Source organism: Mucilaginibacter paludis DSM 18603, from assembly GCF_000166195.2.
Lineage (GTDB): Bacteria > Bacteroidota > Bacteroidia > Sphingobacteriales > Sphingobacteriaceae > Mucilaginibacter > Mucilaginibacter paludis.
In genome coordinates this window covers 2685095-2915780 of the sequence record NZ_CM001403.1, presented here as the reverse complement: position 1 = coordinate 2915780, position 230686 = coordinate 2685095, and the positions used below count along the sequence as shown (strand labels likewise).

196 protein-coding genes, 5 pseudogenes and 1 CRISPR repeat array (1 of these 202 only partly in view) are annotated in these 230686 nt (G+C 42.1%); of the genes and pseudogenes, 118 read left to right on the top strand and 83 right to left on the bottom strand.

The window, feature by feature from the left end; genetic code table 11:
* Positions 1 to 172: 172 nt before the first annotated feature.
* From MUCPA_RS37700 to MUCPA_RS12165, 6 genes are all read left to right on the top strand, one after another.
* The gene (locus tag MUCPA_RS37700) at positions 173 to 337 is read left to right on the top strand and encodes a hypothetical protein (protein ID WP_157543887.1); all 165 of its coding nucleotides are present in this window, start codon (positions 173 to 175) and stop codon (positions 335 to 337) included.
* Between the two features lie 69 nt (positions 338 to 406).
* Positions 407 to 658, top strand: coding sequence for a hypothetical protein (locus MUCPA_RS12180; protein WP_008506685.1), 252 nt, complete (start codon positions 407 to 409; stop codon positions 656 to 658).
* A 97-nt stretch (positions 659 to 755) separates the two neighbouring features.
* Positions 756 to 1907 (top strand): plasmid transfer protein, encoded by a 1152-nt coding sequence (locus MUCPA_RS12175; RefSeq protein WP_008506684.1) that lies wholly within the window; start codon positions 756 to 758, stop codon positions 1905 to 1907.
* A gap of 274 nt (positions 1908 to 2181) precedes the next feature.
* Entirely contained in the window at positions 2182 to 2343 is a 162-nt protein-coding gene (locus MUCPA_RS38230) for a hypothetical protein (protein WP_008506682.1), read from the top strand.
* Positions 2340 to 3896: a recombinase family protein gene (locus MUCPA_RS12170; RefSeq protein WP_008506681.1), complete on the top strand. Its 1557-nt coding sequence runs from the start codon at positions 2340 to 2342 to the stop codon at positions 3894 to 3896. The genes MUCPA_RS38230 and MUCPA_RS12170 overlap by 4 nt, the downstream gene beginning before the upstream one ends.
* Positions 3897 to 4163: 267 nt before the next feature.
* The gene (locus MUCPA_RS12165; protein WP_008506680.1) at positions 4164 to 5450 is read left to right on the top strand and encodes a tyrosine-type recombinase/integrase; all 1287 of its coding nucleotides are present in this window, start codon (positions 4164 to 4166) and stop codon (positions 5448 to 5450) included.
* A gap of 14 nt (positions 5451 to 5464) precedes the next feature.
* Here MUCPA_RS12165 and MUCPA_RS12160 read toward each other — a convergent pair whose 3' ends face one another.
* Positions 5465 to 5770 (bottom strand): HU family DNA-binding protein, encoded by a 306-nt coding sequence (locus tag MUCPA_RS12160; RefSeq protein WP_008506679.1) that lies wholly within the window; start codon positions 5768 to 5770, stop codon positions 5465 to 5467.
* A gap of 750 nt (positions 5771 to 6520) precedes the next feature.
* Here MUCPA_RS12160 and MUCPA_RS12155 point away from each other — a divergent pair.
* From MUCPA_RS12155 to MUCPA_RS12140, 5 genes are all read left to right on the top strand, one after another.
* Positions 6521 to 7519, top strand: a complete 999-nt coding sequence (locus MUCPA_RS12155; RefSeq protein ID WP_008506678.1) for a hypothetical protein — start codon at positions 6521 to 6523, stop codon at positions 7517 to 7519.
* Positions 7489 to 7611: an AraC family transcriptional regulator gene (locus tag MUCPA_RS39525; protein WP_083839330.1), complete on the top strand. Its 123-nt coding sequence runs from the start codon at positions 7489 to 7491 to the stop codon at positions 7609 to 7611. The genes MUCPA_RS12155 and MUCPA_RS39525 overlap by 31 nt, the downstream gene beginning before the upstream one ends.
* A gap of 216 nt (positions 7612 to 7827) precedes the next feature.
* Positions 7828 to 7968, top strand: coding sequence for a hypothetical protein (locus tag MUCPA_RS12150; RefSeq protein ID WP_008506677.1), 141 nt, complete (start codon positions 7828 to 7830; stop codon positions 7966 to 7968).
* 380 nt (positions 7969 to 8348) lie between these two features.
* On the top strand, positions 8349 to 8615 hold the full coding sequence (locus MUCPA_RS12145; protein WP_008506676.1) for a hypothetical protein: 267 nt from the start codon (positions 8349 to 8351) through the stop codon (positions 8613 to 8615).
* A 112-nt stretch (positions 8616 to 8727) separates the two neighbouring features.
* A complete protein-coding gene (locus MUCPA_RS12140) occupies positions 8728 to 9066 on the top strand; it encodes a hypothetical protein (RefSeq protein ID WP_008506674.1) in 339 nt (112 codons plus the stop codon).
* A gap of 71 nt (positions 9067 to 9137) precedes the next feature.
* Here the strand turns inward: MUCPA_RS12140 and MUCPA_RS12135 are convergent, their stop codons facing one another.
* From MUCPA_RS12135 to MUCPA_RS12120, 4 genes are all read right to left on the bottom strand, one after another.
* Positions 9138 to 10517 (bottom strand): RagB/SusD family nutrient uptake outer membrane protein, encoded by a 1380-nt coding sequence (locus MUCPA_RS12135; protein ID WP_008506673.1) that lies wholly within the window; start codon positions 10515 to 10517, stop codon positions 9138 to 9140.
* A 9-nt stretch (positions 10518 to 10526) separates the two neighbouring features.
* Entirely contained in the window at positions 10527 to 13745 is a 3219-nt protein-coding gene (locus MUCPA_RS12130; protein WP_008506672.1) for a SusC/RagA family TonB-linked outer membrane protein, read from the bottom strand.
* 18 nt (positions 13746 to 13763) lie between these two features.
* Positions 13764 to 15026, bottom strand: coding sequence for a TlpA family protein disulfide reductase (locus tag MUCPA_RS12125; RefSeq protein WP_008506671.1), 1263 nt, complete (start codon positions 15024 to 15026; stop codon positions 13764 to 13766).
* Positions 15027 to 15257: 231 nt separating this feature from the next.
* Positions 15258 to 15704: a hypothetical protein gene (locus MUCPA_RS12120; protein WP_157543885.1), complete on the bottom strand. Its 447-nt coding sequence runs from the start codon at positions 15702 to 15704 to the stop codon at positions 15258 to 15260.
* 231 nt (positions 15705 to 15935) lie between these two features.
* Between MUCPA_RS12120 and MUCPA_RS36710 the strand changes: the two genes are divergently transcribed.
* Genes MUCPA_RS36710 through MUCPA_RS12105 form a run of 3 tightly spaced genes read left to right on the top strand, consistent with a single transcriptional unit; the run spans position 15936 to position 17862 of the window.
* The gene (locus tag MUCPA_RS36710; RefSeq protein ID WP_008506669.1) at positions 15936 to 16250 is read left to right on the top strand and encodes a helix-turn-helix domain-containing protein; all 315 of its coding nucleotides are present in this window, start codon (positions 15936 to 15938) and stop codon (positions 16248 to 16250) included.
* Between the two features lie 29 nt (positions 16251 to 16279).
* Positions 16280 to 17344: an AAA family ATPase gene (locus tag MUCPA_RS12110; protein WP_008506668.1), complete on the top strand. Its 1065-nt coding sequence runs from the start codon at positions 16280 to 16282 to the stop codon at positions 17342 to 17344.
* The gene (locus MUCPA_RS12105) at positions 17341 to 17862 is read left to right on the top strand and encodes a hypothetical protein (protein ID WP_008506667.1); all 522 of its coding nucleotides are present in this window, start codon (positions 17341 to 17343) and stop codon (positions 17860 to 17862) included. Before MUCPA_RS12110 ends, MUCPA_RS12105 begins: the two co-directional genes overlap by 4 nt.
* A gap of 554 nt (positions 17863 to 18416) precedes the next feature.
* Here MUCPA_RS12105 and MUCPA_RS12100 read toward each other — a convergent pair.
* Positions 18417 to 19313 (bottom strand): flavin reductase family protein, encoded by an 897-nt coding sequence (locus tag MUCPA_RS12100; RefSeq protein WP_008506666.1) that lies wholly within the window; start codon positions 19311 to 19313, stop codon positions 18417 to 18419.
* A 625-nt stretch (positions 19314 to 19938) separates the two neighbouring features.
* Here MUCPA_RS12100 and MUCPA_RS12090 point away from each other — a divergent pair.
* The 6 genes and pseudogenes from MUCPA_RS12090 (at position 19939) to MUCPA_RS38845 (ending at position 25848) form a co-directional block, all read left to right on the top strand.
* Complete coding sequence (locus tag MUCPA_RS12090) at positions 19939 to 20886, top strand: aminoglycoside 6-adenylyltransferase (protein ID WP_008506665.1); 948 nt, start codon at positions 19939 to 19941, stop codon at positions 20884 to 20886.
* Between the two features lie 43 nt (positions 20887 to 20929).
* Positions 20930 to 21703 (top strand): DapH/DapD/GlmU-related protein, encoded by a 774-nt coding sequence (locus tag MUCPA_RS36045; protein ID WP_008506664.1) that lies wholly within the window; start codon positions 20930 to 20932, stop codon positions 21701 to 21703.
* Positions 21704 to 21721: 18 nt separating this feature from the next.
* On the top strand, positions 21722 to 22951 hold the full coding sequence (locus MUCPA_RS12080) for a cytochrome P450 (protein ID WP_008506663.1): 1230 nt from the start codon (positions 21722 to 21724) through the stop codon (positions 22949 to 22951).
* Positions 22917 to 23921: a hypothetical protein gene (locus MUCPA_RS12075; protein ID WP_008506662.1), complete on the top strand. Its 1005-nt coding sequence runs from the start codon at positions 22917 to 22919 to the stop codon at positions 23919 to 23921. Before MUCPA_RS12080 ends, MUCPA_RS12075 begins: the two co-directional genes overlap by 35 nt.
* 172 nt (positions 23922 to 24093) lie before the next feature.
* A pseudogene (locus MUCPA_RS38850) lies at positions 24094 to 25137 on the top strand (carbamoyltransferase N-terminal domain-containing protein); the annotation flags it as partial.
* An 18-nt stretch (positions 25138 to 25155) separates the two neighbouring features.
* Positions 25156 to 25848 carry a carbamoyltransferase C-terminal domain-containing protein gene (locus MUCPA_RS38845; protein ID WP_316928940.1) on the top strand — a complete coding sequence of 231 codons (693 nt, stop codon included), beginning with the start codon at positions 25156 to 25158 and terminating at the stop codon, positions 25846 to 25848.
* Positions 25849 to 26134: 286 nt separating this feature from the next.
* On the opposite strand, the gene MUCPA_RS12060 is transcribed toward MUCPA_RS38845, so the two are convergent.
* From MUCPA_RS12060 to MUCPA_RS12050, 3 genes are read right to left on the bottom strand one after another with little or no spacing between them, the layout of a single operon-like run.
* Positions 26135 to 26584 carry a hypothetical protein gene (locus MUCPA_RS12060; protein WP_008506658.1) on the bottom strand — a complete coding sequence of 150 codons (450 nt, stop codon included), beginning with the start codon at positions 26582 to 26584 and terminating at the stop codon, positions 26135 to 26137.
* A 51-nt stretch (positions 26585 to 26635) separates the two neighbouring features.
* The gene (locus MUCPA_RS12055; protein ID WP_008506656.1) at positions 26636 to 27526 is read right to left on the bottom strand and encodes a relaxase/mobilization nuclease domain-containing protein; all 891 of its coding nucleotides are present in this window, start codon (positions 27524 to 27526) and stop codon (positions 26636 to 26638) included.
* Positions 27523 to 27936 carry a plasmid mobilization protein gene (locus tag MUCPA_RS12050; RefSeq protein ID WP_008506654.1) on the bottom strand — a complete coding sequence of 138 codons (414 nt, stop codon included), beginning with the start codon at positions 27934 to 27936 and terminating at the stop codon, positions 27523 to 27525. Before MUCPA_RS12050 ends, MUCPA_RS12055 begins: the two co-directional genes overlap by 4 nt.
* A 226-nt stretch (positions 27937 to 28162) precedes the next feature.
* Here MUCPA_RS12050 and MUCPA_RS12040 point away from each other — a divergent pair, with 226 nt between their 5' ends.
* A complete protein-coding gene (locus MUCPA_RS12040) occupies positions 28163 to 28621 on the top strand; it encodes a hypothetical protein (protein WP_157543884.1) in 459 nt (152 codons plus the stop codon).
* On the opposite strand, the gene MUCPA_RS12035 is transcribed toward MUCPA_RS12040, so the two are convergent.
* Together MUCPA_RS12035 and MUCPA_RS12030 are read right to left on the bottom strand one after the other, a co-directional pair.
* Entirely contained in the window at positions 28608 to 28958 is a 351-nt protein-coding gene (locus MUCPA_RS12035) for a helix-turn-helix domain-containing protein (protein WP_008506651.1), read from the bottom strand. The genes MUCPA_RS12040 and MUCPA_RS12035 overlap by 14 nt on opposite strands.
* A 99-nt stretch (positions 28959 to 29057) precedes the next feature.
* Positions 29058 to 30164 (bottom strand): hypothetical protein, encoded by a 1107-nt coding sequence (locus MUCPA_RS12030; protein WP_008506650.1) that lies wholly within the window; start codon positions 30162 to 30164, stop codon positions 29058 to 29060.
* Between the two features lie 396 nt (positions 30165 to 30560).
* Here MUCPA_RS12030 and cas9 point away from each other — a divergent pair, with 396 nt between their 5' ends.
* From cas9 to MUCPA_RS12005, 4 genes are all read left to right on the top strand, one after another.
* Positions 30561 to 34982: a type II CRISPR RNA-guided endonuclease Cas9 gene (cas9, locus tag MUCPA_RS12025; RefSeq protein ID WP_008506649.1), complete on the top strand. Its 4422-nt coding sequence runs from the start codon at positions 30561 to 30563 to the stop codon at positions 34980 to 34982.
* A gap of 92 nt (positions 34983 to 35074) precedes the next feature.
* On the top strand, positions 35075 to 36088 hold the full coding sequence (gene cas1, locus MUCPA_RS12020; RefSeq protein ID WP_008506648.1) for a type II CRISPR-associated endonuclease Cas1: 1014 nt from the start codon (positions 35075 to 35077) through the stop codon (positions 36086 to 36088).
* A gap of 14 nt (positions 36089 to 36102) precedes the next feature.
* Entirely contained in the window at positions 36103 to 36432 is a 330-nt protein-coding gene (gene cas2, locus MUCPA_RS12015; RefSeq protein ID WP_008506647.1) for a CRISPR-associated endonuclease Cas2, read from the top strand.
* Between the two features lie 90 nt (positions 36433 to 36522).
* Positions 36523 to 39220: direct repeats of the CRISPR family, unit length 46 nt; unit sequence ATTGTTCCAAATATCAGTTGTTTAAAGATTGAAAGCAAATCACAAC.
* 448 nt (positions 39221 to 39668) lie between these two features.
* Positions 39669 to 40910 carry a tyrosine-type recombinase/integrase gene (locus MUCPA_RS12005; RefSeq protein ID WP_008506646.1) on the top strand — a complete coding sequence of 414 codons (1242 nt, stop codon included), beginning with the start codon at positions 39669 to 39671 and terminating at the stop codon, positions 40908 to 40910.
* Between the two features lie 484 nt (positions 40911 to 41394).
* Here MUCPA_RS12005 and MUCPA_RS11995 read toward each other — a convergent pair whose 3' ends face one another.
* Positions 41395 to 42576 (bottom strand): hypothetical protein, encoded by a 1182-nt coding sequence (locus MUCPA_RS11995; RefSeq protein ID WP_157543883.1) that lies wholly within the window; start codon positions 42574 to 42576, stop codon positions 41395 to 41397.
* 159 nt (positions 42577 to 42735) lie between these two features.
* On the opposite strand from MUCPA_RS11995, the gene MUCPA_RS11990 reads away from it, so the two are divergent.
* The 4 genes from MUCPA_RS11990 to MUCPA_RS11975 all read left to right on the top strand — a co-directional run bounded on the left by MUCPA_RS11990 (position 42736) and on the right by MUCPA_RS11975 (position 49738).
* Entirely contained in the window at positions 42736 to 43257 is a 522-nt protein-coding gene (locus MUCPA_RS11990) for a helix-turn-helix domain-containing protein (protein ID WP_008503751.1), read from the top strand.
* Positions 43179 to 44078 carry an IS3 family transposase gene (locus tag MUCPA_RS11985; protein ID WP_157544057.1) on the top strand — a complete coding sequence of 300 codons (900 nt, stop codon included), beginning with the start codon at positions 43179 to 43181 and terminating at the stop codon, positions 44076 to 44078. The genes MUCPA_RS11990 and MUCPA_RS11985 overlap by 79 nt, the downstream gene beginning before the upstream one ends.
* Before the next feature lie 185 nt (positions 44079 to 44263).
* Positions 44264 to 47860, top strand: a complete 3597-nt coding sequence (locus MUCPA_RS36040) for a family 43 glycosylhydrolase (protein WP_008506644.1) — start codon at positions 44264 to 44266, stop codon at positions 47858 to 47860.
* Between the two features lie 657 nt (positions 47861 to 48517).
* Entirely contained in the window at positions 48518 to 49738 is a 1221-nt protein-coding gene (locus tag MUCPA_RS11975) for an IS4 family transposase (RefSeq protein WP_008506643.1), read from the top strand.
* Positions 49739 to 49792: 54 nt separating this feature from the next.
* Here MUCPA_RS11975 and MUCPA_RS38660 read toward each other — a convergent pair whose 3' ends face one another.
* Positions 49793 to 50251, bottom strand: coding sequence for a transposase (locus MUCPA_RS38660; RefSeq protein WP_050982088.1), 459 nt, complete (start codon positions 50249 to 50251; stop codon positions 49793 to 49795).
* A 195-nt stretch (positions 50252 to 50446) separates the two neighbouring features.
* A pseudogene (locus MUCPA_RS38655) lies at positions 50447 to 50685 on the bottom strand (transposase).
* A 640-nt stretch (positions 50686 to 51325) separates the two neighbouring features.
* Here MUCPA_RS38655 and MUCPA_RS11965 point away from each other — a divergent pair.
* The 7 genes from MUCPA_RS11965 (at position 51326) to MUCPA_RS38225 (ending at position 62168) form a co-directional block, all read left to right on the top strand.
* A complete protein-coding gene (locus tag MUCPA_RS11965; RefSeq protein ID WP_008506641.1) occupies positions 51326 to 54514 on the top strand; it encodes a SusC/RagA family TonB-linked outer membrane protein in 3189 nt (1062 codons plus the stop codon).
* 50 nt (positions 54515 to 54564) lie between these two features.
* Positions 54565 to 56064, top strand: a complete 1500-nt coding sequence (locus tag MUCPA_RS11960) for a RagB/SusD family nutrient uptake outer membrane protein (protein WP_008506640.1) — start codon at positions 54565 to 54567, stop codon at positions 56062 to 56064.
* Between the two features lie 23 nt (positions 56065 to 56087).
* Positions 56088 to 56774 (top strand): hypothetical protein, encoded by a 687-nt coding sequence (locus MUCPA_RS36025; RefSeq protein WP_008506639.1) that lies wholly within the window; start codon positions 56088 to 56090, stop codon positions 56772 to 56774.
* A 23-nt stretch (positions 56775 to 56797) separates the two neighbouring features.
* A complete protein-coding gene (locus MUCPA_RS11950) occupies positions 56798 to 57772 on the top strand; it encodes a hypothetical protein (protein ID WP_008506638.1) in 975 nt (324 codons plus the stop codon).
* 437 nt (positions 57773 to 58209) lie between these two features.
* Positions 58210 to 60387 carry a T9SS type A sorting domain-containing protein gene (locus MUCPA_RS11945; RefSeq protein WP_008506637.1) on the top strand — a complete coding sequence of 726 codons (2178 nt, stop codon included), beginning with the start codon at positions 58210 to 58212 and terminating at the stop codon, positions 60385 to 60387.
* 49 nt (positions 60388 to 60436) lie between these two features.
* On the top strand, positions 60437 to 61600 hold the full coding sequence (porV, locus tag MUCPA_RS11940; protein WP_008506636.1) for a type IX secretion system outer membrane channel protein PorV: 1164 nt from the start codon (positions 60437 to 60439) through the stop codon (positions 61598 to 61600).
* 304 nt (positions 61601 to 61904) lie between these two features.
* Positions 61905 to 62168 carry a hypothetical protein gene (locus MUCPA_RS38225; protein WP_040625866.1) on the top strand — a complete coding sequence of 88 codons (264 nt, stop codon included), beginning with the start codon at positions 61905 to 61907 and terminating at the stop codon, positions 62166 to 62168.
* A 4-nt stretch (positions 62169 to 62172) separates the two neighbouring features.
* Here the strand turns inward: MUCPA_RS38225 and MUCPA_RS11930 are convergent, their stop codons facing one another.
* Both MUCPA_RS11930 and MUCPA_RS11920 read right to left on the bottom strand, forming a co-directional pair.
* Positions 62173 to 62715: a hypothetical protein gene (locus MUCPA_RS11930; protein ID WP_157543882.1), complete on the bottom strand. Its 543-nt coding sequence runs from the start codon at positions 62713 to 62715 to the stop codon at positions 62173 to 62175.
* A 358-nt stretch (positions 62716 to 63073) separates the two neighbouring features.
* On the bottom strand, positions 63074 to 63973 hold the full coding sequence (locus MUCPA_RS11920) for an AraC family transcriptional regulator (RefSeq protein WP_040625863.1): 900 nt from the start codon (positions 63971 to 63973) through the stop codon (positions 63074 to 63076).
* Between the two features lie 222 nt (positions 63974 to 64195).
* Here MUCPA_RS11920 and MUCPA_RS11915 point away from each other — a divergent pair, with 222 nt between their 5' ends.
* The 7 genes from MUCPA_RS11915 to MUCPA_RS11885 all read left to right on the top strand — a co-directional run bounded on the left by MUCPA_RS11915 (position 64196) and on the right by MUCPA_RS11885 (position 79944).
* A complete protein-coding gene (locus MUCPA_RS11915; protein WP_008506633.1) occupies positions 64196 to 65647 on the top strand; it encodes a glycoside hydrolase in 1452 nt (483 codons plus the stop codon).
* Between the two features lie 148 nt (positions 65648 to 65795).
* Positions 65796 to 67142: a sugar porter family MFS transporter gene (locus tag MUCPA_RS11910; RefSeq protein WP_008506632.1), complete on the top strand. Its 1347-nt coding sequence runs from the start codon at positions 65796 to 65798 to the stop codon at positions 67140 to 67142.
* 8 nt (positions 67143 to 67150) lie between these two features.
* Positions 67151 to 70504 (top strand): tetratricopeptide repeat protein, encoded by a 3354-nt coding sequence (locus MUCPA_RS11905; RefSeq protein WP_040625862.1) that lies wholly within the window; start codon positions 67151 to 67153, stop codon positions 70502 to 70504.
* Positions 70505 to 70795: 291 nt separating this feature from the next.
* Positions 70796 to 73912, top strand: a complete 3117-nt coding sequence (locus MUCPA_RS11900) for a SusC/RagA family TonB-linked outer membrane protein (RefSeq protein WP_008506630.1) — start codon at positions 70796 to 70798, stop codon at positions 73910 to 73912.
* 18 nt (positions 73913 to 73930) lie between these two features.
* Complete coding sequence (locus MUCPA_RS11895) at positions 73931 to 75496, top strand: RagB/SusD family nutrient uptake outer membrane protein (RefSeq protein WP_008506628.1); 1566 nt, start codon at positions 73931 to 73933, stop codon at positions 75494 to 75496.
* Between the two features lie 45 nt (positions 75497 to 75541).
* Entirely contained in the window at positions 75542 to 77188 is a 1647-nt protein-coding gene (locus MUCPA_RS11890; RefSeq protein ID WP_040625860.1) for a glycoside hydrolase, read from the top strand.
* Positions 77189 to 77208: 20 nt separating this feature from the next.
* Positions 77209 to 79944 (top strand): glycoside hydrolase family 2, encoded by a 2736-nt coding sequence (locus MUCPA_RS11885; protein ID WP_008506625.1) that lies wholly within the window; start codon positions 77209 to 77211, stop codon positions 79942 to 79944.
* Between the two features lie 372 nt (positions 79945 to 80316).
* Here the strand turns inward: MUCPA_RS11885 and MUCPA_RS11880 are convergent.
* A pseudogene (locus MUCPA_RS11880) lies at positions 80317 to 80585 on the bottom strand (winged helix-turn-helix transcriptional regulator).
* Between the two features lie 187 nt (positions 80586 to 80772).
* On the opposite strand from MUCPA_RS11880, the gene MUCPA_RS36970 reads away from it, so the two are divergent.
* Positions 80773 to 80916: an SDR family NAD(P)-dependent oxidoreductase gene (locus tag MUCPA_RS36970; protein WP_233276865.1), complete on the top strand. Its 144-nt coding sequence runs from the start codon at positions 80773 to 80775 to the stop codon at positions 80914 to 80916.
* Here the strand turns inward: MUCPA_RS36970 and MUCPA_RS11875 are convergent.
* Positions 80887 to 81453: a hypothetical protein gene (locus MUCPA_RS11875; protein ID WP_040625859.1), complete on the bottom strand. Its 567-nt coding sequence runs from the start codon at positions 81451 to 81453 to the stop codon at positions 80887 to 80889. The genes MUCPA_RS36970 and MUCPA_RS11875 overlap by 30 nt on opposite strands.
* Before the next feature lie 195 nt (positions 81454 to 81648).
* Here MUCPA_RS11875 and MUCPA_RS11870 point away from each other — a divergent pair, with 195 nt between their 5' ends.
* The 6 genes from MUCPA_RS11870 to MUCPA_RS11850 all read left to right on the top strand — a co-directional run bounded on the left by MUCPA_RS11870 (position 81649) and on the right by MUCPA_RS11850 (position 84342).
* Positions 81649 to 81909: a hypothetical protein gene (locus MUCPA_RS11870; protein WP_008506619.1), complete on the top strand. Its 261-nt coding sequence runs from the start codon at positions 81649 to 81651 to the stop codon at positions 81907 to 81909.
* A 98-nt stretch (positions 81910 to 82007) separates the two neighbouring features.
* Positions 82008 to 82688, top strand: coding sequence for a sensor histidine kinase (locus MUCPA_RS11865; RefSeq protein ID WP_050982086.1), 681 nt, complete (start codon positions 82008 to 82010; stop codon positions 82686 to 82688).
* Entirely contained in the window at positions 82685 to 83137 is a 453-nt protein-coding gene (locus tag MUCPA_RS38840; protein WP_233276864.1) for a LytR/AlgR family response regulator transcription factor, read from the top strand. Before MUCPA_RS11865 ends, MUCPA_RS38840 begins: the two co-directional genes overlap by 4 nt.
* 29 nt (positions 83138 to 83166) lie before the next feature.
* Positions 83167 to 83352, top strand: coding sequence for a LytR/AlgR family response regulator transcription factor (locus MUCPA_RS38835; protein ID WP_233276863.1), 186 nt, complete (start codon positions 83167 to 83169; stop codon positions 83350 to 83352).
* 314 nt (positions 83353 to 83666) lie between these two features.
* Positions 83667 to 83906 (top strand): hypothetical protein, encoded by a 240-nt coding sequence (locus tag MUCPA_RS11855; protein WP_008506618.1) that lies wholly within the window; start codon positions 83667 to 83669, stop codon positions 83904 to 83906.
* Between the two features lie 16 nt (positions 83907 to 83922).
* A complete protein-coding gene (locus MUCPA_RS11850) occupies positions 83923 to 84342 on the top strand; it encodes a hypothetical protein (RefSeq protein ID WP_008506617.1) in 420 nt (139 codons plus the stop codon).
* Positions 84343 to 84642: 300 nt separating this feature from the next.
* Here MUCPA_RS11850 and MUCPA_RS11845 read toward each other — a convergent pair whose 3' ends face one another.
* Positions 84643 to 84984 (bottom strand): Hsp20/alpha crystallin family protein, encoded by a 342-nt coding sequence (locus MUCPA_RS11845; protein WP_008506616.1) that lies wholly within the window; start codon positions 84982 to 84984, stop codon positions 84643 to 84645.
* 294 nt (positions 84985 to 85278) lie between these two features.
* Here MUCPA_RS11845 and MUCPA_RS36020 point away from each other — a divergent pair, with 294 nt between their 5' ends.
* Complete coding sequence (locus MUCPA_RS36020) at positions 85279 to 87249, top strand: sensor histidine kinase (protein ID WP_008506615.1); 1971 nt, start codon at positions 85279 to 85281, stop codon at positions 87247 to 87249.
* Here the strand turns inward: MUCPA_RS36020 and MUCPA_RS11835 are convergent.
* The 3 genes and pseudogenes from MUCPA_RS11835 to MUCPA_RS36015 form a co-directional block, all read right to left on the bottom strand.
* A complete protein-coding gene (locus MUCPA_RS11835) occupies positions 87229 to 87600 on the bottom strand; it encodes a metallophosphoesterase family protein (protein WP_157543881.1) in 372 nt (123 codons plus the stop codon). The two genes, MUCPA_RS36020 and MUCPA_RS11835, sit on opposite strands and share 21 nt — an antisense overlap.
* A gap of 294 nt (positions 87601 to 87894) precedes the next feature.
* Positions 87895 to 88146, bottom strand: coding sequence for a fibronectin type III-like domain-contianing protein (locus MUCPA_RS39225; protein WP_262493004.1), 252 nt, complete (start codon positions 88144 to 88146; stop codon positions 87895 to 87897).
* Positions 88147 to 88257: 111 nt separating this feature from the next.
* Positions 88258 to 90333, bottom strand: a pseudogene (locus MUCPA_RS36015) (glycoside hydrolase family 3 protein); the annotation flags it as partial.
* A gap of 503 nt (positions 90334 to 90836) precedes the next feature.
* Between MUCPA_RS36015 and MUCPA_RS11820 the strand changes: the two are divergent.
* The 7 genes from MUCPA_RS11820 (at position 90837) to MUCPA_RS11790 (ending at position 96214) form a co-directional block, all read left to right on the top strand.
* Complete coding sequence (locus MUCPA_RS11820) at positions 90837 to 91556, top strand: helix-turn-helix domain-containing protein (protein ID WP_008506611.1); 720 nt, start codon at positions 90837 to 90839, stop codon at positions 91554 to 91556.
* Positions 91557 to 91566: 10 nt separating this feature from the next.
* Entirely contained in the window at positions 91567 to 91767 is a 201-nt protein-coding gene (locus MUCPA_RS11815) for a hypothetical protein (protein ID WP_147425552.1), read from the top strand.
* Between the two features lie 471 nt (positions 91768 to 92238).
* Positions 92239 to 93342, top strand: a complete 1104-nt coding sequence (locus tag MUCPA_RS11810) for a hypothetical protein (protein ID WP_008506609.1) — start codon at positions 92239 to 92241, stop codon at positions 93340 to 93342.
* A 99-nt stretch (positions 93343 to 93441) separates the two neighbouring features.
* Entirely contained in the window at positions 93442 to 93792 is a 351-nt protein-coding gene (locus MUCPA_RS11805; RefSeq protein WP_008506607.1) for a helix-turn-helix domain-containing protein, read from the top strand.
* Positions 93793 to 94189: 397 nt separating this feature from the next.
* Complete coding sequence (locus MUCPA_RS11800) at positions 94190 to 94588, top strand: plasmid mobilization protein (protein ID WP_008506606.1); 399 nt, start codon at positions 94190 to 94192, stop codon at positions 94586 to 94588.
* The gene (locus tag MUCPA_RS11795; protein WP_008506604.1) at positions 94569 to 95540 is read left to right on the top strand and encodes a DUF945 family protein; all 972 of its coding nucleotides are present in this window, start codon (positions 94569 to 94571) and stop codon (positions 95538 to 95540) included. Before MUCPA_RS11800 ends, MUCPA_RS11795 begins: the two co-directional genes overlap by 20 nt.
* Before the next feature lie 38 nt (positions 95541 to 95578).
* A complete protein-coding gene (locus MUCPA_RS11790) occupies positions 95579 to 96214 on the top strand; it encodes a hypothetical protein (RefSeq protein ID WP_008506602.1) in 636 nt (211 codons plus the stop codon).
* 233 nt (positions 96215 to 96447) lie between these two features.
* Here MUCPA_RS11790 and MUCPA_RS38645 read toward each other — a convergent pair whose 3' ends face one another.
* Together MUCPA_RS38645 and MUCPA_RS38640 are read right to left on the bottom strand one after the other, a co-directional pair.
* Entirely contained in the window at positions 96448 to 96936 is a 489-nt protein-coding gene (locus MUCPA_RS38645; RefSeq protein WP_083839327.1) for a GDSL-type esterase/lipase family protein, read from the bottom strand.
* 48 nt (positions 96937 to 96984) lie between these two features.
* Positions 96985 to 97233: a hypothetical protein gene (locus tag MUCPA_RS38640; protein ID WP_050982082.1), complete on the bottom strand. Its 249-nt coding sequence runs from the start codon at positions 97231 to 97233 to the stop codon at positions 96985 to 96987.
* A gap of 453 nt (positions 97234 to 97686) precedes the next feature.
* On the opposite strand from MUCPA_RS38640, the gene MUCPA_RS11780 reads away from it, so the two are divergent.
* From MUCPA_RS11780 to MUCPA_RS11750, 7 genes are all read left to right on the top strand, one after another.
* A complete protein-coding gene (locus MUCPA_RS11780) occupies positions 97687 to 101133 on the top strand; it encodes an ABC transporter permease (protein ID WP_008506601.1) in 3447 nt (1148 codons plus the stop codon).
* Between the two features lie 25 nt (positions 101134 to 101158).
* Complete coding sequence (locus MUCPA_RS37695) at positions 101159 to 102052, top strand: hypothetical protein (RefSeq protein ID WP_008506600.1); 894 nt, start codon at positions 101159 to 101161, stop codon at positions 102050 to 102052.
* On the top strand, positions 102003 to 105599 hold the full coding sequence (locus MUCPA_RS11770; RefSeq protein WP_008506599.1) for an ABC transporter permease: 3597 nt from the start codon (positions 102003 to 102005) through the stop codon (positions 105597 to 105599). Before MUCPA_RS37695 ends, MUCPA_RS11770 begins: the two co-directional genes overlap by 50 nt.
* Before the next feature lie 96 nt (positions 105600 to 105695).
* Positions 105696 to 107147 carry a S41 family peptidase gene (locus MUCPA_RS11765; RefSeq protein ID WP_157543880.1) on the top strand — a complete coding sequence of 484 codons (1452 nt, stop codon included), beginning with the start codon at positions 105696 to 105698 and terminating at the stop codon, positions 107145 to 107147.
* Positions 107148 to 107207: 60 nt separating this feature from the next.
* Positions 107208 to 108017, top strand: coding sequence for a hypothetical protein (locus MUCPA_RS11760; protein ID WP_008506595.1), 810 nt, complete (start codon positions 107208 to 107210; stop codon positions 108015 to 108017).
* Positions 108018 to 108036: 19 nt separating this feature from the next.
* Complete coding sequence (locus MUCPA_RS11755; RefSeq protein ID WP_008506593.1) at positions 108037 to 108684, top strand: YceI family protein; 648 nt, start codon at positions 108037 to 108039, stop codon at positions 108682 to 108684.
* A 177-nt stretch (positions 108685 to 108861) separates the two neighbouring features.
* Entirely contained in the window at positions 108862 to 109620 is a 759-nt protein-coding gene (locus MUCPA_RS11750) for a metallophosphoesterase (protein ID WP_008506592.1), read from the top strand.
* A 62-nt stretch (positions 109621 to 109682) separates the two neighbouring features.
* Here the strand turns inward: MUCPA_RS11750 and MUCPA_RS11745 are convergent, their stop codons facing one another.
* Both MUCPA_RS11745 and MUCPA_RS11740 read right to left on the bottom strand, forming a co-directional pair.
* On the bottom strand, positions 109683 to 111251 hold the full coding sequence (locus tag MUCPA_RS11745; RefSeq protein WP_008506591.1) for an RNA-binding domain-containing protein: 1569 nt from the start codon (positions 111249 to 111251) through the stop codon (positions 109683 to 109685).
* Between the two features lie 605 nt (positions 111252 to 111856).
* Positions 111857 to 113128, bottom strand: coding sequence for a tyrosine-type recombinase/integrase (locus MUCPA_RS11740; RefSeq protein ID WP_008506589.1), 1272 nt, complete (start codon positions 113126 to 113128; stop codon positions 111857 to 111859).
* 494 nt (positions 113129 to 113622) lie between these two features.
* On the opposite strand from MUCPA_RS11740, the gene MUCPA_RS11730 reads away from it, so the two are divergent.
* A complete protein-coding gene (locus tag MUCPA_RS11730; RefSeq protein ID WP_008506586.1) occupies positions 113623 to 114942 on the top strand; it encodes a site-specific integrase in 1320 nt (439 codons plus the stop codon).
* Between the two features lie 105 nt (positions 114943 to 115047).
* Positions 115048 to 115278, top strand: coding sequence for a hypothetical protein (locus tag MUCPA_RS11725; RefSeq protein ID WP_008506585.1), 231 nt, complete (start codon positions 115048 to 115050; stop codon positions 115276 to 115278).
* A 704-nt stretch (positions 115279 to 115982) separates the two neighbouring features.
* Here the strand turns inward: MUCPA_RS11725 and MUCPA_RS11720 are convergent.
* Together MUCPA_RS11720 and MUCPA_RS11715 are read right to left on the bottom strand one after the other, a co-directional pair.
* Complete coding sequence (locus MUCPA_RS11720; protein ID WP_008506583.1) at positions 115983 to 116807, bottom strand: hypothetical protein; 825 nt, start codon at positions 116805 to 116807, stop codon at positions 115983 to 115985.
* A complete protein-coding gene (locus MUCPA_RS11715; protein ID WP_008506582.1) occupies positions 116801 to 118348 on the bottom strand; it encodes a hypothetical protein in 1548 nt (515 codons plus the stop codon). The genes MUCPA_RS11720 and MUCPA_RS11715 overlap by 7 nt, the downstream gene beginning before the upstream one ends.
* Before the next feature lie 284 nt (positions 118349 to 118632).
* On the opposite strand from MUCPA_RS11715, the gene MUCPA_RS11710 reads away from it, so the two are divergent.
* Entirely contained in the window at positions 118633 to 119625 is a 993-nt protein-coding gene (locus MUCPA_RS11710) for an IS110 family transposase (RefSeq protein WP_008505051.1), read from the top strand.
* A gap of 15 nt (positions 119626 to 119640) precedes the next feature.
* Here MUCPA_RS11710 and MUCPA_RS11705 read toward each other — a convergent pair whose 3' ends face one another.
* The 44 genes from MUCPA_RS11705 to MUCPA_RS11485 form a co-directional block, all read right to left on the bottom strand.
* Entirely contained in the window at positions 119641 to 121908 is a 2268-nt protein-coding gene (locus MUCPA_RS11705; protein ID WP_008506581.1) for an nSTAND3 domain-containing NTPase, read from the bottom strand.
* Between the two features lie 52 nt (positions 121909 to 121960).
* On the bottom strand, positions 121961 to 122392 hold the full coding sequence (locus tag MUCPA_RS11700; RefSeq protein ID WP_169316167.1) for a hypothetical protein: 432 nt from the start codon (positions 122390 to 122392) through the stop codon (positions 121961 to 121963).
* A gap of 29 nt (positions 122393 to 122421) precedes the next feature.
* Positions 122422 to 123636, bottom strand: coding sequence for a hypothetical protein (locus MUCPA_RS11695; protein ID WP_157543879.1), 1215 nt, complete (start codon positions 123634 to 123636; stop codon positions 122422 to 122424).
* Entirely contained in the window at positions 123633 to 125792 is a 2160-nt protein-coding gene (locus MUCPA_RS11690) for a hypothetical protein (RefSeq protein WP_008506578.1), read from the bottom strand. Before MUCPA_RS11690 ends, MUCPA_RS11695 begins: the two co-directional genes overlap by 4 nt.
* 289 nt (positions 125793 to 126081) lie before the next feature.
* On the bottom strand, positions 126082 to 127698 hold the full coding sequence (locus tag MUCPA_RS11685) for a hypothetical protein (RefSeq protein WP_008506577.1): 1617 nt from the start codon (positions 127696 to 127698) through the stop codon (positions 126082 to 126084).
* Positions 127699 to 127944: 246 nt separating this feature from the next.
* The gene (locus MUCPA_RS11680) at positions 127945 to 129054 is read right to left on the bottom strand and encodes a hypothetical protein (protein ID WP_157543878.1); all 1110 of its coding nucleotides are present in this window, start codon (positions 129052 to 129054) and stop codon (positions 127945 to 127947) included.
* A complete protein-coding gene (locus tag MUCPA_RS11675) occupies positions 129055 to 129429 on the bottom strand; it encodes a type II toxin-antitoxin system VapC family toxin (protein WP_008506575.1) in 375 nt (124 codons plus the stop codon). It abuts the gene before it with no gap.
* Positions 129423 to 129638, bottom strand: coding sequence for a hypothetical protein (locus MUCPA_RS11670; RefSeq protein WP_008506574.1), 216 nt, complete (start codon positions 129636 to 129638; stop codon positions 129423 to 129425). The genes MUCPA_RS11675 and MUCPA_RS11670 overlap by 7 nt, the downstream gene beginning before the upstream one ends.
* Positions 129639 to 129688: 50 nt before the next feature.
* Positions 129689 to 130435 (bottom strand): hypothetical protein, encoded by a 747-nt coding sequence (locus MUCPA_RS11665; RefSeq protein ID WP_008506573.1) that lies wholly within the window; start codon positions 130433 to 130435, stop codon positions 129689 to 129691.
* Between the two features lie 703 nt (positions 130436 to 131138).
* Entirely contained in the window at positions 131139 to 131591 is a 453-nt protein-coding gene (locus tag MUCPA_RS11650; RefSeq protein WP_008506571.1) for a PH domain-containing protein, read from the bottom strand.
* Positions 131592 to 131597: 6 nt separating this feature from the next.
* Positions 131598 to 132158: a hypothetical protein gene (locus MUCPA_RS11645; RefSeq protein WP_157543877.1), complete on the bottom strand. Its 561-nt coding sequence runs from the start codon at positions 132156 to 132158 to the stop codon at positions 131598 to 131600.
* Between the two features lie 65 nt (positions 132159 to 132223).
* Complete coding sequence (locus MUCPA_RS11640) at positions 132224 to 133003, bottom strand: DUF4099 domain-containing protein (protein WP_008506569.1); 780 nt, start codon at positions 133001 to 133003, stop codon at positions 132224 to 132226.
* On the bottom strand, positions 132984 to 133505 hold the full coding sequence (locus tag MUCPA_RS11635; RefSeq protein WP_008506568.1) for a M23 family metallopeptidase: 522 nt from the start codon (positions 133503 to 133505) through the stop codon (positions 132984 to 132986). Before MUCPA_RS11635 ends, MUCPA_RS11640 begins: the two co-directional genes overlap by 20 nt.
* Entirely contained in the window at positions 133502 to 133969 is a 468-nt protein-coding gene (locus MUCPA_RS11630) for a hypothetical protein (protein ID WP_008506567.1), read from the bottom strand. Before MUCPA_RS11630 ends, MUCPA_RS11635 begins: the two co-directional genes overlap by 4 nt.
* On the bottom strand, positions 133935 to 134375 hold the full coding sequence (locus tag MUCPA_RS11625; protein ID WP_008506566.1) for a hypothetical protein: 441 nt from the start codon (positions 134373 to 134375) through the stop codon (positions 133935 to 133937). Before MUCPA_RS11625 ends, MUCPA_RS11630 begins: the two co-directional genes overlap by 35 nt.
* A 19-nt stretch (positions 134376 to 134394) precedes the next feature.
* Positions 134395 to 136425: a type IV secretion system DNA-binding domain-containing protein gene (locus MUCPA_RS11620; protein ID WP_008506565.1), complete on the bottom strand. Its 2031-nt coding sequence runs from the start codon at positions 136423 to 136425 to the stop codon at positions 134395 to 134397.
* 63 nt (positions 136426 to 136488) lie between these two features.
* Positions 136489 to 136833: a hypothetical protein gene (locus MUCPA_RS36965; RefSeq protein WP_233276861.1), complete on the bottom strand. Its 345-nt coding sequence runs from the start codon at positions 136831 to 136833 to the stop codon at positions 136489 to 136491.
* Positions 136834 to 137037: 204 nt separating this feature from the next.
* A complete protein-coding gene (locus tag MUCPA_RS11610; RefSeq protein ID WP_008506563.1) occupies positions 137038 to 142566 on the bottom strand; it encodes a helicase-related protein in 5529 nt (1842 codons plus the stop codon).
* The gene (locus MUCPA_RS11605) at positions 142556 to 142942 is read right to left on the bottom strand and encodes a hypothetical protein (protein ID WP_008506562.1); all 387 of its coding nucleotides are present in this window, start codon (positions 142940 to 142942) and stop codon (positions 142556 to 142558) included. Before MUCPA_RS11605 ends, MUCPA_RS11610 begins: the two co-directional genes overlap by 11 nt.
* A gap of 11 nt (positions 142943 to 142953) precedes the next feature.
* Complete coding sequence (gene traN, locus MUCPA_RS11600; RefSeq protein WP_008506561.1) at positions 142954 to 143805, bottom strand: conjugative transposon protein TraN; 852 nt, start codon at positions 143803 to 143805, stop codon at positions 142954 to 142956.
* 9 nt (positions 143806 to 143814) lie between these two features.
* Positions 143815 to 145005: a conjugative transposon protein TraM gene (traM, locus tag MUCPA_RS36005; protein WP_008506560.1), complete on the bottom strand. Its 1191-nt coding sequence runs from the start codon at positions 145003 to 145005 to the stop codon at positions 143815 to 143817.
* A complete protein-coding gene (locus MUCPA_RS11590) occupies positions 145002 to 145427 on the bottom strand; it encodes a hypothetical protein (RefSeq protein WP_008506559.1) in 426 nt (141 codons plus the stop codon). The genes traM and MUCPA_RS11590 overlap by 4 nt, the downstream gene beginning before the upstream one ends.
* Positions 145405 to 146019: a conjugative transposon protein TraK gene (gene traK, locus MUCPA_RS11585; RefSeq protein WP_008506558.1), complete on the bottom strand. Its 615-nt coding sequence runs from the start codon at positions 146017 to 146019 to the stop codon at positions 145405 to 145407. Before traK ends, MUCPA_RS11590 begins: the two co-directional genes overlap by 23 nt.
* 66 nt (positions 146020 to 146085) lie before the next feature.
* Positions 146086 to 147255 carry a plasmid transfer protein gene (locus MUCPA_RS11580; protein WP_233276860.1) on the bottom strand — a complete coding sequence of 390 codons (1170 nt, stop codon included), beginning with the start codon at positions 147253 to 147255 and terminating at the stop codon, positions 146086 to 146088.
* Positions 147256 to 147270: 15 nt separating this feature from the next.
* Positions 147271 to 148050: a hypothetical protein gene (locus tag MUCPA_RS11575; protein ID WP_008506556.1), complete on the bottom strand. Its 780-nt coding sequence runs from the start codon at positions 148048 to 148050 to the stop codon at positions 147271 to 147273.
* Positions 148051 to 148120: 70 nt separating this feature from the next.
* A complete protein-coding gene (locus tag MUCPA_RS11570; protein ID WP_008506555.1) occupies positions 148121 to 148792 on the bottom strand; it encodes a hypothetical protein in 672 nt (223 codons plus the stop codon).
* Positions 148789 to 149460: a hypothetical protein gene (locus MUCPA_RS11565; protein ID WP_008506554.1), complete on the bottom strand. Its 672-nt coding sequence runs from the start codon at positions 149458 to 149460 to the stop codon at positions 148789 to 148791. Before MUCPA_RS11565 ends, MUCPA_RS11570 begins: the two co-directional genes overlap by 4 nt.
* A complete protein-coding gene (locus tag MUCPA_RS11560; RefSeq protein ID WP_008506553.1) occupies positions 149457 to 150125 on the bottom strand; it encodes a hypothetical protein in 669 nt (222 codons plus the stop codon). Before MUCPA_RS11560 ends, MUCPA_RS11565 begins: the two co-directional genes overlap by 4 nt.
* Before the next feature lie 13 nt (positions 150126 to 150138).
* Positions 150139 to 152583: a TraG family conjugative transposon ATPase gene (locus MUCPA_RS11555; protein ID WP_008506552.1), complete on the bottom strand. Its 2445-nt coding sequence runs from the start codon at positions 152581 to 152583 to the stop codon at positions 150139 to 150141.
* Positions 152561 to 152869, bottom strand: coding sequence for a hypothetical protein (locus tag MUCPA_RS36960; protein WP_008506551.1), 309 nt, complete (start codon positions 152867 to 152869; stop codon positions 152561 to 152563). The genes MUCPA_RS11555 and MUCPA_RS36960 overlap by 23 nt, the downstream gene beginning before the upstream one ends.
* On the bottom strand, positions 152869 to 153222 hold the full coding sequence (locus MUCPA_RS11545) for a DUF4134 domain-containing protein (protein ID WP_233276859.1): 354 nt from the start codon (positions 153220 to 153222) through the stop codon (positions 152869 to 152871). Before MUCPA_RS11545 ends, MUCPA_RS36960 begins: the two co-directional genes overlap by 1 nt.
* A gap of 55 nt (positions 153223 to 153277) precedes the next feature.
* Positions 153278 to 153571: a DUF4134 family protein gene (locus tag MUCPA_RS11540; protein WP_008506549.1), complete on the bottom strand. Its 294-nt coding sequence runs from the start codon at positions 153569 to 153571 to the stop codon at positions 153278 to 153280.
* On the bottom strand, positions 153568 to 153930 hold the full coding sequence (locus MUCPA_RS11535; protein ID WP_008506548.1) for a hypothetical protein: 363 nt from the start codon (positions 153928 to 153930) through the stop codon (positions 153568 to 153570). Before MUCPA_RS11535 ends, MUCPA_RS11540 begins: the two co-directional genes overlap by 4 nt.
* The gene (locus MUCPA_RS11530) at positions 153927 to 154283 is read right to left on the bottom strand and encodes a hypothetical protein (RefSeq protein ID WP_008506547.1); all 357 of its coding nucleotides are present in this window, start codon (positions 154281 to 154283) and stop codon (positions 153927 to 153929) included. Before MUCPA_RS11530 ends, MUCPA_RS11535 begins: the two co-directional genes overlap by 4 nt.
* The gene (locus MUCPA_RS11525) at positions 154280 to 154909 is read right to left on the bottom strand and encodes a ParA family protein (protein ID WP_008506546.1); all 630 of its coding nucleotides are present in this window, start codon (positions 154907 to 154909) and stop codon (positions 154280 to 154282) included. The genes MUCPA_RS11530 and MUCPA_RS11525 overlap by 4 nt, the downstream gene beginning before the upstream one ends.
* Positions 154910 to 154935: 26 nt before the next feature.
* On the bottom strand, positions 154936 to 156264 hold the full coding sequence (locus MUCPA_RS11520; protein ID WP_008506545.1) for a relaxase/mobilization nuclease domain-containing protein: 1329 nt from the start codon (positions 156262 to 156264) through the stop codon (positions 154936 to 154938).
* Positions 156265 to 156654: 390 nt separating this feature from the next.
* Entirely contained in the window at positions 156655 to 157062 is a 408-nt protein-coding gene (locus tag MUCPA_RS11515) for a hypothetical protein (protein WP_008506544.1), read from the bottom strand.
* 33 nt (positions 157063 to 157095) lie between these two features.
* Positions 157096 to 157515, bottom strand: coding sequence for a plasmid mobilization protein (locus MUCPA_RS11510; protein ID WP_008506543.1), 420 nt, complete (start codon positions 157513 to 157515; stop codon positions 157096 to 157098).
* Between the two features lie 258 nt (positions 157516 to 157773).
* Positions 157774 to 158310: a hypothetical protein gene (locus MUCPA_RS38635; protein ID WP_217220474.1), complete on the bottom strand. Its 537-nt coding sequence runs from the start codon at positions 158308 to 158310 to the stop codon at positions 157774 to 157776.
* A gap of 274 nt (positions 158311 to 158584) precedes the next feature.
* Positions 158585 to 158824 carry a DNA cytosine methyltransferase gene (locus MUCPA_RS38630; RefSeq protein ID WP_008506541.1) on the bottom strand — a complete coding sequence of 80 codons (240 nt, stop codon included), beginning with the start codon at positions 158822 to 158824 and terminating at the stop codon, positions 158585 to 158587.
* 51 nt (positions 158825 to 158875) lie between these two features.
* A complete protein-coding gene (locus MUCPA_RS11500; RefSeq protein WP_008506540.1) occupies positions 158876 to 159832 on the bottom strand; it encodes a toprim domain-containing protein in 957 nt (318 codons plus the stop codon).
* 51 nt (positions 159833 to 159883) lie between these two features.
* Complete coding sequence (locus MUCPA_RS11495; protein ID WP_008506539.1) at positions 159884 to 160159, bottom strand: hypothetical protein; 276 nt, start codon at positions 160157 to 160159, stop codon at positions 159884 to 159886.
* Positions 160149 to 160664, bottom strand: a complete 516-nt coding sequence (locus MUCPA_RS11490) for a hypothetical protein (RefSeq protein ID WP_008506538.1) — start codon at positions 160662 to 160664, stop codon at positions 160149 to 160151. The genes MUCPA_RS11495 and MUCPA_RS11490 overlap by 11 nt, the downstream gene beginning before the upstream one ends.
* Before the next feature lie 256 nt (positions 160665 to 160920).
* A complete protein-coding gene (locus MUCPA_RS11485; protein WP_147425562.1) occupies positions 160921 to 161202 on the bottom strand; it encodes a hypothetical protein in 282 nt (93 codons plus the stop codon).
* A 527-nt stretch (positions 161203 to 161729) separates the two neighbouring features.
* On the opposite strand from MUCPA_RS11485, the gene MUCPA_RS11480 reads away from it, so the two are divergent.
* A complete protein-coding gene (locus MUCPA_RS11480; protein ID WP_008506536.1) occupies positions 161730 to 161960 on the top strand; it encodes a hypothetical protein in 231 nt (76 codons plus the stop codon).
* Here MUCPA_RS11480 and MUCPA_RS11475 read toward each other — a convergent pair.
* Together MUCPA_RS11475 and MUCPA_RS11470 are read right to left on the bottom strand one after the other, a co-directional pair.
* Positions 161949 to 163151 carry a hypothetical protein gene (locus tag MUCPA_RS11475; protein ID WP_008506535.1) on the bottom strand — a complete coding sequence of 401 codons (1203 nt, stop codon included), beginning with the start codon at positions 163149 to 163151 and terminating at the stop codon, positions 161949 to 161951. The genes MUCPA_RS11480 and MUCPA_RS11475 overlap by 12 nt on opposite strands.
* Positions 163152 to 163306: 155 nt before the next feature.
* Positions 163307 to 163957 carry a Crp/Fnr family transcriptional regulator gene (locus MUCPA_RS11470; RefSeq protein WP_008506533.1) on the bottom strand — a complete coding sequence of 217 codons (651 nt, stop codon included), beginning with the start codon at positions 163955 to 163957 and terminating at the stop codon, positions 163307 to 163309.
* Positions 163958 to 164487: 530 nt separating this feature from the next.
* Here MUCPA_RS11470 and MUCPA_RS11465 point away from each other — a divergent pair.
* The 16 genes from MUCPA_RS11465 to MUCPA_RS11390 all read left to right on the top strand — a co-directional run bounded on the left by MUCPA_RS11465 (position 164488) and on the right by MUCPA_RS11390 (position 178494).
* Positions 164488 to 165939: an IS1182 family transposase gene (locus tag MUCPA_RS11465; RefSeq protein ID WP_008506532.1), complete on the top strand. Its 1452-nt coding sequence runs from the start codon at positions 164488 to 164490 to the stop codon at positions 165937 to 165939.
* Between the two features lie 290 nt (positions 165940 to 166229).
* On the top strand, positions 166230 to 166517 hold the full coding sequence (locus MUCPA_RS11460; protein ID WP_008506531.1) for a hypothetical protein: 288 nt from the start codon (positions 166230 to 166232) through the stop codon (positions 166515 to 166517).
* Positions 166504 to 166761, top strand: a complete 258-nt coding sequence (locus MUCPA_RS11455) for a hypothetical protein (RefSeq protein WP_008506530.1) — start codon at positions 166504 to 166506, stop codon at positions 166759 to 166761. Before MUCPA_RS11460 ends, MUCPA_RS11455 begins: the two co-directional genes overlap by 14 nt.
* 324 nt (positions 166762 to 167085) lie before the next feature.
* The gene (locus MUCPA_RS11450) at positions 167086 to 167379 is read left to right on the top strand and encodes a helix-turn-helix domain-containing protein (RefSeq protein ID WP_233276858.1); all 294 of its coding nucleotides are present in this window, start codon (positions 167086 to 167088) and stop codon (positions 167377 to 167379) included.
* Between the two features lie 213 nt (positions 167380 to 167592).
* On the top strand, positions 167593 to 167961 hold the full coding sequence (locus tag MUCPA_RS11445; RefSeq protein WP_040625848.1) for a hypothetical protein: 369 nt from the start codon (positions 167593 to 167595) through the stop codon (positions 167959 to 167961).
* A gap of 191 nt (positions 167962 to 168152) precedes the next feature.
* On the top strand, positions 168153 to 168932 hold the full coding sequence (locus MUCPA_RS11440; protein ID WP_040627368.1) for an MbnP family protein: 780 nt from the start codon (positions 168153 to 168155) through the stop codon (positions 168930 to 168932).
* A 5-nt stretch (positions 168933 to 168937) separates the two neighbouring features.
* The gene (locus tag MUCPA_RS11435; protein ID WP_008506526.1) at positions 168938 to 170035 is read left to right on the top strand and encodes a cytochrome-c peroxidase; all 1098 of its coding nucleotides are present in this window, start codon (positions 168938 to 168940) and stop codon (positions 170033 to 170035) included.
* Positions 170032 to 170880, top strand: coding sequence for an MbnP family protein (locus MUCPA_RS11430; protein ID WP_008506524.1), 849 nt, complete (start codon positions 170032 to 170034; stop codon positions 170878 to 170880). The genes MUCPA_RS11435 and MUCPA_RS11430 overlap by 4 nt, the downstream gene beginning before the upstream one ends.
* Before the next feature lie 5 nt (positions 170881 to 170885).
* Positions 170886 to 171935 (top strand): cytochrome-c peroxidase, encoded by a 1050-nt coding sequence (locus MUCPA_RS11425; RefSeq protein ID WP_008506522.1) that lies wholly within the window; start codon positions 170886 to 170888, stop codon positions 171933 to 171935.
* Positions 171936 to 171940: 5 nt separating this feature from the next.
* The gene (locus MUCPA_RS11420; RefSeq protein WP_008506520.1) at positions 171941 to 172861 is read left to right on the top strand and encodes a transporter family protein; all 921 of its coding nucleotides are present in this window, start codon (positions 171941 to 171943) and stop codon (positions 172859 to 172861) included.
* Positions 172862 to 172898: 37 nt separating this feature from the next.
* Entirely contained in the window at positions 172899 to 173387 is a 489-nt protein-coding gene (locus MUCPA_RS11415; protein ID WP_008506519.1) for a hypothetical protein, read from the top strand.
* A 4-nt stretch (positions 173388 to 173391) separates the two neighbouring features.
* Positions 173392 to 174039 (top strand): SCO family protein, encoded by a 648-nt coding sequence (locus MUCPA_RS11410; protein ID WP_008506517.1) that lies wholly within the window; start codon positions 173392 to 173394, stop codon positions 174037 to 174039.
* A gap of 275 nt (positions 174040 to 174314) precedes the next feature.
* Positions 174315 to 174653: a winged helix-turn-helix domain-containing protein gene (locus MUCPA_RS11405; RefSeq protein ID WP_040627364.1), complete on the top strand. Its 339-nt coding sequence runs from the start codon at positions 174315 to 174317 to the stop codon at positions 174651 to 174653.
* A gap of 213 nt (positions 174654 to 174866) precedes the next feature.
* Positions 174867 to 176831: a TonB-dependent receptor plug domain-containing protein gene (locus MUCPA_RS11400; RefSeq protein WP_233276857.1), complete on the top strand. Its 1965-nt coding sequence runs from the start codon at positions 174867 to 174869 to the stop codon at positions 176829 to 176831.
* A 13-nt stretch (positions 176832 to 176844) separates the two neighbouring features.
* Entirely contained in the window at positions 176845 to 177990 is a 1146-nt protein-coding gene (locus MUCPA_RS11395; protein ID WP_008506511.1) for a cytochrome-c peroxidase, read from the top strand.
* Positions 177991 to 177996: 6 nt separating this feature from the next.
* Positions 177997 to 178494: a molybdopterin-dependent oxidoreductase gene (locus tag MUCPA_RS11390; RefSeq protein WP_008506510.1), complete on the top strand. Its 498-nt coding sequence runs from the start codon at positions 177997 to 177999 to the stop codon at positions 178492 to 178494.
* A 116-nt stretch (positions 178495 to 178610) separates the two neighbouring features.
* Here the strand turns inward: MUCPA_RS11390 and MUCPA_RS37690 are convergent.
* A protein-coding gene (locus MUCPA_RS37690) for an IS630 family transposase (RefSeq protein ID WP_233276784.1) occupies positions 178611 to 179743 on the bottom strand; the annotation gives its coding sequence in 2 pieces (ribosomal slippage) (positions 178611 to 179314 and positions 179314 to 179743; 1134 coding nt in all).
* Between the two features lie 78 nt (positions 179744 to 179821).
* On the opposite strand from MUCPA_RS37690, the gene MUCPA_RS39220 reads away from it, so the two are divergent.
* The gene (locus MUCPA_RS39220) at positions 179822 to 179980 is read left to right on the top strand and encodes a DUF7009 family protein (RefSeq protein ID WP_394330557.1); all 159 of its coding nucleotides are present in this window, start codon (positions 179822 to 179824) and stop codon (positions 179978 to 179980) included.
* Positions 179981 to 180043: 63 nt separating this feature from the next.
* Here the strand turns inward: MUCPA_RS39220 and MUCPA_RS39520 are convergent, their stop codons facing one another.
* Entirely contained in the window at positions 180044 to 180226 is a 183-nt protein-coding gene (locus MUCPA_RS39520) for a DUF1543 domain-containing protein (protein WP_169316166.1), read from the bottom strand.
* A gap of 245 nt (positions 180227 to 180471) precedes the next feature.
* Here MUCPA_RS39520 and MUCPA_RS11375 point away from each other — a divergent pair, with 245 nt between their 5' ends.
* From MUCPA_RS11375 to MUCPA_RS11285, 20 genes are all read left to right on the top strand, one after another.
* A complete protein-coding gene (locus MUCPA_RS11375; RefSeq protein WP_008506507.1) occupies positions 180472 to 181437 on the top strand; it encodes a hypothetical protein in 966 nt (321 codons plus the stop codon).
* A 323-nt stretch (positions 181438 to 181760) separates the two neighbouring features.
* A complete protein-coding gene (locus MUCPA_RS11370) occupies positions 181761 to 182351 on the top strand; it encodes a YqcI/YcgG family protein (RefSeq protein WP_008506505.1) in 591 nt (196 codons plus the stop codon).
* Positions 182348 to 182956 carry an HD domain-containing protein gene (locus tag MUCPA_RS11365; RefSeq protein ID WP_008506504.1) on the top strand — a complete coding sequence of 203 codons (609 nt, stop codon included), beginning with the start codon at positions 182348 to 182350 and terminating at the stop codon, positions 182954 to 182956. Before MUCPA_RS11370 ends, MUCPA_RS11365 begins: the two co-directional genes overlap by 4 nt.
* 29 nt (positions 182957 to 182985) lie before the next feature.
* Positions 182986 to 185394: an outer membrane beta-barrel family protein gene (locus MUCPA_RS11360; RefSeq protein ID WP_008506502.1), complete on the top strand. Its 2409-nt coding sequence runs from the start codon at positions 182986 to 182988 to the stop codon at positions 185392 to 185394.
* 52 nt (positions 185395 to 185446) lie between these two features.
* Entirely contained in the window at positions 185447 to 186916 is a 1470-nt protein-coding gene (locus tag MUCPA_RS11355) for a glycosyltransferase family 2 protein (protein ID WP_008506500.1), read from the top strand.
* Positions 186891 to 188078, top strand: a complete 1188-nt coding sequence (locus MUCPA_RS11350) for an MFS transporter (protein WP_008506499.1) — start codon at positions 186891 to 186893, stop codon at positions 188076 to 188078. Before MUCPA_RS11355 ends, MUCPA_RS11350 begins: the two co-directional genes overlap by 26 nt.
* Positions 188079 to 188425: 347 nt before the next feature.
* Positions 188426 to 188737: an SCO family protein gene (locus MUCPA_RS11345; RefSeq protein ID WP_316928924.1), complete on the top strand. Its 312-nt coding sequence runs from the start codon at positions 188426 to 188428 to the stop codon at positions 188735 to 188737.
* A complete protein-coding gene (locus tag MUCPA_RS11340) occupies positions 188727 to 189431 on the top strand; it encodes an SCO family protein (RefSeq protein ID WP_233276856.1) in 705 nt (234 codons plus the stop codon). The genes MUCPA_RS11345 and MUCPA_RS11340 overlap by 11 nt, the downstream gene beginning before the upstream one ends.
* A gap of 157 nt (positions 189432 to 189588) precedes the next feature.
* Complete coding sequence (locus MUCPA_RS36950; RefSeq protein WP_157543874.1) at positions 189589 to 189975, top strand: hypothetical protein; 387 nt, start codon at positions 189589 to 189591, stop codon at positions 189973 to 189975.
* Positions 189976 to 190124: 149 nt separating this feature from the next.
* The gene (locus MUCPA_RS11335; RefSeq protein ID WP_008506496.1) at positions 190125 to 192605 is read left to right on the top strand and encodes a TonB-dependent receptor; all 2481 of its coding nucleotides are present in this window, start codon (positions 190125 to 190127) and stop codon (positions 192603 to 192605) included.
* 245 nt (positions 192606 to 192850) lie between these two features.
* Positions 192851 to 193237, top strand: coding sequence for a hypothetical protein (locus tag MUCPA_RS36945; protein WP_008506495.1), 387 nt, complete (start codon positions 192851 to 192853; stop codon positions 193235 to 193237).
* A 131-nt stretch (positions 193238 to 193368) separates the two neighbouring features.
* A complete protein-coding gene (locus MUCPA_RS11325) occupies positions 193369 to 195717 on the top strand; it encodes a TonB-dependent receptor (RefSeq protein ID WP_008506494.1) in 2349 nt (782 codons plus the stop codon).
* 7 nt (positions 195718 to 195724) lie between these two features.
* Positions 195725 to 196693 carry a DJ-1/PfpI family protein gene (locus MUCPA_RS11320; RefSeq protein ID WP_233276855.1) on the top strand — a complete coding sequence of 323 codons (969 nt, stop codon included), beginning with the start codon at positions 195725 to 195727 and terminating at the stop codon, positions 196691 to 196693.
* Between the two features lie 53 nt (positions 196694 to 196746).
* Complete coding sequence (locus MUCPA_RS11315; RefSeq protein WP_008506492.1) at positions 196747 to 197160, top strand: hypothetical protein; 414 nt, start codon at positions 196747 to 196749, stop codon at positions 197158 to 197160.
* 33 nt (positions 197161 to 197193) lie between these two features.
* Positions 197194 to 197691 carry a DUF3347 domain-containing protein gene (locus MUCPA_RS11310; RefSeq protein WP_008506491.1) on the top strand — a complete coding sequence of 166 codons (498 nt, stop codon included), beginning with the start codon at positions 197194 to 197196 and terminating at the stop codon, positions 197689 to 197691.
* Positions 197692 to 197732: 41 nt separating this feature from the next.
* Positions 197733 to 199916, top strand: a complete 2184-nt coding sequence (locus MUCPA_RS11305; RefSeq protein WP_083839325.1) for a TonB-dependent siderophore receptor — start codon at positions 197733 to 197735, stop codon at positions 199914 to 199916.
* Positions 199917 to 199925: 9 nt separating this feature from the next.
* Entirely contained in the window at positions 199926 to 201017 is a 1092-nt protein-coding gene (locus MUCPA_RS11300; RefSeq protein ID WP_008506489.1) for a PepSY-associated TM helix domain-containing protein, read from the top strand.
* A 22-nt stretch (positions 201018 to 201039) separates the two neighbouring features.
* Entirely contained in the window at positions 201040 to 201615 is a 576-nt protein-coding gene (locus MUCPA_RS11295; protein WP_008506487.1) for a carboxypeptidase-like regulatory domain-containing protein, read from the top strand.
* A 124-nt stretch (positions 201616 to 201739) separates the two neighbouring features.
* Positions 201740 to 202102, top strand: coding sequence for a response regulator (locus MUCPA_RS11290; RefSeq protein ID WP_008506486.1), 363 nt, complete (start codon positions 201740 to 201742; stop codon positions 202100 to 202102).
* Positions 202103 to 202118: 16 nt separating this feature from the next.
* The gene (locus tag MUCPA_RS11285) at positions 202119 to 202646 is read left to right on the top strand and encodes a DUF892 family protein (RefSeq protein ID WP_040625844.1); all 528 of its coding nucleotides are present in this window, start codon (positions 202119 to 202121) and stop codon (positions 202644 to 202646) included.
* A 13-nt stretch (positions 202647 to 202659) separates the two neighbouring features.
* On the opposite strand, the gene MUCPA_RS11280 is transcribed toward MUCPA_RS11285, so the two are convergent.
* Together MUCPA_RS11280 and MUCPA_RS36700 are read right to left on the bottom strand one after the other, a co-directional pair.
* Positions 202660 to 203118, bottom strand: a complete 459-nt coding sequence (locus MUCPA_RS11280) for a hypothetical protein (protein WP_008506483.1) — start codon at positions 203116 to 203118, stop codon at positions 202660 to 202662.
* A gap of 187 nt (positions 203119 to 203305) precedes the next feature.
* Positions 203306 to 203677, bottom strand: a complete 372-nt coding sequence (locus MUCPA_RS36700) for a helix-turn-helix transcriptional regulator (protein WP_008505328.1) — start codon at positions 203675 to 203677, stop codon at positions 203306 to 203308.
* 470 nt (positions 203678 to 204147) lie between these two features.
* Here MUCPA_RS36700 and MUCPA_RS11270 point away from each other — a divergent pair, with 470 nt between their 5' ends.
* Both MUCPA_RS11270 and MUCPA_RS11265 read left to right on the top strand, forming a co-directional pair.
* The gene (locus tag MUCPA_RS11270) at positions 204148 to 204750 is read left to right on the top strand and encodes an RNA polymerase sigma factor (protein WP_008505329.1); all 603 of its coding nucleotides are present in this window, start codon (positions 204148 to 204150) and stop codon (positions 204748 to 204750) included.
* Between the two features lie 14 nt (positions 204751 to 204764).
* Positions 204765 to 205319 (top strand): hypothetical protein, encoded by a 555-nt coding sequence (locus MUCPA_RS11265; RefSeq protein WP_008506481.1) that lies wholly within the window; start codon positions 204765 to 204767, stop codon positions 205317 to 205319.
* Positions 205320 to 205342: 23 nt separating this feature from the next.
* Here MUCPA_RS11265 and MUCPA_RS11260 read toward each other — a convergent pair whose 3' ends face one another.
* The gene (locus MUCPA_RS11260; RefSeq protein WP_008506479.1) at positions 205343 to 206143 is read right to left on the bottom strand and encodes a hypothetical protein; all 801 of its coding nucleotides are present in this window, start codon (positions 206141 to 206143) and stop codon (positions 205343 to 205345) included.
* Positions 206144 to 206432: 289 nt separating this feature from the next.
* Between MUCPA_RS11260 and MUCPA_RS11255 the strand changes: the two genes are divergently transcribed.
* From MUCPA_RS11255 to MUCPA_RS11240, 4 genes are all read left to right on the top strand, one after another.
* On the top strand, positions 206433 to 207491 hold the full coding sequence (locus tag MUCPA_RS11255) for a FecR family protein (RefSeq protein ID WP_157543873.1): 1059 nt from the start codon (positions 206433 to 206435) through the stop codon (positions 207489 to 207491).
* A gap of 198 nt (positions 207492 to 207689) precedes the next feature.
* Positions 207690 to 211223 (top strand): SusC/RagA family TonB-linked outer membrane protein, encoded by a 3534-nt coding sequence (locus tag MUCPA_RS11250; RefSeq protein ID WP_008506474.1) that lies wholly within the window; start codon positions 207690 to 207692, stop codon positions 211221 to 211223.
* A gap of 11 nt (positions 211224 to 211234) precedes the next feature.
* Entirely contained in the window at positions 211235 to 212608 is a 1374-nt protein-coding gene (locus tag MUCPA_RS11245) for a RagB/SusD family nutrient uptake outer membrane protein (protein ID WP_008506471.1), read from the top strand.
* Between the two features lie 174 nt (positions 212609 to 212782).
* The gene (locus MUCPA_RS11240) at positions 212783 to 214042 is read left to right on the top strand and encodes a TlpA family protein disulfide reductase (protein WP_157543872.1); all 1260 of its coding nucleotides are present in this window, start codon (positions 212783 to 212785) and stop codon (positions 214040 to 214042) included.
* Between the two features lie 106 nt (positions 214043 to 214148).
* On the opposite strand, the gene MUCPA_RS11235 is transcribed toward MUCPA_RS11240, so the two are convergent.
* The 4 genes from MUCPA_RS11235 to MUCPA_RS11220 all read right to left on the bottom strand — a co-directional run bounded on the left by MUCPA_RS11235 (position 214149) and on the right by MUCPA_RS11220 (position 219143).
* Positions 214149 to 214442, bottom strand: coding sequence for a hypothetical protein (locus MUCPA_RS11235; RefSeq protein ID WP_008506468.1), 294 nt, complete (start codon positions 214440 to 214442; stop codon positions 214149 to 214151).
* A 78-nt stretch (positions 214443 to 214520) separates the two neighbouring features.
* Entirely contained in the window at positions 214521 to 214985 is a 465-nt protein-coding gene (locus tag MUCPA_RS11230; protein WP_008506466.1) for a MauE/DoxX family redox-associated membrane protein, read from the bottom strand.
* Between the two features lie 12 nt (positions 214986 to 214997).
* Positions 214998 to 217598, bottom strand: a complete 2601-nt coding sequence (locus MUCPA_RS11225; RefSeq protein WP_008506465.1) for a lanthionine synthetase LanC family protein — start codon at positions 217596 to 217598, stop codon at positions 214998 to 215000.
* Between the two features lie 543 nt (positions 217599 to 218141).
* Complete coding sequence (locus MUCPA_RS11220) at positions 218142 to 219143, bottom strand: helix-turn-helix transcriptional regulator (protein WP_008506464.1); 1002 nt, start codon at positions 219141 to 219143, stop codon at positions 218142 to 218144.
* A gap of 1357 nt (positions 219144 to 220500) precedes the next feature.
* Here MUCPA_RS11220 and MUCPA_RS11215 point away from each other — a divergent pair.
* The 6 genes and pseudogenes from MUCPA_RS11215 to MUCPA_RS11190 all read left to right on the top strand — a co-directional run.
* Positions 220501 to 221061 (top strand): sigma-70 family RNA polymerase sigma factor, encoded by a 561-nt coding sequence (locus tag MUCPA_RS11215; RefSeq protein WP_008506463.1) that lies wholly within the window; start codon positions 220501 to 220503, stop codon positions 221059 to 221061.
* Between the two features lie 211 nt (positions 221062 to 221272).
* Positions 221273 to 222994, top strand: coding sequence for an IPT/TIG domain-containing protein (locus MUCPA_RS11210; RefSeq protein ID WP_008506462.1), 1722 nt, complete (start codon positions 221273 to 221275; stop codon positions 222992 to 222994).
* Positions 222995 to 223015: 21 nt separating this feature from the next.
* A pseudogene (locus MUCPA_RS39515) lies at positions 223016 to 223252 on the top strand (hypothetical protein); the annotation flags it as partial.
* 1408 nt (positions 223253 to 224660) lie between these two features.
* Positions 224661 to 227921: a TonB-dependent receptor domain-containing protein gene (locus MUCPA_RS11200; protein WP_008506460.1), complete on the top strand. Its 3261-nt coding sequence runs from the start codon at positions 224661 to 224663 to the stop codon at positions 227919 to 227921.
* A gap of 3 nt (positions 227922 to 227924) precedes the next feature.
* A complete protein-coding gene (locus MUCPA_RS11195; protein WP_008506459.1) occupies positions 227925 to 229658 on the top strand; it encodes a DUF4397 domain-containing protein in 1734 nt (577 codons plus the stop codon).
* On the top strand, positions 229658 to 230686 hold the 5' portion of the coding sequence (locus MUCPA_RS11190; RefSeq protein ID WP_008506458.1) for a DUF4397 domain-containing protein. 684 nt of this gene lie beyond the right edge of the window; 1029 of the gene's 1713 nt are visible here — the first part of the coding sequence; the start codon lies at positions 229658 to 229660; the stop codon falls past the right edge of the window. The genes MUCPA_RS11195 and MUCPA_RS11190 overlap by 1 nt, the downstream gene beginning before the upstream one ends.

Genomic DNA, 230686 nt, shown 5'->3' with positions numbered 1-230686 from the left:
GAAGCATGCAGGGTGCAGCTGAGTGAGGCCGTCAAGGACAGGTCACTGGCAATGGCACATTAAAGTATTGAAGGTATGAAAATTCATTCTGGCAATTTATTTAACGACTCCTGATATAATCACATTAGCCCTTGCAGCAATTAACTGATTTTAAGGAATTCATTTAAAGTTTATGAAAACGCTCCTTTTCTTTTTATTTACAGTATTTGCTTCGACCATGTTCATGTGGTCGGCAATATTCACAGGCAAAGACATTGTTACGCATGCTTTTATCGCACTTGGCTTATGGGCATTGTTTGTTATCTATGCCACAAGAAGGCGGCATGTTAAATACTAAGAATGTCTTCCGATCATGATATCCTGTAATAGGTAATTACAGGATCGACGTATTTTAAATTCTATTACAATGCAAAAGCGATTCCTAAAAGTCGCCATTTTCACCTGGTTTTGGGTAACCAACATCATCTCTGCGGGAGCAATCGAAGCCGCCATCCGCCTCCCCACTTATCGTTTTCAATATCTCCTGTTAGCGGGTATACTGTGGACGGTTTATTTGCTCTTTTGGTACAGGCGAATCAAGCGCGAGCGAAAAAGAGGCGAACATGAGCCGGTATGGCGTTATTACTGGCGAACCCGTTTATCAAAAGGAGCATTGTGATCTCCTGATCGGAACATCTTCCGAATAAAAGGGCTGTTACCGCCCTGACGCTTGCCAGCCTTTCGGCGGGTAAGCTTTGAATTACAAATAATATTTAATGAAAAAATTCACGCTAACGTTATTAATTATAATTATTTGCGGATTAACGGCTTTTGCACAGGATAGCACCGGCAGTAACAAAGCCTTTGACATGTTTCAGGGTGCTGAAGTGTACGAAGACGGAATGATGCAAATGCTCACCGGGCTTAGGGATCAGATCTGGGGCCAGGGTGTCGATTTTGTAAATGATGCCAAAGCCCTTTCTGCCATTTTCATGATTATTTTTTTCGCGATCAGATCTTATGAAATGATGGTCGGCGATAAGCAAATGGAAATTATGCCTTTACTCCGCCCTTTCGGTCTGTCGATGATCATTTTATGGTGGAACGTTTTTGTAAGAATGGTTGCGTTTCCATGCGAGCTGGTCGAAAATCAGGCGAAGGACAAATGGCAGACCGCGCAGGTAGAGGCCGACAACCTCCGGGTCAAACGGGCCGAGTTGATGAAAGAAATGGCTGATAGTCTTTATAATTTTCAAGCGCAGACCAGTGTCGCGGAAAAGGAATCAGATACCTGGTATGGTCAGGCCTGGGATCAGGTCACAAGTACGGTTAAACAAGGGATATCTACCGTTGTAGGACCAATATTGGAATTGAAGCAAAGGCTTCAAATCAGCCTTCAATTACTCCTTACACAGCTTTTAGAGTTAATAGCGGTATGGATATTAAGGATCGCCACCTATTTCGTATTCTTTATACAGGTTTTCTATTCCAGCTTACTTGTGCTACTCGGCCCCTTTGCGATAGCGGTCAGTATCCTTCCGGCATTCAGAGATAGTTTTACGACTTGGGTTGCCCGTTTTATTTCTGTAAATCTCTATGGCGCGATAGCCTACCTGATCATGTGGTTGTCAGCGTACATACAGCAATATGCAATGACCGTGGAGATCAGCCGGTATCAGGGTATTTTGCATGGAAGCGGTACCGCCAATAAAATGGCGGAGTTTGCCATTTTTGCATCTAATGGTATACTATCTTTCGGAACAGTGATCGTCACTTTTTTAATTGGCGCGATTGCCATGTTTACCGTGCCCAGTATATCAACATGGGTTGTATCTACTTCCGGTATAAGTTCAGCGGCATCTACTTTTGGCAGGCAGGCATCTGTGGCCTCCAAAGTGGTTACTAAGACTGTTACCGGAGTGTTTTAAGCGAACTAAGGAAGCCGCTTGATTGAACATGGGCGGCTTCCTTTTTTTAGCGGGTTGAAATATCCGCACTATTAGCCGGTTATTCCGGCCACCATTGAAATCTGGATTTTCTAATTTCAAGGTGCTTACATGAATAATGATACGGCCGGGTCCGTAAGGTTTCTGTAATGCGCCGTTTATTGTTCCCGACTGTATCATCTGTCGGCGCACATGCCTGGAATTGTTACAGGCGTTAAGTGACTACCGATGACAGGGATTAATAAATCACATTACGATGAAGAGCGATTCTTCAAACAAAAGAACAGTAACTACCAGTCAGGCCATTAAAATGTTGGAAAAAAATGGTGTAAAAGTTACTGAAAAAAAAGCCCAGGAAATTTTGGATTTAATGTATTTTTTAGCTAAATTGATTGTAAATCAGAACTTTAACAAATGAAAGTAGCAGATATTTATATAAGGGTGAGTACAGATGAACAGGCCGATAAAGGTTATTCTCAAAGAAGCCAGGAAGAGGTACTGCGCCGCTATTGTGAGATTAACAACATCAGTATAAGGAAAACCATATTTGAAGATCATTCTGCCAAAACGTTTGTCAGGCCCCAGTGGCAGGGCTTGTTGCTCAACCTGAGGAAGCAGCGCGGAAAAATCGATCTTATCTTATTTACGAAGTGGGACAGGTTTAGCCGAAACGCACCAGATGCTTATCAAATGATCAACACACTTAAAATATTAGGTGTGGAGCCGCAGGCTATAGAACAGCCTTTGGATATGGAAGTTCCTGAAAACAAAATGATGCTGGCTATTTATCTTACTGCACCGGAGATAGAAAACGACAGAAGGGCATTAAATACATTTTATGGTCTAAGGCGTGCCAGGAAGGAAGGCCGTTGGGTATCTCACGCCCCTGTGGGTTATATCAACAGGCACGATGCTACAGGGAAGAAATATATTGCTATCGATCCGCCACAGGCTAAAATCATGGAATGGGCATTTAACGAGATTGCAAAGGGTATTTATTCCACGCAGCAAGTATATGAAAAAGCTGCGGAGATGGGTTTAAAGTGTAAGCGGAACAACTTTTACGTGGCGGTGCGCAATCCTGTTTATTGCGGAAAGATACTAATCGTTAAATATAAGGACGAAGCGGCACACACCGTTAAGGGATTGCATGATGGCATTATTTCTGAATCTTTATTTTACGACGTTCAGGACGTTTTAAGCGGGAAAAAGAGGGAGGAGAAAACAAAGGTTCATTCGCCGGATATGTTGCCTTTAAGGGGCTTTATTAAATGCTCAAGGTGCAACCGCATTTTGTGCGGGAGCGCATCCAAAGGTCGCAATGGATATTACTACTACTATCATTGTTCTTCAGCTTGTGGGTGCAGGTATAAGGCCGAAGAGGTAAATAAAGTATTCGATCAGGTAATAGAGGAATTCACTATCCAGGAGGAATATGCAGATCTGTTTACTGAAGTTATCAGGGATACGTACAAAAACCAAAATACGACAACTTTGGTATCCCGTTCTGAATTGCTAAAGGAAATCAATGAGCTGAATAACCGCACCAGTAAAGCAAGGGAACTTCTTTTAAACGGAGACATTGACGGTGCCGATTATAAGACCATTAAATCAGAAAATGAATACAAGGTAAATGTATTAGAAGCGAAGTTATCGGAAGCAGCAGCGGCTAATTCCAAGACTGCGAACATTGAACCGCTACTTAGACCGGCTATTAGCAAATTAACGAGATTAAATACAATCTATTCAAAATCAGATAGTTCCAATAAACGAGAATTAATTGGTTCGATGTACCCCCAAAAATTCACTTTCGAGGAATTGCAACATCGAACCGCTTTGACGAGTGAATTGTACTCTTGTATCTACTTGATTAACAGTGAAATAAAAGGCAAAAAAGAAGGGCAAGCGACCGATTTCTCGTGCTTGCCCATTCTGGCTCCTGAGGCTGGGCTCGAACCAGCGACCCTCTGATTAACAGTCAATTGTAAGCGATTATCGATACTTTAATTTTCTTTGTTATACATTGATTATCAGATATTTATAAAAATAACAGCAAATGTTATTTTGTGTTTTTTTGTGATTTGTTGCCTGTTTTTCTGCAAATTTTCTGCAAATAATTTGATGATTATACTTATATTTGTATTAAGCAATTAGTTAATCATCAGTTACTTATGTAGTAATTGAATTTTTAATCAAATGTTTAATTCTGCAAATTTATTCATTTTAATCGTATTTATTATGAAAGCTGAAGTTTCTCTTTACCTCGACACGAGGCGGGCACTGAAAAATGGCACATTTCCATTAAAATTACATGTTTACTTTACCGCCAAAATGGAGCGGTGGTATGGCACCGACTACAAACTGAGCAAAGAAGCTTTTGAACAGTCTTACCTTGCTGCCAAACCAAGAGGAGAAAACAAAGACCTCAAAATTGAATTGGATGCAGTCATACAAAAAGCCGCTGACCTGGCTAAAGATTTAGGCGACAGCTTCACTTTTGAAAAGTTTGAGCGTAAGATGTTCCGTACTAAAGCAAGTGCCAATAATGTAATTGAGCATTTTGCAAACTATGTAAAGGTGCTGGACAAAAACGAGCAGATCGGAACAGCGTCGAGTTATGATTGCAGCATTAAATCCATTACAGCTTATTTAAGTGAGGGTAAAAAAAATCCCGTTATGCATATTCCTTTTACCGCCCTTTCAGCAGATGTTTTAAATAAATATGAGCAATGGATGGTTTCCAAAAACAATTCCAAAACTACCGTTGGTATTTATATGCGGAATTTAAGGGCGATCTTTAATAAGGCGATTGCGGCGGGGGATATTTCCGCCGAACTTTATCCCTTTAAAACCTATAAAATCCCGACAGGCAAAAATGTAAAAAAAGCTTTAGAAACTCCCGATCTTAATGCCCTATATACTGCCGATGTTTCTACGGATGCCTTTATGGAAAAGGCCAGGGACTATTGGTTTTTCAGTTACCAATGCAACGGTATGAATTTCAGGGATATTGCTGAATTAAAGTTTAAAGATATTCACGATACATACTTTTCATTTTTAAGACATAAGACCAAAAACACCACAAAGGAAGACCCAACGCCCATTGTCGTCCCTCTGACCAGCCATATCAAAGCATTTATTAAAAAGTACGCTAACGAAAAAGGGAAGCCCAACGACTATGTATTTCCCATATTCCAAACAGGCATGTCAGCCAAAGAACGGCACAAGGTCAACCAAAATTTTATCCGCTTTGTTAATCAGCACATGCAAAAGCTGGTCGATCAGTTAGGCTTATCATTTAAGTTAGGTACAATGGTAGCCCGTCATTCGTTCACTACACAGGCCACCCGTACTATGGGGCTGGAATTTGCACAGGAAGCTTTAGGGCATACCACCATGAACACCACACAAAATTACTGGAAAGGTTTTGAAAAGGATGCTAAGAAAAGCATGGCGGAAAAGCTTATGGAATTTACAACAATTAAAACAACAGTAGATCAAGAGGCCGTTCAGGAAGCCTCTTGATCGTAAACAATCCATTACGATTCTATTAACACTCCGCTTCTTACGGCGGCTTTAACTTTGTTCTTAAATTCATCACCAGGCCTAAAGGCAGGAATATAACTCTCGGGTATTTGTACAGCGGTGTTCTTCGTGATGTTCCTGCCTATCTTAGCCGCTCTTTTCTTCACCAGGAAAGTACCAAAGCCCCGAACAAATACGTCCTCGCCATTGGTAAGGCTGGATTGAACCACCTCAAAAAAGGCATCTATAATGGTTTCGGTTGCTTCTTTTCCTTTTCCTGTTTTTGCGGTTATACCTGCAATTACATCTGCTTTCGTCATCTTTCTATACCACTTTTGATCGGCTGTAAATTACCGCCATAAGGCGCAAAGATAAGCCGGATCGATCTAAACACCAAACCAGACGCGCAGGGCAGACTGTAAAAGCGGACATGCCGCCCGTGCATTAATTACGCACACCAGCCCATTTTCACCACTTAGCCACCAAAAGCGCGTAGCCGGGTCAACTGTCAAGGCCGGGCGGGGCCGCTGAAAGCGAACAACTCCCGCCCGCTCGTATAGCCTTGACGGTTGATCCCGGCGTGGGCTATCTTTGCGATTGTGGTGTAATTGGGTTTCTTTTCTTTTTTCACCAGCGATGGGAAAGAGCAAGTTGCTTATGAGCGTAGCGAATTTGCGTCTTGCTGTGCGAGGTGAGGCGGGCGGTGGCAGGCAGCCCGCTCTATCGCGGGTGGCAGGCAGCCGCTTGCCGCAACCGGGTGGCCTGCCAGCCCTGCATATTCATTTATGTAAATGAAATTCGATTAACATCGTTTTCCTATTGGCCTCTTTGAACCCTAAATATTAGCCTATAACATTTTTTTTGAAAAAACACCTTTATACGTAGAAAATGTGCCTTTTCGCGCACAAATATGCGCAAAAACATAAAAATCTGATATTTTGAAGCATTTGAACCATATAGGTATTTGGAATGACTCTAAGTAGTTTTTAACTTTAACGCCTGTTTAATTTAACTATTGATAAATAATAGTAATAAAAATATCAATTTTTTTAACTGAACACCTATGCCTTATGCACCAACCTCTACTTCAAATTGCACTTGTATTAACGGTTACCGCTTCCCTGTCAGCTGTAACGGGCGATAAAGCTGTTGATAGAATTAATGAACTACCCTCTATGGAAAAGAAAATAAATGTAAAGTATCATTCCACAGTGCTGTTCACGGATAGTAAAATGCTGGGCAAACTGCCGGAAGACGCTATTTACAAGATCAGTTTTGCGGTGGAAGCGGAATTAACGCGACTGAAAGCGGGAAGGGTTATCCGCCAATCTACCAGGGATTATCTTACCTATATTGAATTTTACGAATTTAAGCTTGATTCTGAATTAGAGTTTAGTTTTGAAGTAAGTGAAACTGTTGCGTTTCTGTTTTTCGTGATGGGCAATGGTATCCAGTTCTATTTGCCGGATGGTAGCCCGGTGACCATAGTTGAAGGCTCTAAAGGCTATGCCACGTTTAACAGGCCGGGAAAATACATCGGCAAGCTACCCAAAGGAATTACACTTGCTGTTTACATCAACCCACGGGTAGCCTGGCTCTGGCGGCAAACAGGGCAATACGCCGGATTGCAAGATTTCCTTGAATGGATGGAAAGCGGCACAGATCAATTTGGCCACATGCCGCAGGTAGGGATTGAAAATACGCCACTAAGCAAAATTTTGGAAGCTTTAGCCGCATTGGATGAAGCTAAAGTTGAAGATATGGAGATCGCCAGGATGAGTATTACTAAAGGATTGCTGAAACAATACCATGATATGGTAGCACAAAAACTTACTTCGCCAGTATACCGGATAAAGTACTTTATCAAAAAGAACTATACCAATCACCGTTTAACAAATATCCAAAAGCTAATTGATCGTTATCCAGTATCGTTAAAAACACTCGAACGAGATTACTTTAACGAATTTAACATCAAACCGGCAAATGATGTCAAACGTTTACGGATGAAAAGTCACACAGCCTATTACTGGAAAGCGGCATGTCGATCCGCGATGTGGCCTTGTTTGTAGGTTACAGTAGTACTTCAAGCTTCAGCAAAGCGTTTAAAAAACATTTCGACTATAAGCCAAGCCAGATAAGAGATAGAAAAAAAGATAATTAGGCCGATTAATCACGGCTTATTAAAACAATTCGAAGAACGCGTAAAGCGTTAAAAAAAGAAGGCAATTTTGCCCGATTTGTCCAAAAAGGACAAAAAAAGTTCCAAAAAGCTCGATTTTGCCTCGATTTTGTCGGAATTGGACAACGTGTTTTAATGACGCGGTAATTAAATTTGGTTATACAGATCATTCTATTAACTAAATATAAAAACAACGCTATGGAAACCTTATTAAAACCTACGGCTGGTCAGTTGATCGAGAATGCCGCGCAAACTGTAAACCAAACTCTTAAAGGCGTCAAAGAAAGAATGGTAAAATCAGCCAAGATTGCTTTTACCATTCTATTGAAACGATTATAATCAGCTGTGCTTTATTGACTATCACATTGGCTGTGTATGCTCTGCTGTTCTCGCCGCCAATGCCGCCTTGTAAGGATATATCTTGATACCCCTAATAACAACTCCCTATTTCAATATAGGGAATAAAGACATTAAAGAAACGCATGGGGAATACCGTATCATAACGCGCCCTTTCCGGGCGTTCAAGTGCATAGAGCTAAAGTGATCGTCCCCTTAATTTGATACGGTCACCAGTGCAGAAACCGGCGGTATTGGCAAGTGATTTACCGGAACGGCACAAGGAACGCAGGCACAGCGATAAGTGCAAATAAACAAACCCGGGCTGGCCATATCAAGGCTTTTGGTCAGGTTAAGCCAGTGAAAGAAAAAATGTAGAACAGATGAAAAAGTTTGATGCAGCAAAATTCAAGGACATGGCAGAGGAAATAGCCTCAAAGACCATGCTGGGCGCTATGGCAATGCTATGCATCCTTTTCATCAGGGGGTACATGGCTGCATTGATGTATTTAAACACCATCATGGTAATGCCACTTTTTACCTGTGCTTACGCTCGAAAGAGAATTGTTAACAGAATAACTCACCAGCGTAAGTTTGCTTTATTCACGAAAAACCCGAATAGCCGTGCCGGGCTATTCGGGATCAGGTAACTACTGCATCGGGGATGCGAATAGTTACGGTGAGGTCTGCCAAAAGACAAAACGCAATGTAAATATATTAAAAATATGGTTCGTATTTATCCTAAAATGCATAATACCGCCTATGGCAACTCTACAGAAAAAATGGCTACGTGCCGTTTCATTTATAGCATTATTTTTTGCAATTGTAGGTTTTGGCTACGTAGTTAAAGCCGAAGTAAGCAAAATAGCTCATATCAAAACCGCAAAGGTTACACCGGTAAAAAAACACAAGCAAGTAGATTATTACTGGTACCAAAAGAACGCTTCTGGAAATTACGTATTTGATCATACAGGTTCCGAACCAACATCTGGTTGCCCCTCAGTGGGCGACGAATATTGCGCAAAAGGATTTACATCATCCCAAAGCGGCACGATAACAGATGCAACTACCGCCCAGGCTAACCGATATTATTCCGAATAATCCTGATTTCGATTAGCAAATAAAAAGGCGTGGGTCAATCCCATGCCTTTTTGTTATCAAAACAAATTATATTACCGGTCGTTTTGAGGCATGCCGGGATTAAATCCAATGACTTGAAGCGGAATAGGTAGTGTCCATCTTGGATCACCGGATGGTAAACTATATATCGTTCCGTTAACAATTCGGGTAAGAGAAATATTTCTTCCCTCCAAATTCAACCTCCGCAGGTCAGGCCATCGCAATCCCCGAAATATTAACTCTTTTCTTCGCTCTTGTAAAATCAGATTTAAAGCTGTTCCCGCATCAGCAGCGGTATAAGGCATAAACTTATTTTTCGCCCATCGCTTGATCAAAAGCGTATTAAGGTCGTTCATTGCCTCCAGCGTTTTTCCGGCGCGGGCGTAGCTTTCAGCCCTTATTAAAAATATTTCATCAGTAGCAAGACCCGCAAAAAGGTAATTAAGCAGATAACTTCCTTTGAAACGATATCCACCAGTGGCGGTACGAAAAAAGATCGTTTTTCTAATATCGTTAGCATCGTAAGACTGATATAAGGCATTATCAACTTTTGCTCTTGTCGCATACAGGGGGCCATTATAAACTTCAGTCATCTTGCAGGAAAAAATCATTTCATCGTTTGCAATATTGAACGGGTATGTTGCACTGGCATTGATAGATTGGTAATCTAATAAGTAACTATGTAATTGCAGGCATGAATCGGCGTAAAGCAATGCTTTGTCGTATTCCTGCATCGTTTGGTACACCCTGGCAAGCAATCCGTAAGCGGCTTGTCTGGATGGACGGGTTTTAGCTGTATTGTCTGTTGGCAGCAAATCTTTTGACTTCAAAAGGTCTGTAATAACCCGATCATAAGTATCTTTTAATGTGGCACGGGATATCTTTTCACTGATGTCGGTACTTAATCGTAACGGGATGCCTAACTGTGATGCCGCATTAGTTTTCTGGTAAGGCGGGGCGAAGACTTGAGCCAGTTGATAAAATGCGTGTGCCCTGAAAAACAAGGCACTTCCTAACACCCTGTTATAACTGGCTTTGTTTTGTTCTGTTACCGGAATACTATTAATCCCCTCTAAAACGAAATTGCAGTTAAAAACCGACTTATAGGGCATGTCCCAATCATTGACCGCACTTCCGTCATAGATATTTTTGGCCCACACATAAACGTTCTTCTGTTGTGGTTGAAATATGGTATTATAATCAGCATCAAGCACAAAGTAATTATCAGCACTCATTTCTCCCATTCCTGGTACAGGGCCATATTCGGTTGTTGTTCCGTTCATTTCCAGATCATTATCCATAATGGCTTGAAAATCGGCAAGCGATTGGGGAATGACTAATGATTTATCGGGTTTTGCATCCAGGAAATCCTTTTTGTTGCATGATAATAGTACTGTTGCAATAAATATGATCGGGTAAATTATCTTTTTCATAACGATTAATTAAAAAGTCAGGTTAGCGCCAAATGTGAATCTTTTGGCTGGTGTGGGAACATTATTGTAGTAAGGGTCAATGCCCGCAGTATTGGCTTTCCATAACACGCCCATGTTTGAGGCGTAGATATACAATCTTACTGCATTGAATGGGGTTCTGTTCAGCATATTTTTGTTCATGCTATAGGACAGACTTATATCTTCTAACCTGATATTATCGGATTTTTGAACCAGCACCTCTGAATTATTATAAAAACTATCTCTATTGGGATCAGCAACATAAATAATAGCCGGGACATGCGTGTTTACTTCGTCTCCTGGCTGCTGCCAGCGTTTCGCATAATCACCACTGCCTCCCCAACCATTTAAAAGACTTGTATTATTAAGCGAGTTCACTTTGAAATAGCCACCGAACTTATAACTGATATTGAGGGATAATGAGAAGCTTCCATAAGTAAAAGTATTCATGAACGCGCCGTAGTGCGTGGGTTGAACGGGGCCGTTGTAAACCATGCTATCCAAAGCAGTATTATTATAAATCGAACTGTAGTCGGTACTTATTTTACCATTGTAGTATCCTTGCGGGCTTCCATTATCATGGTTTAATCCATTCCACTTGTAACTATATATCGTGTATAAAGGTTTACCGATGATTGGCGTAACAGCATTAGGTGACAAATAAATATTTCCAACGGTACTTATCGGCATCAGGTAAGCAGAAACCCAGTTTCTGGTATAGCTGTAGATCAAAGAACTTGTCCAGTTAAACCTTCTGCCTTTAATGTTTATGCTGTTTAATTGAACATCCACGCCATGTCCTTTCATGTTGGCAACGTTGGCGTACACTGATGAAAATCCAAGTGTCGGGTCTAACGGTGTTTGTGCCAGCAGATCAACCGCCTGTTTGCTGTAATATTCGATGCTACCGGTGATCCGGTTGTTTTTGGTGCCAAAATCAACAGCGGAATTGAGCATTTTTACCCTCTCCCACCTTAGATTTTCGTTAGGTGGGTTATTTATCGTTGCTATAGGAAAGGAAGTGGTGTAACCGCTCGAATAGTATGTAGCTGTACTATAAGCGGATGCTGCCCTCGATATATTGCCGTTTTCGCCATAGGTAAGCCGGACTTTGAGTTCGGGTAGAAGTTCAGACTTATAAAACTTCTCTTGGCTGATATTCCATGCTCCCCCGACTGACCATAACGGCGTTCCTTTTTGGTTGGTTTTTACGCCAAACAAATTAGCTTCATCCTTCCGGATACTGCCCGTTAAAGTATATCTGCCGAGATAATTATAAGAAGCATTGGCGAAATAAGACAGGAAATTATCTTTAAGCTCACTAATAGACTGGCCGCCGTTGTTTATTCTTGCTGTACTTGTATTATAGTAAATAGGAAAGTAAGTGGAATAATCAATATTTGCATTTACCGTACTGTAGTTATCGATATAGCCATAATTCGGGGCGAAACGTGCTGATGTTGTTTTACGGTATCTTATTTCGTACCCTGCAAGTGCGGAAAAACTACTTAAATCTTTAAAGGATTTTTCATAATTTAATTGGATTCTTCCCTGTTGTGAATTGATCTCGGATTGTTGGTTCTGTAGTATTCCGCCTATGGGCACAGGGCGAACGACCGCTCCGCTCACCGGATCTATTTGCGAGAAACGGTTGACCTCATTTCTGGCATAGTAAGAGTCTTGTTTATACAGATCGGTAATAGAACTTAATTGGTTTTCAAACTGGTATTTGATCTGCGCATTCAAACCCTTTATAATCTGATATTGGCCGCCAAAATTTGCCAGCAAGTCCCTTGTTTTTAACGTGTGCTGCTCCTGGCTAATATCATCAATTGGCTTATAAGTCCAGTCCAGTAACTTCCCGGCACCTGCGGTATCTATATAACCTTTCCGCAGACTTGTATAATAAGCCAAGGCATTACCTTTTGCATCAGCGAGTGACGTATAGGGTGTATAAGTATTATAGTAGGAGCCCGCTGCTTTCGGATTCACTCCGCCGTTATTCCCATTTGAATTATTGGTTTGAAAATAAGTTATGCCGGCATCAAAACTTAGTTTATCATTTACACGGTAAGTATTCGAGGATCTTAATGAAATACGATTGTAATCTTCTCCAACAAGATTAGACAGGTTACGGTCATACCCCGCTGACATATAATAATTGACTTTGGCTTGTGAGCCGCTGATATTCAAATTATGCTGCTGGTTAACTGAATTTCGGTAGAAATATTTCAACAGGTCTTTGCGCACATCCTGCGTTTTTAGCTGATTTAATTGCGCATTTAGATCAGTTGGATTGGCTATCAACAATTCAGCTGCATAAGGGATTGCTGTTGTATTGCCTGCTAATGTTCCGGTTGTAGCACTGTTAAACAACCCTTTATTATAAAGTGTCTTGCTAAGATCGACCAGATCTGCCGATGATATACTGCTTACGTTATATAAGTCCGGTTTACCCTGAATAGTAATGTTACTATTTACTTCAACTTTTGGCCGATCCGTCTTGCCCTTTTTCGTGGTTATGACTATTACACCGTTACCAGCCCTTGCACCCCAAATAGATGCTGCGGCCGCATCCTTTAAAATAGATACGTTTTCAATATCATTAGGATTTATGTTGTTAATGTCACCGTCATAAGGGAAATTATCGATTACAATGAGTGGTTTCGCATCACCTGTAATCGTGCTGCGCCCCCTGATCAGGAAAGCATCTGTTTGTGCGGCATCGCCATGATTGAACAGCAAGCCGGGCGTAATATTTTCAAGACGGGTCAGTACATCAGTTGATGTGCTTCTGTTAAACAATCTGTTATCTATAAAGTCAAAGGAGCCGGTAGCTCGTTCTTTGGGTAATTTTTGATAGCCCGTATTAACAATCTGAACTTCTTCCAATTGTTTAATATTAGGCAAGAGTTTAACAGTAATGAATCCTAAGTTTGGTTGAACAAGACTTTTAGTCGGCGTATATCCTATAGCAGTTATTAGAAGTGTATCACCATAATTTGCTTTTATAGAGAAATGTCCTTTTTCATCTGAAATTGTTGCTATAGTGCTATTTAAGACTTTGATAGTAGCACCGATAACCGGCCAGTTGTTTTGATTTTCGACCACCTCGCCCTGAATTAATTGAACTTGTCCGTACGCCGCATTTGCAACGAAAACCGCTAACGAAAAGCAGCAGAAAAAAAGAAATTTGTAAAAATGTGCCATAATGTATACCGATGGATTTTATTGTTGCCTGAACGTGTTCTTTGAAATAACCAACATTGTTAGTTCCCTTGCCTCTTTTTTAATGGTCAGGTTGTGCCGTTTTAACCACGTACTTAGCGATTCAATATCGTTTTGCATTGCTTTGATTTCGTTGAGATTGGTGTTATTAAAGACGATATTTTGCGCAACTTCAGCTATGAATATTGGTTGTAACGGTGACCACTTCGAAGTGTAGTTTAATACATCTATTATTTGCGAAAATGGCAAGCCATTATTATCAGATGAGAGGTCGCTTGCTTTAAGCAAATTGGGATTAGTAGAGGTATTTGCTTGACGGATTACATAACAGTCAACAATGTGCTTGTCAAAACGAGAAAGCAACTTAAAATAATCGTCAAGGTCATTTGTGATCTTTTCTCTAAAATCCTCTTCTGTTTTATTTGACGACATAAACAGCTGGTAACAATACAACAAACGCTTGTCGTAATTTCTATTCACAACATCATCTGCTTTAACCATGTCTAATTGTATTCGATTGTAATTAATCTGATTGGCTTCTTTATAAATTGAGAGTAATGTCCGATTAAGGAAGTAGCAAATCCTCATACTATCATTTGTTGTTACCCCTGTTCCGCCTAAACCGTCTACATAGCCCGTCAGGATACTATTGGTATTTAACGAGGACTTAGTTTCTTGCAAGTATTTGGTTATAGGTTCAGTGGGATTGAATGCAATATCCCTCTTGTAGTGTAAAGCAATATCAGTATTGTCTATAGCTCCTTGGATATGATTGGCAGTAGCTTCTTCGCCGGAAGTAATGGATATAACTTTACCGTCTCTAATCCATACCTGGTGAGGCACGACTATATGGGGGAAATATGCTTTTAAAATACTGTCATTTACCACTGATGGAAGTTTCCAGCCTCGTTTGAGAATAAATGGTTTAACTTTCGTGCTACTCTCGTAGGTAACGGGTAGTATCAATACATCTTGATTGAATAAATCTTGCAGGGTATCTAACCTATACAATGATTTAATACATGGGACACAGTGAGTTGCCCAAAAATCAAGGATGATTAATTTTTTATTGTGGTAATCATTTAGAGTGATGGTTTTCTTACCTGTGAGTTCATTGATGATATTTAGGGGTGCTTTCCAGATATTTTCTGAAATAGTATCGCCAATGGAAAGAGGCTTTATAATATTGTCTCGACGCTGTGAATTAGCGTTAAAATTTAGGCAAAGCGCAGCCAGTACTATGATGAGTAGCGTTTTTTGCATAGTGGTTTGAGGGGTTAAAAACCCGGCACCGGTATGCTCAAATTGCTTTTTACAACCGGTACACGGGTGGTGAGATAATCAGAAATGAGCAAATGATGCTCTTAAAAAAGGGGACCGGATTATATCGGGGCTTTGGGCTTCAGGGGAAAGAGCATTTGCTGCGGGCTGATACCGGACGGTATGGTTTTACCAATGCAAACAAACATTAACGGATGCCATAGGATTGTAAGATCATACACCATTGCCAGCCTCCTTTCGTTGAGCCAGCCGGTAATTGTATATTGCCAAGATTAAACCAGGCAGTTCACAGGCTAATTTGTTGAGTTGTTCAGGTGTAAGGTCGCTGATATGCCTCCCGTTGCCGATCAAGCCAAATACAAACCACTTATGCAGCTCATCGTTAATGGCAGTATTATGAACGTGCTCGAATATGTCTTCTATGGCTTGTTCTTTGGCAGCGAGGCCGATTGATTTGAGGTTATGGATTTGGACATTGACAGTATATACGGTTTGGTTAAAATCAATCCCATCAGACTCCTGTACAATTAAGTGGATTTTACATTTTGATTTAGCAAGATTAGCTAAGCACTTTTTGAAAGGCAACAAAACCGTGTGCGCAAAACCTCTCTTTACCTCTCTAAGAAAGGCACGGGTTCTATTAAAGAATGTGGTTTGCATTTGCATTTGCATTTTACACTTGGTGAATGCCAACTTATTTATATCAACGCGTCATTTATTTGACTGATTGGATCACATTAATAAATACTTCACGCCTATAGCAAATATAAATAATTGATCTTATAAATCAATTATTTGATTTTATAAATCATTTAATTGATCTAATAAGAAATATAACTATCTGATTTTCAAGGATTTAATTTTAATTATATTTGATGGAATAAATAGTGGATGAGCGGAAACAAAAATAAGATTTACAGAATTGGGGCTGTTCTTGCAGATAAAGGAATAGATAACAAGGTCTTAGCCGAATTAATGGGTGTAAAACCAGAAACCGTTTCGAGATGGTGCAATAATGAAATTCAGCCCAAACCTGAGAATTTGTACAAGATAGCTCAGCTAACCAAAACTAATCTACAAGAACTGCACATTTCCACCACTGATTGGCCTTCAGGGCCGTCAGCAGCAGAACTTGCCCAAACGGAATATGATGCGAAGCAAAAGTCTGAACGCTTAAAAAACTTGAAAAATAAGAATAAAGAGTAGTTCAACTATTAAAAAGATTAAGAAACAAAATGATCAAAACCATCACCATAAAGAACTTTTTCGGGTTTAAAAACTTTGAGGCGAAAAGGTTGACCAATGTGAATGTTATCATCGGTGCTAATGATAGCGGTAAGACTGCCATATTAAAGTTATTTTATGGTATCTCTAAGTCACTGGAAGACTTCACGCAAAAAAACGCGCATAATCCCTCGCCTTATAAACGGTTACTTTCAGATAAGCTAATTAATACTTTTCAACCACGTAAAAATGGATTGGGTGAATTAGTGACAAAAGGTTCAGGCGAAAAATTGAGTGTTAATATCACTTATGAAGGTAGAAGTAAACAACAAATACAGTTTTCATTTGGCGACACCACGACTAATAGTATTGTAGATTGTACCGAAAATAATCATATCGAAAGTTTTGCCGATCAATACAACGCACTTTTTATCCCGGCAAAGGAAGTACTAACCGCTTTCGATGCAATAGCGCTGACGAGGGAACAATATAATATGATCGGGTTTGATGATACCTATTACGACCTTATTCTTGATCTTCGTGTTCCAACACAGCAGGGTAATGTTAATTCCGAACTAAGAAGTGTAAACAGTGACCTTGAAGCCTTATTTGAAGGGGTTATCACGCAAGGGCCAAAAGACAATCCTTTTATATTTAAAAAGGGAAAAACTGAATTTAGTATGCCCTTGACAGCTGAAGGTATCAAAAAAATCGGCATCCTTACTACCCTGATTAAAAACAGAAAACTGAGAAAAAACACAGTGCTCTTTATGGATGAGCCTGAAACAGCTTTGCACCCTAAAGCTGTACGTAATTTAGCCGAAATGATCGTATTAATGAGTAAGGCGGGCGTACAGGTTTTTATTACCACACATAATTATTTCCTCATTAAACAATTAGCTATTATTGCCAAAAGGGACAATACCGACATCAATTGTTTTTCTTTAAATAAAGTTCAGGGTCAGCCTATCGGTTACACATTAGGCAACATGAAAGATGGTTTACCTGAAAATCAGATCATTGATGAGGCCTTAGCAATGTTTAACGAAGAAATTATAAATTCTTTAGGTATATGATGCCGCATTCAGAAAATGGTGTTCAAGTGCATTTTCCAGATAATAATTATTTCTTTTTTGGAAATTGTGCCGCATATAAAGCAATTAGCGGCCATTCCGTTAAGGAGATGGATATATGCTGGCTGGACACCTCGTTAAATACACTTTGGTGCGTCGAACTAAAAGCATTTGATGACCCTAATAATCCTAAATTTTTTCAACGGGATTTAACAGACGGTAATATTGTTCAATATTGGATAGACGAACTGTATAAAAAGACGCTTCACACGTTATGTATGCTTGAAACTGACAGGTCTAACACGAATGCGTGCGTAGTTCAGGGCATCACCGATCAAACGATTTTTAAATTGGTACACCTGATTAACGTCATGCCAGGTCAGGAAACGCTTTTACAATTTATTCAGGATGAACTAAGAATCATGTTGAAACCAATCTTAGCCATTTATAATGTTCACTCATTAACCGTTATTCCTTATTCTCTGGCCAAAAATAAAGCTATCCTTCCTTGGATTGTATAATAACATTATTGTGCCTAAATGAGATCAATTGATGTTTGGCCAAATTGAAGTTATCTTATGATGATAATATAGAAACATGCTACCCAAACGCAAATCTTTAACTTTAAGGAAATTCCGGCTTTAATACTTACAATCCCTTATATCAGCTTTCCGGGCATTAACAAATATGCGCTATCAGAAATTTGAAATGCGATTTGCGCGTCATGGAAGATATTGTTAAAACAGCCTATTCGGGTTTGTGATGTCGGTAGTTTTTTTATTTTAGGGGATGGTTCTATACTTTTATATTGTTAAATGTGGTTTCATCAGAGATTTGCTTGTCTAGTGTAACCAACATGGTTGCGACATTCTCCAGTGTGCTAAAGAGTGACTTAATGAGAGCGATGCAACCAGCAATAGCTATAAACTTCGGGGCGAAAAAGTTTGAAGAATAAAGTCGTTATTCATGAAATTTTCTATTGCGGGTATGTTTATTTAGAAGCGCTCGCATTGATTGTATTTTCTCTTAAAGTAATATGTATTTGCGCAATTGATTCTGAACACAGCCGTACAACCTACATCAACAACACTTTCCAGGCATCGATTACGCGGCCGTCTTCTAATAAAAGCTTGGCTTTCAAATGCAGGGATGTGGTGCGATCTTGGCTGTCAAGGCTTCCATTAAGCATTTCCTTAATTTCATCGCTTTTTCTAAAAACTTCTATCTCCTCAACAGTTGGTAGCGTTTTAATAAGTCCCAATAACCCCAAATTATTCCCGGTTAATACCTTAGAATTTTTAATCGCTTCAGGAAAAGCATCTACGCCGATTCCTAAACCAGTGTTATCTATCGGTTTGGCAATTTTAAATAAATTATCGCGGGTCACTCTACAGTACCAATCACCCCCCAAACGAGCCACTAAATCTATTTTATAAGGGTCGATTTTTCCATTTGCGTCTAAAATATCTTCATTTACATGAACTCTTTTCAATTCTGCAATGACTAAATTTCCTGCTCCTCCGTTTTTCCCTAACGCTATTACATCATTAACTACACACTCCAATTGAACAGTCGATTCAGCAACTCTGGGCGGCTTTACCGTTTCTGATGCCAATTCAGTAAAGCCTGCTTTTGAAAACTCATTCACTCCCCTCGGATAGTCTTTACTGGTTAGATATGTCTGCTGGACCATATCATAATTCACGATATTAATCACACATTCAGGTACATCCAAGACGTTTTCAAGTGTGTGCTTAGTGTTGTTATCACGCCCCTTGTTTGATGGCGAAAAAACGCATATTGGTGGATCGACACTAAATACATTAAAAAAACTAAACGGACTTAAGTTAACATCTCCGTTTTTATTAACAGTGGACGCAAAACATATCGGACGGGGTGCAATGGCATGGTGCAAAAAAACTTGCATTTCGGTTGGAGTTATTGATGACGCATCAAAAGTTTTTAACCTCATAAAATTGGGGATTAACGTGAGTTTGGCAGGAGAAAAAGTATATATAAGAATAAAGGCATACGATCTTATTCGCAAAATGATAGACAATCAGGATTAAAACTTCAATCATTTTGGACTGTAAAATAAAATTAGAGATTTTTTTGTATACCAGGTAACTTTTGAAAAAAACTAGCTTAAAAGTTTGAAAATCGATTGTCAAGAACCATTGTTCAAAGAAAAGCAGACTGACGACTTTAAGTGAATTTGTGAAGAATAATTAGGCTTGATGAAAATTACTTATTTTTTTATTAATAATTTATAATAATATTCCGAATTGTTGTAAATTGCAAAAAATCTAACCTAAATGTCACACAAATTCCAACTCACAAAAAAAGTATTAGGATACTTTAAATGGCAAGCTCGAGCTTACTACCTCAATCTAAAATCACTTATGGTAAGTAAATTCGTACTGGTAATGCAAGACTTAATACCTACCAAATGAAGCTTAAAGTGAGCTTATTATCATTGAATAGTAATCCCTAACACTTAATAATCAAGAGATTAACATCTTTTACATCCTTGATTTCGCAAGAATTGCCTTAGCTGCTTCTCTCTTCTATTAACATGTATAAAAATAAAAAAAAAAGTGAAAGAAGATATTATTAAAAATATAAAAGTATGGGCTGATGGTGAAGTAGATGTTAAGTCTATATTAATAATAGGTTCATCAGTTAGAGAACTGCACAAAAGTGACAAATATTCAGATTTAGATCTTATAATTTTTACAACCGATCCTTTTAAATACGAGAAATCGTGGACATGGATAAACGAAATCTACAAACCAGCTTCATATCACAACGGATTTGAAATCTCAAAGGGAACTTTTGTAAAGAGGATTTTCTTTGAAAATGAAGTTGCTGTTGATATTACATTTTTAAGTTCAAAATTAATGTCAGCGATATACGTATATGCAATATTAAAAGAAAAAGCAAATTACGTTTTAACAATATTGAGAAAAAAAAAGATAAAAGAGATAGAGAACCAAATTCTAAATTTCACATACTACCTACATAGAGGTTATCATTTTATTGTTGACAAGAACAGTTCAGAGCAAAAAGTTAATAAGATTATAAATCAGTGTGGGTACAAAACAGAATACTCATATGAATTAAAAGATTTCGAGATAGTCTTAAATCGCTTTTGGCAAAATGCTTACAGAATGGCATATAAAATAAGCAGAAATGAATTGTTTTCGGCAAAATTGGAGATTGAGCCTGAAATGAAACTAGACTTACTTAATATCATTTCAATATATGCCAAACACGTGAATGGTGATAATTATGAAACCTGGCATAAAGGTAAATTCATTGAAAAATGGGCAGACCCTGTAATTGTTGAAAAACTGAAATCAATTTACGGTGAATATAATGTTATGAGTTCATGGAGATCATTAAAATCGACTACTGACTTATTTATCTATATCTCAGATCTGCTCTACAGCAGTAATAAATTTAATACCATAAATAAACCACAATCTGTTTTTAGTAAATGGATTATGGAAATCGAACAAACCAATACAGCTATAACCAATTAAAAAGAAAGTGGACAAATCTTACATATTTAACTTTTTAAACAGCATGTTTTATAAGTTAATTCTTCGCAGCCTGATTATTTTTTTATCTCTTTTGCCACTGAGCTATGTTATATTTTCGAATTCAACCCACAAAATAATACTTTTTCCATTACTGCTTATTTCGACTCCATTTTCGATAATCATTCTTACTGGAATTTTATTAAAAATACATCCAACGATCAAAAACGAAGCAATCGAACCGGGTACAAAGAAGTTCTTTTATTGGTTAAACAAAAACTTCATTCATGAATTTGTTTGCAGTTCTTCATTCCTGAATAATTTGACAAATAGAATTGATTTTTTAAGGATATTTTATTACAAATTATGCGGTATCAAAAACCCCTTACTTGTTATTATTGCTCCTGATGTAAAGTTTTTAGACCCTTATTTGTTGGTCTTAGGTAAGAAAATTTTTATTGGCTACGGCACTATTATAAGTGGACACATAATTCAAGGGCGAAAACTTCTTGTTGATTACGTTAAAATTGGTGATAACGTAAGAATTGGAGCCTCTTGCTTTATCTCTTGCGGAGTAGAAATACAAGAAAGCACGATGATTGGTTTTGGAGTTAAAATTGGAAGCAATTGTAAAATTGGGAAAAATGTTATTATCTCTTCGGAAACAACTATTGATGACAATGTCATAATTGAAGACAATGTAATAATAGGTAAGTTCTGTATTGTTGGTAAAAACTCAATTATAAAAAATAAAAGTGTCGTATCCTTTAACCAAATTATAAAACCAAGATCAATCATTGATTTTAGGAAAAATAAATAAACCAAACCTTACCGCGCAATGAAGAACTTCGATTTATCATCACCTGATTTCAATACTATAAGGTATGAGATATATAAAGAGCTAAGAGCAGAAGAACCAGTATATTGGTATAGTAACATGAATTCCTGGCTAATAACCAGATACGATGATATTATGAAGCTATTAAAGTCTGATTTAGTTACAACTAATCACCTCGTCAATGATAAGTTAATCAATATACAAGATCCAGATCCGCTTATCATAGATATAACTAATGTCTTAAAAAGTTGGATGATATACAATGAAGCCCCTGCGCACACAAAGTTCAGAAAATTCATGAACCATGTTTTTGTACACGAAAATATACAAAAAGTTAGGCCACTCATTAAGGACCTTGTCAGGAAAAGAATGGCAGAGTGCGATTTAATGAATGGATTTGATTTTGTTAATTCTGTTGCAAACCCAATTTCTGCAGAGATTTTAAGAATATTATTAGGATTAGAGGAAATTGAACTCGATAAATTTTTTGCATGGTCAGATTCAATAGCCACATTTATGCAAGATTTTGTCGTTTCACCAACGCCTAACATACAAATTGCTCAAGGCGCCGCAAATAGTCTGCTCGAAATGAAATTAGCCTTTCTTGAGGCGATTGAGCGTCGAAAATTATCACCAAAATTGGATTTACTAAGTGGATTAGTTGAAGGGCTTAATAATCCAACAAGTGGCATCACAGAAGACGAAGTGGTGTATCAATTAATCCATTTAATTTTTGGAGGCCATAAGGTGCCTCAGTATCTACTAGGCAATAGCCTTCATTGTATCTTAACCAATCCAGATGCCTATAATTTACTTATAAATAACAAGGAAGAATATATTCCACTCCTCATTGAAGAAGTAATGAGATTCGAAGCACCTATTCAATTCATTACGCGCCACGCAAAGGAAGACATCTTTATTCATGGAAAAAAGATTAAAAAAGGAGATTCTGTCTACTTAATGTTGGGCTCAGCGAATAGAGATGAAACGGTTTTCAAAAATCCAGAGATATTCAATCTTGAAAAAAGAAACAGACGACATATATCATTTGGCGGAGGAATTCATGCATGTCTTGCGGCAGGACTAGTAACGGAGGAGATAAAAGAAATATTCTCGCAATTTTTTAATGGGGTCAAGGAAATTAGACCGCTTTATGATTTAAATAATCCTGTTTGGAGCAAGAATTCAACATTTCATGGAATCGAACAACAATATATATCAATTAACTAACTCCCCATCCATCAAAAATATGTTTGAACAATCAGCAATATTTGGTGATTTTCCAATCCGGGAAATATATTTAGGTGCGCTTGTTCAGCGTCTATGTGAAATTCCACAATTACTTCCAATAAATTCTTTTGAGAATACCAGGAATAGATATCAACATGTTAAAAATATGGTTAATATTCTGGATGTATTGTCAAAGTCGGAGTACAATAAGAAAATTTATGATGAATATTTTTGGAAAGATGTTGCGATGGGAATAATTATGCATGACATTGGACATTCGCCATATGGACATGCTGGTGAGAGGGCCATAGAAAAATACTTGATCAATGAAAGAAAGTTTTCAAATTCTATTCAATCAGAAAGGCTTTTATTTCATAAATATGCTAGTGTTGGACAAATAACAAATAAAGGAAACATATTCGATACACTACCAATTAAGCCATTTATCAGATTTAAAGACTTCCGTCTAGATTGTAATGTATCCGTTCTGGTAGATTTTATTGATGATTTGGAGAATGTAATTGGTGATTTACAAGACTTATGGATCGCCTTTGGTGATGATCGTGCGCAGAAGTTGTTTAATTACCATTTTCATTTTAGCCATATAGCAGACGATATTACTAAAACAGGTATAGAATATCTTATATACAAATGTGTTAAACTTAATGTGAATAATTTATGTGATGATATATTATTAGATTCTAATAAAATTCACTCCGAGTTAAAATATTTAAAAACACAAATTCGATTATTTTCTGAAAAGTATGAATGTATTGCACACTACGATACAGTCGGAGAGGATATCGTATCTAAAATTTTAACCTACACAGAAAACACGTTAAAGTCAGAATATGTGTTTAATGATGAAAACATCAAGGACGTTACGTCTGATATCGTTGCATCAATGTCATTATTAAATATTAAGAATCATCTGAAATTATCTTTTGAGAGTCATTTGAGTATGATTTAGATGTTTCGCTTTGTTAAACCCGAGAGAAGTTTGCCATTTTTTCTACACGACAAAATATAACAATAGCCATTATATGAGAAGTAAGGCTATTTAGACTGCGATTAGTTCAAGCTTATAACACGATTATAAGTTAGGTTGTAAAATTTTAAGGACAAAACATTATTTAAAAAGGATGATCATTTGCGGAATTAAATTAACACATGACGGAGCGGTGGCTCTTATTGATAATGGAAAATTGATTTTTTCTTATGAAATGGAAAAAATTGAGAATAAGCCAAGACACTCTGACTTTGAGATTACCTTATAAAAGTTAGAAGACATTTTGTTATCTCACGGTTATAGTTTCAAAGATATTGACAGGTTGGTTATTGACGGTTGGGATTTTTATACCATAAATGCCCATTTACCTTTCGATCAGCACGAACAGCTGTCTTTTGAAATAAAAATAAATAAAGAGAAGTCGCTTACGATTAATAAGCTAGCTGCTTACGGACATCTTGTAAAAGAAACAGAAAATATCTTAAAGCAGGAAACTTTTGAAGTTTCCGAGCTCGGTTTAGCTTATAAAAGCTATAAACATGTTTCTAGTCACGTTTTTGCCGCTTATTGTACTAGCCCATTTGCAAAAAGTGGAGAAGATTCATATATCTTAGTATGGGACGGCGGGATGCCTCCGCAATTATTTTATTACAGATATGAGGAAAATAAGGTAGAGAATTTGGGTTGGCTTTTTCCCTTTATGGGATATATGTATATAACTTTTTCGCACGAATTTGAGCCATTTAATAAACTAAATGATCATCTATCAGTGGCTGGCAAAGTCATGGCCTATGTTGCATTAGGAAAACTTGACGCAATGATTATGGGTAAATTTAGAGAAATTTATAAGGAATTGATTGAGGGTGTGGACTCGTTTACTATGAGTATCGATCAGGTAATGAAAATCACCAATGAGTTTACCAGGCGATCTAAAGAATTTTGCGATTCCGAAAAGCTCTTACATGCAAATATGCTGGCTACATTTCAGGTCTTTTTGCAAGAATTATTGATTGAAAACCTGACACGAAAGGTAAAAGAGAAACCTACCCTGGTGAAAAATCTATGTTTTTCAGGCGGTAGTTCGCTGAATATTAAATGGAACAGTGGCATAAGGAACAGGGGGATTTTTAACTCGATGTGGGTTCCCCCTTTTCCAAATGACGCAGGGAGTGCTATTGGAACGGCATGCTGTGAAATGATTGTTAGTGATAATATAAGGTCCTTGGAATGGAGTGTTTATAGTGGCCCTCCTGTTATGGATATTAACCACACAGAATCAGAATATCTATTCAACGACTGTACACTGGAAGAATTAGCTAAGATATTATTTGAATACAATGAACCGGTAGCCTTTATTAATGGATCAGCAGAAATGGGGCCGCGATCTCTCGGAAATAGGAGTCTTCTTTCTCCCGCTGTTAGCCCTGATATGAAGAAATTGCTGAATGAGATGAAAGGGCGTGAAGATTATCGTCCAGTAGCCCCGATATGTCTGGAGGAATATGCAATGGAAGTATTTAATCCTGGTGTGCCAGATCCTTACATGTTATATGAGCATATGGTAAGAATAGATTGGAAAGACAAAGTTCCAGCAATTTGTCACTTGGATGGAACAGCGAGGCTTCAAACCGTAAATAGCAATCAGAATCCCACAATCTATGAATTGCTCACCCATTACAAAAAATTAAGTGGAATTCCATTGTTATGTAATACAAGCGCAAATTTTAACGGTAAGGGATTCTTTCCGGATATAAACAGTGTAATGAAATGGGGTAAGGCCAATTACATTTGGAATGACGGCCGTATTTATTTTAAGAAAAATTCCCCGTATTCGAAAAATGTATCAAAAATGAATGGTGGTTATGTAAAAAATACTGTGAGTCAATGATTTAATTAGTCGTTCCTCAAAAAGGGAGTTAAAATTTGGTCGGATTCTGATGATCTACAATAAGGATTTTTTCTACACTTTCCGCATTCAACAAATGATCAAATGTGCCCAATTGGGGCCAAGATAGTTATCCCTGAACCCATAAACAACCTGTAAGTAGGTTCTGCTGAGAAAGCTGTCCATCAATTTACGACTGCCAAAATTAGAAAAGAAATCATTTATTAATATGCCAAACAGCGGGATAATCCGCCGTTTGGCATATTGAGCTATCGGACCTATTACCATTTCACTTCATGTGCTTGTCCGTCAACAGATAAACAAAGATCATAAATACCAATGTCAGTATACACCAAATTACCCTGGTCAATACCGCCTTGACATATTCTACACTCCTGATCTGTTCAGGAAATAACGTTAGCCGAAGCTGCCGGGTAATCGGGATTGGCCTCTTTTCAATAGTTTGGTTAATATTGGTCAGCCTTCTATCCAACGTAGCATTGACTTCCGACAAATCAGGCTTGGGGGCTTGTATAATAATGCTTTTAAATTTCGCTTCAAAATTGCTCAATAAAGCCTGGGTCAGTTTTTCTTTCTCTAACAATAATTTGTCTTTCTGCTCTACTTGGCTTTGGTGCTTTTTAATAAAATCGTTAATGTCCTTCAATTCCTGTACATGATCACTCAGTACGTCTTTTAATGTTGTTTCATCCATTGGGGTTTCTTCGTTTGGTTTCATGATGTCATTTTTAATTAGTTCATAATTCTGTTCAGTTCAATTAAGCATAGCTTAACGGCCTATGCCTTGGCTATACCGATGTACCTGCTCTTGTTCCTTTTCCCGCTCTTGCTGTTTCTTTAAATCCTCCTGCTGCTGTCTTAATAATTGCGCCAGCGTGTTTTGTTCCTGCTGCCGCTGTAAAAGCTGTTCCTGTTTCAGCTTCTTTTCAATATCCATCAGGGCATAGCCCAACTGGCTGCCTTTAAAGCGGACGTGTTGCGCATCGGTAAAAGCGATACCCCGGCCCAACTCTACTTCGTAGCCCCGCTGCTCTATGTACTTTTTGACCTGCTGCACATTGGTACTTTGCTTGATGGCTGTTTGCAGGTGCTTTTTCAAGGTTTCTTTACGGTTATCAACCCGCTGGCTTTGCGCGACCCTTTGCTCTGGTTTTAAGAACTTATTCGGGCTTAACACCCGTTCTAATTTGTATTCCATTTCTACCTTCCGGGCGAACTCGGCCATATGCTTGTAGCTGTTGCTGTCACTGGCGGTCTTGCCGTCAAAGCCAATCCGGTTGGCGACCACATGCATGTGCTCGTGGTTTGTGTCCTTGTGCGCTACAACCACATACTGGTGATCTTTAAAATCGAACTTTTCGGCCAGTTTTTCCACCATGTCGATCTTATCCTGCAAGCCCAACTTCCCGGCATCGCGGTGGGCGAAGCTTAAGGAAAAGTGAAATACCGGCTTGGATTGATCTGGGTTTAACTTGGCAACTTCGATCATCTCCCGCACCAGCTCCAGGCGGGTGCCGAAGCATTGATTATAAGCGATCACTTCCACCTGCTTCTTTTCCAGTTCCTGCATTTGCAGCTCTTTACTTTCCTGCCGCCTGCCCTCAAAAAGATAATGCAGTACGCCCCGAAAACTTTTACCTGTGCCAACTTTCCCGATCATGATACATAGGCGTTAATGTTCTTAACTAAGCTCCGCAGGCTTCGTACATCCTGGTCGAGCAAAGCTCTTTCAATTGCATTCAGGTCGTCGCCCCGGTTGCGCTTCCTTGCGATCTGATTGAGGTTTGCAGCGATGTGATTGAGCGTACCCCGCATTTCCAAAACCGGCTTCGGCAGGGTCTTGACCTTAACCTCGATTCGCGTATTCAATCCCAGGTTCCGCAGGAAAACCGACGGGTTCATGCCGACGCGCTTCGCGTTGGCTTCAATGATCTTTTTCTCGATGAGTGTGCACATCACGCTCACGGCAGCCCGCCGCTTATGCGGCACACTCGGCCTGCCACCTTTATTCACCCGGCCCACCTGGGCTGGGTGTTTTGTAGTTATTGTCTTTTTAACAGCACCTTCCATAAGCTTTAATTCGTTAAAAAATCTTCAAAAAAATCCCCCCGAATGCGATAGCATGAGCGGGGGCCAGCAAGTTTCGGCATGGCCGAAACATAGCTGGCTCCGCTGACAGGCCAAGGGCCTGTTCCGCTACCCGGCTGTATCGCTGTGGCGATACTCCGGGGCTGTTGATGCAGCACCTTTGGGTGCTGCCCCGCCAAAAGCGGCTTGCCGCTTTCGCGGTTCTACGGTGATCGCAAGCGATCACCGTACTGTTCAAAACGGTGGCACCAAAGGTGCCGCCCGTTTGCTCCGGCGGCTTGCCGCCGGTACTGTTTTGCACCCGCTTGCGGGTGCCGGGCTTTTGATGCGGCACCCCCTGGTGCGGCATCGGTGTGCATTGGAGTTATTAAATAGCTGGTTACACAATCACCCGGTACATGCTAACCGGTTATTTTATATTTACATATCCAGCTATTTTATATCACGCTATATTTTCACATCCACCTGCGGGTGTCCCATCGGTGGTGCCTCCATCGGTATTGCATTTTATACACCACACTATCAGGGTGCACGTACAGGGCTACCGTCAAAAAGCCACTGGCTTTTTGACGGGCTTATAACAGGCTTTAAGGACATCCATTCAATAGCATGGCAATTGATGGGCTTCCGGGATTTAATGCGCTCCATCGGCCTTAAAATGCTTTAGCTTTTTTATTGTTGGTTGCCAGATGCTGTACTGCATCTTCCCTGATCTCATCTGCTGTTTTCTTCCGGCCTGACTTGATCCATTCGGTGAGTTCCGAACGGTAGAAATACAGACGCTTCCCGCGCTTATTCACCGGAATTTCTTTACGACATACTTTACTGTAAACGGTCGGGACGGCCAGGTCTAAAAATTCGGCGGCCTTAGTGATGGGCATCAATTCTTCTTGCTCAGGTGATTGTTCCTGCTGACTAATTAAAAGCTGCTCGATGTTGTCGAGTTTGATCTGTATTTGTGTTACCGCCTCGGGTAACTGGTCAAAGGTGAGCGTGTCTTTCATTGCGCATTAATTTTGTTTAATGCTGCAATGGTAGGGGCTTGTTTTGCTGGGTTACAAGGGGCTAAGCAGTAACCCCGCGCTTACCCCCTCATTTTTTTGCTATTTTTTGCTGCGGGGAGTGGGAAGGATGAAAAATTTATCTTCCTTGTGTTCAATTTTTAGAATGGGGGATTTGCAAGGACGGGTTTTTTCTGAGATCAGGCTATGTAAATAACCCTCCGGTAATTCCCTGGGTTCAGATTGTGGGGATAGGTAGGTAAACTTTGGAGCTATCCATTTTTCTAGGTCAATTTTCCGGCAGCCTACGATCAGGTTGGCATCATAGAGTTGCTTAAAGGCATCGGATAGTTGGGTTGCTGAACCACGAAACAGCAAAGGACTGGCGGGAGCCTCGTCATTTAATAATAGTTTTTCCAGCGCGGGATGTTCTTCGGGAATAAAATACACTTTAAATAGGTCAAACAGTTGTTCCGCTGCACCAGGTTTAAAGGTTGGATAGTAGCCAACTACTTTTGCCGCTATTGCCTGTTCTTCGTTTATTTCCGCTTGATCGAAGACTTCTGCACCGTTTCCAATTTCTGATTCCTCATTTTCTATTTCCGATTTGGTAATGGTATCCGGCTGAACAGGTTCTTCATTCTTTGCCACTTCGTGTTTTTCCCTTTTTGCATTCAGCCATTCTTTAAATTCAGCTTCAGACCTCTTCGGCTTCAATGCGGTTTCCGTGGCATAGATCAGCTCCATCAGGAATTTTTCCCGCAACTTGACAGATTCGCCCAGGTCTTCTGCGAACTTGCCGCTAATTTCTATCTCTGCGCTGGCAGGTTGCAAGCCATTGACAACAAATAAATATTCCAGCCTGACGGAAAAAACAAAGGAGCGGCTATAAGCTTTTGTCATCTCGGAATAGTGATCATGGTAACTTCGCCAAAAATCCTTAAAGCGTTCGCGAACTTTGGCCAATTCGGCCAGTTGGAGCTGGATACGCTCTTTATCTAAAGTCATCAGGTCTATAAAGGCCATATCTTTCAATACCCTTAGTTCACTACGGTAAGAAAAACTATCATAGTATTGGGTCTGGTGGCTCAGGTCGTAGACCTTAACATGCTTTTTTTCATTCGTACCCCATTCCATGTGAATATCGTCCTCAATCACACGCAGGTCGAATGTCTGGATGCGGGTTAGAAACTCTTTAAGATGCTGCATAGCCAGGCAGATTTTAATAAGTAAATTTAAGGAATTATAGCCTAAAGGCAAAGAGACCCATGTTGTTCTATAGAGTGAAAATTCCATTCAGGTATCCGTTCGCTATGAGAAATACCTGAAACTATACAATAAACTAAGTGACGGTAGACAAATTGAGTGATAGTAATCGGGTTTTCAATCAATATCTTCCTTGAGTTTGTTTAGTAATTAAAATATCAAAAAAAAGCCCCGCATTGTAAGGCGAGGCGGCTTAAATGTTTTCACAACGGAATAATCCTTATTGTGATTTGCTTTCAATTTCAAATGTAATAGTTTTCGGCCTATTTAAAATACGGGAAACCGTATTTGTTTGATGTTTTTTCTTTTTAGATTTATGGAACGAGAAGAATTACAACTATGAAGAATATTTTAGGTCTGGATCTTGGTACAAATTCAATTGGTTGGGCCTTAATTGAAAAGGATACAGATCAAAAAAACGGCAACATACTTGGTACGGGTAGCCGCATCATTCCGATGAGCCAGGACATCAAAGATGAATTTGGCAAGGGCAATTCTATTTCTCAAACAGCAGACCGAACAAAATTCAGAAGTGTACGAAGACTTCGTGAGCGGCATTTGTTACGTAGGGAACGCCTGCATCGGGTTTTAAATGTGCTGGGCTTTTTACCAAAGCATTACGCCGATCAAATTGACTTCAAGAAACGTCTAGGGAAACTTGTTAATGAAACTGAACCTAAACTGGTTTATGACAACAAAAACTTCATCTTCAAAAAATCGTTTGAAGCGATGTTATCCGATTTTAATCAACACCAGCCACTGCTGTTAGCAGATGGCAAGAAAGTTCCTTTTGATTGGACAATTTATTACTTGCGAAAAAAAGCCTTAACCGAAAAAATTGAAAAGGAAGAACTCGCCTGGTTGATCTTAAATTTCAATCAAAAACGGGGATATTATCAATTACGTGGTGAAGAGGAAGAGGAAAATCCCAATAAAATGGTCGCTTTTCATTCGCTTAAAATTGTTGAGGTGATTGCCGACGAAAGTCAAAAGGGCAAGGCAGAAACCTGGTATTCGTTAATATTGGAAAATGGATGGATCTATCGAAGATCCAGCAAAACGCCTTTATACGATTGGAAGGGTAAACAGCGTGATTTTATCGTTACTACAGATCTAAATGATGACGGAAGTATTAAAACCGACAAGGAAGGGCTGGAAAAAAGAAGTTTCAGAGCACCGGTAGAAGATGACTGGACTTTAGTAAAAAAGAAAACAGAACAGGAAATTAACCGCTCCCATAAAACGGTCGGTACTTATATCTACGAAAACTTACTGCAAGATCCGAAGCAAAAAATTAAAGGAAAATTAGTCCGCACCATTGAGCGTGAGTTTTATAAAGATGAATTAAAGATGATTCTTAAAAACCAGCAAAAGTTCCATCCCGAATTGAATGATGAGCATTTATATATTAATTGTGTAAGAGAATTGTATCGCAATAATCAGGCACATCAAACGATCTTAAGCAAAAAGGACTTTGTACATTTATTTATAGACGACATTATTTTTTATCAGCGACCGTTGCGAAGCCAGAAATCTTCCATCAGCAATTGTACGTTGGAATTTAGAAAGTACAAAAATGAAAATGGTACTGACCAAACGGATTATTTGAAAGCTATTCCAAAATCACATCCTTTGTTCCAGGAGTTTCGCCTTTGGCAATGGATCTACAACCTGGGCATATACCAAAAAGAAGATGATACAAATGTTACGGATGAGTTGATAAAGAATATTGACGGATATCAGGATCTGTTTGACTTTTTAAACAACAAAAAAGAGATCAGGCAAGATATCCTAATCAAGTTTTTGGTTGAACAAACGGGTTTAAAAGGAAAGCCCCTATCCTCAGTAGTTGCCAAATATCGCTGGAATTTCGTGGAAGATAAAATTTATCCTTGTAATGAAACAGGCACTCAGATTCGTACAAGATTAGCGAAAGTAGAAAACACGCCTGAAGATTTCTTGACTGCTGAAACGGAAATCAAATTATGGCACATTATATATTCTGTTAATGATAAAGCTGATTATGAAAAAGCGCTGAAGACCTTCGCCGAAAAGCACAATTTAGACACACATTCGTTCGTCGAAAACTTCAAAAAATTCCCGCCATTCAAAAGTGAATATGGATCATTCTCTGAAAAAGCGATAAAAAAATTATTGCCGTTAATCCGTTTGGGGAAATATTGGAGTTGGGAGAACATTGATAAGAAAACACAGGAAAGAATAGAAAAAATCCTGACTGGAGAATTTGATGAAGCCATCAAGAGCAGGGTTCGTGACAAGGCTATTCACCTTACAGAAGAAGATCACTTTCAAGGCTTGCAACTTTGGCTGGCCAGTTATGTGGTTTACGGCCGCCATTCTGAAGCTGATAATTTAGATAAGTGGCATACCGTAGCAGACTTAGAAGATTATCTTGCAGAGTTCAGGCAACATTCATTAAGAAACCCGATTGTAGAACAGGTGATAACCGAAACTCTTCGGGTAGTAAAAGATATTTGGCTGCAATATGGGCAGGGCGCAAAAGACTTTTTTAGTGAAATCCACATCGAATTAGCCAGGGAAATGAAAAACACCGGGGATGAAAGGAAACGGCTAACCTCTTTAGTTACAGACAATGAAAATACCAACTTACGAATTAAAGTACTATTGTCTGAATTGCTGAATGATGGAAATGTCGAAAATGTAAGGCCGTACTCTCCGATGCAACAAGAAGCACTGAAGATTTTTGAAGATGGCGTATTGAATTCTGACATCGAAATTGAGGATGATATTTTAAAAATCAGCAAAATGGCTCAACCTACAAATACCGAGCTAAAACGCTATAAATTATGGCTGGAACAAAAATACCGCTCTCCCTACACCGGGCAGATCATCCCTTTAAACCGATTGTTCACTGCTGATTATGAAATAGAGCATATCATACCACAGAGCAGGTTTTTTGACGATAGTTTTAGTAATAAAATAATTTGCGAATCCGCAGTGAACCAGCTCAAAGACAAGCAGCTCGGTTTGGAGTTCATTAAAAACCATAGCGGAACTATTGTGAAACTGGGCATGGGAAAAACCGCAAAAATCCTCGACGTAGAAAGCTACAACGAATTTGTAAAGGGGAATTACACTAAAAACATCAGTAAAAGAAACAAGCTGATGCTGGAAGAAATCCCGGATAAAATGATAGAAAGGCAACTGAATGATACCCGATATATCAGTAAGTTTATTATCTCCGCATTATCTAATATTGTCCGTAGCGAAAGCAATGATGATGGTTTCAACTCTAAAAACGTATTACCGGGCAATGGCAAAATCACTTCAAGGCTGAAACAAGATTGGGGAATGAATGATATTTGGAATGAATTAATACTACCACGTTTCGAACGGATGAACAAGATAACGGATTCTGCTGTATTTACTGCCTGGAACGAAAATAATCAGAAGTTTTTACCAATTGTTCCGTTGGAGTTTTCAAAAGGATTTCAAAAGAAAAGAATAGACCATAGGCATCACGCTTTGGATGCCCTGGTTATCGCCGCTTCAACAAGAGAACATATTAACTTACTGAATAATGAACATGCTAAATCAGATAAACGCTTTGACTTGAACCGAAAACTCAGAAAATTTGAAAAGGTTGCCTATAACGATCCGAAAACCGGGAAAAGAATAGAAAAAGAAGTGCCTACTATTTTTCTGAAACCCTGGGAAACCTTTACCGTAGATGCCAAAAACAGCCTGGAAAGCATTATAGTCAGCTTTAAACAAAATCTCCGGGTAATTAACAGAGCAACCAATTATTCTGAAAGCTATAATGATGAAAATGGCGCGTTGCGATTAGGGAAAGATGGTAACCCCCTAAAAGAGAAGATAAAACAAAGCAAGGGCGATAGCTGGGCAATCAGAAAACCCATGCATAAAGATTTTGTCTACGGAAAGGTTCATTTGCAAAATGTTAAACTACCTAAAGATAAATTCATTACAGCCATAAGAAAAAGTTTAGATGTCACCTTTGATCTAAAAAGAATAGAGACAATTACCGATACCGGTATTCAAAAGATATTGAAAAATTACTTGCATAGTAAAGAAAACAAGGTTGAATTAGCCTTTTCACCGGAGGGTATTGAAGATATGAATCAACATATTGAAAGGTACAACGACGGCAAGAAACACCAACCTATCCATAAAGTTCGTGTTTTTGAGATCGGTAGCCGATTCTCTTTAGGAGAGTCAGGTAACAAGAAAACCAAATTTGTGGAAGCTGCAAAAGGAACCAATCTTTTCTTTGCTGTATACCAGGATGATAATAAAGGCAAACGAAATTATGAAACCATTCCACTAAACATTGTGATTGAAAGACAGAAACTGGGTTTGCATTCCGTCCCAACAGAGGATGCCAAAGGCGGAAAACTATTATTCCATCTTTCTCCAAATGATATGGTATATGTTCCAACTTCAGAAGAGCTGGAAGATAATTTGGCATCGGTTAACATCAAACGTTTAAATACAGCGCAGAGAAAGAGAATCTATAAGGTTGAAAAGGCCAGCGGCGTTGAGTGTTATTTTATTCGGCAGGACATCGCTTACTTAATTAAAAATTACGATGCTAAAACTAAAATTGGTGAGTTGGAAAGTCAGAATAAATTGCAAACAACGATGACAGATGATAGATTAAAAATTACAGATGTGTGCGTCAAATTAAATATAGACAGGCTCGGTAGTATCGCTGAAACATTCCTGGGAAATCAGTATGGAGCTAGTAAAAAAACTTAATAAGCAACAAATTTATCCCGGTTAGGCCAATGGATTGACCTATTCGATAGTTATAATTAAAACCTGATCTTATCACAATTAAATGGGGCAACATGATAAAACGAACGCTTCACTTCAGTAATCCGGCTTACCTGAGCTTAAAGGAAAGCCAGTTGGTAATTGATCTTCCTCACCTTAAAATTTTAGGGGAAAAGGAAAGTAAAAAGTCGGTACCTATTGAAGATATAGGAATTGTTGTACTGGATCACCAGCAGATCACCATCACCCATGGCTGCATTGCAGCATTATTATACAACAATTCCGCGATCATCACCTGCGATCATACACATCACCCCACCGGCATGATGCTACCAATTGACGGACATGATACGCAAAGCGAGCGCTTCAGGTACCAAATCGATGCTTCACAGCCACTTAAGAAGCAGCTTTGGCAACAAACTATCCAAGCCAAAATATTAAACCAAGCGGCGGTTTTGGCAGATCGTGGTATTCCCCACGATAATATGCTTCACTGGGCTAAGTCTGTACGTTCAGGCGATCCGGATAACTACGAAGGACGTGCCGCCGCTTATTACTGGAAGAATGTATTCCCTAAAAAAGTGGAATTCTTTCGTGGCCGTGAGGGTGACCCGCCAAACAATTTACTGAATTATGGTTATGCCATATTACGGGCTATTGTAGCGCGCGGGCTGGTATGTTCCGGCCTGATACCTACATTAGGTATACATCACAGGAATAAATATAACGCCTATTGCTTGGCTGATGACATTATGGAGCCTTACCGCCCCTATGTTGATTTGATCGTTCTAAAGATCATCGATAATGGCGAGAATTTTTTAGAGTTAGGCAATTCTATAAAATCTCAGTTATTAGGCATTGCCACCGTTGACGTACAATTTGAAAGGAATAGGAGTCCGTTAATGGTTGGTGTGCAAAGCACTACTGCTTCTTTAGCCAGGTGTTACGAAGGAAAAAACAGGAAAATAAACTACCCTATCATGAAGAATTTTAATCCTAAAAGGGCCATAATCCCTAAGCCGGACGAAAATTTCAATGATGAGGATACAGAAAATACTATTGAATACAATATTGGCGATGAAGAATAGCTAACCGTTGATGAATGCGTTTAAATGAATACCGGATTTTGTGGATATTAGTATTTTTTGACCTGCCGACAGAAACAAAAAAAGACCGGCAAATCTACAGTAGGTTTCGTAAGGATATTATGAAGGATGGATTTGGTATGTTCCAATTCTCCATCTACCTGCGGCATTGCAGCAGTCGTGAAAACGCTGATGTACACATCAAACGTGTGAAGAAAATACTCCCACCTAAAGGTCACGTCGGTATCATGACCATTACCGATAAGCAGTTCGGAATGATGGAATTGTTCTATGGTAAGGAAGAGAAGGAGCTTCCAGACACCCCACAGCAATTGGAATTGTTTTAGAATTTTAAATCCGGAAGCCTGAGCAACCGGATTTTTTAATTCTAAATTTAAACATAAACAACTGATATTTAACGTTTTGAACCATGGTATATTGTTCCAAATATCAGTTGTTTAAAGATTGAAAGCAAATCACAACAGCAGTACATGGCGAAACAGCGTCTCAGCGATTGTTCCAAATATCAGTTGTTTAAAGATTGAAAGCAAATCACAACGGTCGGTAGCATCTTGTAGTTTTTGTTCAAATTGTTCCAAATATCAGTTGTTTAAAGATTGAAAGCAAATCACAACTGCTGTGCGCAGCAAGGAAACTCTGGACTGATTGTTCCAAATATCAGTTGTTTAAAGATTGAAAGCAAATCACAACGGTTCTCGTCGTTAAGGCACCGGGAGTTATATTGTTCCAAATATCAGTTGTTTAAAGATTGAAAGCAAATCACAACGGCTCAACTGGCAGCACTGTAATCATACTGATTGTTCCAAATATCAGTTGTTTAAAGATTGAAAGCAAATCACAACATTGCGAGCTTCTATCCCATATCACCGTATATTGTTCCAAATATCAGTTGTTTAAAGATTGAAAGCAAATCACAACAAGGGTTGACTGCCCCGGTTGATAGTAAGAATTGTTCCAAATATCAGTTGTTTAAAGATTGAAAGCAAATCACAACCCCATGCACCTAACGAAGCGCCTAACATGGATTGTTCCAAATATCAGTTGTTTAAAGATTGAAAGCAAATCACAACTAATATCCCTAAGCTGAACTTCGCCACTTTATTGTTCCAAATATCAGTTGTTTAAAGATTGAAAGCAAATCACAACCCCCGGTATACCACGAAGCGAAAGATTGAATTGTTCCAAATATCAGTTGTTTAAAGATTGAAAGCAAATCACAACAAGGCAGCGCCCATATCCACCGCGGCTGACATTGTTCCAAATATCAGTTGTTTAAAGATTGAAAGCAAATCACAACGGAGTGCCAGTAGTTGGTATAACTAAAATCATTGTTCCAAATATCAGTTGTTTAAAGATTGAAAGCAAATCACAACGTCGTGGCCGTATGCAGTAACCCTACATGATTGTTCCAAATATCAGTTGTTTAAAGATTGAAAGCAAATCACAACAACACATGGCATGGGCAATAATCATTCGGCATTGTTCCAAATATCAGTTGTTTAAAGATTGAAAGCAAATCACAACTGCTGCAAGCCTTTCGCGCTCTATACGGTATTGTTCCAAATATCAGTTGTTTAAAGATTGAAAGCAAATCACAACTAAAGAGGTTGCCGCTCTGTCATTTTGCTTATTGTTCCAAATATCAGTTGTTTAAAGATTGAAAGCAAATCACAACCTACCTTAACAAAGGCGGGTTCTGTATCGATTGTTCCAAATATCAGTTGTTTAAAGATTGAAAGCAAATCACAACCCCTAACGCAAGTTTCCAGATTGAAATCCCATTGTTCCAAATATCAGTTGTTTAAAGATTGAAAGCAAATCACAACTGATCCTGGCAAGTACGTCCATAACCGTCTATTGTTCCAAATATCAGTTGTTTAAAGATTGAAAGCAAATCACAACAATGGCCTTATATTGTAATGCTCAAACAAATTGTTCCAAATATCAGTTGTTTAAAGATTGAAAGCAAATCACAACCAGGCGGTATATTTTCACGAAACGCAATATATTGTTCCAAATATCAGTTGTTTAAAGATTGAAAGCAAATCACAACGCTCATCTTTTTTGCGCCCGGCGTCAGTACATTGTTCCAAATATCAGTTGTTTAAAGATTGAAAGCAAATCACAACAGCTTCTAATTCGGCGGCAACTCTTTGCTATTGTTCCAAATATCAGTTGTTTAAAGATTGAAAGCAAATCACAACAGGGCCGACAGTGATCCCAGGATTTCATCCATTGTTCCAAATATCAGTTGTTTAAAGATTGAAAGCAAATCACAACGGGATGATGGCAAGGATAGCAATCCATTTAATTGTTCCAAATATCAGTTGTTTAAAGATTGAAAGCAAATCACAACAGTTAATCTGTTGGTTAAAAATAAATTCGATTGTTCCAAATATCAGTTGTTTAAAGATTGAAAGCAAATCACAACTATCAGGGGGTGAAAAAAAGCAGTGTAGTTATTGTTCCAAATATCAGTTGTTTAAAGATTGAAAGCAAATCACAACTATTCGTCTTGATGTTCAGCGAAAATTACAATTGTTCCAAATATCAGTTGTTTAAAGATTGAAAGCAAATCACAACAATACTTAATCACGAAGTCGTAGCAGTCGCATTGTTCCAAATATCAGTTGTTTAAAGATTGAAAGCAAATCACAACATCGGTATGCTGATGTATAAATTGTTCCTTATTGTTCCAAATATCAGTTGTTTAAAGATTGAAAGCAAATCACAACCATGGGTATCTGAGATTAAGACTTTTACAATTGTTCCAAATATCAGTTGTTTAAAGATTGAAAGCAAATCACAACTGATGTTGAAGAATACCAACGTGAATGGGAATTGTTCCAAATATCAGTTGTTTAAAGATTGAAAGCAAATCACAACCAATTTTGTTAAGGTCAATCATAAATCAATATTGTTCCAAATATCAGTTGTTTAAAGATTGAAAGCAAATCACAACTGGATACCCGCAGTTTCATGATCACATTTTATTGTTCCAAATATCAGTTGTTTAAAGATTGAAAGCAAATCACAACAGCAACACTTGCCGGGGCCGGTTTGTCGCCGTTGTTCCAAATATCAGTTGTTCAAAGATTGAAAGCAAAACTCTAAATTCTGGCATGGAAAGGTGCATATTTGGCGTCTGTAGCACTCCAAATGTGTGTAATCAGACTTAATGACAAATTACCGCAAAACAAGAGTGATGGATATTTTGCGAAGTTATTCTGCAAATTTTCTGCAAATAAAAAACCCCACTCGCCAGAGTGGGGTTAAATCATTGATTTTCAGGCTCCTGAGGCTGGGCTCGAACCAGCGACCCTCTGATTAACAGTCGTAGGGTCATCCTTATCGTTGTTTTGTAATTTTTATATATACTTGATTATAAGATATATATGAAATATTGATTTATCAATTTTAATCGATTTTTTGTTGTTTTTTGTTCATTTGTGTGAGAAATGTGTGAGACAATAATTTGCATTTTATGCGTTTATTACTTAAATTAGCATATAATTAAAAAAGTGTGTGAGACAAAATTAGCATTTACTCTAAAATAATCAATATGGCTGTTAAAGTAAATTTATACCTGGACGAACGGAAGATTGAAACAGGTGAAAAAGCCCCGGTTAAATTAAGGTTGTATATATCCCGAACGGACATAAGGCATTACCATACAAACCGATATTTAACAGGAGAGCAATTCAATGAGTCTTATTTGGCTGCCAAGCCAAAGAAAGCTTTTAAGGAGCTTAAAATCGCATTGGATGCCATTGTAGTTAAGGCCAATAATATCATCACGAAAATGGATGGCGTATTTGTATTGGCCAAATTTGAACGGGAGATGTTCGGCGCTCCTGCCAGCGCTACCGATGTAGTACCACATTATCATTCCTATATCAATGAACTGAACCGCAACGAACGCAGCGGTACGGCTTCTAACTACCATTTGAGTTTAAAGTCCCTACTGGCCTTTGCAGGAAAAGATAAGAAAGCAGCAACGAATTTGCCCTTTACCAATATTACGATTGATTTTTTAAACCGCTATGAAAAATGGATGTTGGCTGAAGAAAAATCAAAAACAACAGTAGGCATTTACCTCCGCCCGCTTCGTGCAATCTTTAATAAGGCGATTGAAGAAGGAAATATCGCAGCTGATATTTACCCTTTCAAAAAATACAAGATACCGACCGGACAAAATATCAAAAAGGCTTTGGATAAGTCAGAATTAAAAACCCTGTACACCGCCAAGCTGGAACCGGGCAGTTTTAAGGAAAAGGCCAGAGATTTTTGGTTTTTTAGCTACCAATGTAACGGGATGAATTTTAGAGATATTACTGAATTAAAATATAAGGACATTAATAAAAAATCCTTTTCGTTTTTACGCCATAAAACGCTGCATACTACAAAAGATAAACCTAAACCCATTATTGTACCCCTAACGGAAACAATCAAGGCCATGATTGAACGTTATGGCACTAAACCTGCCTTGCCGGATAATTATGTGTTCCCGATCCTTGATAAATCGATGGACGAGAAAGAAAAAATGCGGGTTAACCAAAATTTTATTCGTTTTGTTAACCAACACATACAGAAGCTGGCAAAAGACCTGGGATTAGATACGGACATCTCTACCTATTATGCCCGCCACACTTTTACAACAACTGCTATCCGCAACGGTGCTAAAATGGAGTTGATACAGGAAAGCTTAGGCCATCATAGCCTGTCCACTACACAAAATTATTGGGCTGGTTTCGAAGATGATGTTAAACAAGAGATCGCAGACAAATTGATGGATTTCGCATAATGGCTTTAAGCCTTAGCCTTATAACTAAATAAATATTTACTATAGCCTTGTTGTGCTTAAGAACAGGGCTATAATTTCCAGTTTTCAATGTGACCCGTCCGTTAATTCGTCGCCAAATATAAAACTGACGCAAGCCGCAAACATCGGTGGGGACTTTACCCCAAAAGCATAACCACTGGATATGGCTCTATAAGCGGACATTCCCGCCCTGCAAGTCAGGCACACGGCATTCCATTCTTACCAGTTGAGCAACCAACAGCGCGTAGCCGGGTAAAATGTCAAGGCCGGGCAAGCCACTGAAAAACAAAACACAATTGCCCGCTTGTGTAGCCTTGACGTTTTATCCCGGCGTGGGCTACCTTTGCTGTACTGGTGAATGAATGGCTAACCAACTTGCTTATCTTGCAAACGGCAATTGCGGTTTGCCTTGTAGCGAGGCTGGCGGCAGAAGTATGGAGCCGCTTGCCGCAGCTACTTTCTTTTCTCACAAGCTTAATCGTGTTTTTAAAAGATTATAATCATAGGCCGTCCTATTCCCTGTTTTATTTGCAAAAAACACTGGATAGCATTTAGTAAGAACCTTTAAAAAATCCTCGTTAAATTCTGCGAAATCCTCCTTTAAAACTGTAATTATATTTTTGTTATCCAGCATCCAGTTAAGCAAACTATCATCCTGAATATTGTTCATCATATAACAATTGCCTGTCTGCTCATCATGAATGAAAAAATGCGGTTTATGTTCTACTGCAATCACTTGGCTACCAATAATCACCTCTACTGAAAGATTAAAACGGTCTTTGTGAAAAGTTAACATGAATGACAGCGAGGGCTGTTCCAAACTGTATCTACAACCTTGCATGAAAAATTTAGTTGGCTTTTCTCTTAAATACCTAAGCCAGTATAAAAGATATATGTGGTTGTAAGGGAAATCGACAAGCAATGGTAAAGCTTTCTGCCATAGGGTAAATATGGTTGCTTTCGCCTCGTTCCAAACCCGCCAGTCCCGATATTCATTTTTATAAGTAAGAGGGCGTATAATATCATACATGGTTTTGCTTATCTCATTTAATTGTTGTTGGGATGGGTGATCTCCGCTTGGGTTTGGTTCTTTATCAGGAAGACAAAAATTTGAAAAGGCAACTAATTTTAAACCGCTCCTGTCGGTCTTGCCATGAAATGGAATAAGTAATGGGCAGTGGCGATCACGGTAAATGTCAGGTGCAAAACATAAAGCATAAGCATACACGAAACTCTCTCCTGCTTTTGTTGAAAGTGTTTTATCGATTTGCTCTTGTAATTTAGGGAAGCTTGATTTGCCGAACCCGATTAGGCTGCGATAAAAACTACCATAAGCTGGTTTAGCTTCTACGTTAATATGTTGGCTCGATACATGTATGTCAAGGAATTTTCGGCTGGTTTCATCGTTATAGAAATTCGGCCAATACAATTTCTGACAATCAAAGGTCTGGCTTAGCCAGGTTAGATTAAACAGGCCAATAAAAGCGTGAAAACAAAGTTTTTCGTCCGGCATCCCACACGTACAGCCAATATGCAATTCCTCTTTTTCAACATGGAGATACAAATAGTATATTGAATCATCGTTTAATTTCAGTTTTACCGTAGCTATACCGCTCTCAAAACTTAGAAACTCATCTTGATTACCCATGTAAACTTTGCGCCCTTTAGGTGGCTCATAATGCTTATACAACTCATCGCGGGTCAAAAGCTGACCGGGCTGTGTTAAAGGTATCGGATAAAAGAACAGGTCGGTCGGAATTGAAGTGAACCCCAAAAGTTAGACAAAAACTTTTGGGGTTTATTATTTATGTCAAAGCACACATTTGAAGAGAAACTTGATGTAGTTTCTCAAGTAAGAAAGGGAAAGCCGATTCTACGGATATCCCGCGAACGCCATATCCGTGAAGGCATGATATTGGAATGGGTTCGGAAATATGATCTTTATGGCGAAAGTGGGCTGCTCAAACAACCTAACGTCAAGCCCACGCCTGATTTCAAAGAAGAAGTTGTAAGGCTTGTCATAGAAAAAAAAGTACCTTTAAATCAGGTTGTTCTGGAATATAGATTAAGCAAGACTGCTTTAGAGCGCTGGGTAAGATCAGTACGGGTTGAGGGATATGCAGTACTATACCAGCAAAAGAATCCTGGACGACCACCTAAATGCATGGGAAGATCAAAGAAGCTTGAACCTGAAACAGAAGTAGAGAAGCTCCAGGCGGAAAATAGCCGTTTGCGGGCGGAGAACGCACTATTAAAAAAAGTCACGGCCTTAGTCAAGGAAAAAGAAGCCCGCGAACGCATGAGTGGGCAAAAGCCATCGAAGAACTAAGGCCCGAACATGATGTTTCAATTCTATTGGATTGCAAACAGATGGCTCGTTCTGTATTTTATTATCATCGCAAGCGCCTAAATGATGATAAATACAAGCATGAAAAAGAAGAGATCGCAAGTATATACCACTTGCATAAAGGCAGATATGGTTATCGGCGGGTCACCGCCGAAATGAAGAACCGGGGTTATAGCATAAATCACAAGACTGTCCAAAAATTGATGGGAACATTAGGCCTAAAATGCAATATCAGGAAAGTAAGTTATCGCTCATACAAAGGTGAGGTTGGTAAAATTGCCCCTAATGTACTTGAAAGGGATTTTGAGGCAAATCTGCCTAATCAGAAATGGGCTACGGATGTCACTCAGATGAACATTAAAGGGGAGAAGATCTATTTATCTCCTATAATTGACATGTTCAACGGGGAAGTCATTTCTTATAGTATTTCAAAATCTCCAAATATGCAGATGATAGATGAAATGTTATATGAGGCTTTTGATAAAGTGAAAGATATAAGGGGACTTATTTTTCACTCTGACCAAGGGTGGCAATATCAACATTATGGATATAGAAAGGCTTTGGAAAAACATGGAATTATTCAAAGCATGTCCAGAAAGGGAAACTGCTTGGATAATGCCTTGGCCGAAAGCTTCTTTGGGATCTTAAAGACAGAATTACTGTACAAACAGAGCTTTGAAACTGCGGAAGAATTTATAACTTCGTTAAAAGAATACATTCATTACTATAACAATGAAAGAATAAAAAACAGGTTAAATGGAAAGAGCCCGGTGGAATACCGAGCTCTCGTACAAAAAACTTAATTTTGTAAACTGTCCAACTTTTTGGGGTCACACCAATTGTTTGAGCGGCCTCTTATTTTACAAAACTGCTCAACCTATATCATTTTAACCTAACGGTTTTCACGTATTGGGGAAACGTTGTTTTGGCACCTGGAAATAGCTTGCATTTCCTTGCATAGGAACTGGATCTTTAAATATCAAATATTATGTTTCGTTTTTTTTTAAAGTTAATAATCACGCTTGGTTTCAGTGTTACTTCGCTCACAGCTTTTTGCCAGAAAAACACTGCGACCTTACCAGGTAATGGGAATCCCCTTATACCTGGATACTTTGCAGATCCTACAGTAAGAAAATTCGGTGATACATTTTACATCTACGCAACAACAGATGGCAATGGCGGCGGGCATGGTCCTTCACAGGTGTGGATATCCAAAGACTTTGTTAACTGGAAAATGAAGGACATGAATTGGCCTACATCCAATTATTATTGGGCCCCCGATGTTATCAACGGAAACGACCATAAATACTATATGTACTATTGCCAGCCGGTTGATATTTATGGTGCATCTGCAACATCACCAACCGGCCCATGGACACCTTTGCTTCCCGATGGAAAATCAATGATCCCCAACTACTTTATCCCCGGTGTTATTACACTGGACGGGCAAACGTTTAAGGACGACGATGGAAAGATTTATATGTTTTGGGGTACCTGGGGCACCTATCCTGATCACGGTTGTGGTGTTGGGCTCCTGAACCCGGATATGCACACTTTTTCAAAAAAAGCTAAAATTCCAAATACCATTGCCAAAGATTTTTTTGAAGCGCCCTTCATGTTTAAAAGAAAGGGCATTTACTACCTAACCTATTCGTCTGGGTTTTGCGAGAATGAAACCTACCGTGTTCAATATGCCATAAGCAAAACAGGGCCGATGGGACCCTTTGTTTTCGGTAAAAACAACCCTGTTTTAAGTACCAATAGCGACAGTACGGTACATGGCCCCGGCCATGAGTCAGTAATCCAGATTGGCAACGATTTTTATATGGTATATCACCGGCATAATAACCCGCACTCCAACGGGGGATACCACAGGCAGGTTTGCGCAGATAAGATTACTTTTGATGCCGAAGGAAATATTGAAAAGCTTATTCCTACCCATACAGGTGTTGGCTTGCTGGGTAAAAGTACCGTAAGGGCCATAAATCTGGCTTATAAAAAAACTGCTACAGCATCGTCTTTTTACAATGATGATTACCGGCCTTCATTTGCCACGGATGATAATAACGGCACTCTTTGGAGGCCTGCTCATAACGATGGCACGGCAGCGTGGCTGAAAATTGATTTGGGGGAGGTTAAAACAATAAAACAGGTGCTTACACAATTTGAGTATGCTACCTGGTATTATCAATATAAAATAGAAATATCTGCCGATGGCCTTAAATGGGATTTGTTTGCCGATAAAACACATAATCAGCAGCATGGATCGCCGATGATTGACAATGGAGATGTTAAAGCCAGGTATGTAAGGTTAATGATAACGGGAACTGAGTACCCCGGCCTGTTCAAATCTATTTGGAACGTAAAAATTTATAGCGATAGGGCAATACAGGACGAAGCTGGGCAACTAACAGTAACCGGACAGGTGGATTCTACCCGGCAAAAAGGACTTTTAGTGAGCTTTGATGCAGATAGTTTACAAAAGGGCCAATCCGTTCCTGAATTTAGTAATAAGGGAGTATTGGGCGGAACATTTGTTGCCGGGGGGAAGGCTCCTTATGTAGATATAATCAAAGGGAAAAAGGCCTTGGTATTTAATGGCAGCCAAAACTTCGAATCTACTATACAAGTTCCACGCATTTTATGCGGCAATAATAGTTATACGGTTGCATATACTATTTATAGTTCTGAACTGTTAAACGAAAACCCGGTTTTAAGTTGGACAGCAGGCGAATCTGAACACCGAGGCGCTATTTTTGGATATGGTAAAAACAGAGATTTTGGCGTAGCCCAGCACTTTGGCGTTTCTGATTTGCCATTTGGAGCAATGCCATCATCAGCGGCCTGGCATCAAATTGTAATTACATATGACGGCGTGTTTGAAAAGGTATTTGTTGATGGCGTTTTAAATAATAAAGAGAATAAAATGTTATTTATGCAGCCTGCAAATAAGATTTTTTTTGGCTCCAAAACCAATAAAACGTTATTTCTGAATGCGGCAGTATCCTCTTTAAAGGTTTATGATATTTCGCTTCCCGATTCTCTCGTTAGCAAGTCTTTTAATATCAAAAGTCATGATGATATCCCTGTATCGCTTGATGCCGATAAACTAAGCTATGGCAAACTTACCGAATGGGAAAATAATGGAAGCCTTGGCGGAAAATTCGCAGCCCTTGGCGATGTCAAGCCTATAGTTAAAGATATTTGCGGGAAGATTGCCGTGGCGTTTTTCGGATCCGATAATTTAGATTTTTACAAAGTAAATAAAGATACAACTAATAATCATAGCTTAATAGCAAGTGTTTTTTTGCCTGATCCTGTAAAATATAACAGCAACCAACGTGACAAAAATAATTTAGAAAGTTGGGCGGTTGATCACGAAAATAGTGCAGGTAAGTGGCATTTGCTGGTCAGAACAAAAAAAGGTGGCAAGGTTACCGATTTTATGGACGGTGCTAAAGTAATAGCGAATATTCAATTCGATAACATTTTTAAAACCTTGTTTTCTAAAACCAGCGGAGGCAATGGCTTTAAAGGTGCTGTCAGTACTCTTATTTGCCTTGCTCAATCGCTAACGCCGGGCGAAGTTGCGCAGATAACAGCTATCTGGTTTAAAAACTTTCACCCGGTTACTTTGAAAACGCCCGATTTTGTTATACCTCCACATGCGGTATCGCCTACGCTGATTGAGATGACTGCCGCCGCTCATACTGCTGAAAAAGAAGATTTGCAATATTATTTCCAGGACGAAAAAACGAGCGCAAAGGCCGGGGCATGGAGCAGCGATTCGCATTATACAGATTTTAAAGCGGTTCCCGATCATATTTACTCTTATCGCTTCAAGGTTAGGGACAATTTTGGTAATGTTTCCAGGTTTTCTGCTGCCCGCACGGTGAGTACTTCGCAGGCACAGTTTGAGGTAACGAACTTTGATTTTTCAAGGCAAGCTGATACGTCAAATATCGCTTCCGGCAATAGCAACTGGAGCGGCGTGGTGGGCGCGCAGCAGGCAGGGGCAAATGACAACATCTATGTTGCTGATCAGTTGCTTACACTGAAGTCGAAAGGATCAAACTGGGACGGTAACCTGCCTTATGGGCCATTTATTTATAAAACGATAGCCGGTGATTTTATAGCCGAAACCGAGGTTGCAGACCTGAGCGGATATAAGGAACGAACTGTAAAAGGCAACAACGATGTAGGGTTAATGGCGCGCAAAGCGATTACATTGGCAAGCGAAAACACGCCGGAGGCCCTGTTACAAAACAGCTTATTCCCCGCCTGGAATTGTGGTAACCTTTTTACCAATTTTCAATCGGGGCAACGGATGCAAACCAATACTCAGGGCGGCTGGAACTTTGGCAGGTATTTACAGATCCAAAGGTCTGGGAACATATTCTCTATCAGGTTTAGTGCCGATGGTAAAATTTGGAATGATATTCCAGGAAGCCCCATAAAGCGAGACGACCTCAACGGCTTTCCCTTACAGGTTGGGCTATTTCAAAGTACCTATGGCCCTCAGGAAGGTTTTGGAACTTTTAGAAGTTTTAAAATTACACAGGAAAAAAAAGCGAGTGCTAAATAATCTTATCCTGATTTATTTTTGATGATTAATCAGGAAAATTCTTGCGAATGCTTTTTTAATAAATACAAAAAGTCGAATACAGATTTGTTAACATCAGCAAGTCTGCTGCAACTTAATGCTAATGTTTTGAATTTATTATTAAACATGGCATATACTATCTTTTGGAATGTGATCTGATTCTGTTGCCATGACTGTAAATAAACTGTTGGGTTTTTTAGTCAATTGATTTCAATGGCGCGTTTGTCTTGAAATGAACTTAGGTATTACAGTTTACTCTATTACGAAGCTAATCCGATTAATCGAATCTGTCTTCGGCATAGTTAATTAAGGTGCGTTCGTAAAGATGTGCCAATTATCATACCCCGTTTCGCTTCTCTTAAACCGAGACCGTTGCAAAACGAACTATGCGTTTTGTATAATATATACTTGATAACGAATTTAGATTTTTGTTTTTCTTTTTACGCGATTTTAGATGGCCTTTTAAGTTTGTGTTTCATTTAAGCGCGGGATTAAGGCACGAATGGTCGGAAGATTAAATCTTCCGACTTTTTTGTTTTTAAGGTATTGGACTCATTGATATAAGTTTCTGATTTTCAATTATTTATCTTGTTTTTATCATTTTGATTTGCTATATTAATAGCTGATAATCAATACGATATGGCCATTTTTAAAGATCATAACATTAACGTAAAACAGCTTTTAGGCTTCATTCCCGAGGCCTTGATAGCAAATTTGTCGCTTACGACCAAGATCGATCATTACGCGAAGGTTCTGCACGGCAATAAGCTGTTTTATTTATTGCTCTACGGCATTTTGGACAATGACAGGCTTAGCCAGCGAACCCTTGAGGATACTTTCAATGACTCGGTGTTTAAGATCCTTTTTAACCTGGATGAAGATGAAACGATCCGTAGAAGTTCGATTTCGGAAAGGCTATCCAAAGTTGATCCGGACTATTTCAAGCAGATATATGAATGTATCTATGAGCAGTTTGCGGGATATTATACTGTAACAGAGAGGAATAAATACGGCCTGATCCGGGTAGATAGTTCAATGGTAAGTGAGACCACCAGCAAACTTATGGAGGGGATCGATAATAAAAGCGGGAAGAAGGCTGTCAAATATAGTATTGCTTTTGATGGGATCTTACCCAGCCATTCAAATGTATTCACAAAGCCAAGTTATGCCAGTGAAGATATTGCGTTACCTGAGGCGGTAATGGAACATGTGAAAAAAGAAACCGGACATTATAACATCTATGTATTGGACAGGGGCCTGCAATCAACCAGGACGATGAAAGCCTTTACCCAAAGGCAGGTCACATTCATCTGCCGGGCAAAGGAAAACAGAAAGTTTGTTGAATTAGGATCATTGATGACTGCAGGGCAGGATATGGATCTGGGCGAATCCAAACTGCTCAGGGATTGTAAAGTTCAGTTATATGCCGGTACTACGATCAATAACAAGCGTGGCAAACAACATATCAAACATGAGCTCGTGAACAGTTCTTTTCGCCTTGTTGTCGTGCAAGGTAAAGCAGAAGAAGGTAAAGAGTACTGGCTTTTGACCAATGATTTCAAACTCACCGCAAAAGAAATTGCACAAGCCTACCGGAGACGATGGGATATAGAAGTATTCTTTCGCTTCTTAAAACAGGAACTAAACGTAAGCCACCTCGTTTCAATGAACAAAAATGGGATGCAGGTAATATTGTATATGACACTTATCGCTGCCATGATGGTACTCATATACAAAAAATCCAATAACGTTGGCTACAAAACTGCTAAAAGGCGCTTTGCCATGGAAGTAAGAGACCTTGCTATTGCCATGATCACTGTCCAATGCGGCGGAGACCCCAGACTGTTTTTTAAAACATAAAAAATGGCCGGAATTTCTTCCGACCATTCGTGGGATTAAGGCCGCTTTTTTCAATTATTTGATCGCTATATTAGCATTGGACGCAACTATACCTGGTGAGCGGTATAAGTTATAAGCTATTGACTCCATCAGGTGTTGGGTATGTGTTTTGTCTTTTCCCAAGTACCGTGTTATCCCGGTTTTGACCCACCGGATCATTCCTCCGAATGTCCGCTCCACTTTAAACGGCGTTTGACTAACAATTTTATTAAACTTTTGCTGGTGACAGGTAAGCGATTTATTTTTCACCGTTTTATACATAATACCATCTTTTAGCCCGTTGGATTTGAGAAACTCACGATTGCCCGCGATGCTGTATCCTTTATCCGCCCGTACTCTGAAACCTTTATCAATCCCTGACTTTTTTACTACATCTTCTAAATGATGAGTAATGTCGCTTTCATTGGCAGGAGTGGTAATAACTGCCCGGACAAGGCCCTGGTCAACAGTTAGCGATATGCTTTTTATATTCATACCGCAGTTTACCCGCCTTTTTTATCCATGCGCCCTGTATATCTACATGGCTTTGGATTTTTACAGCAAGTACCGGCTGTTTCGGATCCGGCTGCTATTCAGCTGCCGCTCGATCAGCAGCTTCTTTTCTGTCTTCAACGACTTCATATTCTTTTTTGCCTCTTGGTTTGCGCGGGCTATCGGTGATGCTGGCATCTAAAATAACTTCTTTTTTAGTAACACGCCTTTATCTTCTAATTGACCATTGATGTTACTCATCAACTTTTCATAAGCATCTGTTCGGGTTAGCTCCGTCCTGAACCTGCTCAATACCGAATGGTCCGGAACATCATCCTCCAGGGTCAGGCCCACGAATTTCATGAACTCAAAGAGTCATTAACTTTTTCCTCCACCTCGTAGTCACTCAAACCATACCAGGTTTGCAAAAGAGACATCTTAAATAGCAGCAGACCACTGTAGGGTGGTCGACCGGCAACACTGAAACCCTTGCTGTACTACTTCCTATTTCGGTATCTACTGCCGTCCAATCTAATAATAAGCTCATCTGATCGAAAAACTCACTCTTTAACTTCCGTTTGGATACCGATATGGCCGAAAAACTTAGTTGTTGCGATTTTTTTTGCATTTCTAAATATAATAAATATTCTCAATTAATTGAATATCGATTGTTTATATATTTTACTCTGCAACGGTCTCAAACCGTCTTTTTGTACAAGTTTACCCCTTCAAACTACCATTGTAAAATTTTACCATACCCTTCGGCTGATTTATATCAAAATGTTACTATCAAAGGGTAATTTATGAATAAATAAGCCCTTAAAATGTGGTTACATTTGGTTAACAGCAATTTATTGTTGGGTAGCTAAGGCTCCGATATAAACCATACTAAGTTGATTATCTGCAGGTAATAAAGTTAATGTTTCGGCCTTGCAATTTTGATTATACACCATTTAAATCTTAATTATATGAAATAACAAATACACCAAACATTGTCCTGATAAGATATGTTCGGGTTGCTGATCATATCTTATCAAAACTATTCAACCAAAACTATTCAACTTAAACTTCAACAAAATGGGAAAACGTATACTCTTCCTTATGTTATGCTATTTATTCAGCACCTACATGATTACCGCCCGGGCGCAAACAAATAGTACAGTTACCGGCCTGGTTAAAGATAATGAGGGCAAGGTAGTACCCGGAGCCACCGTGGCGGAAAAAGGCATACCTGCCAATGGCACTACTACAGACCTCAATGGAAAATTTCAGCTTACCTTAAAAGGTACTTCAAATACTATAACCGTTGGCCTGATAGGTTTCAGGCGACAGGAGATTAAAGTCGAAGGCAAACCATTAATGGTAGTCCTACAGGTGCAGGAAAATTCCCTGTCAGACGTTGTTGTGGTTGGTTACCAAAAACAAAGTAGACGAGAAGTCACCGCAGCTATTTCTTCATTAAGCGGAAAAGATATTGCCAATATCCCACAGGCAAGTTTTGACCAAACACTTCAGGGGCGTTTGGCAGGTGTGAGTGTTTTGTCAAGCACAGGCGAATTGGGTTCAAAGCCTTCTATCGTTATCCGCGGATCGGCCAATATTGATTTTGGAAATGCAAATGGCGGTAACACAGGGCCTTTATACGTGATCGATGGGATTATTTTCGATGTCAACGCTATGGGTAGTGCTTATGGTAATAACAATCCGCTGTCCCTGATAAATCCTAACGACATTGAATCAATAGATGTGTTGAAAGATGCTTCTGCGGCGGCTATTTATGGTGCCCGCGCTGGTAATGGTGTAATTATCGTTAAAACAAAATCAGCTAAACAAGGAAAGCCACAGGTTACCGTATCTGCTTATGTAGGATCGGTGACCAAACCCAATTTTATAAAAGTAAGCACAGGCGCGGCAGAAAGATCACTTAAATTGGCTTTGTTGCAACAACTTACTTACGGCGACAGGCAATTGGGCACCATTCCACTGGCTATTACCGATAGCTTGAACGCTGCCTTTAATAATGATGTGGATTGGCAAGGATTGCTTGTTAGGCAACAAGCACTGGTAAACAGTCAGGATGTGGCTATATCGGCAATTACCGGATCAACATCTTACAGGATATCTATTAACCATTATAATGAACAGGGGGTGTTACATGGTTACGGGCTGGAAAAGTTTTCTCCTCATTTAAACCTTACAATTAAACCCTTAAAAGGCATGGAACTAACTGCCGATCTGCTAATGTCTTCCCAGCGCCAGCAACATGGAGTTGGCGGAGCTGGAGCTAATCTTTTTGGCGCGTGGAATTTCCCAACTTCGTTTACGCCATTAACCCAGGCTCAGTACGATGTTTATACCGGGAAAAAACATTATTACGATGACGACAGGGCATTTTCAATTATCGGTTCTTTGCAATTGAAACAACAAATCACCTCAGACCTGGTTTTTAACAGTACCTACGGATCAACAAATTATACCAATAAGTATGGTTATTTTTCGCCGGTTGAGTTAAACGGAACACTAAATACAGCTTATGACATTTATGCCAGCAATCCGTCGTGGTCATTTGAAAACTTCCTGCAATACAACAAAAGGATTGGTAAGCACAACTTTCTGATGGCTGCGGGAGCGTCACTTTACAGCTATGAAAATTATTACAACTATGCGTCTGCAGCAGGTATCACCGTTTCCGGCATTAGTACGGTACAAACCGTGCCGGCTGGGACGAATCTGAATGCTTCTACCTCATATCAGCGCAAAACAACAGAGTCTTATTATGCCCGCGTTAATTATGATTATGCCGGCAAATACCTGTTAACTGCAAGCATACGCAGGGATGCAAGTTCTATTTACAGCCCGACATATCGTTGGGCAACGTTTCCGGCAGTTGCGGCTGGCTGGATAGCTTCGGATGAATCGTTTTTTGAACCTCTCAAAAAAGCAGTTAGCTTCTTTAAAATTCGTGCCAGCTACGGTATAACAGGTAAAGATCCTGGCCAATGGTATTCTAAGTACCAGTCACTTTTTAACGATGCCAGTTATTTTGCAGGAACCAACGGGACCATAAATAACTTCGGAGGACTGGGTGGAAACGCCACTACATATAATGGCACAAGTGTGATATCTCCTTTTGCATACGGTAATAACTTTTTAAATTACGGAACAAAAGCAAGTTCTACAGTTAGATGGGAAAGAGATCCTCAACTTGATTTTGGGGCGGACTTAGAGCTTTTTAACGGCAGGGTAAACCTGACCGTAGACTGGTATCGTAAAGACTCTAAAGACGTTTTCTTTTATAATGTTCCTGCCCAGGCTACCAGCGGCTACCAATATCAATCTGGTAACTATGTCGATCTGCGTAATCAGGGTCTGGAGTTTGCCACCAATTTCAACGTATTAGGACCCAAATCGCCTTTTCAGTGGAATTTCAACTTCAATATTTCTTTCAATAAAAACCTGGTGACCAAATTGCCAAATAATAACCGCGATTTTTTGTTTGATGTTCCTTGGTTCTATAAAACCTTAACATTAGGTAAGCCGATATTCAGCTACCGGGTATTTCATACTAATGGCGTTTATGCTACAGATGCGGAAGTTCCTATTGACCCCACTACCGGTCTGAAAGAAACGGCTAACGGGGTGCCGTTGAAGGCCGGCGATCCACGGTATGTGGATGTAAACGGCGATTACAACATCAACAATGATGATAAATATGATGGAGGTAATCCCAATCCCAAATATACGGGTGGGTTCGGCAGCACATTCCGATATAAACGGGTTTCTTTAAGCTTCTTTGCTTCTTATGTTTTTGGCAGAAAAATATTAAACGGAGCGCTTTCTGATGCTTTAAACGGCAGCAAATACCCCGGAAGTTATGGTACAACTGCAGGAGCAGCCACGTATGTAAGTTTGCTTAACCAGTTTTGGCAAAATCCCGGCGATCAAACGAGGTACGCCAGATTGGTTTACAGCAATGCAGATGCTAAAGTCAAAGACCCATGGAATATTGGAAATGAATATTTTGTGGAGGACGGCAGTTTTGTAAAACTTAAAAACGTGACTTTAGGATATGATCTGCCGGATAGGTGGACAAAAAAGCTGGGTATGACGAGATTTAACCTATACGTGATGGGTGATAACCTGGCGATGTGGAAGAAAGCAAAAAGTATTGCCGATCCGGAATTGGTAGATCCTACAACCGGTTCTGCAAATGTCATATACCCAACAGCGGCAAAGTTTACGCTTGGTCTCAATATAGGTTTTTAACAAATATTAGAGTAGCTAATTTCAAGTAAAGAATCAAAAAATAACGTAAAATGAAATCCAAATATCTTTTAACATACACTATAGTTTTGGTGCTATTTGCTACATCCTGTCGCAAGTTTCTTGACCAAACACCTGTGAGTACGCCTACTGATGCTACTACATGGCAAGCTGATGGCGATGCGAATACGGGGGTAGCAGCCTGCTATTCCCTTATAAGGGCAGCATTTAATGCTTCCATCGGATATTATGCTTACGGCGATCTGGCTTCGGGTGAATTCAGTAATTCCGATCAGCCCGATTTTCAAAAGGTTATCGACTTTAACCTTGGTGCGGGTGTAGCGTCTACCGCTACAGATAACCCATTGCTGAAATTGAGGTTATGGACTCCTTTTTTTACCGCCGTTGCGCAAAGTAACCGGGCAATCGCATTTATTACTGCCATGCCTACTGCCGTTTTTAACGGCACATCAGATGCAGAAAAATTAGCCAGGAAAAACAAGTATCTGGGCGAAGCTTATTTTACCAGGGCGTTTTGTTATTTTACAATGGCCAGAATTTGGGGCGATGTTCCGCTGGTACTGGAGAATACCGATGCTACCGTAGCGCAGCAATATGCACGGTCTCCCCAAGGTGATGTACTAAAGCAGGCCATTGTGGATGTTAACCTTGCCATCCAATACCTGGACTGGAAAGATAACGGATCGTCGGACCGTGTGGTACGTGCCGATAAAGGAGCGGCTTACGCCTTGCTGGCCCATATAGATGCTTGGAAAGGCGATTATGCCGGTTGCAATACAGCGTGTGATGCCGTTATTAACTCGGGTACTTACTCCTTAACAGCAGCGGCATCCTTCATGGACATTTACAAAGGTCAATCGCCGGAAAGTATTTTTGAAATTGCGCAAAACACCTTGTCAGAAGGGTATAACGCAAACGTGTCTCTTACCCTTGCATCCCAAACACTTACAGCACCCTATTTAAATGGGACTGTACCGGTTTGGCACATAAACAATAGTTATGTAACTAAATTGTATACTGATACTGCTGATGTAAGGTTAAAAAAAGGATTTATTTCTGTTTCAAGCGGTGCTACATCTTTTTTGGAATGTGTAAAGTACACCAATATTCAGACGGTGAATAACAACGTTACCTTAAAGGTTGCCCTTAACAACATTGTTATATTCAGGCTGGCTGATATCGAATTATTAAAGGCAGAAGCGCTGAGTTCAGGGCCATCTGGAGACTACAATACCGCGCTATCCTTAATCAATCAAGTACGCCGTGCCAGGAATGCCAAGGCACTGACAGGACTTTCGGGCACGGCAGTTATCCAGGCTGTAACAGATGAGCGGGGCCGCGAACTATTCCTGGAGGGTCACCGCACATTCGATTTGATTCGGCTGGAACGGATAACAAAAGATCAACAGTTTGATAACGTGACCCCAGGTGAATTTGCTGCCGGCAAAACTTATTGGCCAATAGATCCCAACTTGTTCCTGAATAATTCCAAGATCACCCAAACCCCATTCTGGATTGGAAAAGTTAATTGATTCACAAATCAAACAGACATAAAATGAAAAAGATAAATCATTACATAGGCATGTTGGCCCTTATCGTCCTGTGCTTTGGCGCATGTAAAAAGAACAGTTATCTTACTGATGGAGGGCTGGAAAAAGCCGCAACGCCGTTCTCTACATATGACTACCTTAAAAACAACAAGTATCACCAGTTTGATACTTTGCTCACCCTGATAGATTTCTACAAGTTAAAGGATACCATAAACAATAGTAAAACTTTTTTTGCACCACCAGACATGGCTATCAATTCGTTAATGAAGAGTATAACTATTAAGCGTAACGTAGATGGTGCAATATTATCAAGCCCAATTACAACATTTAAGCAATTAACCGATTCTGTTAGCGCTAATTTACTTAAACAATACATATTTAATAAAACAATTACGCTTGACGAGGCTACTACTGCTTCAATAATTTATACCAATGAAGCCGGCGCTATCGCTCCTTGTGCTATTAAAAAAGTTATAGGTGCAAGTTCAGTTTATCTGTCAAACAGTGCCTTGACATTTAGTTATTATACCTTGGAGTATGTTGTAATTAATGGATTGTTAGACGGCAGTTCAGGGCCTTCGCCAGACGATAAGGTTGATGCGCTTTTGCCTTGTCAAACCACCGGAATTCAAACCAGTACGGGCACAACTCTACACGTGCTGGCTAATTTTGCTGTGCTAAAGAAGTTATAGTTAGTTATTTAAATTAAATAAAAATGCATAAAAATACTACATATTTGATTGCTGCGGCGGTAGTTTCAACCATGGCAATCCTTAGTTGCAATAAAATTAAAACCGGCTTTATCAGCGATAATATTTATTATAACGTAAATCCGTTTACCGTGGCGCAAGGCAATACCGCGGTTTCGGCCGGTTTGGTAATTGACGGCTCAACAACGCCGCTCAATGTGAAATTACTGTCCGTAAGAAATATGGCTGACAATCAAGACGCCTCCAAATATTTATTGACAAAAGATACGATAAGGATTTATAAAGGAACTGTTACTGCTGATGATTCTACGCTAGCCCTGTTGGGAGCGAAGCTTAAAGATAGTACGTTGGCTCCGTTTAGCGTGAATTCAATAGGCGGCCGACTTCAATTCACGCAGGCTTCTAAGTTTGTACCAATAGGATCTTATAATATCGATTTGCAGGTCTCCAATATCAGGGGAACAAGAATACTGAATAATGCCTGCAAAATTAACGTCGTGGGAAGTATACCGGATACGATAACTTATAAAGCCTATAACCACTCTGATGCGACTTACACTAATTTTACAGGTTTTGCCGCTTCTTTATTGAACATCAAAGTGACTTATATACCCGGCGGACCTGATAAGATTATTTACGTTTGGAAGGATAAGAACGGCAAATCCTGGAATCCGGCTAACGGCGAGGTTATCGGAAGGCCGGGCAGACCCAACTTCGCGGATTTCGATCCTTATTTTCCCGTTGCAAAAACGGATACGTCTTTAGAATACAGGTATCCTGGTGGGGTTCCAATATTTCCACTTTTTACTGCGTCGAAAAACTATCCCGGTTATATAGGTGGCCCCTATTATTATAGCATCGTTGGAAAGCATACTGACGTGGGTATGGCGGTTAACACGACTTTAACCGTAGGCTTCTTTCTAACCAAGGGAACTTTTGTTGTGACTACTACTGTAACAGATGTCGCCAGAGTACCTTAATATCGACAGACTATCTTTCAACATCAGTTCATTATTGGTTTTTATAATCGAATCTGTTCTGAAACCAAGTGTTTGATAACCGCCATCAAAACTTGAATTAATTCCATTGGGGCTCTTACATGTGTTATTAAGAGCCCTTTTTTTTCAGCTGATTAAGTTGCTCTATGAAATGAATGGGATCAAAGTAAAGATAATTACAGGTTATATAAATCGCAACCCGATTATTTCTGTCATAACCCTATGTACTAAGAGATTTCTTTTAATAATCTACAGCAACTACTATTAACCTTAAAGTGCAAAATACAAATTAAACTGTGTCAGCATTTGCAGCTGACTTTTACAAAGTTCAAGAAGGTGATATCCTGTTATCGAGCGATTAAAGGATAGTAAAAAGGAGGTTTTATGAATTTAAAATTTATATCGATAGAAAATAGTTTATGAGAAAGTATTTAATTCTGGCAATTTGTTTGATCAGCACTCATTTTTGCTTTGCAGCAAAGCAGGTCCATATTCCATCCTATTGGGCAACAGATCCTGGACTGTCTCAATGGAGTTACGCGCGTTCATATCAAACTGACAATTTTGTCCTGTTTTGGGGACCCTTAGCCGGCGATAATCCGCTCGCCAATCCACCAGGTAATAGCCTTCATTTTGACCCCAAGTTTATAACGGATACGCTGGAACATATTTATAAAAAGTATATAACGGAATATCATATGCTTAGCGACGCGCCCGGTACTCCGTTAGGCACATACAAATGTATCATTGTGATGAATAATACATGGGTACAGGGAGTTAGTGGCTTTGCTTTCGGCGTAGTATTAGATAATATGGTAGGGGGGATTTTCGTCGATGCCGCTGCTACTTTAGACGGTGGAGTAACCTCCCATGAGTTCACCCATACGCTCCAGTACCTTTTGCATATTCAATATAACCCTGCGGACGGAGCTTCATTTACAAATCCATATGGCGGTTTTTTCTTCGAAACACATGCCAACTTCATGAGAAACCATCTCTATCCCGGAGCAATATTTTATGATTACCCCCGATGGCTAGGAACACAATCGTTTACTTGGGGATCCGCGAGGCACAATTACGATTCCTATGACCTGTTATTTTACATTGAGCAAGTAGATAGCTTAAACGCTGTAACAGATTTATGGAAAAAGTCACTGCCCAATGAATACCCGCTTCAGACCTACAAACGGCTAAAGGGCTGGGACCAATCGCAATTAAATGATTTTTTATTTGATTATGCCAAAAGAGAAGCATCTTACGACTATACGCTCTATGGCATGGGAAAGATTATCAGGGAAGGCATAAAGTCATTTAAACTAAACGAACCACATTATTTATGGCGCCAGTACACAATTCTCAATGCAATTGATTCAGCAAGCGGTCATTACAGTGTCCCAAAGGAATTCGCGCCTCAAGATTATGGATTTAATATCATTCCATTGTACCCAACCTGCGCCAAAAGATTGGTCTCAATTAAATTCAAAGGACATAATGAAGCCAACCTAAATGCCGGATGGCGATATGGATTTGTTGCTACCAATAGTGACGGTACCATTTCCAGATATAGTCCAACATATAACTCAAATGAAAGTGAAATCAGTTTTCAGTTAAAAGATTCCGAAACGCAACTATACTTGGTAGTCTTGGGTGCTCCAACTACGCATACAAGTTATCTGGCAGATATCGGCTGGCCTAAATATTACCGTTCTCCTTACGAATTAAAGATAGCAAATGCGGTCCCTGAAGGTTACCAAAATACGTTCCGGAATGAATATCGTCAGAATGGACACCCTCATCCAAACGGCGGAGGGTGGGTTGCCAATACATCTAAGGTGGCTTCCAGTGTGCGGGTTGGCCCCAAGGCATTGGTGTTGGGAGTAAGTAACATCACCGGAAATGTTAAAATTGACGGCACCTCATTTGTGCAGGATGCCACAATCTCTGACAATGTGCAGATTTTAGGAAATACCAATGTAACTAGTGCACGCCTTAGCGAAAATACCATAGTAAAGGATAATACCATATTAAACGGAACAATATCTTCAGGCTCAGCTCTTTTTAAAGATAATGCCTTGCTCTTTGGCGATACTTTCGGAGGTTCGGTAGTAGTAGGTGGTGATGATGAAATCGGAGGCTGCGTTTCTTCTGGAGTTTATTTGCAATTTCCTAATCCTGGTACAAATGGCCGATCTAATTGTGACGGAAAGGATGCTATCGACCCTTCTAATATTGATATAAATAATTCCTATAATCCATTCACTGAACAACAGATGGCATTCTCAGGCATTGTTACCTGCGACGGCATAGCAGCATTGGATACGGTCAAAAAAGCATCTTCCAATATGCTTAAGGCGGTGATTTATCCTAACCCGGTAGTTGGCCAGATATCGCTGCATATAGATAATCAGTTTAAAGCCACAAACCTGGCCATTGAAATATATACTACTGCAGGGCAGCGGGTTACACAGTTAAGCCAATCTGTTTCGTTGGGTAGCTCTGTGCTATCGTTATCCGGTAACGGTCTTGCCGTCGGTCTATATTATATGAAAATCTCAGGCGGAGATAAACCTCTGAAGTTGAAGTTTTTAAAACAATAAGTTATTGTAACAATGCCGTTGATTACCAACAGGCTATAAAATTTATATAATGAAAAATATATACAGTGTGCCACGCAAAAAGTTGTTGTTGGTAATATTATTCTTGTGCATAGGGTCGGGCGCTTACGCACAATTTAGCTCAGATGGACGGACGGGTAACGTTATCCCTACCGGTGTCCCTTTTTTGCTGGTATCGCCAGATCCCAGATCCTCGGGTATGGGAGATGCAGGTGTTGCGCTGGAAGATGATGCCAACGCTACCTTCTGGAACCCATCAAAAATGGTTTTTATGAAAAGTAATTCGTCAGTTTCACTTTCTTATTGTCCGTGGCTTCGTAATTTGGTTAGCGACGCCAATATCAGTTACCTAAACTTTCAGGCTAAAACAGATGATCGTACAGCTATTGGCGTATCCATGCGCTATTTCAATTTAGGTAAAATAGATTTGGCCGATGCCAATAATACATCGCAAGGAGCCTACAGTCCCTATGAATATGCTATCGACGCATCGCTGGCCCGCAGTTTTGGTGATAATTTTTCACTCGGTTTTACTATAAGATATATCTCGTCACATATCTTCAATTCTGATGCTAATTATAAATTGCAGGCTGGTTCATCGGTAGGGGCTGATCTCTCCTTATTTTACAGAAATAAGTTCGACTTATTTGGTAAGGAATCTCATTTTTCTTTTGGTACCGATATTTCTAATATTGGATCTGAGATAAGCTACGATAATACTATTGCCAGCCAAAGTTTCCTGCCTGCAAATCTAAAATTAGGGATTGCGAACACTTGGGTACTGGATAACGAAAATGAATTGACACTGGCTGTCGATCTGAATAAGTTACTGGTGCCAACCCCTCCCCAAACGGATAGTAACGGCCGTATCATCAAAGGGAAAAGCACCGATGTTTCGGTGCCGGCTGGAATTTTCGGCTCTTTCTCGGATGCGCCGGGTGGTTTTAGCGAAGAGTTGCAGGAAATAAATTATAGTGCCGGCCTGGAGTATGCTTTTAATCATCGTTTTTTTCTCAGGACAGGTTATTTTTACGAAAACCCCAACAAGGGTAACCGCCAATATGCCACCTTTGGCGTAGGTTACAAGTACGATTTTATGGATTTTAACTTTTCATATCTTGCCGCCAGTCAGCAAAAAACACCTTTGGCCAATACACTCAGGTTTGGTATAGTGTTTAATCTCGGCCGGAAATAATTAACTTTCCTGCAATGTAAGTATTTGGTAAGGTCAAAACAAAAAGACAAAGGAAAAGGTATTTTCATAATTATTTAGAATGTAAATTTTTTTTTATTAATTCAATTTAATAGCGATTACTGAAAGTAGGTGGAAAGTATTTTCTGTTAATCTCACATTCCACTGAACGAACGTTTCATGATAAAAAAAAACCGATCCTTAAAATGTGAGTTAAGATGCCGAAAAAAATTCAATTTATACCGTTTTAATATTTCACAGTGTTATTTCGCTAATCAAATAATGTTTGCAACTTGATAATAAGTTAGTGATCAAATTTTTATTTAGCTGTAACAGGAGCCGTGTCGTTTTTAATGGTAACTTCACCATCGATGTAACCGGCGACCGATTTTATATCAATGGCCGCGAGGTTAATTACGTGATAGAAGTACAAGGCGAATTTGGCCTACACAAATTACTCCCTTTCAACTTATTAGAAGGACGAATTTTGAAATCCCAAAGATCAAGCTCAATTCAGCAGCATCCTGAAAAATGCAGAAGAATTATAACCGGTGTAAGGAAACTTCGTTAGTAATTCAAGAGCTTTCACGATTGGCTATCATCAAAAAACCTTTGCGGTAGTCCCGGATTTCACTAGCATTTTTCGAAAAAGTGCTGATGTCATGAACAGAAAGATCATGGTTCAATCGCCAGGTAAAAACTTCCTGGCCTTTGGTCACAAATCCAATTTTGTATACATGATCGCCACTCTGTGATAAAAAAATCTCTTCTGCGCTCCGAATCTTTTCAATGGCAGCAAGCGTGTTCCGGTAACGGACTTCGTAATTGTAGGTTGGTAAATAAGTCCGTCGATCATAACCCAGTTTGATAAGCATATCTTTACCCATGTCAATCTGTTCTGTGAAGTATTTTTGTTCAGCCGATAGTTGCAAAAGGTCATGTGCGATCTGAACGGTTAAGTCCTTATAGTATTGATCCATCTGTTCATTCACGCAACCGGTACACAAGGCAGCTTGTTTCGGACCGAAGAAAACTGCATCCTGGCCCAACACTTTTTCGCGGCAGGATCTGGCCAGGGTCCGGCTTTTTAGTGTGAAGAACAGCTTGTAAAGAGGCATTGATATTGTGCATCCCGTCGTCGCCATCCGGCAAGTCGGGATTGTCCGGGAATGCCTCAAAAATATGTTTACCGACAATGTTCTCGCGGGTTGTTTGTGTAGCTTCCAAGTATGCGGCACTGGCAGTAATAATGTACAGATCCGGCGAAAGCACCAGGTACATATTCGGGGCTGTTTCCGGCGCTTTTAATATTTCAGCGGAAGGTCCTTTTATGGGTATATCAATTACCTGAAGATAGACACATAACAGCGTTTGAGCGATTAGGTTTGATAATAGGGGCTTGTCGTTGATATATCTGCATCATTAACTATTTACAATTACCTGTGCAAGGAATCTCACGTAAATAAGATGACCTCACTACTTTTCCTGATTGGCTGAATACCTTGTTTCGCGATACTCTTTTGGTGCATACCCCATTGTTTTGGTAAAAAGTCTCGAAAAATAAAATGGATCATCTATCCCGATTTTAAAAGCAATTTCACTTATCCTCAGTTTTGTAAATTGTAAATACTGACAGGCCTTTTGAATTTTCAGGTGATTAAAATATTCAATTGGCGGAAACCCTGTTTTTTTTCTAAAGATGGCTGAATAATGGCTGTTAGACAAGTTGACCGATGCTGCCAGGTCGGAAAGCGTCAGAGACTTTTCGAGATTATTCTGCATGATAAAGATAGATTTTTCAAGGATATCAATATTCTTTTCGGATAGCTTTGTCCTGTATTTATCACTATAAATAAAGGAACTTAAAAATTGCAGCATTAATAAATTAATATAAGTCAGGTTCTCCATACTATATCCTTGCTCAAGATAAGTGTAAAGCTGTTCAAATAGCGTGATGCGCTCCTGGACAAATTCAACACTGTATTTATAGCTTTGCCCTTTTGAATACAGCCATTTAACCAGTGCATCTGCCTGCTCACCTTTAAAATGGCACCAATAAATTGTCCAGGGTGTTTTTTCATTCGTTTCATACGAGTGAGAAACACTATGCGGAATGATAATAAAGTCTCCCGGAACGATTGTATGCTTTACCGATTTGATGGATACGAGTCCGGTGCCTTCCACGCAATATATAAGTATATTTTGCTCTGCTCCCTGAGCCCTCTTCCGGAAGTGGAATTTCGCTTTGGGATAATAGCCGATATCAGTGATATAAGATCCTTTGATAATATCATTGGAAAGACAAAATCTGTTTACAATCGATCTGGGAATAACAATCGCTTTTTGTCCGTCGAACCCGTCTTTTTTATAATTCATATCAAAATATAACTGGTTTCTACTACTATTTTTCACGCAGGCGCGGGCTGCCAATTCGCAAACGGATTTACTTATTAGTAAACGTAAAAATTAAAAATTTGATTTGAAATTAATTTCAGCCTGATAATAATATAGTCCATATAAATCCTAATTGTGTCCATATTTTCAAGCTGTTTTATTTCCGAAAATTACCAACCGATTTATTAACCGAAGAAAATACTTATGAGAAAGCACCAACTTCTTTTATTGCTGGTTATATCGCTGGGATGCGGCGCTACGTCCTGTAATAAAAACAGCATGGCACCTGCTCAACAGCAGCAGCCAATAAAGCAGCCCATTGTAAATTCAATTCAGAGCGGAGGGAGTATTACCGTTGGTATAGGAAGTCCCCAGCAGAAAATCGATCTCATTGGAGCTGGCTGCTACTTCTACAGCGGGCACCTGGTAAATGGGATTACTAATTTTACTGATGCCGCCAACTGGCTTTGGCATGATCTCAACGTCAACGTTTTTAAAATCGTTCTCCGTGCGGACGGAGTTGAGGATGTCAATGATAATGCAGACCCAAATAATACTGATTTTTCCAAGTTCAACTTTACAGGAAATTCTAACCTGGTTGACCAGATCACTGCGGTCAAAAAAGCCAGGCTGGTTAATCCGGCAATCAAAATCTGGGCTATAGTATTGTCCCCGCCAAAGTACCTGAAGAGCAATAGCAGCGTCAATAATGGCGGGACCCTTAACGCCAGCGTAACGAATGCCTACAACGAATTTGGCGAGTTTTTGTACGCTCATATTAAAAATCTTAAGGACAACGGAATCGGCGTCGATTATTTAAGCCTGATGAATGAACCTGACTATCCATCTTCCGCGGTGCCTTATGAATCTGCCGAATTTACCGCGGCACAGGCACAAAGTGTCTATACCAGTACAGCCGGATGGCTGAAGACGAAACTACAGTCGTTAAGCATCCCCGTTCCACTTTTTGCCTCGCCGGATTGTATTGACGTAACCCATACAGGAAGTTATATTGCTGCTCTTAACGCGTCCGGAAATATGAACCTTTACACGACTCATCAATATTCCGGAAGTTCTGCTACTAATTTTGCCGCAGCTTCATCAGCCGCCGGGGCCAAAGGACTGTACATGACGGAGTGGCACGCGGGGTTTGGCATGGGAAGTACACCTGATGAACTTACCTCTGCGCTTGACCTGGTTAATAAATTCCACGATGCTTTCAAAGGAGGGGCAAAAGGCTGGCTGTATTTCGAATGGGGAAACCCTGAAACTAACTTTGGCGGACTTTTGTACACGCCATGGGGAGCCCCCGCCCAACGGAAGAAAAACTACTATGCGTTCCAGCAATATACTGCAAACCTGCTTAATGAAAATTATATCCCTACTACCTTAACGGGGATCGCCAATTTTGGAAATGATAATGTGAGCGCATTCACCACGGCAAACCGGGCGGATATCAACGTTGTTAACTGGAATACCGATGCGCAAAACAAGGTCAGACTGAACTTTGGCGGTAATATCTCCACTATAAAGATCTACAGAACCAGTGCAATAGAAAACAATGCATTAGTGTGGAGCCAGGATAACGTCAATTTGAATTATTATGACGTCGACTTTGCCGGTAAATCGTTTACTACGGTGAGGGTAACCTGGTAAGTGGCCATAAGAATATCCAGTTATATCTTTTAATCGTCCATTTTTTTCAAAAGTTGTCCTGTTATCTTCGGTGAGCAATGCGTTCAGCTTTTGACGATAACAAAACTGATCTATTTTAAACAACCAATTATTAAATTCTTTACCTGGAATGCAAATAGCAACCGAAAAATTTAACCACTCTTATATTATTTCCATATCATTCATTTCGGCCCTTGGTGGGTACCTTTTCGGCTTTGATTTCGCCGTAATCTCGGGAGCTTTGCCTTTTTTAAAATCACAGTTCGCGCTGAGTGCCTTGGGTGAAGGTTTTTTAACCGGCTCGCTTGCCCTTGGCTGTATGGCCGGGAGTCTGCTGGCCGGAAGGATCGCCGACCGTTACGGAAGACGCCCCGGCTTAATGGTAGCAGCTTCGATCTTTGCGCTGTCTTCGGTAGCGATGGCGTTCGCCGCAAATCTGCCTGTTTTTATCCTGTTCCGATTTGGAGCGGGCATCGGCGTGGGCATGTCTTCCATGCTCAGTCCCCTTTATATATCTGAAATTTCGCCTGCTGCGGTGAGGGGCAGAAACGTGGCACTTAACCAGTTAACCATTGTTTTGGGGATACTGATCACAAACCTTGTCAATTATACTCTGGCTGACAAAGGGCCGGAAGCCTGGAGATGGATGTTCGGCCTTGGCGTGATCCCATCCCTGCTTTTTCTGTTTGGTGTTGTTTTTTTGCCGGAAAGCCCCCGTTGGCAACTCAGCAAAGGGCTCAAAGCAGATGCACTTAAAACACTTTGCAAAATTGGCTCAGCAACTGCCGCGGCCAGGATTGTTGAAGACCTGGAAAAAAGTGCACCAGCCGCAACCAATGGCGGTTATCTTAACGTATTTGCCAAAGCGGTGCGGCCGGCTGTTTTGGTTGGTGTGACACTTGCTGTTTTCCAACAATTTTGCGGGATCAATGTCGTGTTTAATTATACCTCCACTATTTTTAAATCTATAGGAGCCGATCTTGACCGCCAGCTTTGGGAAACGGTAATTATCGGCGTGGTGAATACCTTATTTACTTTATTGGCGATGTGGCAGGTTGATCGTTTAGGACGAAAACCCCTGATCATGTTCGGTTCGCTTGGCCTGACCATTATTTATCTCGCGCTGGCGTATGCGCTCGGCCATCAGGCTTCCGCCGGGTGGATATCTTTTCTGGTATTGCTCGCCATTGCAGTCTATGCCACATCTCTGGCTCCTGTTACATGGGTTATAATATCTGAAATATTTCCTAATCACATCAGGGGTACTGCTTCTTCTTTTGCCATACTATGTTTATGGGGAGCGTATTTTCTGCTTGTATTTACTTTCCCCCTGCTGGCTGAAGCACTGGGAACTTACGGGCCTTTTTACCTCTATGCGGTTGTTTGTTTTTTCGGATTTGTGTTCATTAGGATTAAAGTCAAGGAAACTAAAGGACAATCCCTGGAACAACTGGAATCAAATTTTGCAGCACATTAAATATAAATATGAAATACATGATAGTTAAAGCCTGGATAGAAAAAGTGATTATCCCGACCTACGGGGCCGGAGAGCCTGATAAAAACCCGATGTTTTTTGAGAAAAGGATCTACCAGGGCAGCAGCGGGGTTGTATATCCCAACCCGGTGATCGAGAAAATATCCGATGAAAAAGAAGACCGGGGATACACTGCCGTTTTCCTCGAAAATGCCTTCATTAAAATAATGATTCTGCCTGAATTGGGCGGACGGGTTCAGATGGCTTACGATAAAATCAAAGAAAGGCATTTTATCTATTATAACCAGGTGATCAAACCTGCTCTTGTTGGTCTTTGCGGCCCATGGATATCCGGCGGGATAGAATTCAACTGGCCGCAGCATCATCGCCCGAGCACCTTCGATGCCGTAGATTTTAATATTGAAGAGAATACTGATGGCAGTGTAACTGTTTGGGTAAATGAACTGGAAAAAATGTTCCATACCAAAGGCATGGCCGGATTTACCCTTCACCCGGACCACGCTTACCTGGAAATAAAAGCCAGGCTATCTAACCCGACGCCGCTACCGCAAACTTTTCTTTGGTGGGCCAATCCGGCGGTTAAGGTTAATGACCATTATCAGTCTGTGTTTCCCCCGGATGTTAACGCGGTTTTTGATCACGGCAAACGGGACGTTTCCACGTTTCCCATTGCTACTGGCACTTATTACAAGGTCGACTACAGCCCTGGAACGGATATTTCGATGTATAAGAACATCCCGGTACCAACGTCCTATATGGCTGTCAACTCCGCATATGATTTTGTAGGTGGCTATGAACATGATTCCAAAGCAGGTATGCTGCATATAGCGGACCATCACGTTTCTCCGGGGAAGAAGCAATGGACATGGGGCAACGGAGATTTTGGCATCGCCTGGGACCGCAATCTCACCGATGAAGACGGCCCATATATTGAATTAATGACGGGTGTTTACACGGATAATCAACCCGACTTTACCTGGCTGATGCCATTTGAAGAAAAGTCATTTACGCAATACTTTCTTCCTTACCGTGAACTGGGCCTGATCAAAAATGCAAGCAAGGATCTGTTGCTTAGTCTTGATTTGAACCAAAATGAACTTGGTGTAAAGGTTTTTGCCACATCAATGTACAAGTCAGTCGGTATCAGGGTTTTTATAGGAGCGGATCTGCTGTTTGAGGATATTGTCGATATAGACCCCTATAACATTTATGACCGCACGTTGAATGGCCCTGATCATATAAAAGAAAACGCTATTACTGTCAGTATAATTGATAAAAATGGCAAAGAATTGCTGCGTTATAACGGAAAACAGGAAAACGAAGATATACCGGTGGCTGCGGCACCTGCAGAATCGCCGGCGGATATCAACAATGCAGAACAATTGTTTTTAACAGGGCAGCACCTGGAACAGTACCGCCATGCCACTTTTAATCCTGTTCCTTATTATGAAAAAGCATTGGAACTGGATCCCGGCGATGTCCGTAATAATAACGCGCTTGGTGTGTGGTATCTCAGACGCGGGATGTTCGAAAAGAGTGAAGCTTTTTTTCGGGCAGCAATCAAAACCTTAATCGCCAGAAACCCTAATCCTTATGATGGCGAACCCTATTTTAACCTGGGGCTTAGTTTGAAATACCTCGGTCGTAAAGAAGAGGCTTATGAGGCGTTTTTTAAAGCCGGATGGAGCAGCGCCTGGCAGGATGCAGCTTACTATTTTATAGCACAACTCGATTTATTGAAGGGGGATTATGAAAAAGCACTTGAGCACATCAACTGGTCAATTGACAGGAATGCCCGGAATGGCAAAGCCTATCTGATCAAAATTCAGGCACTTAAAAAAATGGGGAAGGTTACTGAAGCGCTTTCCGTTGCTCAAAGTACTATTGAACGCGACGGCTTTAATTTCGGGGCCCTTTACCAATTGTACTTATGTTATCAGGAACTTCAGCAGGAAGACAAAGCCATGCAGACCTTGAATCTGCTCAAGTCCCGGAGCCGCGGCACTGCGCACAACCTGATTGAATGCACAATTGATTTTATCAATCAGGGCTTATACCAGGATGCCGCAGCCATCTTATTACTGGCAAATAAGGAGGAGTTCAATACACCGCTTATTAACTATTACCTGGTCTATATTTATTCCAGGTCAGGTGATCAGCATGGTTGTATGAACTATTTGACGGTAGCCGCTGTAGTAGACCCGGGTTACTGTTTTCCGAATCGCCTGGAAGATATTAAGGTGTTGAAAAATGCTATGAAGCTCAATCCTGCCGACAGCAAAGCACCGTACTACTTGGGTAACCTGTATTTTGATAAGCGCCAGTATGCAGAAGCCATCAGCCTTTGGGAACTATCTTACCAAATTGACAGCGAATTCGCAACTGTAAACAGGAATCTTGGAATTGCGCTGTTTAATAAATCCGGGGATAAAGACAGGGCGCTTTTTCATTTCAACAAGGCATTTCAACTTAATAAAAATGATGCAAGGATGTTAATGGAACTTGATCAGCTCTATAAGCGCCTTAATTATAATCCTGAAAAACGGTTGGCCTTTTTACAGGAAAATCTTGGAACAGCAACGCTGAGAGATGACGTTTACCTGGAGATAGCTGCAATACGCAATTTTCTGGGTGATTTCGGGGTAGCATATGATATGCTGATGAACCGCAAATTCCATCCCTGGGAAGGCGGTGAAGGCAAAGTGGCTGCTCAATATACTTACAGCCTGATGGAAAGGGCCAAATTGTCGATTTTGAAGAAGAACCCTGAAACGGCTATTGAATTGCTCAACGAAGCGCTACGCTATCCTGACAATTTAGGCGAAGGAAAATTACCAGGGGCACGTGATAATGATATTTATTTTTGGCTGGGTTGCGCTTACCAGGCTTCAGGTGATGAGGAAACAGCCGGTCGGTCATGGAAAACGGCTGCCATTGGAGATGAGTATCCGAGTGCTGCTGTATTTTATAATGATTCGCCACCTGATAAAATATTTTATCAGGGGCTGGCGCTCAGAAAAATTGGAGACGACCACCGTGCCGAAAGTATTTTTAATAAATTGATCAGCTACGGACAGCAGCATATTGACGATCAGATTAAGATCGACTACTTCGCCGTTTCTCTTCCGGATCTGATGGTTTTTGATGGAGATTTGAATTTGCTGAACCGGATTCATTGTCTTTATTTACAGGGCCTCGGTCAATTAGGTTTAAATAACCGGAAAGAAAGCGTTGCCCTGTTTCAGCAAGTACTCGAGATGGAAACGATGCACCTTGGCGCGAAAACCCATCTTGATTTAGCTGCATCCTATCATCAGTTGGCAGATAGTTTTTTAAAAGTTTAAAAAGAAAATTGGTTCTATAATTGGTTTAATAAAGGAACGGGAGTGATCCCGTTTTTTTCGTTTTAGGATTTATTGGAACAAGCCTGGCGCAGGCTTACGGGTGTTCCTGACGGGAGGATAAAACAGGTGATTTCTCTGACAAGATTTAGCTGGAATATGGCTGACCGGGAATAGCCTCTAAAGTATTTTTCTTAATCATAATATAGTCCAGTTTTTACAAAAGATAGTCTATGTTACGCAGGTTGATTCCCGTTAGTTTTGTTCAACCAATTCAATCCTAAATATTAAATTATGAAAAGAAGATCTACACTAATTATGGTGTTGTTCCTGTTCTTGTGTAACCTGGCTTTCTCCCAAACCAGGTTAATCAAAGGGCGGGTAACAGATAACGCCGATCAGACCCTTATCGGGGTAAGTATTACGCTGAAAGGCTCAAAAGGCGGAACGGTATCCGATGCCTCGGGCAATTTTCAGTTAAATGCAAAGGCCGGAGACATCCTGGTATTCACTTATATCGGTTTTGCCCGAAAAGAGGTGCCGGTAAGCGATTCGCAGCAATACGAAGTAAAGCTCAGCCCATCCGATAACATGCTCAATGAAGCGGTAGTTATTGGCTACCAAACTATTACCCGCAAGAGCGTAACCACAGCGGTTTCGTCGGTGAGCACCAAAGATATTGCGCCCACCACGACGAGTAACGTTGCAGATGCGTTACAGGGCAAGGTGCCCGGACTCCAGGTGTTCCAGGGAGGAGGAGTTCCCGGCGCGCAGCCCAAGCTACTGATCAGGGGCTTTGCAACCATCACCGGTTCCAGCGACCCCTTGATCGTCGTGGATGGTGTTATAACGTCCTTCGGCAGCCTAAACGATATCAACCCTTCTGATATTGATAAGGTAGATGTTTTGAAAGATGCTGCGGCAACAGCCATTTATGGCTCCAGGGGAGGCGAAGGCGTTTTATTGATTACCACCAAACGGGGGAAAGACAAAGTTCAGATCAATTTTAACGGGACTTCCGGGATGAGCCACTGGGTAAATCCAAACCTGGCCCAAACCGATGAATATGTTAGCTTTTATAAGCAGATTTATGCTAATAATAACCAAACATTACCTCCAGCCGGAGCAGTGACCAACATTAATACGGACTGGTGGAAAGCATCTGTAAAAAATGCGTATACGCATAATTACAATGTTAGTGCCTCTGGGGCTAAGAACGGGCTTTCATTTTATGGCGGCGCAGGCTATTTTGACCAGACGACGAATTTTAATGCGCAGCGCAGTACTGGCGATTACCGAAAAATTACAACGAGGTTCAATATTGATTATCAAATATCCAAAGCATTTAAAATCGGGGTAAATCTGGCACCGCGTTTTGAGACTTACGGTGATGGCGGCGGAACCGGCCTGTTTAATGTGATGTCAATCGCGCCAAACGTGGCGGTCACCAAGTCTGTAGCTCAAACGCAGTCTGACGTTGATGCTTATGCATCGTCTAATCCGAGCTGGAGCTTTACCGCTTACAATCCGCAGTACAGCCAGTTCACCCGGTCAAATTTCAACAACATCAACAATCCTGTGGCCGCAATGGCCCGTGATTTCAATAACTCCAAACAATTCGGTACGCAAGGGTCAGCTTACCTGGAGATCAACCCAATAAAAGGGCTGACTTTTAAAACCAGTCTTTCAGGATTTTATAATTCGCTAAATCAGACGAACTATAATCCGAAGTATTTTATTGATCCGCAGGACAGGAACGACAAATCGGGCGTTTCTCAAAATACGATAGTTAATTATCGCTGGCAAATTGATAATACCCTCAATTACATCGGGGCGATAGGTAAGCACCATTACAATATCCTCGTAGGCCAGTCGGCTGATAACTATACTTATAATAATACTTATGTCTTCCGCCAGGACATTCCTTATGATGCTGAACCTTACAGGTATATTTCTGCGGGAGCCACGCTTGCAGACGGTAGCGGTACACACCAGCCGGGGGCGGGCCCTTTCGGTAAGATGAACTCCTATTTTTCAAGAGTTTCTTATGATTTCAATGAAACTTACTACCTGACAGGTTCATTCCGGGCAGACGGATCTTCGCTGTTGTCCCCCAAAAACCGCTGGGGTTATTTCCCTACCGTTTCGGGTGCTTACGTGATCTCGAATGAGTCATTTATGAAAGATTTAAAGTGGCTCAATTATTTAAAGCTGAGAGCCTCTTACGGCCGTGTAGGTGGTAATCTGCCTGGCGCACCGGGAGCTTATGAAAGTACATTGGGGCTTTCTGATTATATCAATGGAGACAGGAGCAGGATTTACGGTTATGTACCGGCTAATGTGCCAGACCCTGATATCAAATGGGAAACAACCCAGGACGTTACTATTGGTTTAGATGCAGATTTCTTCAATAGTAAGTTGTCGGTATCTGCGGATAAATACTGGCGGACACCCAAAGACATGCTGTTATACCTCCCTGTGCAGCCTTCATTGGGCTATCCTCAGGGATATATTCCGACCATTTATACCAACGTGGGTAGTATTCGTACAAGCGGTTATGAGCTTGCCATCAACTATAAAGACAATATCGGCAAATTATCCTACGGTATCGGATTGACACTGCAGCACTTTATCTCCAGGGCCGTTGACTTGAAAGGACAGATCCTTTACGATGAGATATCTAATGATGTGTTCCAGTCAACGAGAAGAACAAAAACCGCGGCCGGTGATATTCTTGGTGGCTATTATGGATACCAGGTACTCGGCGTTTTTCAAACCGCGCAGGATGTTCAGAATTATAAAGGCCCTGATGGTTCCGTGTTGCAGCCAAATGCAAGGCCGGGCGATTTCATGTACAAAAATGTTAATGGCGATAATAAAATCGACTTGAACGACCGGACATCAATCGGGAACCCTTATCCTAAAATATCTACGGGCTTAACGCTCCAGGCTGCCTACCAGGGTTTCGATATCCGCGCCGAGTTTTATGGGTCCTTCGGCAATAAGATAGCTGATGATTACCTGGTACGGATGAACCCTATTTATAATTACAATTTTATCAGCGGCAACGAGAAAAAGTTTTGGAACGGACCGGGAAGCACCAACAGCTATCCGATCTTAAGTCTTTCAGATCCAAACGGTAATTTTTCAAATAACTCCAGCTTCTTTATAAAAGATGGAAGCTATGTGCGGAACAAACTGCTGCAATTGGGCTATACCGTACCAACCAAAGCACTTAGGGGTGTTGCGAAAGTCCGGGTTTATATATCCGCACAGAACCTTTTCACCATTACGAAATATGATGGCTTGAATCCGGAAGTTCCTTTCGGTGGGGTACTGCGTTACGGAATTGATAACGGGCAGAATCCTATTCCTAAATTTTTCAATATTGGATTTAACGCAAACTTTTAACATTCAGCAAAAAACACAATGAAACGTTTAAAATATACGATACTGATACTGGCTGCGGCCGCTATCACCAGCTGCAAAAAAAGTTTCCTCGAACAGGAACCTTACGGAAACTCTATTCAATCAGGTACTTTTTACAACACTGTTGACGAAGCCACCGGGGCAACACTGGCCAGTTACAAATACATTGATTTTGATGACTGGTGGCAAACACAATGGTGGAAGCAGGTTGGCGGCGAAGCCGCTTCCGATAACGAATGGATCGGTGTTAATGGCGGTCAGGGCACAGCTGTTCAGGCTGCTCATTATACGCTTAACCCGGAAAATGACCGGATAGAGGCGCATTGGATAGAGATTTACAAAAGTATATACCTTTTCAACGCGACCATGGAAGGCCTGCAGAATGCAAAAATTGATGATGGCGCAAAACAAAAACTGATCGCTGAACTCAAATTTCTTCGGGCCTTTCAATATTTCGAGCTTGTCCGAAACTGGGGAGCGGTGCCTTTGATCACTAAAACGCTTTCGCCCCAGCAAAACGATTACACCCGCACAAGTGCGGCAGATGTTTATAGTTTTCTTAAACAGGATCTGAATAGTGCCATTGCAATACTTCCTTCAAAGTCTCAATACAGTACCACGGATAAATTCCGGGTATCAAAAGGCGCGGCACAGGCCTTACTCGCCAAAATTGATTTATATACCGAAAATTGGGCTGAGGCACAAAGCGTGAGCGCGCAAATTATCGCATCGGGCGACTATACGCTGGAGAACTCTTATGGTAACATTTGGCAAACCACAAATTATAACGGTAAAGAATCCATATTTGAAATTCAATTCCAGTACTCAACCCAGTATCCCAATTTAGGTAATGTTTTCCCGACCACATCAATGCCCGGAACAGAAGGAGGCTGGGGCTATTTTACGCCTACAAGCGACCTGGAAAATGCATTTAAGGCTCAGGGTGATAGCGTTAGGCTGAACTGGACGATCATTCGTCATCATTTCCCCGTGATCGGCGATCCCGCAAACACTTCATTTGATGCCAATCCGTCACAATGCAAATCGGCCCGTTACAACCGCAAAGTTTATATACCGAGATCAGAACGTACGCCGAATGGCAGGTTTTCAAAAGATCATATTTACCTGAGGCTCGCCGACGTTTACCTGATGAACGCCGAAGCAGCAGCTATGCAACAACAAAGCCAGCAGGCCTTGCAATCTTTAAAAGCAGTCAGAGACAGGGTCGGGCTTACTACCAACATGAACCTCAGCGGCTGGGACCTTATCAATGCTGTTCGTACGGAACGCAGGCTTGAGCTCGCGCTTGAAGGAGATAGGTTATATGATATCAGGAGATGGAAAGATCAAAGTGGTCAGCCGGTGATCAATAGTATCATGGGGCCGAACGGGAGTTTTGTTAAGTACAATACGCAACAAAGCAAAGACCCTTATGAAACGACCAATCTAAACGAACCTCAGAATAAAGGTACCAGTTTTGTTGCCGGAAAACACAATCTTTGGCCGATACCATCCAAAGAAATTATTGCCTCACAGGGAAGAATTACACAAAACCCCGGTTACTAATTTACTAAATGCCGCCTGCGCAAGCAAGCGGCTTATTGATACAAAATGAAGAAACAGATACATTTTAGTTTTATTTCACTTTGCCTGCTACTATTCACTACTGCATCCGGGTGCAGTAAAAAAACAGTAATGCCGGAAACCGACAATCATTGCTATGTAAATGGTGTAGATACCTGTAATAAGGCAGAAGTAAAAATTGTCATTAACCTGGGGGACGAAAAACAAACCGTCAGTAGTTTTGGAGCTTCTGATTGCTGGACAACAAAATTTGTTGGTAAATGGGCTAATTCCACTAAAAAGAACCTGATCGCCGATTATCTTTTCAGCATGGACAATGATGCCAATGGTAATCCTAAAGGTATCGGATTATCGCTCTGGCGTTTTAACATCGGAGCAGGAAGCTTTGAACAGGGCACAGCCAGCGGCATTCCAGATGAATACCGGCGTGAAGAGTGTTTTTTAAATGCGGATGGCACCTACGATTGGACAAAGCAGGCAGGGCAGCAATGGTTTTTAGCAGCAGCCAAATCCAGGGGAGTTCAAAATTTTCTGGGATTTTCCGTTTCACCACCCGTCCAGTACACGGTAAATAACAAAGCCTTTGGATTGGCGAACAGCCAGCTCAATTTGAAATCAGATAAGCAGGGAGCATTTGCAGATTTTCTTGTCGCTGTTGCAAAGCACTTTCAAAGTACCGGTACGCCTTTTAATTTTATCAGCCCTTTTAACGAGCCGCAATGGAACTGGGGTGAAAACCCGAGCCAGGAAGGTACCGGCGCTACCAATAACGATATAGCGCAGTTTGTAAGAATTTTAGGGCCTAAAATACAGTCTGCCGGGGTATCTGCTAAGATCGCTCTTGGCGAAGCCAATCAATGGAATTCACTGGATGCAAATAATAGCGATAATCGCGGGGACCAGATCAATCAGTTCTTCAACCCTGCTTCATCTAATTATATCGGTAACGTTTCGGCTTTAGAACATTTGCTTTCTGCCCATAGTTATTTTACTACCTGCCCAGGCAGTGACCTGGTAAATTACCGTCAGAATGTTGCAAACAAGCGTAATAGTATTGCGCCATCGCTTCAGTTATGGCAGTCGGAATTTGGAATTCTCGGTGATATTTGCGGTCAGGCAAACGGCTATCCTCGGAATCTGAGTATCGACTACGGGCTGTATGTTGCTAAAGTTGTCCACAATGACCTTACGGTCGCTAACGTCAGTTCCTGGCAGTGGTGGCTGGCAGTTGATACTTACAATTATAGTGACGGACTGGTTTATATTACTGATCCAGCAGGCGGTTATGACCTGAACGCTATGAAAAGTGACGGCATTGTAAGCGATTCCAAGCAGCTTTGGTGCCTGGGTAATTACTCACGGTTCATCAGGCCGGGAATGATCAGGGTAGGTGCAGCTATCAGTGATATCACGGACGCTGTTGTTGCAGCCGGTTCTCAAATGGTTTCAGCCTACAAAAATCCGGCGACCAAGCAGTTTGTTATTGTGATCATCAACACCAGTGGCAACGAAAAAAAATACACGCTGGATACAAACGCAATCAAACTTGCCAATGCAAACATTGATGTTTTTACCACAAGTGCTTCCAGGAACTTGCAAAAATCAACTGTCACTACAAATAAGCTTACTTTAGAGGGGCGTTCGGTGACTACTTTAACAGGAACTTATCAATAATAACCCGGGATCAATTTTCTATGAGAAGATCATTAGTTTTATTTGTGACGCTATTTTTGAGTATTGCAGTTTTTGCACAGCACACGCGGGTACCCGTGTCCGGAACATGGGCTTTTAAACTGGATCCTCTTGATAAAGGGATACCTGAAAAATGGTACAGCCAGAAGTTGCAGGGAAGAATCACTTTACCGGGAACACTTGATGACGCGGGCATCGGGAAGCCGGTTCAGACAGATACGCTGAAACTTAACAAGCAGGTGATGATGCATTTGTCAAGGAAGCATGAATATACCGGCGCGGTGTGGTACCAGCGTACCATTGCAATCCCGCATAACATGCAGGCAGCCCGCATGATGCTTGAGCGTGTGATCTGGAATACCGATTGCTGGATAGACGGCCGCGCGGTTGGTACACAGGAAAGCCTGATTGCTCCGCAATTTTTCGATTTAGGAACACTGAAAGCAGGAGTGCACCAGATTACCTTACGTGTGGATAACCGGAAGCAGCATGATATCAGCGTAAATGATTTTGCCCATGCCTATACAGACGGCACACAAATTATCTGGAATGGCGTAATCGGAAACATGGAGATTGTCGACCGGCTTCCTTTATCGATAGAGAAGGTACAGGTATTTCCCAGTTTAAAAAACAGCTCGGTAGAAGCAAATATCAATTTTGTCCCCGGACGGGCAGACAAAAAGTACTATGTCAGGGCAAGAATATTAAAAGGACTACAAGTTGTTGAAGATACAAGGAACATCGTGATTACAGGCGATAGTTTATGGCATACGAAATTCATCATCAAGGTAAAGGATGCCCGGGGATGGGATGAATTTAATCCCCGGCTTTATCAGCTTAAAATCGATGTAACCAATAAGTCAGGCGAGGTGATCGACAGCAGAACAGAGCAATTTGGCTTCCGCGATCTGTCTTCAGAGAAAGGCCAATTCCGCATCAACGGGAGGCAGATGTTTCTGCGGGGAACGCTTGAATGCAACATATTTCCGCTGGAAGGCCATCCGCCGATGAATGCAGCCGGATGGTATAAGGTTTTTAACACCGCGAAGCAATATGGACTAAACCATATTCGGTTTCACTCCTGGTGCCCTCCCGAAGCAGCCTTTAAAGTAGCCGATTCTCTTGGATTTTACCTGCATGTTGAACTGCCTTTATGGAGCCTCACGGTAGGCAAAGACCCCGGAACGTTATCATACCTGAAGGAAGAGGCAGTCCGGATCATACAAAATTACGGGAATCACCCTTCATTTTGTTTTTGGAGTATGGGTAATGAACTTGAAGGCGATTTTAACTGGCTTCAGGATTTGGTAAGGCAATTGAAAGCGCAGGATAGCAGACGGCTTTATACTACCACTACTTTTAGCTTTCAAAAGGGACACGGTAAGTACCCCGAGCCGACAGACGACTATTTTATTACCCAATATACGGATGAGGGCTGGGTGCGGGGGCAGGGAATTTTCAATACGAACGTTCCCGACTTTAAAACTGACTACAGCAATGCGATAAAAAATATCCCGGTGCCGCTCGTAATTCACGAAGTTGGTCAATATTCTGTTTATCCCGACTTGAGTGAAATTTCTAAATATAAAGGAGTTCTGGAGCCTATGAATTTTAAGGCCATCCGCAATGATCTTCGAAATAAAGGAATGCTTAATCTGGCCGGCCCCTATTTAAAAGCCAGTGGTAACTTGGCAGCAAACCTTTATAAAGAAGAAATTGAGCGCGCCCTCAAAACCTCAGGTGTGGGTGGTTTTCAACTACTCGACCTTCATGATTTTCCCGGACAAGGAACTGCGCTTGTAGGTTTGCTAAATGCTTTCTGGGATAGTAAAGGCATAATCACACCTGAAGAGTTCCGCCGGTTTTGCGGGCCTGTAGTGCCCTTGCTCAGATTCGGCAAGGCCACCTATACCAATAACGAGGTGTTTTCGGCTTCGGTAGAAATGGCGAATTTTTCTGATAAAACAATAACGGATCAATTAATCTGGTCTATAAACGATAAAGAAAAAAAAGTGCTGTTTAGCGGAAAGTTGGATAAAAAGGCCATTCCAGTTGGTAACGGACAACAGATCGGTAAATTCAGTGTCAATCTTGAATCAATTACCAAGGCCATGCAGTTGGAGGTAACCTTAAGGGTTGTTAATTCTAGTACTATCAGTAATCATTGGAGCATTTGGGTATATCCGTCAACAATAGCAGAAGCGCCCAAAAATGTAATTTTCACAACGTCGGCAGATAGCGCATTGAGTTGGTTGAAAAAAGGAGCAAATGTTGTCTTGAATCCTGATACAGCGGCAATAAAAGGGGTCAGTGGTCGGTTTGCACCTGTTTTCTGGAGCCCTGTCCATTTTCCGGATCAGCCGGGAAGTATGGGACTGCTGGTAAACCCGGCCCATCCTGCCCTTGCTGATTTCCCTACAGCTAATTACAGTGACTGGCAATGGTGGGATTTGGTAACCAATTCAAAAACGATGATTACTGATATGCTTCCTGTTCAGCCACTCCCGATAGTCCGAGTAATAGATAACTTTTTTAAGAACAGGAATATGGCAGATATATTGGAATTTAAAGTAGGCATTGGTAAGCTTATTATTTGCTCTATGGATATACATCATAATTTAACTGAGCGCCCTGTTGCAAGACAACTTAGGCATAGTCTCCTGAGATATGCTGGTGGTAAGGATTTTGCACCAATTTCAAGTCTTAGCAGTTCTGATTTGCAAATCTTTATTAAGTAAATTAACGGTCGCATCCCTTAAAAGCCCGGTCATAAACCCGTTCTTTGAATTTATCAGATCGGTCCGAGCTCGCTTCTAACCCGCGTTAAGTGTGGGTTCCAGGAATTAAGTATTTTATATGAAGGGCCAAAGTGGAAGCTTCATCGCCTCACTATACAAAATTATTTTTGAGCGAATGAATAAGGTGAGTAATGACCTCCAGTGAAACGAACGTGGCTTTTAGTTAATCGCCTTTTAATAGAATGTTTAAACATTTCGGTTTTAATTACTCTCGAACCATGCCCTAGGCACTGGCAGACAATTAATCATGTCCGCCTATATACGGCGATGACACAGCATGAACTAGTTCAAATTGGCCTCCCAAACTTATAACTATTCTTGTTTTCCTGATTGTTTGCCGAAAATTTGGTTCCGATGGGCAATTCCCCAAACAGAGAGTTCTGCAATTACCCTGTCCAAAGTCTTGCCATGGTTTGTTAGGGTGTATTCGACTGTAGGTGGAAAGGTTGCATGAACTTCACGCTTGACAAGTTGGTTTAATTCAAGATCTTTCAGTTCTTCCGACAACATCTTGTCGTTATGCCAGGAACTTCTTTAGCTACCTGTTTAAATCTCGAGGCACCTTTGGAAAGAGCCAACATGATCTGAAGTTTCCATTTTCCACTTAAAACATCTAAAGCGTCCCGGACTGTTATTGCGTTACAATCGCCGCAACTGGCGGTGATCTCATGGTGACTATTGAAATTAATATCATTCATAGTATAGTTACTTTCCCTATGTGTTAATAATGCCGCAAACTTTAATGCAGGTTATTTCGAAAAGCTTTCCATGGAAGAGATTGAAGGCCATTTAACAACAAGTTTGTTTGGCCCGATGAAGGTTACTAAAGCGGTTTTACCCGTCATGCGTAAACAGAAATCCGGACATATCGTCACTATTTCTTCAACTGCAGGACTCACTGGCCAGACTTAAAAAATTCATCGCCTCCTCCCTGAACCTGTAATCGGCATAGGCCGGTTCATTGGGTAAATCGCCTTCGTAAAAAACGTTGTTCATATAATGATGCTTACTGCCGAGATTATAAGTGTTCACCAGTTGCTTCAGCTTTTTCTGGAGCAGTAAACCTAAGGCTGGGTCATTGATCCAGGCATGATCTTTATTAAGTGTTAACCGCTGTCCGCTAGTAATACGTGCCGTATGGCTGCCTGAATTTACGATCCCGGAGGCATACTGCTCCGTAAACGCCAGCATCGAGCTATTAAACTGTGGTTCACTAGCGTCTTTGACCAGCGGATATAGTGCAAAAACACGCTGTCGGCATTGAATCTCCCCTCGGCACTCGCTGTTGAACCGATATTTGACCAGGCCCCAAATCTTAATAAAGCGAACAATGTTTTCCTCCCCGACAGTAGGTTGATCTGAGGATAGCGGTCGGGCAGCTGTCGGGACGGTCAGGTGCAGCAAAGCGCAGGCTAATATTAATTTCAAATAGGTGGTTATCTTTTTCATAATTAATCTATGCCGCAAAAATGCAGTTGAGGCCATTCCGCAACCAATGCGATTGACCAAACCTCAAATTACGTTGACAGCAACCTTTCCAGTGCGGACAAGATCTTATCCTTATTATCAGCTGGTTTGTCAGGAAGATCAGGTACGTTGTCCAAATCATTCTTTCTGAAAAATTAAATTGTTTTAATTTAAACCATGAATAAACGGCAGATTGTCCTTTTACATGCGGGGTACTGGTTGCTCATACTGGTCCAGACCCTGCTGGTTTCGTTGGGTACGGGCGTATTGGGGACCCAGGTTGACTGGGGCCTTGCCTTTCGGATACTCCTGCCAGTGAAGATCTTACAGGTGAGCTGCGCCGCCGCCTTCTTTTATGTAAATTACCTGTTCCTGATCCCCCGTTTTTTGAAGTCAGGTAACCTGTCAAATACCTGGCCTCTATCGTCAGCTGTGTGATCCTGTTTACACCGGTATATTACCTGATGGAACAACGTGTATACCCGCTTATTGGCTAGAAAACCTATCAGCTCGATCTGGATTTTCGCTTCGCGGTAATGGTAACCCTGGGTGCGAATTTTATCAATATCTTTCTAGCTTTACTGCTCAGCTATCTAACGGACCGGCGCTCCTTGCGTGTGGAAAAAGAGATCGCGGAAAAGGAGCATTTGAGAACGGAGCTGGCATTTCTGCGCTCCCAGGTGAACCCGCATTTTTTGTTCAATACCATCAATGACATATACGCGCTTACGCAGCAGCAGGCCAAAGAAGCGCCGGCTGCCTTACTGAAGCTATCGGGCTTGCTCAGATATATGCTCCGAGAAAGCGAAGAGCAGTTCGTTCCGCTGGATGATGAGATCGCCTATCTTGAAAATGTGATCGAACTCCAGCGCGTCTGGCAGAAACACAACTGTTACTTTGACTTTCGTACGGAAGGCAGTTTCAGCGGCTATGTGATCGCGCCGCTGATCCTGATCAATTTTGTAGAGAACGCATTCAAACATGGAGCCTTCAATGATCCGGATAATCCGATCCTGATCTTAATTAGCCTAGAAAACAACGAGCTGGAGTTTAAGGTTACCAATCAGGTCAAACCGTTGAAAAAAGATAAAAGGGTAGGTATAGGACTTCCTAACGTCCGCCGCCGCTTATCCCTTATCTATCCAAACCGTCACGAACTTCGCATTAGCAAACAAGCTGATAGCTATTCCATAGATCTCAAAATAAAATTAATATGATCAATTGCCCGTTCGCAGATGATAAACCATTAGCCCTGGACGTACTGCTCAACTATGCGGCCCGGATGCCTGCGATTAATGTGGTATTAAGCACTACAGATCCCTTGAAGGCTTTGGCTAAAATTACCGAAGGTGGCATCGACCTGGTGTTTTTAGATATTCAGATGCCTGAGCTGAATGGTCTTCAACTCATCAAACTGATCGCCGGAAAATGTCAGGTGGTTTTTACGACTGCCTACGCGGAACATGCCTTAGAGTGTTATGAACTTAATGCGACTGACTATTTGTTAAAACCTGTATCCTTCGAGCGTTTTTATCAGGCAGTTGAAAAAGCGACGGTGGTGCTGAAAGGTTTAGGCGACCCCATCCCTTCATTAGCCAACCAGCCATCCACCGGAAACAGAGCGACTACATATTTGTCAAAACAGAGCACAAATTGTTTAGGGTGAATACAGCCGATATTCTATATGTGGAAGGCATGCAGAATTATATAACGATCCATACGGCCAATGAAAAAATCATTAGCCTGCAAACGATGAAAAAGCTGGAAGAGATCTTACCACAACCTCAGTTCATGCGCGTTCACAAATCTTTTATAGTGGCCCTGAGATCGTCAGCATCGAACGTAACAAGATCCAGATCGGCGGCATCCGCATCGCATTAGGGGAAGTTTACCGGGAAGCTTTTTATAATACTATTAGTTAGGTGGAGGTACTAAATCGTTACTGGTTTTCTCAATACTAATTGTAATATTTCATGGCTGCAACACTATAAGGATCGGTCAATGGCAAATAAACGCACATTAATAAGTTTGATGTCCCGCCAATTATTGTGTTTTGACGTAAAGCACATTGAACTCTTTTCTTAAGATATCATTTTGGCCTTAATCCAATGAAAAATAGTAATTTACAGGAAAGAAGAGAGGGGCTTTTATAAACTTTACCCTCAAGTAGGTCCTGTAGCAATAGATCCCACGTTATGCTGGTTGCAACGAGCTCAAAAGCATCAATTGTTCCACCAAATGGTTCGAATTATGTCCAGTCTGGAGAAACCACGGATTTCGAAAAAAATATGGACGAGCACTTGGGCCGCGCGGATGTCTCGCCAGTGTATAAGGACGCCGAGCAGACCCTTGGTACGCTTCGGCCTATCAATGTCCGGATCGACGAACAGTACCTTTTCGAGGCGGACCTGGATAATACCAGCGCGATCGGTTGACCTATTGATTAAAATCATGCAAAACCAGGGGCGTTTTAAAATATATGCGAGTTTGCCCATTCCCAGTGAGATTGATCATATGGAAAAGGCCCGTGAAGACGCCAGGACAATTCTTATAGAGTATAGCTCACTTTCAGAAGAGGCGGCGGCGATCATTTCAAGCGAATTATGGGGAACAATCAGAGATTGCTTGAGAAGCATGAGTGATTTGATCGATCAATTCGACCGAGGCGAACTCAATTCAAAAGATGATATCTTATCATTTACAGCAATAAGTGTAAAGACTGCTTTAATGATCCGGTCATTTATTGGTGCTGATAAGCTTTCTTATGAAAGTGTTGCCCTTTTCGCAACAAAAAAAGATTTGGAAAGAATCACTAAAATGGACGCGAATTCCTCTGTAGAAATGACCAGTAACAGGGCCCCCGCTAATTAGGACAAACGCGGTATACTATCGACTGATATAATATGATTAAACTTCGTAATTCAATCGCTTTTATACGCCCAAGTTTATTAGAGATATTAATACTAGCGGGAGGCATCCATTTATTCGTGCTGAACATAAAAATCTTCAACCATGTCTAAAATCAAATCAGAAGGATCTTCGCCACGCTCTTTTATTGCAAGCATTAACACACTATTCAATCATCTCGAACATGAATGGTTGTCCTACACGACAATGGGCCGAGCTGATCTCGTATACTTCGAAAGTTGGATAAATGAGCATCAATGGCTGTCATCCGCGCTTTCCGGCAGCGTAAAAGGAACGCATGAAAGAGTTATAGCTGTATTCGCGCTTGCTGTAATTTTTCTGGTTGTCTTCCTGACTGGCGGTTTGCTCAACAGCAATGTTCAGCACGTTGCGTTCCAGGTTCAGTTTGAAATCTTCTTTCTTCAGACCCGGCGCAGCCAGTTCCAGATGATAGTTGTTTTCCGTTTCGCTGATATTGACGGCAGGTACGCGGGTTACCATACAATCATTGAAAAAAGTGTCATTAAAAATAGAATCGAAAACATCACTAAAACCTGGTAATAGTGAACTGTTTCTTTTGTCGGGATTAAATTTAACCAATGTCATAATCTTTTCTTTTAATTGTTTTTAAAGGATCAAACCATTTAGTCTATTAAACTTAAAGAACGATCGTTCGGCAGCAATACTACAAGTGAGATGCCAAAGCCAGAAATGGAATTAAAACTGAATTTTTTTCAGCGGGCATCTGAAAAATTTACAGCTGCGCTGCCAGATTTTCATCGGCCTGGCCTTCTTCAAGGGCTTAAAACCTTTCTGTGTTTTTAAGGTTATTATTAGATTAAATCAAACAAAAAGAGCCACTGAACAGATAATGCCGTTTTCTGGCCGCACCGAATACTAATGACCAGACTTCAGCATTCACAAGAGCTATCAACCCTGCAATCCATATTTGAAGGCATTGACGACGCGATATTTTGCCATGACCTTGATATGCGGATCACCCATTGGAATCCGGCAGCTGAACAGCTATTCGGCTATAGTCATGAGGAAATAATCGATGAATCGGTTTACCTGCTGATCCCGCAGGACAGGCAGCAGGAAAAAATGGACATCATGCGTGATATTATGGAGGGGAGACGGATCGGACATTTTAAAACGATTCGCAGAACCAGGGAAGGCGTTGAAATCCCCGTGTCTATAACCATTTCGCCTATCCGGGACCAGGAGGGACAAGTTACAGGATCGTCACAGATTGCCCGCAGTATCATCGAAGAAAATGCTGCCGAAGAAAAGCAGGCCAGGCTGGCCGCCATTGTCGCCAGCTCGGACGATGCCATTGTCGGTAAAAGCCTGCAAGGCATCATCACCAGCTGGAATATCGGCGCAGAAAAAATGTTTGGCTATACGGAGCAGGAAGCAATTGGTCAACATATTTCATTACTAATACCGCCGGAGCGTCTGAATGAAGAAGATATAATTATCGGAAACATTCGTGCCGGAAAAAAGGTAGATCATTTCCAGACTATCCGCAGAACCAAAGGGGGACAACAGTTGCACATATCACTGACGGTGTCTCCCATCCTCAACAAAGCCGGCGAAATCATCGGGGCTTCAAAAATAGCCCGGAACATTACAGCGCAAAAAGAAGCAGAGCGGTCCGTCGCTAAAAGCATGGAGCGTATGGAAATCCTTAATTCAATCAGTAAAAGCATTAACGAGGATCTTGATCTGCAACACATTTTACAAAGAGTGACCGATGCTACTACCAGGCTTACCGGCGCGGATTTCGGTGCCTTCTTCTATAACCGGGTAGACCAGGGCGGTGAATCCTATTGGCTTTATACCATTTCCGGGGCGCCACGGGCTGCTTTTGAAAACTTTCCCATGCCCCGTAACACGGCTGTTTTCCATCCGACCTTTAGCGGTGAGGACGTTGTCCGGGTTGATGACATTACAAAAGATCCGCGTTATGGAAAAAATTCACCCTATTTTGGTATGCCCAAAGGCCATTTGCCGGTTGTGAGCTACCTGGCGGTTCCCGTTATTACTCATTCGGGCGTAGTCATCGGCGGGCTTTTTTTTGGCCACAAACAAGCTGGCATTTTTAAAGAAGAGCATGAAGACCTGGTTGTTACCGTAGCCTCACAGGCTGCCGTTGCCATAGATAATTCCAGGCTCTTTGAGGAAGTAAAGGATCTGAGCAATAAAAAAGATGAATTTATCGCCTTGGCCTCCCATGAGCTTAAGACGCCACTGACTTCGATGAGCGGTTTTTTGCAGATATTAGAAAGAACGGTTCCGGATGGTATTGCCAAAAGTTTTGCAGAAAAGGCACTGAAGCAATTGGCCAAACTCAACGAGTTAGTCAATGACCTGTTTGATATATCTAAAATCCAGGCCGGTAAACTACAGTTGAATTTTGAACCTTTTGATCTTTCGGATCTTTTGGACGAAATAACCGATACGTTTGAGCAGACCCATCCCCACTATAATTTGAAAATGGCGGCAGATGGAGAGCTTTTGGTCTCGGGCGATAAGATGCGGCTGGAACAGGTGCTCACCAATTTACTGGGTAATGCCGTGAAGTATGCGCCGGACGCCAGGGAGGTAAGCATGATTGCTATCAGGACCGGGAATGAGGTTCGCATCTCTGTGAAAGACCAGGGTCCCGGTATTTTGCCTGAAAACCAGCAGCACATTTTTAGCCAGTTTTACCGTGTTAAAGAGCAGGAGCGAAAGACCTCGGGGCTCGGCCTGGGACTTTATATATCCAAGGACATTATTGACCGGCACGGCGGGAGGATCTGGGTAGAAAGCACCCCGGGCCATGGAGCGACATTTACATTTTCTCTACCAGCTTTTACAAACTAAAACAGCCTTATACTCAGGCTCATTTAATTTAAAAATTAAATAACAACCCCTTGGGTCCCTATCTTTGGGTTTTCCAATTGATCCAATATTAATGGCGTACTTTTCGACAATAATATCAGTTCCTTTTCTTTTTAATGTTTTATGATAAGGTTGATGAGTATGTCCAAAACACATAATGTCGGCGTCTGCCTTTTGCATCATGTCAAATAAATAATCTTCATTTAATAACTCATCTATACTGGTTGCACTTCCATGTTCAAGTAATAGCTTTACTATTTTATCCCCGAATAGTAGTTCCAACTTTATATGTAAAGGCAGGTTACGTAATAATTTGCGTTGTTCATCACCCAATAGGGAATTTGTACATAGGTAAGAAGATCGGCTTATTTCACTTTCTTCCTGGAATGCCTCAGTGCCATCAGCCGCGGCATTTCCAAGTTTTTATTCTCAACACTTTTGAAAAAAGCCTCCAAGGCCGGCAGATTCGCGTGGATATCGCTAAACAATATGATGTTTCAAATCATTAATAAAATACTTCACGAGTTTTTATCATCAATTTTTTAGCAAGTGATATATTAATTTTAGATTGGTATTGGCACGTAATTACCTGCTCTAAGAGAACGTATAGTAAAAGTAATACCAAATTTAATTTCGCACTTGTACTAAAGTTTTCAACCTTATATCGCGGGATGATGAACCTATTTGTATCTCATATTCACCCGGATCTAATTGCCAACTGCCGGTTTTAACATTATAACATGAAAATGCATCAGCACCTAATTCAAAATCTACTTTACCGGAGCCATTTTTATTTATAGTGATCTTCTTGAAATATTTCAACTCATGTATTGGCCTGTACACGCTTGGGTGCAAAGGCCTAACATAAACCTCGGCAATTTCGGCACCGTTAAAGTTACCCGTGTTTTTTATTGAAAAAGATCCCCTAATAGTACTTCTGTTCGATTTGATATGCAGGTTATTATATTTAAAGGTAGTATAACTCAGCCCGTAACCAAACGGAAATTGGGGTTCTACATTTTTGCTGTCGTAATAACGGTAACCTACCATTAAGCTGTCTGTATAATTTACTACGTCATTGTTTTCAGTTCCGAACACTTGCGAAGGGCAGTCTGCCAGTTTTTTTGGCCAGGAGAATGGTAGTTTACCGGATGGGGCTGTTTTACCTAACAGAATGTTTGAAATACTGGTTCCGCAGCTCATGCCAGGATATCATGCCTCTAACACAGCCGGAACATTTTTCAACCAGCCACCTAATTCCATAGGAGAACCGTTGATTAGTACAGCCACAACATTTTTGTTAATGGCCGATAACTTATTAATTAAATTTTCTTGCGAGCCCGGGAAAACCAGGTCGTTCCGGTCACGGCCTTCGGTATCCGAGGTGTAATCTAACCCGCCCACAAATATTACTGCATCTGCTTTTTTAACAGCCGCTGTAATTTTCGCCCATTTATCATCAGAGATCTGGGGCAGTTCCCATTCCAACCTTACACCTGCATCGCCCGGTTGTTTTATGTAATCTATAGAAAGTTCATAAGGTTCCCCCTTTTTTAGCTCTACAGAGGCAAATGCCGGTGAAAGCAGCTGGTTCCTGTCGGCAAAAGCGATCTGGGTGCCATTGTTGAAACCGTGATACATCTTGGCTACGCCATCTGCAGTTAGCCGTAAGGTGAACCGGCCATCCATTGGAGCAATAAGTTTCCCTTCAAAGTGCGCATGGGTGAAATCCTGTGGTTTAATCCTTGGGTCAGGCGATTTCATTTCCCACATAAAACTTAAAACAGAATCTTTTCGGTTAACTGCCGGGTGTTCCTGGTCGGTACCAAAATAAGAACTTTTAAAACCCGGGGTGCCATCCGGCCCAACAACAGCAGATTGTGGAATTGACTGAAAGCCGCCTAATTCGTTAGAAGGGATATAACTTACCTTATTGTTGCCCAACATATTTTTAAGCCCTTGAAGGGCTGTTATTTCATAAGGAGGCAAAATGGTTGAGCTTCCGCCGCCCATACCACCTAAACAAAACCTTTTATCGGCATTGGGGCCTATTACTACAACATTTTTGATCTGGTTTGCGTTTAGCGGCAATAGTTTACGATCATTTTTTAATAATACCATACCTTCTTCAGCCACTTTTTGAGCAATTGCCTGGTGTTCAATCGTATTTTGATTAGCACCGATACTCATATCCTTACCGTCTAATACGCCTAACCTGTCATAGATCCTGAGTATGCGGCGAACTTTGTCGTCAATAACGCTTTCGGGCACACGGCCTGCTTTCACCGCGTCTGCCAGGGCACCGCCAAAACCGCAAAAACTACCACCTGGCATAGATACATCCAAGCCAGCTAAAGCAGCCTTTTCGGTCGAGCGGGTTTGCAAAAAGTCGGTCATTACCAACCCGTCATATCCCCATCCATTTTTTAAAATTTCGGTCAGCATTTTTTTGCTGTCGCTTACAAATTCGCCGTTAACACCATTTGCCGATGTCATAATAGTCCAAACTTTACCTTTTTGTACCCCGGCCTTAAAAGCCGGCAGGTATATCTCGTTTAGTGTTCGTTCATCAACCATCGACATATAAAAGTTGCGATTGTTTTCGCGGTTATTACAGGCGTAATGCTTAAGGCAGGCAGCAACACCTTCGCTCTGAATGCCCTTTATATTGGCTACCGCAATTTCGCTGTTCAAAAGCGGGTCTTCCGTATAGTATTCAAAAAAACGACCATTTAGAGGATCTCTTAAAATGTTAACTGCCGGGCCAAACAAAACATTAAGTTTTTTAGCCCGGGTTTCATTGCCCATCACCTTTCCTGCTTGTTCAACTAGTTCGGGGTTCCAGGAGGCGCCAAAGGCCAGGCCGCAGGGAAAAGCAGTAGAATTGCCATTTTGGTTTGGCCCTCGTGGCCCGTCGGTGCATTTAACGGTTGGTATATTCAGCCTTTTTATTCCACTAAGCCCAAATTCAGGAAAAGCGCCCGCACACAAGCCTATCTTTTCCTGTAAGGTAAGTTGTTTTAATATTTTATCTACATGTAGTTCTTCCTGGCTCTTGCTACCCATAAGTGATTGTGATTGCCCAAAACAAGCTATGTGTATAAAAAAACAGGTAAAAAAAAGGGCGGGTATTCTCATTATAATTGCTGTAAATAAGTGTGGTATGTTAGGCTTTTATAAAAGTTAGTTTAAAAGTATATAATCGTTTTTAAGTAACTGTCATCAACTGTTTAAAACCATTTAGCATAAAAAATAAATGTGCAAAATCATTACGGTAGTAATTTTAAAATATAAAGTTTACTCGTTATTCAACCATCCTGCACTGTATTGTCACGAAGCAGGTATGGCACATGTTCGAAACCGAGACTATAAGCGATCTCGCTCACTCTTCTTGCTGGTAATGGTTAACTTATTAAATGGGCTTTGGGGAATCACCACCACCTTTCTTTCGGGGCTTTTTAATGTAACACATGTAATAGAAATTACTCTAACAAACGTTTGTTTTATAACCGGCCATCAATGATTAAACCGTTAGATACTTTTTTAGGCATCAATAAGCTTACAAGGAAGTGAGCGGATGCCATGTAGCGTTAACACGCTATACCGGGAACGCCGGTTTCGAAGATTGGCATGCTCATCAGAATGCGAGCCTCAGTTTGTTATTAAATGGCTGTCACAAAGAAGATCTGTTTGGTAAAAATTGCAAGCGGGTTCCTGGCGATGTGAAGTTTATTCCAGCAGGCGAAATGCATCGCTGCAATGATTATAGTGATGATACCCGAAAAATAAACATTGACCTAAGCGCGGATTTTATGAACCGGATGAATAATACAGAGGAGCACTTGTTAAAAACTATACCGCAAATTTTATCCACTAAAATTACACTGATTAAGCTTTACCATGATTTGGACGATCCATCGAGCCCTCATGCAATTGCATCCGCGGAATTGTTATTGTACAAGCTTTTTAACCCGGCAGGTAAAATAAAAACCCAAGCCGGTAAAAGCATGCCGCAATGGGCCGAACGTTTGCGTGATTTGTTAGAAGATGAATGGGACAAACCGCTTCATCTAACTGATCTTTCGACGAGGCTGGGTGTTCACCCCGTTACCATATCGCGATATTTTCCGCTATATTTTTCTTCTACATTGGGTAACTACATTAATCGCATTAAGGTAGATAAAGCATTGCGGCTACTTAAAAATACTCCTACGCTGTTAACTGAAATAGCCTATACCTGTGGTTTTGCAGATCAGGCGCATTTTACCCGGACCTTTAAAGCTGTATAACATCTATAATTTGAATGGAAAATTAATGATTCATCATTTCCGTCGCGGCGATTTTGAACTTAATCCCGTTAAGGAATTCCAAAATGAATTTAAGAGCGATATGGGAATGTTAGACTTTCAAATAGACAATCAAGGGCAAAATTTAGGCTTTAAATTATCAGGCGATCGTGTTAGAAACATCCGCTTTCGAAAAATAACTTCACAAAAATAAATCGAATGTATTTAACAGATATGTTGGTGATGGTATTAGCTGATGAAGTGAGATAATAACTCCTTTGTTATAACTAATGCAGCTTATGAGAGAGCGACGATTTGAAAAAATAAGATTTTCAATTGATTTTTTGTAGTTCGTAGAGGAATCGAATTTCGTTTAGACAACTTATAGTTGGTTCAAAAGCATCAATTGTTCGACAAAACGGTTCGAATTATGTCCAGTCTGGGGAGCTTGTAAATCAACAAGTTAGCCCCACTTCGGCAAGTGGGGCTTTTTTATTTGCAGAAAATTTGCAGAAAAAAAATCAAAACAGATACAAACGGCATTTTGCATAACTTTGTTTTTATACAGGTTTTAGGCTTATGATAGCTGATTTTAGTTGGGTTGTCTATACTTTTAAATCGCATGGTTGCGTTTTTTAAAGGAATCTGACTATAGTAAAAGGCTTGATTTCATTACCACCAAATTATGCAGCATCTAAAAGAATTTCTAATCCGCATCCAAACATTCGACCTACGTGTTATTGAGGATGATATTCAACTGGAATGGGGAACGAATGAAAAGAAGCATGTTAAAACTTATGATCTGACCTACGAAACCCAATATTACGATTCCTTTTCCTACAGAAGCGAACTAAGGGTATTAAAAGATATGGCCTTTTTAGACCTGCTAATCTTAAACAAAGACCTTATTTTGCTCCAACTGGCAGAATTATCTAAAGTCCGCAACCGCTTTAAGGAATTTTGGACAAATTACAACCAGCATTATTCGGAGATGAATTTGGTTTATCACCGCTCCTTTATAATTTCTGTCCGACTTGAATATTTATTTATTGTCAACAATCTGCAATCTGACAGTGCTGATATACAAGTAACCGCGAAGTTTGCGGAAGACCTGGGCGATTCTGTCAAGCTTCGGGAAAAGTTTTTAATGGAGCTGATCTATGCTGCAGAAAATTTTATTAAGCCGAAGATAACCGAGGTTGATTTTAAAAAAAGGATGAATGCCCAACTACCGGGGCAGGAAGCGGCAAAGGTTGAAGAAGCTCCGGCAGAAATCGAAAATACTAACGAAGCGAAAGAAGTAAACGAACCGGCAATAGTAGTACAGGAAACTACCTACCAACCAGAACTAAGCGAAGAACAGGCAGCCATTGCAAAAATAGTGGGCTACTATCCGACCTTTAAACATGGGGCAGCCGTGCAACTGTTTGATTTATTAAAAGCCTATTTTGTTCCTGAAGATCACGCTGCACTTGAAAAGCTGTTACTATATGATGAGGCACCCACTGCCCCTTTGGTATTCCGTGGCTTTGCAACCCAACTGGCCGATGCCTTTAAACAACTCTATGATGCTAACCTGATTGTCGGTTGCCGGAAGTCCGACCTGGAAAAATGGATCGCCCCGAAGTTCATGTACCTATCCCAACAGTCTGAACCCAGGGAATTGCCAGAGGGTTATTTGTCCGGCCTAATGTCAGAAAATACCCGTCCATGCAAATCTCCCATCCTGAAAATTGAGCAAAAGGAAGCTCAGTTTTTCATCCTGCCTACTCCCCGTAACAAAAAATAGCAAAAAAATGAGGGGGTAAGCGCAGGGTTACGGTTTACCCCCTTGTAACACTGCAAAACAAGCACTTACAATTGCAGCATTAAACAAAATTAATGCGCAATGAAAGACACACTCACATTTGACCAGTTACCCGAGGCGGTAAGTAGAATACAGGATAAGCTGGATAACATCGAACAGCTTTTACTTCAGCGGCAGGAGCAGCCGATGGGGCAGGACGAAATTATGCCCGTTGCCAAGGCTGCAATATTTTTAGACCTTGCTGTCCCGACCGTTTACAGCAAAGTATGCCGTAAAGAACTCCCTGTTAATAAGCGCGGGAAGCGCCTTTATTTCTACCGGTCCGAATTGACTGAATGGATTAAGTCTGGCCGTAAAAGAACGGCAGAGGAAATCAAGGACGAGGCCACCTCGAAATTTAGCCTTAGCGAAAAGAAAACCAAGTCAATTTAAGGCTCATGACAAGGATGATAATTGCAGGATTCACCTATAGTCATGGCATTAGGTTTATCGTGTTAAGGGCGAGTAAAAAGCCATTGGAAGACAACAGCGGATGAGGTCAGAGAAGACAACTCCGATGCGAAGCATCGGATAGGCAACGAGTAAAACACAAAGCGAAGCTTTGGTAAAAAGGCGGCACAGCATACCGCTTGCGGTATAGCTGTATAGTTGTCTATACCGGCCGGAGGCCGTTAACCAAAGGCATTTGCCGATAGGAAGCAAGTTTGTGTTTTTGGTACCCAAAAACTCCGTTGCAGCCTACGGCTGAACGGCAAACTTGCTTTTTGCGCCCGTTGGTTGCAAAAAGGGAAAGACAGAAAATAGGCTTGATAAAGACAGATTATAGCGTATGGAATTAGGAGTAAAAACAACGGCAATGCCAGTTACAGGCAAACCGAAACATAAGGGTGGCAGACCGAAAATTAACGTCAGACGGGAAGTGCATATCAAGGTCAGGCTAACCGCCACCGAGCATTTTATGATAGCCTCAAGAGCCAAAGAAGCGGGTATGAAAATCAGCGATTGGTTCAGGGCGGCGGCTAAAGCCGCGCGGGTTATCGCCCGGTTAAAACCGGAAGATTTACAGATCATGCGGATGCTCGCGGGAATGGCCAATAACTTGAACCAACTAACCAAATTGGCGCACCGGGACGGTCTTTTAACGGTTGCCCGTAAATGCGATGGGCTGATGGTAGAGATTGACCAGGCATTGAAATATTTCAATAGCGATGATCGGAAAGATACCTAAACCCGGCAAAAGCTTCGGCGGCTGTATCGAGTATAACATCCTGAAAAAAGATGCGGCCATACTTTATTCGGATGGCGTGCGCATCGATAAGATTGCGCACACCATAGACGATTTTAATATGCAACGGAAAATGAACCCCGGTTTAGGTCAGGCGGTTGGACATATTGCTTTGAGCTGGAGTCCGGAGGACAAAGAAAAGTTGAACGACGAAAAAATGGTCAGCATAGCCAAAGAGTACCTGCAAAAAATGAAAATACAGGACACACAGGTATTGATTGTCAAACACAAAGACCGGGCGCATCCGCACATACATATCGTTTATAACCGGGTAAATAATAATGGAAAGACGATAGCCGACAATTTTCAGCACCTTAAAAATATTAAGATCAGCAAAGAACTAACCTTAAAACACGGGATGCACATCGGACAGGGTAAGCAAAAGGTTAACCGTCCGCAATTAAAAGGGATAGACAAGCTGAAATATGAACTGCATGATACCATAAAAGCAGCCAGTAAAAAAGTGAGCAATATGGTTCAACTTAAACACGAACTGGCTAAACAGGGTATCGGGATGCAGTTTAAATACAAAAGCGGCACTTTGGAGATACAGGGTATCAGTTTCAGTAAGGGCAAGTATAAGTTTAAAGGTTCAGAAATCGACCGCAGTTTAAGCTATGGCAAATTAAGCAAAGCAATACAGGAGCAGGTACAGCAACAACAAACTCAGGCGAAGCCAGCCAAGTTAGCCGATCAGTTAAGGCAGGTCATTGATGAACTACAGGGCAAAGAGCCAACCATCATTCACAAAGAGCCGCAGACCAGTTTTTTGCAGGAAGCTTTACAATTATTTGAACAGTTGCCAGGGGGGATTACCCCCGAACCGGATGACGCTTACCGGCGCAAAAAGAGAAAGGGTGAGGAACAAGATCAAAGTCATGGAATCAGCAGGTAGTAATTAACAAATTAACGAACAACAAAAATATTAAAGACATGGAAACCAACGAAGAAAATAATGTGCAGCAGGAGATTATAGACAGTATGGCTAAAAAAGTTACCACCCTCGAAAAAAGGCAGTCGAAAATTGAGGAACTTGATTTAGCTGCCCTGCCGTCCAAAGTAAACGAATTGGAAGCTAAGGTAACCGAAACAGCCGAAATGCGGACATTGGAAAACACCAAGCAGTTAGAGCGTTTTGATAAACAATTGAACGGGTTTGATGAAAAGATCAATGCCATACCTAAAGAGATACCAGTCAAGTATAATGTTCAGTTTGACACCAAATCAAAGTTTGTTATCAGGACAATTTTAGGTTTAGGGCTTGCGGTCGTCGTTATGCTCGCCATATCGATAAGCTTATGGATTGAAAATAGCCGCAGGGCTGATGAAACAAATAAATTTCTTATCCTGCGTGGCTTTTACCCCGATGTGGCGAAATATATTGACAGCGCTTATACGGCTAACGCCGACTTTTATATTAAAAAGTCAAAGGCTAATATTGATGAACAGCAAACGATGTCAGAAGCGGCATTTGAAGCGAAACAGGCCGCAGAGGAAAGTAAGTTGGCGAACGATAAGCTAAAAAAATTAAAGGGCAAGGCTGCAGTTACAAAGAAGCGGGCTAAGTAATTATTATTTTTGAATAAACAACAAGGAAAGGAGCTATGTGGCAACGATAATAAATAGTTCATCAATTAAGAAAGGGGTTGGCCTGGAACGGTGAGGTTAAAAGTCATTCCAATAATCCTTTTGTGATAAAAAAGGTGGAAGAAGCCACTAAGACTATCTAAGGGTCGGCTTGCTAATGAAAAGGCTGGATTTTAAAATCCAGCCTTTTCATTAGCTGTCAGATTAACTCATAGTTATTTCAATGAAAGCAAATCACAATATTCAATACTTTTTAATGCATTCTTTAATAACGGCTCCATTGTTTTGTACCCTGTTATATTGGGATGAACGCCGTCCCTGGTCAGGTTCTTTTTAAAACCGTCCTGGCCATCTTTCAAGGCAGTGTGATAATCCAGATAGACGATATGATGTGCGGCAGCATAGGTTTTTAATTTATGATTGAGCATAACAATTTTGCCGGCCGGCTTGATGTCTTCATTCCAGAAATAATCAAATGCAGGCAGTACAGAACAGATGACCACCTTGATGTGGTTTGCTTTTGCCAGTTCGATCATGGATAACGGGTTGCCGAAAATTTCGTTGATAGTTGCCGGGCCTGTGTTGCCCGCGATATCATTTGTGCCGCCTAATATCACCACCACTTTAGGTTTAAGGTTAATTACATCCTGCCTGAAACGCAAGAGCAACTGCGGGGTGGTTTGCCCACTTATCCCCCGGTCAATGTAATTCTTATTGGTCTTGAAAAAGGAGGAATCGGTTTCTGCCCAAAGCTAGGTAATGGAATCACCTATGAGTAATACTAAGTCCTTTTTATCAGTGCCCAGTTTTTTATTGTCATCCTGGTAATATTTAAGATTTGCCCAGTCATTATGCAACCGGTATTCTTCTTCTTTTTCCTCATTGCTGACAGTTGCCACCGTGTTGTGTTTTGTGGTATCCGTTGAATTTTGCCCGTAAGCGGATAGATGAAAGACTGCGATTATAACAACGCTTTTTATTATACTTTTTATGGGGATCATCAATTTAATGTTTAAAATTTAATCATAATGAAAAGGAGGAGATATTTATCTCCTCCTTTTTCACACTCGCCAGAGTGGGGTTTTTTAAAAATGCAGAAAATTTTCAGAAGAAAGCTACAAAAAAAACATCCGTTCCTTTTTGCAGGATTTTGTTTAACAACCTATTACAACTTATTTTGGAGATCGTGATGGTCAAAACCCACTTTTAATTCCGTTAAACATCGCCTACAATTACATTTATTCAAGCAGGTTGCATAGATCGTAAGATGCTGGGGAACTAAGCCGATCCATACCCCTTGTCGACAAGAAAATGGTAGCTGTAACACTTTTTATTCAGTACCGTCATATACATAAGGATCAAAAGCGAACGGTCAGCTGTTCGTTTTTGTTACGCCAATAAGTTAGGGTTTTACACGATTTACTGACAATCAATGACTTAAATATTTCGGAACAATGATTGAAGACACTAAATACTTGGAGTTTCATTTTTTTCATATTAGCCTGTATGACCTGGCCTCACTTGGAACGTTGTTCTCGGGGCTAACCCTTGCGCTGCTTTTAGTATCCGCAAAAAGGCCTGAGCGAACAGCGAATTTATTTTTAAGCGCAGCCTTGGCCGTAGCCGTATTAAAGACCGGGGGATTGACACCGTTTTTTTTGCCAGCTTTGGGGCCGCTACTATACTTTTATGTACGGCAACTTACATCACCAGACGGGCGGTTCCACCGGAGAAATATACTTCATTTTTGCATTTTGCTTGTAAGTTATTGGGTGCCCACCTGGTTGGTTTTAATTTCGGTCATCGTTTATTTGTACCTGGCGCACGGGATGATTGAGGGATTTTATCGCCGCCTGCGGCCGGTAACAATGGACCGGCCGCGTTTTGCTTTCCAACGATTGAACAAGGCGCTCGTCCTGCTTGGCTTGTTTTGCCTGTTATCCATGTTTGATGATACTATTTGTTTGACCATTGCTTTAGCCCTGATCGGTATGGCCGTGGATGTGATACGGAAAGCGGATAATGGTCTCCAGTTGACCATGCCCATAACTGATCGGTCTGATGCCAGGGAGAAAGGCAGAAGATTAAGGGAAGTTGTCGCTACAAATCGCCTTTACACGGATGCGGAACTGACGCTGGCCACCCTCGCGCAAAAGCTGAAGATCCATCCGCATGACCTCTCCCGTATGATCAACCAGGGACTGGAAAAGAATTTCAGCGACTTCATCAATGAATTCCGTGTGCGTGAAATTGCCCGGAAAATGCGCGACCCGGAAAATGACCGGCTTACCTTATTAGGTATCGCTTATGACTCAGGGTTCAACTCCGAAAGAACTTTCCACCGCGTTTTTAAAGAGCTGACCGGCAAAACCCCTTTGGAATACAAAAATAGCCTAAGAAAAGAACTGCCAATTGATAAGTTGGCAGCACCGCCACGAATAAGTCCCCTAATATTGCGTTCGGAAAGCCCTTTGGTGTGGGCCGAAGAAAAATTAAACCGCAATTATATGTTCAGCAATTATTTTAAAACCACGTTCAGATACCTGTTGCAAAATAGGGCGTATTCCTTCATCAATATCGCAGGGTTAAGCATTGGGCTAGCCTGTGCGATGCTTATTTTGGTTTATGTGCAGGATGAAGTGAGCTATGATCGCTTTCATCAAAACGTTGACCAGATCTACCGTATCGATAAGCAAACAACGAAAACAGACGGGAGTGTTTCTAACGGCAGCTATACCGGCTATTTCCCCGGACCAAGGTTTGCTGCAAGCATCCCGGAAATAAAAACCTTCGTCCGCTTCCAGCCGGCGCGCGCTGATATTAAAACGGAGAGTGACATCCGGTCACAGTCGGTCTGCCTGGTCGATGCTAATTTTTTTTCCGTGTTTAATTTCCCTTTGCTAAGCGGCAATGCAAGGTCGGTATTAACCGAACCCAATTCGGCTGTGATCACGGAAGAAATGGCTAAGAAGCTTTTTGGCAGTTCAAACGCCGTTGGTAAAGTAATTTTCATCCGCCAAGACAGCACTTTTAACCCGCATGTGATCACCGGAGTGGCCAAAAATTGCCCGGACAATTCATCAATCAAATTTCAGGTATTGCTGCCGTTGAAAGTTTCGGCCATGGATGAAAGCAATAACGGTAATTGGTTCAATTCCTTTCTCAGCACATTCGTGGTGCTTTCGCCAGGTGCAGAGATTAAAGCCCTTCAAAACAAAATGGACGGGGTATTCGAATCCGATGCGGGTAAAGCCATCAGCGAGATCAAAAGTAAATATAAAGTAAAAAGTATCGGCATTTCTTATCTGCTGGAGCCGCTTACCGCTATTCATTTGGGTAAGCTGGTACCGGATGGGAATGAAATACTGAGCGATAAAAGCAACCCTGAGTTTTCTTATATTCTTTCAGCAATTGCCGTTTTTGTGTTGCTGATCGCCTGTATCAATTTTGTGAACCTTACCATAGCACGCTCCGTGAAACGTGCCAAAGAGATCGGCATACGAAAAGTGATCGGGGGAACTACCAGGCAATTGCGGATACAATTTTTGAGTGAGTCGTTTATGCTTTGCCTGATCGCTTTTACCCTTGCGTTGGGTATTGTAGTGGTCATTTTGCCGGTATTCAGCGGCTTATCGAATAAAGTGCTATCGCTTTCTTACCTGCTTAATGTAAAGCTGATTATTTATTATATCGCGCTCTTTTTGATCACCAGTTTATCAGCAGGAATTTACCCCGCAATGGTTTTATCAAATTACCATCCCGTTCAGACCTTGTACAGCCGCTTTAACCTTGCCGGAAAAAATTATTTGCAAAGAGCCCTGGTGGTATTCCAATTTGCGCTGGCCTCTTTTCTGATCGTTGGGGCCATTACCATTTATTTACAGTTTAATTTCCTGACTACACAAAATCTCGGTTATGACGACCATAACTTGATCGTGGTAAATAAATCCCAATTAACACGAAATGAAGCCGCTGTATTTAAACAGGAATTAATGAAAAATCCCAATATGATTGATGTCGCTCCAAAAAATGGCGGCGACAACAACAATACTGTAAAAGTAAGCGGCGACCAGCAGGTAAACATTGCTGTAGAAACTATTGATGCTGCTTACTTGCCGTTACTTAAAGTACCGGTAATTGCAGGGCGGAATTTTTCCGATAAATATCCGGCAGATGCAACGCAGTCGGCTTTAGTAAATGAGGCATTTGTACAGGAAGCCGGCTGGAAACAGCCCATAGGCGAGCAAATCAACACCTTCAATGGTGAATCCTATACTGTAGTAGGCGTAGTCAAGAATTATCATTACAAGCCATTAACTGAAAAAATAACGCCACAATTTTTTACCATGAACCCTGGAAACAGCTATGGTATGCTCCACATCAAAATTAAACCCGGTACTGAAACCGCAAGCCTGCAATATATCGCCAATACCTTTAAAGGCTTGTTTCCTTTCAGCCCGTTCGCGTACACGTTTAAACAGGAGAAAAATGAACAGAGCTATGCGAGCGAAGCCAGGTGGAAGCAAATTATCCTGTTCAGTGCCGTACTCACCATTTTTATATCGTGTATTGGTTTATTCGGCTTGTCGGTGTTAGCTGTAGAGAAACGCGTAAAAGAGATCGGCGTACGCAAAGTGCTCGGCGCTTCGGTAAGCAGCATCGTGACTATCCTTTCGGCAGATTTTGTCAAGCTGATCTTTATTGCACTGGCTATATCCATGCCGTTCGCGTGGATAGCAACCAATAAGTGGTTGCAAAATTATCCTTACCGGATCACGGTGAGCTGGTGGTTATTCCTGTCAGGCAGTTTATTAGTCGTATTGATCGCACTGATCACCATCAGTTTTCAATCCATAAGAGCTGCGATTACGAATCCGGTTAAGAGTTTAAGGGCAGAATGAGCTGATACCTCACTAAACAATTGTCATGAAAAAAATGATCATCCTGTTTTTGTTATTCCCCGCGCTTAGCCGCGCGCAGCAAGTCTTTCAAACCGATTGGGAAAACTTCTGGACCATGCGGGACAGCATTACGGCTACCGGCGATACGGCCAGGCAACGGGACCTGGTGAACCGGCTGTACATCGCCAGGGCAAGCGAAGGGTTAAAAGCATTTATGCGCAATAAGGACGGCCTGGACTTTAAATGGCTGGCCTTACTGAAAGCTGATCCCGGATTTTGGGATAACCTCCACCTGAAAAAACCACTGATCGATACGGCCGTGTGGCACCTGGAACAAGAGATCGGCCGTTTCCGACAGGTATACCCGGACCTCCGGCCCGCGCAGTCATTCCTGATCGTCGGGTTAAGACAGCAGGGCGGTACTATTCGCGGCAACCTGTCGCTTATCGGTGTTGAAGTGGTTTTGAATGACCCGGCGCTAACGGGTGATCAATTGGTCCGCATGGGCATCCATGAATATACCCACACACAGCAAAAGCGGCCCGATTTCCAGCAGATCAACGTATTAACCTCGGCGATCCGGGAAGGGGCCTGCGACTTTGTGGCCGGCTTGGTAACAGCTATTCCTGCCAAAACACCCTATATGGCCTATGGACCTGCACATGAAAAGGAAGTGTGGCGATCCTTTCAAAAAGAAATGTATACACGAAACAATGATAATTGGGTGAGCACCGGCCCGAACCCGGCGTTGCCGGCACCCGACCTCGGCTATTTTGTCGGCTACCGGATCTGCCAGGCCTATTATGCTCAGGCGACCGATAAAAAAGCGGCGCTCAAAGCGATCATCGAACTTGATTACGCCAACACCGATGCTGTCACCGATTTTTTTAAAAGATCCGGTTACCAGGGCGGCCAATAAAGTTGAATATTATAATCATCATCAATCATTAAATACTTTTTTGCTGAACTTTATTGAGTTATTAACGCGTTTGAAACTATATACGTTACATATCACCCTTTACGACATGGCATTCTTAGGAATGCTGTTTATCGGGCTGAATTTTGCTTTACAGCTATGGTGCAAAAGAGATATTGATCGCGTCGCCAATCGATTTCTTGCCCTTGCGCTGGTTGCAATGGTATTATGGATCGCCTGGTTGTTGGAAATATCCACCTTTCTCCTGCCATTTTCACTGGCCTTTGGGCCTTTTATCTATTTTTATGTCAGAAAAACTACGCGACCGGCATGCCGGTTAGATTGGAAGGATCTCTTGCATTTCTCCCCTGTTTGCTTACCCTTAGCTACCGCTATCGGAAAACCGTTGCTATTTATATCGGTCGGCGCTTACTTATACCTGTCTCACCGTTTGATCGAACGTTTTTACAGAAGCCTGAAATTTAACGAAGGAGATCGTTACCGGTATGAATGGCGCTGGTTAGACCAGCAATTGACCAGTTTTGGTATAGCGCTATCATTATGGATACCGCTGACTGTTATTGATTATGTAGGTTTTCACTTTGGTTTAAACAAGCAGGTTTATTACCCCCTGTATTTGCTAATGATTGCGATGGTCATCCGAATGGGCATATTGGTATTTTTCAGATCTGGCGTCGACAGGTCCATCGAAGCACCATTGCTTTCCCGATCGTCCCTTTCGGCAGGCTTGAAACAAAAGAGTAATTTATTAAAGAAAAAGATCGAAGCCGGACTCCTGTACCAGGACCCTGAACTGAGTGTGGGGTCCCTTGCTGAGCAACTGGGTATGCCCGCCCATGAATTATCAAGGATCATTAACCTTGGGCTCAAAAAAAACTTCAGCGATTTTATCAATGAATTTCGGGTCAGGGATGTGATGGCCAAAATGCATGATCCCTCATATAAACATCTCACCCTGCTGGGCATCGCTTATGAATCGGGGTTCAATTCTAAAACGACCTTCAACCGAATTTTCAAGCAAATGACAGGGAAAAGCCCGGCAGAGTATAAAAAAGAGCGACCATTTTCTAAATTGGAACGTTTTGCGATAAACAGGCCGGTAGTTTTGCATCAAAAAATTAATCGTCCCGCTATGTTTCGCAATTACCTGAAGATCGCCTGGCGCAATACCGTACGCGGCATCGCCTACAGTTCCATTAACATGATCGGTCTGGCAGCCGGTTTGTGCAGCTTTATAGTCATCCTGCTGTACACGAACTATGAACTGGGTTATGACAAATGGAGTCCGGAACTGGATAAGGTCTATCATGTTTCCCTACGCCAAAACGAAGACTTTATAAGTAATACACCTACCTCGCTGGCCGGTTTCCTGGCGCAGGAATATCAAAATGCCGCAGCTGCTACCATGTTACAGTCGTCAGGTGATCGCGAAGCGCTGCTTGCTGCCGGAGACCGCAAAATTTATCAAAAAGATCTGGTTACGGTCGATTCGAATTTCTTAAAGGTTTTTCCTTATCAGCTGGCAACTGGTAATCCGGCTACCGCGCTGAACGCGCCAAGGACGGCCATACTGACCAGGGACCTGGGCCGTAAATTATTTGGCAGTGAAGACCCCATGGGCAGATCGATCAAACTAAACGATCGTGCTGAGCTGGTGGTGACGGGTATATTGGAGGATCAGCCGGGGGCAACTCATCTGCCGGTCGGCATGCTGATACACGATCCTTTCGGGCGGCACGATAATACCTGGGACAACTATTCCTGTCAAACCTATATCAAGCTCAGGCGGGCAGAAAACGATGCAACGATCGAAACCGCCATCAACCGGCTTTATTACAATGCGCGCATCAAAGCCGATGGCGTATCTTTCGAAAACTATACGAAAGCTGGCGCTAAAACCAACCTGTTTGTTGACCAGGTGCCACGTTTTCACAATTTCCCGAAACATGGCAGCAGTAATTTTTCAACAGTAACCATTCTACTGGTTTTAGCGATTCTACTGCTACTGGCAGGAGCCATCAATTTCAGCAACCTGGCCATCGCGCGTTCGATCAGCCGGGCAAAGGAGGTCGGTATACGCAAAGTGATGGGAGCGGGCCGTATGCCATTGATCTTACAGTTCATGGCCGAGACTTCCATACAATGCCTGGCGAGTTTGATTTTAGCTGTTATGCTGCTGGCTTTGGGCATACCCTATATCAACCGTTCGTTCAATATCAACATCGGTTTTTTGCAACCGCACGAAATGCTGCGTGTTGTCCTTCAACTGATCAGTAGTTTAGTGGGAATTATCTTGCTGTCGGGGTTATACCCCGCGGTCTACCTCTCGAAATTTAACGCTGTCAAAGTTTTAAAAGGCAGTTATTCTACAGGTAGTAAAGGAACACTGTTTCGAAACAGTCTCATCGTCGTGCAATTTATGGTATCGGTGTTTTTTATCACCGGCATCATTGTCATCAAAAGCCAGCTGAGCTTTATGCAAAACAGGGACAAGGGTTTTTCAGCTGATCAGTTGATCCGCGTGGAGGCCCGGCCGGAAATCCGTGAACAAGGCTTTGATCAAGCCCGTAACGTGCTGCTTTCGGTACCGGGGGTTATTGGCGTTGCCAAAACCACAAGTGTACCGGGCGATAATTTTGGCGTTGATACTTCGACGATCCCATTCAAAAACAAGGGTGCAGCCTATCGTATGCGGTCGGTTAAAGTCAGTACCGATTATTTCCAAACCCTCGGTGTATCTTTGAAAAAGGGCCGCCTTTTTACAGAAGAGGTGCAGGATCAGCAAACACGTTCAGCTGTTATTAACGAGGCCGCCGCCCAAAAATTAGGACTGCCCGATCCTGTCGGAGAGATCATCGCCTTCCCTGGTTGTGACAGTACACCGGTGCGGATCGTAGGCGTAGTTAAAGATTTTAATGTGCAGGGATTTGAAAGCGGGGTGCAGCCTGTGGTGTTCACCATTGGTAACCATCAACCCTGCCTGATGCAATTTGGTAGCACCATGCTTGTTAAATTGGATAACAGGCATGTTCAGCGGACTATCGCTGGGATCACCCAGGCCTGGAAAAAAATAGAACCTGCCTTCCCGCTCCGCTATTCTTTTGTCGACCAAAACTTTGAGCAATTGTTTATTTCATACGCACGCCTGGAAAAGATCATTACCTTTTTTGGGCTTGTTGCCATCATGATCTCGGTGATGGGCTTATTTGCACTCACGACTTTCTTTACCCGGCAGCGTACCAAAGAAGTTGGTGTGCGAAAAGTATTGGGTGCCAGTGTCCCACAGCTCGCCGCCCTATTGAGCAGGGATTTTATCTATCTGGTGATTTTAGCGGTTTTTATCATTACGCCTTTTACCTGGTGGGGGGTGCAAAAATGGCTGCAGACCTTTGCTTACCGGATCGATATCAGTTGGTGGATGTTTTTCGCTGCGGGTATAACGGCCATGTTGATCGCTATCCTCACGGTAAGCTTTCAATCCATCAGAGCGGCGCTTGCTAACCCGGCAGATAGTTTGAGAAGTGAATGAGCCTTTTTGTGTAACCAATTTTTTTAAAACCAGTCTTTAATAGATAAATGTGTACGAAATGATAACGACCGGATGCTGAATTTAAAAAACAAAATAATGTTGACGCTCATGCTGATCGCAAAAGCTTTTTGGGGCAATTGTCAAAATACCCCCTTGAATTATAGTCCAAAAGAGTTAAAGGAGGACTACGGCATCCTCAGAAAAGCTTTAGAAACTACCTATTCAAGTCTTTACCGGTTTACGGACAGTTTGATCATGAGCCAATATTTAGATGATAATTTAAAATCGCTAGCACAACCTGAGTCTGAAACTGACTTTTATAAACTCATCACTAAGACCTGCGCTAAAGTGAATGATGAGCATTTGATCCCGACACCATCGAAAGCCTATTACCGGTCATTAGAAAACAAGCATCATTATTTCCCTTTCTGTTTAAAGATCATTGACCGGAGGTTTTACGTGCTCAAAACGGTAGCATCCGGCAGTGCCATCCCGGCCGGATCGGAAATTCTATCTATCAACGGAAAGACAGTTGAAGAAATGCTGGATATCTTATTGCCCACCATCCCATCGGACGGGTACATTCAAACCTTTAATACCCGTCACCTGGAAGACTATAGTATGACGGAAGAAGAAAACCTTTTTGATCTGAATTACCCGATCTTTATAGGAGATACGACCGCCTATCGCCTGGAATATATCGACGTAGCTGACCGGTCAAAAAAGAAGATCGCAACGGTCGCGGGTCTCGATCATGGATCCTATATGAAATTTTTCTACGGCAGAAACAAATTGGAGGCACCATTAGCCTTTAAATACCTTGAAAAGAATATTGCTTATTTGCGTATTTCCTCTTTTCTGAAATGGCACCGGACACGCTTTAAACAGGACTTTGCTGTTTTATACGATAGTGTTTTTACCACCTTAAAGGTAAGGCATACGGAAAATTTGATCCTTGACCTGAGAAATAACGAGGGCGGCGACGGGACGGGTGAAAAACTGCTGACTTATCTATTGACAAGGCCGTATCAGCATTTCGAATCTACAGAAGTGAAGTTTAAAGGGTATGCACCGGTCGCTGAATACCTGGAAAACGGTAAAGACCTCTTTTTTGCTGATTCACTGGTCGGTAAAACAACTAACGGCTTGTATAGCCTTAAAAAAGCCGATATGCCCTCGCTTGGGGAACAGCCACTTAATGTCAATCATTATACCGGGAAGTTATTTGTGCTGATCAATGGCGCGTCAGGTTCTATGGCGGCGGTGGTCGCTGCTTTTCTGAAAGGCAACGGACGGGCAATATTTATCGGCGAAGAAAGCGGCGGCACCATGGAAGGGAATACTTCCCATCAATCGGCCAGATTGGTTTTACCTAATACTAAAATAAGAGTGACTATACCACTAATCAAAACAAGCAACGCTGTCGCTTATACCAAAGGCAGGGGTGTTGAACCGGATTATCAGGTAACTCCAAAAATAAATGATATTTTAATAGGGATAGATACCGAATTAAATTTCGCACGGGCCCTGATCTCATCAAAGAGATAAGACAACCGGCTATGGGTCGTAGTTCTATGCCTGGTTAAAGAAGATTTCGGCCATCATATCATGTCAATATTTTATTTACAAAGTTTACATTTTTATTTACAATCCAAATTCCCAACCCTGAAATATCTCGAAGTAATTTCGCTGAACAACGTTGATAATATTATCGGAATTAAGATGCAGACACCATTTTACACCTTACTCATTGCGTTTACTTTTTCCACGGCCTGCGGACAAAAGCAAACTGCACCAAATAAAGATATTAAGAAGTCAGAAACCAAAGACACCCGCCCTTCCACCGATTCTAATGAAAAATACCATGCTAAGTATGTATATACTGATGCTACCGGTAAACATCTGATCATACAAAACAGCTTTCCAAAAGGTGGACCATACACTGACCCTAATGGGAAGAAATATTTTAGAATTATATTTTGGACCAGATTGATCAATGAAACTGATGAATCGCTGGAATTGAACATCGATTTTCCGGCAGACCCCTATGAGGTTCCGGGCTTCCCCGGCAAATACCATAGAGTATTGATTCCACCCGATACGATGACCATTAATAAAGAAGCAATGTATGACTATGGTCTAGCCGGGTTAAAATCCTTTTTAGATAATAGTATTCATAAACCGTCATCTTTAAAAAGAATTATCAGCCCAAAGGCATCGAGTGGTTTTTATGTTGTCATACTTAGCCAAACGACTCAAGGAGCACTTAGTGGTGTATTGCGAGCAGGACTAAGCCTGAAAGGGCATGATCTTTATTATAGTATAAAAATCGATGGGTCAAAAAATAACGCTGGATCAAGCGATAAAGAAATTCATTGTGGAAGTATAAATTTAAAAAATTTGATGTTACAGAACTAACAAAAGCCTCAATTTACTTATGAACAACAAGCGATATGCCACCTATTTAATTTTAATTATTGCCCTTTTTTTCTTCGGTTGCGGTGGACCTGTAACGGGGGAAAATGAAACCAATACATTGGCAAGCTCCATATCCTTACATGTTGGGGATAAAAAATATTTTATGATATATACGAAGGAAAGTGTCATAACCTGGGAAGGTTCTAGTGTTCATGGGAAGCATGACGGGTACGCCAATATATCAAAAGGAGAATTAATGATCGAAAACGGTCAACTTACGGGAGGTACGGTTGAAATTGACATGAACACAATTGAAGATAAAAACTACGGAAGGAATAATAAACTTATTAAACACTTAAAAGATCCTGATTTTTTTGATGTTAAAAGATTCCCTTTTTCTACAATCGTAATTACTAAGGTTGAATCGATAGATGGTGAGCATAAAAAAGTTACCGGGAACCTAACGATCAAGGGTATCACACACCCGGTTACTTTTTCGGCGATAATGGAAATTAAGGGCGGAATTGTCAAAGCCAATGGTAAGCTGGTTATTGATCGAACATTATGGGATGTCCGGTATAAATCAGGAAAGTTCTTTGATAATTTAAAGGATCAAGCTATTTCGGATTCCATTGAATTTCAGATTAAGATCTTGGCAAAGAAATAAGATTAATTGAGAAATCATGAAATACAAGCTATTGCTGTAATGGTAATTTTTATGTCAACTTATTTTAACATCGTTCCAATTTAAAAGCAATACAAATAAGTGTATTTAAAAAGTTAAGTCAGATAATTGTCTTGAATATTGGATTTTAAAGCGCCCTTTTTCTAATTTTGAAACGCCATGATTTTACAATATTGCTCCGATCTTCATTTAGAGTTTCCCCAAAATGAAGCCTATATAAAAGCTAACCCCATTAAGCCCATAGGCGACATTTTGATATTGGCTGGCGATGTTACTTTGTTTACCAGGATAGACAAACAAAAGGACTTTTTTGATTATGTCAGCGATTACTTTGAAGCAACCTATTGGATACCAGGAAATCACGAGTACTATCAAAGTGATATTTCAAACAGATCGGGGTCATTTGAAGAAAAGATCAGAAGTAATGTGTCATTGATAAATAATGTGGTTAAAAAAATTGGCGCGCATCAGTTGCTATTTTCCACTTTATGGTCGTCCATAAGCCTGTTAAATGGCTGGCGGATAGAACGTGGCCTGAATGATTTTTATCAAATTAGTTATGATGGGAAGCGTTTTCAAATCCCTGACTATAATGATTTTCATGCAAATAGTCTTACGTTTTTACGCTCCGCTTTGGAAGCAGATACACCGGGCAAAAAAGTAGTGGTCACGCATCATGTTCCTACTTTTAAGAACTACCCGCCTGAATATAAGGGAGACTACCTGAACGAGGCTTTTGCAACGATATTGGATGATTTGATTTCAGATACCACGCCGGATTATTGGATTTACGGGCATCATCACCAAAATATTCCTGAGTTTAAAATAGGTCATACAAAATTGCTAACCAATCAGCTTGGCTATGTTCAGCGCAACGAGCATTTACTCTATCATGCCGATAAATGCATTGAACTTTAGCATATAACGACACTATTATAAATCCTTTTAACTGACGGCAAATGAATTTTATTAAAAGAATTTCATGTAGTGGGAGCCGTATTGCTGGTTTGATACTTTTGATATTTACTGGAAAGTTTATTAGGTTCCGTAAGAGTAATATAACCAGCTTGTATTAGTGGTAAAATATGCAGGCGGTAATTTTTGGGCTGGTTCGAAATGCCGAGGTGATCGAATATATCTGCCCGGCTTTGGGGATTTTGACAAAAGTTTAATATTTCCTTTTGTTTCGGGGATAACAAAATAACATCTCTATTACCATCCCTATTACCATCTCTATTACCTTCCTTATTACTTGCCACTTCCTTTTGGGCATCATCTATAAGAACAACATCGTTTTTAAAAGCAGGATGACAAAATATTTCTACTTCGAAAAAGGTACGTTCATCATCTGTGCGAAAAGATGGTTCAGGAGAGCCATTACGTTCCAAAACACGTTTAATAGTGGGAATGCCTGTAGCACGGCCTTCCGTTAAATCGAGTTCCTTTAAAAAATCTCCTAAACGGCGGTTGCGGTAACGGCGCGGCCTTATCCTGCCGCTGATAAAATCTTCCTGACGGATAGAGCGATCAGGGCCACCATAATTAAGCAGCACGATGGATTCCGGTGAAACCCGGATTTCAACCTGCTCCCTCAGTTGATAATCACGATGAAATAATGCATTCGCCACAGCTTCTTCCAGTGCAGCGTAAGGGTAATTCCAAATACGGATTGCTTCGGCCTTGTCAGCTTGCTTAATGACTTTTTCCTTTAAAAAGTTTGTTTTTAATAACTCCAGTGTCTTTCTGATTAAAGCAGGTACGGGGCCTGTAATACGCGGGTATTCAAGAAATTCCGATTCTCCTTCACCCATTGGAAAATACACGACATCCACCCAGGTGGCCGGGAAGAATTTTTCCGGGTGTTCATTAAACATCATCAATGCCACATTCCGGGGAAAGCGGTGTTCGGGCGGGCCATCAACCAGGAGCATCTGTTCTAATATCTCCGTTTTGGTATGCTGACCGGAAGCTTCCATCAATTTACTGCCTATCAGACGCAAATGATCCTGAATGAGTACCATTGAAATATCATCTATGCTGGCATATTGATTAGAGCGGTCATCAAAGGGAATTTGGTTGGCCAGACTAATCAGTTCTTGCTGAGTTTCCATATCTGCAACAGCAGAACTGGCATACCTACGAACATAATAGGAGTATCTTTTTTGTTTGGCCGTAATTTGTTCAGGCACTTCATAAGGGCGGTTAGAGCCACCGGGCACCCAAATAACTAAAATTTGCTGGCCATCCACAGTTTCAATAAAGAGTTTAGGATGGTAAACGGGGTTAATCAGGTTATTATACCCGATCATCTCTTTTTGAATAGAGGCAATCTTGGAGGCACTTAAACCTACAACGGGCCGCTTGGCAATCCCGCTTTCTTCTTCCACGCCAATCAGAATATAGCCACCACCCACATTTTCAAAATCATTCGCAAAAGCACAAATTGAACGGTATATGGCATCAGGATTCCATCCCTCTTTAAATTCGAGCCGTTCCGATTCAACAGAACGAGCGTTTAATAAATCTTCAATATTGACGTGTAATGGCATCTTGTAAAAATAAGCAGGAATGTCATAGTATCGAATTAAAATTTAATTCTCCATTTTTGAATCAGCGCAATAAATTTTTTATCGCAGTGTTATTTATTTATTGCTTTTTGAATGTAGCTAATTGTGAGATAGTTGCAAATTCTATTCTGGCCATTTTTAGGATCATTTAAAGGTGCTAAATTCTAAAGAAATAGCAGAAGATTATAATGAGTCGGATATTGACTTTGATTGTCCAAAGCCAACTCTTCGGCTTTCCTATGCAAAGTTTGATTTTTTTGTTGCGGGGTTTGAGTTTTGAGTTCTTATGGATGGTACGATAAACTGGGTGTAGTAAAAATTCCCAAATCCCATATTCACCAGTACCGCGAAGATAGCCCACCGCCGGGTAAAAAGTAAAGGCCATGCAGAGCGGGCCATTTTGTTTTGTTTTTTAGCGGTGGCCCGGCCTTGACTATTTACCCGGCTCCCGCTTTTGGTTGCTTACATGGTGAAAATGGAATGGTGTGTTCTTGACTTGCATGGCGTATTGCATAGCGGGTCAAAAGCGTCCTTCCCTGTTTGTTTTCGATATGCCGCAAGTAGGTTGGTATTGATAAGAGGCCGTTTCAAACGGCCTCTTGAGTTACTGTTGGTTTTGCTACTGTAAATTCCATAAGCTTTTCTGCCATGCTCTTTTTAGCATCATTTTCAAAGCCTTTCCAGTAGTTCTGTGTTGTATTCATGGTTGTATGCCCCAAAGCTTCCTGTGCAAATTCCAGCCCCATTGTACGGGTTGCCTGGGTAGTGAATGAATGGCGGGCTACCATCGTGCCTAATTTAAATGATAAGCCTAACTGATCGACCAATTTTTGCATGTGCTGGTTTACAAACCGGATAAAATTTTGGTTGACTCGATGCCGCTCTTTTGCTGACATGCCTGTCTGGAATATGGGAAACAAGTAATCATTAGGCTTGCCTTTTTCGTTGGCATACTTTTTAATAAAATCTTTAATATAGCTGGTCAAGGGAACAACAATAGGTGTCGGGTCTTCCTTTGTAGTATTTTTCGTCTTGTGCCTTAAAAATGAAAAATAGGTGTCATGAATATCTTTAAACCTTAATTCAGCAATATCCCTGAAATTCATTCCGTTGCACTGGTAACTGAAAAACCAGAAATCCCTGGCCTTTAGCATAAAGCTATCTGTGGCATCTGCAATATACAAAGCGTTAAGATCAGGTGTTTCCAACGCCTTTTTTACATTTTTACCGTTAGGGATTTTATAGGTTTTAAAGGGATAAAGTTCAGGGGAAATGTCCCCGGCTGCAATTGCTTTATTAAAGATCGCCCTTAAATTACGCATATAAATGCCAACTGTTGTTTTGGAACTATTTTTGGAAATCATCCATTGTTCATATTTATTTAAAACTTCGGCTGAAAGTGCGGTAAAAGGAATATACGTAACCGGATTTTTTTTACCCTCACTCAAATAAGCCGTAATAGAATTAATGCTGCAATTGTAACTGGAAGCTGTGCCGATCTGCTCATTTTTGTCCAGTACCTTTACATAAGCAGCAAAATGGTCAATAACATTATTGGCGCTTGCTTTGGTACGGAACATCTTGCGTTCAAATTTTTCAAAAGTAAAGCTATCACCTAAATCCTTAGCCAGTTCTGCCGCTTTTTGTATAATAGCATCCAACTCAATTTTAAGTTCCTTAAGTTCTCCTCTTGGCTTGGCAGCCAAATAAGATTGTTCAAACTGTTCATTGCTCAATTTGTAATCAGTTTTATACCACCGTTCCATTTTTGCGGTAAAATAAACGTGTAGTTTTAAAGGGTAATTGCCATCTTTCAATGCCCGCCTTGTGTCCAGATATAAAGAAACCTCTGCTTTCATGATTTTAATAATTAAATGTATAAATTTGCAGAAACAAACAAAATATAAGCATCGCAATAAATGAGATAAAATGCTGATTTATAGTGCGATTTACTAATACAAATGTAAGAAAAATCATTGAATTATTTGCAGAAAATTTGCAGAAAAATGGACAACAAATCGCAAAATATCACAAATTATCCAATATTGAAATATGTATAAAATGTTGATTATCAATACATAACAATTAATTGCAAAATACCAATAATGTGTAAAATATGACTGTTAATCAGAGGGTCGCTGGTTCGAGCCCAGCCTCAGGAGCCAAGCCCCACACGTCTGTGGGGCTTTTTTTATACAAAAATGGCCTATTTAGTGCAAAAAATGCACTTTTTGTCATTCTGACTTATCAGAGGCTATACTTTCAAATTTTAGGTTTTACAGGGTTTTTTGTTAAACTTCACGGGGTTTTGTTACAAATATGTAACAGAGTTTCGTGGTTAAATCACTGATTTATGGCCACTTTAAGCGCTAAAGTATTTAAGCACCACAAAAAGGCAGATGGTACCTACAACGTAAAAATTTGCGTTTACCACAAAACAGAACGGGTTTTTATGGATACAGAGCATTATGTATCTGATAAGAAACTCACAAAGTCATTAGAGATAAAGGACACCTTTATCTTAAAGGTTTTAAACAATACCCTTGATGGCTACCGCGAAGAAATAAGCAGGCTCGGTAATAAACTTGATTTTTATACGGCCAAGGATTTAAAGGAATATCTATCGAAATCGAATGAGAGTGTGGATTTTCTTCAATTCTGTCAAATCCATATCAATACGTTAAAAGCAAATGGCCAGGTAAAGAGCGCAACCAACTATAATACGGTTGCTAATAGTTTGCAGGATTTTTTTAACAGGAAGTCATTGCCTATAGAAGAAATTACTTTGCGAACTCTCTATGCGTATGAACGCTATTTAAGAGGTGCCCGGAAAATGGAACGCACTAATCAATTTGGTAAAACCTATACAATAGAAACAAAAGGCATATCCGATGCAGGCGTACATAATTATTTAAGAGACTTCAGGGGTTTGTTTTCCGCAGCAATGGCTTATTACAATAAACCATCGTTAGGAATCACCTTGATTACTTATAGTCCCTTTACGGAGTATAAGATTGTTGATGCCCCGGAAACCAAGAAACGTAACATCGAAATTGAACAAGTAAAATTGATTAGGGATTGTAAGGTCAAGGCGGGTAGCCGGGCAGAACTTGCCAGAGACATGTTTATGCTGTCGTTCTATCTATGCGGTATCAACGCTGTTGATCTGTACCATTCGCGATATGTAGTACGCAATGGACGGATGGAATACAACCGCTCAAAGACTAAAGGAAAACGTAAGGACAAGGCTTTTATCAGTATTCAGGTACCGTCTGAGGCTGTTGGTCTACTTTCAAAATATGGTGATTGCCTGGGTGAAAGATATGCTACGATAGGAAACTTAAATGCAGCATTAAGTGAGGGGATGGTCGAGGTGTGTAAAACAACGGAATTATCGGGGATAACCTATTATTGGGCACGACACACTTTTGGCAACCTTGCTCGAAACAAATGCAGGATGTCCAAAGATGATGTTGCGTTAGCGCTTAATCATGTAGATCATGGGCGAACTACGACTGATATTTATTTGGATAAGGATTGGAGTATTGTAGATGAGGTACAGGATGCCGTGCTTAATCTATTAAGGAGTTTGGATAAGAAACAGGACGATGATCCCTTTGCAACTGTAAGAATTTTGTTTAACCAAATTGAATTACCGAAGTTACAGGCATGAAAAGTCAAGAAGAAAGGCCCGGTATAAAATATCAGGGCCTTTAATAATCATTATTTGAGGAAAATTTCTTTTGGAATTAACTAAATTAATTAGCAATTTAGACTTATGAGAACGTTCATCTTTTTTGTTTTAGCCGTGTTTATTACAACCGGCGCATTTTGGGGAGCTTTGTTTTCAAAAAACCTCTTAACCGGTTACATAACTGCATTTGTAGTCGCGGGTATAGTATGGTCACTGTTTGCCGCCTGGGTGCGTCACCGTAACCGGAAAACGGAGTTAAGGGAAAGCCAGGAGCGCCTGTTTCGCCACCATATGCAGATGCAACGTCGCAGATAACCAAATCCTTAGCTCAATTCTAAAATTTTATTGTTTTGCCTTGCGCGCCGGACCGCCTCGCCAAGCTGATTAACTAATTCCGGATGGCAAGGCAATGCTTTAGGCGCAAAAAGATCGTAACGTATTTGTAACGTAATTACGCGGAGTTAAACAAAAAATTGAATAAAACCCATCGACAGAACAGCCCGACGAAATGGCCCTATGCCACGAAATGTGCCTTTTAGATAGAAAGAGGCCTGTTTTTGTTTGTGGTGGCTACTGTACAAATCTCAAACTATTTCCTGTCTGATTGGCATTTAATCGACGATTTGGATTTGTAAATCTCATTCTCGTATTGAAGAAAGAGGGATTTCCCAATAGTACCTTTAACAGTACATGTATAATGTCTGATGACCGTTAAGCAGACTGCCAATGCACCCCAAGCATTGATTTTTCAAACAATGAAATGTCAATGCTTTTAAAAAAGCTATCAATGGGATATGATAATAAATAGTTATCTCTTATTGACATAAACTCGCAAACTTAAAGATGTAATTACATTCAAATCTTTGGAAAAGTTACTTTGAGAAGCACACATTGATTCACTCGCATAGGTTCTAAGTCTTGTCCAAAATTTATTAATGCCAACGCTTTTTTAATTATAATTTAGGTAGTTACTTGAAATAATCCGCAATTTAATTTTTTGCAATAAATATTCATGAAGACTAATTAGCTGGTATGTATTTCAGATGGTGTTTACTCGATTTCTCCAATGCAGTCATTAGATCAATGATAAAGGCCCCGGTATTGTCCAGGATCGCTTTGGTAAACACATGCAACAAAAGGTCTGCTGATTTTGGGGTAAATGTATTCACCATAGCAGCCACATAGTAATTGTAGTTGTCAGATTCCAGGTTAATGGAAACCCCGTGAACAAACTTATTCCGCAATAAATTGATCTGTTCAAGGTATTTTATGAAAAATGGATCAGCCGAAGTCATGCAAATATTCAGCCGGTCATTGTTACGGTAACCCAGGCTGATCATCAGCTTCAGATAATCCAAGTAATCCCGTAACGGGGAGCTAAGGGGTTTCTTAATATAAACCATCACTTTTCTTAAAAATATCTCTGCCAACGTCACCAGGTTTTCATACATGGACGCGATGGTCAGGATAAAGGTCTGAAAATTGCCGTCCACCATGTCCTTATAGGCATAGCGGTCATCAACCGAAAAGTAATAGTTGATAACCGCCGTACCGTCGATCAGCGTACTGTCGACACCCACCGGGAGCGTCGTAATATTGCCCGACAAGACACCATGATCGGCATCTTCAAAATAGTTGTAATAGATCGCTTCGCATTTTTTGAATTTCGCTTCAATGGCATTCAGTACTGCGTTCACGTTTGCTGCGTCCGGGCTGAATTTATTATCGATATTTTTATTGATGGCGGTTACTTTGGCGGCTGCGGTTTTAGCGGCCAACAGCGTGATCAGGTCATTCTTTTGCCTGGCAAAATCTGACAAGGTTCGGGTTTTGGTGACTACCATGTTAAGTTTTCTCGGTCAAGGCCACGGTCAATATCCGCATTAACGGATTTTAGTACTTCTTTCAGAAACTGTTTTACAGGCAAGCTGTCAGGCAGTCGCTGCATAAACGATTCTAGTAAATTTTTGAGATCAAGATCGACCTGGAATGGCTGCCCTGCTGTCCCGGACTTCACACCCATTGTGGTCAGTGCGGAATAGCATTCATAGCGCAGCCGCTTGTATTGTTCCTCGCTTACATCCTGGAAGTCATTCACAAAATCAAAAGCATCAACAATCAGTTGGACAAGCATTTCGTCCTTGTGGTGGAATATGCTGAGCGAATCTAATAAGCGTTCCAGGCGCTCGCCGTCGGTAGTGAATGTTTCAATCTGGAATTTATAATAATCAAATAAAGGCCGGTCGAAAAGCTGCGAGGGTTGCAGGTATTCCAGCATATTCTTCGCGTAAAACAAATGACCGCCTTCACCGTCAATATCCAGGTACCATTCCAGCGCCTTTTTATACATCGACAATTTGAGGCCTTCCGCTTGGTCGAACAACTGCGAATGGTCACCCTGCGGCACGAATTCATAGCCACTGAGCGTCCTTGTGTTAATCACCAAATCCTTTTTATGGGCGTATCGTTTTAACAGGTAGTCAAATACCACATCGATGCCTTGTTCCTTAAGCACTCGGTTCAGACAGCGTTCTATCTCATAGGTCAGGTAATACCGGATCGTGTGGTTTAAGATCAGGTCCGCCATCTGGGCTGAAGTAACCGTCTGATTGTCGCTGAGCCTGATGAAGAACATTTCGGACTGCCGCTGTTCCGCCCGCGCGAGATACCGCTGGCAAATCTTCAGCGCCTGCGGGTATTTGGCTGCAAAAATCAGCTGGATCGCCATCGAGAGGATGTAGTTGTTTTCCTTGTTACCCTTATTGAAAATCGCAACAATCAGTTCCGCATCCTTTAGCGATACGTCGGTTTTGTCCGGCACACGCTGGGCATATACCGTTAAAATGGTATTGTCGGCCTCGGCTGTATTAAGCCGCTGAAGCGCGCTGACCTGGTTCCAGAAAAAATCCTGGTCGTGGTGGAGATAGTAGAAGCTGCCTAATATCCTCGAACCATACATGCCGTACAGCTTCATCGAAGCTTTGAACATCCTGTCGTGCAGTACCTTTGCATAGTCCGGATATTTCATTTCCAGGACATTTTGAAAAACCCAGTAATAATGCGGCGGATAGGGCTGCGGTTCAAGGTAAGCGATAATACTGTCGGCCAATAACTCCTCATCCGCCGTTTGGACGATCTCTTCGCAGCGATCTGCAACATACTTTTCTACATTCGGCATGTCGAGAATACTTATCTCGGCTTTTGAAAAGAGTTGCGACAAGCGCTCAACAAGGTTTTTGGGTTTGAGCGCTTCTTTGACGCCGTCGATCTGTTTGACCAAAGCCGGCGACGCCCCCCATTTGACAAACCAATAGAGCTTCTCTAGGATTTCCTTGCGGTCCAGCAGGTTGAAGGTATCGGCCTGGCTTGTTAAAAATGCCAGCACGGATTTGATCTCGCTGTCATTGCCTTTGGTCTAAAGATAATAATTAATAGCAATTGTTATTGTTGAAAACGGGGGGTGCAGGGGGGTGTTAAAAACTAAAGAGTTTGTGGATAAGTTATAAAAAAGGCAGGGTGAACTTTTGTCATTCCTGGTTTTTAGAACCAATCGTCGTATTAGTTCCCTGCCTTTTTAAGATTGCCCAAGGCCCAGCTAGAATAATTCCATTGATTTATCAAAGGTGATTGGCAAAAGGCAATTAAATTAATTGATCAAAACACAAACGTATGAAAACATGGAATGTTGTTTTAGGTGTCGATGTATCAAAAAAGACGGTCGATATCTGTTGGTCGGAGCGTAAGCTGTTCGTTCACATCGATAACAATAGTGAAGGATTCGGCAAGTTTAAAAAATGGTGCAAAACCAACCTGATCGATTTACGGGAAACGTTTATCGTACTGGAATATACCGGCGGTTATGAATACCGTTTCATCCAGTTTTGCGAGTCACAGTCTATAGCTTATCGGCGGGTGCCTGGACTAGAGATTAAGCAATCGATGGGTATGATCAGGGGCAAAAGCGATAGGGCCGACGCATTCCGGATCGGTCAGTATGGAGAAGATAAGATCAAGCGTCTTGAACCATCTAAGTTGTTGGATAATAAAATCTTAGAGCTTAAGACCTTGCTTTCATTCCGTAAACGATTGGTACGGGAAAGTGCTGGATATCAGAGCTCTGTTGGTGAGCGGAAACATATGTATGAGGTAAGTAACCAGGATATGATCGTCCGTATATCTAACGAAAAAAGAGATGCCAATTCGGAATATATCAAGGAGCTAGAATCGCGGATCATGGAACTGATCAAAAGCAATGAGCAGATGTATCTGAATTACCGGATCATCACCAGCATTAAAGGCATAGGCGCAGTGAATGGTTGGATGACCATAGCCTACACGGAGAATTTTACAAGCTTTCCTGACGCGAGGCACTATGCTGTATATGTAGGGGTGATTCCCTTTGAGCATACCTCGGGAACAAGTAAAAAAGGACGAAGGCGAACAAGCAACCTAGCGCAAAAGGAATTGAAACAGGAACTTAACCAGGCAGCTAAAACAGCTATGCAGCATGACCCCGAAATCAGGGCATACGCAGAGCGCAAGATGCAGAATAAAGAATATGGGTTGGTGCTAAACAATATAAAATTCAAACTGATACTACGAATGTTCTCCTTAGTGAAAAGGGGAGAAATGTATGTTGAAAACTATCGAAGGTCAGCTTAAAATATCTTTTTTAAATTAAATTTGGAATTGTTCGAAACCTAGAATACGATAGGGCTTCGTATTGCGTTCGGTGGCGAAAATTCCCATAGGAAGATCGATGAGGCTGTTGAGGGTCTCTGTATGCATCGTAACCGTTTCAGGGGCAACATAAACCTGGACCAGCAGCTCGATCAGCAGCTTCCTGAAATTTTTAACAGCCGGGGTCTCCGGCAGGAAGTAGGTGGTGATCGTCAAACTTTCGCGGTTAACTGCGCTCCATTCGGTGATCGTAAAATCCAATGCCGACATCGCCTTCAAACAAAGCAAGCCGAAAGCCAGTTCCTTTTCATGATAGCCTTTGAACTTCCGGGCGAATTCTTTGACAAAGAAAGTCTGCCGCCCCATATCAAAATTACCGATGATGTCTTTTTTATCAAACGCGAATAAATTCGCCACTTTCTGCTCACCGGTTATAACATAAAGGCTGAACGCCCGCCGGTAAACAAAATCCCCGTTTGCCGGGCTTTCCTGAAGATAGCCCAGCATCGTGATCACTTTGCTCAAAGCGCTTTCACCCGAGAAATAATTGTATTGTTTATCATGATCGAATTCTGCTTTAACCGGATGACCGTCCGTTGCCAGGCATTTTAAATACAGGTCAATGGTGGCTTTGGCAATGTCCGGTTTGATAAACGTAATCGTCTGGATCGTGTCCAGCACCCTGCGTACCAGGTTGATTTGGTCGGTGCTTTCGATCAGCTGAATGTAGATGTTCAGTATTTCATTTAAGATGTCATTATTGTTGATCACCTCATCGACACTGCTGAGGTTAATGATAACATTACCGGCCATCGGAGCGAATTCCGTCAGGTATTTGACGACCTGGTTCTGATCGATATTCGACAACAGGATGTCACTGTAATAATCGGGCTTGATACTTTGTTCATATCGGCCGTTGACGTAATCATGTTCCATCAGGATTTTCAGCGCATTCCTGACGGCACCCGGATCAATGCCCAGCAATCCGCCAAGCTTGTCGCTGATCTCCGTGTCGGTAAAGTTAAAGGGCTCCAGCAGCGCAACCACTTCCAACAGCGACCTAGACCTGAATTTTTCGATACCCAGTTCGGTGTTGACTTTAACTATGAAGGCCTCGAAATAACTGGTAACATAATCCCTCAAAAAGTCCTGGGCCTTGATCTGATTGATCTGGATATGGTTGTTCATCGCATTCAACATCGCTACGATCAGGATAGGCTTTCCAAAGGAGATGGTCACCAATTGATTGATATAGTGCCAGTAATCCGTGTTCCCGATATACCTTAAAAAGGCTTCTTCTGTTTCCTGCCGGCTCAGCTCATTCAGCTTTAGTGTCAGTGCGTTCTGTTTTTCGTACTCCCGTAACAGGATGAGCGCATTGTTGGCCTCCAGCTTCCGGCTCGTCAAAATTAATTTAACGTTTTTAAGGCTGTCGGCGATGGCTTTCATATCTGCGATGACCTTCGGGTCATAGGTATGAGCATCATCGATCAACACGACATATTTCCGGCCCGGCGCCAGCGCGCGGTAGATCTTATCAAAATCAATCACGCGGTTGATCAAAACCAGCGCGGTCCAGTCTTCTAGGTTATCTACTTTTTGCTTAAAGAACTCCAGCACCAGCCGGGTTTTACCAATACCAGCGTCCCCAACGATAATCGCGAGTGTTTTGTCGCTGTCCAGGAAATCGGCAAGTGCCGTCAGGTCAGCCTGGCGCCCTATAAAGAAATTGGACATTGACCACGGCTCAAAATGCTGTGCGTCTAAACTTTGCTGATAGACCTCTTTGTAACCCCGCAGTTGCGCGGTCTTAAAGCCGTCATTCAGCCATAAGGACAAGATCGGATATTGAACAAATAAAGTAAACAGTTTTGCGCCGTCCCACACATAAAGTTTGGTTTGCTTGCCGTCTTTGAGCACCTGTTCATCAAAAACCTGTTTCAGGGCCTTTACTTCCTGCGGCAGCAGTTCGACGTTGGTGGCCAGCACCAAAAAAGCCTCATTCCCCAATTTCTCGGCTTCTTTTTTCAGGTTGAATTTGAGGTTGCTGACCGCTTCACTTCTGGCCGCCTGGTAAAACTTAAATTGGAAGCGCCAGTCCCCGGTTTCGCCCTGGTAAGTACCTGTGAAAGATCCGTCTATACCGCCGTCGGGGCCCGGTGCTGAATAGGGCCGGTATTGCTTTCCAAATTCAAACGTGCACAACGCATTGCAAAACAACTCGAATTCGTCATAATTATAATTTGCCCAATTGATCTTATCCATCTATTTTCTGATAAGGTGGTTTATTTGATGAGGTTAAAGTTAGCGATTTAATTTATGGTGCGGGATTCATTGCCGCCAGAAAGTACCGTCGCAATAAACAGATATTGCCGGGCGCACCAATAAAATCCTGTGGTATTTCCAGGCCGTAATATTGATTAGGCAGGGCGCCATTGTCTTGTCGGAAAGTATCCGGATGGCTGTTGACCGTCACATCGGCAGCCTGCCCGCCGATCAGATTAAAGGCGTGCAAATAATTGTGGCCGTTGACGACCATAAAACCTTCTGCATACCGCGATCCATTTTGCACCGCCTCGGTCTGTGCATTATGAAAACATTCACCGACTACGTAAAGTGAATTCTGTATCCCGGCCGCGCCGTCAACCTGCATTGCGACGGCATTGTTTTGAAACCAATCCCAAAATTGATCCGCTTCATCCGGCGTGATCATCAGGGTGTGCTGGTCGTCACTCTGATAATAGTCCATCCGGATATGGGTTGTGGTTACAGCGTCAATCATATTACGGGCGGTTGGCCCAGCGGCGGCAGGTTTTCAACGATCAGGATGGCCTTTTCAAAAGCATCGCGGCATTTGGCGAGTTCGTTGTTGACAAAGCGTTGTATGGCCCGGATATCGTTCGCAAGCTGCTGCAAGGCCTGTTCGTTGCCACCGGCGTTGGCGAGCCAGATACGTTTTACCGACGAATTATAGCTGCCTTTAATAAAGGTATTGCTGGTCTGATAGTGGATCAAGGGGTGCCGGTAGCCGGAAAGTGTTTTGTGTTCTTTCGAAAATCTTTTCTCGAACCATTGATAATTCGCATCATTGGCCAGTTGCGGGAATTTTTGTTTCAGCTCCTTTTTTGTCTTTCGCTCAAACAGCTTGTTAAAAGATAAGGCTGCGCCGGACAGGCCCGTGGGCTGCATGAACAGGTAAAAAAGGTAGGCAAGCCGCTCGTAAAACGTATAAATCTCTTCAATGGCATTTTCCAGGTAAAAGATGAATCGGTTATCGTTATAGTCCAGGTTTACCGGGAATACCTTGTTGCCCTGGAAGTAATAATAATTGCTGCCATAGGTAGTAATATAGCGTCCCCAGATATTAGACATTGCCACACTATACAAGATGTTTCTGTGACATTCAACAAACTCATCAAAGTAGTCATGGCTGCTATCGGTTACCTGTGTTGGATTGGTCCGGTCGACCAGCTTCCATATCCTGGTGAAAAAGGTAAATGCCTCGTCGCCCTGATAGGTTTCCTCGAACAACAATTTGATGCCCAGGCGGTCGATCTCCTGCTCATAATTTTTATGAAAAAGGAGCGTGACCTTCTGCTCAGCATTAAGCAGCTTTATATTCTCCCGCGATACGCTGAATTGACCCTGAAATACAAAGGCCTGTATGGTGAAATGAAATTCGACTGGTTGCGAGCTGAACGTAATTCCCCGGTTGTTGTATTCGCTGAGCGTGCCGCTAAGGGACACATCGATGATGATTTCATCAAACGGAAAACCCTGGCTATTTGTGGCGCTGTTCCTGATCACATCATCATTCCACCGGATCGTATCGATCTCGGGCGTGAAATAGGCGTTTTTTACATTTTTTACTTTAGCCGCATAGAAGTGCTGATTTTCAGGGTCTTTTAACAGGCTGAAAAAAAGGCCGCCATTGTTGATCTCCATACATGATTTCAAGGAATCTAAGGTCGTCGGCGTTATCATCGTCATCATCGTACTTTGGTTAGGTAATGTACTTTGATGAATTTATAGTCCGACTTGCCCACGTCAAGCAAGGCAAAGAACTCATCGGTTGTTTCCTTATGGTACTGGCTAAGGATGTTCTCGTAAAAGAACGCTAAGAATGCCGGTAGGTCGTGTCCCGTCCAGTAGGAAAGCATAAACGTCTTACCGTCCGCCACATCATCGCCTACGATCCTGAAATCGTGGTTATCGCCGTCTTTCCGGTATCTTTTTTTGGTGCGTTCGATATTGGCGATCAATGTCTTTTGCGTGGAAACGCCCAGTTCGAGGATGTGTATCGCCGCATCGATCGCATTTTCAATGTTCGCCGTTTCCAGGGCATGAACGAGGGTTTTGATCTGGGCTTTCGCAAAATGCACCATCTTCGGGAGCGGTTTTTTTAGCAAGCCCTGCTGGCCGTCATAGTACTTGTTAAAGGTCTCGTGATAGGAAGTGAGTTTAAAATACCTGTTGCCTTCCCCGTACTGCAAATCAAGATCATCAAAACGCAGGCTTTGCTTCAGGTAAAATGCCAGCAGGTCCAGCTCATCGTCAACAAGGTAGGTTTTCCTTTTAAAAAACTCTCTTCGGCGGTGGATATAATGAATAAGATAGGCTGGTCCTTCCATGTGCTCGCAGACCACTTTCAGGTCGTAAAGGCTGACAATCCAGGGAAAGGTGTCCGGGCCGAATAAGCCCAGTGAATTACCCGCCTTTAGGCTTGTTGAAATGGATTTTATGCCTTCCAGCGTTAAGGAAATGAAATATGCGTTTTTAAACTTGCTGCCGTCTAAGATCACGGGCTTATAGCGTTTATCCCGAAACTCCGCCTGCGGGTTGCCTTTCAAATATTCATAGGCGCGGATCGCCTGCGCGTGGGAAGCCTCAACGATCTCGTCTACATGCTCCTGGATGCGGTCAAAAAAACCTTTTTTAGCCCGGTCGTTGATCTGATGGCCCTTCGCCTCCACAAAGAATACGTCATTATCGATAAAGATGATCCCGTCCAGCTCATATTCACCATAGAACAGGTTGGTATGAAAGGAATTGGTTTTCAGCACACCGATGAGGTAGCCCATCGCGGTGTCTAATAAATAATTATGCCGCCATTTTCCGTAGGCATCTTTTTTCTTGTTATCAGCATAGAGAGTTTTGGCAAATATGCGGTCCAATGCATAATCCATTAAAAAGATTGACGGACAAATATACCTTCCGTCGTGGTGCGCAAGTGGCTTGTCCTTTAAGGGATGGAAAATGGTAGGCAGGCCAAAATTAGTATCAACCTCTCCAAAATTCAGGCTAAAAACTTTCAGGAATTTGTCAACTGTAGCTAGGTCAATATCTTCCATCGCTGCGATCTCAGCAGCGGTAAACGACAGGTCATGCCCTAACCTAGCGATAAAAGATAGTGCCATCGACGAACGAAGGTGGAAGGATATATCTTCGTCGGCCATCTGTTTGTATTGTTCAAGCCATTCCGGTGGATAAAAATTCTTTGTGGGTACGTTTCTGTATTTATACGCCCTGATCTCATCGAGCATTTCCTTTACATGGTCCTTCCTGCCGATCAACGCTTCGGTAGATTTTTCCGACATATAATCCTGGATCGTCAGGCACAACCGGATGGCCTCATCCACTGTAAACCCTAATTTCTGTTTAAAATAATCATTGTAGGGTTTGTACAGATTTTCCAGGCGTTCCCAATGGTGTTCCTCAAAAGTTTCATTACGGACATGTAGCTCTTCATTCGAGATTGACAGCGCAATATAATCCATTTCGGAGATCGATCCGTTGGCGTTAAAGGGTTTATAACTAAAATTGTGTAGGGAGGTAAACAGCGCGATGATCTCTTTTGCCAACGTCTCTATCGTATGTAGGTCACCAGGAAGCTCATGTGCATTACTTAACTCCCGGATACCATACTCAAACGGGAATTTAAGGCAGATCAGGGCGAGGTATTCAGGAACTAAAGCACTTCCTTCAAATTTTCTGTACTGAATTTCCTGTGTAGGCGCGGTAAAGAACCGATAGATACTGTTCGCAATGACTGTAAACGCACCATATTTGCGTATCTTTTCCTCTAATATAGTTACCCTGTCATTGATTTCTTTTAGAATCTTCGTTTTTTCTTCTTCCGGGATGTGCATATTAGGCTAAAGATAAGAGAATTATCAATGCAAATTTTAAGGCCAGATTTCGACGAAGGGACTTCTGCTTTTAATTTATTTTTTTGAAAATGCTGGATCAAACACTGCAAGAACTACAACAAAAGATTAAAACCTTTAGCGACTATGCTTCAAAACAATGTCAGTTTAGCAAATGAGGAAGAGATGAGAATCGTTTATGTCGGTATTAAACGCCCGAGACGACTGTTAATGATCGCTGTTCCGGACGAAACGAACCGATAAGCTTGGATAGCAAAATTAGGATTGTGAATTAATCTGGTTTTGAATAAAACCTTTCAATTGTCTTTTTTATTTTTTCAAAGTCGTTGGCGTCAAGCAGTGCTAATAAATCTTCACCATCATAACCAATTTCCAATTTCTTAGGTTTTATCTTTGTTTTAGAAAGCCTCGCAAGAAACTCATGGCCATTATCATAAAACCCTGCTGAAGTCATAAACGTTCCGGCAAAATGCGCCCCTTCTTCGATTTCCTTTTTAAACCATTTCTGCGCGAATGGTAGTGTTCTGCGAAAAAACCAGCGAAGCGTGTTTTTAGTATTCGAATCACCGACCGGTATATTGGCATGAGCAGAATAACCTTTTAATTCAACAATAAGCATCTCTTTAGGATTGGAAGATTTAATTATATAATCATATTCGTAATATTCCTTTTGTCCATCAGCTTTTTTCTCAGTCAACGTTTTCCCATGAATGATCTCAGCATTGGGATAAAGTGTTTTTAACAAGGGGTACATCAAATATTCAAATAGAATGCCTTTTAGATCAGTCAAATTTTCTTCCTGGCCTGCTGCTTGTAACGTGTTCAATATGGAGGCGACAGTCGTCCCCAAATTAACTTCGGAAGATTCATACCCGATATAGATTTGCCCAACTTTATCAATTACCTCATGGATTTTACTACCAAAAATGGAGGCAATATCAAATGCAATGAAGCCAAGCTTTGCTAACCTATTGAGGACAAGTTCTGAAGCTGAACGATAAATGACGATTGGCAACACCTTTCTTTTACCTTCTTTTACGGCGTTCAGGACTATTTGTATACGATTATAAAAGCCGTCTAAATCCAGTTGATCGTAAGGTCTGCTTATAACAATATCTAAGGGCACAAAGCTTTGTTTTTCTATCGAATCGGCCTTAGCGCCAACGATTGGGTTAATGCCGGTAGTTTTTGTATATGCAAGTGCATCCCAGATTAATCCATTTTGTTCGGCACCTACACCTGGCGTTTTTTTATTCCTGTAAAGAAACATCGTATTATCAACGATGTTGCTTTTCTTCAACCACCTTAAAATATCTGGAATGAACATACAATCCATAATCATCTTATTGTAGTGTACAGCCATTCTTCGTTGTTCTTCGCCCACATCGTTTTGTAACTGCCGTTCTAATATGTACCTAACGCCGTTGTCATCTGCTTTTTCATAAACGAATTCTAATTTGACCAATTGATTAATCAACTGATTTGTGGTATTAACCTTTGATGATGTTTGCTCATCTGGTGACGCCGTAATTTTGGAGGCTTCAAAATAAGATAAGACACCATCATTGTCATCCAAAGCTGCCATAAGTCGGTACAGTGGCGGACGATTAGCTTTGCATATTTGCATTACAATATCGTAGGTGAGCGATACTGTGGGTTTCAGATAGACAAACTGACCATTCCCGAAAGTTAAAGGCGACGATGAATGCAAGTATCCTTCAGCAACAGCGCGTTGAATAATTTTCCTGGCGTTATCATCTCTAATAGGAAAAGTTTCTTTTAGGAATTTCACAAGGTCTTTACCGGCAATGAATTTTTGACGCTTAAGTAAGTTAGATATAAAAATCTCATATTTGTTTGGGTTGCTTACGGAAAGAAAATTTTTCATAAAATGTCACACTGCCCTTATTAATTTTATTTTACCTCTTCTTACAAGCTCCGTTTTTTTTTTAATCTTTGAAAATTGTTTTTTTCAGTAACCTATAAATCAGATAGTTAAATAATAGCAAAATTTGAATTTTAATAAATTTTACGATTATTTGTGTCCCAGTATATGGAATTTATATCTTGTTTATAGGAGTTTGCGCTCGTTTTCAGTACAACAAAACCAGCTGATGGGTAAGTAAAAAGATTCTTAATTAGCTTTCATTAAGGCATCATATTCAAGCAGCGAATTGAAGCCATTGATGGAGAGATTAAGGCCCAGGTCATCGGCATTACCGATATTATCGAGGCCTATTCTAACCTGATAAACAGTATATTCTGAAGGATTACTGAGATCTTGCAGGGCATGGTGTTGATTGACTAACCAACTACGACCCGTCCAGGATTCGCTTTTGTCAATAAATTCTACCTCATGTAATTCTAATTCGCGAGAGCCATAATCATCAGTCCCATAAATATCAACTAACTGATCAATCAGGCGCAGCACTTTATCAGTATTGACTTCATATTTACTGTAGTAAGTGACTACGCTGTGAGTATTTGGCCCGATTTGTTTATGATTACTAAAAACTTTCAGCTCTGCCCGTTCAAATATTCCAAATTCCGGTTCATTTAATTGATAATAATAGTCGGTGAATTTGATTTTGCCATCCTCAAGATGTGGAACTTCTTTTAAAGCTTCATTCAATAAAACTTTGTTTAAATCATTCTTTATAAAAGGAACTAATGTGCCTTTAGCTCTGACAGAGCGATCAATTTCTTTTTTTACCTTATGAGATACCGAAAACACCAACCTCCGCAGTGGATCAATTTGAAAATTTAAAGAAAAGCTGAAGTCGGCATGATGCCAGGTGTGGAACACTTGATCCGAAGCTGACTCAAATTTCCCTTTCGCCAAGTTCGTTACCTTGTCGATCATCTGAAAAGTGGAAAATTTAGGATCATAATGCCACCCTCCACCTAACTCCTCCTGAAGCTGACGAAAAAAATTTAAAGGCTTATTTGGATTTTTGATCTCTGTATAAAACATTAGTTTAACCGTATCGTCATTGTAATGCTTGATTACAAGGTTTTCAAACAGATCAAAGAAGATCATACCGAATTTGGTTTCTACCCGCGATACACCATCTGCAATGTCCATCGGATTATCATTTAAAATAACATCAAATGGAACTTGTTGTATCTGACCACTATGTAACCTTAACGAATTTAAATAGTGCCATTCATCCATAAAGGTTGACAATATAAAATCCCCTAAACGAGTTGGGTTACGAAGGCTTGGTGGCAAAAAGTTTTTCAATTATCGAAGTATTTTCAGATTGTCAACTCTTTTAAAATGATCTTTATTTCGTGTTAGAATTGGCTGATCGAAAACGAGGCAAGTTGCGGCAATCATTGTGTCTTGCGGCCCAATACCTTTATTTTGGCGTTTAAGGGCCCTAAAAATATCCCCGGCCTTTTCGGCGACGGTAGCATCGAAAGGCAATATATTCAGGTCTTCGGTAACAGCGGCGATATCTAATTTTTTCTCAGGAGTATTTGCTCCGCAATACAACTCAAAAAGTGTCACAACTGATACATAGGCTGGTTCGTCTGTAGGCAATTTGGCCAGCGTTGTGTTTGTTCTGTCTTTGGAACGTAAATGATCAATGAATATGCAAGTATCAATTACCATTCCTGTGGATTAAAGTTGTCGAGCAATTTCCTGTTATCATCAAATAATTTTAGGTCTTCATCAGTCCACACGCCAATATTTGCGATTTTTTTCTGGTAGGCTTCTATATTCAATGACTTGGGACTGTCCACAACAATCCCCTTACTTTTCAAAAAGCTTTTAATTTCTTCGCTTTGCGAATCAGGAATATTTATGGTTATCCGTTCCATATTAACAAATTTAAGCATTTAGATAATAAAAGCCTAAAATTCAATTAAGCCTAAATAGTGGCGGTGTTATTGGCTGCAGCTTGCCTTATGGCTTTTTCCTTTTTAGAAGGAATCATTTTCTTCATATTTCCGTGTTGCAATTTAGACTCGTTTGTCCAGATTTCACTTTTCTCTATATATGTTTCGAGTGCTTGATATTTGGGGTAGTAATTGTCTCGATGAGCCATATCTGGTGATTCAATTAAGTCTTCCATAATGTCACATAACGCCTGATTTATGTAAAATAAGCGCATAATATTGACAAAACTCAAATCATTAATTTTGTCTGTTATCTCGTTATTTACAACTGTGTTGGAACTGTTAGTGGCGACACTTATTTGTCCATGGGCTAACTTGTTCCTGATTATACTTGGCTCTATTACGTATCTTAATATGATTCGCTTTAATTCCTGCACTTTATTTGGTACTTCAGATCCTTTACGGGTTGCAGTAAATTTTTGAAAGGCAAGTTCTAAGCATTTAATCCACTTTTGCTGGAGGTTGTTGCGTTCATGTAGAATCTGATCAATAAAAGGTTGATCAAAGCCATATGGTGTTAATACCATTTTAATAAAATTTGCTTCCGCAAATGTGGAGTATATTAAAGCGTATACCTTCGTCTGTACATTAACCGTTTGTTCGCGGCCGCCTTTCATAGCACGATTAATTAAACGTCGTATTTCTGTCTCTGCTAAAAGGAAATCGCGAACATTCGTAACATAAGCTTGATAAAGGGGATAACTTTGAGGAGCTGCCATAAAAAAATGATTTATCGATGCTGCCAGCCCACGACTATTTCGCAGGCTGGCAGGGATCGAACCTGCGACCTCCTGGCCGAAACCAGGCGCTCTGCCTTACTGAGCTACAACGGCAGTGCAAAGGTACGGAAACAGCATCGAATTTTAAATGACTTCACATCAACGGTTCGTGGTCATTTACTTTTGTTCATTAAGGCCTAGTAAATTTTCGTTTGTTTCTTAATATACGTTGTGTGAAAGGGCCTGGCATTTCTGCCGATTTAGAACACATCAAAGAATGGAATGCTATATATAAGGTCACCCCAATGCTTCGGGAGGCCGATTGTAATCTTAAATTGAGCGCGATAATCCAAAATCGATAAAAAAGCCCAGCCATTCCGGCGGGACTTACCCAAACAGTATTTAATTCAATATTTTATATGGTTTTGGTCCTATTGATCTGTTTTGTTAGAAATGCTTTTAACCACTTGATCATACATTCTATCAACAAAGGATAACTGAACATTATCGATGGAAAACACCACCAGTATCAGGTTCGCGAAGAGAAGTACAATTAGCCCCCTGCAGGTAAACTCCAACCCACATGAATAATCGGAAAAGCGCTGAAATTTAAACGCGAGGTGCTCTCTGATACTTTTTTTGCAAAGATTTAAATCTTCGTCAGCCATATATGCAGATACAACGCCGCAGATCATAACCGTCCTTAGCTCAATTCTAAAATTTTATTGTTTTGCCTTGCGGCGCGTATCGCCTCGCCAAGCTGATCAACCAATTCCGGATGATAGTCAATACCATACATCGTAAGCGTATTGTTGGTCATATCCGTGCTGATCAATGTCATATTCATTAATCCTGTAATACGCATCAGGAGTGATTGTGTAATCACATAATCCTTGATCCTAAACAACGCTAAGCTATCAATCCGTTTATTGAATAAACCGCAACTTGTTTGCAGGGTATGGGCATCCAATACGTATTTGATCGCACAAATATAGAAGTACCTGTACCATCCATATAAGCAAGTCGCAATACCTGGTAAGATGAACAACGGATGTATATAATAGCCCAATATGCTGACCAATGCAGCAATCAACAGGACAGGCGCAGTTTTAGCTAATGCATAAAACGGATGTGGCCGGAATGTTAATGTTTCCATGACTTTTTATTTTTTAGCAAGTTTTTGAAATAATTGATTTGCCCAGGAAACGGCGCGCCTGGGTTTAACAGTCCGGCAGCGAAAACGCTGGCCGGACTGTTTTTCAAATTGATTTAAAGAGAATCTATCGGTTGTAAAACGGTAATCGCGGTAGAGGAACCTAACGTTTACCGTGTCACCTGAAAGGGTAACGGACAGGAATAAGCTGTGCAGGCCTGCCGCTACTTTCAGGTCGGTGATTTTGTCCAGCAGATCATTGCCGAATAACAGGCCGATTTTGCGGTGTGGAAAGTTGGCAACGATCCAATCGAGTTGCGCCCGGCAGGGACGTAAACCTGTAGCCACGAAAAACAATTGATCAAAATCAGGAAATGCCTTGTAGTTAAGGCTGAGGAAGGCTATGGCATCCATCGCCGACCGGCAGACAAAAACTTGCCTGATCAAATTGTAATCGCTGTTTCCCGCCAACCATATACCGCCTGAGGCCGGAACACGATGGAAAGCAAGGCCGTATGTTTCAGTGGAATCGCCATAAGAGAACAACAGGTTCCCTTTAACATCGACCATACAGGATTCTTGAAAGAAAGCCTGTATTTCTGCGGAAACGCCGAGTCTGGTCAGAAAAGGGTGCATCAGCGGCTGAACTTCCGTAAATTCTCGCGGCTATTACTTTCATATTGCGCCAATGCATTTTTGTTAGCGTCCATATCCCGTAATGCCTGCTCATATCCCGCGCTGGACTGCAAAGATTCTTTTTCGCTGCGTTTCTTGCCAAATAAGGCATTCAAACCCTGATAAAGCATATAAGAAACACCGCCGTCAACAATGATCGAGGCGACTAATGCCAATCGGTTAGAGCGGACGCCTTGCCTTTCCGTACCGGAAAACTGAAGTTTCGTACCATCTGATATTTCAACTTCCTTGCCTTTACGGTACCGCTCTTTTTGTTCAGGAGTTAAGTACTCATTATTCACCAGGTCAGGGATCAGGATCTTCTCGGTATCGGTGATGATAAACTCCTTGGTTTCCTGGTCAAACTCGATCAGAATATCCCTGGTCTGGTTATTTTCGTCTTTGACCAGTTTCCAGATACTCACTGCCTGGCCTCTTTCCAGTTCTTCGGCCTCTGTGTCGGTTAAAAAATCCGGGAATTGAGGTTCCCGGTAAATGGGATGTACAAGCAGATCCAGGTTGCCGCTCTCATTGGGTTTTAAGGAGAGCTTGGCATCCAGTTCGGGAATTTGCAGTCCATCGCCGGAAAGGTTTTTCAATCGTAGCATATTGGTTCTCCTGCCCGATACCAATGCTTGCAGGTCTTCGGTTTCCAGTGACAGATGGCCTCCACTGGCCAGTCCGATCTTTTCGAGGTCTGCCATTGGCAGCTCATCTTCGTTAAAAATTTGCTGTATCATATTGGATTTTTGATTGTGGTATTATTAAAATTTTGGAAAGGAATTGAAGCGGGTCGATATAACGCCCGTTGTAAAGAATACTGAAGTGCAGGTGTTCGCCGGTTGTGCGCCCACTGCACCCCGTGAGGCCGAGAGCCTGGCCCAGTGTGACTGTTTCACCGGAAAACACGCAGGGAAAGGATAAATGCCCGTAAATGCTGATTAAATGCATGGCATGGGCGACCTTGACGTAGAACCCCAATAAACGGTCATAACCGGATTGAACGACCACGCCGTCCATCACGGCAAAAACGGTGTCCCGGTGCGCCCGAAGATCTACGCCGTTATGAAACTGTCTTAAGCCGGTTACCGGATGGATGCGGTAGCCAAAAGGCGATGTTATTCGCAATGATCGTAAAGGGAGCGCAGATAAAATACGGCTGCTATCCTGGGCTGCAACCGTATTGATCACCGTCAGTAAGCACCATATCGTTAACCAATAGGTCAATAGCCGGGCTTTCACCGGCCTATGGCCTGATGTTGAACTATATCCTCGGACAGTCCCCTGTCGATATAGTCATTTACGGTCACGAGGGCATCCCGCCCTATGGTATCGTAGCCAATGGCCCAGCGCAATGCTTCCTCGATAGCTGCGGGTTGCCCGTTCCGTTGCAACTTGTAAATATCCAACAGGATACGCACCTCCTTTGGTTCGAGTTCTTCCAGTTTATCATGTATATGAGCCAGTAACATCCCCTTCGGCACCAAGGTTAGCACCGCGTCCTTGCTGTAAATACCGGTCTTGTTATACGGAAATTCGACATAGACCTCATCATTTTCATGAACAATATTGCTGATAATCCCGACCTGGCCCTGCATCCGCTGCGGATCATGGGTCAATAAGGGATGTACGATCACCCCTTTGTTATATAGTTGTTCCATCATATTACTTTTAGCGGCCACGGCGGTGGCCTTGGTGTTCATCATCCTGTTCAATTTGCTGACTTTGCTGAATGCCCAACTTGTCGCTGAGGGCGATCAGGCTGAATTTCGCGGTCGTTTCATTGGTCGTTGCCAGTTCCAGGGCTGCTTTATGATCCAATGGATAGATGGATTGCTGTTTAAGACTGACCTGCAACAAGGTGCGAAACTCGGGCGTTGTCAGTTCTGCGACGCGGGAAACCACATCCCGGTAAGTATCATTGCCTTTTCGCAATACGAGCAACTCATTGCTGCTGTACCGTCCCTGTTTTCCGTCCGGGAAACTGAGGTAAAAATCATCTTTACCGGCTTCGGCGTATGTGAACATGCCGATCTGCCCCTGGCGTTCTGCGGGGTCTTCCAATAGCCTGGGATGCACCTGGGCATAGGTGCCGTATAATTCTTCTGTCATATCAAAAAGGATTTAAGGGTTAATGATTTTTTTTCTTGTAGGTCATGTTCATGCTGCCCTTGTTGGCAGGCGGCACTGGTGGCGGCACGGCGGGTTTGAACTGCTTTATAATTTCCTCGACCTCCCGGTTGATCTTAAAGAAGTTCTGTAAAAGGATTTCGTCCTTTTTGCCAGCGAAGTCATAGTACACAGGCAGGTCTTTGTAGTTGGCTTCTTCAGCCTCGATCTCCCTGCGGTCCAGGTTTACCCGGCAATTGATGGCAGAGGTTTCAAACCTGCCCGTAAAGATCTCCTGTACATCGGCGGCGATCAGCCCTACCATTTCCCCGGTATTCAGCGAAGCGATCTTACCGGCCGGTATCAGGGATTCCAGCTTCTCGTTCAGCGAGGTGCTGGTTTTGTTGCGGTCAATGGACAATCCTTCGCCGATCTGCTTATTTTTGCCTAATAGCCTTTCCAGCCACTCCAAAGTTTCCTTGTTGCGCACTGAACCGGACAGCAGGTTGCCGACTACCGAGGTGATGGTAGCAGCGGTATCTTTACCGTATTGCTGGTTGAGCTGCGGCAATTCCTGCAAGCCTAAAAGTACCGCCGAAAGATTGCTCCTGGCCTGTGAGATCAGGTTTTCGATCTTGTGCGTATACAAGGTTGGGGCTTCGTCGATCAGCAGGCCGACCGGGTTATTCCCTTTGGAATTGATGACCTGGGTCACGCGGTTCATGATCACCGAGTAGCAGGCCGAGTTGATGCTCTGCGTAGCCGGGTCATTGGCTAACACCAGGATGCCCGGATTTTCCTTGTCCGATATTTTCAGGTTAAAGTCATCGCCGGAGAACACCCAAAAGGTTTCTTTGGTTGCCAGGCGGCTGATAAATATCTTCAGGGTGCCTACCTGTCCTTCCAATTGATCAAAGGCGCGCATCTGGTAGGCGCTGCGGAATGGCGACAATAACGAGGTCAGTTCCGGCTCAGTAAACAGCGTGGTAAATATCTCATCGTAAGAGCGGTTCAGAAAAGCCAGTACATGCGGGTAGCTGGAATATTTGCCTCCGTTGTACTTGCTGAAGAAATAAACGCAGGCAGATAAGAAGTTAATGGCCGATTGTGTGAAAAACTGGTCACTGCCACTGCTCCGGTCACCCTTCTTCATCGCTTCGACCAAGCCTTCTGTGCTTTCGGAAGCATCTGCCAGCGTCCGCAGGTACTCGCTGCGCCAGGGGTTCACCCTGCGGCTTCGCTCCACGTCAGTCAGATTAATGACGTGGAAACTGTGCTTTTTACATTTGCCTTGCTGTTTAGCTAAGAGGTATTGGTAATAGGCGATCTTTCCGAGATCGGGGTGCTTGAAATCATAAATGGCCGCCGAAAACTCCTTAGCGATCATCTGCCGGATAAACGAATTAACGATACCGTAGGACTTTCCAGAACCGGGCGTACCAATCAGCAGCGTTCCCCGGAAGGGGTTGACAATGTTGATCCAGCCGTCCCTGACCTTGCCTTTAAAGTAGAACTGCATCGGGATATTGACCGAATAGCGCGTATTCACCGGAACGGTCGGCTGCATAAAGCTTTCACCTTCGACGTTCCACACATCCTTGCCCAGACCGGAACGGATGAGTTTGGAAACATTATCCATCGCCAGGCTGGTCATCAATGCCCCTGCAAATGAACAAATCATATAAAAAAGGTTGCACCAGCTGGTATAGGCAAAGGCCAGCCCGGAGGGACGATTGTATAACAGCAGGCTGCCGAAGAATAAAAGCAGCCCGGCTGTTAAGGGGTAAACGATGTGCTTTTTGGGGTCAAGGTCAGTTTCTTTTTTTGCCAGTGTGCCTATACTGACCAGGCAGATCAGCAACAACGTGGACAGCTTGCTGTAAAACAATTCATGATAGATCGCGATATGGCTGATCTTGATTAACGCTTTAGCAAAAAAGCCCCAGAACGGGGCTTTTAGATAAATAAACAAGCTGGCTTCGAGTGCTATGGAAATATAAATGGCGCATTGCATAAAGCCATGCAGTTTGTGCTGCTCATGGGTTTCCTCCATAATGTTGATTGATTTTTAAGGATGTCAGGAGGGCTGCCACCGGCAGTCTTCCCTAATTTACTGTTAGGTAAGTGGCAGGCTCAATTGGGTCGGAACGTAACGCTCGACGGTGGCAATGGTATCATGTATCGCGCCGCCATGACTGAACAGAGCGATCTTTTCCGGTTCAAACTGACGGTTTCTGCCCATGACCACCGAATGGTAGCCGAAGGTGATCACCAGGCCGCCCGGATAAAGACAAGCGGGAATAGCATCTTTAAGCTGCCTGAACGGGCTGCATATCATACCCTGGTACATAGTCATGCTTTTACGGTAGGCATACGGCGGGTCAAGCAGGATGGTATTAAATCTTTCTCCGTTCCAGGTGCGCAGAAATTCGAGCGCGTCGAGGTGGTGATCGGCTGGCATGTCCGGGTTGAGGTCGTTCCGAATTTCATTGAGGGCCAAACGGGTGGGGCCGCAAAACAGGTTCAGCACTTTCCCTTCGCATTCCTTTTCCACCCAACGGCGTATTGGCCCGACTGTAAACGTATAGCGATGCAGGGGGCACCGGATATGCTCGAAATGGATCATTGGATTGCTGTCTTATAAGGGTGAATGTGTTGCTGCGGCTTACCGGCCAATACCGGTGCTGCGGTATTCCGTTTCGTCGTCGTCATCCTCCGGGGGCCGGATGGAACGGATATTGTCATCGGCTTGGATAGCCTCGCCCGGTAGTTCGATGGTTGCCTCGCCGCCTTTCATTTGGTTCGCCTGGATTTTGGCGGAGATCTCTTTTTCAAGACGGGCGAGTTCATGCTTCATTTCCAGCAGTTCCTGCTCCTTTTCAAATGGTTTTTGCGTTATGGCGCGGTATAGGGGTATTTCCTTTTTAATTCCGGTGAGATCACTCTGGTATTTCTCTTTTAAGGAATTTACCCGGTCAATCGCATTCAGAAAATACCGCGCTGCCAGTTTGGGATTGTCCACGTTCGGCGCACCGTTGCTTTGCATGTATTTGATACCCGTCTGCGGACTTTCTGCATATAGGCTGTTAAAGTTCCTCGACTGAAACAGGCCGTCCATTTCAAATGTCTCGCGTTCCCGCCGGATGTATAGGTCAAAACCATATAGGCTACCGATCTGACGGTTATCCGGTTCGTCGCGTTTGGGCTCCCATTTGCGGTAGAGCTCAATGAGGTGTTTGCCCATTGCCTCCGGATCTGTCGAGGCCAGGCCCGAAAGTTTTAACAGGTTCAGCTTAATGCCGTCTTTGTCGTGCTGTAAAACCCCGCTATAAGATGCGGCATCAATAACCAGCTTTTCAAGGGTGACACTAATTTTAGCCTGTTCTTTTTCCAGCGATTCCAGCTTGTACCGGCCATTGGCCACCTCTTTAAAATGTGTGGACTTCCAGCTTTCCAAAACTGCGACCTGCTTTTCGATCTTTGTTTTTTCCAGCAGTGAAGTATCGCCGGAAAGAATGGCGATATATTCTGAAAAGTTCATTCCGCTTTTCTCGTCCATTGCACCCTCGTCGAGTGTGCGCACATTTAGCTCGCAGTTTTTCATCTGTGAAATAAAGGTTTGCTTGTTTTTGAGCAGGTTGAACTTATAGTTGTCCAGCGATTGCTCGACTGCGTAGATGAAATTGCGCACCTTATTGCCATAATGGGTCTTTGCCAACCAGTTCCCCTGCCTGGCCCCACGGCCATCGCGTTGTTCGAGTTCGGCTGGTTTCCAGGGTATATCCATGTGGTGCATCGCAATGACGCGCTTTTGTACGTTCAGCCCAGTTCCGGCTTTCTCGGTGCTGCCGATCAGGATACGGATTTGCCCGTTATTCATCTTTTTAAACAACTCCGGTTTCTGCTTGTCCGTCCAGTCATGGATAAAGGTGATCTCGTCACGCGGGATGTTAAAATCATTGACCAGCTTATCGCGAAGCGCATCATAGATATTGAACGCGTCCGGTTTGGGAGTACCGATGTCTGAAAAAATGATCTGCGTACCCCGGTGCGGCGTACTTTCATGGTAGATCTCCTGCACTTTGCGGGCGCAGACGTTCACCTTGTTGTCCGGGTGGTCTTCATAATCAGGATTGATCAGGCGCATATCCGCCGACATTTTCTTGGCGTAATTGGTGGCGATCAACATCCGCGCGTTATCTTCCTCATTGGTCAACGGCGCACGGCCTATCAGCGTGGCATCACCCGTTTCTGCAAATTTCATCAGGGCGGCAATAAAGTCTTCCTGGTCAGGCGTAGGCTTAATGTTAACCAGCGTTTCATCCAGTTCCGGTTTGTCCAACTGGATATGCTTTGCCGTTTTATAATCGGTGATCTCGTTATAAAACAGGGCCAGCTCCGGTACTTTGATGAAATGACGGAAACGCTCCTTAGCCACGATCTGGTTGGTTACGGAAAATTCGAAATCAGTGGTTTTTCGCGCGTAGACCGCAGCCCAGGCATCAAAGTTCTCGATGCGCTGCCGTTCCATTTCTTTTGGCCGGAGGTATTTAAAGATCAAATACATTTCGGTCAGGCTATTGGAAATAGGTGTGCCGGATAAGAACGTGGCACACAGGTCGCTGTTAAATTTTTGCTGCAAAGTGCGGATGGCAAACAGCATGTTCAACGCCCGCTGGCTGCCTTCGGGATTGCCCAGACCCGCCACGCGGTTATGGCGCGTACTAAACAACAGGTTTTTGAATTTATGCGCCTCGTCGATAAATAAATGATCGATGTGCATACTTTGAAAGTGGATGCCCGCGTCCTTTTGGTTCTCAATGGCATAAAGGACACCGTTCAGCTTGGTTTGCAGGTTATTCCTCCGGATCTCCAACCCTTTGAGCATCCGGCGGCTAATCTCGCCGCCCAGGTCTGCCAGTGTATCCAGGTCCATCTCAATATTATCCAGTTCGGCCTGAAAAATATCCCTTTGTATTTCGGGTGATTGGGGTATTTTAAAGAACTGGTCATGGGTCAGGATAATACAGTCCCAATTATTATTCTTGATCTGGTGGAAAAGCTGCTGGCGTTTAGCAGGCGTAAAATCATTTTCGCCCGGTGCCAATATTTTTGCATTTGGGTACGCCTTGCGGTAGGTATCGGCAATCTGCGTAACGTTGGCTTTTAAGGCTAAGATAACCGGCTTATGAACGATACCCAGCCGTTTCATTTCCTGCGCGGCGACGATCATGGTGAGCGTTTTGCCTAAGCCTACTTCATGGTCAATCAAAGCCCCCCTTTTTTGAATGGTGCGCCAGGCGGCATTTTTCTGTGAGCTGTATAAATCGTCGATCCCCAGGGCTTTTTTATCCAGGCCGGGGAATTTTAAATGACTGCCGTCATATTCACGCAGCACAAAACAATTAAAAGTGTCGTTGTACAGTTTTTCCAGTTGCTGTTTTTCAATGTCCGGACGTTCTTTCAGCCATTCCAGGAAGCGGGCGCGCATACTCTCTACTTTTTGGTGCGCCAGTTGGATCGCATCGTTATCCGGCACGCGGACGGCATCCTCGCCGTCACCGATCTTGTAAGAGAAATAGGGCGAGGTGTTTTCCAGCGCATGTTCAAGCAGGCTGTTCGGGTACATTTTATTACCCTGCTTCGGGGTAATAGTATATTCTGCTAACATGGCCGCCGTCGCATAGCGGTAGTTTACCTTAAAGGTATCCAGCGAATTAAAATATTCGATCTGCGTATTAGAGCCGAACAGGTCAGTGGCAAAACGCTCGTAATAATCGAGGGGTATCCACCGTTCGCCGAGGTTAAAATCAAGCAGCTCAAAAGGGATAGGTTCCGGCTGTACCCTGGTGATGTTCGCCAGGCTGCGCGCTAATTGCAGGTCGTCTGGATTTTCTTTGACAATGGCTTCAGCTACCCTTAATTTTTCTACTACGTTGCCGGACAGATAGGCATCGGTGGTTTCCCATTGCAGCGTAGCCGGGTTAAGCAGGATATGCTGGTTCAGCCCGCGTATCACCTCGCTTTCACCGAGGCCGGTAGCCTGCATGATATACAACAAGTCAACCCCGCCTTTGTCATTCAGGCAACGTGCCAGGGCCTCGGCAGGGTCATCGGTTTTCAGTTCGGTTTGCTGAGGGAACACCGGCCCGTTAAAAATGTCTGCTTTGATCCATTGCTCGTTTTCCTTGCGCTCCAAAGAAGATAGCAACAAGAAGCCGAAGGCTGCATCCGCTAAAACGCGTGCGCGGTTATTGGTTTTATTCAGTTCACCGAACCTGTCGTGCAGCGCGTCATAAGCCTGGTTCAGATGTTCCCGCTGGACAGGCTGCTCCTGCAAGGTTTCGCTTTCGAGTGCGGACAATGCAAGGTAGTTATCTCGCAGGCGCACATACATTCCGTAAAACTCCGTGTGTTTTTGCTCTTCGAATGGTTTAAAATCAGCCCTGTCCCGGTTTGGTGTGTCAATCAGGCCCGCCTTACCCAAATGCACTACTAAGGTGTCCTTAACATAAAAAGGCTTGATATGAGTAAAGGGCTGCACCCGGTCGGCCCCGAGGGCAAAAGCGGATTCCAGGCTCTGGTCGCCCTCGTAGCGGTAATCATGCCCAAAGTATTTAAGTTTGGCGGCCAGGGCTTTGAGTTCATAACTCAGGGCGTTCCCGTTAAACCACTTAGCAGGAAATTTGATCTCGGCCACGTTGCTGTATAATTTATACAGGTAGCGGTTGTTGGCCTTCGCTTTGGCCGTGATCATCACCAGGCTTTCATGGTCTGGCCGGTCGGTCGTTTTGATCGTGCTGATCAGGCGTGCGGTATAAGCCTCCACCATTCCAGCGTCAACATCCGATAAATAAGCCTGCGCCCGGTTGTTGTTCTGTGCCGGGGCCTGGTCAAACAGACCCAGCTGCACAGTCATGATTCCCCCTTTGTCTTCAGGTACGGGCAGAAAGGTAAACTGCTTTGCCTTGTCCGTTTCGGAGGGGTATAAATCCTGAGCCGTGGCCTCCGGTTTTTGCCAACCTTGTTGCAATGCCTCCCATTTGGCATGGTCAAAGTGCTGCTGAAAACCGGTAATGATCTGCTCCTGTAAAGGTTGCAGCAAGTCGTCTAAGCTGCCGTTCTGCCATAGCATTTGCGAAGCATTGCCGTACTGATCCCTGCCTGCACCTATTTCGTCGCCCAACAGCAATTCCATGCGGCCTACGAGGTAAGCATTCATCGTGAACTCACCGTGTTCATTACGCAGTTCCATCGTTGTCAACAGCAATTCTTCGGCTTTGGAAAAACTTTCCTTATGGTCATTTTTCTGAACGATCAGCAAATGGCTGGGTGCTTCTGTATTGGCGATCTCTTTCATCAGGTTATCCGGCAATACCGAAACACTGATCAGGTCGGCAGAGGTAAACAGATGTTTCCGGGCCAATTCATTCGACGGGTTATTTAAAAAAGCATCGGTGGTCAGGTAAGCCATGATGCCGCCATCACCCAGCTTATCCAGTCCTTTGGCAAAAAAGTAATTATGAATTTTGGAAGTGATGCCGCTATTGGCGTATGCCGGGTCAAATACCGAGAAATTACCGAACGGGATATTACTTGTTACCAGGTCATGCTGCCCTTTTTCGGCAGCGGACGTATCTTCCAGCCCTTTGATCTGCACAGCCGCAGGAACGGGCAGGCTGCTGGCTATCGCTTCCAGGACTTTGCCGGTCAATATATCCTTTTCTACTGCGCTGACCTGCGTTAAGGCAGGCAAAAGTTTAATGGCTTCGTCTATAAAAACACCAGCGCCCGCGCTTGGCTCATATAATTTACGGGGTGCAATACCCTGTGACTTTAATGCCTGGTAAATCGCCTGCGGTACGAAGGCCGGGGTATAAAAGGCTGTCAGGGAACTTTGACGCATGGCCTCTACCGCCTGTTTATATTCGGCTTCGGACAAGTGTTGCCTTAATAGTTCGTGCAGTTTCATGACCTGCGGGTAAAGGCGCAAATCGTTATCCGAGGCATTGCGTTTTATCCATTCTTCGCGTTCACCATAAGGAAAGTAGACGGCCCGCAACCCGCCGAAACCGGCATACGCCCGTAAGGTATCCAACTCTTGTTCGCTGAATGCGCGCTTTTTGTCCCAGGTGAGGGCAATGCGGATGGCCTCGATATTCCCGGCCATTTTTTCTGAAGGATTAAAGGCCATTTTCCATTCCTCCTTTCAGGTATTCCGCAACGGTGCCGATGATGGCGTAGCGCAGCATCCGGTCATCCTCGTTTTCTGGAAAGCTGTACTCCTGGAACACCGGAGCGCAGACCAGCACCAGGTTGATCAGCTCGTAGGTCAGGATACCCGCACTGCTGAAACGCAGGTATTCCTCTTCAAATTCTTCTTCCATCAGGCTGTCGAGGTATTCATAGCAGGAGCCTGAAAGCACGTTGCATAAAGCTTCTTCCGGTTCCGGTATCCGCAGAAAGCTGTTCAGGTATTCGGTTACTTGCCGCTCGTCCTGTAAACGGACGTATAGGCTGGGGTCGAGGCCGGCCAGCCTGCGCTGCAATTTTTCCAGTTCTGTGATCATGGCTTAAAAAATTAGGGTAAGGTAATGGTGTCGGCTTCCAGCACATCTTTGTAGGTGATGCCCAGCGTGATCACCCTGCCGGAAAGCTGCTGTTCGCTCATTTCTGCTTGCAGCACTTTGTTGCCGGGGAAAGTGAATTTTTTGAACACAAAGACGTTGCGGTAATGTCTTTTAAAGGCGGGAACGGTAAGTAGGGTAAAATCCGGCCTGATCTCCAGGGATTGCACTGTAGTTGCCTTATTGACCTTTTTATCATTGATCTTAAAGCGGATGCCCTCTATGCTATAGCTAAGGTTCGTACTGTTCTCAAAACTCAGGTCAAGAAAGATGTAGTCGCCGAGCGTATAGGCATGGTTCAGGTTGGCTTTGATCCCGTAGGCCTTACTGTGCGCCAGGTGTTTTTCCGGCTTTTTATTCAATATCCCGAAAGCATATTTTCTGAGTTCCGGTTGGGAGAGGCTTATACCGGGAAAGTCCAGCGGGCGCGTATCGGCAGGATTGATCTCTATATCAGTCTGAACAGCGCCGCCCTGCGGTTCTGCCGAATAAATGACATGGTATTGTGCCATGAACTTTTCGCCGACGATGGTGACGACCGCATCATGCGGAAAAACGCGCTTCGCCGAATCTGTGCGGTATTTGATTCGCAGCACATTTTTAACTGGCAGGTCACCCGCGATGCTGTTGCTGGAAATATCGACGTACTGTATCGGCTCCGGTGAGATAAAATGCACTGAAAGGCTGTCCGGCAGGTAAATGACCGGCAGGTCGTTCTTACGGACACCATCGGCTAAATTTATTTTTTGGGCATGGGATTGCAGTGCCGCTATAATGATAGCGGTTAAAATGATCAGCTTTTTCATGGTTAAGAGTTATTGCGCGGTTTGCGCGTGGGTGTCAATTAAATAGATGTAAGAATTGTATTTGATCTTCGCCTTGTTCTTGCGGATGGCCGATGCTATGGCGGTAGAGGTAGATTGAAACAGCTTGTCGGCGGTACTCATCAGGAACTGGCTGCCGTTCTGGGAATTGCCGTCGATGCTCACCCCTTGTATGCTGTTGGTGCCGAGGTCTTTGGTGAAGTCCCGGAATTGCGATGAGGGGACATAAAGGCCCAATAGTCCGTCCATATCATACACATCCAGCTTAACGGGTAATAATTGACCGTTGTACAGGATGGATTTGATGGTGAGCGTTACCCGCTGGCCGGAAAATCCGCTGATCAGCGCGTAGATATACGTGTCCTTTTTGACCAGGGCGTTACCTGCCTTAATATCTTCGAGCAAACGCAGCCGGATGCGGGAACCGGCGTAGCCGGTCACGTTCTCGTCGATCACTGCCGTCATCAATCCGGGGTGTTGTTCCGGCAGCACGGTATTGAAATCGGACGAGGCGTAATCGGCCTTACTGACCGCCAGTGTATTTTCTATGGCCTGTTTAGCCGCCGCCTTCGCCTTTGTTTCCGCTTCCTTTTTCTGCCTTTCCGCTTTATAAGCCGGGTCGTTCAACTTACCGACGCTGTCCATATAGGCCATTTGCTGCTTAAATATTTCCAGCGGGTCTTTTTCCTTTGGAGGCGGTGTGGTCTTGTTGCGGTAAGCAGCGCTTTCCCGTTGCCGCTGCAAGGTATTCAGTGCCTTGGCTAAGGCCTGATCCTGTGTAGAAATCCCACCGGGTGGTTTTGCGCTTCGTTTGCCCTGCACTGCTAAGGCCGCATATTTCTGCTTCATAGCCTGGCTGATCGAATCCAGCGTTTTCTTTTCCCGGTCGCTGTACTTACTGCCATAAGCCGCGCCGCCCGATTGTTCGGTTGGTATCGGGTTAACGGCGGTCAATCCGTCCGCGTCTTTATAGGTATTGCGAAAAGCGTCCAGTTTGCCGTCCAGGCGCTTCTTTTTGATCGATGGCGCGACGTCGCCTACGGATGCATTGATGGCATTTGTTTTTTGGACATCCGGCTTTTTTTTGCCCGCGCTGCTGTGGTACACGGCAAAGAACAAAAGCAGGAATGGCAGCACGAGCATGGGCAAAACATACTTGGGTTGTTTTAAATTGATGGTCATGGCTTAAATTGTTTGTTTAATTGTTGGAGCTTATCCAGCGCTTTTTCGAGCGCGGCGCTGTCCGCGTTGGTCAGGGTCTTTTTTGCGATCAGGCTATCCACCTGCCGTTTCAGGGCAATGGTTTCGCGGAGCGACTCGCCTGTTTGCAGTAACTGTCCTAACCCTGTGGTCAATGAGCTGCTTTTTTGTGCTGCGGGGGCTTTTTTATTGATCACCGGCTCTTTATTCCGGAACACGGTAAAGGACAAGCCAGCCGAAACCAGCATCAATACGATCATGCTGCTGAATACAAAGCGTGGAAAACGGTCAACAAAATGCTGCCCTTTGCCTGCTGCCTTGGTATAATAGCTGCCAAACTCCTTTTTTAATTCGCTTAACAGGGTATCCTTGGGATCCCGGTTAGAAGTTAGTTTTTTGAGCATCAGACAGGTCTTTGTTTTCTATGGTTTTCCAATTGGTGATGAGTACGCCGTGAGGATTATTGTCGCTGCGCGGAATGTCCTTTAAGCCCCCTTCGGTGATAAGTGAGCGCACGACCGTGGAACTGCGCCGGTCGATCTTCAGCTTGCCGTAATAACGGAAGTGCCTGGCGGCCATGTCCAGCACCACCGAATCGGTTTGGAGCGTGAGTACTGAACTGGAAGAAAGAATAGAATTGAAGTAGCCGTTCTCGCGTAGGTTGTTGTATTGCTGCATCCCCGATTCATCAATCAGGTACATCGCCTTTTTGATCTGGTATTCGATGTATTTGTCATCAGGCGTTAGGGAAAAGAACAGCGAATGGAAAAGGTCAACGTCTGCCCGGTATTCCGCTGGGCGATTCATAGCTATATCGGTCTGTGTAGCCATGATAGGGATATTTTTATCCAGGATATAAATGCTGCGCTGCGCGTTACTGACCATTTTGTAGGCATAAGCCATGCCTGCAACGTCCATCAGCAAGGCAGTGAGCAGGCCGCCGAAAGCGATGTAAGTAGCCAGCCGTATTTTGGCTTCTATATTTTTGACGATCATAAAATTGAGGGAATAAAAAAGGCCGCCCCGGTTAAGGGCAGCCCGGTGAATGAAAAGGGAGACTGCTTAAAGGAAAGAGCCGGATGCCTTTCGGGCTACCCCGGCAACGGTAGCAGCACCGCGCCCAAAGCTGGAAGTTGCCGAACTGATACCCGAAGTAGAAATGATCCACGTCGAAATGCTTGGCACGGTAAACATACATACGGCACCGATCAGGAATACCACGATCACCGTTCCGAATGATAAGATGCCGTTACCCGCAAAAACGGCCATTTTTGCCATATCCGCGGCTGTACCATTCGTTCCGACTAATACCTGGTACTTGCTGATCTCGGATTGCAAAGCGTATTCCTGCATCAGGCCGCAGAGGTACATGATCAAATAGCCGATCCCGGAATAGAGGCTCACCGAAATAAACCGTGCAATCCAGGTGGTGAAACTGTCCCGGAATGCAGGCAGGATACTGGCCGCTACGGAGAACGGGCCGAGGATGATCAAAATACTCGAATAGATAATTTGGATCATGAATATGATATATACCGAAATTCGGAGTATCCAGATACCTAATATCTCCAATAGTTGGGTAAATAATAATTGCAGACCGACCGTCAGCCGGTTCTTTAATTCCAGTAAGGGTTGCACAACGGTGGAAATTCCTTCTTTGACCGTGCTGGTTACGGAATCCCACGCCTGCCCGTACCATGTATCGCTTTCCTTTTCAGCCACTTCTGTCTGTGCCTGGAAGGTATACAGGGAATTGGCAACCGCCAGCATCAGGTTCGCCCGCTGAAAGCGCAGGTCATCTACGATGCTTTGTTCACTTTCAAACATTTCTGAAGTGGTGCTGGCAATGACTTTAGTGGGATATTCGACGACCTTCACGAATGTGCCCCACCACAAAATGATCATAGCCAAACCAAAAGGCCGCAAAAGCGGCATGATCTCCATTTTTTTGTCGCCTACCATCATTTCATAACTTTTGATCGAAAAGAATATGATCATGAAAATGGCCGCCAATGCCTTAGCATCCGTAATAAATAAATCAAAGTGTGTCCAGATGGAATCTTTGAGGCCGGTAAGAAAAGCCATCACGCCGGTTTCATAAACACCGTCGCCTTGCAGGAATTGCAGGGACTGTTTATAGGCGCTGGTATCCACAGTTGCGGTTTGCGCAAAACAAAAAGTGCCGGTCAATAATAATATCGCCAGCACTGCCAATCTTTTTTTATTCATCATCAAGTTTTAATTAGGTTAATACTGCCGCCTGGCTAAAACACCATTGGCGATCTGTACATCGGTATTCGGAGTCCATCCGGGAATCGTTGCCTGCCCGGTATGCAGTTGCTGCTGTTGTACGGTCATGTTAATGCCTTTTTGTGCTGCTGACGTTCGGATAGCCCATACTCCCGCCAATACGCGGTACTCTTTCAAAAGCCGGTAATAGGCCATGATGCGCGAACCCCTGTCCATGTCCGTGCTATGCGCGGCCTGCACCCGTTCCTTCAGCATAGCCAGTTCATTGGTGTACCAATCATAAATACCTTCCGAAACCAATTTTGTGCTGACCTGGGCGGGTAAAGGGCTGAGAATAGTGGAAGCCGAATAGTTCAGCAAGGGCTGAAACTGCTGATTATAATATAGTAACCACAATGGATCAGCACCGGAAACTACCCCTGAAGTATTAGCGATCTGGGATAAGGCGGTATTGCGGACAGTATCCGAATTGAGCTTGTAATTGCCATCGATGGTGTTCATAGAACTGACCAAAGCGAGGCGCTGCGTTTGCGGGCCGCTTGCACTCAGAGGCCTTAAATCAATCTTATGATAGTTGGGGTCGAATAATCCCCAAACCAGCCAGTAATACGGATTCAGGCTAAGGAATCCGGGCTTCGGGTAGAACTTATTTTGATCCCATTGCTGGAAAACCATGCGCTGGCTTTGATTGTCAACGGCATCATCCTTGATGACAGACTGTGCGTAAGAAGCTGAAATCATCAGGATAAAAACGAAGATCATTACCTGTTTTTTCATTGTTTTGAATATTTTGAATGAGTTAATTGTTATTTATCGGTATTCAATGATTTTGCGGGGTTGTTAATTTCTATTGCCGCAAAAACTTAGCGTTGATAATAATTTGAGCAGCAAAGTTTTTGTCTTTGTTGATCCAGTTGGCGAAAGGATTGGCCGAAGCCAGCACGCCGCGTTCGGCTGCCCAATGCATCGCGCTCCAGGCACCATAAGCCAGTCCGTCGATGATCTGCAATTGCTGGGTGATCTTGCGCAGCAATTGGTCGCGTGCATTATAGTCGGCCAGCATATTATCGCCCTCTTTGAGTACAAAGCCGGAAATATCACTGACAAGGGCGGTGATATGAGGCCCCATGTAATTCTGGTATTGTGAAACGAATAAGAGCAGGGCGGGATCATTCCTGGCTATTTCTGCCGTCTTGCCCAGGTAATAAATAATATCGCTGGTCATAGCTGTGATATTTTTAATAGCCAGGCCATCTTTTAGTGCGGAGTTTACATTAGACAGGCTGTTATAAATGATGGTTTGTGCCGCGACCACGGTACTGGCATTGGTGTTGACCGTATTCAGATTGCTGTTGATATTTCCGAGATACTTATGATGAGTGGTTTCGGCGCTGTTCCGTACACTCGTATTCGCCAATACTGAAGTTAGGTATCTTTCGTCAACGACATATTGCTGCGCCTTGCAAGGTGAAAGGTGGAAAGCGAAACATAAAAGGATAAATAAAAATCGATTTTTCATTGCTTCAGGTATTTAGCATTTTGGATAATACGCCCCACGATAGCTTTATCCTGATTAATAAAACCCTGTAAAGGGTTCAGGTTTTTGATGACGGAGGCCAGGTTATTGTACTGAAGCAGTTGGAGCATATTGCCGGACAGTTCCTGCAAGCGGCTCAGTTCAGAAATGACGTAATCAAAAAGCAGTTTGCGGTCAGAGGCTTTCATCTGGTTAACATCGCCCAGCGACAAGACGAGGCCGGAAACATAGCCTAAGAGGCTTTCCGCTTTTTCTGCAAACTCAATTTCTGTCTGATACCCTAAAGTAATCACCGCCGGGTTTTGCTGTGCCAGCGAAATGATCTGCGATTGGTTGTTGATGATCCGTTCAACCATCGGCGTTGCATAAATCCCGATGTCCGCTATGTTGATCGCTGTGCCGAGCATGTTGTACCGTTGTTGCAGGGTGCGGTACATGTTCTTCATTTTGCCGAGCAAGGTTAGGTTGGCTTGTTCGTTTGCCGTATTAACGGCCTGCTGGTTGCGGGCATCCACTTGCAGGGTATGTTCCGATTTAGACTGATCAATGAGCTGGTGGATACCCGCTATATCGAGCGTGCTTTGCTGCGCACGAGCGCGGTGGGCTAAGAACAGCAAAAACAATAAGGGAAAAAGGATAATGGTTTTCATCGTTTCAAGTATTTAGCACGGGTTAACACATCGTTGGCAATCCTGACATCCATATTCTGCCAGGTGGCCCAGGGATTGAGCGATTGCCACAAACCCTTCATCTTCGCCCAATACATCGCCCGCTGCATGCCGTAGGCGATCCCCCGGAGAATGCGCATCTCGTTTGCGATATGGTTGAGCAGTTTGCCGCGTTCCCCCGAATCCATCAGGTTTTTTCCATCGGCTTTTAAGACGAATGCGCCTACATCGGCGGCCAATGTTGCTGCCCTGGTTTCAAAGTCCCGAGCGCCCTGTTCAGCAAAAAGTAACAGTGCCGGGTCGGATTGGGCCAAAGTAATGGATTGCTCTACATCGTTCACAATGTCAGTGCCGCAGTCCGCTATTTCCTTGATGGTGGTCACGTTGTTGATCACCGAGGCGACCTCGCTTAATCCTTTGTAGATCTTGTTTTGCAGGTCGTTTACGATCACAAGCTGGCTGGTAACGGCCAATTGCCCTTTGGAGATCAGGCTCAGATTATTATTCGTGGTTTTCATTTGCCCATTGATCGTCGAGGCATCCACGGCAATGGCTGCCGAAGTAAGTGGGTCGACGACAAGTTCCTGTGCGGAGCTTATAGCTGCCAGCAGGGATAGGCATAAGCTAAAAAAGAGTTTCCGTTTCATAAAAATGTAGTGATTAGTGGATCGGTGTACCGGCCTGGTTTACCCGGTTAATAAATTCGCCCAATGACAATTTGCTTTCCTGCATATCGGAGACAAAAGCATCCAGGCCTGCGGGATAGGTACCGAAGGTTTTGGCATAAATCTCGACGGCTGACTTCTCCGGCTTTTCGGTTGTATAAGTAAGGTACTGTTTCAAGCTGACCTCTACGCCGTAAACTTCTCCAACCGACCCTCGCCGGATATATACCTCCTTGAAGCGGCCCCGGCCTTCCTGGTTATCGAGTTTGTTAATGGTAAAGATTTTTTTGCGTTCGGTTTCGGTTATAGAAAGTAAGGAAGCGATTTCATTGTAATTATCCTTGAACTTACTTTGGTCGAGCAGGATAACGGTATCGGAGTTATTAATGATACTGTCTTTGACAATCGGGTTGCCGAGTATATCTCCTAATTCCTGCGTGACCTCGATGATCTCGCCCCAAAACTTTCTTACGGTTTTATTGAGGTAGAGCAAAAAATTAGCCATAATGGGCGAAGCCAGCGCGCGCCAGGCTTCCTCCAGGATCAACGTTTTTCGCTGCTGCTTACGGTGCCGCATCTTTTGAATAAATACGTCCATAATAATGAGCGTAACGATGGGCAGCAAAATAGCGTTGGTCTGTATGTTGTCGATTTCATAGATGATCAGGCGTTCAGAAAACAGGGACTGATCGGCCGCCTCATTCAGGATCGCCTGGTATTCCCCTCCTTGATAAAACTTCTTTAACACATAACGAAACTCATCAACGTCGAAAGGTATGCGTTCTTCCTGTTTGATCTGTGGGATCTTTTCCAGCGCAAACTCATAAAAGGTATTGAAATTCAACTCCGGCCTGTGGTCTTGAAACTTAGCTATATAATAGGCGTTGATCACATTGGACAGCACATCCCTTTCAATAGTAGAGATGGTTCCGTCCGCACCTTTCCATAACAGGGCGATGAGCGTAATTAGAAAATCCTTCTTTTCGATATTATATTCGCCCGCGTTCATCGCAAAGGGATTCATCGTAATAGGCTTTTCTTCACTGTAAGTGATATACTTCCCATTATAGTAAGCACATAAGCCGGAGTAGGAATGGCCCACATCCACAATGACCACATCCATGTTATATAACAGGTATTGCTCGACGAGTGCATTCATGAAAAAGCTCTTGCCCGAACCGCTTGGCCCCAGCACAAACTTGTTGCGGTTATTGATGCGCCCGGTGCGCATAGGCAGGTCTGCCGGGTCGATGCCGACCGGGATGCCCTGCCTATCGGTAAAGCGGATCAAAAAATCGGACGGCTCATCATTAGGCAAAGATTCCTTAAAGAAAAAACAGGCCGCCGCGTCGCAGGTGGTCAGGAACCAATCGTATGATTTAAGTTCCACCGCATTGCCCGGTAATGCCGACCGGAACAGCTCCAATTGGTTGTAGGCATTCTTACTTGGAATAATACCCAATTGGAACAGGGCGCTTTCTACGAAGTTAACGGCCTTTTGTATTTGCCCCTGTCCGGCTGAGATCACGATGTTAAAATGGCAGTTCACCAAAAGCTGGTTTTCCCTGGCCACATCGCTCAATAGCAGGTCAATATCTTCGACACATAAGGTATTGGCAGGGTCGGGTATACCGGAATGTCGTTTTTTCTTTAATTCCAGCTTTTTCAGCGTCATGGCCTGGCTGGGTATTTCAAGCACCTGATTATAGACCAGCGTATCAAAGCCGGGAACGCGGTACAGAAAGGACAAGAAATCAACCGGGAAACCGCGTAGCGCCTCCGGGTCGTTCAGTTCGATATGCGTACCTACTTCGGTGGGCAGGTCGATGCTGTCAATATTGATCAGGCTAATGTTTCGAATGGCGCGTTCGCCCATTTGCAGTTCGGTATCCGATGGGGCCAGGTTATCCAGCACGATGGGGCCGTTATTAAAGTTCATGCTCAATAGGCGCATAAGCAGCGTATTGATCGCACTTTCTTCCAGTACAAGCGGTGCTGCCCTGGCGGCGGTCAGAATATCCAGTACTTTGCCTACGGCTTGTTGCATATCCCGCAGCACCTTTTTATCATAGACGTAAAAGGTGCCTTTTTTGACTTGCCTGGTGATGGTGAGGTAAGTGGAAACCTGTAAGTATTTGCGACCTTCAAAATGCGCGTTGTACTGTTGCTGTAAATATTCATCTGCGGATTTGGCGGGATAATCCAATTGGGTAAATACATCCTGCTTTTGCAGGATGTAGCCATCACCCAGGATCTTGACGATATTGATGAGCAAGCCATGAAACTCGTCATAAGCTGCGGGGGCTGCGGAATAGCGCAATACCGGGTTCGTGATCTGAATAATGACGGAACATTCGCCGCCGGTGCCAACCAGCAGATGATACTCCGCGCTTTTATCCACACCGATATAAGGGAGTTTAAAAACTTGTTTTGCGGACATAGTGATTGATTTTTTTAAGGCTGACGGAATGGACGTAGGTGCCTTTCGCCCGGGATTTGTCATGCAAACCGTTCTTCTGCTTGCCTGCGATATAAAACAGGCCGCCGACGATGGTGCCGATAAGCACCATTGCACCCAGCCACATATTGACCAGAGACATCGTAAGCGCGCCGAAAACAAGCCCGGCCAGCAGGCAGCCGATGCCCCAATAGATGAATTTTCCGGCGAAGCCACGAAAAACAAGGGGCTTCTGAAGCCCCTTGTAAATAGCAAACTTTTTGGACATTAATTCAATCCGAAGAAGGCTTTGATGACCAGAGCGGACACGACTAAAAAGACGCAACTACCACCCCAACCCATTAGCTCCTTGTTAATGTCGTTGTCGCCGGAGTTCCACTTGGAGTACACGCGGATAGCGCCGACGATACCGACAATTCCCCCGATGACCAGGGAAATGTTGGTTACGGGATCAACGTAGGTTTGCAGGGTTGAGGTAGCTGTGTTCAGGCCGGTTACACCGCTTTGGGCAAAGGCTTGTACCGATGCCAGGACGAACAGGATAGCTGTCGCCAATACAAATTTGATTTTGTTAAGCATAAAAAATTGGGGTGTTAAAAATTTGAGGTGAGGATTGGGCATAAAAAAAGCGGCCACCTGTTGGGGAACCGCTTACGCCTTGACAATAAACAATGAATCAAATACCAAAAATGGCCCGGAGAAACGTGCCCATGAGCACCATAAACAGGGCGGCATAAAACCAGGCTGCTACATCGGAATCGATGCGCGGCTTCCCCGCCTGCCAGTTATGGTATATTTTAATGGCCCCGGTAATACCGAAAATTCCGGCGATCACTAAGGCACAGTCCAGTGCGGAAAAGAACGAATTGGACAGATCCTGCCTGGCCTGCTGCATTTCGTCTATGCCGGGTTGTGCGTGGGCGACGATGCCGTAAAGCAGGACAAGCAATAATAGGGTTAGTCTCTTCATGTTTGGAAATTGACGGGCCGCGTGTAAAGGATCGCTTCTTCGCGGACGAGATTAAAGAGGTTTTTGAGCGTTACCCCGCCAGAGGCAACGTTATCGGGTTCGGGTTTGCGTTCTGGTGGTGGTGGAGGAGGTGGCGTTTCAGTGGCCACTTGTCGGGGCATACTGTTCTGCGCAGTCAGTGGCTCTGTCGGATGTTCCACTTTTTCTGCGGCCACCGGCTCGGAAAAACTGAGCTCATAACTCATGGCCTTGCCGGTTTCCGCCCGCGCCTTACCGCCTTTGAGGTCGAGTAAGATGATCGCCAGGTAATACAGGAAGTAAACCCCTGTCACCCATAGTATAAATTGTAACCAGGTCATAATTCGAGGTTTTTAAAGTATTCTTTAATGATCTCCCGGATCTCGGGATGCTGCTTGGTAAACTGCCGGACGGCGTATGCGACCAGCCGGGTAACTTCCACGCCCGTAGCCATCTTGAAATGTGCCAGTGTTTGCGCGGTTTGCGCGTCGAAGCGTACATGTACCATGCTTTTGTGATCACTGTTGTCATAGTCCATCAGTTGTTTGATCAGGTCGGATACCGGTGGCGGGCTGTTGTTTTCGGGGGTAATGGTTTTGTTCTCCTTCGGCCTGGTTTTGGCCGGTGTTTGGTTTGTGGCGGGCTTCGCGATCTGGTTGCGAAGCTGTTCGGCCAGGTTTTTCATTTCACTCATAGGGGTTGGATGTAGTCGTGGTAAAGCTGTTCAAATACAGGCCCCACCACGGGATCTAAGGATGGGGGTGTGTGCAAAGTGGTGATCCGCTGAAAGTCAATCCGGTCGGGCAAGGGTTCGGTAACTTGCCCAAAATTGGCTAACTGCTCATCTACGTCACGCCGGAGTTCATAGCGGACGTTGGCTTTGACCCGGTTAGGTATATAAGTGATCATCGCCCTGGGATTAAGCTTTTGCAGTACCACCGAGAAAAATATGGTGGATTCAAAACTCAGTTCGTCATACGCAAAAGGACAGATCACCCAATGCGCTGACTGGAATATTTTGATCAGTCCGTCATCATCCAGTTTACCAGGCAGGTCGATCAGGACGACCTGGTTTGTTGAGGTAGCGTTCAGCAACTCGTGCATGGATGGGTAATCGGCCAGGTCGGCGGCCATAACCTCGTAAGGCGGGACGTTATCCGTTATTTTGGACTTTTCATATTTCTGCGCCACGGATTGCTGGTGATCCATATCGATCACCAACACATTGCGCCGTTTAACCAGCGTTAAAAAATTAGCCAGTAACAAAGTGAGCGTACTTTTCCCTGCGCCCCCTTTCTGGTTGCCAATAAGAATTACCATAAAAAAAATTTAAGTAAGTAAATGGGTTAGCGGGTATTGGTTCTTGCTTTCTTTTGCCGCCGTCTGCGCATGCCATGAATTTGCTGATCGTCCACATCGTCCGCGATGTGAATACCCGGAACGTAAACATGGTGGTGATACTGCTCCCTGAAATCGTCGAGATCATTGCCGGAGAGCAACTGGCCGACCGGGATGGCGGTATTTGCTGGCGGATCTATTAACAGGGGATCTTCTTCCGTACCACCGATCTCCAAACCCTGGTGTTGCAAGCCCTGTCCGAGGTCGGGATAATTATGAAGCGCGGCTTTTAGCAGGGCACTATAATAATCTGTAGTTTCCGGCCCGGCCTCCTGTACTTCCGCTTCCACCGCCACAGGATTTTGCACTTCAGGTTCCTGCTTAGTAAATGTTTCGCGGCCATTCAGGGCCAGCAGCTCTTTGAGCGGAATGATCTCGCCGCCTTTCCATACTGTTTTAGCCGCATGGTCGATCAGCGTATAACCATAAGGTGCTTTGCCTTCACCCGCATGGAATTGCAACTGTATTCCCATTTTGGCTTTGAGATAAGCCGACAGCTCCGAGGTGTACCGGCCAGTAGCCTTATTAAAGCCGCCTGGTAATGGCGTAGTCAGGGGTTTCAATTCGGTATCATAGATCGCGGCATATTTATGCAGTATAGCTTTAAGCTGGGCCTGCCTGCCGGTGTCTGGTAGATATGCTTTTAATTTTTCGGCTACCTGGGCCAGCTGAATTTCGTCCTGCTTTTTTCCGAATTTGATGACTTCCAAAACCTGCCCGGCCTCGCGCAATACATAGCCCTGGCTTTCCAGGATCATCATGAACTGCGCTTTGGTCGAAAAGTCATAGCTTAATGCTTTTTCGATTGCGGCTTTGCTGCCATGCTTTTCATCCATGCCCATGACCTTATTGATATTGCGCACCGAGCGGCTGTGTTCATAGCTGTCTTTAATGGTGTCGCCGTTGCAGTCTACCCGTACCGAAACCACATGAACATGATTGTTATCGGTGTCATTGTGGAAGACGATCAGATAAGGTTGGTCGGCATAACCCATCTCGGCTAACCAGGCTACGGCGATGCCGGTCAGTGCCTGTTTATCGTGACTTTTGCCCTCTGCGGAGATCGTGGCGTGGAACTGCGGTTCCGCGACATCCTTGTTCAGTGCTGCGAGCGCAGTCAGGTAAGCCTTGTAGTCTTCCGGCTTTAAATGATCAAGTCCCTGTAAGGGGCCGAAGTTCGCAACCAGCATCAACTCACCTTTGCCTTGATCCATTTTTTCGGTGTTGTAATTAACCGCACCGAACAGGGATGATTTACCCAAAATTCTTGCGATCACGTTATTGTATAAATTGGTATGGGATAGTAAATAGCCTGACTGGTTGTATCAGCATAACAAGTTCCATGATAGGTTATATCGTTTTATTGCAGAGCTTGGTCGTTTATAAACTGATATATTATATCAGGTATCAAAGTCAAACCTATCTTGCGACGGTATATCAGGTTCTCACGTAACTTTGGCACTTATAACAACGATCCTGAGCCGTTATACCAGGATAGGCTATACCGCGTTACTTCAGGACATGGTCGTTTATAAACTGATACATTAATATCAGGTATCAAAGTCAAACCTATCTTGCGACAGCATAACAGGATATCCCGTAACCTGAGCGTTTATAACAATGGGCATGCGCGGTCATACCATGATAGGTTATAACAAGGTCAGTATTTACTTGTAACTGGATAGCTTGTCGCTTGCCGGGTTATAACTCGTGGTGTCGGCAGTATCTTCCACTTTGTCAAGCATTGTTTCCGTCAGGTCTTCGGTTTGGTATATACCGTAACGGTCTTTATACAATACATTCCAGGCTGGGCAGTAATTGATCGGATTTGCAGGGCTTAAAATCAATACCGTATCACCCGTAAAACGAAAAACTGCCCGGTCGTCAGTTTCAAATGCATCGTCCGAGGGTTCAGGAAGCCCTGCTTTTATGCTTAACGCCGGGGCAGCCTGTTTTTCCGGCCTTTCAAAAAAGCTGTACCGCAGGCCAAAGAAAATATTGCCTGCCAGTAAGAGCAGAATAACGAACGCCGACACGGGGCCGGTAAAGATGTAGATTGGTTTGTTAGTCGCCATGATATTAATTTTTAAGTGAAAAATTTGATTGAATCACTTGCCCATCTGCCGGATGACCTGGCGAAGGGCAATGATGATTTCTTTGTGCTGGCGGTTATAAGTTTCAAAAAGCAGGTTAAACCGCTCAATGACGACCGCCGACAAAATGCCCCGCTTCTTAAGGACATTGGCATAGCGCGCCAGTTGATTGATATTATTACCTGACCTGCCTAATTCCGCTCCGATGGTGTCCAGGCTGCCGATTAGCGCAGCCGCGTTGACTACGACATTCCGGGCGTTTTCCAAAACCCGCAATCTGATCAGATCGGTTTTGGAAATACCTAACTCTTTTTCCATGTCAAGGATGAGCTGATATTCTTCCTCGGTAAATCGGGTGTCTATCTTTTTAGTGCGTTTGCCGCTGTCCTTTTGGGGGCGGCCCCTGAGTTTGGGCTGGCCTTTTTCTCTTTTCATAGAGGGAACGAGTTGCGAGTTCCCGATACTCCTTAATCTGCCGCGTAGGTACGGAGCGGCAGTTTAAGGCAAGAGGTTTTTGTCTGATAAAAATGGAGTGAAACGTAATTTTTGTCGGACAAAAACACATCTTGCACGGGTAAAAACGAAAGGGTATCGGTGTAACACGTTACACCGGTCAAAGGGGGCGATGAACCGCTTGGATAGCATTGAAAAGTTCAAAGGCTACCTGTGGTACAATGGCATTGCCGTAAGCTTTTATACTTGCGTTCCGCCACTTCGAAAAGGCAATTCCGTCCAGTTCGCGGGGAATCCCATCATTTCTGCTACAAACCGGGGGTTGAGTGGGCCATTCATCCCAGCCAGGAATTTCACCGTACCAGGCAGGCTGCTTTCCTTTCCCTGATAATCTTTTGCCTGCGGGCCTTTCCAGTCCCTCGCCGTAGGTGTAGGTAGCAAAGCTATCAGCCTGCTCAGCGTCATGCTGTGCATACTGTCCTCTTTCACCTGGGCCGATCTCATTTTCGCAGTTGACTGCGTACTGTCCATCGCTGTTACCGTTGGGATCAGTCCGTGCTGAGCAGCCATGATCAGTAGGGCGTCCCGGATGGAACGCTGTCTCGGTTTGCCGTCTTTCCTCATCAGTTCCGTTACTTGCAGCGTTTCCTTGTCGATCACCATACGCGGGATTTGCACGGTGTTGGGCGTGGGCAACAAACCAGGTTCGGTCCCGGCGGTGCGGTGCGTTAACGGCGCAAGCTGGAATACACAGAACGATTGGTGTGCCATCCTCAAGCTGGGGTAATAAATATCCTGCTGACCCAATTTCTGCAATAATGCTTCCAATGACTCTTCGCTGGAGGCGGATGATTGTGGCGTTTGCTTCCTGTTCACTGTCCGAACAAAAAAGCTCAACCGCTTTGACTTCCATTTCAGATAAACTCTCCGGCTCCAGAATGGTGAACAGTCCAGCAACGTTTTCAAGAACGATCCAGTTGGGCCGGACTTCTGTAATAATTCGCCGAGTTTCCGGCCAGAGATAGCGGTCATCTGCCTTGCCCTTTCGTCGTCATGCGCTGCTGAAGGGCTGGCAGGGAAACCCGCCGCTGAGGATGTTGATGCTTCCCCTATAAGGAGTTGCATCGAATTGGTGTATGTCTTCATATTGTTCGGTTTGGGGCCAGTAGAATTTTAAGATCTTCCTGCAAAAAGGGTCTTTCTCACAGGAAAATATGTTATACCAGCCTTTCCAGGTCGCGGCCATATCAAAGCCACCTATCCCGCTGAATAAACTCGCGTGTGTAAGCATGTAAGGAATTGTTATTAAGTAGGTGGTTACCCGGTACCCGGATATGTGGTATCAGCGGGAAAATGCTGACCTGAAAAGGGTCTCTGTCGGCTGTTGATAAGCGAAGTCCTGGTTGGCCTTTATACCGGCCCGCAAATAATCATTAAAATCGCCATAACCCTGATAGGTGGCCGAACGGTCAATGGCTGTTGGCAATGCTTTAATAAAATCGAGTGATGCCTGTTCGCCGGATTTATCCCTGTCTAAATAAAGATCAATTTCATTGAAATCGCTGGCTTTTTTAATGCCGCCCTGTAACAAGGCCAGGGAGTTCAGCACTAACACATTGGAATCGGCTTCCGGGTTTAAAGTCAGCCAGCTTAAATAATTGATATAGCCCTCAAACACAGCCAGACGATCATTTTCACCAGGAATCAGGGTCAATCCTTTATGGCCCAAACATCCTTTGAAATATTTGTTGCGGACTTCCCAACCTTGCACCTCGTTCTGCCAGCCTGCGGCAAAGAATTGTTTGCGTTGTTTTTTCTCGTCCTCTACATAATAATAGATTTCCTTCAAACGGCCTTCGGCTGCTTCCCATACGCCGCGCTGTTGCAGGTATGCAGTAATGGCGGGGTTGTTGCCTAACTCCTTAATATCCTCGATCTGGTAATGAGGGACTTTCAGAGCATGCTTTCGCCTGGTGTTTGGTTCGGCATCCGGCTTCTGGCCGGTGAGCGGTAGGTTGGAAACGGCTACGATCTTTTCCAGTACTTCTTTAAAGGACAGGTTTGGCCAGTATGCCAGGCTGAAGTCAATAACGTTACCGCCTTTGCCCAGGCCATGATCGTACCAGACACCTAAATCATCATTAACGGCTAAGGATGGATTGGTATCCGAATCGCGCAACATGCTGATATACAGATGTTCCTTTCCGGATGCCCGTACGGGGTAATAGCCCAGCCGGGTGAGCAGCCCGGCCAGGGAAACCTGTTCCCTGATCTCGCTCGCATTTAAATAATTAGACATAAGATTTGAATTAAGATTTATAAAAAATGGTGGGATTTTGCGTGATGCGAGTTATAATCTTTGCAGTAAGATTTTGGCCTTGACAATGGCCTCAATTTCCATGCGATCAATGCGCCAGCAGGCAGAATGATCGCCATCTTTGCGAATGGTGATGAACCCCTTCTCAGCCAGGTGCTCAATGTTAGCTCTTCCATATTTTCGGAATGCCTCGGATTTATTGAGGTATGGTTTAAGTTTGCCAGTTTTGGTAAGCGCCAGAATCGCACCGAGTTCAGCAGCTTCCTGAATGATGATCTTAAGGTCGCTGGCAGATATTTCAAACTCCATTGGTAAATAAGTTTTGGGGTATTCTGTCAAAGCCTACGGTCACGGATACAAACTTCGCCGCCCGCTTTCTGGCGGCAGGCAAAAATTCCAGATGGTTAAGAATCAGTATGCTTGGGAAATCGTTTTTATGATCATATTGCCAGCATAGATAGTCGGTAAGGTCAATAAAAACGAGTAGCCTGTCCGGCTTGCCAGCGATAAAGGTCATTCCTTTCAGGCCAATGCATCCAATATAACGGGGATGCCTGATCTCCCAACCACCATTTTCGTTGGGCCAGCCGATAGCGCAGAAGTTCTTGCGTTTTTGGTTTTCATAGACTTTGTAATAGTACACTTCACGAAGTGGGGCGGTTACGAGTTCCCAAAGTCCGTTGGATTCCAGGCAGGTACGGACAGACGGCGTATCGCCCAGGGGTAAATCGTACTGAACCCGGTAATAGGGCAATTGTGCCGCCTTCCGCTTTCGGTGGCGGTAATCGTTTTGAGTAGCGTTTATTGTATTCATTTTCGAATGATTATGAAAGAAGAAAATATGGAACCGGTAATGGGCAACGAACCCAAAGAATCCGCTTTTACCGGTTTATAAAAAATCCGGGATTACCTGCGTTAGCCTGTACAGACTATGCCCAAACGGGCTGCCCAAGGATCACTGGTATCCGGTTGCCGCCTGTAAAAACGTACAGAACGGGCAACCGCAGCTGCTCTTGATTCCCGGCTCTGCGCCGGGTAATGCTTCATCCCATGTTGTCAAATAACGGTCGTTACCGCTCTGCCACCGGCAGATAGGTGATCCGGTTACTGGCCGCAGCGATCTGCTCCAGTTTAACCCGGTCGATACCTGATGCGGAGATGAAGTGCCGTCCTTTGACAGGCTTGAATAAGCCTTCAGCGATCCAGCGGTCAACCTGCGACCGGCCATATAGCCGGTAGGCTTCGGCTTTACTGATCCGTTCTTTCTGAATGCCGGTTTCTGACAGTGTTTTGGAAATGCTGTCGTTAACTGTTTTCAATAGTAGGCGGGCCAGTTCAGTCGGTTTCATCATCTTCCCATTGGTGATCATGGGAGCAAAGCAAGTGGATGGAATGAACGAAAACCAGGAAGTAAATTTTGGAAAAAACTTCACCCCCGCAGGAGATGGCTCTGAAGGCCGTTTTGGGATGAAAATATTTTGAAAAAAAAATGAAGAGGGTAATTATTCAATAGCGATTAAATAATTATACGGAGTTTTGGAGGATCGTTTATCTTTGCGGAAATGGAAAAATAGGTATATACCGACAGTGGTATTTACGGCTAAATATATAGAGCGATAGTTATTTATCCCGGCATTTGGGAAACCGCGAATTTTTCAGAGATGTACCGTGGATGATGGACTTCGCCCATGCAAAAGCGTGGGCCTGTTTATCTGCGTACATCAGGGTCTTCGCGGTCCCTCCAAATGCGCAATAAACTGAGCCCACGCTTTTATTTTGAACTGGGTTCGATGTTAAATGGCTGATCTTTAACTATTCATATATCTGTAGATTGATTTATCATAATTCGTAAATTAGTTCATTAAATAGTGCAATATTCATGCAAAAGATTTCAAATTCCACTAAACTTTTAGCAAACCTGGATGCCAGTGACGAGTTTAAGTCCCGTGCAGCAAGTATGGGTATCAACTGCTTACAGGATGTGCTGGATCAGGATGTACGACAATTGAAAGCACATCCCCTGTTTACTTATTTATGGTACACAGACTTGCTCAATTTACTGAAACAGGAAGGGCTACTGGATGATTTTCAGGATAAGCTATCGGATTGAACGCTTTATACTCCTGACGTTGAACTTCAAATCAAGCCAGTCGAGCATAAAAGTCAGCAAATCCCATAACTTTAGCACCGTTGTAAACTCTACATCAGTGGATCGCTTCAGCAAATTGGCCGATGAAATAAATGGTGCTTTATCCGTGTAAAAATGTATTGCAAAAAAAGTACACATTTCGGTGATCCCCGTCTTCAATATAAACTTCGTTTCTTTCAGCATCCGCACAAATAAGGCAAACACCGGAACGGGAATATCGATTAGCATCCGAAAGGCACGTTCTGCTTCCAGCTTATCCTGGATAGCCTTCCGACGATGCGATAACAACTCTTCCAGGTAAATAGCTTTTTCGTTATAGAACTGCTGCAATTCCAGCTTTACCGGAAGTTGACCTGGATATAATGCCAGCCCCGTCAAGCTCTTTTTATTATTTAGCACTTCTCTTTCTTGCAAAATATATTCATATTCCTCATGAAGCCCGTCAATTTGAAACCTTTTCTTATTTACTGAATCGGTCAAATAGAGATAAAATTCCGGCTGGTTAAAATTTAGCCGAATGAGTAAATCAATTAGGTGGTCTGTACTGAAAATTTCCAAACCGGTAATTTCATAAATAAGACAATTAAGGTATTTTTTACCGGCAATGGTCAATTTCCCAGGAGTTAAAAGTCCGCTCATGCCTTTGACGATCAGTTGTGCCAGTATGGGATCAATTGCTGTATTCAACAAAGTGGTTTTCAGGCCATAAATCCGGTTGCGCAGGTTGGGAAGGACTTCTATTAATTTATAATCGGTAACTTTTAAGTTCGGTGCGGAATATTCCGGGAAGTTTTCTACTGTAAAACTGAGCAACTCTTCGCAAACCGCCAGTGATTTCCTGTAGCATGTTCGAATTTGATCGGCCCATTTATGCCCTGACCATATTTTTTGATCCCTGCACAGATATTGGTTGAGCTTGTTGCTCAATAGGGTCAGTTGAATTTGTTGCGCTTTCAGATATTGCAATTTCTCGTCATCATCCGCCATGCCTAGCAGGTATGAAGATATGGCGATCCGCCATTCGGTACTTTCCGACTTCAGTAGTGTTTTCCAGTTTTCAAAATCTGCAGTTGTTAGGTTACTGCCTGATAATTCCGCAGGTGCAATGGACTCGGTAACCCATGCCAGCAGCTTAAAAGATGTATCATTCATAATAAAAATATATTGGTCAAGTATATTTTATCCCATTAGATCCTTTCTTTTCGAGGCTTAAATGTTTTTTTCGGGAGAATGTATCTGTCAAAAATCAAGAATCTTTCAGAAAAGTTCGCGCATATTTCTGCGCGAACTCGTAATTTTATCAAGAATTAGCCGTATTTGAGTGTGTTTTCTCCTTCCTTAGCCGGTAGTTTAAGTAATCCTTCCCTCAACAACCGATTTCTTAAATCCCGTAAGCTCCCTTCCGCAAGCAACAAATAAGAAGCTATATCCCGATCCCTCAATACTTTTCCCGGCTCAATAAGTTCCGGGTACTCCTTGTAAAATGTTTCCACCATTTGGATTCCGGGTAAAAATAATAGCTGCTTATGCCGCACTTCTTTTTCCTCAGCCGTACTTAATCTTATTCGGCCCAGTTCCTGGGTTTCCGGAAACTTGCGGTAAACATCGTCAAGCTGATCTCGTGTCATCTGCAATGTGTAAGATCCTGCACAAACCATCAGGTAATAAGTACTTGGGATCTGCCGGGTAAAACTTTGTCCGGCGACGTGCTCATTCTCCCGGTAAATCTGAAGAACTTGTTTATCGCCGGAATCAGTAAAGTTATACGCTACCATATTACCGCTGGCCAGGAAGAATATTTGATCAATAATTTCACCTGGAACGTAGAGGATTTCATCCTCCGGGTAAAATTTAGCGCCTATTACCTCATCGAGATAAGCGTAGGTAGCTGCGCTTTGTGGTTTATAAGTGTCATATAATTTATAAAGACGATTTAATATTGGATGATGTTTTTTCATAGTGTTGATTTTTATATACGGCAGGCAAGTGCCTCCGAAGTAGATGAATAGCTCGTCTACAGATTTTCAGTGAAAATCTGTAGGTATTGCAAGAAGTGGGAATGACTTCGAGGCTAAAAAGGATAAATGCCTTACCCAATGAACATTAAAAAGCCATCCCGCAAATTCTTGCAGGTCATACGCTTGTTGATGTTTGGCATTCAAAAAATTAATTTCCCGTTAGCGGAGAGCGTTATAAAACGCACTATGGTTAAACAATTTAATTTATAGCTGTAGGTAATGTGTTTTATTGCCTTACAGTTAATCTAATTTACTAAATACTAATAATTATTTTAGTTGTAATATTCCACAACATAATGTACCTTGCGTTAAAGAAGTAACCGATCTGGTTTACTTTGTGATAAGGTTTAGGTAAAAAGGCTCGGCGCAATGCGAGGGCACTGAAAAAGTCCCTTAGTGAAAAAGGGGTAGAAAATTTAGTTTTTCTACCCCTTTTTTGTATCTTAAAGTGTCGAAAGAAAGAGACCAATATGCTTAGCCAACAACAACAGATACAGTTTAGTGCGTTTTCGGGGCTTTATGACCTGATTGTTCCGAAAGACAATCTTTTAAGGAAGATCAATGACTTGATAGATTTTACTTTTATCTATGAAGAACTGGTCAACAAGTATTGCATGACCAATGGCAGGACGGCAGAAAGCCCTGTACGAATGTTCAAATACCTGTTATTAAAGACGATCTATACTGTTTCTGATGTTGATGTGGTGGAACGTTCGCAGTATGATATGTCCTTCAAATATTTCCTGGAGCTGTCGCCCGAGGACGGGGTTATTGATCCCAGTTCATTAACAAAGTTCAGAAAACTACGGCTGAAGGATAATGATCTTTTAAACCTTCTGATTGGTAAAACGGTTGCTATAGCCATTGAAAAGGGGATAATCCGGTCAAAGTCCATCATTGTCGATGCCACGCATTCGCTGTCAAGATCGAACCCTTATTCCGCATTGGAAGTATTGCGGGAGCGCTCCAAACTGCTCCGCAAGGCGGTGTATGCTATAGATGAAGATATGAAGGCAGGTATGCCGGAAAAGAACACTACGGATGAGTTAGAAAAAGAACTGGCCTATTGCAGCGCATTGGAAAAGTATATTGAAGCCGACCAGCCGTTATGCCACATACCTGCGGTAAAAGAAAAACTGAACCTGTTGAAGGAGACGGTAGCAGATACGCAGGAACACTATACATTATCCAAAGACAGGGATGCCAAAACTGGCCATAAATCGACTGATAGCTCATTCTTTGGTTACAAGACCCATTTGGCGATGACCGAAGAACGTATTATCACAGCCGCAGTGGTTACCTCAGGCGAAAAAGGCGATGGGCCGGAGCTTCCCAGACTTTTGGAAATTAGTCAGCAAAATGGCATTGACGTAGATATGATCATCGGCGATGCTGCTTATTCAGGTAAAGAAAATCTTGAGTTAACAGGTGAACTGGGTGTAAAAGTTGTGGCTAAGCTAAACCCATCGATCACACAGGGGTTCAGAAAAGATCAGGACAAGTTTGATTATAATAAGGATGCCGGCATGTTTGTCTGCCCGGCAGGGCATTTGGCTATCCGGAAGGCACGCACCGGGAGGAAAAACATTGGAGAGAACCAGTTAGACACTTATTACTTTGACATTGAAAAGTGTAAGAGATGTCCACTAAGGGAGAATTGCTATAAGCCGGGCGCAAAAACCAAAACCTATTCTGTGAGTATCAAATCAGGCACACACCTGCAGCAGATTGCATTCCAGCAGACAGCAGAGTATAAAGAGAAAATCAAACACAGGTATAAGATCGAGGCCAAGAACAGCGAACTAAAAAACGTTCATGGTTACGACCGGGCGATAGCCTACGGGATACAAAATATGCAGATGCAGGGCGCGTTGGCCATCTTTACCGTCAATCTGAAAAGGATCATCAAACTGATAGGTTAAGGCCTATGAAAATCGGTGCTTCGCCTTTCCTCCGCACCTTTAATTGGCCCTTCTCACCCACTATAAATTACAATCCCAAAATAACCAGAACAAAAAAGCGACCAAGTAAATGTTGCCTTTACCTTGATCGCTTTTGGTAAATATCTTGTTAAAGTGCTACTTTTTCAGTGCCCTCCGCAATGCTTGGGCCTTTTTTTGTTGTCTTAATTTCAAATCACGTTCCTGAAAATTGTTTTTGTTGTATTATTCCACAACAAGCAATATATTGGTTCCTAAATCTTATTACTATAATGGCACGAATTAGAAACCTAAACCAATTTCATAAAGCCATCGTAAACGTAAAAAAAGCAGCGCATGAAATGCGTCTTGAATTAGAACGTATGGAGGCTTGGTACGCAGGCAAAGATTATTATTACAAACTCAGCAGAAAGGGACAGGAATGGCCTGCTCATCTTTTTGAAGTTCGCCAGCTTGTAGAAGCCATCGAGGATTTAGAGTTTGTAGGAAAGAAATTTAATATCAGTTATGGGGAAGTAGTTTTCCCCCCGTTCAAAACGCCTCACTATGAAAAGGAATGAGTATTTTGAACGGCACCCGGTATACAATCAATTAGCTTTCCAATCCATCATTGGCCTGATTCAACTAATGATTGATGAAGGTTTAGTAGATGCGGAGGAAAGGAATGGCTTTTATCGTGATTTTAAAGACTTCAGAAAGCATGTAGCCAAAATGTACGAACGAATGGAGCATGAACAAAAACAGGAATATATTGCCTATTTTCGTTACAAACATCACTTGTACAAGCCTTTCAATGATGTATAAGCATCTCATTATATATTTTGCTATTGGTTGGATCATCATTGGTTCAACTGCCTTTGGTCAGGAAATTAAAGGTATTTAGATAGGCCAACGTGCCGATAGCGTTCAGGCTTTTGTTGCATCAGAAGTGCAGGCACATTATAATACAGGTGGGTGGCTGATGAGATTGAATGCGCAGACAATCGACTTTAAAGGAGAGATCAAGGAAGTTATATCGTGTAAGGAAAATGTTTCGCTCCCTTTAAACAAGTAAGTAAGAGTGCGTTAATATTTCATACAGGCTATAAACAAAGCTATATCTTGTTGTGGCAAAGCACAACAGTAATCATGTATTATTATTACAATTTCCCTAATCATTTATTAACAGGAATGGTTAGCGATTTGGATAAAGGAATTTTAATACAATTTGGGAAACGTCTTAAATATTTAAGGCAATCTAAAAATCTGACTTATCGTAAAATGGCCTTATTATGCAATGTGGAATATGCCGACATACAACGGTATGAAACCGGAAAGGTAAATATTACTTTGCTTTCGCTTGGAGAATTGGCCAAAGCTTTAGAGGTTGATCCGCAAGAATTATTAAATTTTAAAGAAACATTACCTGATTTGAAAACATAGGTATACAGTGACTATCTGCTATCTTTCTCTAAAAGAAACTCAACAACATTCCCACATCTCAACAATAACGAAATTTTTATTAGTGATTTCACTCTGCTAATCTAAATGGTCTTGGCATTTCATCTGGCTCGCGTTTTTGGTGCCTAAGTGTTGAAAATGGGATGTTGTGTTAATGTAATTGCAGAAGTCTCACAAATTCTTACCTTTGCGCCAATGCTCAAACGGTTCACCGCCATATTGCTGCTCGTTGCGCTGATCGGTTCCAACTGCTCACGTTTCTTCGTTTATGCGGGTTTTGAGGTTAATCAGAAGTACATCGCCGACAATCTTTGTATCAATAAAAGTAAGCCTTGGTTGCATTGTAACGGACACTGTTACCTCATGAATAAATTGAGGCAAACAGAAGAAAAAGAAAAAAAGCAGGAGCGCGAAGAGCAGAAAAGCCGCTACCAGGAAGCTTTACCCACCAATCCAATAACCATTGTTTTTATAGAACCAACTGTAAAAGTTGAATATCCCCCAAGCACAATCCCTGGTATCATGGGCCGTGCCTCCTCTATTTTCCAGCCGCCGCGCGTGTAGTCTGATGAGCAGGCTATTCAAGTACTTTGTTGATTAACAGAGGCATTTCGCCTGCGTTATCATTTACCCTGCATTTTTATTTCTAATACTATTCATTAACAATGATGAGTGGCAAGCCCGTGTGCATGCCACCCAGCTTACTTATTAATTTATGGAGCAGGCCGTGCCATGCTTCCTCAACACTTATAAAAATGAAAAAAATTCTATCGATACTATCGTTATCTGCTATACTATTCGCTGCTTGTACCAAAAACAACGATGTTCAACCTGTGGAAACGGCAGGTAAAGCGACCATCACTTTTGATGCTGTAGTCGGCACCTCCGATTTTGCGTTAAATAAAGATTTTACTGCAAACGGCAAGACCTGGAACTTTACCCAGTTAAGGTACTGGGTAAGCAATGTGGTATTGGTTAAAGCTAGCGGCGAAGAATATGCCGTACCTAATTCTTACTATTTGTTAGAAGAGAACAATGCCGCCGAAACCAATAGCGCCTATACTTATCCGGCTAACAAACGCGAAGACGTGAAACTGACTGATATTCCGGCGGGTGATTACAAATCCATTAAATTTTCAGTGGGTGTTGACACCAAATACAACAGCAACCTGAGCCTTCAGGCGGGTGAACTGTCCCAACTGAACGGCATGACCAATGTTTCCTGGATGTGGGCCACTACCTATATTTTCTCTTCCCTGAAGGGTAAAGTAACTGACGGCGCAACTTCAAAAACGATGGTTGTTGAAACCGGTCTGGATGCCAATTACAAAACGGTTACGTTGGCTTTACCGTCTACCTTGCATATCGGTTCAAGCAAATCGTCAACCATTTTGTTAAACGCGGATGTAACCAAAGTAACCGACGGTATAGACGTAATGACCACGCCTACAGTTGGCGCATCTCAGGCAACAGCAATGGCTGCTGTCGCAACCAACTATGGCACTAAAGTATTTACAGTAAAGTCTGTTAACTAATACCTATGGCAGGCTTAAACGCATATCCGCGTTTTGCCGCTATGCTTTTTTTAACCGGATGGCTGGTAACCTCGTCTTGTAAAAAAGACGGGGCTGCCGGTACCGTTCCGGTCGTTGCGCTGCATCCGGCTGAACTCTCCGTTCCCGCTAATTTTCCGGCGGTGAAGAGTGACCCGGATAACCCGTTAACGCAAGAAGGCATCGCCCTGGGCAGAATGTTATTTTATGATACCCGTCTTTCGGGCCTCAACAGGCTTTCCTGTGCATCGTGCCACCGGCAGGATATCGCTTTTAGCGATGGTGTAGCGCTCAACAATATCGGCGAGTCAGGGAATACCCTGCCGCGCCATGCACCGGCACTCATTAACCTGATCTGGGCTAATAACGGCCTGTTTTGGGACGGTGGTTCAACCAACCTGGAATCGCAGGCCTTCGGCCCCCTGACCAGCGTAGATGAAATGCACCAGAACCTGAGCGAGCTGGAAGCGGAATTGAAGCAGGTGCCCGAATATGTGCAGCAATTTAAAACGGTATTCAACGGCGAGGTCAAGTCGGCCTCCATTGTCAAAGCCCTGGCGCAATTTGAACGGACGCTCATTTCAGGCAACAGCAGGTATGACCGCTTTATACGCAAAGAAAACGGTGTGCAATTATCAGATCAGGAACAACAGGGGCTGGCACTGGTCAACAGTAAATGCAGGAGCTGCCACGCGGGTGAATTATTCACTGATAACGGCTATCATAACAATGGGATCGACAACGATTTCAGCAATGATGCGCTGGAGCGGATCTATATGGGGCGCTTCCGTATAACCAATAACCAGGCAGATCTGGGCAAATTTAAAACGCCTACGCTACGTAATATCCTGCTGACCGCGCCTTATATGCACGATGGCCGCTTTAAAACTATCGATGAGGTGCTGGCGCATTATCATAACGATATCAGGATTTCAGCCACCACCGATCCGCTGCTTTATCAAAACGGCGGCCAGGCAGGCATCCCCATGACTGATCAGGAGATGAAAGCCATCAAAGCATTCCTAGCCGCACTGACGGACACAGACTTTGTCCAAAACCCGAAACTTAGTAAACCCAATTTATGAAGACATTTAAATTTCTAACTCCATATTTAGCGGCAGGCAGTTTGGCCTTGCTGCTGCTTTCCGGCTGCTCTAAAAAGGCCGATGTAGCACCAAATTACAACGAAGATGATCTCGCTCCGTTCTCGGTGGAGTTTGATAACATTGTCGGGGAAAAAACACTGGCCTTTAATAATACAGCCAGCCCATACACCAATGCGGCGGGCGAAAAATTCACCGTTTCCCTCGTTCAGTATTTTATCAGCAACATCAAGGTAAGTAAAGCCGATGGTACTACCTATACCGTTAAACAGGATAGCAGTTACTTTCTGATTAAAGGCGCTGACCGCGCTACGCGCTTTGCCAAAGTGAAAGTGCCGGAAGGCGATTACACCAAATTAACTTTCACTTTAGGTGTAGACAGCCTGCGCAGCACGATGGATATCAGCAAGCGCACGGGCGTATTAGACCCTGCTGCTGGCATGGACGACGGAATGTACTGGGGCTGGAATGCCGGGTACATCTTCTTTAAACTGGAAGGCAACTCCAATGTGATCTCTGATGATGTTAACGGCGACCCAACCGGCAAAAAGCAATTCAAATACCATATCGGCGGCTTCGGGGGCTATTCCGCCCCAACGATCAATAATATCAAAACGGTCACCCTCGACCTAACTACCGGCGGCATCGCCAAAGTCCGTAAGGACCGCCAGAGCAATGTGCACCTGTTTGTCGATCTGATGAAAGTTTTTAACGGTAAAAACAGCTTCAGTATCGCTTCACACCCCAACGTCATGTTCAGCGATTACAGCGTCAATATTGCCGGAAACCTGACGGAATTGTTCCGCCACGACCATACAGAAAACTAAACACCATGAAAAAAAGAGCATTTTGGGTGGTGATAGGAGGTTTTTGTTTGCTGATGTATGCCTGTAAAAAGGAAGATCAGATTAAGGAAGCGGTCAGCACATTCCTGGGTTTTCAAAAACCGGCCAACTTTCCCGAACCCGTCTACAAACTGGAGAACAATAAAGTAACCGAAGCAGGTTTCCTTTTGGGGCGTTCCTTGTTTTATGAGCCCCGGCTGTCGCGCAATAACACCATTTCCTGTGGTTCCTGCCATATCCAGTCCTCGGGCTTTACGCAACACGGGCATGATGTGAGCCACGGTATAGACGACCTTTTAGGTACGCGTAACTCGCCGCCCATTATGAACCTGGCCTGGAACAGTGCCTTTATGTGGGGAGGCGGTATTTATGATCTGGATTTGCAACCTATAGCACCCATCACTACGCATGTGGAGATGGATGAGACCTTGGATAATGTAATGGCTAAACTCCGGCTGGTAGCCAAGTACCCGACGATGTTCAAAGCCGCCTTCGGTACGGAGGAGATCAATACAGCTCGTTTCATGAAAGCACTTTCACAATTTATGGTGATGTGTATCAGCGCTAATTCCAAATACGACAAAGTAATGCGCAAGGAAGCCGGGCAAAGCTTTACGGCAGATGAGCAGGCAGGATACGCGCTGTTTCAGGCTAAATGTAGTAGCTGCCACAAAGAGCCCCTGTTCACGGATGGCTCATTCCGTAATAACGGATTGGCACCATCACCTATCAACGACCTGGGTTTGTACACTGCTACCTTGCAGGAGACGGATCGTTATAAGTTTAAAGTACCCAGTTTGCGCAACCTAACTTATACCGCGCCTTATATGCATGATGGCCGGTTCCTGACGCTTAACGGCGTATTTGATCATTATAACGACGAAGTACAGCAAACGGCTAATCTCGACCCTTTATTACAACTGAACGGCAAGCCCGGCATCAGCCTGACCGCCGATGACCGCGTTAAGCTGACTGCCTTTCTTAAAACCCTGGATGATGCGGATTTTGTTACCCGCAAAGACCTGGCTGAACAATAAACACGATGAAAAAATACATTATCCTTCTTTTCTTTTCGGTCATCACCTTCCCGGTGCTGGCTTGCGATATTTGCGGATGCGGCGTAGGCAGTTATTACCTCGGTATCCTGCCGGAGTACCAGAAACGTTTTATCGGCATACGATACCAGCATAAAACGCTGACGACCCACCTCGGCCCGTTCGGAGAACGCACGCCGATCACTTCTGACGAAACTTACCAAAGCATGGAGGTTTGGGGCGGCTGGAACATCGGGAAAAAGTTCCGGGTGTTGGCTTTTTTACCTTATAATTTCAACGACCGGGTAGCACAGACGGGGAACGGCTCCAAAACAGGTTTGGGCGATGTCGCGGTGATGGGTTATTACAACCTGTTCAGCCACCGCTCCGTGATCAGCGATAAACTGCTGGTACAGTCGCTTTGGGTGGGTGCCGGTATTAAATTGCCTACCGGCAAATACGAACCCGGTGAACGCTTGCGCGTATCTGAATCGCCCAATAACTTTCAGCTGGGTACGGCCAGTACCGATTTTACGCTGAACGCGGCTTATGATGTACGGTTAATGGATTTTGGCATCAATGTGAACGCCAACTATAAGATCAATACCAATAACAAATATGATTATCGCTACGGCAACAAGTTGACGGCAAATGCGCTGGCCTACTACAAGATCCGGATTTTTAACAAGGTAACGGTAGCGCCTAATGCAGGGGTGCTTTACGAAACCTCGCAACAGGATGTGGAGCGTAACAAGTATGCTGTAGATGTTTCAGGTGGCCATGTGGTATCGCTCGTCGGCGGCCTGGAAGCAAACTTCAGCCGCTTTTCAGCGGGTGCCAACTACCAGGACATTGCTTCCCAGCAACTGGCCAATAACCGCGTTAAAGCAGGTAACCGCCTGATGGTGCATTTCGCGGTAGCCTTTTAAGTTTTTTATTAAACAGTACTCCTAAAAAATCAAAAAGATGAAAAAAATCAAAACAACACTGTTAACCATCACGACTATACTATGCATGGCTGCCTGCCAGAATGAAGGCGATTATAAGGTAATCCGCAAACAGGTACTTGACCGGCATGACCAGATCATGATGGATGGCGAAAAAGCGATGAATGACAAAATGATGCTTGATACGCTCGCGCTGTCGGGCCTGGCCAAACTGAAAGCGCAACAACCCTCATTGGACACTGCCGCCGAGCATCGGGAAATAAAACGGTTAACCAAAAAGCTCGATGATGCCGATGAACGCATGAACGACTGGATGCACAATTTTAAGACCGATGTTGACGGCAAGTCTAATCAAGAGGCCGTGGATTATTTTAATGGTCAGAAAACAAAGATAGCCCAACTCGACAGCCTGTATAAAGCAGTGTTAAAAGAATCAACCGGTTATCTCCGAAAATTCAATTTGAAAGCAGATACGACCATGAAAAGCATGGATCATATGAAAATGTAACCTAATGAAAAAACAATATGCTTACATGCTCGCCGCTTTAGTTTTGGTAGCCTGCCGTCCTTCGCAAAAGCAACTTCCGATTTTAGGCAGTCGGCATCTTATACAAAAAACCGTTGGTGGTAAAGTCATTACCGATACGGTCTACCAGACTATTCCGGCCTTCCGGTTCCTGAATCAGGACAGCACTATGATCGATAACCATACTTTTGATGGCAAGATCTACGTGGCAGACTTTTTCTTTACTTCCTGCCCCACCATCTGCCCGGTGATGCACCGTAACTTGCTGAAGGTTTACGATAAATACAAAGGCAACACCGAGGTGATGCTGTTATCCCACAGTATCGATTTTAAGTATGATGTACCGCATGTATTAAAAAGCTATGCGGTTAAACTGGGAATTACCGGCACGCAATGGGAATTTGTGCATGGCAGCAAGGAAGTGATTTACACTTTGGCGGAAAAGAACTATCTTGTATCCGTTGCAGAATCTGCCGGACAAAACGGCGGTTATATGCATCAGGGCTATCTGGTATTGGTTGACAAGGAGAAACGTATTCGTGGTGCTTATGACGGAACTGATGAAAAACAGGTTGCCCGGTTGATGGAAGATATGGATCTGCTATTAGCGTCTTATGGGCACAAAACTGATTAAATAAACGTATGAAACCGAAAAAAATTAAAAGGAAAAGCGAAAGGAAGCTGCTGATCGCAGTAACCGCATTCTTGTCTTTCTCCTTTGTCGTTATTATATGAATTGAGGCGGAGCAGAATCCGCACCGTGTTGTCAAAGAATTGATTAAAATAGGTGCACTCTAAAAAAAATTAGACTTAATTAAAAAGTATAATCCTCGCCCTTTTTGCTCGATTTTCTCTTTCTGAAAGCCTAAATAACTACACATGCCCATTTTTCTCGTAATTTTATCATTTATGAAAGAAATAACATTCAAATTAAACGGCAGAATGTGGATGGAGATTGATGGCGAACAAATGCTTGGTCCAGGAAGGGTTGAGCTGCTTGAAAGAATACAGGCTTCGGGTTCTCTTCGGCAGGCGGCTATTCAAATGAAAATGTCCTATAAGCAAGCGTGGGATATGATCAATCACCTGAATTCACATTTCGGCACTCCGGTAGTAATTTCGCATCGAGGCGGTAAAGGTGGAGGAATGGCGGTCATAACAGAGCAAGGCATTCAATTAATCAAAGAGTTTCGTGATTTACAACAGAAATTTCGTGATTTTCTTAAAGAAAATAGCAAAACAGATTGATTTTAATCTTTCTAATATAAAACCGCCAGAAAAATACTCAAGATTAACAGCCATGTACTCCCTTTCTATTAAAGACAATATTAAATAATTGAATTTTCTATAAAAGAAAAAGCATTGAAGCTTTTCTATATCTTAGCGTTATGTATAAGAAAATATAACGAAATTATAAGAATGAAGCTACCATTACCTTTATTTACAATTATCCTATTAATCGTGTCATATTTTTTTAGCTTGAAGGCTAACGCGCAGGTTGCAGATACAAGCAAACATGTTTTCCAACTTGGCCAGGTTAATATTATTGGCACCAAAGACAGTTTAAGAAGCAACAAGCTTAGCGCTGGCACGCTTAATTTATATAACCGGTACGATGTATCGCATGCCTTGAGTTTATTGCCCGGTGTTACCCTTACAGCCATTGGTCCGCGAAATGAGTCGGCGGTAAATATACGTGGGTTTGATATCCGCCAGGTTCCTGTTTATTTAGATGGGATTCCTTTATATGTACCTTATGATGGTTATGTGGATTTGGCAAGGTATAATACATTTAACCTGTCGGAGATTAATATTTCTAAAGGTTATTCATCCGTATTATTCGGACCCAATGCCGAAGGTGGAGCGATAAACATGGTGAGCCGTAAACCTGCAAACCCTTTTGAACTGAACGCGGTTGCCGGATACCTTAACGGCGGCTATCGGCTTAACACAAATATTGGGTCTAACTTAGGTAAGTTTTATTACCAGGTTTCTGCTTCACAATTAAAACGTGATTATTATCCGCTTTCGTCGTCTTTTACGCCGGTTAAAAATGAAGATGGTGGCCACAGGGATAACTCGTATAGTAACGATATTGATGTAAGCGGCAAAGTTGGATTTACGCCAACAGCATCGCAGGAATATGCTATTGGCTATAGTTACCATCATGGTACAAAAGGCACACCCGTATATGCGGGCGACGACACGCAAAATTCTTTACTCACCAAACCCCGTTACTGGAAATGGCCTAACTGGGATACACAGGGCCTGTACCTGTTAAGCAACAACAAAATCAATACAACTAATGTGATTAAAACCCGCTGGTATTACAGCCAGTTTAAAAACGAGATTGACAGTTATGACGATGTAAACTATAGCACCATTACCAAACCTTATGCTTTTAAAAGTATTTATAATGATTACACATTAGGCGGCAGTGTGATATTTGAAAATACGGATATTAAGAACAACAGCCTTAGTATTGTGGGCCAATACAAACAGGATGTGCACCGAGAGCACAACGTAGGCGAACCAATACGACGTGATGCTGATAATAATTTCTACGCGGGTGCCGAAGACACTTACCATATTACTTCGGCCCTGAAGGTAAATGCGGGTGTAGGTTTTAATGACAGGCGCAATACCCAGGCGCAGCTGTACAGCAATAACGTAATTTCTGATCTGCCCGGTGGCGGAAACAGCGCATGGGACGTGCAGGGCCTGGTTCAATATGATCTGGATAATACCAATTCCCTAAGCTTTTCAGTTGCGCGTAAAACCCGGTTTGCAACCATCAAAGATCGCTATTCCTTTAAACTGGGCACAGCCATTCCCAATCCCAATCTGAAAGCAGAGGATGCTTTAAATTATGATTTGAGCTATCACACACTTATTGGCAGTAAATTAACCTTACAGGCATCCGGCTTTTACAGTAAAATCAATAATAGTATTCAAACCGTTAATAATGTAGCTGTTGATCCTACCACGCACGCCAACCTTTCTCAAGTGCAAAATGTTGGCCAGGCAGAATATTATGGTGCAGAGTTTGCGGCTGGTTACCCAATTAACACCCGATTAAGACTGGATGCCAATTACACCCTCATTGTGCGCAACAATCTGTCGGCTCCTCAAATATATTTTACAGATGTGCCCAAACATAGCTTGTTTGCTTCAATACAGTATTCGCCTGTTGCCAAATTATACCTGCTGGCATCTGAAGAATATAATTCAAAAAGATATAGCACCAGTTACGGCACAACATCTGGCGCGTTTTATTTAAGCAATGTAAAAGCACACCTTACTTTGGTAAAAGGATTATCTTTAGAGGGCGGAGTAAACAACTTGTTCGATCGTAACTATACACTTGTAGAAGGTTATCCCGAAGAAGGAAGAAATTATTTTGTTAACCTGATGTTTAACTATTAATTGATCATTTGAGGTGTTGACAGAACGATATAAATTGAAATTTAACCGGCATAAAACTTTATCTAAAGTTGGTGTACTGTCGTTCCTGTTCGTCCTCACTGTTGGATTATCGGCCAGGACTTATTATGAAGATCCTATCCCCACTGGTTCCTTTCAATTGGTCTACCCGGCTAACTTCGGAAATCGCATTAATGTTCCTGCTGATAATCCTACTACAAAACAAGGTGTTTACCTCGGTCGCCTTCTATTTTATGAAACAGCGCTTTCGGCCAACAATAAATTATCCTGCTCAAGCTGTCACCGGCAAGAGAAAGCCTTTACGGATGGTAAAGCATTGAGCGAAGGTGTTGACCATGTATTATCAACCCGAAATTCGATGTCGTTGGTTAACCTGCTTTGGACCCGGAAATTATTTTGGGACGGTCGCGCGGCCAGCCTGGAAGACCAGGCCGCCACCCCCTTGAGCAATCCGCATGAAATGGGGCAATCTTTAACTATATCAGCCCAAAAACTCAGTCGTATTCAATCCTATCCTGCGTTATTCAGGTTGGTTTATGGCGATACCCTGATTAATGGCGACCGTATTGTGAAATCCATAGCCCAATTTGAGCGCACCCTAATCTCTGCTAATTCGCGCTATGACCAATATTTAAGAAATGCCTATCAGCCCAACGAACAGGAATTAAAAGGAATGGCCTTATTTAACCAATTCCCGCAGCCCGAAAAAGGTATCCGTGGCGCAAACTGTGCGCATTGCCATGGGGGAGCCAAAACCTATATGGAGTTATTTCACAACAATGGCCTGGATAGCATTCCCAAAGATGCTGGTATAGAAACCTTAACAGGCTTACCCGCAGATCGCGGACGTTTCAAGGTGCCTACGTTAAGGAATATAGCGCTCACTGCGCCCTATATGCATGACGGCCGCTTTAAAATACTGGAAGAAGTGATAGACCACTATAGCGAGCACATCAAACAATCCGCTTCTTTAAGTTCCTTTTTACAGGGTGAGTCTAATGAAATTGGTGGCACGTCATTAAAGCTACTACCCGAAGAAAAAAAAGAGCTGCTCGCTTTTTTAAACATGTTAACAGATTCAGTTTTCATCAGTAACCCTTCATTTTCCAACCCGCATTTACGCATCACCACAAATAAATAATATACCATGAAAAAAATATTTTTAATTATCGCCCTGGCTTTTTTGAGCCTTTCGCCCTTGCTTACCATAGCGCAATCTCAACAGGCTGCAGTAAAAATAACAGGGGAGGTTACTACTCCGCTGACTATTAATAATGAAGACCTGCAGAAGTTCAATCAAACCATAGTAGTAAGAAAGGACAAGGACGGTAAAGATCACACCTACTCGGGTGTGCTTGTTGCCGACCTATTACAAAAAGCCGGTGTTACCATGGGCCCCGAATTGAAGGGCGAAAACCTCACTAAATATTTATTGGTTGATGCCAGCGATGGTTACCAGGTGACCTTTACCTTGGCCGAGCTTGATAAAAGCTATACTGACCGCATGATCATACTTGCCAACCAAGTAGATGGAAAACCATTTCTCCCGGCCGACGGCCCATTCCGCATTATTGTGCAAGGCGAAAAAAAACCGGCCAGGTGTATTAAACAGGTGGTTAGCTTTAAAATTGCTTTTGCGAAGTAAAATAATTTAGGCACAGTTCAACCTGAAAGAACAGATTAATATCAACACCTGACCTCGTTTATGACATATAATCTAATATGGTAGATTAATTGTCAGCCAATATTACTAGTGTTATGTTAATCGTGTAATGACGGATAAAGTCTTTTCAGTTTTATTCGCGCATCTTTATTTTCGAACTGCCAGTTAATTTTGCTGTTCTTATTATTTCTGTTGTGTTGCCATGCCGCTACCTCTTCATTGATCTTCAGCATTGTTGAAATATGCCTGTTTAGGCATTGCCCATTCAATACATGCAATTCTATCTCGGCCATATTGAGCCAGCTTCCATGCTTGGGCGTATAAACAAACTCAAACCTATCCCATAGCCTTTTGGCTTCGGCTGGTTCAAATGTCTCGTAAAATGCAGAGGCCGAATGGGTTTTAAAATTGTCCATTACTAAAGTTATTTTTTTCGCTGTCGGGTACCATTCATCTGCTATTCTTTTTACGAATAAAGCCCAGTCCTTTTTGGTTTTAAACGCCGTAATTTCTACAAAGCGCTTGCCCCTCAAAGGCTCGTTGGCCATAAATATATTGACTACCCCATGCCTTATGTACTCGTAATCTACTCTTGCCTCCTGGCCAGGCTTCATGGCTTGAGAGGGCTGCCCTTCTTCTATCAATTGTTTTGGCGACTCATCCATACATACAACCGGAAATTCCTCATCATAAGGTTTTTTGTATACATCCAATACGCGTTCCATATTGGCTACAAATTCGCTGCTTTTTTCCGGTGGTATTACCCAGCCCTTTACTTTCCAAGGCTTAAGTTCGTTTTTTTAAGCACACTTCTTACTGTTACATGCGAAATACTTTCTACATATTCCAACTCTACCATTTTATCGGCGAGTAGCCTTAATGACCATTTAGCAAACCCCTCAGGCGGCTCGCTGCAACACAAGGCAACCAGCTTCGCTTCTACATCGCCATCTGATTTTGTTTCATAAACACGGCTGGTGGGGCGACGATCTAAAACACCTTCAAAACCCTCTTCAATAAACTTTTTCTTCACCCGGTCTATCGTTCGCATCCCTACTTTCAGGACTTTGCTGATCTGTTCATTTGTTATTTTCTCCGCATATTCCCCTTCATCACAATTCAATAGTATATAGGCTGTCCGGAATGTTTGAGAACTATGGGAGCCCTTGTTGATTATCGAGTATAACTCTCCAACCTCCTCTTTTGTAAGTTTTATCGTATAACGTACCATCTGTAATTTGTTTTACAAATATACGCTTTTATACGTCATATTATATTTAACTTAACACTAGAACAAGATTGTGCTATATTGCCCGAAAGTATAATACAGCAATGGATGGCTACAGATAATGTAGACTTCAACACTAACGATGGGAAACTCTATCTGCTCATAGAAAAGGATTTTGCCTGCCTGGATCATGTAGCCGGAGATCAAAGCGATAATTACCCGAATCCGGCATTGCTTTAAACCGGGACTATTCTGTGTCCCTTTCTTTTTTACATCAGTAAAACGTAATGCTGCTCTTCAAACTTATTTTCTTGATATCCGCCGAGATTTACGAAGAACAGTTTTTCCCTTCGCTCCGGCTGAGGCTTGATTGCAATAATTTTGTGAGATATTAACCTGATAACCATCAACTAAATTTACTTCACGCCAGACATCGATATGTTGTATCTTCTCTGATTCCGGCCAGAAGGCTTCAATTTCCGGCAAAAGGGTGCAATTCCAAAGAAAACGTCGTGCTTCGCTCAATATGTCGACCGCGAGGCTTACAGCCTTATATAAACATGAAAAAAATTAATATTGTTCATTGACCTAAATATAAGGAGGTTTTTGTCAAATATTTTATCATAATCTACTTAATCATTGACACAAGACTACCAGCTATGCGATAACTACCGTTTAAGTAGTAGCCCGAAATTAGTTCATTCATTTTCTAAATAACAATAGCTTTTTGGATGATGCCATGTGCAATAAGTATCTTTGTTTCATTTCTCATTGATGCCTGTTTTTTATCCCCTGCATTTAGAGAGTCTAAAACATTGAATCCTGTTGGAACTTTAGAAGTTATGGCCCACACATCGAAAACTGAGTTAAAGACAAGTTTGCCTGAATTAGAGGAATTATTTCGTCGCTTGCAAATTGATACTTCCATTCTTGGTTTTTATGACGATCCAGGTTTTCTGTGGGAAGAAAGCGCAACTCCTGATTTTTTGGAAAACTATGCCGCTTTTGTTCAATTAAAAAAGTACGATGAAAGCTACCTTCGAAGGGCGACTGTCGAGATTCCATTTATATGTAATTTACTGTATAACGAATTAGTTAATCATGGACAATTTGGCGCTTCTATTGATATATCATTCGCACTAGTTCGTATTTTAGAGGCTGAGGGGTTTTGGAACTATATTGTTAACGGTAGTTCAACGATAGAGTTTCAGTCCAAGCTTAAACTTAAACCTCGTTATTTTTGGTCTTTCAATGTTAACCCGGAACCTGTAGGCGGCCATACTTGGATAGTAGCGCCGCCATTTAATATTATTGACCTTACGTTAAAACAGCAACCTTATGCTTTCGGCGAAGAGAAATGGTTGCCCGATACAGTGATCACAAAAGATTTCAAGATTTACAAACCTCGGGAAATAGACCTTATTAGTCCCGACCTAAGTCTCATCATGAATGTTCAAGGGAATGCTGGAAGTAATCTATCGCGTATAAAAACTAATTATTCGGTATTTGCGCGTCTTTTTAAACCAAATCAAATTGAAACAGGTGATTTAAAGATTAAATATATTCCGGCTGGTTTATCCGTACCGGAAGAGCCGTTGGACAAAATCATATCTCCAAACCTTAATGGCAAACCTCCTTTTGAATTCTATCAAGAAGTCATCAAGCCAGCACTCAAAGAACTAAGGGAAATGAAATAGCACATTGCTGTAAGTCGCAGTCTCCATCTAAATTTTAATGGTTTGTATCCTTAATCGGAAATAGCATCTAATTATTATTATTAAGCTAACAAAGTATTTTGTGCGGAAAAGCGTTATGTTTTATAAAGTATAACGAAATTATTTTTCCTATTATTATATTTCACGTGTTTGTATTATAATGCTATAATTTTATTAAAAAAATAGAGTTTTCAATGGTAATAATTTATTAATATTGTCAAAATACCAGCGTACATATATTTGTGCCAGGCCTTTACCAATAGGCTAAACCGAGACAATCGAACCTAAATAATACTTATAACACAATGAATCATAATGTTCATGGCATAGATTTAAAGGAGATTACATCGTGTCCTTATGCTCCAAAAGCCGTCGTAGAGTATTTTAAAGAAGAAGTATTAGATACAGACGATTCTACGCTTAGCAAATTAAAAAAAGATTTCCTTGCCGTGGTAACTGGTCCTAATTTTCTGCGATTAGATGCTTACGTTGTAAAGCTCGGCGTCAAAATTGATTCTGTGAATGATCTCGTAGAACATTTTAAAAAACTGATGTATTATCTAAACGATAATCTCGGCACCGACAATGAATTAGAGGTGCCAAACTGGCGTTTTATTTTTAACAATACCAGTTTTTTTGTGATCGTAATGTCCGACATATATACAAGAGACAGCACGAGGTGGTATCCTGATGGTCATGTAATATTATTTCAACCTGAACACTCATTTCATAGGCAGATCCCAAGATCAAAAAGAAAAGCAGTAATAACATCGATCCGAAAAATATTCGCAAAACAAGGTGCCGACTACAGTGAAATCGTAGAAGATGCCCTTGAACCTCAGAAATATATATTTCCTTTAACTAAAAATGATGAACTAATAAATTGGTGGTTATGAAAATAGAAGCAAAAAAAATCCTGGACTTTCTGCATTTTACTGAAAATCTTAAGAAACTTACACGACACAGTTGGCTTTCTGATGGACGTCAGGAAAGTGTTGCGGAGCACACGTGGCGTATATCAATTATGTTTATCCTGGTAGAACCTCATCTGGGGATAAAGGTCGATTCTCTAAAAACGTTGGAAATGATTGTTATTCATGACATTATCGAAATTATCGCCGGTGATGTATGGGCTTTTGATGCTTTTAATAAAGAAACAAGAGAATTAAAAATACAGCGTGAAATGGCGGCTATCGATGAGATCAGGAAAACACTTGATAATGAAACGGGCGAGAAGTTTCACGCTTTATGGCATGAGTTTGAAGCCAAAGAAACAAACGAGGCTAAAGTAGCAAATGCGTTAGATAAACTTGAGGCCCAAATTCAGCATAATGAGGCAGATATATCAACCTGGCTTGATATAGAAAAAGAGATGCTACACATGATGCATAAACATGTTGAGTTCAATGAATTCTTGATTGCTTTTAAAGAAGTAATTGTTGAAGAGGGAGTTGAAAAATTAGCCAACAGCAATTCGAGCGAAGAAGCTTTGAAATCGTAATATTAATAAACAAACCAAAAACCTAATAATTGCAAACTTATCATATCTTAAATCGCTTCTCGAAAGAGAAGCGACTTGTTATTCTTTTGTGCTTACTTTTTCCAGTAACTTCTTTTTCACAGATTCACGGTAATGTTAAAGATTCTATTGGCAACAGGCTGTCCAACGTCGTTTGTAAATTAACGAGTCTTGGAAGTTCCAGAACATATTCAAACCCTACTGATAATAATGGCGACTTCTATTTTAAGGGAGTTGTTGCGGGAAAGTATTCAGTAAAAATTTCGCTTGTCGGTTTCCAAGCCTACGTGATTGACAATTTAATAGTGAAGGAGAAAGATAACATTGATTTGGGGAGCATTATTCTTCATACAGAAAGCAGGTTGCTAAAAGAAGTGAAGATCAGCTACAAACAGCCCGTTTACCAACAAAAGATGGATAAAACCATCGTTAATGTTGGAGAAACAATTAGTGCGTCAGGAGGCAGTGTTCTCGATGTTTTGGAGAGATCGCCAGGAGTCGCCGTTGATAGGCAAAATAACACTATTTCTATGCGGGGCAAGGAAGGGGTGTTGGTAATGATCAATGGCAAACAAACCTATCTTCCAATCTCAGAAGTCGTTCAGATGCTTAAGGGTGTTGGCACCGGCGTAGTATCAAAAATAGAGTTGATCAACAATCCTTCATCCGATATGGATGCAACAGGAAGTGCAGGTGTTATAAATGTTATCTTAAAAAAAGGTAGTAATCTCGGTCAAAGCTTCAGTTACGATGTAAACGGAGGCTACGGGAGAGGCGGGAAATTCGGAGGAGATTTGAATTACACTAACCAATTTGGCCGGCTTAGCTTAACTGCGTCTTACTCGGGAATGTATAACAATAGTAAAGAGGAATGGAAAGTTAATCGGAGGAATGATTATCACGACAGTGTTTTCGAAGTTAATACAACTACAGATCGCCATCCAATTAATATCACAAATTCAGGATCTCTTCGCCTTGATTACCCCGTGAACGACCGGTTATCATTTGGTGCAAATGTTCAGGCCTACTTCAAACATTGGAACATGGATGCGGATAACAATACAAATGTTAGTGATGGCCTGGTGATTCACCAAACAGATAGGGAGCACGACCGATGGTATGATATATTGAGCGGGGTAGACTCCAGGTATCAAATAAATCCCAATAGTTTAATTACTGTAAATGCGGATTATTTATCATACGTGAATAACAATCAACATGTTTATAATAATGAATATTCAGGGTCTGGCGCTACCAAAACAGAGCTAATAAATACTGATAAACATACCCCCATTCATATTACCGTCTTCAAAACTGATTATAATAATAAGGCTAGTGATAGTTTCACCTTTAAAGGTGGTTTGAAAACCGCCATTTCCTCTTTTACAAATAATGTAGCAGAGAACAATCTCGATGATCCAAATAATTCGTTGCTGGTTGATCTTACAGGTAAGGACTTTCTGAATGAGAATATCTATGCAGCTTATTCAAGCGCGCAATATCGTTTATCCTCTAAAATCAGTTTGGATGGGGGCTTAAGGTATGAATACACAACATCTACTTTAAAAGATCAAAATAACCTTTCTTTGTTCGATAGAAAATACGGAAATCTTTTCCCAAGTGTGACTGCTAAATACGAAATCAACAACGAAAATACACTGCAATTAGGTTATAATAGAAGAATCTCGCGGCCATCTTTCGTCGATATTGCCCCTTTTATCGTATTTCTCGACCCTAACACCTATGTAACCGGAAACGTTGAGTTAAAACCAACTTTGACAGATAATTATTCGGTTTCTTATAAACTTGATGATTATTTCTTTTCTCTTGAATATTCAAATAATACAAACTCAATCAGCACATTCCAGCCTGTCCTAAATGTAAATTCTAATACGCTTTTGCTTACCCCAAGGAATATTGATCATTTTAAGGTGGTGTCCTTCACAGCTAACGCGCCCTATGAAGTCAGCACCTGGTGGAAGTTTATCGTGAGTGGTACGTATTCATACCAAATGGTCAATACGATTTATGCATACAATGAGCGAGTGAACTTTTCCAGGAATACAGTTCGGCTGAACATCACAAATAACTTGACCCTGCCAAAGGGACTTTCAATTGAGCTATCAGGGTATGTCCAATCCCCCTTTATTGTCGGGATCACAACAAGAAAAATTCCAGGCGAAGTGAATTTTGGTTTGATGAAGAAACTAACGGAAAGATCAAGTTTAAGTTTTGTAGCGAATGATATATTCAAAACGAATATCTGGACCGAAACCAACCAATTATCAACCGGCAACTTTAGCCTTCACAGGAATAACAATTTTGAAACAAGAGTTTTCAGGCTGTCATACGCTTATAAGATAGGTACAACTAATCACAAGGCCAGAGAAAGGGTAGATGAAGAAAAGCGTGTCAATTAAACATTCAAATCAAGCAATAACACATAAATAATCTTGTAATTATTCAAAAAACATGGAATCGGCATCAATCGTTTTAGCACTGTTAATGATAGCTATATGCTTATTATCAGTCCTGCATCGGGTTTTTAAATATTACGTCAACTTAGTATCGGTTAATTACAAAGTTCCAGTTATAACAGCTCAATTAACTGGAAAAAAAGTCGCCATCCTTATGGCTATCAGGAATGAAGAACCATCCATCGTTTTTAAAACGCTCGATAGCATGTTGAGGCAGAAATACGAAAACTACATAATCATAGTTGTAGATAACAATACGGAATCCGAAAGCTTGTGGAAGCCCATCGAAGAATACTGCAGCCAGAATGACAAATTGAAGTTTGTTCACATCATGAATCTAAAAGGGTATAAATCCGGCGCGTTAAATCTCGCTTTAGAATACACCCCTGAAGATTGCGATTATATTAGCGTTATTGATTGCGATACTATCGTTGATCCCAGCTATCTCTCAGACCTGATGTGCTTATTTGATAATCCTCAAACCAATGTCGTTTTAACGCCTTCAGGAGTACAAAGTGCAATGCTAACCCAGGAGTTTACTTTAGGTTTAGGGGTTATACACAGGTATTTCCATTCAATCTATATGACCTATGCCCATATGAAAGGCATAGTTCCATTTATAGGGAACATGTCCATCGTTAGAAAATCAGTTATAGAGAAAAATGGTCTTTGGGATGGACACTATCTTTGCGAAGACATGGAATTGTCCAGGAGAATAATAATGGCTGGTAGCAAATCGCAGTTTGTCGATATTCCTTATGGTAAAACATTGTTGCCACTTAGCCTAAAGAGTGCAAAGCAGCAATTCTACCGGTGGGCATTTGGCAATGCACAAATCTTTAGGGATAACTTTCTGAGAGATTTATTTAAAAAACCGAAGCTTGCATTAAGCTTTTATCCGATACCGGGCATTCATGCTAATTTATTCACTCTTCCATTCTACTGTTTTATAGTTCTCTCACTACTTCTGCATGTTTGTGGGATAGATAACCGTTACCTTGAATTAGCCAACATTGCTGTTTTCTCAGTGTTTGTTTTTGATACGATAGGAAATATAATAACTAATACATATCTCCTTAAGAAAGAAAAACTGACTGTTAAAACCGCATGGCTAGGCCTGTGCTTTCAAAAGGCTCTGGCTCTCACCTTCAGCAGGGGTACATATTCGGTACTTATAAATAAAAGTATGCCGTTCAAAATTACGCCTCATTTTAATGAAAAATTGCAGAATAACGTTCTGTATAATGTATATAAAAATTTCAAATTCGACACTTGTCTTTCTTTAGTTGTCGTTTTGTTAAGCGTTTTTGATGCCCGTTTTGGCGCATTAAACTATATATTAATTGCGAATGCATCTTTTGTTGTTTTGAGTTCAGTTTTTCAAGTGTATCTTTCGAGCCTTGAGCAATCTGAATTAGTTGAAGAAGATCTATCTATACATGAATTACAGGAAAACATCTATTAGAACGTCTGTTTCAATGATGTTTTTTACATCAGCACTTTGTTTTTCAAGTTGGACATGCAGGATTTCTTTTTTACAAGAGCGCTTATCTCTTAATGATGGTCAGTTTGGATTTTTGTTATTTTCACTGCCATTGGGAGTTTTTTTCTCGCTTCCTTTGTCCAATCTGTTAGCTAAGAAAATTGGAAGTCGGAAATTATTACTAGTAGGCTTAAGCTTAATGAGCGTCATCCTTACCGCGTTGTCTTTTATACACAATGTGTATTTATTTAGTACTTGTTTATTAGCGTTTGGATTTGCAAATAATGCAACAAACTTAGCGGCCAATATACAAGCCATAGAAACAGAACGGGTGTATCAGAAGCCTATAATTGGTTCTTTTCATGGCATATGGAGTGTGGCAGCGTTGATTGGATCAGTAATAGGGAGTTTATCAATGTCATTACAGATACCAATACAATTTCAATATGTCACAATTTCGGTTATCTCTATAATGCTAATTTTAGTATTTAATAAATTTCTTCATGTACATGACCTCAAAACTGAAAATAATTCGAAAACTTTTAACCTTAAAGTATTCAACAAGTATGTAATACTACTGGGCCTCATTGCACTTTGCGCAATGGTCGGTGAGGGTTCAATGTATGACTGGTCAGAAATATATTTGAAAAGAACATTCGGATCAAACCATTTCCAATCGTCCCTGGGTTATTCTTTATTTATGCTTAGTATGACTTTAGGGCGATTTGGCTCTGATAAGGCCGTTCGTTTTTTTGGTTTAAACTCTTCGCTTATACTCGGTGGTAGCATAATGGCGGTTGGGTTTTTGATTGCTATTTCTTCACCGAGTTTCGCTTTTGTGCTAATAAGTTATTGCTTGATAGGCTCAGGAGTAAGCCTTATCATTCCTGTAGTTTACGGTATAATTGCCAAAATAGGAAACACAGATATTAGTCAATATATAACTGTTGTATCTTCAGTTAGCTTCTTTGGTCTTTTATTTGCCCCGCCTGTAATTGGTATTTTGGCTCAATCTTTCTCCATTAAGATCGCTTTTATACTTCTGCTCCTAATAAGCCTTTTGTCTATTGTACTTTCTCAATACTTCATGTCATTATTAATTAGAAAGGATAGATCACTTCTTATTAACTCAAGAGAAACATAGTGGTATTCTACAGCGCTTAATAAGCTATTCTAAGCATATAGGACTGGCCAGTTGTGTAGCCGAATCAAAAAGACTGCGATTGGATATTAGCAATTTGATATGGTCAAAGCTTAGTGAAGTTAAATGTTTGTTATTCTAGAATGGAGCGTAAATGGCTTTGGGATTTCCGATATATTAACAGTTTGGTGTAGATGTCAGACGGTATAATTTATTAACAGGTTATAAAAATCTTTAAGGGCCCTATATTCATAATCATTATAATTCTGGTAGTTATAAAATTCGTCAAACAAGATAACAGTTCCCGTTAAAATCATGTTTATAATAAACAGCGTTTCTAAAACCTAAAAATGTATAGCATAGATTTCAAGTATGATGTACCGCATGTATTAAAGAGCTATGCGGTTAAACTGGGAATTACCGGCACGCAATGGGAATTTGTGCATGGTAGTAAGGAAGCGATTTACACTTTAGCGGAAAAGAACTACCTTGTATCCGTTGCCGAATCTGCCGGACAAAACGGAGGTTATGTGCACCAGGGCTATCTGGTATTGGTCGATAAGGAGAAACGTATTCGTGGTGCTTATGACGGAACTGATGAAAAACAGGTTGCCCGGTTGATGGAAGATATGGATATTTTACTCAGCTCATATGTCAAATAAAGCAAAGCAACCCTTCAGGTCGAAACCTTACGCGAACAGGAAAAAATTCAACTTGTTTTTAACGGGTATGATTTGCCTTGTGGTAGCAGTTGGCATAGTAATAATATTTAGCAAACCGACGCAAACGAAATTGCCTTTGCTTGGAGAGCCGGTGTTCAAAAAAGTAAATACGCCCCAGGGTACTAAAACAGATACCATCTATCCCGTTATTCCCCGGTTTAATTTTACGGATCAACTTAAGCAGCCTGTCAGTAATCAGACCTATAAAGGTCATATTTACGTTGCCGACTTCTTCTTTACTTCTTGTCCTACGATCTGTCCGGTAATGAGCAGGAATCTTAAAAAGGTTTATGACCAATATGCTGCTTTTCCTGAATTAATGTTTCTATCCTACACGATCGATCCGAAATATGATACCCCGGAAGTTTTGAACCGCTATGCAAAGGCGCTTGGTGCCGATGCGAAACGCTGGCATTTTGTGACTGGCCCCAAGGAAGAAATCTATCAACTTGCCGAAAAAGGATATTATTCTCCTGCAAATAAAGACGATAGCGTCGACGGCGGTTATGTACATAGTGGCGGGTTGATCTTGATTGACCGGAACGGGCATATGCGCGGGGTTTATGACGGCACCAGTGATGAAGAAGTGGGTTGGTTAATCAGGGATCTTAAAATCTTACTCGCAGAAAAATAAAATACGATGACCAGTGATCCCCACTTTGCCTTTCAGGGACTATTGCTAATGGCAGACGCCATGCGTTATTTGTTCCCTATAGAAAGTGGTGTCTGAACAGTAAATCGGAACAAAGCTTTGGTGTTAAATCTAAATACTTACTACCTTTGCACACAGCATGTATAAAAGAATAATAGGCTGGCTACTGATGCTCGCGGTTTTTACCGGGAGCTTTTCCACCTTGTTCATTTATGCGGGATTTAAACTCAATGAGGATTATATCGCAGCAAACCTTTGTGTTAACCGCTTTAATCCAGGACTCCATTGCAACGGTAAGTGCTATTTCATGCGAAAGATCAGGCAGGCTGAAGAGCATCAAAAGAAACAAGCCAGCAGGAGTAATTCGCTTCGCGTAGTAGTCAGCTTTTTTCAGGAGGCTTATCGTGTTCAGTTTTTAGAACCTTCTTTACTGGAAAAGCATAAAATCTGCCTTTCCAAATTTAACTATCTATATACCAGCCAGTATCTAGATACTATCTTCAGACCACCAAAGTCTTTAGTCTAAGCTATACCAGCTTCTCCCATAATTTCTGCAATAATCTGTTCAACCGTGGCAATGTCACCAGTTGATCATCTCTTTTTATTTAGAATTTAAATAAGAAATGGCCGCCCGTATGCATTTACGTGTGTGGTCTTTTCTGTCAGAAAAATGATATGAAAACTCCATTACGATTTTTTAATTTTCTTTTTATACTATTCATTATCGCTGTTGGCCAAACGGCTTTCGGAAAAATAACAACCGGCGATGGCAAAATCACCGGTAAAATCACTGATAAAAGTACCGGCAACCCGATAGCCGGTGTAACCATCACCATACCCGATCTGAAAATTGCAACCAGCACAGACGCAAACGGCAACTATTTGCTGAAACGGCTGCCGAAGGGCGAATACCTGATCCAGGTAAGCGCTGTCGGTTATGCCAGTGAAACCAAAGTGGTGGAGCTGGGTAATACCTATTCCGTTGATTTTAAACTATCCACATCGAATTACGAACTTTCGGATGTAGTAGTAACAGCTTTGGGCAACACCACTACCCGTAAACGCGCCACGATCCCCATTACGGTAGTGACCAATAAGATGATCCGGGAAGGCGTCGCCAATACGGCTATTGACCTGGTTTCCTCACAACCGGGTGTTAACGCGACGACAGAAGGCTCAGGTACCACCAAACCGCAGATCAACGGCTTGGGCTTTGACCGAGTACTGACCCTGATGGATGGCCTGCCGCAGGAGGATTTTCAATGGGGCGATGATCATGGAATATTGATCGATCCTTACGCGGTACACAGTGCCGAAGTGATCAGGGGGCCGGCTTCCCTGCAATATGGTGCCAGTGCAGAGGCCGGTGTGATCAGTTTCAAATCGGGCCCGCTGCCGCAAAACGGAACGGTTGTGGGCAGTGTGCTGACAGAATACCATACCAATAATGGGTACCTGGGAACTTCCTTAAACATCGCTGGCAACCATAATGGTTTTGTATGGGGGCTGCAGGCGAGCGGCGAAGCAGCGCACAGTTATTCTAATCCCAAAGACGGCTATGTATGGGGTACCGCCTGGAACCAGGTAAACGGGCGGTTGGTGCTTGGCGTTAACCGCTCATGGGGTTACTCGCGCCTTACCTTAAGCGCCCTGCACCGCAGGATAGAACTGCCCGATGGGAACCGCGACAGTACAGGCCGCTTTATGTTTGATTTTCCGCAGAACGGGAAGATCTATCCTACACGGTCTGATTTTCTTTCTTACAACGCCAACATTGCCAGCGATAAAAGCCTGGGCGAATACCAGGCCTGGTGGCAGAACAGTGTTAACGTGGGCAAAGGTAAAATTGGATTGGATATTGGCTTTGCGCGTAGTGTACACCATGATATTGATACGGGGACCGTTGGTGCAGGTAACTTAATATTGGGTGATATCCCTTTCAACCTGAAATACCAGATCGCAGATGATAAATCCGGCTTAAAGCTAACGACAGGAGTTAACGGCATGTATGAGTTCCATCATAACGGCGATGCCCCTCCATTGCCTTATGTACCTGATTATGAAATACCCAATTATACCAATTTTGAAATCGGCGGCTATGCCATCGTAGAAAAGAACTTTAAAGATCTGACGCTGAGTGGCGGCTTGCGCTTTGACCACACCAATTTTACAGGCGACCCCATGTCGTTGAACAGTGAAGGCCGGATAGTTCCTGTAGGGACTTCGGGTTCTACGGTGCAATTCAGCAGTTTTAATAATAAGTATAATGGCCTATCGGGGAGTATTGGCGCATCCTATCAACTGCCCGGCAATAACTATGTAAAACTGAATGTTTCGAAGAGTTACCGCGCCCCGGCGATCAATGAACTGACTAGTAACGGGTTGAATATCGGCTCCAACCTGGTGCAACTGGGTAATCGCAATTTAAAAGCCGAACAGGGCTACCAGGTAGATCTGGTATATGGCCATGATGGTAAAGATGTAAGCGTGGAAGCGGACGGCTTTTATAACCATATTAACAATTTCATATTTGCCAACCGCACCGATTCACTCTCCAGCGGCTTCCCGATCTATCAGTATCTTTCTACCAATACGGCGATCATCACCGGCGTTTCCGGCTTCCTGAATATTCACCCGGCAGCCACTAAATGGCTGGAAATTGATAATGGTTTCACTTATATTTATTCTCATATTCCCAACGAGACAGATTCAACCAGGCATCTGCCTTATATCCCGGCACCGCATTTAAACTCAGAAGTTAAATTCAGGTTCAATGACGGCCACAATTCAATTTTTAAAGGCACTTATGTCAAATTTGGCTTACAGCACGACTGGGCGCAGAACAATGTATACAGCGCATTTTATACTGAACTTCCTTCTGCGCAGTACACCATTTTTAATGCAGGCGTCGGCACCAATTTGGTTAACCCTAAAACCGGGAGAACCATTTGCTCGGTTTACGTGAATTGTACCAACCTGACCAATGTGGCCTATGCCGACCACCTGAACCTGGCGCAATACTTCCTGGCTTACAATGGTACACCGGCTACGGTAACCCAACAAAACCAGGGTATTTACAACATGGGCAGGAATATCAGCTTCAAGTTGATTTTCCCGTTTGGCAGTAACAGCCACAAAACCACAGCGGAAGAATAGCCGGAATGGGTAGTAATGATTAAAGTCAAACACAGGCGGGTCTTTTCCTTTTATCATTGGAAAAGGCCCTGATGCTTGATTGATCAATCCATATTGGTTTTCCTACATTAATTCATAGGCATTAACGAGTAGCCCATAGAGCCCTCATAAACAGCTTGCCCTTGGATCTTATTTATAATAATTCCAAATAAAAACAAGGCTCTCCTTAAAAGGCTTAGAGAGCTTATATTCTATAACTTTGCAAAATGTTTCGCCAGGCAACCATATTTCTTTTGATCCTGACTACGCTTACGGCGAACTGTTCCCGCTTTTTTGTTTTTGCCGGGTTTGAACTCAATAAGAAATATATCGTTAGCAACCTCTGCGAGAACAGGAACAGGCCATACCTGCATTGTAACGGTAAGTGTTATTTCATGAAGAAAATCAGGCAAGCAGAAGAAAACGAAAAAAAGGAAGCTGCGAAAGATAACCTGAACCGCCTGGAGGTTTCGTTATTTCACGAACCGTTTCAGCTATCTTTTCCAGCCCCGGTTCTTTTAACCGGCATCGAACAATCCTTTCCTGCGTACACTTATCAGTATAGCAACCGCTATATTGACACCATCTTCAGACCGCCCAAGCAGATCGCTTAATTTCTGTTAATTTTTTAAATGCTTCATGATAGATAGTGTAAACTGTCTTTGCGAAGCCATTATTTATTTTGCTTTCGGGTAATTGCCTGCATCATGAGCCGGGCATACATGTTTGCATTCAACGCGATCTGATGAAATCTTTCTATACATTATTTATCCTATTATTTACAATACCTGCATTCGCCCAATCCGGTAAAATTCGTGGTACCGTTACGACAACCGGCGGAGAAGCCATTATTAAAACGACGGTTAAATTACTCAATACGAATTATGGCGATCTGACAGACAGCCAGGGTAAATTCAGCATCAACAATTTAATTGATGGAAATTACACACTTAGTGTTTCAGCCCTTGGCTACGCCTCTCAATTGAAATCTTTTGAACTTAAAAAAGGACAAACACTTATCCTTGATTTCAAACTGGCTGAAAGTAACCAGCAACTGAATGAAGTGACCGTATCCTCAGAAAAGCGCCAGGAGGCTATCCAAAAAATACCGGCCGCGATCACCTCTTTAGACGCTAAACAAATTAAGGAGTACCGCTTATGGGATATCACCAACCTGACCGCCATTGCACCAAGTTTATTTGTCGTAGAGCATGGCAACAGCACTAGTTCTAATTTCTTTAACATTCGCGGGGTGATGGGCTTTTCCAATGAGCAGGCCGTCGCTACTTATGTGGATGGTGTTTACCAGTTTGATTATTTTTCTGCCCCGCCCTTGTTCAATGATGTACAGAGCATCGAGATTCTGCGCGGCCCGCAGGGAACGCTGTACGGGCGTAACGCCTTTGGTGGTGTGGTGAACATTACCACTAAACAACCCGGTAATACACCTTCCGGTTATGCAGAAATGACCTTCGGTAATTACGGGCAGCAGCGGTATACGGTCAGCCTTTCAGAACCTATCATCAAAGATAAACTGTTCGCCAGCGGTTCTTTTACCTATAACCACCGTGGCTCGATCTATTACAACGAGTTTACCAAAAGCGGTTTTGACAGACGGGAAGATTATTCAGGCAACTTTAATTTACGCTACCTGCCATCAGCGAAATGGTCGCTTGCGCTGAATGTAAAAACCGAAAATGACAATGACAAAGGCAGCTTTCCCTGGGTAGGATCAATTGATGAGGTATTTTCCAAACCATACCAGGTGAACACCAACAACACCAATGTGGAACGGAGAAACAACTTCAATACCTCACTGGCGGCCAATTACTATGGCAGGAGTTTTAACTTCACTTCGGTGTCTTCGTACATCAACTGGCATGAGTATTACGAGGGACGGGGCGTTGATTATGACTTCAGCCCTTTGGATGCTTTGAGTACTGCCCCTGATCAGCGCCAGCATATCTTCGCACAGGAGATCCGTTTTTCTTCACCTTCCGCAAGCAGCAGCAAGTTGAAATGGGTAGGAGGAGCTTATGGGTTTACGCAAAATCTTCACATGATCACGCCGACATTTTATGGACCGGATTATGTACAATTTGACCCGACATCTGCCGCGCCGTTTACCACGATCGGCAACAGCCACGGCAACAACAAAGGCTATGCATTCTTCGGACAGGCGATCTATTCGCTGGCTAAAAAACTGGACTTCACCGCGGGCATACGTTACGATTACGAAAACCGTGGCCTGAGCCAGTATACCGATTACCAGAAAGACCCTGATCCGGCAACCGTGTTAACCCCGAATGCCGATTACCGGGCCAGCTTTCACGCGGTAACCCCCAAATTCGTATTAAGCTATAAGATACAGGATAATATGCTGCTTTACGGAAGTTATGCTCGTGGTTTCCGTGCAGGCGGCTTAAACACCAACGCGACCGATCCGGCACAAGTGCCTTACCAGCCAGAACATTCGGATAATTACGAGATCGGTTGGAAAAACATGCTTTTTAATAACAAGCTGAAATTCAACCTGACCGCATTTTATCTCGAACAGCATAACCAGCAGATCAGTACGGCCATGGACGGTATTAATGCATTGATCCTGAACGTTGGTGAAATGCACAATAAGGGCGTAGAACTGGAAGTAACGGCCCTACCTGTGAAAGGCCTGCAAATTGACTGGAATGCCAGCTATTCACATGCGCGTTATGCCTCGCTGTTGTTGTATAGTGCAGACGCGAAAGCGGTAGTGAATTACAAAGGCGACCAGCCTATCAATACGCCGCCAATCAGTTCGATGCTGGCAGCGCAGTACACTTATGATTTCGCGGGCAGCAAACAAAAATTAGCTGCTTTCGTCCGTGGTGAATATCGTTATATCGATAAATATTACTTTGATTTTGTGAACGGTTTAAGCCAACCGGCCTATAGTTTATTAAATGCTAAAGCCGGTATCAGCAATCAGCATTTTGAATTGAATTTCTGGGCGCGCAATATCACGGATAAAAAGTATGTGGCTTACGGCTCTTTCGGCACCTTCCTTTTAGGAAGCCCAAGAACTTACGGAACCACTTTGATCGCAAAATTCTAAAATAAAGATGATGAAAAAACTATTTTTTGCTGCATCGGTCATCTTATTGATCGCAGCCTGCAAAAGCAAACCAAAGGATATAGAAACAGCCAAAACAAAAAGCCATGAAGAACAGATGGCCATGTTACCTGAACCAAAAGTGCAGATCAAGACAGTTGGGATTCTGCTATATGATAACTATGCAGTTTTGGATGCAATGGGGCCTTACCATGTGTTGAGTGAACTGATGGGCGCTAAAGTGTTTTTTGTGGGGCGTCATAAAGGATTGATCACCACCGGTGACGGCCTGAAAGTACAATGTGATACCTCCATCAACGAGGTAAAGCAATTAGATATTTTGGTGATCCCCGGAGGTTTGAATGAAACCTACACCGCCACGAAAGATACCGCTTTACTGAACTGGATCAAAGCCATTGATGTTCACTCTAGATACACCACCAGCGTTTGTACCGGTGCCTGGATACTGGCTTCGACGGGTTTGCTCAAAGGTCATGAAGCCACTACGCATTGGTTCGGTAAGCAGATCCTGAAAGATCAATTTGGGATCACCGCAGAAGACAAACGCTATGTGCATAGCGGCAAGTATTGGACAAGTGCAGGCGTTTCAGCGGGTATCGATATGAGCCTGGGTTTGATCAACGACATCATGGGTGATAAGTACACCCAAACGGTGATGCTTGACCTGGAATACGACCCGCAGCCTCCGGTCAAAGGCGGCAGTGAGCATAACACAGATAAAGCGATTGTGGAAAGTGTACGCACCATGTATAACAGTGCTTTAGAACCTTTGCTGCACCCTGAAAGCGTATCCGCAAAAGCCAAAATTGACAACGATAAAGACCCGGTTTGCGGCATGGCACTGGCAGGTTATGCGGATACCGTTCATTACAAAGGGAAGATCATCGGCTTTTGCTCAGCACGTTGCAAAGAAGGTTTCCAAAGAAACCCAACCGCTTACGAGTTGCACACACGCTAACCAGAACTCACGAAATGACTGTAATCGCAAAAAATTAATTTATACCGCTTAAAATGACAGAGATCACGACCTCATCTATATTGGCATTATCGGCCCTGACACCAGCGGCGATGTTCAGTTACCTTGGTCTGGAAAAGTATCGTAGTAAACTGCACTTTTTCTGGTCTGAAAGTACCGTTGCATTTGATATGCAGTTCCACCGGGGCGCATTCGAGCGCCATGTAAGGCACCATATCAAAACGCAATTAAAAGAACAGGTGACCTTAACCATCGGCGGCGAACAGATGAAAGGCTTCATCAGGCAGAACGGGCGCAATCAATTTACCTTTTTTATTAATTATAACTCACCCGTCATCAGTGTCCGAAAAGTTGATGGCGGATGGCAGGTGATTGATGAAGAAGAGAAATGCCCCAGGGAATTGGCAGTTCATTTTATGATGACTTTAGAAAATAGACTATTCAGTTGAATATCAAAAAATTAACCATCAAAAACAACAGACATGAAAACACTAAAAACAACAGTTTTATTTTGGGCAATAACATTGCTTTCCATCGTAACCGTTAAAGCGCAAAGCCCACAGGCTAAACCGCTGAATACCGTGATCACCAATTACCTGGCCCTGAAAGACGCCCTGGTCAGCGGGGACGGCACAGTTGCTGAAGCTAAAGCGAAAACTTTACTGGCATCTGTCGGCGAAGTGCCTAAAACCGGTTTGAGCGGTGATGAAGCGGCCTTATTGCCTAAGCTGGAATTTGACAGCAGGCATATCAGCGAAGTGAACAAGATCGCGCATCAACGCGAACACTTCGCCAGCCTTTCCAACAACCTGTATACCCTGGTGAAAAAGCTGAAAATCAACAATACGGTACTTTACCGCCAATATTGCACCATGACCAAAGCGTATTACCTGAGCGGTTCCGATAAAGGCAAAGACCCTTACATGGGTATGAGCAATTGCAGCAAGGTAACTGAAACATTACCGGCAGCAAAAAAATAACCAGTCCATCCCAATTCCATCCCAAATATACGACCCTTTAAATGAATAAATTTTTAATGATAACAGGTGCCCTGTTACTATCCGGCAGCTTGTATGCACAGCAAAGAAAACCGGCTAATCAAGATACGGCGTCGGTAAAAAAAGATACGACTACACATAACCTAAAAGAGGTAACAGTAACCTCTAAATATTATAAAAAATACAAAACCGATAAAGCCTCCGGTTCATTAAAGGTGAATACCCCAATTCTAAAGCTTTCTCAAAACATCCAGGAAATTGATCAAAGTGTCATTGCCGACCAGCAAGCAATTACCATCAATGAAAGTATCACCCGTAATGTGAGCGGTGCCGTGCGTAACAATAATGCTGACCTGTATACGCCTTATGTTTACATGCGCGGCGCCCAGATCACGCCTTTACGCAATGGGATGGATATTTCTATGATCTATGCCGGGCCGAGCGCGGAGGATGCCGCCATTATCGGTCGGGTGGAGTTTATTAAAGGTCCATCCAGTTTTATCAACGGCTTGTTTGATCCCGCCGGTTCATTTAACGTACTCACCAAACAACCGATGGGCACGCACTCCAACCAGATCAACCTTACTGCCGGCAGCTTCAATCTATATCGGCTCAGCGCAGACCTGGACGGTAACTTAGACGAGTCCGGTAAATGGCAATACCGGTTGAATGCCGTTGGGCAAAAAGATAAATCATTCCAGAAATATAACTTTAATGATAAGGTAGCGGTGGACCCGGTATTGAAATACAATATCAATAAGCACTCATCCATTTCGGCAGAGTACATCTTCCAGACACAGCGTTTCCAGCAGTACTTTGCCACGGTGTTTGCGCCTGATGGATTTGCTTCGCTTCCCCGCGATTTTACGATCAATGACCCTAACAAGAAGCCTTATCAGTCAACAGAAAATAATGGTTTCCTGAGTTATTACAACGAGTTTAACAGTCATTGGCGATTTACGGTAAAAGCAGCGTACGCCAAAGATCATTTGGAGGGCACCTACTTTTTTGTTTCGAAGTACAATGCCCAACAGCCTAACCTCATTATGCGTAGGGCCAGTTACGAGCGGCTAAATACCGACGTGTTAGCCATCCAGCCTTACATCAGTGGCGAGTTTAACACCGGAGCAATCAGTCACCATTTCCTGGGCGGCATTGATGTAAACCGCAAGCATTTTCTTTCCTATTCAGGATCCAATGACCCAACAGCTAAACAAACCCTGTATCCATTGGATGCTAACAACCCGGTGTACGGGATCAGTTTTGATGCCAATGCGCGTACGGGTAATCTTTCTGATATCGCTACGGATCAACAGTCCATCAGTTACCAGGCAGCTTACGCACAGGATGAGATCGGCTTATTGGACAATAAATTACGCCTGACACTTGCGGCAAGGTTGACTTTCTCCAATACCGGGGTGCAGAAGAACCCGGTAACAACAGGTTTGGGCAGCACCGATAACACCGCTTTTACACCTAAAGTTGGCCTGGGTTATTCCCTGATGCCTGATTTTTCGGTGTATGGCTTATTTGACCAAACCTTTACACCGCAAAGTGGGGTAAGTACCACCACCGGAGAGGCTTTTAAACCTTTGCTGGGGAAAAACCTGGAAGCGGGTTTAAAGAAAGACTGGGCAGGTGGTAAATGGAATACCACGGTATCGGTTTATCGCATCGTACGTGATAATGTTAAAGTAACAGATCCGTCTACCAACATTCAATCGCAGCTGGGCCAAACACTGTCTAAAGGTATTGAGTTTGATTTGAAAGGTGAGATTGTAAAAGGCCTCAACGCGGTGGTTAACTACGCCTACACAGACAGCTATATTTCCAAAGATGCCAACCCGCTGCGCGTAGGACTGGCAACCCCATTCCGGGTGAAGCATATCCAAAATACCTGGCTTAACTATCAACTACCGGGTGCAGCGTTAAAAGGTTTTTCTGTTTCCAGCGGTTATCAGTTACAGGTAGGCCGAGCCGGAAGGTATGAATTGCAGAAATTGCAGCTTGCACCAGTTTTCAGGGTGGATGGAGGTCTTGGCTGGACGAACGGTCGCTATTCGGTTAATGCAATCGTGAATAATATACTGAACCGCTACAATTATGGCAGTGCCTGGATCACACCCTCATCCGGCACAGTCGGCACTTATGCCTATGTTCCGTATCCTCCGCGTGAGCTGAGGCTGAATATAGGCTTTAACTTTTAACAGATCAGCATGGCCTGGAAAAAGAAGTTAACTAAGATTGCATTTAAGCTGCATGGCTGGATGGGCCTCTTTGCGGGTCTGTTCTTTTTGCTTTATGGTATCACCGGTTCCATGCTGATGTTCAGGCATCAGCTGGACCGCTACTTTAACCCGGAACTGCATCAGCTTAAGCCGACAGCACATACCATACCTGCAGACCAGCTTTACCGGATGGTACTGCGTACGCACCCTAACTTAAGGAAACTGGTATTACATGATTTCCCTGAAAATCAACAGGATTGCTACGAATTCATGTTGTATAAGCGGCAGCAAAAGCTGACAGACAATTATCTGTACTACATATTTGTAAACCCTTATACGGGACAGATCATCAGGGAAGGTAGTTATGGTGATGTAGGGCCTTCCTTCTTCAGGTGGTTATATACGCTGCATTACAGTTTGCAGTTAGGCATACCCGGCATGCTGTTGACTGCGATAATGGGCATTGTCATGTTGTTATCCCTTTTAACAGGGGTCATTGTTTATCGTAAACACTTTTGGCAGGCCCTGCGATTTAAAGCCGGGTTGAATTTCAAGAACAGGCGTACGGCTGTCTCATCATTACACCGCATTCTGGGTGTATGGTCTTTAGGTTTTACCGCTGTCTTGTTTTTTACCGGGTTCTGGATGTTGAAGGAGTATTTCACACCGGAGCAATGGGCGTTACCCAAATATCAGGCGGCCTATGCCGTGCCGGCCAATGTCGATTCGATGATCATGAGCGCCAAAAAGATCGTGCCCGGATTTAAGCCGATTGCGGTGAATATTCCAACTACTAAGGGAGCGGATGTATTAGTAAGGGGATTAATGCCGACAACCGGCTTCTTCCTGCTGCAGGGCAAGGCAAGTGGATTGTCGTTCGATGCGCAGACTGGTAAGTTTAAAAAGCTTTCCGACATCGATAAGCAGAGTTTTGATCAGCGGTTTGAAACAGAAGTTTACAATCTGCATATCGGATCTTATGGCGGCGACGTTATCCGTTGGTTCTATGTGATTTTAGGTTTATTGCCCGGAATTTTATCGGTCTCAGGCGCTATCTTATGGTTCAGACGGAAATATTGAGCATTTTCGTGACGGCTTATATATGAAGAAATTTTTACTTTTTATCTGCTTACAGTTTATCATTAGCGGTCTGTCGGCACAGCAGCGCACCCTATCCGGCAAAATTATCGATAGTGCTACCCAAGTTGCTATCAATGGTGTTACCGTTATAATACAACCTGACAATAGGACGGACATCACGGACGAAACGGGACGATTTTTTTTCAAAAAAATAACGGGAAATACAAAAGTGCTGACGGTATCAGCCGTAGGCTATCAAAAGAAAACCTATCAACTTGCTGATTTTAAAAATGGACAAACCATTAGCCTTGCGCAACGGCAAACGCAATTATCAGATGTAGTGATCACCGCAGATAACCGAAACCCCTACAAAGCCATCAGCGAAACGGACATCAAACTGCGCGGTGTTTCCAATTCTCAGGAAGTACTCCGCATTGTACCCGGATTGTTTATCGGGCAGCACCAGGGCGGCGGTAAAGCCGAACAAATCTTTTTGCGGGGCTTTGATAATGACCACGGAACAGATATCAATATGAGCGTCGACGGGATGCCGATCAACATGGTTTCACAGGCGCATGGCCAGTCGGTCACTAAATAGTGTAAAGAGATTAGGTAGGATTTAAAGCATCTCCCTGATAATTATTCATTTAACCAAACAACTATTTGTTAATCTTTGTTGACTATAAGGTCATAGGTGGGACTATTATTGCGTATGAATTAACATGGGAAAAAGGATACTCGTAATTGACGACGATGAAGACATCTTGGAAATATTAAATATTGTCTTTCAGGAGAACGGCTATGAGACCGTTATATCCAACACCGGTGAAGCTGCTGAACATATCCGGGTTATACAGCCGGATATTGTATTGCTTGATGTACGCATAGTCGGCTCTGTAAAAAGTGGGCCGGAAATATGCAGAGAAATTAAATCGCAATTGGAGACCAGGCACCTTCCTGTTATGCTCGTTTCCGGCGAATCAGATTTGGCTGTACTCGCCAAGGAATGCGGTGCTGATGCCTATATACCTAAGCCATTTGATATTTTCGATCTGTTATCCCATGTAAAAAAACACTTATCTTAGAGGCAAACTAATGCCGATGTCAGGACTATCCGATAAATCATCATCTCCAAAAAAAATAAAGTTAGGTTCTGAAAAACTAAAAACTTTTTTTGTTAACCACCTTAACCGTATCTATTATGCCAAGGCACATCTGGTCGAAAGGCTGCCGCAGCTCAAGAGCGAAGTATATTTTAATGACTTGCAGTTAGCTATTAGGGAAACGGTAGATGATGTGGAAAAGCAAATAGCGCGAATGGAAGTAATCTATGAATTGTTGGACGCACAAATATCAAAAGGCAGTATTCACGGCTTGACGGGTTTGGTGGATGATGCTTTTGAAGCTATTAATGAGCAATCAGGAGAGGCAGAACTTCGAGACATGTCAATCATTTTTTACCTTCAAAATATTGAAAGTGTGGAGATGGCCTCGTTTCAGGTACTTCAAATGGCTGCGGTAAAACTTAAAAACAAACAGATAAAGCAGCTTTTAAAGGAAAATTACGATGAAGCTAAAGCTGATAGAACGCTACTCTTATTAATTGCAGCAAAATATATTACAAAATAATTCAGCAAACATACTATGCTGTCGTCACAGCCGGTTTCAGATATACATAACGGTTGGTTTCCTCGCTTTTCACGCGTGATAATTTATTGACCTTAATTAGCTTTAGTAATACACCTGATATTTCACTTGTTTGAAGCACGGTATCATATTTCGTGGCACAAAAATCAGTGATCGAAGCAATAGATTTCGGGCTATCAAAAAAATCAGTCGTCAATAATTGGTTTAAGATTTTAGTGGAACCCATCTTTTTACCCTTGGAGCTTCCCGGTAGGTCAGGTTTTATGATATTGGCATTGAAAGGTATTGTAGTATCCCCTTCATTTATATCTGTTTCAGCGCCACGGTCTTTAGCTGCTAGATAGTTCAAAATACGGTCAATAACAATGCATTGTACCGTTTCCGACTGGAATGCGTTTATAACATCCGTTAACTCAATTAAATTTTTTTTTAGCCGTTCAACCTGTTTGCTCATAGGATCTTGTTCGCTCAAATATATAAAGCTTTCAGATACATTAAAACCGCTTAACGGCTAACGAAGAAGAATCTATTATTGATTAGCGACACGTTGTAAATGCAAAATTATTGAATGACTATCCCGATATCGCTGTTTAGGTGGATTGTTTGTATTTTTTTGTTAACTGACAAATAAGTTGAGGCAGTTATTTCTCAATTATAAGATCTTTTAATCGCTTCAAAAGTTCAGGGTTTACAATTTTCTTTGGCTTTTTTGTTTTGGTTTCCGTTTGGACGTATAAAGATAAGCCCTGATGTTGAAACTTCTCAACTTCGGCTAACATCGATTCTGCTATTTTATTGCCCGTAGGTTGCGTTGGGACAATAAGTTCCCGAATATTTAAATCTAAAAAATCAGCTATTTTTTTAAAGTCTTTAGGGCTTGGTTGATTTCTATTAGTACACCAATCAGATACAGTAGTTTCGTGTACACCCATATAGATAGCAAGCAGAAAACTCGGAATCCCTTTATCAACTAACGCACCCTTAATCCTATTTAACTTTATCGCTTTACTCATCGGTTTACACTGCAAACCCAAATGTAAAACACTTAAAAATGTTGAATTAATTGTAAAAATAGTCTATTTGAGTTATTAATTAGTTAAATAGACTATTTGATTTGCCTAAGTGACTATTTGTTATATATTTGTAATTTGTTAAAATATTTAAGATTTAAAAATTGATGATATAAGATTAATTTTGCAACACTTATTATCGAAATGATATAGAGGTGTTCGCTAAGAGCCTCGTCCGCACAAGTGGTATTGAATGGACGCGAGGAATAGGTGAGCACCCGGTTCTTATAGCTACGCTATTAGGCCGGGGCAGCTTATTGTTTGCGTCCTGGCTTGTTACTCGTATCTCTGATACTTGTTTCAAGCCCCCGTTACCACCGGGAGTGCGGGCAAATTCAATAAGAACAACTGCTCCGGCCTTATGGCTTTAGTGGATTCTTGAATGGCTCAATTCAATTTGAGGAAGCCATCCAATGAGTTTAGATAAAACAAATATTACCTTACTTCTAAATCAACTGCAACAAGGCAGTGAGCGAGCTTTTGCCAAGATTTACGATCATTGTAGCAGGCCCTTATACCGCAATATTTTGTTTTTAGTAAAAGATGAGGAAGTTGCCCAGGAGCTTTTGCAAGAGCTTTTTCTAACTGTGTGGACAAGGCGCGAACAAATTGACCCCGATAAAGCATTTTGGCCATACCTATATATGGTTGCCCGGTGGCTGGTGTTGAACCATTTTCAAAAAGTTGCCCGTGATAAACGACTCATCGACCATTTGATAATAACTACGGTAGATCATGTTACCAACGCGGAAGAAAACATGATCGACCAGGAAACTTACGAGCTTTTAATGAGGGCTATAGAAGATTTACCACCACAACGCAAGCAGGTTTTTAAGCTGTGTAAATTTGAAGGTAAAAGCTATCAGGAAGCAAGTGAAATTTTGGGAATCTCCACCTCAACAATTCGCAATCAAATCGTGTCAGCCAATAAATCTGTAAAAGAGTTTTTTCTGTTAAATACTGATTTGGCTGTCTTTCTGATAGTCTCTGTAGCACTATATCGCATTAATCCATAGTAAATTAAAAGTCCATGGCCACACCTGCACTATATACAAATACACCATCAAGTGAGGTAAATTCACCGTTCGAGGTCATTGCTGATTTCTTTCAGTCTGGATTGCCGGGAGAGCATCGAAAAGATCTGAAAAAATGGCGGCACTACGTAATTAATGACGAGCAATTCAAAAGTCGTCACGGGGCGGTATACCTCCTTTCTGTTTACGAAGAAACAATACAGTTAATAGAGGCTGCCCATCTTTTATTAGCTTCCGGTAATAGCATGATGTTCTTATCAAATGAAAACATAACAGAAAGCCAAATTGAGCAGGAAAGAAAGGATTGGGAGTTTTTCCCGCATAATCTTTCAGAAAAAGAGATCCTCAATCCATTGGCAGTAATAAAAAGATTTTTCAAGCGGATTACTTTAAAACAATATAAGGAGTACCTGCACGAATGGCTCCGTATAGCTTTGTCTGATAAAGCCGTTCTCGAAACACTGACCGCAAGGGAAGTTATTGAAGTTTATGACAACCTGCGAAAACTATATTCCGCAACCTGGCTTATTCATCAGCGTAAATGTCGATAACGTCTTTTAGTGAACTTTCAACGTTATTCTAATGGCTTGGCGGCCTTTCTTACATAACCATGCTTTTTATACGGCTCTATAAATATCATTCTCGTATCGGCTAAAGCAGGCCCGCAGGGTTGCAATCTAAAATGCCCGCTTACATCAAATCCGTCGGTTCGTATGCTCGTTATATTCCAGCAACTGTTAACGATAGTTACAGGTACATTGATATCATTTGAAAGCGCATCAGGTTGTTTCTTGGTGCCATAGCTTTTACCTGGGTTAACAATAATTTCTTGGTTTTCAGATAGAAAGAAAAAACACAATAATTTATAGAAGGTTTCTTCCATACCTTTTGCACTCGCGTGGGCAAAATAAGCAGTAGGTTCACCGGTATTCCTGTCTACATATAATTGTACCACATCTATAGTACCTGTTGCCTTATACTTTAGCTTCTCCTGATGTGAATAATAAACAAACTGACCATGTAAAAATTGGATAACATGGTGATGAATCCAGACACGTAAAAAACTATTGTTTTTGAATATGAATGTTAGTTTACAAGGTTTTACATGCTTAAAAACCGTCCAGTCATATATCCCATTTTTATTGGTTACTTTAAGCATGTCAAGCTTATCAACTACTGTATTGGTGATATAATAAGCTTTTTGTTCATCTATCTCCAATAACTTGTACGTCATAGCGATCCTGTGCATTTCTTCGTCACTCTGCTGATGGCGAATCATATTTTCAACTTCTATGGGAAGCAATGATCTTATAATATCGTTTAAAAAATGTTTTTCAGTTAAAAAGCGATAAACAATGTGATTTCTAAGCTGCATAGGACATGATTTACAATGATTTGCAAAGTTAAAGCAAAAATGTTTTGATGGTAGTAGATACGATAAAGCGTTAGCGATTTCAGGTTTGCAACCGCAAAGGACATCAATGATTACCTATCGACAAACTTTGATGTCCTTTGGGTGCTCGTTTCGAATTACTTCGGAAAGCCAATTTGCGGTTTTCACCCTGCGTGTAATTGCAGCAAACAAATGGCCCATTAAAATAATTTATTTATTCAATAGCCCTATTTACTCTTATGTTTTATTTTGTTGTGTAGTAACACAACAAATGAAGGATCAAATCTATATAAAAAGTCTCTTTAAAAAGTACCTCGACGTTGAGTGTACTCCTGACGAGATCAATGAACTGTTTAAGCTAATCAACAAAAAGGAAAATGAAGAACTTTTTAATTCCTTGATTGGTGATGAACTCTCAAAAGATACCCTAAAGCCGCTAAAAGCTGAACAAGAAGATAAGATTATCACCAAAGTAAAATCTGTCATCTTTAGCGAAATTCGGGCGCAAATACCCCAAAAGTCTAATCCATCCAAATTCCCCTATAAAATAGCTAATACCTGGCTGAAGATCGCCGCTTTATGGCTGGTGATCGGATCAGCCACTTTAGTTTTGTTTTACCGGCATTTTACTGATAATTACAATGCTCAAATCAAAAATCACTCAAAACAATTAGTTACCCAAAACGGCCAGAGAAAACTAATTAGGTTATTCGATGGTACAAAAGTATGGCTTAGCCCGTCCAGCACCCTGAATTATCGAGATCAGTTAGTTAATAGTTATCGTGTAGTTTCGCTGGACGGCGAAGCCTTTTTTGAAGTTGCTAAGGATAAAAGGCACCCGTTTATTATCCATAGCGGACGGATGCAGACACAGGTTGTCGGTACATCTTTCAACATCAAATCCGATAGCAAGCTTAACACCTATTCCATTACCGTTGTGACAGGCATCGTAAAAGTGGCTGTCATGTCGGCCAAATCAGAAAAAATCTCGGAAGTTACCCTGAAGCCCAAACAACAAGTGTTTTTCAACAATGACAAGTCGTTATTGGCCAGTAAGACAATACTTGATTTACAACCTGTGATCAAAAAGCGGGATGGTATACTGAGTTACGACGGTACGCCAGTGGCCGAAGTTGTGGCTGATTTAAAAAGATATTATGATGTTCCCATCGAACTGGAAAACAAATCTGCCGTGTGTCTTTGCTACGGCGAATTTGATACCAATAGGCCGATTAAGATTGTGCTAAGCCAACTGGCAGCAGCCATTGGTGCCAATGTATTGACAGAGAATAACAAATATACAATAGCGGGAGGATGTGATGAAAGATAGCGAAAGTAGCTAAAAGCTTTGCCTTAGCCCAGGCATTCAATAATCAAATTTTAACAAACACGATTAACTGCAAAAACATGAAAAATTGCTTAACGGGAACTCCTATGCCTTTTTTATGGCTCTCCGATCTGCCACCGCCACGCAACTGCCGGCCAATAATTATAGTTTTCAAATCCCCTAACATATTATTTAACCACGATGCTTCCCAATTTACGCTCTATATTAAAAATTAAAATCATTGTATTAACTACAGTGGCCAGTAGCTTTATAAACCTTGCACTGGCTACTGGTTTAGCACATTCACAAGGATTAGAAAAGCGGATTTCTATTGATATACAAAACAAGCCGCTTAAACAAACACTTGACCAGATCGCTGCCCGTGCGCAAATGGTGATTATCTATAGCAATGCTAAAGGCATCATTGAAAAGCCGGTAACCGTTCATGAAAAAGATCAGCCGGTTAGTAAAGTTTTGAATGAATTGCTATCACCTCTTTCACTCACCTATGAGGTAATAGATGACCGCATTGTAATCAAGTTCGACAATTCAAGTTCCCGGCCTCCCTCGCAGGAAAAACCGCCATTCCCTGTAAAAGGGAAAGTAACCGATGCTAATGGATCGCCGCTGCCTGGTGCAACAATCAAAATCAAGAATGGCCCGGCTATAGCGACTAATGGTAATGGTGAATTTCAGATTACGGATGTTGCTGACAGCACAATTTTACAAGTGTCGTTTGTTGGCTATCTGACAAAAGAGATTGTTGTAAGAAAAGCAGAATTTCTAACCATTGTACTTGAAATTGGTAGCGCTCAGCTTAATGAAGTGGTAGTTTCTACAGGCTATCAAACATTGCCTAAAGAAAGGGCTACAGGGTCTTTTGTACAATTAGATAGTGCTATTATTAACCGGAGAGTAAGTACAGATATCATCAGCCGATTGGAGGGGGTAGTCCCTGGTTTATTGTTTAATCGTAATACGATTAGTTCTGCAAATGGCACTTTAGATTTAGGCATAAGGGGACACTCTACGTTATTTGCAAATGACCAACCGTTAGTCGTAGTAGACAACTTTCCTTATGACGGTGATATTAATAACATTAATCCAAATGATATAGCAAGTATAACTGTTTTAAAGGACGCTGCTGCGGCCTCCATCTGGGGAGTGCGATCAGGTAATGGCGTAATTGTATTAACGACAAAGAAAGGCAAAATAAACCAACCGTTATCAATAGATTTTAGTGCAAATGTCACTATTGGGGATAAACCGAACGCTTTTTATAGCCCTTATTTTTTAGATTCTAAAGATTATATCAGCGTTGAAAAAACCTTGTTCAATTCCGGTTTTTACACGACAAGTTTAAATAGTTCGCAGCATCCAGTGGTTTCCCCAGTTGTTCAATTATTGGCAGATCAACAAGCGGGAAAAATCACATCGGATCAGCTCAACACCCAACTGAACGCATTGGGTAAAATCGATGTTCGAAACGACATTGAAAAATATTTATATCGCAAGGGTATCGATCAACAATATGCTTTGAGTTTACATGGAGGGAATAATAAAAGCACTTATTATTTTTCTACCGGATATGACGATAACCTTAGTAGTTTGGTCGGGAACAAGAATAATCGGTTGACGATTAATTCAGGAAATACGTTTCGGCCTGTAAATAACCTTGAACTATCTGCAAGTTTGTTTTATTCGCAAAGTAATACGACTTCAGATGCAATAAACAATCTCAATAACGGCGGAAACTATACAGGCCTTTTTCCTTATACAACATTAGCGGATGCAAATGGAAACCCCTTGCCTATAGTTAAGGATTATAACTATTCCTGGATTACTAACACCGCCTCCCAAAATGGGCTTTTAAACTGGCAATACTATCCATTAAACGAATTACAACAAGCTAATAATACCTCTACTTTAAATGATATCCGTATCATTAGCGGATTAAAATATGGATTTTGGAAAGGCTTTAACGCAGAGGTTAAGTATCAATATGAAAAAAGCAACACAGTCAATAAAAACAATTATAATCAGGACACGTACTATGCCAGGAATCTGATCAACCAGTATTCTACTATTAATGGAGCCACGGTTACTAACAACATTCCTGTTGGTGGTATCTTACAACAATCGAATTCTGACTTATCTTCTCAACGATTAAGGGGGCAACTGAATTTTGAGCATACGTGGAATGAATTGCATCAGTTGAATGTTTTGGGGGGCACGGAAATAAACCAGACCGTAACAAACAGTAACGCCTTTACGGCTTACGGCTATAACGATCAGACTGAAACCTTTCAAAATGTAAATTTCGTAACTGCCTTTAAGACAATTCCAAGCGGGACAAGACAAATTCCCAATAATGAAGGGTTCAGCAAATTCACAAACCGTTATATATCTTATTTCAGTAATGCCGCTTATACCTACGCGGACCGTTATATCTTTTCGTTAAGCGGAAGAATTGATAAATCTAATTTGTTTGGCGTAAATACTAATCAAAAATCTGTTCCCTTATACTCGACGGGATTGGCATGGATAATCAATAAAGAGAGTTTTTACAATGTTAACTGGCTGCCCGCTTTAAAACTAAGAGCAACTTACGGATATAACGCTAACATCGATAATAATGTGGCAGCAGTCACAACTATCCGCCAGTTTAACAATTCAACTTATTCCGGCGTTCCATATTCGATAATTATCAATCCAGCCAACCCCGACTTGCGGTGGGAGAAGGTTCGTATGATAAATCTTGGAACAGATTTTTCCTTTAAAAATGACATTCTTTCAGGAAGCTTTGAATACTATTTGAAAGATGGCATTGATTTATTTGGTGATTCCCCTTTACCACCCTCTTCAGGACTTCTTACTTTCCGAGGTAACACGGCAGATACCAAAGGACATGGATTGGATGTCACGATCAACAGCCGTAATTTTTATAAAGGAAAATTTAAATGGTATAGTAATTTCATTTTAAGTTATAATTTGGATAAAGTAACCAAGTATGATGTCTCCCAAACATCAACAAATGCGTTGGCTAACGGTGCGGGTAACAGTGGTACCATTTTACCGATTATAAACAGCCCGTTATTTGCAATTTACAGCTATAAATGGGGAGGGTTAAGTCATAATACCGGTGATCCACAAGGATTTTTAAACGGCAAATTATCAACAGATTATACCAGCATATTAGCAAATACCTCTCTAAAAGATCTCAAATACAATGGCCCTTCCCGGCCAACAACTTTTGGTTCGTTACGTAATACGTTTTCATTTGATCGGTTTGCTCTTTCATTCAACCTCATTTATAAGTTTAATTATTACTTCAGAAGACCTTCAATTTCATATAGCGCACTATACAATACCGGATTAGGTAATGTTGATTTTTCCAAGAGATGGCAAAAACCGGGAGACGAGCAATTTACTAACGTTCCATCGATGCCTGCTTTACCTGTCCTAACGAGCCGGGATGCATTTTATCAATATTCTGAAACCCTTGTCGATAAGGGTGATCATATCCGCCTTCAGGACGCTACTTTAAGCTATGACTTTGATAAGAATAATTGGAAGGGAATTCCATTTAAACATTTACAAATCTATTGTTATGCTAATAATATAGGCATAATCTGGCGGGCTAATCATGGCCATTTAGACCCCGATCTCTATAGCTTTCAAAATGCTTATCCCATCCCGAGAACAATAGCTTTTGGTATTAAAACAACATTTTAAAAAAAATAATCATGAAATATAATAGAATAATGTATGCATCATTTTTCATGTACATAATTGCCTTTTCAGCTTGTAAAAAGCAAAATGATTTTCTTGATGCCAAGCCAAATCAGGCTTTGAACGTTCCTTCTACATTGGCGGATTGTCAATCGTTATTGTTGAACGAAGGCCTTTTTAATAGCAACGATCCGGCTTTGGGCGAAATAGGATCTGATGATCTTTATGTTACATCTGATACGTGGAGCGCTGAGCCGACAATAGAGAGAAATTCATATTTATGGGCAAAAACCGTTTACGAACCAGGTCAGAATGTATCGGATTGGAGTGTTCCATACCAGCAAATATATTATGCGAATACTGTCCTGGAAACCTTGATGAAAATAAAAATCAATTCCTCACAACAATCTCTTAATAATCAGATTGAAGGAAGTGCCCTGTTTTTCAGAAGTATAGCATTTTATAACCTGCTTCAAACATTTTCTTTACCATATGACCCCAAAACATCAAAATCGGATTTAGGCATTCCCTTGAAACTTTCATCAAACCCAAACATCAAATCCCCAAGAGCTACAGTTCAGGAATGTTATAATCAAATGATAAAAGATTTAGTAACATCTATTTCTTTCCTGCCTGGAACTCCTGCTTATAAAACGCAGCCCTGTCAAGCTTCAGCGAATGCTTTGCTGGCAAGATTGTACCTGGCAATGGGTGATTACAAAAATGCCTTTAGCTTCGCTGACGGGGCATTGAAAATATATAGTAGCCTCCAGGACTTTAACGCTATTACACCTCAAACCGCATCTATTAGCACAACTTATTTCAAAGAGGACATTTTTCATTCTGTATTAAATAGCTACGACATACCTTTTCCTTATTATATCTCAATAACCGATTCAACATTATACAAGTCATATAATAACAATGATTTGAGAAAATCTGTCTTTTTCATAATAGATGGAGGCGTTCCATATTTCAGAGGGACATACGATTATTTAGGTTACGCGTACAGCGGAATTGCGACAGATGAGCTTTATTTAATAAGGGCAGAATGTAACGCCAGGTTGGGAAACACATCTGATGCCATAAAAGACCTGAATACTTTATTGGTAACGCGGTGGAAGGCTGGAACCTTTATCCCATTTGCAGCAACGGATTCAAATTCTGCATTACTTCAAATACTTATTGAAAGGCGTAAGGAACTATTATATCGTGGCCTTCGCTGGAATGATCTTAGGAGACTTAATAAAGATCCCCAATTTTCCATCACTCTTAAGCGAGTTATAAACGGTGTGACTTATACACTCCCTCCAAATGATCCGCGATATGCGTGGCCAATACCGGATAACGAATTGCAGTTAAACAATATTCCTCAAAACAATCGGTAACCCAACACCTTTATGAAACACATTTTAATATTCATAGCATTGTTGCTAACGATACAGTCAAGTACGTTCGCATATAAAAAGCCGAATTACGCAGTTATTTCAGGAAGGAACCTGAATTTCCTTAAGGACGGTGATACGATAAAGCTGGTTTTCTATAAATTCGGTGAGTTTGATATGAACAATCTTTCAGAAACCAGGCAGCAGGTGGTGGTAAAACACTCATCTTTCAAATTCTTTGTTCAACCCGGTCAATCACCAAATTATTTTACATTATATTTTCCAGGGATGAACGCCCCTAATTTGTATTCAAACTTAATTTCCATAGGCGACAACGTAGTTATCACGGGATATAAAGGTCAACTTAATTTTGCAGGGAAAGGTTCTTTGACCTGTAAATTACTGCAGTCTCTTACTGAAATTGATCATTCATATAACTACAAATACAACTGGAAAATTGCTAATATGCATATCAATTGTGCTTTAATGGATAGCTCTGTATTTAAGCAACTATCTATACTTGAAAAATATCAAGGAAAAGTACCAGCTAATATTCTTGCAATTATAAGGGGGGATATTTTAGGCAAACAAGAGTCTTTTAAGTATGCGATGGTTAAACATTATTACAGAGCCTATCCCGACTCAACAGCAGACCTTCTTTTATCCATGTCTCACTATAGAAATGAGATATTCAGCCAATCCGGCTACAATCAAAATGAATATGCTTCAAAATCTAATTTTTATACAATTGGTTTAATTGATTCCTATCGTTTGGATTCTTGCTTGTTAAAAGGCCAGAGTTTTGCCTTAGCAAAAGCTTACAAATATTTTAAAACGAAATATGCAGGGGAATTTCGCGAAAGAATTGTAAGTTTTCTACTATATGAAGAGAAGGAGAATCAATTAAATAATGATATCATCACCAATGCACTTGGGTTTGTGCATAACAGGAATTATAGGAACGTTATTTTGAAACTGAAAAATACGTATTCCGAAGGAGCGTATGCATATAATTTCTTGCTAAAAGATAGTCTTAACAATTTGCATAAAATGAGCGATTTTAAAGGGAAGGTGGTTATTCTTGACTTTTGGTATACCGGATGTGGGGCCTGCCGAAAATTATCTCCAATTTTAACATCTTTAGAAAAAGAATATATCGGAAAGGATGTAGCCTTTATTAATATCAGCATTGATAATCACAAGAAACTTTGGATATCAAGCTTGAGACAAAACACATATACTTCACCTTTATCAACAAGCTTATATACGGACGGCAAGATGATGGATCATCCCATAATACGTTATTATAACATACTAAGTTTTCCAACTTTGATAGTTATTAATAAAGTAGGGAGGATAACGCGTAATACGATCAGTCCACTCGATGATAATGGAAATGATTTAAGGAATCTAATTAATGACCAACTTCGTTTTTAACGTGCTACCAATTTAATAAGGTTTAAACCTGAATATTATTCGCGTTTCTAACTTAAATAGAGGTTATTCCTGTGACATTTCGGAATAACCTCTACAATAGCTGCATTTAGTTGTGTAATTTTCCAGCGCCATTCACGATGGTTGCTCCGGCAGGCATGGTGTTGTTGTAAGCCGCTCCAGTAACATCGTAGGTTGAGGTAATAGTACAGGCAGCATTTGGAATATTGGTTCCACGGCATGAGCCTTCGGGCGCTAATTTCCAAGAAAAATTGCTTGCTGTTCCAACCCCATAATAAGTAACACTGTTTGCTTTGTGTTTAAACGGGTGGTTAAACGCAAAAGCGCTGCTGATACCTGTTACGGCTGCTAAGGCCATCAGGGCCATACTGATCTTTTTCATAATATTAACTTTTTAATTATTTAAAGGCCGGTTTTATCCAGGACTGGCTTTAACCTGATTTCGCGCGTGAAATATTTTCTATGCTTGATAAGCATTTTTTAAGTTTATCTCTGTTTTAACTTTATCTTTCTTCAATTCTTTTGAATTTATTGTAAGTGCTATTCCAGCAATTAAAATAAAAACCAAGTTGAAAAATAAGTGTTGCAGCCATCCAAAGGATTGTATTATCCCGCCGCAGCTGCAAGGTACTATCGGGAAAATGTTCATTAAAATTGCAGTAATGTATAGAGTGAATATGCCCATTAACGATATAAATGCAATTAAACCATATAGCCGTGTTTTCCAAAAGGCTAATAGTCCAGCTATTATTATCTCAAACGGGGGGATTAACCAAATTAATAAATCCGACATCCAACTCGGAAATGGTTGCCTGTGCATTGACTGCTGAAAGTAGGGAAAATCAGCATACTTGCTAAAGCTTGCATATATAAAAAGCAATACTAAAGCTGCAATAAGAAATTCCTTAAATACTTGCTTTTTCATATTAACATGCATTTAAATTATAATTTCATTTTTTTCAGGATATAAGTAGTGCATGAGAAAGTTTATAATGCCTACATTCCCGTTCATGTAACCGGCAGAGGGCTGGGTAAAGTTCCCTTCCTGCCAATAAGCAATTCCATCTGCCTCGGTCTTGCGGCAGTACATTAAATAATACACGATGTACCTGGCACGATCTCTCCAATCTTCATTTTTAAATACTTTATAAGCTTCAATATAAACGTGTCCCAAGCCCGCCAGCCCATTATTCACAGTTATGTAATTGCTGGATATAAATTTAGGGTGGCTTGACAGGGCATCGATAGCGGCTTCTTTAAATGTATTTTCTTTAAATACTTCATAAGCCTTTATAAAGGTTAAGGCGACCCCGGTAAAGCCATATTCAAACCAGGGGTCTATTCCTCGATTTTTTGAATTTAGCGGCCATAACAAATGACCGTTTGATAAAATTCGTTGTTTTAAAAGCCAGGATAATGCTTTATATATGGGCTCTTTAACGTTTAAATCATCATATTTTGAATAATAGTTCAGTAAGAAATAAACAATACCTGCTATTCCATACGAAAAGCCTAATATCTTGACTCCTTTTTTGTCGGATGGATGTTTTTTAATTATCCATGATCCATCGAATTGCTGTTGTTTCAGTAAATCTGAAACTATTGAATGTAACTCCTGCTCATATAACTGTTGTTGGTTATGAGACGCACAGGATATCATTGCCAGTCCACGTCCCGAACTCCCGGTGGCCAGGTTAACACCGTTGGATGGTTTAGTAACGCCTTGATAAATTTGATGATGATAGTGGATGTTTTTCTCCAAAAGACCTGCATTGATCAAGGCGCATAAGGCCACCGAATTGCCTGAACTTCCGTAAAACAAGCCGGAGTCGTCACCTTTAATTTGAGCAGTGTTTGCGTCCAAACGTTCTAAATTTCTATGGATAGGAATATTCAATTCCTCAAGATCAAATCCATCGTTTTTAGCATTAGCAAGCATGTACAGGATACCTTCAGTGCCGTTAGCAAAGCCCCGGACTGATTCATAGTTGCGAAATTCATTGGCTATGGCATCGCCCATTTCACTGCCTTTACTAATCCAATAGCCAGACTGATCCATCATGATAGGATTTGCCAGGGCATTTAATCCTTTTTGAACGAGTTCTTTTATTTCCGTATTCTCATCCCCGTGAACTTTAATTTCAGGTTCCGGATATTCGATTTTTAGGTTGGTTAATAGTAACGCATCATAGACGGACAGCGAATGTTGTATGGACTTGATTTCGGGTCTTGATTCTGGATCATGAGCCAGGCACCTGCTGATCAGCGATGCAATCGCATTGTTACCCGTAAAGAATTTCATCGCATTGAAAACGACTTCCTCATCATTGCCTGTAAATTTTGATGGAGATATGCCCGTAAAAGCTTTTAGCATTAAAGCCCCCAGCCCGTAATAATCATCTTCAAGGTCGGGTGTCTTAAACTGCATTTGCTCAGGCGAAATATAGCCGGGCGTCCCTAAGGTATAGGCCGGCTTCGGAACATTGGAACAGTAATCGTAAGTCAGTTCAATATCGATAGCTACAATTGAGCCGTCCGCACGGACTAAAAAGTTTCCGGGATTAAGGTCGCGGTGAACCAGGTCCTGGCTGTGAAATTGATCCACTATTTCAACAACAGCTACCAGCATTTTAATGAGTTCCCGTTTAGCTTCAACCGGCATCGCTATCCACATTGCCCCCTGGTGCAACTGGTTGATTTTATCATATAAGTGTGTGCCTTCAACGTATTCTATAGCTAAGTAGGCATCATTTTTATGTTCGAAATAATCTATTGGTTTAGAAACCGAAATTTCCCCTTCCAAATCCCTTAGTAATTCGTATTGCCATTCCAGCCTGTCTTTGATAGATCTTCCGAAATCGTCAGCACATTGGTGCGCTGCCCCTTGTTTAATCACGCACCAGTGAATGTTTTTCCAGTTATTAAGATTCAGGCATTTGTATACGTTACCTTTTGCATCGCCTTTTAATTGAGAAACGATTAAATATTTGCCGATCCAACGACCAGGTTTCGTGATTTTTTTTTCTTTTATAGGATCGAATGGCCACTTAGCCTTCTTTTCCGTTGATAACTCATGAATAAAACTGGTATATACATGGCCGCCGAGGTGAATTGCGGCGGGTATATCCGGCCCGGCGAAATCTTTTGTCAGTTTAATCAATTCAGCGGCAAGGCTTTGTGCTGCTTCTTTGTTTTCAGGATAAATGGTTATTACTTTCCCGATTGCATCACGGCCAAAGCTCCCATCCAAAATCATGGTATGTATAGTTCTGTTAGCCGGGATGGTAAATGAAAAATGTAAAGGGAGATAACTATTTAAAAATTGCTCCATGAATGAAGTCATCTCTTGCCGGATAATAGAAATATACAATACCCATCCCTGAATCCCGCTTTTACGGCCAACTTCTAAATAATTACCGAAAGTCTGATGTTCCAATCCATACTTTGTCAAAACGGCAGCATAATTCCCGTTAAAATCACCACATGCCACAGGTGCAATTTCAGTTTGAACTGGTGTATTGGCGTATTGCTCTTTCATGGCTGCGATTGAAATTATAGCTTATCTTGACTTTTTACTTTGTAAACAACCGCATATAATGGCGATGTTCTTATAAATCATCGATTCCAATTTCAATGAAACGACGGTTAGCGTTGCCTTGGACATAAGCAGAGAAGACCGGTTAATATGCCTTTCAATCTCTCATATTGTTGCGTTTCCGTCGTTTCATTTATTTGTTTTCTAATTTACTTTTTAGCACGACCGTAGCCTTGATACGATCCGCCCATTTTTTATACTTGCACTTATCGCTGCGCCTGCGTTCCTTGCACCTGATTCGGCAACCAACTTACGAGTACCACCGGTTTAAACATGGATGACAGCTTAATTAGGTCAGGGGACTATCACCTTAGTGCGATGCTTGTCGCCTGGAAATTGCGTTATGAATGCCGGTACTCCCCATGCGTATTATACAATCTTTTTTATCTGATTGAATGACATAAATTTCGGTATAGAAAATATCGCATTTTGGCCAAGAACGTTTTATTTCAGGCCTCCATTTTGTCAAATTTTGATATTTTGAACTTAAAGTCTGCCTTTACGGGCCTCTTTAGGAGAAATTGTAAAATGTTTTTTGTACACCATTGTAAAATAATGAGAATGTTTAAAGCCTGTTTTGAATGCGATTTCTTTTACAAGTAGCCTTGTTTTCCGCAATAATTCGTGCCCGTAATTCACCCGTAAAATCTCGACATAGTCATGTATCGAATATTGCGTTACAATGGGAAACAGCCGTCTGATGCTTCGGTCGGATAGGGGAAAACGTTCTGCAAGCATAGTTAAATTCCCAATATCCGGATCGGTAAAGTTTTTATCAATATGTTCCCTGATCGTGATAATGATTTCTCTGGGACTTTCACTTTTCAAGCTTTTACCTGACTCGAGCATTCGATGGTATTCCTCAAAAAGCCCCATACAATTGTTAGTAATACCAATTTCAAGATTACGTGGGCTGGCAAGATCTATTTTATATAACTCGCGTAAAAATTTTCGCATGGGCTCAACAATAGGATATTGCGGCAAATGGCTGTACAGATCTGTATTATGTTCAAATCCGTTCATGAATTCACGGAGATATGGATAATCGTCCAGGTGATTTTTGAGCCAGCCGGGTCTTGTAGATATATAAAACAGATAGTGTAGTCCTTTGGGGAAATTGGCAAAAAATTCGCCTGGCTTATTGTATGTGGGATAGCATACGCCCTTATCAGCATCTGCGATGGCATTGCCGTCAGCTAACGAAAAGCTAACATTCCCGTGTAACATAAAGAATAGGAATAATGCCGGATTGTGAACGAGATAACTCATATCAAGTTCCTCTGTTAGCCGAAATTCAATAATTTCTATATAAAAAAGATAATGGCTATGTCTTTGAGAATAAATTGTTCCCTCTTTAATTTCGATCAATTCTCTTTCACCATGACCAACTCTATACCGAACTTTCTTAAGAAAATCCTGGCTGATTTTTTGGATTATTTTATGCTGTGATTTGAATTTTAGTGCTATAGGTCTTTGCATTTTTTCCATGTTCCCGTTCTTTTGAAAATTAGTTAGCAACTGCAAATGCCGCGAATAGCCTATTACATTCCTCCAGATGGCCTTGTGAAAAATGCGATTGTATATTTCCTCTGACAATTTATAGGTAAAGAAGCTCTTTGATTAAATAGCAGACAGTAATTTAATTCGCACTAGTTTATTTTTCAGGGTGTTCGGAAAAGGATATAGGCTGGTGTCATGTATCAGCTTGTGTATTTATTAATAGTTAAAATTAATTACTTTGCGGGAAGTATTCAAGATAGTTGTATCGAATGCATGTATAAAGTGCTCCTACGCGCATATTTCTGCGCGTATTGTTAAGTTTTCCATAGAAAAAAGCTGATTTGCATTAAAATGGTCTATTTATTGTTGGTATGAAAAATAGGATCATTTTATCCTATAGTCTGTTTTATCTACCGAATGCCAGTGTTAGTACGCTTTCAGCTCTTTTTAGTGCGTTTCAAATTTCTTTAAAGGAATTGATGGATACAGAGGAATTTCGGTAATAGTTTGAATTTTATTGGTAGGTTATTTTTCCTTTTAGTTGGTAATTATTATTGGTTTTCTTACTTTTGAGTTAGTAAGATTTTTTGTTACAAATATGTAACAAAAGTAAAATTTGAAAGTATAAAATCCTGATATGCAGCGTGTTGCATTGGTTCACTATCCCCCTGTTAATCAGAGGGTCGCTGGTTCGAGCCCAGCCTCAGGAGCCTGAAAATCAATAAAAAAACCCCACTCTGGCGAGTGGGGTTTTTTTATTTGCAGAAAATTTCCCAAAAAAAACATAAACAATACTTTCTGTACTACAGGTGGCCTATATCGAGATGACCAACCCCTCCAACTGAAAAGGTATTTCAAGGAACTTTTCGAACGACTCAACGGGTAACCATTCCCTGAACATAGGAAAAATGTATTCTGTACAACCCAAAATGATATCTGACGTTAAGATATATAGAGGATCACCAACCGAAGCCCTGCTCAACAGATATTTTAAACCGGACACACTTCTCGACCCTGACGAATAAGAAACAAACAGAGAAACAAAAGACAGGAAAAATCAGCTTATGAAACAAAAAGAAATATCATTTAGCGCAGCGAAGCGGTATAATATGACTTGCCCTAATGGCCATCCAATAACTGAAGTTTGTAATAATATTGATACCTATCAAGCATGTTTAATAATGGTAAATATCTGATATAAAATAAGATATGTGAATAACCGTACCTTGCTAATATTTTTTAAAAGAAAGAGATATCCCAAAGATCATGCGATAATATCCTTAACTTAAAACAGAGGCTGAGTTAACATTGGAATAATAATTTTGGCGCTATAAGATAGCGCTGGATGGAAGATCAACAATTGCTCCAACTTATTGGCCAGGGTGATAACGATGCGTTTTCCAAAATATATAAAAAATATTGGAAGAAGCTTTATGTTATGGCTTATAATCGCCTAAAGGATAAAAAGCAAAGTAAAGATCTTGTACAGGATTTGTTTGTTACCTTATGGGAAAGACGGGAAAGGTTGGAGATTGAAAGCCTTGACAGCTATTTATATTCAAGTGTACGCTATGGTGTATTAAAACAAGTAGCGAGCCATAAGATCACAGTTGATTTCTTTGATGCTTTAGAAAACCTTCCCTTACAGGCATCATCCGCAGACACAAATATTGTTAGTAAGGAGTTGTGGGCGGCATACAATGATATGGTTGGCACAATGCCTGCGCAACGACAAAAAATATTCCGCATGCGCTTTGAAGATAATATGAAGACCAAGGCGATAGCGGAAGAACTCAATATTACCCAAAAAACTGTACAGAATCAGTTAATAACATCTTCGCAACAAATACGGTCATTATTGACTATTTGGATGATTTTCGCCTGCCTTCTCTTTGGCCGAATTTAAACTTCCCAGTTTCGTTTATACAATAAGACTGAGTTGAAGCCCGGAATTGAATAGCATTTATACATAATGCTAACAAAATTACATGTCCCTTGAGGTTTTCTTAAAAAAAAGTTACGGCTGCAATAGGAGATTGCATTTTATTCCACACTCTATTAATAACAGGCATAAGGCTTATGTATACGGCCTGCTAAAGATTATTAATAATTGATTTATGGATAGAAACTTTTACAAGCAATTTAGAAAAGCAGGAACCTTATTTATTGCAGCCGGTTTTTTGATGTTTAGTTCATGCAAAAAGGATAGTGAGACCGCTAATACCGGACTTAAATACGGCATAACGGGCATCGAGCCTTTGACAGCAGGTAGCGGCGATACCGTAAAAGTTTACGGTGTAGGTTTTAAGGCGAGTGCCGATGGCAACCAAGTTAAAATAAATGGCGTAGATGCAAAGGTTGTTGCTGCTACCTCTGAAGTGTTAAACGTAGTTGTTCCAACTGCGCCTAAAACCGGTAAGGTAACGGTACAAACAGATAGTCAATCAAGCACCTTTGATCAGGAATTTAACTTGACAACAGTGCTCTCTGGCAATCAAGCCGCCAGTATTAATCTCTCGCCAGAAAAGTTGTATTTGCTCAGAGGTGCGGTTCACATGGCAAAGGGAACTGTTTTAACGATACAAGCCGGCACTATTATTCTTGCAGAAAAAGCAACATATGCGTCGCTTACAATTGATGATGGCGCGACAATCGTTGTGAATGGTACTGCGGATAAGCCAGTTGTTTTTTCTTCAAACCAACCCATTGGTCTGCGCAGTCCAGGCGACTGGACTGGTATAATCCTTAAGGCCTCTACTTCGACAGATGCCAATGACGTTATAAACTATGTTAGAATTGAATATGCAGGGTACCATTTGTCAAACGCCGCTGGAGCAGCGCTCCTGATAAACAGAGGTACTGTAGGTGGCAAAATAGCCAATGTGCAAGCGTCCTATAGCGGGGGCGATGGCTTTCGTTGTAATGCAGGTACTGGAACGACTGGATACTTTAAATATTTATTTGCATTTGGCTGTGCCGGCAACGACTTTGATTTTGCCGGGGGTAGCCGGGTTATTGCCCAGTTTTTAGTTGGCTTAAAAGACCCTTTGTATGCCGATCAGTTTGGGGCCGATGGTTTGCTGGTACAATCATCTCAACCCGTTACTATAACTAATTTAACCCTAATGGGGCCTAATGGACTGGCTCGTAATGCCGTTATCAACCCACCCAATTATAACTACTACAGAAATTACGATGATATACTAAATCCGCGTGCGGGGCGGGGTGTACACATTGGCGGTATAAATTATACTACCGGACAGCCTCAATCCGGCACCTTGCAATTGTTTAACTCTGTCATCGCCGCCTCGTGGCTTGCCGGTATTTCGCTTGATGGGCAGCAGGTATGGTCCAGGTATGGTAATGGTGCCGATGGTTCGGTTATTAAATATTCTTCTTTCACTTATACACTTGCAACTGTTGATAACACCCTCAACCACGATGTACCCCCTCTCCGCGGTTACATTTTTTCGGGAGAGAACCTCCGAAATGCCACAAGCGGGTTTGAATCATCAGCAAACACTGCACAGGCGGCAAATTTTAATGCCAGTAATGATTCGTTAAAATTGCAGCTTACCACGCCTTTCCTCGCAGCCACTAATCCCAATGCAACTTACGATGAGTTGGGTATTGCAAATATGGCGCTATACAGTAAAATATCAAGCCCTTTAATGATTCCTGCCACCGCCTCATTATTATTATCGGGAGCAATATTCACTGATAGTCAATTATCTGACAGTTTTATTGATAAGACACAAAAATTCAGGGGGGCATTTGGAGCCGTGGATTGGACACGGTCGTGGTGCAACTTCGTGCCTCAGCAAACGCCTTACAAATAACATATTCTTTATAAAATAAATATGAAATCATTTTTAAAATTTATGATTTGCGCACTGCTGTTTTTACAGGCTTGTAAAAAAGACGTGCAAAATTCTTCCGAATTAAGTGTTAGCGGTTTTGGGGCAGTTGCTTTTGCCAGCGGCGATGCCATATCTGTTTACGGAAGCGGTTTCGACCCATTGGCTGACAATAACACGGTATTGTTTAACGGTGTAAAAGGGGAGGTAGCAACAGCAACGCCTAATCGATTGCAGGTTATCGCACCTGTTTTGGTATCGTCCGGTAAAATTACGGTTACTGTTCATGGTAAAAGCGTTACCTGTGCGCAAAGCTATACCATAGTGAATGTTTTGCAGGGAACATATAACGATAATTTTATTTTAACCGCCGATAAAAAATATTTGCTTAGGGGCGACGTGGTTTTTAACTCAAAACTTTCTGTTGAACCAGGAACAATTATCTACGGAGAAAAAGCAACTCACGGTAGCTTGACAGCTAAGGACATAGATTTTAGTGGCAGCGCGGATAAACCGATAATTTTTACCTCTGATCAGCCAGCGGGCAGCCGCTTTCCCGGCGATTGGAAGGGGGTGATAATTGGCGCGGAAAATCCAAACAACACCGGCACGCAGGTGCCCAACGGAATTTTTCAGTACGTGCGTATAGAATATGCCGGGTATCATAACGCCACTGGGGCAGGAAGCGGTTTGAACATCAATTTAACTCCAGGCAGCATATACAAGTATATACAGGTATCATATAGCAGCGGGGCTGGTATAACAATGACAGCATTAAACGGCGGCTTTATCAACCATATAATTGCATTTGGATGCCTGGCTGATGACTTTAGGGTGTCTGGCACAGCCATAAAAGCACAGTTCGGCCTCGGGTTAAAAGACCCATATTTTGCGGATTCTTTTTATAAAGGCAATGGAATAACTACAGTAGGTACCACTAATAATCAATTCAGCAATTTTACACTGGTTGGATATAACCCCGATGCCCGAAATATATTAAACCTGGGCCCAACTGTAAACAGCGATGCAGGCAGCGGTATTTTATTAGGTAACGCTTTTTCACCTAAGGGTGAGCAGCTTTATGCATCAGATTTTATCGCTATTTATAATTCCGTAATAGCCGCAAGCTGGCAAAGCGGTGTGGCAATTGTATCTTCCCAAAACACGAACCTCAATAATTATGAAAATGAAGGCGGGTATGCGAGGATATTCATACGAAATTGTTTCTTCGCCGGCACGTCGCCGGCTCAATTGCCAGTGCGCGGCGGCATGTTTGGCCGCATTGATGAAAAATCAGTTAAAGGAGGATTTATAACCGATGGCATCCAGCCAAAGCGCGTAATATTTGGCCAGGTAAACGATACCACTAAGGTACTCAGCTTTTCACAGCAGAAGGACGACCTGGGCATCAATGGTCTTGCTGATTATAGCCATCTTAACGATCCAACTCTGTTGCCTGCAAACGGGTCAATATTACTAAAAGGAGCCATATTCCCATCCGGGTCTGATGCGGACAGCCCATTCTTCGATAAGAATGTGGTTTATATCGGCGCATTCGGTACTGAAGACTGGACCAAAAACTGGAGTAGTTTCAATCCTCAAGACAATAAATATTAATAGATACAGCTATCTAACTTATCCTACACATATGTTTTTTTACCCTAAAATAAAATTTTCTGTATTGCTGATTAAGCGGGGATTGCTGGTAATTGTTTTTGCCGCCCTTTCTATTATTGCGAACGCTCAAAATACTATAAAAACCGGTATCACAGGTATAGTTACTGATGACAAAGGCTTGCTTCCGGGCGTGGCTATAACCGTACTGGAAACCAAGCAGGTAGTAATCAGCGGCAATAACGGCGATTATTTCGTTGCTATAAAACCAGGCGAATATACTGTTGAGTTTAGGTTTATAGGTTTAAAAAGTGTTAGCCGACGCCTAATTGTGGGTCCGCAGCAACTTACACGGCTGAATGTAAGTATGGTGTCCGATTCGCGGATGTTAGGTACCGTTAGTGTATCTGCTACAAGGAAAGCTACCACGCAAAAAGCTTTGTTAGAGCAACGTCGTCAATCCACCAACATTCAGGACGCTATCGGCGCGGTTCAGATGGATAAGTCGGCAAGTATAACAACCGCTCAGGCATTACAGCGTGTAACCGGCGTAACTGTTAAAGATGGTAAATATATAACGGTAAGGGGGCTTAGCGACAGGAACATCGTAGTGCAGTTAAACGGATCGAGGCTTGCGGGTGCTGATGCCAGTCGCAGTTCTGTTGCAGTGGATCTGATACCTGCACAATTACTCGAAAATATAACTGTGGAGAAATCTATAACGCCTGATAAACCCGGTGATGCAAATGGCGCTGTAGTTGAAATTCAAACAAAAACAATCCCCGATAACGAGTTCCTGTTTCTGTCTGCTCAAACCGGTCTTAACGGAAATATTGGTTTGTATGGATCTGCTAACTCTTTTGAGGGCGCTAACATGGGCTTTTTCGGTCAAAACGTAAAAAAATTAGAGCTAACTAACGACTATAAAGATCTTATAGCCGATTATACCGCGAGAGGGTTTTCGCCCGGACGCGGCACAATTGGTACCGGTCTTACTCAAGCTATCCAGGCCAGCGCGGTAGACCAGGCACATTATAACGAGGCTTTAAGAATTAACAGGGTAATGGATGACGGCTTTAGTCCCTTTTTAACCACGCGCAGCCGGGTTTACTCGCCCGACCAGATCTACGGATTATCTTACGGAAATAAATATATGATGAAGGGGGGTAAGGTTTTGGGCCTTGTTTTAGGCGTAAATTACTATAACCGGTCGCTATCCAACCCCAACGGAGTTAATAACTTATACACGGTAAAAGAGCCTGTTATTTCTGGTAGCGGCACGCCCAATATTAATTACCCCAATGAGTTGCGTATGCTGCCGCTTTACAATTTGAATGAGAACACAGGCAACCAGCAACTCAACTATGGAGGTTTAGCCACCCTATCTTTCCGGTTTAACAAGTTTAACGAGGTGAGCTTTACTTACAATGGCAACTTTGGAACTGAAACTAACGCGTCGCTGGAGGACGGAATCTCAAACGCAGGTTTAAAGGTGGTTGATCCCTCTGTACTACCCTTTTTTCCGGATCATCAGCACATCTATGATTTTGTTTTGCGCAGTACGCAGCGGTCGCTTAATTCGTTCCAGTTGCGAGGCGTACACAAATTTATACCCATTAAGAAAGTACGTCCATGGCAGCTAACCTATAGTCTAAGCCGTTCAATCGCAAGTCAAAAAGATCCAGATTACCGTGATACTAAAATGCGGGTAGATTCGCTGGGAAGGGTTCCCAACCCTAATTATGGTGCCAACGTTGGCGATAATACCACGTCCTTGCTTATTCCATCTGAGTATGAACGATCATATTTTGCCTCCTCAGATCGTTACTATCGCGACCTTGGCGAGCATAATTCAAATTATAAGGCAGATTTAATTGTGCCATTTAAAATAGGCAGGGATACGGTATCTATATTTAAGGCCGGCGCATATTACTATGGCCGGAACCGAACCTACTCCGAATCGCTTTTCACACGTACAGATAATAGTGCGACAGCATTAAACGCATATGGAGGCTATTCGCAGGTGCCGAATAACCTAACCACACTCGGAGGAAACTTAAATGCCTGGAGCGGTGCCAACCTGGTTGGGGTAATAGGCAGTGCCAACATTCAGCAGGGACAGCCGCTTGTTGCCGGATATTTATATACTCCGCAAGCGGGCATTACACGTATCGCGGGATCAAACAAGCTATTTATAAACAGTTACCACGCCACACAGGACGTGGTGGCATTTTATAGTATGGTTGATTTGAACCTTACAAATAACTGGAGATTGATTGGTGGTGTAAGGATAGAAAATACGAGCTTTCAATCTACCCCCGATACGGTAAACACCAATTTCTCTACAATATCCGGTATCAAGGACAAGGAGTATTTTGATCGTAATTATAAAACCGATTATCTAACACATAATTGGCTGCCTTCGGGCTCTATTGTGTACAAAGGGATTAAGAATTTTAATTTCAGGGCAGCGTTTAGTAAAACGCTTATCAGGCCGGAATTAAACGAAATTGTGCTCTCAGCACAGCGCGATCCCATCCAGCAGCTTACCATTTACGGTAACAAAGATCTTCGTAACGGCGTATTCTCCAACTACGATTTCCGTACAGATTGGTTTATTGGCGATGAGGAGCTGTTATCCGCCTCTGTATTTTACAAAACGGTTAAAGATCAGATAGAACGTGTATATACCAACGGTACTATAGATCAGTACGGCTTTGTAAACAGCTTTGTTACCTTTCGTAATAATCCCACACAAGGCAAGGTTTACGGTATAGAACTGGAGGTGCGAAAGAACCTTAAACAACTTTTTGATATAGGCAAATATATCTACGTAGGGGCCAATGTAATGCTGGCCCGCAGCCGGACAACTATCGATTCTACCGAATACTACGTGATCAGCCTGCTGGATCGTAATGCCACCAAGACACGTCCGCTGGTTGATCAGCCAAACTATGCTTATAACATCAATATCGATTTTGATTATCCTAAATGGGGTACGCAGCTAAACCTGCTTTATAACAAAACAGGTAAACGGCTTTCTGATATCAACTCAGATGGATCACCCAATATTTACGAATATCCGGCAGCAACTTTTGACGTGGTATGGTCGCAAAAAATTACCCGGAAACTGGAATTCAAGGCATTCGTTAAGAATGCCCTAAACAGCGCAACCAATTTTTATTATGCCAATGCGGGTAACAGCAACACGTTTGGCGTTGATAACCGGGTTTATCTCCGTCGGTCCTACAACTATGGTTCGGTTTACACATTAGGGTTTAAATACACATTTTAAGTTATGAAAAAAGCACTCTTATCAGGCTTAATTATTTTGCTTGCTGCATGCGTGGTTATTTTACCGGGCTGCAAAAAAGACAAAAACAGCCTTACTACATTTGTCCCGGCGGATAATACCAAAAAGGATACGCTTCGCTTGTTTAATCTTTTACCGGACCTTGCCGCCGATTACAGTAAAAATATTGGTTACCTGGTTTATTTGAACGATTCACTTGTTTATTATGGCGGAACAGACACCTACCAGGGCTTTACCTATGGCGTTGCTCCGGCAGTATTGATACCTGCCGGCGGTGGCACTTTTTCTTTGAAAGTTACCAAGTATGAGTTTGCCGATCAATATAATAAAAAGCCTCAACCACCCGGAAAAAATCCGGACGCTGCCGCCGTGGTTTTACAGAAAACCATTACCGTTCCTGCACATAGCGGTTACAGCAACATGGTGTTTTATGACGATAACGGTAAGCCGAGTGCACAGTTTATACCTTTAACCGCTTCCGATCCGGGCGCCCCGGCCCCTGGTAAATTCAAGGTGAGGGTTGTAAATTATGGTTACCCGATGACACAAATTTACGGCACACCGCACCCCGACAATTCGGCGGGGCAAAAGTACGCGCTGCAAATGCAATATGCCGACAGCACTGTGGTAACAGGTAACGCTAATCTGGCATTTGGCAGCGTTGGACAGTATAGCGAAATACCTTACGGCACCCACAAATTTTTGATTTATAACAATACCACAAAAAAATACATTAATAATTCGGGCCCGTTGGATGACGTATTAAATACTTTTAATTTATCGCCTTTAACTGATTATCAAACCAGTAACTACCTTTTCCCTTGCCTGGGTCCGGGCGATCAGGTAGGGCTTGCAGATCACTCGACGATGCACCGGGGCAATATCGGCAGCTATCCTTTCGCCGCCGGTGGTTGTTACACTATTTTAGTTATTGGCGACGGTTACGCTGTTACATTAGATCGAAGGTACGGTGCCGGCCAGCTTGATAATTTTGGCCAGGTGCAGGTAGTGAACGCCAATCCAAACCAGCCCGATATGGCTGTAAAGGTTGCTTACGATGGCGGCCAGAAGGATGTTCCCTCGCTTCATTTTGGCGATTATACAACCCCGCAAATTGTTCCGGCAGGCAACGTAACCTTAACCTTTACCAGCGCCGGAAAAACCCTTTACACTTACAACGGTCAGGTATCAAGACTTGCAAATATTAGTTTTTACTACTACTCGGAATTAAATGGCCTGCCTGCCTTGTTGCCTGTAAGCAACACCATATCTTCAAACGATTTTGTAAAGGGCGACCCCAGTTATGGCATCCCTGCCAAGCTGCAACTTGCAAATGTAGGCGAGTTCAACCTATCGCCTGATGCGGGGAAAATATTTTTTACGCTGCAAAGTGTTAACTCCGGCGGCCAGGAAGTAAACATGGGTTATTACGCTGTTAATGATCAGGAGGTGCCTTACAAGTTTTTAGGCAGCAATTCAAGAATGAGTTACGATACGTTTATCCCCCCAACTAAGTTTAACGCGCGTTTAAGCGCTGCCCGTAAGGATAGTTTAGCCACAAAGCTGGTTGGTTCTCTTTCTCCGCCGTTTAAAACGCTGCCGGCCCCGGGTACCTATACTCTTGTTGCTGCGGGCTTATTAAATACCAATGATCCGGCTAAAAAAATAAGATTAATAATGGTTAAGCACTCCAATTTTATTTCAAAAGCAACCAACTAATGAAAAAACATTTAAAAGCATTGTTCAAAATAAGCGGTGCGCATTTCTTATGTGCTGCAATAGGTTTAATGTGGCTTTGCGCCAGTGTAACTTTAACCGGCTGCAAAAAAGACAGCAGGCTGTTTACTCATGTGGATTCCACTGCAGAAGTTCCTTCGCAATTTCATTTCTTTAATACATTTGCCTATGACAGCACCCTTACTTTTGCTGTTGACGGCTTGCCCAGAGAGGCTGTCAAGCAATTCAGCTTAAGTAAATACTATCCATCGTCAAGTGCGTTTAATCCAAACGAAGGACAGGCAAATAGTAAACTTATCAATATCAGCGACGCTGTTGTTAAAACAAAATTTGCCAACGCTCCTGACAATAGTACCTTCCAGTTTAAGCCCAATACCAGTTATATTGTGTTCAGCACATTTGCAGCTTACGACACAGTATATACACCCGTAAACACCATAGTGCCCAAGCTTATATACTACCCGGAAGATGTTTATCACCCTTTTGACGGAACTACCGGTATCAGGTTATTTAACTGTATAGCAGGTTCGTCAGATATCCGCCTTAGCGTTTCGCCTAACATTGGACAGGGTACATCGGTATCATTAATGCCCATCTACTTTTATACCACTGCACAACCGGCCCGGGCATCTGATACCTACAATGTTACCCAGAAAGGATTAAAAAATTTCTCGTTACAAATATCCAGCTACTCTGCGCCCCAGGTACAGCTCAGTTTTAAGCCCTTTCAGCTTGACGATGGCAAAAACTATTCTTTTTTTGCCGTAGGTGATATAACCAACTTTATAAAAGGAAAACAACCCAGGCCAAAGGTGTACGCGATGCATGATGGCGACCCGTCGAGTTTAAAGGAACTTACAGTTTCGTCGCTGTCTTATCCTGGTAATGCAAGTACAGCTGCTTTGGTTAAGGTTATTAACGATGCTTATAATGTTCCTGGATTTATCGGGTTTCTGTCAGGCAATGCTTCTGGTTTAGATGTCAGGTTTAATCAATCGGTTATCAATGTT

Excerpts from the sequence above, each read along its gene's own strand:
- MUCPA_RS37700 (WP_157543887.1), top strand. The coding sequence starts at position 173 with ATGAAAACGCTCCTTTTCTTTTTATTTACAGTATTTGCTTCGACCATG.
- MUCPA_RS12180 (WP_008506685.1), top strand. The coding sequence starts at position 407 with ATGCAAAAGCGATTCCTAAAAGTCGCCATTTTCACCTGGTTTTGGGTA.
- MUCPA_RS12175 (WP_008506684.1), top strand. The coding sequence starts at position 756 with ATGAAAAAATTCACGCTAACGTTATTAATTATAATTATTTGCGGATTA.
- MUCPA_RS38230 (WP_008506682.1), top strand. The coding sequence starts at position 2,182 with ATGAAGAGCGATTCTTCAAACAAAAGAACAGTAACTACCAGTCAGGCC.
- MUCPA_RS12170 (WP_008506681.1), top strand. The coding sequence starts at position 2,340 with ATGAAAGTAGCAGATATTTATATAAGGGTGAGTACAGATGAACAGGCC.
- MUCPA_RS12165 (WP_008506680.1), top strand. The coding sequence starts at position 4,164 with ATGAAAGCTGAAGTTTCTCTTTACCTCGACACGAGGCGGGCACTGAAA.
- MUCPA_RS12160 (WP_008506679.1), bottom strand. The coding sequence starts at position 5,770 with ATGACGAAAGCAGATGTAATTGCAGGTATAACCGCAAAAACAGGAAAA.
- MUCPA_RS12155 (WP_008506678.1), top strand. The coding sequence starts at position 6,521 with ATGCACCAACCTCTACTTCAAATTGCACTTGTATTAACGGTTACCGCT.
- MUCPA_RS39525 (WP_083839330.1), top strand. The coding sequence starts at position 7,489 with ATGTCGATCCGCGATGTGGCCTTGTTTGTAGGTTACAGTAGTACTTCA.
- MUCPA_RS12150 (WP_008506677.1), top strand. The coding sequence starts at position 7,828 with ATGGAAACCTTATTAAAACCTACGGCTGGTCAGTTGATCGAGAATGCC.
- MUCPA_RS12145 (WP_008506676.1), top strand. The coding sequence starts at position 8,349 with ATGAAAAAGTTTGATGCAGCAAAATTCAAGGACATGGCAGAGGAAATA.
- MUCPA_RS12140 (WP_008506674.1), top strand. The coding sequence starts at position 8,728 with ATGGCAACTCTACAGAAAAAATGGCTACGTGCCGTTTCATTTATAGCA.
- MUCPA_RS12135 (WP_008506673.1), bottom strand. The coding sequence starts at position 10,517 with ATGAAAAAGATAATTTACCCGATCATATTTATTGCAACAGTACTATTA.
- MUCPA_RS12130 (WP_008506672.1), bottom strand. The coding sequence starts at position 13,745 with ATGGCACATTTTTACAAATTTCTTTTTTTCTGCTGCTTTTCGTTAGCG.
- MUCPA_RS12125 (WP_008506671.1), bottom strand. The coding sequence starts at position 15,026 with ATGCAAAAAACGCTACTCATCATAGTACTGGCTGCGCTTTGCCTAAAT.
- MUCPA_RS12120 (WP_157543885.1), bottom strand. The coding sequence starts at position 15,704 with ATGCAAACCACATTCTTTAATAGAACCCGTGCCTTTCTTAGAGAGGTA.
- MUCPA_RS36710 (WP_008506669.1), top strand. The coding sequence starts at position 15,936 with ATGAGCGGAAACAAAAATAAGATTTACAGAATTGGGGCTGTTCTTGCA.
- MUCPA_RS12110 (WP_008506668.1), top strand. The coding sequence starts at position 16,280 with ATGATCAAAACCATCACCATAAAGAACTTTTTCGGGTTTAAAAACTTT.
- MUCPA_RS12105 (WP_008506667.1), top strand. The coding sequence starts at position 17,341 with ATGATGCCGCATTCAGAAAATGGTGTTCAAGTGCATTTTCCAGATAAT.
- MUCPA_RS12100 (WP_008506666.1), bottom strand. The coding sequence starts at position 19,313 with ATGAGGTTAAAAACTTTTGATGCGTCATCAATAACTCCAACCGAAATG.
- MUCPA_RS36045 (WP_008506664.1), top strand. The coding sequence starts at position 20,930 with ATGTTTTATAAGTTAATTCTTCGCAGCCTGATTATTTTTTTATCTCTT.
- MUCPA_RS12080 (WP_008506663.1), top strand. The coding sequence starts at position 21,722 with ATGAAGAACTTCGATTTATCATCACCTGATTTCAATACTATAAGGTAT.
- MUCPA_RS12075 (WP_008506662.1), top strand. The coding sequence starts at position 22,917 with ATGGAATCGAACAACAATATATATCAATTAACTAACTCCCCATCCATC.
- MUCPA_RS38845 (WP_316928940.1), top strand. The coding sequence starts at position 25,156 with ATGATTGTTAGTGATAATATAAGGTCCTTGGAATGGAGTGTTTATAGT.
- MUCPA_RS12060 (WP_008506658.1), bottom strand. The coding sequence starts at position 26,584 with ATGAAACCAAACGAAGAAACCCCAATGGATGAAACAACATTAAAAGAC.
- MUCPA_RS12055 (WP_008506656.1), bottom strand. The coding sequence starts at position 27,526 with ATGATCGGGAAAGTTGGCACAGGTAAAAGTTTTCGGGGCGTACTGCAT.
- MUCPA_RS12050 (WP_008506654.1), bottom strand. The coding sequence starts at position 27,936 with ATGGAAGGTGCTGTTAAAAAGACAATAACTACAAAACACCCAGCCCAG.
- MUCPA_RS12035 (WP_008506651.1), bottom strand. The coding sequence starts at position 28,958 with ATGAAAGACACGCTCACCTTTGACCAGTTACCCGAGGCGGTAACACAA.
- MUCPA_RS12030 (WP_008506650.1), bottom strand. The coding sequence starts at position 30,164 with ATGCAGCATCTTAAAGAGTTTCTAACCCGCATCCAGACATTCGACCTG.
- cas9 (WP_008506649.1), top strand. The coding sequence starts at position 30,561 with ATGAAGAATATTTTAGGTCTGGATCTTGGTACAAATTCAATTGGTTGG.
- cas1 (WP_008506648.1), top strand. The coding sequence starts at position 35,075 with ATGATAAAACGAACGCTTCACTTCAGTAATCCGGCTTACCTGAGCTTA.
- cas2 (WP_008506647.1), top strand. The coding sequence starts at position 36,103 with ATGCGTTTAAATGAATACCGGATTTTGTGGATATTAGTATTTTTTGAC.
- MUCPA_RS12005 (WP_008506646.1), top strand. The coding sequence starts at position 39,669 with ATGGCTGTTAAAGTAAATTTATACCTGGACGAACGGAAGATTGAAACA.
- MUCPA_RS11995 (WP_157543883.1), bottom strand. The coding sequence starts at position 42,576 with ATGGGTAATCAAGATGAGTTTCTAAGTTTTGAGAGCGGTATAGCTACG.
- MUCPA_RS11990 (WP_008503751.1), top strand. The coding sequence starts at position 42,736 with ATGTCAAAGCACACATTTGAAGAGAAACTTGATGTAGTTTCTCAAGTA.
- MUCPA_RS36040 (WP_008506644.1), top strand. The coding sequence starts at position 44,264 with ATGTTTCGTTTTTTTTTAAAGTTAATAATCACGCTTGGTTTCAGTGTT.
- MUCPA_RS11975 (WP_008506643.1), top strand. The coding sequence starts at position 48,518 with ATGGCCATTTTTAAAGATCATAACATTAACGTAAAACAGCTTTTAGGC.
- MUCPA_RS38660 (WP_050982088.1), bottom strand. The coding sequence starts at position 50,251 with ATGAATATAAAAAGCATATCGCTAACTGTTGACCAGGGCCTTGTCCGG.
- MUCPA_RS11965 (WP_008506641.1), top strand. The coding sequence starts at position 51,326 with ATGGGAAAACGTATACTCTTCCTTATGTTATGCTATTTATTCAGCACC.
- MUCPA_RS11960 (WP_008506640.1), top strand. The coding sequence starts at position 54,565 with ATGAAATCCAAATATCTTTTAACATACACTATAGTTTTGGTGCTATTT.
- MUCPA_RS36025 (WP_008506639.1), top strand. The coding sequence starts at position 56,088 with ATGAAAAAGATAAATCATTACATAGGCATGTTGGCCCTTATCGTCCTG.
- MUCPA_RS11950 (WP_008506638.1), top strand. The coding sequence starts at position 56,798 with ATGCATAAAAATACTACATATTTGATTGCTGCGGCGGTAGTTTCAACC.
- MUCPA_RS11945 (WP_008506637.1), top strand. The coding sequence starts at position 58,210 with ATGAGAAAGTATTTAATTCTGGCAATTTGTTTGATCAGCACTCATTTT.
- porV (WP_008506636.1), top strand. The coding sequence starts at position 60,437 with ATGAAAAATATATACAGTGTGCCACGCAAAAAGTTGTTGTTGGTAATA.
- MUCPA_RS11930 (WP_157543882.1), bottom strand. The coding sequence starts at position 62,715 with ATGCCTCTTTACAAGCTGTTCTTCACACTAAAAAGCCGGACCCTGGCC.
- MUCPA_RS11920 (WP_040625863.1), bottom strand. The coding sequence starts at position 63,973 with ATGAATTATAAAAAAGACGGGTTCGACGGACAAAAAGCGATTGTTATT.
- MUCPA_RS11915 (WP_008506633.1), top strand. The coding sequence starts at position 64,196 with ATGAGAAAGCACCAACTTCTTTTATTGCTGGTTATATCGCTGGGATGC.
- MUCPA_RS11910 (WP_008506632.1), top strand. The coding sequence starts at position 65,796 with ATGCAAATAGCAACCGAAAAATTTAACCACTCTTATATTATTTCCATA.
- MUCPA_RS11905 (WP_040625862.1), top strand. The coding sequence starts at position 67,151 with ATGAAATACATGATAGTTAAAGCCTGGATAGAAAAAGTGATTATCCCG.
- MUCPA_RS11900 (WP_008506630.1), top strand. The coding sequence starts at position 70,796 with ATGAAAAGAAGATCTACACTAATTATGGTGTTGTTCCTGTTCTTGTGT.
- MUCPA_RS11895 (WP_008506628.1), top strand. The coding sequence starts at position 73,931 with ATGAAACGTTTAAAATATACGATACTGATACTGGCTGCGGCCGCTATC.
- MUCPA_RS11890 (WP_040625860.1), top strand. The coding sequence starts at position 75,542 with ATGAAGAAACAGATACATTTTAGTTTTATTTCACTTTGCCTGCTACTA.
- MUCPA_RS11885 (WP_008506625.1), top strand. The coding sequence starts at position 77,209 with ATGAGAAGATCATTAGTTTTATTTGTGACGCTATTTTTGAGTATTGCA.
- MUCPA_RS36970 (WP_233276865.1), top strand. The coding sequence starts at position 80,773 with ATGGAAGAGATTGAAGGCCATTTAACAACAAGTTTGTTTGGCCCGATG.
- MUCPA_RS11875 (WP_040625859.1), bottom strand. The coding sequence starts at position 81,453 with ATGAAAAAGATAACCACCTATTTGAAATTAATATTAGCCTGCGCTTTG.
- MUCPA_RS11870 (WP_008506619.1), top strand. The coding sequence starts at position 81,649 with ATGAATAAACGGCAGATTGTCCTTTTACATGCGGGGTACTGGTTGCTC.
- MUCPA_RS11865 (WP_050982086.1), top strand. The coding sequence starts at position 82,008 with ATGGTAACCCTGGGTGCGAATTTTATCAATATCTTTCTAGCTTTACTG.
- MUCPA_RS38840 (WP_233276864.1), top strand. The coding sequence starts at position 82,685 with ATGATCAATTGCCCGTTCGCAGATGATAAACCATTAGCCCTGGACGTA.
- MUCPA_RS38835 (WP_233276863.1), top strand. The coding sequence starts at position 83,167 with ATGCAGAATTATATAACGATCCATACGGCCAATGAAAAAATCATTAGC.
- MUCPA_RS11855 (WP_008506618.1), top strand. The coding sequence starts at position 83,667 with ATGCTGGTTGCAACGAGCTCAAAAGCATCAATTGTTCCACCAAATGGT.
- MUCPA_RS11850 (WP_008506617.1), top strand. The coding sequence starts at position 83,923 with ATGCAAAACCAGGGGCGTTTTAAAATATATGCGAGTTTGCCCATTCCC.
- MUCPA_RS11845 (WP_008506616.1), bottom strand. The coding sequence starts at position 84,984 with ATGACATTGGTTAAATTTAATCCCGACAAAAGAAACAGTTCACTATTA.
- MUCPA_RS36020 (WP_008506615.1), top strand. The coding sequence starts at position 85,279 with ATGACCAGACTTCAGCATTCACAAGAGCTATCAACCCTGCAATCCATA.
- MUCPA_RS11810 (WP_008506609.1), top strand. The coding sequence starts at position 92,239 with ATGCAGCATCTAAAAGAATTTCTAATCCGCATCCAAACATTCGACCTA.
- MUCPA_RS11805 (WP_008506607.1), top strand. The coding sequence starts at position 93,442 with ATGAAAGACACACTCACATTTGACCAGTTACCCGAGGCGGTAAGTAGA.
- MUCPA_RS11800 (WP_008506606.1), top strand. The coding sequence starts at position 94,190 with ATGGAATTAGGAGTAAAAACAACGGCAATGCCAGTTACAGGCAAACCG.
- MUCPA_RS11795 (WP_008506604.1), top strand. The coding sequence starts at position 94,569 with ATGATCGGAAAGATACCTAAACCCGGCAAAAGCTTCGGCGGCTGTATC.
- MUCPA_RS11790 (WP_008506602.1), top strand. The coding sequence starts at position 95,579 with ATGGAAACCAACGAAGAAAATAATGTGCAGCAGGAGATTATAGACAGT.
- MUCPA_RS38640 (WP_050982082.1), bottom strand. The coding sequence starts at position 97,233 with ATGATCCCCATAAAAAGTATAATAAAAAGCGTTGTTATAATCGCAGTC.
- MUCPA_RS11780 (WP_008506601.1), top strand. The coding sequence starts at position 97,687 with ATGATTGAAGACACTAAATACTTGGAGTTTCATTTTTTTCATATTAGC.
- MUCPA_RS37695 (WP_008506600.1), top strand. The coding sequence starts at position 101,159 with ATGAAAAAAATGATCATCCTGTTTTTGTTATTCCCCGCGCTTAGCCGC.
- MUCPA_RS11770 (WP_008506599.1), top strand. The coding sequence starts at position 102,003 with ATGCTGTCACCGATTTTTTTAAAAGATCCGGTTACCAGGGCGGCCAAT.
- MUCPA_RS11765 (WP_157543880.1), top strand. The coding sequence starts at position 105,696 with ATGTTGACGCTCATGCTGATCGCAAAAGCTTTTTGGGGCAATTGTCAA.
- MUCPA_RS11760 (WP_008506595.1), top strand. The coding sequence starts at position 107,208 with ATGTCAATATTTTATTTACAAAGTTTACATTTTTATTTACAATCCAAA.
- MUCPA_RS11755 (WP_008506593.1), top strand. The coding sequence starts at position 108,037 with ATGAACAACAAGCGATATGCCACCTATTTAATTTTAATTATTGCCCTT.
- MUCPA_RS11750 (WP_008506592.1), top strand. The coding sequence starts at position 108,862 with ATGATTTTACAATATTGCTCCGATCTTCATTTAGAGTTTCCCCAAAAT.
- MUCPA_RS11745 (WP_008506591.1), bottom strand. The coding sequence starts at position 111,251 with ATGCCATTACACGTCAATATTGAAGATTTATTAAACGCTCGTTCTGTT.
- MUCPA_RS11740 (WP_008506589.1), bottom strand. The coding sequence starts at position 113,128 with ATGAAAGCAGAGGTTTCTTTATATCTGGACACAAGGCGGGCATTGAAA.
- MUCPA_RS11730 (WP_008506586.1), top strand. The coding sequence starts at position 113,623 with ATGGCCACTTTAAGCGCTAAAGTATTTAAGCACCACAAAAAGGCAGAT.
- MUCPA_RS11725 (WP_008506585.1), top strand. The coding sequence starts at position 115,048 with ATGAGAACGTTCATCTTTTTTGTTTTAGCCGTGTTTATTACAACCGGC.
- MUCPA_RS11720 (WP_008506583.1), bottom strand. The coding sequence starts at position 116,807 with ATGGTAGTCACCAAAACCCGAACCTTGTCAGATTTTGCCAGGCAAAAG.
- MUCPA_RS11710 (WP_008505051.1), top strand. The coding sequence starts at position 118,633 with ATGAAAACATGGAATGTTGTTTTAGGTGTCGATGTATCAAAAAAGACG.
- MUCPA_RS11705 (WP_008506581.1), bottom strand. The coding sequence starts at position 121,908 with ATGGATAAGATCAATTGGGCAAATTATAATTATGACGAATTCGAGTTG.
- MUCPA_RS11700 (WP_169316167.1), bottom strand. The coding sequence starts at position 122,392 with ATGGACTATTATCAGAGTGACGACCAGCACACCCTGATGATCACGCCG.
- MUCPA_RS11695 (WP_157543879.1), bottom strand. The coding sequence starts at position 123,636 with ATGATGACGATGATAACGCCGACGACCTTAGATTCCTTGAAATCATGT.
- MUCPA_RS11690 (WP_008506578.1), bottom strand. The coding sequence starts at position 125,792 with ATGCACATCCCGGAAGAAGAAAAAACGAAGATTCTAAAAGAAATCAAT.
- MUCPA_RS11685 (WP_008506577.1), bottom strand. The coding sequence starts at position 127,698 with ATGAAAAATTTTCTTTCCGTAAGCAACCCAAACAAATATGAGATTTTT.
- MUCPA_RS11675 (WP_008506575.1), bottom strand. The coding sequence starts at position 129,429 with ATGGTAATTGATACTTGCATATTCATTGATCATTTACGTTCCAAAGAC.
- MUCPA_RS11670 (WP_008506574.1), bottom strand. The coding sequence starts at position 129,638 with ATGGAACGGATAACCATAAATATTCCTGATTCGCAAAGCGAAGAAATT.
- MUCPA_RS11665 (WP_008506573.1), bottom strand. The coding sequence starts at position 130,435 with ATGGCAGCTCCTCAAAGTTATCCCCTTTATCAAGCTTATGTTACGAAT.
- MUCPA_RS11650 (WP_008506571.1), bottom strand. The coding sequence starts at position 131,591 with ATGGAAACATTAACATTCCGGCCACATCCGTTTTATGCATTAGCTAAA.
- MUCPA_RS11645 (WP_157543877.1), bottom strand. The coding sequence starts at position 132,158 with ATGGTCGATGTTAAAGGGAACCTGTTGTTCTCTTATGGCGATTCCACT.
- MUCPA_RS11640 (WP_008506569.1), bottom strand. The coding sequence starts at position 133,003 with ATGATACAGCAAATTTTTAACGAAGATGAGCTGCCAATGGCAGACCTC.
- MUCPA_RS11630 (WP_008506567.1), bottom strand. The coding sequence starts at position 133,969 with ATGATGAACACCAAGGCCACCGCCGTGGCCGCTAAAAGTAATATGATG.
- MUCPA_RS11625 (WP_008506566.1), bottom strand. The coding sequence starts at position 134,375 with ATGACAGAAGAATTATACGGCACCTATGCCCAGGTGCATCCCAGGCTA.
- MUCPA_RS11620 (WP_008506565.1), bottom strand. The coding sequence starts at position 136,425 with ATGGAGGAAACCCATGAGCAGCACAAACTGCATGGCTTTATGCAATGC.
- MUCPA_RS36965 (WP_233276861.1), bottom strand. The coding sequence starts at position 136,833 with ATGCCAGCCGATCACCACCTCGACGCGCTCGAATTTCTGCGCACCTGG.
- MUCPA_RS11610 (WP_008506563.1), bottom strand. The coding sequence starts at position 142,566 with ATGGCCTTTAATCCTTCAGAAAAAATGGCCGGGAATATCGAGGCCATC.
- MUCPA_RS11605 (WP_008506562.1), bottom strand. The coding sequence starts at position 142,942 with ATGATCACAGAACTGGAAAAATTGCAGCGCAGGCTGGCCGGCCTCGAC.
- traN (WP_008506561.1), bottom strand. The coding sequence starts at position 143,805 with ATGAAAAAGCTGATCATTTTAACCGCTATCATTATAGCGGCACTGCAA.
- traM (WP_008506560.1), bottom strand. The coding sequence starts at position 145,005 with ATGACCATCAATTTAAAACAACCCAAGTATGTTTTGCCCATGCTCGTG.
- MUCPA_RS11590 (WP_008506559.1), bottom strand. The coding sequence starts at position 145,427 with ATGCTCAAAAAACTAACTTCTAACCGGGATCCCAAGGATACCCTGTTA.
- traK (WP_008506558.1), bottom strand. The coding sequence starts at position 146,019 with ATGATCGTCAAAAATATAGAAGCCAAAATACGGCTGGCTACTTACATC.
- MUCPA_RS11580 (WP_233276860.1), bottom strand. The coding sequence starts at position 147,255 with ATGATGAATAAAAAAAGATTGGCAGTGCTGGCGATATTATTATTGACC.
- MUCPA_RS11575 (WP_008506556.1), bottom strand. The coding sequence starts at position 148,050 with ATGAAAAAACAGGTAATGATCTTCGTTTTTATCCTGATGATTTCAGCT.
- MUCPA_RS11570 (WP_008506555.1), bottom strand. The coding sequence starts at position 148,792 with ATGAAAAATCGATTTTTATTTATCCTTTTATGTTTCGCTTTCCACCTT.
- MUCPA_RS11565 (WP_008506554.1), bottom strand. The coding sequence starts at position 149,460 with ATGAAAACCATTATCCTTTTTCCCTTATTGTTTTTGCTGTTCTTAGCC.
- MUCPA_RS11560 (WP_008506553.1), bottom strand. The coding sequence starts at position 150,125 with ATGAAACGGAAACTCTTTTTTAGCTTATGCCTATCCCTGCTGGCAGCT.
- MUCPA_RS11555 (WP_008506552.1), bottom strand. The coding sequence starts at position 152,583 with ATGTCCGCAAAACAAGTTTTTAAACTCCCTTATATCGGTGTGGATAAA.
- MUCPA_RS36960 (WP_008506551.1), bottom strand. The coding sequence starts at position 152,869 with ATGTCCAAAAAGTTTGCTATTTACAAGGGGCTTCAGAAGCCCCTTGTT.
- MUCPA_RS11545 (WP_233276859.1), bottom strand. The coding sequence starts at position 153,222 with ATGCCCAATCCTCACCTCAAATTTTTAACACCCCAATTTTTTATGCTT.
- MUCPA_RS11540 (WP_008506549.1), bottom strand. The coding sequence starts at position 153,571 with ATGAAGAGACTAACCCTATTATTGCTTGTCCTGCTTTACGGCATCGTC.
- MUCPA_RS11535 (WP_008506548.1), bottom strand. The coding sequence starts at position 153,930 with ATGACCTGGTTACAATTTATACTATGGGTGACAGGGGTTTACTTCCTG.
- MUCPA_RS11530 (WP_008506547.1), bottom strand. The coding sequence starts at position 154,283 with ATGAGTGAAATGAAAAACCTGGCCGAACAGCTTCGCAACCAGATCGCG.
- MUCPA_RS11525 (WP_008506546.1), bottom strand. The coding sequence starts at position 154,909 with ATGGTAATTCTTATTGGCAACCAGAAAGGGGGCGCAGGGAAAAGTACG.
- MUCPA_RS11515 (WP_008506544.1), bottom strand. The coding sequence starts at position 157,062 with ATGGCGACTAACAAACCAATCTACATCTTTACCGGCCCCGTGTCGGCG.
- MUCPA_RS11510 (WP_008506543.1), bottom strand. The coding sequence starts at position 157,515 with ATGAAAAGAGAAAAAGGCCAGCCCAAACTCAGGGGCCGCCCCCAAAAG.
- MUCPA_RS38630 (WP_008506541.1), bottom strand. The coding sequence starts at position 158,824 with ATGCTTACACACGCGAGTTTATTCAGCGGGATAGGTGGCTTTGATATG.
- MUCPA_RS11500 (WP_008506540.1), bottom strand. The coding sequence starts at position 159,832 with ATGTCTAATTATTTAAATGCGAGCGAGATCAGGGAACAGGTTTCCCTG.
- MUCPA_RS11495 (WP_008506539.1), bottom strand. The coding sequence starts at position 160,159 with ATGGAGTTTGAAATATCTGCCAGCGACCTTAAGATCATCATTCAGGAA.
- MUCPA_RS11490 (WP_008506538.1), bottom strand. The coding sequence starts at position 160,664 with ATGAATACAATAAACGCTACTCAAAACGATTACCGCCACCGAAAGCGG.
- MUCPA_RS11485 (WP_147425562.1), bottom strand. The coding sequence starts at position 161,202 with ATGATGAAACCGACTGAACTGGCCCGCCTACTATTGAAAACAGTTAAC.
- MUCPA_RS11480 (WP_008506536.1), top strand. The coding sequence starts at position 161,730 with ATGCAAAAGATTTCAAATTCCACTAAACTTTTAGCAAACCTGGATGCC.
- MUCPA_RS11475 (WP_008506535.1), bottom strand. The coding sequence starts at position 163,151 with ATGAATGATACATCTTTTAAGCTGCTGGCATGGGTTACCGAGTCCATT.
- MUCPA_RS11470 (WP_008506533.1), bottom strand. The coding sequence starts at position 163,957 with ATGAAAAAACATCATCCAATATTAAATCGTCTTTATAAATTATATGAC.
- MUCPA_RS11465 (WP_008506532.1), top strand. The coding sequence starts at position 164,488 with ATGCTTAGCCAACAACAACAGATACAGTTTAGTGCGTTTTCGGGGCTT.
- MUCPA_RS11460 (WP_008506531.1), top strand. The coding sequence starts at position 166,230 with ATGGCACGAATTAGAAACCTAAACCAATTTCATAAAGCCATCGTAAAC.
- MUCPA_RS11455 (WP_008506530.1), top strand. The coding sequence starts at position 166,504 with ATGAAAAGGAATGAGTATTTTGAACGGCACCCGGTATACAATCAATTA.
- MUCPA_RS11450 (WP_233276858.1), top strand. The coding sequence starts at position 167,086 with ATGTATTATTATTACAATTTCCCTAATCATTTATTAACAGGAATGGTT.
- MUCPA_RS11445 (WP_040625848.1), top strand. The coding sequence starts at position 167,593 with ATGCTCAAACGGTTCACCGCCATATTGCTGCTCGTTGCGCTGATCGGT.
- MUCPA_RS11440 (WP_040627368.1), top strand. The coding sequence starts at position 168,153 with ATGAAAAAAATTCTATCGATACTATCGTTATCTGCTATACTATTCGCT.
- MUCPA_RS11435 (WP_008506526.1), top strand. The coding sequence starts at position 168,938 with ATGGCAGGCTTAAACGCATATCCGCGTTTTGCCGCTATGCTTTTTTTA.
- MUCPA_RS11430 (WP_008506524.1), top strand. The coding sequence starts at position 170,032 with ATGAAGACATTTAAATTTCTAACTCCATATTTAGCGGCAGGCAGTTTG.
- MUCPA_RS11425 (WP_008506522.1), top strand. The coding sequence starts at position 170,886 with ATGAAAAAAAGAGCATTTTGGGTGGTGATAGGAGGTTTTTGTTTGCTG.
- MUCPA_RS11420 (WP_008506520.1), top strand. The coding sequence starts at position 171,941 with ATGAAAAAATACATTATCCTTCTTTTCTTTTCGGTCATCACCTTCCCG.
- MUCPA_RS11415 (WP_008506519.1), top strand. The coding sequence starts at position 172,899 with ATGAAAAAAATCAAAACAACACTGTTAACCATCACGACTATACTATGC.
- MUCPA_RS11410 (WP_008506517.1), top strand. The coding sequence starts at position 173,392 with ATGAAAAAACAATATGCTTACATGCTCGCCGCTTTAGTTTTGGTAGCC.
- MUCPA_RS11405 (WP_040627364.1), top strand. The coding sequence starts at position 174,315 with ATGAAAGAAATAACATTCAAATTAAACGGCAGAATGTGGATGGAGATT.
- MUCPA_RS11390 (WP_008506510.1), top strand. The coding sequence starts at position 177,997 with ATGAAAAAAATATTTTTAATTATCGCCCTGGCTTTTTTGAGCCTTTCG.
- MUCPA_RS11375 (WP_008506507.1), top strand. The coding sequence starts at position 180,472 with ATGATGCCATGTGCAATAAGTATCTTTGTTTCATTTCTCATTGATGCC.
- MUCPA_RS11370 (WP_008506505.1), top strand. The coding sequence starts at position 181,761 with ATGAATCATAATGTTCATGGCATAGATTTAAAGGAGATTACATCGTGT.
- MUCPA_RS11365 (WP_008506504.1), top strand. The coding sequence starts at position 182,348 with ATGAAAATAGAAGCAAAAAAAATCCTGGACTTTCTGCATTTTACTGAA.
- MUCPA_RS11355 (WP_008506500.1), top strand. The coding sequence starts at position 185,447 with ATGGAATCGGCATCAATCGTTTTAGCACTGTTAATGATAGCTATATGC.
- MUCPA_RS11350 (WP_008506499.1), top strand. The coding sequence starts at position 186,891 with ATGAATTACAGGAAAACATCTATTAGAACGTCTGTTTCAATGATGTTT.
- MUCPA_RS11345 (WP_316928924.1), top strand. The coding sequence starts at position 188,426 with ATGTATAGCATAGATTTCAAGTATGATGTACCGCATGTATTAAAGAGC.
- MUCPA_RS11340 (WP_233276856.1), top strand. The coding sequence starts at position 188,727 with ATGTCAAATAAAGCAAAGCAACCCTTCAGGTCGAAACCTTACGCGAAC.
- MUCPA_RS36950 (WP_157543874.1), top strand. The coding sequence starts at position 189,589 with ATGTATAAAAGAATAATAGGCTGGCTACTGATGCTCGCGGTTTTTACC.
- MUCPA_RS11335 (WP_008506496.1), top strand. The coding sequence starts at position 190,125 with ATGAAAACTCCATTACGATTTTTTAATTTTCTTTTTATACTATTCATT.
- MUCPA_RS36945 (WP_008506495.1), top strand. The coding sequence starts at position 192,851 with ATGTTTCGCCAGGCAACCATATTTCTTTTGATCCTGACTACGCTTACG.
- MUCPA_RS11325 (WP_008506494.1), top strand. The coding sequence starts at position 193,369 with ATGAAATCTTTCTATACATTATTTATCCTATTATTTACAATACCTGCA.
- MUCPA_RS11320 (WP_233276855.1), top strand. The coding sequence starts at position 195,725 with ATGATGAAAAAACTATTTTTTGCTGCATCGGTCATCTTATTGATCGCA.
- MUCPA_RS11315 (WP_008506492.1), top strand. The coding sequence starts at position 196,747 with ATGACAGAGATCACGACCTCATCTATATTGGCATTATCGGCCCTGACA.
- MUCPA_RS11310 (WP_008506491.1), top strand. The coding sequence starts at position 197,194 with ATGAAAACACTAAAAACAACAGTTTTATTTTGGGCAATAACATTGCTT.
- MUCPA_RS11305 (WP_083839325.1), top strand. The coding sequence starts at position 197,733 with ATGAATAAATTTTTAATGATAACAGGTGCCCTGTTACTATCCGGCAGC.
- MUCPA_RS11300 (WP_008506489.1), top strand. The coding sequence starts at position 199,926 with ATGGCCTGGAAAAAGAAGTTAACTAAGATTGCATTTAAGCTGCATGGC.
- MUCPA_RS11295 (WP_008506487.1), top strand. The coding sequence starts at position 201,040 with ATGAAGAAATTTTTACTTTTTATCTGCTTACAGTTTATCATTAGCGGT.
- MUCPA_RS11290 (WP_008506486.1), top strand. The coding sequence starts at position 201,740 with ATGGGAAAAAGGATACTCGTAATTGACGACGATGAAGACATCTTGGAA.
- MUCPA_RS11285 (WP_040625844.1), top strand. The coding sequence starts at position 202,119 with ATGTCAGGACTATCCGATAAATCATCATCTCCAAAAAAAATAAAGTTA.
- MUCPA_RS11280 (WP_008506483.1), bottom strand. The coding sequence starts at position 203,118 with ATGAGCAAACAGGTTGAACGGCTAAAAAAAAATTTAATTGAGTTAACG.
- MUCPA_RS36700 (WP_008505328.1), bottom strand. The coding sequence starts at position 203,677 with ATGAGTAAAGCGATAAAGTTAAATAGGATTAAGGGTGCGTTAGTTGAT.
- MUCPA_RS11270 (WP_008505329.1), top strand. The coding sequence starts at position 204,148 with ATGAGTTTAGATAAAACAAATATTACCTTACTTCTAAATCAACTGCAA.
- MUCPA_RS11265 (WP_008506481.1), top strand. The coding sequence starts at position 204,765 with ATGGCCACACCTGCACTATATACAAATACACCATCAAGTGAGGTAAAT.
- MUCPA_RS11260 (WP_008506479.1), bottom strand. The coding sequence starts at position 206,143 with ATGCAGCTTAGAAATCACATTGTTTATCGCTTTTTAACTGAAAAACAT.
- MUCPA_RS11255 (WP_157543873.1), top strand. The coding sequence starts at position 206,433 with ATGAAGGATCAAATCTATATAAAAAGTCTCTTTAAAAAGTACCTCGAC.
- MUCPA_RS11250 (WP_008506474.1), top strand. The coding sequence starts at position 207,690 with ATGCTTCCCAATTTACGCTCTATATTAAAAATTAAAATCATTGTATTA.
- MUCPA_RS11245 (WP_008506471.1), top strand. The coding sequence starts at position 211,235 with ATGAAATATAATAGAATAATGTATGCATCATTTTTCATGTACATAATT.
- MUCPA_RS11240 (WP_157543872.1), top strand. The coding sequence starts at position 212,783 with ATGAACAATCTTTCAGAAACCAGGCAGCAGGTGGTGGTAAAACACTCA.
- MUCPA_RS11235 (WP_008506468.1), bottom strand. The coding sequence starts at position 214,442 with ATGAAAAAGATCAGTATGGCCCTGATGGCCTTAGCAGCCGTAACAGGT.
- MUCPA_RS11230 (WP_008506466.1), bottom strand. The coding sequence starts at position 214,985 with ATGAAAAAGCAAGTATTTAAGGAATTTCTTATTGCAGCTTTAGTATTG.
- MUCPA_RS11225 (WP_008506465.1), bottom strand. The coding sequence starts at position 217,598 with ATGAAAGAGCAATACGCCAATACACCAGTTCAAACTGAAATTGCACCT.
- MUCPA_RS11220 (WP_008506464.1), bottom strand. The coding sequence starts at position 219,143 with ATGGAAAAAATGCAAAGACCTATAGCACTAAAATTCAAATCACAGCAT.
- MUCPA_RS11215 (WP_008506463.1), top strand. The coding sequence starts at position 220,501 with ATGGAAGATCAACAATTGCTCCAACTTATTGGCCAGGGTGATAACGAT.
- MUCPA_RS11210 (WP_008506462.1), top strand. The coding sequence starts at position 221,273 with ATGGATAGAAACTTTTACAAGCAATTTAGAAAAGCAGGAACCTTATTT.
- MUCPA_RS11200 (WP_008506460.1), top strand. The coding sequence starts at position 224,661 with ATGTTTTTTTACCCTAAAATAAAATTTTCTGTATTGCTGATTAAGCGG.
- MUCPA_RS11195 (WP_008506459.1), top strand. The coding sequence starts at position 227,925 with ATGAAAAAAGCACTCTTATCAGGCTTAATTATTTTGCTTGCTGCATGC.